This is a genomic window from Moritella sp. 36 (assembly GCF_018219415.1).
Lineage (GTDB): Bacteria > Pseudomonadota > Gammaproteobacteria > Enterobacterales > Moritellaceae > Moritella.
This window is the reverse complement of sequence record NZ_CP056120.1, coordinates 1-230686: the sequence shown is the minus strand read 5'-3', so window position 1 is coordinate 230686 and position 230686 is coordinate 1. Positions and strand designations below refer to the sequence as shown.

General features: G+C 41.0%; 189 protein-coding genes, 10 tRNA genes and 13 rRNA genes (1 of these 212 cut by a window edge). 55 read left to right on the top strand and 157 right to left on the bottom strand.

Features of this window, described 5'->3' with window-relative positions; translation table 11 throughout:
* From tldD to HWV03_RS00930, 27 genes are all read right to left on the bottom strand, one after another.
* Positions 1–146: the start of a metalloprotease TldD gene (gene tldD, locus HWV03_RS01060; RefSeq protein ID WP_211678114.1), read on the bottom strand. It extends 1303 nt beyond the left edge of the window; 146 of the gene's 1449 nt are visible here — the first part of the coding sequence; its start codon is at positions 144–146; its stop codon lies off the left edge, out of view.
* A gap of 8 nt (positions 147–154) precedes the next feature.
* Positions 155–1027 (bottom strand): carbon-nitrogen hydrolase family protein, encoded by an 873-nt coding sequence (locus HWV03_RS01055; protein ID WP_211678113.1) that lies wholly within the window; start codon positions 1025–1027, stop codon positions 155–157.
* The gene (locus tag HWV03_RS01050; RefSeq protein WP_211678112.1) at positions 1027–4929 is read right to left on the bottom strand and encodes a YhdP family protein; all 3903 of its coding nucleotides are present in this window, start codon (positions 4927–4929) and stop codon (positions 1027–1029) included. The genes HWV03_RS01055 and HWV03_RS01050 overlap by 1 nt, the downstream gene beginning before the upstream one ends.
* A 1-nt stretch (position 4930) precedes the next feature.
* Positions 4931–6406, bottom strand: a complete 1476-nt coding sequence (rng, locus tag HWV03_RS01045) for a ribonuclease G (RefSeq protein WP_211673689.1) — start codon at positions 6404–6406, stop codon at positions 4931–4933.
* A 5-nt stretch (positions 6407–6411) separates the two neighbouring features.
* Positions 6412–7041 carry a Maf family protein gene (locus HWV03_RS01040; protein WP_211678111.1) on the bottom strand — a complete coding sequence of 210 codons (630 nt, stop codon included), beginning with the start codon at positions 7039–7041 and terminating at the stop codon, positions 6412–6414.
* 38 nt (positions 7042–7079) lie between these two features.
* On the bottom strand, positions 7080–7562 hold the full coding sequence (gene mreD / locus HWV03_RS01035) for a rod shape-determining protein MreD (protein WP_211673687.1): 483 nt from the start codon (positions 7560–7562) through the stop codon (positions 7080–7082).
* Entirely contained in the window at positions 7559–8455 is an 897-nt protein-coding gene (mreC, locus tag HWV03_RS01030) for a rod shape-determining protein MreC (protein ID WP_211678110.1), read from the bottom strand. Before mreC ends, mreD begins: the two co-directional genes overlap by 4 nt.
* Before the next feature lie 60 nt (positions 8456–8515).
* On the bottom strand, positions 8516–9556 hold the full coding sequence (locus HWV03_RS01025) for a rod shape-determining protein (RefSeq protein ID WP_211673685.1): 1041 nt from the start codon (positions 9554–9556) through the stop codon (positions 8516–8518).
* A 101-nt stretch (positions 9557–9657) separates the two neighbouring features.
* Positions 9658–12942: a DUF6701 domain-containing protein gene (locus HWV03_RS01020; RefSeq protein WP_211678109.1), complete on the bottom strand. Its 3285-nt coding sequence runs from the start codon at positions 12940–12942 to the stop codon at positions 9658–9660.
* The gene (locus HWV03_RS01015) at positions 12939–13352 is read right to left on the bottom strand and encodes a pilus assembly PilX family protein (protein WP_255546994.1); all 414 of its coding nucleotides are present in this window, start codon (positions 13350–13352) and stop codon (positions 12939–12941) included. The genes HWV03_RS01020 and HWV03_RS01015 overlap by 4 nt, the downstream gene beginning before the upstream one ends.
* 33 nt (positions 13353–13385) lie before the next feature.
* Positions 13386–14207, bottom strand: coding sequence for a prepilin-type N-terminal cleavage/methylation domain-containing protein (locus HWV03_RS01010; RefSeq protein WP_211678108.1), 822 nt, complete (start codon positions 14205–14207; stop codon positions 13386–13388).
* The gene (locus HWV03_RS01005) at positions 14207–14782 is read right to left on the bottom strand and encodes a type IV pilus modification PilV family protein (protein ID WP_211678107.1); all 576 of its coding nucleotides are present in this window, start codon (positions 14780–14782) and stop codon (positions 14207–14209) included. Before HWV03_RS01005 ends, HWV03_RS01010 begins: the two co-directional genes overlap by 1 nt.
* A complete protein-coding gene (locus HWV03_RS01000) occupies positions 14772–15281 on the bottom strand; it encodes a prepilin-type N-terminal cleavage/methylation domain-containing protein (RefSeq protein WP_211678106.1) in 510 nt (169 codons plus the stop codon). The genes HWV03_RS01005 and HWV03_RS01000 overlap by 11 nt, the downstream gene beginning before the upstream one ends.
* A gap of 182 nt (positions 15282–15463) precedes the next feature.
* Complete coding sequence (locus HWV03_RS00995) at positions 15464–15925, bottom strand: type II secretion system protein (RefSeq protein WP_211678105.1); 462 nt, start codon at positions 15923–15925, stop codon at positions 15464–15466.
* Between the two features lie 250 nt (positions 15926–16175).
* Positions 16176–17390: a type II secretion system F family protein gene (locus HWV03_RS00990; RefSeq protein ID WP_211678104.1), complete on the bottom strand. Its 1215-nt coding sequence runs from the start codon at positions 17388–17390 to the stop codon at positions 16176–16178.
* A 66-nt stretch (positions 17391–17456) separates the two neighbouring features.
* Positions 17457–19367, bottom strand: coding sequence for a GspE/PulE family protein (locus tag HWV03_RS00985; RefSeq protein WP_211678103.1), 1911 nt, complete (start codon positions 19365–19367; stop codon positions 17457–17459).
* Entirely contained in the window at positions 19367–20512 is a 1146-nt protein-coding gene (locus tag HWV03_RS00980) for a tetratricopeptide repeat protein (RefSeq protein ID WP_211678102.1), read from the bottom strand. The genes HWV03_RS00985 and HWV03_RS00980 overlap by 1 nt, the downstream gene beginning before the upstream one ends.
* Entirely contained in the window at positions 20509–21405 is an 897-nt protein-coding gene (locus HWV03_RS00975; protein ID WP_211678101.1) for an ExeA family protein, read from the bottom strand. Before HWV03_RS00975 ends, HWV03_RS00980 begins: the two co-directional genes overlap by 4 nt.
* Positions 21405–23036: a pilus (MSHA type) biogenesis protein MshL gene (mshL, locus tag HWV03_RS00970; protein WP_211678100.1), complete on the bottom strand. Its 1632-nt coding sequence runs from the start codon at positions 23034–23036 to the stop codon at positions 21405–21407. Before mshL ends, HWV03_RS00975 begins: the two co-directional genes overlap by 1 nt.
* A 15-nt stretch (positions 23037–23051) precedes the next feature.
* On the bottom strand, positions 23052–23396 hold the full coding sequence (locus tag HWV03_RS00965) for an MSHA biogenesis protein MshK (protein WP_211673675.1): 345 nt from the start codon (positions 23394–23396) through the stop codon (positions 23052–23054).
* The gene (locus HWV03_RS00960) at positions 23389–24192 is read right to left on the bottom strand and encodes a glucose-6-phosphate isomerase (RefSeq protein ID WP_211678099.1); all 804 of its coding nucleotides are present in this window, start codon (positions 24190–24192) and stop codon (positions 23389–23391) included. Before HWV03_RS00960 ends, HWV03_RS00965 begins: the two co-directional genes overlap by 8 nt.
* Positions 24189–24788, bottom strand: coding sequence for a PilN domain-containing protein (locus tag HWV03_RS00955; RefSeq protein WP_211678098.1), 600 nt, complete (start codon positions 24786–24788; stop codon positions 24189–24191). The genes HWV03_RS00960 and HWV03_RS00955 overlap by 4 nt, the downstream gene beginning before the upstream one ends.
* On the bottom strand, positions 24788–25681 hold the full coding sequence (gene pilM, locus HWV03_RS00950) for a type IV pilus biogenesis protein PilM (RefSeq protein WP_211673672.1): 894 nt from the start codon (positions 25679–25681) through the stop codon (positions 24788–24790). Before pilM ends, HWV03_RS00955 begins: the two co-directional genes overlap by 1 nt.
* A 151-nt stretch (positions 25682–25832) precedes the next feature.
* Positions 25833–27746 (bottom strand): EAL domain-containing protein, encoded by a 1914-nt coding sequence (locus HWV03_RS00945; RefSeq protein WP_211678097.1) that lies wholly within the window; start codon positions 27744–27746, stop codon positions 25833–25835.
* Positions 27747–28025: 279 nt separating this feature from the next.
* A complete protein-coding gene (locus HWV03_RS00940) occupies positions 28026–29840 on the bottom strand; it encodes a hypothetical protein (protein ID WP_211678096.1) in 1815 nt (604 codons plus the stop codon).
* A 405-nt stretch (positions 29841–30245) separates the two neighbouring features.
* Positions 30246–30866, bottom strand: coding sequence for a single-stranded DNA-binding protein (gene ssb / locus HWV03_RS00935; protein WP_211678095.1), 621 nt, complete (start codon positions 30864–30866; stop codon positions 30246–30248).
* Position 30867: 1 nt separating this feature from the next.
* Positions 30868–32241 carry an MFS transporter gene (locus HWV03_RS00930; protein ID WP_211678094.1) on the bottom strand — a complete coding sequence of 458 codons (1374 nt, stop codon included), beginning with the start codon at positions 32239–32241 and terminating at the stop codon, positions 30868–30870.
* A gap of 329 nt (positions 32242–32570) precedes the next feature.
* Between HWV03_RS00930 and HWV03_RS00925 the strand changes: the two genes are divergently transcribed.
* The 6 genes from HWV03_RS00925 (at position 32571) to HWV03_RS00900 (ending at position 42218) form a co-directional block, all read left to right on the top strand.
* Complete coding sequence (locus tag HWV03_RS00925; RefSeq protein WP_255546993.1) at positions 32571–33392, top strand: LuxR C-terminal-related transcriptional regulator; 822 nt, start codon at positions 32571–32573, stop codon at positions 33390–33392.
* A 219-nt stretch (positions 33393–33611) separates the two neighbouring features.
* Positions 33612–35795, top strand: a complete 2184-nt coding sequence (locus HWV03_RS00920; protein WP_211678093.1) for a GumC family protein — start codon at positions 33612–33614, stop codon at positions 35793–35795.
* 16 nt (positions 35796–35811) lie between these two features.
* Positions 35812–37008 (top strand): outer membrane beta-barrel protein, encoded by a 1197-nt coding sequence (locus tag HWV03_RS00915; RefSeq protein WP_211678092.1) that lies wholly within the window; start codon positions 35812–35814, stop codon positions 37006–37008.
* An 18-nt stretch (positions 37009–37026) separates the two neighbouring features.
* A complete protein-coding gene (locus HWV03_RS00910; protein ID WP_211678091.1) occupies positions 37027–37566 on the top strand; it encodes a polysaccharide biosynthesis/export family protein in 540 nt (179 codons plus the stop codon).
* Between the two features lie 64 nt (positions 37567–37630).
* A complete protein-coding gene (gene uvrA, locus HWV03_RS00905; RefSeq protein ID WP_211678090.1) occupies positions 37631–40480 on the top strand; it encodes an excinuclease ABC subunit UvrA in 2850 nt (949 codons plus the stop codon).
* A 28-nt stretch (positions 40481–40508) separates the two neighbouring features.
* On the top strand, positions 40509–42218 hold the full coding sequence (locus tag HWV03_RS00900; RefSeq protein ID WP_211678089.1) for a PglL family O-oligosaccharyltransferase: 1710 nt from the start codon (positions 40509–40511) through the stop codon (positions 42216–42218).
* A 133-nt stretch (positions 42219–42351) separates the two neighbouring features.
* On the opposite strand, the gene HWV03_RS00895 is transcribed toward HWV03_RS00900, so the two are convergent.
* The 5 genes from HWV03_RS00895 to bioH form a co-directional block, all read right to left on the bottom strand.
* Positions 42352–43470 (bottom strand): pyridoxal-phosphate-dependent aminotransferase family protein, encoded by a 1119-nt coding sequence (locus tag HWV03_RS00895; RefSeq protein ID WP_211678088.1) that lies wholly within the window; start codon positions 43468–43470, stop codon positions 42352–42354.
* Between the two features lie 195 nt (positions 43471–43665).
* Entirely contained in the window at positions 43666–44259 is a 594-nt protein-coding gene (locus tag HWV03_RS00890; RefSeq protein ID WP_211675592.1) for a YhgN family NAAT transporter, read from the bottom strand.
* A 292-nt stretch (positions 44260–44551) separates the two neighbouring features.
* Positions 44552–45136, bottom strand: a complete 585-nt coding sequence (locus tag HWV03_RS00885) for a DUF4202 domain-containing protein (RefSeq protein WP_211678087.1) — start codon at positions 45134–45136, stop codon at positions 44552–44554.
* Between the two features lie 85 nt (positions 45137–45221).
* A complete protein-coding gene (locus HWV03_RS00880; RefSeq protein ID WP_211678086.1) occupies positions 45222–45944 on the bottom strand; it encodes a hypothetical protein in 723 nt (240 codons plus the stop codon).
* A gap of 146 nt (positions 45945–46090) precedes the next feature.
* Entirely contained in the window at positions 46091–46927 is an 837-nt protein-coding gene (bioH, locus tag HWV03_RS00875) for a pimeloyl-ACP methyl ester esterase BioH (RefSeq protein ID WP_211678085.1), read from the bottom strand.
* 65 nt (positions 46928–46992) lie between these two features.
* Between bioH and HWV03_RS00870 the strand changes: the two genes are divergently transcribed.
* Together HWV03_RS00870 and nfuA are read left to right on the top strand one after the other, a co-directional pair.
* Complete coding sequence (locus HWV03_RS00870; protein WP_211678084.1) at positions 46993–47709, top strand: ComF family protein; 717 nt, start codon at positions 46993–46995, stop codon at positions 47707–47709.
* A 71-nt stretch (positions 47710–47780) separates the two neighbouring features.
* Positions 47781–48359 (top strand): Fe-S biogenesis protein NfuA, encoded by a 579-nt coding sequence (gene nfuA, locus HWV03_RS00865; protein WP_211673657.1) that lies wholly within the window; start codon positions 47781–47783, stop codon positions 48357–48359.
* An 88-nt stretch (positions 48360–48447) separates the two neighbouring features.
* Here nfuA and gpsA read toward each other — a convergent pair whose 3' ends face one another.
* The 3 genes from gpsA to HWV03_RS00850 form a co-directional block, all read right to left on the bottom strand.
* Entirely contained in the window at positions 48448–49455 is a 1008-nt protein-coding gene (gene gpsA / locus HWV03_RS00860; protein ID WP_211678083.1) for an NAD(P)H-dependent glycerol-3-phosphate dehydrogenase, read from the bottom strand.
* A gap of 3 nt (positions 49456–49458) precedes the next feature.
* Positions 49459–49938 carry a protein-export chaperone SecB gene (secB, locus tag HWV03_RS00855; protein ID WP_211678082.1) on the bottom strand — a complete coding sequence of 160 codons (480 nt, stop codon included), beginning with the start codon at positions 49936–49938 and terminating at the stop codon, positions 49459–49461.
* 67 nt (positions 49939–50005) lie between these two features.
* Complete coding sequence (locus HWV03_RS00850; protein ID WP_211678081.1) at positions 50006–50434, bottom strand: rhodanese-like domain-containing protein; 429 nt, start codon at positions 50432–50434, stop codon at positions 50006–50008.
* Between the two features lie 312 nt (positions 50435–50746).
* Here HWV03_RS00850 and gpmM point away from each other — a divergent pair, with 312 nt between their 5' ends.
* Together gpmM and HWV03_RS00840 are read left to right on the top strand one after the other, a co-directional pair.
* On the top strand, positions 50747–52279 hold the full coding sequence (gpmM, locus tag HWV03_RS00845; protein WP_211678080.1) for a 2,3-bisphosphoglycerate-independent phosphoglycerate mutase: 1533 nt from the start codon (positions 50747–50749) through the stop codon (positions 52277–52279).
* Positions 52280–52308: 29 nt separating this feature from the next.
* Entirely contained in the window at positions 52309–53466 is a 1158-nt protein-coding gene (locus HWV03_RS00840) for a murein hydrolase activator EnvC family protein (RefSeq protein ID WP_211678079.1), read from the top strand.
* Positions 53467–53470: 4 nt separating this feature from the next.
* Here HWV03_RS00840 and HWV03_RS00835 read toward each other — a convergent pair whose 3' ends face one another.
* Positions 53471–53725 (bottom strand): YkgJ family cysteine cluster protein, encoded by a 255-nt coding sequence (locus tag HWV03_RS00835; protein ID WP_045112200.1) that lies wholly within the window; start codon positions 53723–53725, stop codon positions 53471–53473.
* 66 nt (positions 53726–53791) lie between these two features.
* Here HWV03_RS00835 and HWV03_RS00830 point away from each other — a divergent pair, with 66 nt between their 5' ends.
* Positions 53792–54208 (top strand): acetyl-CoA sensor PanZ family protein, encoded by a 417-nt coding sequence (locus tag HWV03_RS00830; protein WP_211678078.1) that lies wholly within the window; start codon positions 53792–53794, stop codon positions 54206–54208.
* A gap of 80 nt (positions 54209–54288) precedes the next feature.
* Here the strand turns inward: HWV03_RS00830 and rrf (HWV03_RS00825) are convergent.
* From rrf (HWV03_RS00825) to argC, 38 genes are all read right to left on the bottom strand, one after another.
* Positions 54289–54404 (bottom strand): 5S ribosomal RNA (gene rrf / locus HWV03_RS00825).
* Between the two features lie 95 nt (positions 54405–54499).
* Positions 54500–54615 (bottom strand): 5S ribosomal RNA (rrf, locus tag HWV03_RS00820).
* Positions 54616–54755: 140 nt separating this feature from the next.
* Positions 54756–57648: ribosomal RNA gene (locus tag HWV03_RS00815) — 23S ribosomal RNA — on the bottom strand.
* Positions 57649–57896: 248 nt separating this feature from the next.
* A tRNA-Glu gene (locus HWV03_RS00810) sits at positions 57897–57972 on the bottom strand.
* Positions 57973–58091: 119 nt separating this feature from the next.
* Positions 58092–59636, bottom strand: a 16S ribosomal RNA gene (locus HWV03_RS00805).
* The 16S, 23S and 5S rRNA genes sit together here with 1 tRNA gene alongside, the layout of an rRNA operon.
* A gap of 615 nt (positions 59637–60251) precedes the next feature.
* Entirely contained in the window at positions 60252–60635 is a 384-nt protein-coding gene (rplQ, locus tag HWV03_RS00800) for a 50S ribosomal protein L17 (RefSeq protein ID WP_019442281.1), read from the bottom strand.
* A 40-nt stretch (positions 60636–60675) separates the two neighbouring features.
* Complete coding sequence (locus HWV03_RS00795) at positions 60676–61662, bottom strand: DNA-directed RNA polymerase subunit alpha (RefSeq protein WP_045112202.1); 987 nt, start codon at positions 61660–61662, stop codon at positions 60676–60678.
* A gap of 26 nt (positions 61663–61688) precedes the next feature.
* Positions 61689–62309, bottom strand: coding sequence for a 30S ribosomal protein S4 (gene rpsD / locus HWV03_RS00790; RefSeq protein ID WP_045112203.1), 621 nt, complete (start codon positions 62307–62309; stop codon positions 61689–61691).
* A 27-nt stretch (positions 62310–62336) separates the two neighbouring features.
* Positions 62337–62726, bottom strand: a complete 390-nt coding sequence (gene rpsK / locus HWV03_RS00785) for a 30S ribosomal protein S11 (RefSeq protein ID WP_017223604.1) — start codon at positions 62724–62726, stop codon at positions 62337–62339.
* Positions 62727–62739: 13 nt separating this feature from the next.
* Positions 62740–63096 (bottom strand): 30S ribosomal protein S13, encoded by a 357-nt coding sequence (gene rpsM / locus HWV03_RS00780; RefSeq protein WP_045112204.1) that lies wholly within the window; start codon positions 63094–63096, stop codon positions 62740–62742.
* 134 nt (positions 63097–63230) lie between these two features.
* Entirely contained in the window at positions 63231–63344 is a 114-nt protein-coding gene (rpmJ, locus tag HWV03_RS00775; RefSeq protein ID WP_011770886.1) for a 50S ribosomal protein L36, read from the bottom strand.
* A gap of 40 nt (positions 63345–63384) precedes the next feature.
* Positions 63385–64710 carry a preprotein translocase subunit SecY gene (secY, locus tag HWV03_RS00770; protein ID WP_211673648.1) on the bottom strand — a complete coding sequence of 442 codons (1326 nt, stop codon included), beginning with the start codon at positions 64708–64710 and terminating at the stop codon, positions 63385–63387.
* A gap of 5 nt (positions 64711–64715) precedes the next feature.
* A complete protein-coding gene (rplO, locus tag HWV03_RS00765; RefSeq protein WP_045112207.1) occupies positions 64716–65150 on the bottom strand; it encodes a 50S ribosomal protein L15 in 435 nt (144 codons plus the stop codon).
* Positions 65150–65329: a 50S ribosomal protein L30 gene (gene rpmD, locus HWV03_RS00760; RefSeq protein ID WP_045112208.1), complete on the bottom strand. Its 180-nt coding sequence runs from the start codon at positions 65327–65329 to the stop codon at positions 65150–65152. The genes rplO and rpmD overlap by 1 nt, the downstream gene beginning before the upstream one ends.
* 6 nt (positions 65330–65335) lie before the next feature.
* The gene (rpsE, locus tag HWV03_RS00755) at positions 65336–65836 is read right to left on the bottom strand and encodes a 30S ribosomal protein S5 (RefSeq protein ID WP_067046255.1); all 501 of its coding nucleotides are present in this window, start codon (positions 65834–65836) and stop codon (positions 65336–65338) included.
* 14 nt (positions 65837–65850) lie between these two features.
* A complete protein-coding gene (rplR, locus tag HWV03_RS00750; protein WP_019442274.1) occupies positions 65851–66201 on the bottom strand; it encodes a 50S ribosomal protein L18 in 351 nt (116 codons plus the stop codon).
* Between the two features lie 9 nt (positions 66202–66210).
* Complete coding sequence (gene rplF, locus HWV03_RS00745) at positions 66211–66744, bottom strand: 50S ribosomal protein L6 (protein ID WP_211678077.1); 534 nt, start codon at positions 66742–66744, stop codon at positions 66211–66213.
* A 10-nt stretch (positions 66745–66754) separates the two neighbouring features.
* Positions 66755–67147 (bottom strand): 30S ribosomal protein S8, encoded by a 393-nt coding sequence (gene rpsH, locus HWV03_RS00740; protein WP_045112211.1) that lies wholly within the window; start codon positions 67145–67147, stop codon positions 66755–66757.
* Between the two features lie 26 nt (positions 67148–67173).
* The gene (gene rpsN, locus HWV03_RS00735; RefSeq protein WP_045112212.1) at positions 67174–67479 is read right to left on the bottom strand and encodes a 30S ribosomal protein S14; all 306 of its coding nucleotides are present in this window, start codon (positions 67477–67479) and stop codon (positions 67174–67176) included.
* Between the two features lie 9 nt (positions 67480–67488).
* Positions 67489–68028 (bottom strand): 50S ribosomal protein L5, encoded by a 540-nt coding sequence (rplE, locus tag HWV03_RS00730; protein ID WP_211673646.1) that lies wholly within the window; start codon positions 68026–68028, stop codon positions 67489–67491.
* A 12-nt stretch (positions 68029–68040) separates the two neighbouring features.
* Positions 68041–68352 (bottom strand): 50S ribosomal protein L24, encoded by a 312-nt coding sequence (rplX, locus tag HWV03_RS00725; protein WP_101060770.1) that lies wholly within the window; start codon positions 68350–68352, stop codon positions 68041–68043.
* 10 nt (positions 68353–68362) lie between these two features.
* Positions 68363–68731 (bottom strand): 50S ribosomal protein L14, encoded by a 369-nt coding sequence (gene rplN / locus HWV03_RS00720; RefSeq protein ID WP_211673645.1) that lies wholly within the window; start codon positions 68729–68731, stop codon positions 68363–68365.
* Positions 68732–68908: 177 nt separating this feature from the next.
* Entirely contained in the window at positions 68909–69154 is a 246-nt protein-coding gene (rpsQ, locus tag HWV03_RS00715; protein ID WP_017223593.1) for a 30S ribosomal protein S17, read from the bottom strand.
* Between the two features lies 1 nt (position 69155).
* Complete coding sequence (gene rpmC / locus HWV03_RS00710; RefSeq protein WP_006034643.1) at positions 69156–69347, bottom strand: 50S ribosomal protein L29; 192 nt, start codon at positions 69345–69347, stop codon at positions 69156–69158.
* Entirely contained in the window at positions 69347–69757 is a 411-nt protein-coding gene (gene rplP / locus HWV03_RS00705; protein WP_019442267.1) for a 50S ribosomal protein L16, read from the bottom strand. The genes rpmC and rplP overlap by 1 nt, the downstream gene beginning before the upstream one ends.
* Positions 69758–69768: 11 nt before the next feature.
* Complete coding sequence (gene rpsC / locus HWV03_RS00700) at positions 69769–70473, bottom strand: 30S ribosomal protein S3 (RefSeq protein WP_019442266.1); 705 nt, start codon at positions 70471–70473, stop codon at positions 69769–69771.
* Between the two features lie 17 nt (positions 70474–70490).
* Positions 70491–70823, bottom strand: a complete 333-nt coding sequence (gene rplV / locus HWV03_RS00695; RefSeq protein ID WP_045112216.1) for a 50S ribosomal protein L22 — start codon at positions 70821–70823, stop codon at positions 70491–70493.
* Positions 70824–70833: 10 nt separating this feature from the next.
* Complete coding sequence (rpsS, locus tag HWV03_RS00690) at positions 70834–71112, bottom strand: 30S ribosomal protein S19 (RefSeq protein ID WP_019442264.1); 279 nt, start codon at positions 71110–71112, stop codon at positions 70834–70836.
* An 18-nt stretch (positions 71113–71130) separates the two neighbouring features.
* Positions 71131–71958: a 50S ribosomal protein L2 gene (gene rplB, locus HWV03_RS00685; protein WP_211673644.1), complete on the bottom strand. Its 828-nt coding sequence runs from the start codon at positions 71956–71958 to the stop codon at positions 71131–71133.
* Positions 71959–71976: 18 nt separating this feature from the next.
* Positions 71977–72276, bottom strand: a complete 300-nt coding sequence (gene rplW, locus HWV03_RS00680) for a 50S ribosomal protein L23 (RefSeq protein ID WP_019442262.1) — start codon at positions 72274–72276, stop codon at positions 71977–71979.
* Positions 72273–72878: a 50S ribosomal protein L4 gene (gene rplD, locus HWV03_RS00675; RefSeq protein ID WP_211678076.1), complete on the bottom strand. Its 606-nt coding sequence runs from the start codon at positions 72876–72878 to the stop codon at positions 72273–72275. Before rplD ends, rplW begins: the two co-directional genes overlap by 4 nt.
* A gap of 15 nt (positions 72879–72893) precedes the next feature.
* Positions 72894–73532, bottom strand: a complete 639-nt coding sequence (gene rplC, locus HWV03_RS00670) for a 50S ribosomal protein L3 (RefSeq protein ID WP_211679930.1) — start codon at positions 73530–73532, stop codon at positions 72894–72896.
* Positions 73533–73567: 35 nt separating this feature from the next.
* Positions 73568–73879 (bottom strand): 30S ribosomal protein S10, encoded by a 312-nt coding sequence (rpsJ, locus tag HWV03_RS00665; protein WP_017223583.1) that lies wholly within the window; start codon positions 73877–73879, stop codon positions 73568–73570.
* 431 nt (positions 73880–74310) lie between these two features.
* Complete coding sequence (argH, locus tag HWV03_RS00660; protein WP_211678075.1) at positions 74311–76200, bottom strand: argininosuccinate lyase; 1890 nt, start codon at positions 76198–76200, stop codon at positions 74311–74313.
* An 83-nt stretch (positions 76201–76283) separates the two neighbouring features.
* Positions 76284–77492: an argininosuccinate synthase gene (locus HWV03_RS00655; protein WP_211678074.1), complete on the bottom strand. Its 1209-nt coding sequence runs from the start codon at positions 77490–77492 to the stop codon at positions 76284–76286.
* 19 nt (positions 77493–77511) lie between these two features.
* Positions 77512–78417 carry an ornithine carbamoyltransferase gene (locus HWV03_RS00650; RefSeq protein ID WP_211678073.1) on the bottom strand — a complete coding sequence of 302 codons (906 nt, stop codon included), beginning with the start codon at positions 78415–78417 and terminating at the stop codon, positions 77512–77514.
* A gap of 26 nt (positions 78418–78443) precedes the next feature.
* Entirely contained in the window at positions 78444–79220 is a 777-nt protein-coding gene (argB, locus tag HWV03_RS00645) for an acetylglutamate kinase (protein WP_211678072.1), read from the bottom strand.
* Positions 79221–79231: 11 nt separating this feature from the next.
* The gene (argC, locus tag HWV03_RS00640; protein ID WP_211678071.1) at positions 79232–80242 is read right to left on the bottom strand and encodes an N-acetyl-gamma-glutamyl-phosphate reductase; all 1011 of its coding nucleotides are present in this window, start codon (positions 80240–80242) and stop codon (positions 79232–79234) included.
* Between the two features lie 242 nt (positions 80243–80484).
* On the opposite strand from argC, the gene argE reads away from it, so the two are divergent.
* Positions 80485–81633 (top strand): acetylornithine deacetylase, encoded by a 1149-nt coding sequence (gene argE / locus HWV03_RS00635; RefSeq protein WP_211678070.1) that lies wholly within the window; start codon positions 80485–80487, stop codon positions 81631–81633.
* A 158-nt stretch (positions 81634–81791) separates the two neighbouring features.
* Entirely contained in the window at positions 81792–84422 is a 2631-nt protein-coding gene (ppc, locus tag HWV03_RS00630) for a phosphoenolpyruvate carboxylase (RefSeq protein ID WP_211678069.1), read from the top strand.
* Positions 84423–84520: 98 nt separating this feature from the next.
* Here ppc and metF read toward each other — a convergent pair whose 3' ends face one another.
* Together metF and HWV03_RS00620 are read right to left on the bottom strand one after the other, a co-directional pair.
* Positions 84521–85408: a methylenetetrahydrofolate reductase gene (metF, locus tag HWV03_RS00625; protein WP_211678068.1), complete on the bottom strand. Its 888-nt coding sequence runs from the start codon at positions 85406–85408 to the stop codon at positions 84521–84523.
* 143 nt (positions 85409–85551) lie between these two features.
* Positions 85552–87975, bottom strand: a complete 2424-nt coding sequence (locus HWV03_RS00620) for a bifunctional aspartate kinase/homoserine dehydrogenase II (protein WP_211678067.1) — start codon at positions 87973–87975, stop codon at positions 85552–85554.
* A 176-nt stretch (positions 87976–88151) separates the two neighbouring features.
* Between HWV03_RS00620 and metJ the strand changes: the two genes are divergently transcribed.
* Positions 88152–88478 carry a met regulon transcriptional regulator MetJ gene (gene metJ, locus HWV03_RS00615; RefSeq protein ID WP_211678066.1) on the top strand — a complete coding sequence of 109 codons (327 nt, stop codon included), beginning with the start codon at positions 88152–88154 and terminating at the stop codon, positions 88476–88478.
* A gap of 153 nt (positions 88479–88631) precedes the next feature.
* Here metJ and HWV03_RS00610 read toward each other — a convergent pair whose 3' ends face one another.
* From HWV03_RS00610 to rpmE, 3 genes are all read right to left on the bottom strand, one after another.
* Positions 88632–89201, bottom strand: a complete 570-nt coding sequence (locus tag HWV03_RS00610) for an RNA-binding S4 domain-containing protein (protein WP_211678065.1) — start codon at positions 89199–89201, stop codon at positions 88632–88634.
* 105 nt (positions 89202–89306) lie between these two features.
* The gene (locus tag HWV03_RS00605) at positions 89307–90548 is read right to left on the bottom strand and encodes a malic enzyme-like NAD(P)-binding protein (RefSeq protein WP_211678064.1); all 1242 of its coding nucleotides are present in this window, start codon (positions 90546–90548) and stop codon (positions 89307–89309) included.
* A gap of 406 nt (positions 90549–90954) precedes the next feature.
* A complete protein-coding gene (gene rpmE / locus HWV03_RS00600) occupies positions 90955–91167 on the bottom strand; it encodes a 50S ribosomal protein L31 (RefSeq protein WP_211673631.1) in 213 nt (70 codons plus the stop codon).
* A gap of 231 nt (positions 91168–91398) precedes the next feature.
* Between rpmE and priA the strand changes: the two genes are divergently transcribed.
* The 8 genes from priA to HWV03_RS00560 all read left to right on the top strand — a co-directional run bounded on the left by priA (position 91399) and on the right by HWV03_RS00560 (position 101628).
* On the top strand, positions 91399–93600 hold the full coding sequence (gene priA, locus HWV03_RS00595; protein WP_211678063.1) for a primosomal protein N': 2202 nt from the start codon (positions 91399–91401) through the stop codon (positions 93598–93600).
* Positions 93601–93698: 98 nt separating this feature from the next.
* Complete coding sequence (gene argS / locus HWV03_RS00590; protein WP_211678062.1) at positions 93699–95453, top strand: arginine--tRNA ligase; 1755 nt, start codon at positions 93699–93701, stop codon at positions 95451–95453.
* A gap of 3 nt (positions 95454–95456) precedes the next feature.
* A complete protein-coding gene (locus HWV03_RS00585; RefSeq protein ID WP_211678061.1) occupies positions 95457–95999 on the top strand; it encodes an SPOR domain-containing protein in 543 nt (180 codons plus the stop codon).
* Positions 96000–96143: 144 nt separating this feature from the next.
* Positions 96144–96668: an ATP-dependent protease subunit HslV gene (hslV, locus tag HWV03_RS00580; protein ID WP_211678060.1), complete on the top strand. Its 525-nt coding sequence runs from the start codon at positions 96144–96146 to the stop codon at positions 96666–96668.
* Between the two features lie 27 nt (positions 96669–96695).
* Entirely contained in the window at positions 96696–98027 is a 1332-nt protein-coding gene (gene hslU / locus HWV03_RS00575) for an ATP-dependent protease ATPase subunit HslU (protein WP_211678059.1), read from the top strand.
* 428 nt (positions 98028–98455) lie between these two features.
* Positions 98456–99481, top strand: coding sequence for an alpha/beta fold hydrolase (locus HWV03_RS00570; RefSeq protein ID WP_211678058.1), 1026 nt, complete (start codon positions 98456–98458; stop codon positions 99479–99481).
* A 64-nt stretch (positions 99482–99545) separates the two neighbouring features.
* Positions 99546–100337: a Cof-type HAD-IIB family hydrolase gene (locus tag HWV03_RS00565; RefSeq protein WP_211678057.1), complete on the top strand. Its 792-nt coding sequence runs from the start codon at positions 99546–99548 to the stop codon at positions 100335–100337.
* Between the two features lie 247 nt (positions 100338–100584).
* A complete protein-coding gene (locus HWV03_RS00560; protein ID WP_211678056.1) occupies positions 100585–101628 on the top strand; it encodes a zinc-binding dehydrogenase in 1044 nt (347 codons plus the stop codon).
* 311 nt (positions 101629–101939) lie between these two features.
* Here the strand turns inward: HWV03_RS00560 and HWV03_RS00555 are convergent, their stop codons facing one another.
* The 12 genes from HWV03_RS00555 to HWV03_RS00500 all read right to left on the bottom strand — a co-directional run bounded on the left by HWV03_RS00555 (position 101940) and on the right by HWV03_RS00500 (position 120018).
* The gene (locus tag HWV03_RS00555) at positions 101940–103451 is read right to left on the bottom strand and encodes a hypothetical protein (protein WP_211678055.1); all 1512 of its coding nucleotides are present in this window, start codon (positions 103449–103451) and stop codon (positions 101940–101942) included.
* A gap of 14 nt (positions 103452–103465) precedes the next feature.
* Positions 103466–106660, bottom strand: a complete 3195-nt coding sequence (locus HWV03_RS00550) for a type I restriction endonuclease subunit R (RefSeq protein WP_211678054.1) — start codon at positions 106658–106660, stop codon at positions 103466–103468.
* Between the two features lie 12 nt (positions 106661–106672).
* On the bottom strand, positions 106673–107539 hold the full coding sequence (locus tag HWV03_RS00545; RefSeq protein ID WP_211678053.1) for an HNH endonuclease: 867 nt from the start codon (positions 107537–107539) through the stop codon (positions 106673–106675).
* Positions 107539–109221: an AAA family ATPase gene (locus tag HWV03_RS00540; RefSeq protein ID WP_211678052.1), complete on the bottom strand. Its 1683-nt coding sequence runs from the start codon at positions 109219–109221 to the stop codon at positions 107539–107541. The genes HWV03_RS00545 and HWV03_RS00540 overlap by 1 nt, the downstream gene beginning before the upstream one ends.
* Positions 109218–110501 carry a restriction endonuclease subunit S gene (locus tag HWV03_RS00535; RefSeq protein WP_211678051.1) on the bottom strand — a complete coding sequence of 428 codons (1284 nt, stop codon included), beginning with the start codon at positions 110499–110501 and terminating at the stop codon, positions 109218–109220. The genes HWV03_RS00540 and HWV03_RS00535 overlap by 4 nt, the downstream gene beginning before the upstream one ends.
* Complete coding sequence (locus HWV03_RS00530) at positions 110501–112138, bottom strand: type I restriction-modification system subunit M (RefSeq protein ID WP_211678050.1); 1638 nt, start codon at positions 112136–112138, stop codon at positions 110501–110503. Before HWV03_RS00530 ends, HWV03_RS00535 begins: the two co-directional genes overlap by 1 nt.
* A gap of 86 nt (positions 112139–112224) precedes the next feature.
* Complete coding sequence (locus HWV03_RS00525) at positions 112225–113784, bottom strand: TnsD family Tn7-like transposition protein (protein ID WP_211678049.1); 1560 nt, start codon at positions 113782–113784, stop codon at positions 112225–112227.
* A 28-nt stretch (positions 113785–113812) separates the two neighbouring features.
* Complete coding sequence (locus HWV03_RS00520) at positions 113813–115249, bottom strand: ATP-binding protein (RefSeq protein WP_211678048.1); 1437 nt, start codon at positions 115247–115249, stop codon at positions 113813–113815.
* Complete coding sequence (locus tag HWV03_RS00515) at positions 115246–117384, bottom strand: Mu transposase C-terminal domain-containing protein (RefSeq protein ID WP_211678047.1); 2139 nt, start codon at positions 117382–117384, stop codon at positions 115246–115248. The genes HWV03_RS00520 and HWV03_RS00515 overlap by 4 nt, the downstream gene beginning before the upstream one ends.
* A complete protein-coding gene (locus tag HWV03_RS00510; RefSeq protein WP_211678046.1) occupies positions 117371–118198 on the bottom strand; it encodes a TnsA endonuclease N-terminal domain-containing protein in 828 nt (275 codons plus the stop codon). The genes HWV03_RS00515 and HWV03_RS00510 overlap by 14 nt, the downstream gene beginning before the upstream one ends.
* A gap of 131 nt (positions 118199–118329) precedes the next feature.
* A complete protein-coding gene (locus HWV03_RS00505; protein ID WP_211678045.1) occupies positions 118330–119520 on the bottom strand; it encodes an NAD(P)/FAD-dependent oxidoreductase in 1191 nt (396 codons plus the stop codon).
* 102 nt (positions 119521–119622) lie between these two features.
* Positions 119623–120018 carry a phnA protein gene (locus HWV03_RS00500; protein WP_211678044.1) on the bottom strand — a complete coding sequence of 132 codons (396 nt, stop codon included), beginning with the start codon at positions 120016–120018 and terminating at the stop codon, positions 119623–119625.
* A gap of 177 nt (positions 120019–120195) precedes the next feature.
* On the opposite strand from HWV03_RS00500, the gene HWV03_RS00495 reads away from it, so the two are divergent.
* Positions 120196–121317, top strand: a complete 1122-nt coding sequence (locus HWV03_RS00495) for a phosphoserine transaminase (RefSeq protein ID WP_211678043.1) — start codon at positions 120196–120198, stop codon at positions 121315–121317.
* A gap of 129 nt (positions 121318–121446) precedes the next feature.
* Here HWV03_RS00495 and rrf (HWV03_RS00490) read toward each other — a convergent pair.
* The 6 genes from rrf (HWV03_RS00490) to HWV03_RS00465 all read right to left on the bottom strand — a co-directional run bounded on the left by rrf (HWV03_RS00490) (position 121447) and on the right by HWV03_RS00465 (position 131677).
* Positions 121447–121562 (bottom strand): 5S ribosomal RNA (gene rrf / locus HWV03_RS00490).
* Between the two features lie 126 nt (positions 121563–121688).
* Positions 121689–124580: ribosomal RNA gene (locus tag HWV03_RS00485) — 23S ribosomal RNA — on the bottom strand.
* A gap of 291 nt (positions 124581–124871) precedes the next feature.
* A 16S ribosomal RNA gene (locus HWV03_RS00480) occupies positions 124872–126416 on the bottom strand.
* A 289-nt stretch (positions 126417–126705) separates the two neighbouring features.
* Positions 126706–126821 (bottom strand): 5S ribosomal RNA (gene rrf, locus HWV03_RS00475).
* Between the two features lie 126 nt (positions 126822–126947).
* A 23S ribosomal RNA gene (locus HWV03_RS00470) occupies positions 126948–129841 on the bottom strand.
* 291 nt (positions 129842–130132) lie between these two features.
* Positions 130133–131677 (bottom strand): 16S ribosomal RNA (locus tag HWV03_RS00465).
* 490 nt (positions 131678–132167) lie between these two features.
* Between HWV03_RS00465 and HWV03_RS00460 the strand changes: the two genes are divergently transcribed.
* The gene (locus tag HWV03_RS00460; RefSeq protein ID WP_211678042.1) at positions 132168–132710 is read left to right on the top strand and encodes a gamma carbonic anhydrase family protein; all 543 of its coding nucleotides are present in this window, start codon (positions 132168–132170) and stop codon (positions 132708–132710) included.
* A 79-nt stretch (positions 132711–132789) separates the two neighbouring features.
* Here the strand turns inward: HWV03_RS00460 and aroE are convergent, their stop codons facing one another.
* The 7 genes from aroE to HWV03_RS00425 form a co-directional block, all read right to left on the bottom strand.
* Entirely contained in the window at positions 132790–133602 is an 813-nt protein-coding gene (aroE, locus tag HWV03_RS00455) for a shikimate dehydrogenase (protein WP_211678041.1), read from the bottom strand.
* A 98-nt stretch (positions 133603–133700) separates the two neighbouring features.
* Positions 133701–134288, bottom strand: coding sequence for an L-threonylcarbamoyladenylate synthase (locus HWV03_RS00450; protein WP_211678040.1), 588 nt, complete (start codon positions 134286–134288; stop codon positions 133701–133703).
* Positions 134289–134365: 77 nt separating this feature from the next.
* On the bottom strand, positions 134366–134875 hold the full coding sequence (purE, locus tag HWV03_RS00445) for a 5-(carboxyamino)imidazole ribonucleotide mutase (RefSeq protein ID WP_211673616.1): 510 nt from the start codon (positions 134873–134875) through the stop codon (positions 134366–134368).
* A 60-nt stretch (positions 134876–134935) separates the two neighbouring features.
* Positions 134936–135505, bottom strand: a complete 570-nt coding sequence (locus HWV03_RS00440) for a DNA topoisomerase family protein (RefSeq protein ID WP_211678039.1) — start codon at positions 135503–135505, stop codon at positions 134936–134938.
* A 106-nt stretch (positions 135506–135611) separates the two neighbouring features.
* Positions 135612–136088, bottom strand: a complete 477-nt coding sequence (locus tag HWV03_RS00435; RefSeq protein WP_211678038.1) for a DUF494 family protein — start codon at positions 136086–136088, stop codon at positions 135612–135614.
* Entirely contained in the window at positions 136088–137194 is a 1107-nt protein-coding gene (gene dprA / locus HWV03_RS00430; RefSeq protein ID WP_211678037.1) for a DNA-processing protein DprA, read from the bottom strand. The genes HWV03_RS00435 and dprA overlap by 1 nt, the downstream gene beginning before the upstream one ends.
* A gap of 22 nt (positions 137195–137216) precedes the next feature.
* Positions 137217–138308, bottom strand: a complete 1092-nt coding sequence (locus tag HWV03_RS00425) for a LysM peptidoglycan-binding domain-containing protein (RefSeq protein WP_211678036.1) — start codon at positions 138306–138308, stop codon at positions 137217–137219.
* 105 nt (positions 138309–138413) lie between these two features.
* On the opposite strand from HWV03_RS00425, the gene def reads away from it, so the two are divergent.
* The 5 genes from def (at position 138414) to HWV03_RS00400 (ending at position 144221) form a co-directional block, all read left to right on the top strand.
* Positions 138414–138917 (top strand): peptide deformylase, encoded by a 504-nt coding sequence (gene def / locus HWV03_RS00420; protein WP_211678035.1) that lies wholly within the window; start codon positions 138414–138416, stop codon positions 138915–138917.
* A 22-nt stretch (positions 138918–138939) separates the two neighbouring features.
* The gene (gene fmt / locus HWV03_RS00415) at positions 138940–139893 is read left to right on the top strand and encodes a methionyl-tRNA formyltransferase (protein WP_211678034.1); all 954 of its coding nucleotides are present in this window, start codon (positions 138940–138942) and stop codon (positions 139891–139893) included.
* 51 nt (positions 139894–139944) lie between these two features.
* Complete coding sequence (gene rsmB, locus HWV03_RS00410; protein ID WP_211678033.1) at positions 139945–141240, top strand: 16S rRNA (cytosine(967)-C(5))-methyltransferase RsmB; 1296 nt, start codon at positions 139945–139947, stop codon at positions 141238–141240.
* 138 nt (positions 141241–141378) lie between these two features.
* The gene (gene trkA / locus HWV03_RS00405) at positions 141379–142755 is read left to right on the top strand and encodes a Trk system potassium transporter TrkA (protein WP_211678032.1); all 1377 of its coding nucleotides are present in this window, start codon (positions 141379–141381) and stop codon (positions 142753–142755) included.
* A 20-nt stretch (positions 142756–142775) separates the two neighbouring features.
* A complete protein-coding gene (locus HWV03_RS00400) occupies positions 142776–144221 on the top strand; it encodes a TrkH family potassium uptake protein (protein ID WP_211673607.1) in 1446 nt (481 codons plus the stop codon).
* A 20-nt stretch (positions 144222–144241) separates the two neighbouring features.
* Here the strand turns inward: HWV03_RS00400 and rmuC are convergent, their stop codons facing one another.
* Together rmuC and HWV03_RS00390 are read right to left on the bottom strand one after the other, a co-directional pair.
* Complete coding sequence (gene rmuC / locus HWV03_RS00395; protein WP_211678031.1) at positions 144242–145600, bottom strand: DNA recombination protein RmuC; 1359 nt, start codon at positions 145598–145600, stop codon at positions 144242–144244.
* 8 nt (positions 145601–145608) lie between these two features.
* Complete coding sequence (locus tag HWV03_RS00390; protein WP_211673605.1) at positions 145609–145845, bottom strand: hypothetical protein; 237 nt, start codon at positions 145843–145845, stop codon at positions 145609–145611.
* A gap of 287 nt (positions 145846–146132) precedes the next feature.
* Here HWV03_RS00390 and HWV03_RS00385 point away from each other — a divergent pair, with 287 nt between their 5' ends.
* On the top strand, positions 146133–146513 hold the full coding sequence (locus tag HWV03_RS00385; RefSeq protein ID WP_211678030.1) for a TraR/DksA family transcriptional regulator: 381 nt from the start codon (positions 146133–146135) through the stop codon (positions 146511–146513).
* 152 nt (positions 146514–146665) lie between these two features.
* Positions 146666–147163 (top strand): CreA family protein, encoded by a 498-nt coding sequence (locus HWV03_RS00380; RefSeq protein WP_211678029.1) that lies wholly within the window; start codon positions 146666–146668, stop codon positions 147161–147163.
* A 70-nt stretch (positions 147164–147233) separates the two neighbouring features.
* Here the strand turns inward: HWV03_RS00380 and HWV03_RS00375 are convergent, their stop codons facing one another.
* A complete protein-coding gene (locus HWV03_RS00375; protein ID WP_211678028.1) occupies positions 147234–147953 on the bottom strand; it encodes a hypothetical protein in 720 nt (239 codons plus the stop codon).
* Positions 147954–148116: 163 nt separating this feature from the next.
* Complete coding sequence (locus HWV03_RS00370) at positions 148117–148356, bottom strand: hypothetical protein (protein WP_211678027.1); 240 nt, start codon at positions 148354–148356, stop codon at positions 148117–148119.
* Between the two features lie 315 nt (positions 148357–148671).
* Here HWV03_RS00370 and HWV03_RS00365 point away from each other — a divergent pair, with 315 nt between their 5' ends.
* Complete coding sequence (locus HWV03_RS00365; RefSeq protein ID WP_211678026.1) at positions 148672–149031, top strand: HDOD domain-containing protein; 360 nt, start codon at positions 148672–148674, stop codon at positions 149029–149031.
* 49 nt (positions 149032–149080) lie between these two features.
* On the opposite strand, the gene HWV03_RS00360 is transcribed toward HWV03_RS00365, so the two are convergent.
* The 6 genes from HWV03_RS00360 to HWV03_RS00335 form a co-directional block, all read right to left on the bottom strand.
* Positions 149081–149157 (bottom strand) — tRNA-Pro (locus tag HWV03_RS00360).
* Between the two features lie 4 nt (positions 149158–149161).
* Positions 149162–149246: transfer RNA gene (locus HWV03_RS00355), tRNA-Leu, on the bottom strand.
* A gap of 79 nt (positions 149247–149325) precedes the next feature.
* Positions 149326–149401: transfer RNA gene (locus tag HWV03_RS00350), tRNA-His, on the bottom strand.
* Between the two features lie 5 nt (positions 149402–149406).
* Positions 149407–149483: transfer RNA gene (locus tag HWV03_RS00345), tRNA-Pro, on the bottom strand.
* A gap of 211 nt (positions 149484–149694) precedes the next feature.
* A tRNA-His gene (locus HWV03_RS00340) sits at positions 149695–149770 on the bottom strand.
* Positions 149771–149810: 40 nt separating this feature from the next.
* Positions 149811–149887: transfer RNA gene (locus HWV03_RS00335), tRNA-Arg, on the bottom strand.
* Between the two features lie 261 nt (positions 149888–150148).
* Between HWV03_RS00335 and HWV03_RS00330 the strand changes: the two genes are divergently transcribed.
* On the top strand, positions 150149–150568 hold the full coding sequence (locus tag HWV03_RS00330; protein WP_211678025.1) for a c-type cytochrome: 420 nt from the start codon (positions 150149–150151) through the stop codon (positions 150566–150568).
* 174 nt (positions 150569–150742) lie between these two features.
* On the top strand, positions 150743–152077 hold the full coding sequence (locus HWV03_RS00325) for a GGDEF domain-containing phosphodiesterase (protein ID WP_211678024.1): 1335 nt from the start codon (positions 150743–150745) through the stop codon (positions 152075–152077).
* Between the two features lie 29 nt (positions 152078–152106).
* Here HWV03_RS00325 and rep read toward each other — a convergent pair whose 3' ends face one another.
* The 3 genes from rep to rpmB all read right to left on the bottom strand — a co-directional run bounded on the left by rep (position 152107) and on the right by rpmB (position 154650).
* Positions 152107–154122, bottom strand: a complete 2016-nt coding sequence (gene rep / locus HWV03_RS00320) for a DNA helicase Rep (protein ID WP_211678023.1) — start codon at positions 154120–154122, stop codon at positions 152107–152109.
* A gap of 124 nt (positions 154123–154246) precedes the next feature.
* Positions 154247–154402 carry a 50S ribosomal protein L33 gene (gene rpmG, locus HWV03_RS00315; protein WP_045108636.1) on the bottom strand — a complete coding sequence of 52 codons (156 nt, stop codon included), beginning with the start codon at positions 154400–154402 and terminating at the stop codon, positions 154247–154249.
* Between the two features lie 11 nt (positions 154403–154413).
* Entirely contained in the window at positions 154414–154650 is a 237-nt protein-coding gene (gene rpmB / locus HWV03_RS00310) for a 50S ribosomal protein L28 (RefSeq protein ID WP_006030956.1), read from the bottom strand.
* A 348-nt stretch (positions 154651–154998) separates the two neighbouring features.
* On the opposite strand from rpmB, the gene HWV03_RS00305 reads away from it, so the two are divergent.
* Together HWV03_RS00305 and csdE are read left to right on the top strand one after the other, a co-directional pair.
* Positions 154999–156219 carry a cysteine desulfurase gene (locus HWV03_RS00305; RefSeq protein ID WP_211678022.1) on the top strand — a complete coding sequence of 407 codons (1221 nt, stop codon included), beginning with the start codon at positions 154999–155001 and terminating at the stop codon, positions 156217–156219.
* 68 nt (positions 156220–156287) lie between these two features.
* Positions 156288–156713 carry a cysteine desulfurase sulfur acceptor subunit CsdE gene (gene csdE / locus HWV03_RS00300; RefSeq protein ID WP_211678021.1) on the top strand — a complete coding sequence of 142 codons (426 nt, stop codon included), beginning with the start codon at positions 156288–156290 and terminating at the stop codon, positions 156711–156713.
* A 59-nt stretch (positions 156714–156772) separates the two neighbouring features.
* Here csdE and HWV03_RS00295 read toward each other — a convergent pair whose 3' ends face one another.
* A complete protein-coding gene (locus HWV03_RS00295; RefSeq protein ID WP_211678020.1) occupies positions 156773–157984 on the bottom strand; it encodes an acetyl-CoA C-acetyltransferase in 1212 nt (403 codons plus the stop codon).
* A 287-nt stretch (positions 157985–158271) separates the two neighbouring features.
* On the bottom strand, positions 158272–159060 hold the full coding sequence (gene tcdA, locus HWV03_RS00290; RefSeq protein WP_211678019.1) for a tRNA cyclic N6-threonylcarbamoyladenosine(37) synthase TcdA: 789 nt from the start codon (positions 159058–159060) through the stop codon (positions 158272–158274).
* Between the two features lie 167 nt (positions 159061–159227).
* On the opposite strand from tcdA, the gene HWV03_RS00285 reads away from it, so the two are divergent.
* Positions 159228–159980, top strand: a complete 753-nt coding sequence (locus HWV03_RS00285; RefSeq protein WP_211678018.1) for a glutathione S-transferase N-terminal domain-containing protein — start codon at positions 159228–159230, stop codon at positions 159978–159980.
* 186 nt (positions 159981–160166) lie between these two features.
* Here HWV03_RS00285 and ilvC read toward each other — a convergent pair whose 3' ends face one another.
* Positions 160167–161642 (bottom strand): ketol-acid reductoisomerase, encoded by a 1476-nt coding sequence (ilvC, locus tag HWV03_RS00280; RefSeq protein ID WP_211678017.1) that lies wholly within the window; start codon positions 161640–161642, stop codon positions 160167–160169.
* A 352-nt stretch (positions 161643–161994) separates the two neighbouring features.
* Between ilvC and ilvY the strand changes: the two genes are divergently transcribed.
* The 3 genes from ilvY (at position 161995) to ubiK (ending at position 163895) form a co-directional block, all read left to right on the top strand.
* Positions 161995–162873 (top strand): HTH-type transcriptional activator IlvY, encoded by an 879-nt coding sequence (ilvY, locus tag HWV03_RS00275; RefSeq protein ID WP_211678016.1) that lies wholly within the window; start codon positions 161995–161997, stop codon positions 162871–162873.
* Positions 162874–162962: 89 nt separating this feature from the next.
* Positions 162963–163574, top strand: coding sequence for a VC2662 family protein (locus HWV03_RS00270; protein ID WP_211678015.1), 612 nt, complete (start codon positions 162963–162965; stop codon positions 163572–163574).
* Between the two features lie 84 nt (positions 163575–163658).
* Positions 163659–163895, top strand: coding sequence for a ubiquinone biosynthesis accessory factor UbiK (ubiK, locus tag HWV03_RS00265; RefSeq protein WP_067050897.1), 237 nt, complete (start codon positions 163659–163661; stop codon positions 163893–163895).
* 96 nt (positions 163896–163991) lie between these two features.
* On the opposite strand, the gene HWV03_RS00260 is transcribed toward ubiK, so the two are convergent.
* The 11 genes from HWV03_RS00260 to ilvG form a co-directional block, all read right to left on the bottom strand.
* Complete coding sequence (locus HWV03_RS00260; protein ID WP_211678014.1) at positions 163992–165068, bottom strand: potassium channel family protein; 1077 nt, start codon at positions 165066–165068, stop codon at positions 163992–163994.
* Between the two features lie 6 nt (positions 165069–165074).
* Positions 165075–165941 (bottom strand): alpha/beta fold hydrolase, encoded by an 867-nt coding sequence (locus HWV03_RS00255; protein WP_211678013.1) that lies wholly within the window; start codon positions 165939–165941, stop codon positions 165075–165077.
* A 151-nt stretch (positions 165942–166092) separates the two neighbouring features.
* The gene (locus HWV03_RS00250; protein ID WP_211673578.1) at positions 166093–166935 is read right to left on the bottom strand and encodes a 23S rRNA (adenine(2030)-N(6))-methyltransferase RlmJ; all 843 of its coding nucleotides are present in this window, start codon (positions 166933–166935) and stop codon (positions 166093–166095) included.
* 333 nt (positions 166936–167268) lie between these two features.
* A complete protein-coding gene (ilvA, locus tag HWV03_RS00245) occupies positions 167269–168834 on the bottom strand; it encodes a threonine ammonia-lyase, biosynthetic (RefSeq protein WP_211678012.1) in 1566 nt (521 codons plus the stop codon).
* Positions 168835–168997: 163 nt separating this feature from the next.
* Positions 168998–170281, bottom strand: a complete 1284-nt coding sequence (locus tag HWV03_RS00240; RefSeq protein ID WP_211678011.1) for a dicarboxylate/amino acid:cation symporter — start codon at positions 170279–170281, stop codon at positions 168998–169000.
* A gap of 497 nt (positions 170282–170778) precedes the next feature.
* Entirely contained in the window at positions 170779–171777 is a 999-nt protein-coding gene (locus HWV03_RS00235; RefSeq protein ID WP_211678010.1) for a glucosaminidase domain-containing protein, read from the bottom strand.
* A 61-nt stretch (positions 171778–171838) separates the two neighbouring features.
* Complete coding sequence (gene ald, locus HWV03_RS00230) at positions 171839–172954, bottom strand: alanine dehydrogenase (protein WP_211678009.1); 1116 nt, start codon at positions 172952–172954, stop codon at positions 171839–171841.
* Positions 172955–173235: 281 nt separating this feature from the next.
* A complete protein-coding gene (ilvD, locus tag HWV03_RS00225) occupies positions 173236–175083 on the bottom strand; it encodes a dihydroxy-acid dehydratase (protein ID WP_211678008.1) in 1848 nt (615 codons plus the stop codon).
* A 144-nt stretch (positions 175084–175227) separates the two neighbouring features.
* Positions 175228–176157 carry a branched-chain amino acid transaminase gene (locus tag HWV03_RS00220; RefSeq protein ID WP_211678007.1) on the bottom strand — a complete coding sequence of 310 codons (930 nt, stop codon included), beginning with the start codon at positions 176155–176157 and terminating at the stop codon, positions 175228–175230.
* 130 nt (positions 176158–176287) lie between these two features.
* Positions 176288–176545 (bottom strand): acetolactate synthase 2 small subunit, encoded by a 258-nt coding sequence (gene ilvM / locus HWV03_RS00215; RefSeq protein ID WP_304610879.1) that lies wholly within the window; start codon positions 176543–176545, stop codon positions 176288–176290.
* The gene (ilvG, locus tag HWV03_RS00210) at positions 176532–178190 is read right to left on the bottom strand and encodes an acetolactate synthase 2 catalytic subunit (RefSeq protein ID WP_211678006.1); all 1659 of its coding nucleotides are present in this window, start codon (positions 178188–178190) and stop codon (positions 176532–176534) included. The genes ilvM and ilvG overlap by 14 nt, the downstream gene beginning before the upstream one ends.
* A 498-nt stretch (positions 178191–178688) precedes the next feature.
* Here ilvG and HWV03_RS00205 point away from each other — a divergent pair, with 498 nt between their 5' ends.
* From HWV03_RS00205 to HWV03_RS00195, 3 genes are all read left to right on the top strand, one after another.
* On the top strand, positions 178689–180206 hold the full coding sequence (locus HWV03_RS00205) for a YifB family Mg chelatase-like AAA ATPase (RefSeq protein WP_211678005.1): 1518 nt from the start codon (positions 178689–178691) through the stop codon (positions 180204–180206).
* A 73-nt stretch (positions 180207–180279) separates the two neighbouring features.
* The gene (locus tag HWV03_RS00200) at positions 180280–181182 is read left to right on the top strand and encodes an acyltransferase (protein WP_211678004.1); all 903 of its coding nucleotides are present in this window, start codon (positions 180280–180282) and stop codon (positions 181180–181182) included.
* Positions 181183–181642: 460 nt separating this feature from the next.
* A complete protein-coding gene (locus tag HWV03_RS00195; RefSeq protein ID WP_211678003.1) occupies positions 181643–183304 on the top strand; it encodes an AMP-binding protein in 1662 nt (553 codons plus the stop codon).
* Positions 183305–183375: 71 nt separating this feature from the next.
* Here HWV03_RS00195 and HWV03_RS00190 read toward each other — a convergent pair whose 3' ends face one another.
* The 16 genes from HWV03_RS00190 to HWV03_RS00115 all read right to left on the bottom strand — a co-directional run bounded on the left by HWV03_RS00190 (position 183376) and on the right by HWV03_RS00115 (position 201910).
* Positions 183376–183999 (bottom strand): thiol:disulfide interchange protein DsbA/DsbL, encoded by a 624-nt coding sequence (locus tag HWV03_RS00190; RefSeq protein ID WP_211678002.1) that lies wholly within the window; start codon positions 183997–183999, stop codon positions 183376–183378.
* A 50-nt stretch (positions 184000–184049) separates the two neighbouring features.
* On the bottom strand, positions 184050–185039 hold the full coding sequence (locus tag HWV03_RS00185) for a serine/threonine protein kinase (protein ID WP_211678001.1): 990 nt from the start codon (positions 185037–185039) through the stop codon (positions 184050–184052).
* A 159-nt stretch (positions 185040–185198) separates the two neighbouring features.
* The gene (gene ccoG / locus HWV03_RS00180) at positions 185199–186605 is read right to left on the bottom strand and encodes a cytochrome c oxidase accessory protein CcoG (protein WP_211678000.1); all 1407 of its coding nucleotides are present in this window, start codon (positions 186603–186605) and stop codon (positions 185199–185201) included.
* Positions 186606–186908: 303 nt separating this feature from the next.
* Complete coding sequence (locus HWV03_RS00175; protein WP_211677999.1) at positions 186909–188336, bottom strand: aminotransferase-like domain-containing protein; 1428 nt, start codon at positions 188334–188336, stop codon at positions 186909–186911.
* A gap of 157 nt (positions 188337–188493) precedes the next feature.
* Positions 188494–190647: an FAD-dependent oxidoreductase gene (locus HWV03_RS00170; RefSeq protein WP_211677998.1), complete on the bottom strand. Its 2154-nt coding sequence runs from the start codon at positions 190645–190647 to the stop codon at positions 188494–188496.
* 183 nt (positions 190648–190830) lie between these two features.
* Entirely contained in the window at positions 190831–191544 is a 714-nt protein-coding gene (locus HWV03_RS00165; protein ID WP_211677997.1) for a metallophosphoesterase family protein, read from the bottom strand.
* A gap of 559 nt (positions 191545–192103) precedes the next feature.
* Complete coding sequence (locus tag HWV03_RS00160; RefSeq protein ID WP_211677996.1) at positions 192104–192703, bottom strand: Yip1 family protein; 600 nt, start codon at positions 192701–192703, stop codon at positions 192104–192106.
* A gap of 800 nt (positions 192704–193503) precedes the next feature.
* A tRNA-Asp gene (locus HWV03_RS00155) sits at positions 193504–193580 on the bottom strand.
* A 40-nt stretch (positions 193581–193620) separates the two neighbouring features.
* Positions 193621–193736, bottom strand: a 5S ribosomal RNA gene (gene rrf / locus HWV03_RS00150).
* Positions 193737–193876: 140 nt separating this feature from the next.
* Positions 193877–196768, bottom strand: a 23S ribosomal RNA gene (locus HWV03_RS00145).
* A gap of 220 nt (positions 196769–196988) precedes the next feature.
* Positions 196989–197064 (bottom strand) — tRNA-Ala (locus tag HWV03_RS00140).
* 24 nt (positions 197065–197088) lie between these two features.
* Positions 197089–197165 (bottom strand) — tRNA-Ile (locus HWV03_RS00135).
* A 77-nt stretch (positions 197166–197242) separates the two neighbouring features.
* Positions 197243–198787, bottom strand: a 16S ribosomal RNA gene (locus HWV03_RS00130).
* Between the two features lie 493 nt (positions 198788–199280).
* Positions 199281–199796: a menaquinone-dependent protoporphyrinogen IX dehydrogenase gene (hemG, locus tag HWV03_RS00125; RefSeq protein ID WP_211677995.1), complete on the bottom strand. Its 516-nt coding sequence runs from the start codon at positions 199794–199796 to the stop codon at positions 199281–199283.
* 14 nt (positions 199797–199810) lie between these two features.
* Positions 199811–201268 carry a TrkH family potassium uptake protein gene (locus HWV03_RS00120; protein WP_211677994.1) on the bottom strand — a complete coding sequence of 486 codons (1458 nt, stop codon included), beginning with the start codon at positions 201266–201268 and terminating at the stop codon, positions 199811–199813.
* 21 nt (positions 201269–201289) lie between these two features.
* Positions 201290–201910 carry a YigZ family protein gene (locus HWV03_RS00115; protein ID WP_211673551.1) on the bottom strand — a complete coding sequence of 207 codons (621 nt, stop codon included), beginning with the start codon at positions 201908–201910 and terminating at the stop codon, positions 201290–201292.
* A 495-nt stretch (positions 201911–202405) separates the two neighbouring features.
* Between HWV03_RS00115 and fadB the strand changes: the two genes are divergently transcribed.
* The 6 genes from fadB (at position 202406) to yccS (ending at position 211554) form a co-directional block, all read left to right on the top strand.
* A complete protein-coding gene (gene fadB, locus HWV03_RS00110; protein ID WP_211677993.1) occupies positions 202406–204550 on the top strand; it encodes a fatty acid oxidation complex subunit alpha FadB in 2145 nt (714 codons plus the stop codon).
* A 21-nt stretch (positions 204551–204571) separates the two neighbouring features.
* Positions 204572–205741: an acetyl-CoA C-acyltransferase FadA gene (gene fadA, locus HWV03_RS00105; protein ID WP_211677992.1), complete on the top strand. Its 1170-nt coding sequence runs from the start codon at positions 204572–204574 to the stop codon at positions 205739–205741.
* A gap of 152 nt (positions 205742–205893) precedes the next feature.
* A complete protein-coding gene (locus HWV03_RS00100; protein WP_211677991.1) occupies positions 205894–206607 on the top strand; it encodes a response regulator in 714 nt (237 codons plus the stop codon).
* Complete coding sequence (locus HWV03_RS00095) at positions 206597–208060, top strand: ATP-binding protein (RefSeq protein ID WP_211677990.1); 1464 nt, start codon at positions 206597–206599, stop codon at positions 208058–208060. The genes HWV03_RS00100 and HWV03_RS00095 overlap by 11 nt, the downstream gene beginning before the upstream one ends.
* 2 nt (positions 208061–208062) lie before the next feature.
* Positions 208063–209331, top strand: coding sequence for an ABC transporter substrate-binding protein (locus HWV03_RS00090; RefSeq protein ID WP_211677989.1), 1269 nt, complete (start codon positions 208063–208065; stop codon positions 209329–209331).
* Between the two features lie 45 nt (positions 209332–209376).
* Entirely contained in the window at positions 209377–211554 is a 2178-nt protein-coding gene (gene yccS / locus HWV03_RS00085; RefSeq protein WP_211677988.1) for a YccS family putative transporter, read from the top strand.
* Positions 211555–211559: 5 nt separating this feature from the next.
* On the opposite strand, the gene HWV03_RS00080 is transcribed toward yccS, so the two are convergent.
* Positions 211560–213410: a beta-ketoacyl synthase gene (locus tag HWV03_RS00080; RefSeq protein ID WP_211677987.1), complete on the bottom strand. Its 1851-nt coding sequence runs from the start codon at positions 213408–213410 to the stop codon at positions 211560–211562.
* Positions 213411–213601: 191 nt separating this feature from the next.
* Here HWV03_RS00080 and HWV03_RS00075 point away from each other — a divergent pair, with 191 nt between their 5' ends.
* The gene (locus tag HWV03_RS00075; protein WP_211677986.1) at positions 213602–214579 is read left to right on the top strand and encodes a GlxA family transcriptional regulator; all 978 of its coding nucleotides are present in this window, start codon (positions 213602–213604) and stop codon (positions 214577–214579) included.
* A 64-nt stretch (positions 214580–214643) separates the two neighbouring features.
* Positions 214644–214838 (top strand): (2Fe-2S)-binding protein, encoded by a 195-nt coding sequence (locus HWV03_RS00070; protein WP_211677985.1) that lies wholly within the window; start codon positions 214644–214646, stop codon positions 214836–214838.
* Here the strand turns inward: HWV03_RS00070 and bfr (HWV03_RS00065) are convergent.
* From bfr (HWV03_RS00065) to HWV03_RS00055, 3 genes are all read right to left on the bottom strand, one after another.
* Entirely contained in the window at positions 214835–215302 is a 468-nt protein-coding gene (bfr, locus tag HWV03_RS00065; RefSeq protein WP_045112324.1) for a bacterioferritin, read from the bottom strand. The genes HWV03_RS00070 and bfr (HWV03_RS00065) overlap by 4 nt on opposite strands.
* A gap of 40 nt (positions 215303–215342) precedes the next feature.
* Positions 215343–215816 carry a bacterioferritin gene (gene bfr / locus HWV03_RS00060; RefSeq protein WP_211679924.1) on the bottom strand — a complete coding sequence of 158 codons (474 nt, stop codon included), beginning with the start codon at positions 215814–215816 and terminating at the stop codon, positions 215343–215345.
* Between the two features lie 119 nt (positions 215817–215935).
* Positions 215936–216139 (bottom strand): hypothetical protein, encoded by a 204-nt coding sequence (locus HWV03_RS00055; RefSeq protein ID WP_211673541.1) that lies wholly within the window; start codon positions 216137–216139, stop codon positions 215936–215938.
* A 153-nt stretch (positions 216140–216292) separates the two neighbouring features.
* On the opposite strand from HWV03_RS00055, the gene tusA reads away from it, so the two are divergent.
* The 3 genes from tusA to glyS all read left to right on the top strand — a co-directional run bounded on the left by tusA (position 216293) and on the right by glyS (position 219738).
* Positions 216293–216541 carry a sulfurtransferase TusA gene (gene tusA, locus HWV03_RS00050; RefSeq protein ID WP_211673540.1) on the top strand — a complete coding sequence of 83 codons (249 nt, stop codon included), beginning with the start codon at positions 216293–216295 and terminating at the stop codon, positions 216539–216541.
* Between the two features lie 204 nt (positions 216542–216745).
* Positions 216746–217657 (top strand): glycine--tRNA ligase subunit alpha, encoded by a 912-nt coding sequence (gene glyQ / locus HWV03_RS00045; RefSeq protein WP_045112710.1) that lies wholly within the window; start codon positions 216746–216748, stop codon positions 217655–217657.
* Between the two features lie 8 nt (positions 217658–217665).
* Complete coding sequence (gene glyS, locus HWV03_RS00040; protein WP_211677984.1) at positions 217666–219738, top strand: glycine--tRNA ligase subunit beta; 2073 nt, start codon at positions 217666–217668, stop codon at positions 219736–219738.
* Between the two features lie 148 nt (positions 219739–219886).
* Here the strand turns inward: glyS and HWV03_RS00035 are convergent, their stop codons facing one another.
* Both HWV03_RS00035 and HWV03_RS00030 read right to left on the bottom strand, forming a co-directional pair.
* Entirely contained in the window at positions 219887–221296 is a 1410-nt protein-coding gene (locus HWV03_RS00035) for a hypothetical protein (RefSeq protein WP_211677983.1), read from the bottom strand.
* A gap of 5 nt (positions 221297–221301) precedes the next feature.
* Positions 221302–222921 (bottom strand): AAA family ATPase, encoded by a 1620-nt coding sequence (locus HWV03_RS00030; RefSeq protein WP_211677982.1) that lies wholly within the window; start codon positions 222919–222921, stop codon positions 221302–221304.
* A 335-nt stretch (positions 222922–223256) separates the two neighbouring features.
* Between HWV03_RS00030 and HWV03_RS00025 the strand changes: the two genes are divergently transcribed.
* The gene (locus tag HWV03_RS00025; protein ID WP_211677981.1) at positions 223257–224534 is read left to right on the top strand and encodes a valine--pyruvate transaminase; all 1278 of its coding nucleotides are present in this window, start codon (positions 223257–223259) and stop codon (positions 224532–224534) included.
* A 120-nt stretch (positions 224535–224654) separates the two neighbouring features.
* Here HWV03_RS00025 and gyrB read toward each other — a convergent pair whose 3' ends face one another.
* From gyrB to dnaA, 4 genes are read right to left on the bottom strand one after another with little or no spacing between them, the layout of a single operon-like run.
* Positions 224655–227072, bottom strand: a complete 2418-nt coding sequence (gene gyrB / locus HWV03_RS00020; protein ID WP_211677980.1) for a DNA topoisomerase (ATP-hydrolyzing) subunit B — start codon at positions 227070–227072, stop codon at positions 224655–224657.
* Positions 227073–227095: 23 nt separating this feature from the next.
* Entirely contained in the window at positions 227096–228181 is a 1086-nt protein-coding gene (gene recF, locus HWV03_RS00015; protein WP_211677979.1) for a DNA replication/repair protein RecF, read from the bottom strand.
* A gap of 6 nt (positions 228182–228187) precedes the next feature.
* Positions 228188–229288: a DNA polymerase III subunit beta gene (gene dnaN / locus HWV03_RS00010; protein WP_211677978.1), complete on the bottom strand. Its 1101-nt coding sequence runs from the start codon at positions 229286–229288 to the stop codon at positions 228188–228190.
* A gap of 15 nt (positions 229289–229303) precedes the next feature.
* Positions 229304–230686, bottom strand: coding sequence for a chromosomal replication initiator protein DnaA (gene dnaA / locus HWV03_RS00005; protein ID WP_045112335.1), 1383 nt, complete (start codon positions 230684–230686; stop codon positions 229304–229306).

The following is a 230686-nucleotide window of genomic DNA, read 5'->3' as shown; positions in this document are numbered from 1 at the left end:
CCCCAAGATTCATGTTTGCAAGCTTGGAAATAAAGATCACCATAATCAAGCTGGTTGCCCATCAATAATGACAGTGTACTCTGCAGCTTATCGATATTTAAATCGGCTGGCAGTAAAATTGAATTTTCGACTTGTTCAAATATCATCGGAGTTGTTACTCTTTATTTTTCAAGCTCGCCGTAAAGCGCGCATGTTGTAAAATAGGTATATCAGTACGTACTTGTACTAACTTTTGTTTGTCTAATGTTGCACAGCTAATGCCACACGCAAAGGTTTGTTGTGCCAGTAGTTCACCCCAAGGGTCTAAGATAACAGAATGTCCCCAAGTATGGCGATTTTGGCCATGGTCACCTACCTGATTCGCCGCCAACACATAACATTGATTTTCTATCGCTCGGGCTTGTAACAGAGGTAACCAGTGCGCTTTACCTGTCGCATAAGTGAATGCGGCTGGCAATAATAACACATCGACCTTGGCAGCACTGAGTACCCGAAATAGCTCAGGGAAGCGTAAGTCATAACAGATAGCCATACCAAACTTAATATCACCAACGTTAAAGGTGGCGATGCTGTCGCCAGGTATGAAACTATCCGACTCTTTATACGCTTGAACGTTTATGACGGTCTTTTCTTGATTATCACTCGCGGCGGTTAATACAGCAGGCACATGGGCATCAAACAAGTGAATCTTGTTGTAATGTTGCACCAATTCCCCATTCGGGTCAAATGCTAAACTGGTGGTATAAATACGCTCGTTACTATGACTAAGAATAGGGAAAGAACCCGCCACCAGCCAACATTGATATTGCTTAGCCCAGTCTGCAAGTTGCTGTTGTACAGGTCCTTGGCCTAAGGGCTCTGCATGAGCGAAATAATCATCACGATTAGAAAATAATGCAAAATTCTCTGGCAATAATATTAAGGTTGGTTCAACACCAATATTAATCAGCCTAAGTTGCGAGGCTACATACGCTAAGTTTGCTGCTATATCTGCACCAGAGGTCATTTGAATCGCCACTAATTGCATCACTTATTCCTTGTGGTTTCTGACTCTGCAGCGTTGATTAATTTATCGGGTACTGCAATCTGTTTTTTATTCCGTTTTACTTCCGTAAATACCGGATTGTCAAAATCGCCGCTGACATTGAATTTAAGCTCAGTGATCACGTCAAGCACAGGCTCTAAAATCTTCGATAGGGCAAACACAGCCAATGCTGTTGTTGGCGTTACCGCAAACGCAGTCAATACCGGTAAACTCGACGTCACATCTGGAAAGAAGCTTAAATTATAATTAATGGTGCGAGTTACTAAATCAAGGTAGCCGCTACCGGTAATCTTACCGCTGCTTGAATTCAGCAAAAAATCGTGATTATTAATCGCACCATCAGCAATCTGCAATGACGCTTCCATAGATGAATACGGAAGGCCATCATTATATACATCACTAAAATCTAAACTGAGTCGTTTCACTAATGACTGCAAACTTAATACACTTAAAAAACGTGTACCTTTATCACTGACATTAGAGATCCGCCCTGCTTCCGTTTTTATCGTGGCGTTACCACTTAACGAGTCGCCATCAATATTAAAAGGGTGATCTTGCCAAGCAAGACTAAAATCCACATCGGCAGGCGTTTTCGCTAACGGGCTAATTAATCCTAAGCCAGTCATAAACTCTTCAACACTCTTTGTTTTTAAGTCACCCTGTAATTCGGTCGACTGATTACCTTGTTTATCAGTGAACCAACGGCCAGTCATAGCGACCGTTGAATGTTCCATATCAATATCAAGTGCTTTAAGTGTTAAGCCCGACGTACTTTTAATCACTTCTGCAGACGTACTCCCTAAATTAATTTTACCCAGAATACAGGCACCACAATTGAAGTTGAAACCGGGGACATCTTGCCAGACAAGTGTTGTTGATTTGGCATCTTGTGCTACACCGGCATCATTAGTTACATCTGACGGTAGTACCAGATCAGGCAAATAAAGATAATCAAAGTCGATATTTATATTACCGATATCCGGAATAACAACCGAACCATTAAACTCACTCGCTTTAAGCTCAATACCCCAGTTACGATAACCTTTTGTCGCAGTTATCGTTAAATCGTTCAAGGGCTGTTGATAGTAAGTCGTATTTGCTACCGCGACCTTAATTGAGGATAAGGGCTCTACCGCACTACTCACATCAAATTCACTGTCAGGTAAACCGCCATACCATAATAGCCACTCGGCGATATCAAGCTCATCAACATTAACAACAATAGCATTGGCCGAATCACTTATCAGTAGTTCATCAGCATTACCAATCTGCACTAATGACTGAATAAGTTCTAGCTGTTCCTTCGCGTAATTAACCTGTCCAGAAAAATACATCACATCACTGGCGGTTAATTGAATATTCGCTTGTTTATCATTACCAACCACAGAAATATCAGTTGGCCAATCCTGAGTTGCTCTTTTTGCTAATGGCATAGGTAAATCAAGCGTTAGGTTTTTTAAATCACTCTGCACATCAAATTCATAGTCAAACCCTTGTTCAGGAAATACCATGTTTAATGAGCCTTTCCAATCAACATCACCAGAGACATATTGCTGATATTGTGGCATTAACTGAGCCATAATATTACGACTTTGCCACTGACCAGCAAGTTCAACATTTACCTGATAATGAGCATTGTTCTGCCCACTACTAAAACGAACCCCCAGTGGCTCACCGTACAACTTAGCGGTAAGAGGTGTCGATAACAAACCATTATCATCAAATGTGAAACTACCGCTAGCATCAGTCAAGGTTAAATCAAGCGCAGGTAAATAAATCCGGTCATTAACTAAATCTACCCCACCCTTTACCACCACTTGCTCATCATCAGTAAATGGAATGACAATGTCGATTTTGCCATTAATATCACCAGAAACTTGAAGATTGTTTAACGCATCAGTTACTTCCGGTAACGGGCTAGAATCAATTAGAGATTTGGCTTGTGCGCCCGTCGTCTTAAATTGCGCTTGAATACCAAGTGCTTTCACATCCCCTAAACGAGGCAGTTGCAAGTCCACACGAGAGATAGCGACTTGATCCAAGTTACCTTTTCGGGACGACATAAATAAATCATCTTGTTGAAATAATAACTCAAGCTCTAAGTCGGTTACGCTTGGCCATTGCGGATCAAAAGCAAACACAGCATCAACGACATTCAGCTTAGCTTGAAATATCCCATCGCCATTGCGATAAGGATAATTAGCAAATTCACCAAACCACAATAATTGGCCACTATCGGCATAACCTTGTTTTAATGCACCACGAAGATAATCAATTAATGCTTCACCCATATATTCGCTTGGGTAGTAATAAAATGCTTTACTGGCATCACGTAATTTAAGATCGCCAGCAAGGCTTAAAAAAGCATTGGCGTTAGTGGGGATATCTAATAAGAATTGACTGTCGAGGACAAGCTCTGGCGTATCAAGGGTAACTTTATCGGCGATGATCTCAATACCACTGTCATTCTTGTTATCAACAACCTCTGTATTACGGTAACGACGCCAGGTAAAGTCTGTCGAAAATTGATTCACCCGAATATTATGCTCTAGGTACTGATTAAGATCTAATACCGCATCATTCATATCAATGCTGACCTTGCCAGTCTCTAGACTACCCGTTAGTGCAACATCAAGATTCTCAATACTAGGAAACCCCTGCCAACTTTGTAGCTGTAGACCATCAACCTTCAATTGATAACTTAGTTGAGTCCAGTCTTGCAGTGGAATTTTAACCTTAATATCATGGACTAAACCATGTGGATATAGGGTTTTAAGATCTTTAAACAAGGCTTCATCAACATGACGAGACAATGCTACAATCGGCGCTAACTTAGACAGTTCAAATTGATTTACAGCGGCAAATATCTCGCCCTGTTGTAGCCTCACTTGTATATCAAGTTGCGGCCACACAATACCATTAGTGACCAACGCCAGGTCATGACTATCTAATTGCCAACCAGAATCGGTTAATTGCCATTGTAAATAACCCCCCCAGATATTCAAACTTTGTTGTCTCGTTTCATTTTGCCAAGTAAAGGTTGAAGGCTGTAATTGTAATAACGCCGATGTCGGTTTGTTATTAACAATATCAATCCAACTTTCAAAGCTTAATACGCCTTGTTTTAAGCCCTCGCGTTTAAACAATACTTTTTCAAACCAATGTGACAAACTCATGTTCTCTGCCTGAACATACACTTGACCACTGACATTGGTTAAATCATTTTTGGCACTCGTCACATCGACCATAATGCGCAAATTATTATCGGCAACATCATCATTAATGTATGCCCAACCTTCACCACGGTGACGACGACCTTGATTTAACCAAGCAAATTCACGGATATGAATGACTTTTTCTTCACCAGCAGGCGTTAATATTCGTAAGTTACTGTTGGTTAATTCGAAGTTTTTGAGTTGACGAAAAAAAACATCTAGTAAACGGGTTAATTCGGGGGTGGCAAGCTTAGTTTCTTGTTCCGCGGAGCGTTCGAAGGGAGAGACCGGAAGCTTGATCTGGACGCCATCTAAAATTAAATTATTGAGTAGTAATTTCCGCTCTAATAAGCTGTTCCAAAAATCAATGCTGATCTTGATACGCTCAACGTCAAAGTCATACGGCAATGACTCATCAAACTTGACGTCTAAGGTATTAATAATTAATACCGGGCCGAATTTATACCAGCCCGCATCAATACTTTCGACTTCAATACTTACCGATTGATCTGCCACCAACCAATCAATCACCTGATCATGATATTGATTCAGGTAGGGGAAACTCGCCCGTAACAGGCTAATTGAGACAGCAGAAAAAACAGCTAAGCAGGCGAAAGTATAGAGGCATGCTTTACCACACCTTCTTAGCCAATTGCGTTTCGCAGTCACGCTACATCATTACCACATCAAATTGTTCTTGCAAATATAGTGGTTCAGGTTTGATCTTGACCTGTTTACCCATAAACAATTCCAATTCAGCAATACTGTGTGACTCTTCTTTTTCAATGTACTCAGCAACAGCGACAGAGGCATAAACGCTAAACTGATCCGCATCATAAGCACGATTAACACGGGTTACTTCACGGAAGATCTCATAACATACCGTTTCAACTGTTTTCACCGAACCACGGCCATCACACGTTGGACAATCCGAACATAACACGTGTTCTAATGATTCGCGGGTACGTTTACGGGTCATTTCGACTAACCCTAACGCCGAGAAATCATGAGTATTAGTTTTGGCACGATCATGACTTAATGCGGCCTCTAAACATTCCATCACCCGACGGCGATGCTCAGAACTTTGCATATCAATAAAATCGATAATGATAATGCCACCCAGATTACGTAATCTCAGTTGTCGGGCAATCGCTTGGGTTGATTCCACATTGGTATTAAAAATAGTATCTTCAAGATTACGATGACCGACAAAAGCACCGGTATTAATATCAATCGTCGTCATCGCTTCCGTCTGATCAATAATTAAATAACCACCTGACTTTAACGTTACTTTTCGCTCTAAAGCACGTTGCGATTCATTTTCAACATCATACATTTCAAAAATAGGACGCTCACCCGTATAGAGCTCTAACGCGCTGACTAACTCAGGCACATAGGATTCCGTGAATTCACATAACTCAGTATAAGCAAGACGAGAATCGACACGAATCTTATCCAATGGCGAACCAACAAAATCACGAATAATACGAAATGCTAATGACGGATCTTGATATAACATACTCGCAGTTGGATTACTTCTCTGACGCTGTAGCACTTTGGTCCATAAACGTTTTAAGTAAGCAATGTCTTGTTCGATTTCTTTATCACGTACGCCATCTGCTGCCGTACGAATGATATAACCACCCAATTCATCAACCTGGGCTTCAGTAACACGTTTTAAACGACCGCGCTCTTCTTCACAATCAATACGTTGTGATACCCCCACATGAGAACTGCCCGGCATAAAAACTAAATAGCGAGAGGGTAACGTAATATCGGTGGTGAGACGTGCACCTTTAGTACCCATCGGATCTTTCACCACTTGTACTGTGATATCCTGGCCTTGACGCACAAGCTGAGAAATATCTGCGACTTTAAAATGCTTTTTTTCACCCGCAGCAACACACTCTGTATGCGGGACAATATCTGACGCATGTAAAAATGCAGCTTTATCAAGACCAATATCAACAAATGCTGCTTGCATGCCCGGTAATACCCGACTCACTTTACCTTTATAGATATTACCCACGATGCCACGTTTAGCTTCACGTTCTACATGTATTTCTTGTAATATGCCATTTTCAATCAAGGCAACACGCGTTTCGCTCGGGGTAACATTTACTAATAACTCTGTCGTTAGACCCATATTATTTAGCCCTTCATTACTTTATTCTGCTCTGCCTTAAAGGCTTGAATTAACTGCTCTGTTTGCATTAATGGTAAGCCGACAACAGCGCTATAGCTGCCGCTCATATGGCTAACAAATTTACCTGCAATACCTTGGATCGCATAACTCCCCGCTTTATCGCTGGGTTCACCGGTGCACCAGTAATCATGCATTTCAGTGGCTGATATTTCTCGAAACTGTACCTGGGTAGTCACAACTTCAACCCAGCAACGGTTGGTATCGGCAAGTGCAACGGCGGTCATCACTTCATGTTCATGACCTGATAATAAACTCAACATACGTTTCGAATCTGCTTCATCAACCGGTTTTTCTAACACTTGTCCAGCATATACCACGATGGTATCGGCACCTAACACTACATATTCAGCTGCTGCGTTAGTGTTTGCCTGCGCGGCGTTAGCATTTTCTAGGACCACAGTACCAGCTTGCGCTTTATCGCGTGCTAATCGAGCAACATAATCAGCAGCAAGTTCGCCCGATTGTTGCTGCTCTTCAACCTCAACGGCTAACACCGAAAATTCGACACCAATTTGCGTCAGTAATTCGCGGCGACGCGGCGACTGTGATGCTAAGTACATGTTTATCTTTTTCATCTTATTATCTTCTGCACGATTAAGCTATCTTATGCCCACTAACTAATAGCAAACTGACGGCGAATTTTACGTAAAATCAAGAATATCCATGGCCATATTAACATTGTGGTTAGGATTGACCATAAGTACATCGGTGTTATTGTTATATCAAAAAGTAATTTTTCAGCCCAAAATACCACCAGCTTATTTAAGCCTGCTAAAAAGCCTACAACTAATGCTTGTTGCCACAATGATAAATTACGGATCAAACGATGATTCATCACAATAATATAGATGACAATCGACAGCGCTAAAGAATGAATGCCGAGCGGCGCACCTAATAACAGATCGAGCACTAATCCCGTGATCCAAGCATAACCAATATTGACGCGATACGGCAGAGCCATACACCAATAACCCAATACCAAAAACAGCCAATCAGGACGGAAGTTATTTAAAGGCTCAGGTACAGGTAATACCGTGAGTAATAACGCGATGATTAAGGTCAAAATTATTTTAAAACGACCGTTAGCATATGTCATAATGTCCCTTCCTTATCAGCGTTTGTCGGCGATTCAACATTATTATTTTCAGTGCTATTGTCAGCTGTATTTTCTTCATCATCCCAAATAAGTAATACATAGCGGATCCGCTCTAATGCCACAATCGGTTTTGCTTCAACTTGCGCATAAGGTTGGCCCATTTGATAAGTAAAATCGGTAATTGTAGCAACGGGATAACCTTCAGGGAATACGCCACCAAGGCCAGAGGTGACTAGCACATCACCAACTTGAATATCGGTACTATGCGGAACATAAGGTAACGTAAGACTGTTTAATTCACCACTGCCATTGGCAATCGCACGAATGTCATTACGCTGTACTCGAACCGGAATGCCATGAGTAATATCAGTAATCAACAATACACGGCTGTATGTCGCAGATACATCGACAATTTGGCCAACAACACCTTGTTCATTTAATACCGGTTGACCAATATAAATACCGTCTATCGCTCCCTTGTTAATCACCACTTGCAAGGAAAAAGGATCGGAATTAACGGTGATAATTTCAGCCACTAATTTACGCTGATCGGCATGAACAGGGGAGTTAAGTAAAGCACGCAGGCGTTTATTTTCTTCTTTCAAATGTTTAAATTCAAGCAACTGAACTTGTTGAATAAATAGTTTTTCTCGCTGCTCTTGAACTTGTTTCTTTAAATCTCGGCGAGTAACAACGGTATTGGATACACCTTTCAGCATTTCACTGGGTATATCGGCCGCATAGATGAGTGGTGATACCGCGGTATTTAAATAGACACGAACATTTGAAAATGAATCAAATTTAGAATCAAAAATAATTAATGAGAAAGAAGCGATAACCGCAAAGAATAAACGCAGTTGTAATGATGTTGAGGTAGCAAAAATAGGTTTCATTAAGTGGAGTTCTCAAAGGATGGCGCGCCCGCCACCCTATAGGATTATTGAATCAGGAGCTTAATCGTAATTGAAAAGATCACCACCGTGCATATCAATCATTTCTAATGCTGTACCGCCGCCACGAGCCACACAGGTTAGTGGATCTTCAGCGATAACAACAGGAATACCAGTTTCTTCAAGTAATAAACGGTCAAGGCCACGGATTAACGCGCCGCCACCCGTTAGCACCATGCCACGTTCGGCAATATCCGACGCTAACTCTGGTGGAGACTGTTCTAACGCTGTCATTACAGCACTCACAACACCCGATAATGGTTCTTGTAATGCTTCTAGAATTTCAGTGCTGTTTAGGATGAAACTACGTGGTACACCTTCTGCAAGGTTACGACCACGCACTTCAATTTCAACAACTTCGTCGAGTGGGTATGCAGAACCAATTTCTTTCTTAATACGTTCAGCAGTAGCTTCACCAATTAAGCTACCATAGTTGCGACGCACATAACTGATGATTGCTTCATCCAGTTTGTCACCACCAATACGTACTGATGAAGAATAAACAACACCATTTAGTGAAATGATTGCTACTTCGGTAGTACCGCCACCTATATCAACAACCATAGAACCAGTTGCTTCAGAAACAGGTAAACCAGCACCAATCGCCGCCGCCATTGGCTCGTCGATTAAAAATACTTCACGTGCACCGGCACCTTGTGCAGATTCACGGATAGCACGACGTTCTACTTGCGTTGAACCACAAGGTACACACACAAGAACACGCGGGCTAGGACGGAAAAAGTTATTATCATGCACTTGTTTAATAAAGTGTTGTAGCATTTTTTCTGTCACGAAAAAGTCTGCTATTACTCCGTCTTTCATTGGACGAATAGCGGCAATATTACCAGGTGTACGACCTAGCATCTGCTTTGCAGCTGTACCAACTGCGGCAACACTCTTATTTGCACCGCGCTCTTGGCGGATCGCAACAACTGAAGGCTCGTCAAGGACAATACCTTGACCTTTAACATAAATAAGGGTGTTTGCTGTTCCCAAGTCGATTGATAAATCGCTAGAGAATACGCCTCTTAACTTCTTAAACATGGCTATGGGCATTCCTAAAAGTAAAATGTTGCAGGATCGGTTAACTTTACCAATGCGCAATGAATGAGGCAAGTTTATCAGACTTTATGACCGACAAACTATTAATTTAACCTTCTTCGGTAAATAACTCGATCATTACCATAGAAAAAGCCAAATACGATGTTCGCAGAGGGTGATTGATCAAAACCAACATGACCATCTTCCCAGTTATATTTAAACCAATCATCAACGGTATAATCAAGTTTAACCTCACCATTTAGATTCGGCGCTGCAATGATTAGCCCTTGCGTGATACCGTTGATAAAATTTCCTTTTCCTGAAAGCGCTGGTAAATGTTCAGCTGCAGGTGGCACTCCGCCTAAAGAAATATTCGTTAGCGTCGCATCTACGAAATCGAAGTCCGTTATAGAATCATCATTATTCTTAATGAAGTTTGCGCCATCAAAATATTCAAGTTGCATGGTTGTGGCAAAATCATTCGACATTGGTCCGTATCCATCAGCAACCGTCCAACGGCCATAGCGTAGTTCAGTCGCTTGTGAAGATAACTGGCGTGCCGTTGCTTGCGCCGCTGGAATATCTAAATCATTAAGAACAACACCATCTTTATCAGTAATGCTGATACCAAAAAGAGTATTCATCATAGGTCCATCAGGTCCAGCTGAATCTCGAGAAAAATAACCATAATCCGGCATATCACCAGGTATATAAGCACCATTGACCCAAGCCCCGCCATAATCCTTTAGACGATGAGATAAATCTAAGCCATCCGAGTTTGCAATAAAACTAACCGTCGCTTTATCATCGCCATTGTAGTTCTTTGTCACGAGACCTGCGCTATTTTGCGCTTCAAGAAGATAGTCAAATAAGAGTTCAGGTTGATCCATGTAAGTAAATACGGCCCCCCTATCTGGCGATATGCGTAAAGTCCATGCCATGTTCCAATTAGTACCAATACCAGGTTCATATTGGTTTGAACCTTTACTCCACTGGACACAAAAACCACTGTTTGGTGGTTTTCGACACTCATAAACCTTGCTGTCTTTAGGCTGAAAAACTGTCGTTCCTGCAGCATAACTCGTTAAATTTTGAGGGAATACATAATCATAATCTGTTGGGCTATAGCGGTGAGAGCCAATATAATTATACACTGCCGATGACACTAATTCGAAATGCGATGGAATAAAACGGCCTATCTCAGTACCATTAGAATTTACCGAAAGATTATCATCAACAGAAAATCTCATGCCATAGTAATCAGTGTCTTTCACATTTATCTGAATTGCACCGACTTCACTATAAGTCGAGTCAGCAAAGCGATAGACCCCTTTATCAAAGATTGGTAAGCCAGGCATTCCAACCCACGTTGCCGAGGTCGAAGTTAATAGCGTCTTATTTTTTGCATAACTAAATTTTCCTTCAAACAAGTCTGCTTTAGGCATAGAACGGGTTAACTTTATACGTAAGTTATCATTTGAATTAGGGACATAATTAGACGTAATGTTACCGTCTGCATTCAGCGATTGGATCTTAAATGTAAAAATTTCACCTGCTTTATGTACATGCTTTAATACATTGTTATCCTGCTCCGTCAGTTCTGTTCTTATATCACCATTATGACGCGTGGCTTTAATTTTAAATTTATAGGGTCTCACTGCAAACTGATTGCTTTGCCCTTTGATTGTTAAACCATCCAAATCATTACGATTATCATTGATCGTATAGCTGGCTATTAAATTTATTTTACCGGCATCTTGATACTGTGCTGTATTGATCCGAGTGATATTGCTACTAAATGCTAAATCAACCGCACTGTAATGGTTTTCTTCATTTCCATTATTTTTACCAAGATTCACCGAATTAGTGACGAAATTTAAAGGTGAGCAAGTATTTGGCTCTTGGCATTGAACGCCCAGCTTAACCGGGATTGTTTCATTATTTTTAAAAATGTTCTTACATTGGCCATTTTTATTATAAAAAGCATCCAGTTTAATGGGGTTTGAAAAGTTAACACCCGCAACTTGATTGGCAATATCGTCACTGCCATCAGCATTATCATAGCTAAAGAAAAAACCGGTATCAGCAAAATTAATATCGCAGTTACTCGTACCATTACACTTATATTTCTTATTAGTACCTGTTAACGATAGGGTTAAATCATCTTCTTTTAAGTAACCTAAATTAATATTGGTTGTACCCGTAAAAGTACCACTTGGCTTAGAGATTCTGTCAGTACTGCTTTTCGCATCTGCGACTAAGGTAAGACTGGTCGAACGCGTCGATTCAACACAGGCAATACCTGATTGGAAATTATTGGTACAGGCTTGAACGCTGACAATTGCAGGTTCACAAGTTAATGCGCGATCACTGAAAGTTAACCGATAATGTTTAATCGGGTCAGGTGGGGGGGAATATGGAGCAAGCTTGATCACAATATCATCCCATGAGATATCATCGTAATCTGACAGTATCCATCCAGTATCAACACTTTCAATCTTTAATGTATACTGACCAGCAGATAAAATTTTATCAATTTTCCATGTAAAAACGTCAATGCCGTTTATAGGGGTTTGAGTGCTATTATTATTGGCATTCATCCATGTAGTGAATTCATTATTAGGCCAACTATTTTGCCTTAATGTTAATCTGATCGTTTTCCCATTATTACCACTCTCTAGATCTCGATAGTTATTAATTACAATGGTTTTTATCTCAGTTGGCGTTAAAACATCAAAAGATTCGTTCACCACTTTGCCGTCAGGCGCATCAGGATAAAATTTGCCCGCATAACCGGAACTAAAAGGTAAAAATTCAGTATTATTACCGATATGACGCCTCTGAATAAAAGAAACATGATCATTTTCTTCCGCACTAACGAGCGTTATATTGTCATAAGAAAAGTCATCATAATCTTGAAGAAGGCCACAAGGTAAACGCCACCCCTTACTATCGGCGAGTATTTTACATTGTCCAACAATTGCAATTTTATAATCACCGGCAGGTAATGTAATCGATAATACATCTGTACGATCGTAATCTGTCGCGTTTGACCATTCTTCAACGCGTAAATTTTCATTACTATCCCAGAGCATAAAATATAAACGGTGATTTATACCACTGTCTGAATTTGGATTATCATTGATAATGATGCGGGTCAAATCTATCTGTTCAGATAAACTAAAGTTAATAGCTTTTACAGGTTTAAAACCATTACTGTCTCGTACCAAATACTTCGGCTCTATCGGATCGCTCGACAGCAGCCAGTTATCACCAACATGAATATAACCCTGTAAATTAACATCAGCCTGAACTGAGACTGCTAAACAACAAGTAAACAGTAGAATATTGACAGCACTCGTTAACCACACTGATAAAGTCTTCATCATATCTTTACTTCCGCTTCAATTTTATGCTCAGCAATAATTTTTCCACCATCACAATTGCCAGTGGAAGTGAGATAAAACAAACTGCTGTTATTAACTGGAATACTTTGGCAAGTAATCGTAACACTGCAGTTTTCCAATCCGACTTCATTACTGATATCAAACTGTAAATCAGTGGGGGCATTAGGAAAATTGGCACACGCTTGTTTACGTTCCAAGACCTGATAGATGCCATAATCCATTCCACTTTCAGCCCCATAATACGCTTTAGCGCTATACACTTCATTCGCCACACTATCAGCGGTTGAGCTCAGGACTCGACTTAAGGTTGCAGCTAATAAAGACATAACCACAATAATAAATAAGGCAATAACGAGCATACTACCTTGTTGTTGCTTGATACTTATCTGCATAGTGTTAACGTCACTGTTTTGTAGGGTATATCATTATGGAACATTGCTTATCACCAATTGATGATCGAATCGAAGTACACTGTCGTCGCGCAATTTAAAACCAAAATTAAGATTTAAAATTGCATGACTAAATTGACTGGCCGATGTCAAGTTCATCGCACTATCAACACTCAGCTCATCAGCCATCAAGACTCGATTGTCTAAGGTATAATTTTGTGCTGATAATGGCGCTTGATTTCGGAACAAACGCATTGAATCACCAATGGCGAGTAAGCAATATTGCACTTTGTTCTCGGCAATGAAATACCGTGAGACTAATGAATCTCTGCTTAAGTTACTGCCAAACGTTAAATCAGCTTGGGTTGGGTTAGCACCAGGCACAGGGACATAATTTGTTATTTCCGCAACCGTACTCGAGGGCAATGAATAAAAATCATCAGCATTGGTGGTCAATACACTGACATATTGACCGCTAAAATCATTTGCATAGCTGCCTGTATTTTCCCTAGTTCGACGATCCATGATTAATGACATCTTAGACAGTCCGCTAACGTTACCAATATACAGCCCTGCGGCGGTAAAAGGCACAAAGTCGATGCAGGAATAATTACCTGTAGTATTAATTCTTAAACTAAACGCAACAGCAGAGTTAAGCTCTTTATCCAATCGGTTGAAGATAAATCGCGCATCGTTTAAACGTTCATTCTGATTAATCGATGTTTGATATAATACGACATTAGAACTGATAAAGCGGCTACTGAACATACCGATAATACCTAATAAAAGGATCACCATGGTTAATTCTATTAAGGTGAATCCTGCATGACTGCCTTGTGGCGATTTAAGCCTAATCATCAGTAATTCCCCTTAAATGACGTTAACTCGATTGCCTCATCATTAGGCATAAATATGGTCACTCGGATTCTTTTCGCTACGTTAATCGCACCCGAAATAGAGTTAGAATCAAATTTATCTGCCGCAAACGACACGCAAATTTGCAAACCGTAACCAGGGTACTCATTCGTAAAATAAGCTAATGCTGCACTTGGATCATAATTAGGACGATCGCCACAATAGATATCATAATCATCAACGTCATTAAAATTGTCAGGTGTCGAGCGAACTTCACTGCCTTCAGTGCCTAAGTCAGAACTACAAGACACTTCCTCACCACAACGAATATAGCGACCAGAGCTCGTACTCCTTTCATCATAATAACGGATCAATACTTGATCCATGATGCGCTTGCCTAACGCCGTTGCTTTAATTTGATACATAGGCGTGACGGTATTGTTGGCTTGCGGCAAGAAGATACCCGTGACAATCACTAACGAGATGGCTAACACCACCATACCGGCCACAATTTCAATCAAGGTGAAACCACGTTGATGCCGCGTCTTAGCTGGTCTTGCCGTTGAATTAGTTTTCATGAATAAAACCTTGTGCTTCGATACGCAGTGATAACGTTTGCTCGCCAATAATCGAGATACTACAACCGCGATTACGGGTACTACAACCATTGGCAATACCGAATTCATCAAACTCAATAATGCCAGTATCTGCGGTATTAGTAACGCTGAAACCGACTTTAGTACTATTCGCCTCAGCCGTACTCATGCCCAAATGTGGCGCTGTAAATGAGGTTGGTAATGCAGAACCACAATTCGTTGGAATACCAAAACGGCTAGCGGTAATAACAACACGGTTACAGGCATAAGGATTGGTTGCACGGGAAGTTCGACAGTCACTACCACAGCTCATCGCTTGTTGTTGCACGGTTTTGAGTAATTGCTGTAACTGGTCACGATACGTTTGTGTTTCAAAACCATCGTTACCGTTAAATTTAGGGATCGCGGTTACCGCTAAAATACCTGTTAGCAAAATAATAATAACGAGTTCAATGAGGGTAAAGCCCGACTTCTTATACATATGCTATAGCACCTCATGGCTTAATGACTGTGGATGCTAAGTATTAGATCCCTTCCCATACTGAGTATTGATAGTATTATAAAATCAAGAGGTTTGCATTAATAACAGGTATTAATCAAGAGGTTGTTGGAAATAAAAAAGGCTTACTGAAGTAAGCCTTTTTATATATTAAATAATATTTATTATATATTAAGAGTAGTACATGTATTACTTAAAATTGAATAACGAGCTGTATCAGTAGCTTCTGTATATTTGATACATGTAGCAGTACCTGTAGAGGCAGTACCATTCCAAAATACAACAGTATTTGGTGTTCCAGTCGTATATTTAGAACCAAAACCACTTAATTCAACAGATGCACCAATACCTTGAGCAGTACCTTTTGGGTAACCATAAACGGTTTGAATAGTCGTACCTGCATCATTAATGCTCCCTGTGTCTTCACCTTCAACACCATCAATCGCCGCTTTAGAATAAACGATGTTAGCAGCGCTGTGTAGTGCAGACTCTACGCCTTTCATTGCAGATACTTTTGCATCATCTTGCAGGTTGATAAATTTAGGCACTGCAGTCGCCGCTAAGATACCTAGTACAATAATTACGATTACTAATTCGATTAATGTAAAACCATTTTGTTTTTTCATATTTGAACTCCTGTTCACTTTGTTGATAAATTACATAGACATAAACATGACAATACGTCCACATAATTTACAATAATGTACGTACCTGTATATTTTTTGATACTATGCCAAAAAAATAATATTTTCACTAGTTTTATTTAAGTTAATGTGGCGAAATCATAATAGTTCGACTAAGCATGATAATATTGAATATCACCATAGGGCATAAAATATGCCCATAGAAACACCACTGAGAATAAGAGCCTGCAAGTTAACCTTGTACAACGCCCATCATGTCCCACATAGGAACAAAAATACCCAGTGCTAAAATCAATACCATGATGGCAACAATACCAATTAATATTGGTTCAATCTTAGCGGTTAGCGATTGCAGTTCATAATCCACTTCACGTTCGTAAAACTGCGCGGCTTCTAATAGCAAGTCATCCACTTGGCCTGTTTCATCACCAACCGAGATCATTTGTAAGATCAACGGGGTAAACATGCCGCTTTCAATCGCCGTGATCGTTAAACTCTTACCTTCTTCAATACCTGAGCGCATAGACAAGATACGTACTTCCATCCATGCGTTATCAACCGTTGATGCCACCAGTGAAAGACTATTGTTCAGTGGCACACCACCTTTAAGCATTAACGAAAAACTGCGCGCAAAACGCGATAGCAGGGTTTTTTCGATAACAGGCCCCACAATCGGGATGCGAATATAGAACAAGCCCCACTTCAATTTACCTTTGTCGGTTTTAATATAATATTTGAAGGCAAAAATACTGCCGATCACACCCACGATTAATAAGTACCAATAATTCACAAAGAAAGCAGAGGATGCCAGTAAGGCACGTGTCGCCCACGGTAATTCGACGCCAAATTTACTAAACATATTGGCAAACGTGGGGATCACAAAAATATTTAAGACCACTAGCGCTGATACAATCGAAATTAATACAAACATCGGATAACGGATCGCACTACTAATACGACGTCGTGTATCCATTTCTAATTCAAGATAATTAGAAATTTGTAAAAATGAATCATCCAAGCGACCGGTATTTTCACCCACACGGACAATCGACACAAAAATAGACGCAAATACGTGTGGATGCGCATTCATCGCAGCCGACAATGTTGTCCCGTTATTTAAACGCGTCACGACATCATTAAGTACGTCTTTCAATTTAACGTGAGAACTCGATTCAGATAACCCTTTAATCGCACGGATCATAGGAATACCAGCGCGGGTTAAGGAATACATCTGACGCGCGAAAATAACCAGCTCTTCCAGCGGGACTTTCCGTGTAAATAGTTGGCTAAAATCAATATCTCGGCTGCCTGTCGATACATTAATTGACGTAGGCGTGATCCCTTTACGCATTAATGATTCAACAAGCACATCTTGATTTTGCGCTTCTTGATCTCCCGAAACGGCATTGCCTTGGATATCCCGGCCTTTATAACTAAAATTTGGCATTCGCTAACCTTAATAGTCCTATTTACTGACCACTACGGTCCTATTCACTGTCCACTACGGCTCTATTCACTGTCCACTACTGTCCAATGCCCTAACCACTTCGGCCAAGCGTAAAATCTTTTCAATATCACCGCGATCAACTTTATCTAACTCTCTAATATTTCCTGCAATATTGGCACCTAAGGTCTCAGACGTTAATACCTCACTGGTAATCATATGTTCAGTATTATATTCATCCTGACTGGCGTTATCGTCGCTGCTTCTGTCATCGAGCGTAAGTTCATCTGCCAGTTTTAATACTTCCTCGATAGAGGTTAAACCTTGTTTCGCAAAATCCAGCGCCGACAGTACTAATGGTCGATAATATTTGGTTTTGCGTGCTTCGATAGCAAACTCATCAGGTGCGTCACGTCGCAGTGCATCGCACATTGCATCATTGAGTTCTAATAATTCAAATACACCGATCCGGCCACGATAACCCGTATAGTTACAGCTTTGACAGCCCACACTGCGATAAAAATGGGCGTTACCCAGTGGTTCTTTGGCGATTTTTTCTAAACAATATTGCTCACTACTGGCCAGTTCATGCGTGCTTTTACATTGGCCACATAATTTACGTACTAGCCTTTGTGCAACCACTGCGCGTAATGCAGCGCCAATTAAATAGCCTGGCGCGCCCATATCCATTAACCGTAATGCACAGGTAATCGCATCATTAGTATGTAATGTTGATAACACCATATGACCCGTTAATGCACCACGTAAACCAATTTCAGCCGTCTCTTTGTCACGCATTTCACCTACTAATAAAATATCAGGATCTTGACGTAAGCAAGTACGCAGAATATGGGCAAAATCCAAACCAATCTTAGGATTAACCTGTACTTGGCTGATCCGTGGTAAGCGGTATTCAACAGGATCTTCCACCGTAATAATCTTTTTACCAGGTTCGTTCAATTCACTTAAAGCTGCATATAACGTGGTTGTTTTACCGCTACCCGTAGGTCCTGTCACCAATACCATGCCATGAGGTCGACGAATCAAACTACGTAAACGTTTAATTAACTCTGTTGGCATCCCGGTATTTTCTAACTGGAAAACCCCTGCGTCTTGATTAAGTAAACGCATGACTACTGATTCACCATACTGCACTGGCATGGTTGACATCCGCACATCAATCGATTGATTACGAACGTTTAAATTAAAACGTCCATCTTGCGGTAAACGTTTTTCAGAAATATCCAAACTCGCCATTAATTTGAGGCGTAATACCAATGCCGGTACGATCGCGACTTCATTAAGGATATTCTCTTGTAGCACACCATCAACACGTAAACGAATACGTAACGCTTTTTCATCCGGTTCAATGTGGATATCTGATGCCCCAATTTGCACCGCATCTTCAAATACTGAATTAAGAAACTTAACCACAGTAGCTTCGTTAGATGCATCATCTACATCACGAAATATATCGAACTCTTGCGTTGGTCTATGTTCATCTTCAAGTTGACCAGCAAACGCTTCAATATCTTTGGTTCGGCGATATAAACGGTCATAAGCGGGTAATAATTGGCTTTCTCTGACGATGGCAAAGTCTAACTGGTAAAGAGAAAGTAGATTTGATATCGCTTCAACGGCATAAAGGTCAGCGGGATCACTCAATGCGACCGTTAAATTATTATCTTCAGATTTAACGACTAAAGCACGATGACGACGCGCATGTACTTCCGGTAATTTCAATACCGTCTGCTGTGGAATATTTAATGCCGAAATATCTAAAAACGGAATATTTAACTGTTGGGATAAAAAGCTAAGCAGTTGCTCTTCAGTAATAAAACCTAAGGTGATCAGTGTCGAACCTAATTTTCCGCCACTACTACGTTGCTCTTTGAGTGCTAAACCAAGTTGCGCCTCGCTGATAATCTTCTCACCAACAAGTAAATCACCCAATCGTTGTTTTAATTTCAATTGTGTCATTACTGTTTCTCCAACTGGGCAATACGCGCATTAATATAATTACGTGAAGAAGCAGATAGCTGCCCCATGTTTTGTGCGGTGTGATAAGCCGTTAATGCTAATCGGAGTTGCTGCGCTTTGTCGGCAGAAATACCGAGTCCTAACCACCATTTAGCTCGGTTCGGTTCATAGTCGGTCAATTTTTTATACGCAATTAATGCTGTATCTAAATCATCTAGACTTTGTGCTAAACCGGCAAGCATGGCGTAATAATCGACATTACCGTCAACCTCGGGCATGTGAGGCTTAAGATAATAATAAGCTTGTTGTTTATTTTTATTCTTTAAATAAATACGCGCTAACATTAAGCGAAAGTTCGTGTATTCAGGTGATACACTTAAACCTTCTTGTAACAAAGTGACAGCCAATTGCGTACGTTCCTCACCGTATAAGATCGCGGCTAATTTTTCTCGAGACAAATCATGCTGCTTATCTAACATCAACACTTTGCTAAATAGCTGCTTGGCCCGTGCTTTATCACCAGCAAGTAATGCCGCTTCAGCTTGTTTTGCGTATAGCTGTGCTTGCTGCACTGGTGTGCGAGTAATCGCTTTAATTGAAATTGTACTCTCTTGCTCAGCCTTATCGTTAGATGAGGTCACAACACTTTTCATTTCAGAAATTAAAGGCTTTGCCTTTACGGGGGTTGGCGCTTTAGGCTCAATGTAAACAGGCTTAGCAAGCGATGTAACAGGCAATGCCATTGGTTTCGCCGCACTCACTGTTACTGTCTTTACAACTGGGCTAGCGACGACCGATTTTTCAAGTAACTTACTCGCGACCACCTCTTTATTTACGTCGTAATGCTCAGCATTTACACGCACAACGGTCTTCACTGGTTCAGCTTGTATATGTACTTTTTCTGATATCACAGGTAATGCAGTCGCGTTTGCAACTGGAGCGACTAAAACTGTCATATTTTGTTTTTGGACAAATAGATAAGCAGCAAGTAACCCCATCATTACAATCGCGATAAGTAAGCAAATTATAACGTTATTATTACGTGCTGGCGCTGCAACAACGACAGCACCACGTTGGTCAGGTTGTATTTGTTGTTGCTGGGCACCTTTATCTAGCCCTTGTAGCATTTGATTAATAACACTCACAACATTGATTCTCCAAACCACCAAATAACTAATATCATCTCAATAACAAGAACACTGGCTAAGATCGGCAAACGTAAATTACGTTGCTGAATTGCACTTTCGGTGTCTTTAATGGCAAGTTTAACCAATTTCGCACTGACCTTACGAACGTTCAAGCCATAACTTAACATTAAACACTTATGCGCTAACACATTGATTAATCTTGGTATACCACCACTTGCTTGGTGTAACATGCGTAATGCGCGAGGTTCGAATAAAGGCGCACCACGATAGCCAGACACAGTAAGACGATGTTCAACATAACTCGCCGTTTCATTAATAAGTAACGGGCGAAGTTGGTACGAAAAGGTAATACGTTGGCGTAATTGACGTAAGTTATCTTGTTTTAATCGTGTATCTAACTCAGGTTGGCCAAACAGCACAACTTGCATTAACTTCTTACTTTCAGTTTCTAAGTTACTGATTAAACGCAACGCTTCTAAGGTTTCATGAGGCAGCATTTGCGCTTCATCAATCAATAAGACGACTTGTTTTACTTCTGCCGAGAGTGCAATTAATTGATGGTTAAGCGCTTCTGTTAATTTGTGTTGATCCAAACTGGCATCAATACCGAGCTCACTCGCTACCGCGGTACGCATTTCATTGGGTGTTAAGTACGGATTAGGTAAATAGGCTATCACATAGTCGTCGCCTAGCTCATTGAGTAATTTACGACAGATAAGCGTCTTACCCGTACCCACTTCACCAGTCACTTTGATAAAACCTTCACCACTTGAAAGTGCGGTAGTCAGAACCTGTAATGCTTCAAAGTGCGGTACCAAAGGGTGGTAAAACTGCGTATTTGGCGTCAGACCAAAAGGCACTTCCGTCAAACCAAAATGCGCGTTATACATTAACCTTTCTCATTTTTTTGTTCTGTTGGGTACCACTGTTCAAGTAATTCAGCTGAGCGTTCTAGCTCTAATCGCCATGTATTTTGGTCAACCACGACAGGCTTAATTAAAATAATTAATTCTGTTTTTTGTACTGATTGCGAACGGCGAGTAAACAATTCGCCTAACCAAGGAATATCACCGAAAAATGGTACTTTCGCTACTAAATCTTTATTAGCGGTTTTCATCAAACCACCGATAACAATAATTTCACCACTTTTCGCTTTTACAACGGTATCCGTTTCACGCACCTCACTTTTTGCCAATGGAAGTACAATTGGTTGACCGTCACCTGGCGAGATCGTTTTTATCGAATCGCTTACTTCAATAATCGACGGATGAACGTGTAATAACACACCGCCATCACTATCAATTTGCGGCGTTACATCTAGGGCGATACCAGAGAAAAAGGGGGTTATCTCAACATTTCTATCTATCCGATCATTGTCTGCTGATGTTGATGCCGTTGTGCTATAACCCGTCACAAAATATTCATCACTACCAACTTTAATCACAGCTTTCTGATTATTAAGCGCTGTAACACGTGGGCTAGATAAAACGTTCACGTCACCTTGCGTCTTTAACAAACTAATTGCAGCACTGAAATCATTACCCGCCAACGTTAATACGCCAGCACCAGAAGCAATATCGGTAATATCTGAAGCATTAAAATCAAACGATGATTTAGTTTTAACACCCGCATTATTTACATTCCAATCGATGCCTTGTTCATAACCGTCATTTAATGTCACTTCCATCACCTTCACCTCAAGTAATACTTGACGCTGTAAATGTTCCTCGGCTTTATTTAAAAAATCTTTTATCTTACGAATATCTTTCGGGTAGCCATGTACGGTAACCAAGCCCGCTTGCGGACTAATCACAACTTGGGTATTTCGTTCATTTGCCGTTAGGCCCAGTAATGTATTTTCTAATTCAGTCCAGTAATCAGTGTCCGTTTGCGTCGATATATCTGTACCTTTACTCGTTGTTGACGACGATGAATTATCTGATGAATTATCATCGTTACCGTCTGACGAGCTACTGCCAGACGAGCCGCCATCGGTTAGATAACCAGAACTGATAGAACTGTTTGATGAACCATTACGTTTCATCAATAAGTAGTTCATTGGAATAATTTCAGTACGTATACCAGCACCGTTTACGCGATAGGTATTTCCTTGCCGTTGGATATCATAACCATACATATCCGAGACCTCATCCATCGTCTCAGCAATTGTCACATCATTTAGTACCACAGTGACACGGCCCGATACGTCTGGACTAACGATAAGATTATATTTAGTGTCCTTTAGCAGGGACCCAAAGAACTGACGTGCCGACACTGATTTAGCCGCAATGTCCATACGCGGTTCGATAACAGGTGTATTCAAACTGTCATTACCGTCGAATTCAGGTAACAGTTCAGCATTGACATCATCAGGCACAGTCCAAGCGTCTGATTGAGCGTCTGCACGATCAAGCTCTGCTTGGATTGATTCTTTAATGACTACAGGCTCAAGTGAACTACGAGTTGTTTGACAACCCGTTAAAAACACACCTAAAATAATAGCAAGATACAACTTGTTCATAATTAAATTTGAGCCCTAATGTTTAATTTCACTGCCAAATAATGACAATCTAAATTCTTTATCGTTACGTACAAAATACACAAAATCAGTGGTAACACGGCGTACTTTGAAGCCTGAAACCCAACTTCCCGCTTGTACTTCTTTGTCATTCATGATCGCAATATATGTCTGATCACGCATAAAAATGGCCTGTAAGGTTGGAATCGGTACTTTAGCCTTAGCTTGACGACGAATGACAGGCTCAACCGCCCCCCAAGGACCCGTTGGATCATCAAGTATATTACCGTTAATCACACCTTGTTCCGCTTGCGCGATACCAACACTCAATAGCATGAATATTGGCAGTAATAATTTAACCACGAATAAATTCCTTATTAACACTCAAGGTATAAATCTCCATCACTACCTGCGCGGTTGGGTAGTCTTGCATTTGATAATCAAAGACCTCCCAATAGAATTTCTTTGGTAGCTGTTCAATCTGAGTTAAATAGGCTTGAATATTAAAAAATGACCCCGTCATCGTTATACGTAAACCATGTCGATAAAGTAATACCTCCGACTCATCCGTGACGGTTATCGATGTTTCTGAATTAGCCAACGCCGCATCAATATTTTTAGATACTTCATCACTCTTAATGATGCCATCCACATTCAGATCTTGGTCACTCGAACTCGAAAATGTAGGTTTGGCCTTCTTTTCGACCTTTTCAAGCGCGCTATTATTACCGGTTAGCGTCGTCACAGGCAATGATTCAATCGATATCAACTTTACGTGCTTGGCGCGGCTTAATACATCACCCAATACCAAAGCCATTTGATTTGAATTAATTAAGTCGGCCGTTAAATCGGTTAATTTACCATTTGCCTTGTTAAATTCAGATTCAGCACGCGCAATACGTAACTGAACGACTTTATTTGGATCACTCGCTAATGCTTGCAATAATTCTGCTTTATCAAATTCATATTGTTGTTGCTGCTGCTGCAAAGAAGCCAGTTTCGACTGTGATTTTTGATTTTGTAAATAAACCGGTTCTAACCAAAAACTATAAATAAGATAAAAAATCGCGATCAACAGCGATCCAACCAGCAATAAACGCTCACGCATTGATAATAAAGTAAACTTAGCTTTCATTGTCAGCCAATGTTGCTGCATCATTCACTAACCTCCACAACGAGTTGGTTAGTTAAAGTGAATGCGATCACATCATCACTATTTCGATTAATATTTAATAAGTTAAATTCTCGACCTTGTAATGATTTACCCTGTGAGAATTTACGGATCCAACGGGGTATCGCTTCATGCGTTCTTGCTATTCCCGTCAGCGTCATACGATCACCGGATAATCGTATTTGATTTAAACGAATATCTCTGTCGCGTTGTAGTGCTAAATCAGACATTAAAATAGCAAAACCACTAGATTGTACTAATGCTAAATTGGAGAGCTGCTCCAATAATTTATCACGGTATTGTAAACGTGTTTTTAACAGCGTTAATTGTTGGATTAACGCCGGATTTTGAACATGCAGTGATACTTGATTAGATAAATCAGCCACTTCAGCTTCTTGTTCAATCAATTGGTTTTTTGCCCATTTAACTTGCTGCTCTAATACAGCTTTGTCATTCTCAGCCATATAAGCAAGTGCTAACATCACCACTAGCGCGCTAATGATAGCGACCACCGCTTGCGTTAATGTTAAATATTCTTTTTTTGGCTTGAATGCCTGAGTATATAAATTTACGCGATTTTTCATCACAATATTTCCAAAGCGCCGCCAATGGCGGGTAAGAAACCAGTATCAATATTTTCACTAATATAGGCATGCTTTAATGAAATAACAGGGATAGTAAAATTAAGCTGTAAACGTGCAATTAGCGGCTCTAAACTAGTACTCGGTAATGCTAAATTAATGTCTTTCACTTCCGGTAATTTCAATTGGCTTACCGCAAAGTCAGCTGAGCGTTGAATCTCTAAGCTAAAGTTATCTAACAACGAAGTATCAAGCTGATCCTCTTTTAGATCGCGTAATCGAGAAAAACCACGTAAACGGCGCGAGAAATAAACCTGGTTATCGTGGATAATCGTCAAATTTACTTCTTGATAATCCTGTTGAGCAATTAACATTTGTGTACTTTTTCGATTCACATCAGCACTGGTATTAAATAGGTTCGCTGTCGCTAATTCCTCAATACCAATCGTAAGCAGCTCAAGTTTTGCTTGCTGTATTGCGGTAACAATCAATTCCACGAGACTTTTCGCACAATAGACGAGGTTAATCTTATTCTGATTGGGCACCGAAAAATAATCGAATACCACGGTACCAATAGACTCACTGATAAATTCTTTCGCAATGAAAGGCAGTGTACTGGCAATTTCATCATCAGGGACACTTGGCTTATCAATTTGTAATAACTGATACAGTTGATTTGATAACACAACATGGCAAGTAGATGCCTGCAGGTTGTGTTTCGAAATCATGTTATTCAGTGTTTTAACAAGTTCAGAAACATCACTAAATGCGCTTGAATCAAGTACTGATATCGCGTCATTACCTGTCGATAATGCACAGATATCGACACGCTGTTTAGCAATGAAAATACCCAGTTTTGTTGATATATTCTGTTTTTTTAACCAGGGTATACGCATAAAACTCTGTCGCACCTAAATAAATGAATAATGGCTTATAAATCAAACAATGACGATCATACTTTAATCGCCATTAAGTAGTAAGCAAAGTGTGATACTAGCACTATAATACCACACTTAAATAGCAAAAGAATCACACTGAAGTCCCTCGTCACTCATTCAATACACTGAGTTTATTACAAAAATAACCTTGGGCACCATAAATGCCGAGTTTATTTAATGCATCCCACTCACCTTTCGATTCCACACCAACCGCAATAACAATAGTAGCCAAATTAACAGTACCACCTAGGATACTGCGGATCGCCAGTTGATTAATTTGACGTTTATGTAAATCACGAACTAAACTGTGGTGAATTTTGATAACGTCGACATCTAACTTCTTAATATAAGATGAATCAACCACATCTTGACCAACCATATCCACAGCGATACAACAGCCCAGTGCTTTTAGATTTTTAACGGGATCTAATAACATCTCTAAATTACGATTAATTTGATATTCATGTATTTCAAAATTCAGCATCGCGCGTAATCTCACCGGTAAGCGGATAATATCGAGGTAAACGGCGCGCATAAAACGTTTATCCAAATAACTCTGAATATCTAAGTTTATCCCACAAGAAATAGGCTCACCTTGCTCTAGATTCGAGATCGCCCGCTCTACGGTTAGCCGATCAATGCGTTTAAGTACGCCACATTTTTCTGCCATTGGTAAAAAGACCCCCGCATGAACCCATTCATCATTCTCGTCTTTTAACCTTGGGTAAATTTCATAACCTAATACCTGCTTATCTTCCATGCTTAAAATGAGTTGTTGCTCATAATAGAATGCATTATTTTTGAAGGTTCGCTCAAAGAGCCCACGCCATCTGACAGTGCCTTTCGCATAAACCGGTGTTTTCTCTTCTTGTTCATACAAGAACCAACCAGAGCAACCTTGTAATACCGCAATCTTTAATGCCTGATCAACGCTTTCTAATACTTCTTCTGCGCGTTCAGCATAATTATAAATAGCGACACCAGTATAAAATAATTCATCACAATCCACAGGCGTGAATAAATTGACTCGTGTGAGTAATTTGTACAACTGCTTCATCACAATTTCAGATTCAGGGCCTGTGATCCGAGGCAATAAAATAATAAATTGATCGCCACGATAACGAGCAAGTACAGAGCCAGTAAAACGCTCCACAAACTGACTTAACAGTTCACTGACCGATTTAACCATTTCATCAACACTGGCCACACCATGGTTATAATTTAATTGCGATAATTCATAGAGTTCTATTTTTATAATCGTGCCAGCGTTAACACCGGGATCGGATAACATGGCTTCTAACTGATTTAAAAAGAAATCACGGTTACCAATGCCAGTTGAGGCATCAACAAACGCGTTAGTACGCATATAAGAATCAAAACGACTGCGCTCTTGCTTGGTATCTTCCAAGTCTGCAATTAACTTATCAAACGCTCGGCTGGTTGCTTTTGGCCATTCAGATTCGGATCCAACGGCCACTTTAATATGATCACCGTTGAGAATTTTATAACTGCGTGTAGAAAGTAATTCAGCACCATACATGCCTTTTTTAAGCAGTCTAATGGCAATGACTAAACCAAATAAAACAATGAGTAAACCCGTGCTCACTCCGGTAAATAATTCAGGGGGGTATTCCATCGCATAGTAAGGTGAAAGCATAATAACTTTAGCTTTAAAGTCACTATTCGCTTTTAATTCGAATTGATACTCTTTGAGAAAAGGAATAAAACCATCAGTATCTGGCGCTCGCCCATCAAAGTAGTAACTGACAATGCCATCTTTTTCGACAGTCAGTTGCAATACAGAATGCGCACGTAATAGCTCAGGTAGCCAGAATGCAAAACGAGGTTCACTGTCTTCCATCGCCAGTTGCTCGTCCATCACATCGATCAATCGTGAGATATTTTGCTTTTGGGTTTCAATCGCAAGACCACGTAAACTAACGCCACCACCCAACAATACCACACCAATAGATGACAGTACGCACACAATAATAAAACCAATCAGTTTGTTGGTAAATTTCATATATTCCTATACATCCCTATATCAGAATCCCATGATGAAACACAAATTATGTAACGACAATATAGCCGATATAGTTAATTATTCTACTGTATTCTGCTTTTAATAACATATAAAAAACTAATACGATGTGGCATTAACACAATAAAAAATACCAAAGCGTACACATAACCCTCGATAGCACAATTCCTGAAAAACAAAAAAAGCCCCGAAAAATTCGAGGCTTATATATTTTATTCAACTGAGCTAATCACAAGTTATGAATTATACTTCTAGAGATACCTAATAATTATTCTTTAAGAAGTCATAGGTCGGCGCAGGTACAATTTTTTTAATTGTCTCAAAGTCACGTTCTTTTAAGCACGCTCGCACTTTTGAGGCACTGATAACTTGCTTATCAGCCGAAATTCTTTCAATGATATCAACATCAATATTGTAATCAGGTAGTAGTTCTTGCATCTTTTCGTTGTACTGCCTAGTCACTTTACACGTCGGTTCATTACCTAAAAAGATCGTTTTAATATTTAGTTTTTTTGCGATGTACTCGCAGAAAAACCAAGCTTCCATAGATGCGTCTGCGATGACTTCTCTTTGTTCATCTTTATCAAAATAATCAGGATAAGTCAGCTCTGTACAAATAAATTTCCCACCAGGAAGCACCGTAACATTATTTAAATGTTTTGTGCTTTCAGTAACCAGATGTAGTCTGTCTTTAAATTTGAAAAATGATTGATCTTCTTCAATAACAAAAATGAACAGTTTATCGACCTGCTCTGATGCATACGTTAATAAATGCATATGTCCATTAGTAATAGGATTACAGTTTACTGCAACACTTCCGACTTTCAGTTCATTTGAAACAGTATGCTTACCAAGCATATCAAGATATTCTTTCATCTCCCCCGACTCACAGGTTTGGGCTGTTTGCTTGTATAAATAGTACTTAAAATTATCGAGCACCTTTGAAATTTTTGGACATAAAATCAAGTTAGGATCCAGTCCAACTTCTTTTTCTATAGCGCTTGGTAAGATGAATTCGTTTGTTATAATTTTAGCTAATTTTTTGTTTCCTTTGGGAGAAAAATGACATGAACGCTTAGTTAAATCAGTAAAGAAATCCTTACCACGTTTAATATCATTTAAATCAATTTTTTTAATACTTTCATCTTTAAAGGTTCCAAACTCATCAAAGTCAAAAAGTACTACAACATCACCTTTACTGATATTTATTTGAGTTAAGTGATTTATAGCGAGCAGTAAATTCATACCAGAAATACCATGATTTTCCAGCTTAATATCATCGTGATAAAGTGAAACTTCTTTCTGAATTTGACTTACTAACGTGTCCTCATCACTTACGCCTGTAGAAAACGTTGTGGATGACCCACAAAATAGAATTCTTTTTTTCGATTCTTTCGGCTGATACTTTGTTGTTCTTAAACCATTTGAAACCGAAACAATGCCATTATTAAAGTCTGAATGCAGAATTTTTGTTGCTTTAATAATAGGCGCACTAAATCCATACAACTCTTTAATTTTATCTTTATGCTCAACGCTATATAACCCTTTTATATAACTAGGAGGATTATTCTCTTTGACCCATTCTGATCTACTACGAATGTATAAATCTTGATTTGATAATAGATCTTTTTCTTCTGCTGATTTGTTTTTTAAGGCCGTACCTCTATTCTCAGTTAATATAAAAACAGGTGTCGCACCTTTGCTTTTTATATAATTATTAATATATACGAACTTATCTATATCATTAATACTATCGTTAAATTTATCCATCATAGAAATAAAATCAGAACGACAATTTATTGTTTCTTTGTAATTAGAAACCAACAATTCTCTTTTTTCATTCTCATTAGACATAATGTATAGGTTTAAAAGAAGGAAGTAATACTCTTCCTTTTTCTTTTTCATTAAAAGCTCTTCAAAATAGTTTATAGCTTTATCATAACGACCTAACTTAACATAATTATTCACAACTCTATTACAAACTGACTCGCGATCAAATTTGAATATTATATTATGTGAAACGATATACCATAATAATCTAATTTTAATGCCAATATTAGTATGCTTTAATAACATAATCTTAACCTTAACTATTTTTAATCCGAGTTTTATGTAGAGTGATTAGCACCTATCCATGAGCCATGAGCCATGAGCTATGAAGAAAGTGAGGATTAAATTGCAATATGAAATTTATCGGAAAAACACTATAAATATACTTATGAAAACCATCTATGAATTTGTGCGCAATTGGACCATGTAATTATCCTTAATTCAATGATACAGCGCCTGAATTTGACAAACACTTACATGAGATTACTACTTTAACGAAATAAAACTTAATATTTTCAATATATCCTTAACTGATTAATACCCATCTGTGGCACTAATTATAAAAATAAAAAACCCAGCAGTTATACTGGGTTTGAGACTCTTTCATCTATTTTAAGTGTTTATTATTACACTTTCAAATAAATACGGGATCTAGAACGGAATATCATCATCAAAGTCTGCAGAGGGTTCGTTAAAACCTTGCTGCGGCGCTTGCTGTTGAGGCGCTGGAGCAGGAGCTTGCTGTTTAGGAGCATAGCTTTGCTGTTGCGGTGCCTGTTGTTGCTGTGGCTGTTGGTTATAACCGCCTTGTTGTTGTGGTGCAGCTGCAGGCTGTTGTGGCTGACCCCAACCAGCATTTTGGTTCTGCTGTTGCTGTGGCTGTTGGTTATAACCGCCCTGCTGCTGTTGTTGACCGCCTTGACGCGAACCAATCATTTGCATTACACCGTTAAAACCTTGTACTACAACTTCTGTTGTAAAACGATCTTGGCCATTTTGATCTTGCCATTTACGTGTTTGTAATGCGCCTTCAATATATACCTGAGAACCTTTACGTAAGTATTCACCCGCAATTTCAGCAAGTTTACCGAATACAGCAACACGGTGCCATTCGGTTTTTTCACGCTGTTCACCAGTTTGCTTATCACGCCATGATTCACTTGTCGCAATCGTTAGATTGGCAACCGCGCCACCATTTGGAAATGAGCGGATTTCAGGATCATTACCTAAATTACCAAGAATAATTACTTTATTTACGCCACGACTGGCCATGCTAGCTCCTGTGCTGTTCACGAACCAGGTTCAAAGCCTGGTCTATTTCAAAATCTTTGGTCGCTTTTAAATAAGCAACCTGCTCTTCTAATACTACTACAGCTTCATTAATACCGGAAAGCGATATTAGCTTTTCGGCGATTAATTCAGCTTCTCTTTGGTTGGCAATGGTCACAGAAATGGTGAGAGCTTTCACCTGACCAACATTTTCTAAGCCTAAAGAGATAGCAAACCACACTATCATTACCGCGGCAATGACAAAGAATAGACCTTGTGACCCCAATTGAGAATACAAACTACCAGCCATAATACCGCCACAAAATGCACCCGCAAATTGTGATGTCGAGTAGACGCCCATTGCCGAGCCTTTTGCGCCAGCCGGTGCCGACATCGAGATCATGGCAGGCAAAGAGGCTTCCAAAAAGTTAAATGCGGTAAAATACAACACGATAGCGAGTGCAAAGAGCCATAAATTGCCATTTGCAAATCCCATCACACAAAGCGCAAAGCCCATCAATGCAATCGCGAATAAGAAAAATTGCTTATTCATTTTCTTCTTCGCAGCAATTATGAGCATTGGCACCATTAATACAAATGATAGCAGTAATGCAGGGAAATATATCCACCAGTGGTGCTCACCAACGAGCCCAGCCGATTCTAATTCAAATGGCAGTGATACAAACACAGCGGTCAAGGTTAAATGCAGCAAAAAGATACCGGCATCTAAACGTAATAGCTGCGGATCACGTAACATTGCTCTTAATTTATGACGATTAGTACTCGCATCGCCTTTGGGTGCTTTGGCTGTTGCATTCGGCACAATAAAATGCACAACAAGCATACCGATAATGGCAAGTACTGCGGTCACAAAGAAAATGCCTTTAAGACCAATCCACTGCGCTAATACAGGCCCAGCCACCAGCGAAAAGGCAAACGAAAGTCCGATACACATGCCAATAACAGCCATCACCTTCGGTCGCTGTTGTTCACGGGTAATATCTGCAGCTAACGCAAGAATCGCACTGGCAACAGCCCCTGTGCCTTGTAATACACGTCCAAAAGCAACGCCATAAACCGAATCTGCGAGACCTGCTACAATACTACCTAAACAAAATAAGCCTAGACCCGCAATAATAACTGGTTTACGGCCAATCCGATCGGATAACTGTCCCATCGGTATTTGTAATATGGCTTGGGTTAATCCATAAGCACCGATCACGATACCCACCCACAATGGCGAATAGCCAATCAAATCACGTCCATAAATGGCAAAAACGGGCATGATCATAAATAAGCCCAGCATTCTTAAACCAAATACCAATGCTAATGACACTGCTGTTTTTTGCTCTAATTTAGATAAAGCTACATTATCCATAATTAATCCATCAACCTCTCAATATTTACGGCGCCATATTAACACATCATCTAAGCTGAAAATAAAAATCATTTAAAACAGCCAGAATAAACGTCATCATGCTTTAGCATTAACAAAAAACGAAAATAACCGTAAAATACCGAATTAACTAAGTAGGTTGAAACAAAACACCAAAATTAATACTTAATACAATGATAATTAAAACAAACCACAACATTAAACCATTGATATAGCTAAATAATAAAGTATGAGTCGAGATAAAACTAAATGCGAACTTGACTCATTTATAGCACACCGATATGTTAAGTATGAATTAACAACTGGTTAACATGTCATTTTCCAGAGAGATTAGCTCGCGACTTCCACTGTCAGTTAGTACTTTAGTATCAGCCGTATCGAACTTAGGTATTACAATTAACACTTTAATTAAGTCATTAGCTAAGTTTAACCGTTTTATAATGCTATTTAGCATGGATATGGATATCACAACACAAACTAAAGGATTTAGTCATATGTCGGATTACCCAAATGTAGTATTGCTGTCTCAACCGAGTCTACAAGTTGCCACTTTGGTTTCTTGTTTAAGAGCTAAACTCGATATACCTGTACAACAGTTACGTGAAGTAGCCGAAGTTGAACGCATCTCAATCGATGACAATTTATTATTACTCGTTGATACAGACAACCTCAGTGCAATCTCACAAGAGCAGCTAAAAAACAAATTAAAGCAATACCATGGTATGTTTCGCTTAGCCCTGATTAATTTGAGTGATGACACCACTATGGAGAACATTTCCACTTGGCCATCTATATTCGGCGTATTTAATAAGCGTGATGAACTCGATATCGTTTGCAAAGGCATACAAAAGATCACCGAAGGTGAATTCTGGATGCCACGACGTACACTCAGTTCATTGATCTCCATTTACCGCTCTACTAAAGCCGTTGATCTAGACCGAAAACCAGAACTCACAACACGTGAACAAGAGATCTTGCGTCAGCTAATGACGGGCTCATCAAATTTAGAGATTGCCGATGCGCTTTATGTCAGTGAGCACACGATCAAGTCACATTTATATAATGTATTCAAAAAGATAAAAGTAAAAAATCGCCTACAAGCGGTATCATGGGCAAAAGAAAATCTTATCTAATTAAAGCTGAGTTATTAAAACAATTAAGCTCGAAACCTTAGACCAATGTAACTTAAAAGTCATATCTAATATGACTTTTTTTATACTTAAAATTAGATAAATTTATAACAACCTCAACCTGCTATGTTACATTTATGTTATAACTATGGTACTTCTAATACTAATTAATGAAAACGTATGGATACGTAACCCTATCGCTCACCATTCAAAGGATCTGAAGTGGAGCAAAAATACGACACTCATAATAGGCTCCCACAGGGAGGCCAAGACGAAATTGATCTTACGCATCTCTTTAATATAATTAGGCGCTCGTTTTTACGAATCTGTGTTATCACCACCATTGTTAGCATTATTGCTGCCATTTTTATTTCTGACCTGCCACCTATTTATAAAGCCAGCACAGCTTTACAATTACAAATACAGCAAGCGAAGCCAATTGCCATCCAAGGTCTATTACAAAGCGATATAAACAACAAAGATGACTTCCAAACTCAAATTGAAATCTTACGTTCAGACGTGATCACCGAAAAAGTCATCACCAAACTCAATTTATCTCAACACCCTTATTACACACAAGATAAACCGAATAGTAAATTAAGCTTGATACTCGATAACATCATTCATTTTATATCACCAACAAAAAAACAAGCTAAGGTAATAAACCCACACGCTTTTATTGGCCAGATAAAATCAGCAGTGAATATATCACTCATTAAAAACACCCAATTACTCACCATCAGTTATGAGCATACCGTGCCAGAATTGGCCGCTTTAATCTCGAATACCTATGCCGATGTGTACATCCAACACAACCGTGATTTTCGGGTCCAACAAACAGTTACCGCATCACTTTGGCTTAAAGAAGGGGTGCAAGCGCTCAAAGATAACTTGAATACTGCAGAAAGTAATCTCACTCATTTCCTTCAACAAGAAAACTTAATTAATGACAGTGGCATTGATAATTTCACTGCAATAGAATTACAGAACCTCACCACTAAATTAAACTCGATTAGAAGTGAATTAATTGGTGCGCAAACCTTATATCGACAAATAAGCCAAGCGCAAAATTTAGACTTGCTCACCTCAACCTCAATCAAGGCATTATCCAATCACGCAGTGATAGTTGAATTAAGAAATGATTACACCCGAGCAAGGCACAGTATCGCCGAATTATCCAAACGCTATGGTCCACAACACGACAAAATGATCCAGGCAAATGCACAGCTCAGCGCCGCAGAAAAGAATGCCCAAAACGCCTTAAAACAACTGGCTCTCGGGTTTAAAAAAAATCTCAGCTTACTTGAACAAAATGAATCCGCCGTGATCGCAATATTAGAAAGTAAAAAAGCAGAACACCGCACCCTGATAAAACAAAAAGCACGTTATAAAGAACTCAACCGAGAGTTAACCTCGAGCAACGAACTGTATAATATGTTTTTAATGCGTTTGAAAGAAACAAACCTCACCAACAATCTTAACCTATCAACAGCTACGATCATCAATATCGCTAAAACGCCTTTATCCCCTTTTAAACCCAAACGCGCATTGATCTTAGTGCTCGTGATCTTATTAACATTAATGCTGTTAGTCGCGCATGCTCTACTACATGCGCTATTTTTTGTGAATCAAGACAATGTCACTAATCTACCAACGCCATTACTTGGCTCACTCCCCAACTTTAAAGCGATTGATAAAAAATTCCATCAACAATCGCCACAGCAATTATTTCTTAGCAATAAAATAATTTTTGAAGCCGCGCAAAATTTACGTACATCATTGCAATTGTCCGCCAAAACCAAGCAACCACAAGTCATCATGATCAGCTCCAACACTGTTGGCGAAGGGAAAAGTACATCCGCTATTTATCTCGCAATGGCGTTAGCACAATCCCACAGAACCCTTATTTTAGAGGCTGATTTACGTAGACCGTCAATAAGAAGAAAAATGGGGATCCCCAATAGCCAACGTGGATTAACTGATATTCTCAGTAAAAGTGGCAGTTTAAATAGCTATATATGGCGTGATCAACAAACCAATTTAGCCGTATTATCGGCAGGAGAGTTAACCGAAAGCCCATCCAATTTACTGAGCTCTACACGTTTTTCCAGTTGCCTGACCATTTTAAGATCGCAATATGATTATATTATTATTGATTCGCCACCAAGTCAGTTAGTCAGTGACGCATTAATTATTGGGCAACAATCTGATTTTAATATACTCGTGACCCGTGTAAACAACTCCAAGATTGGTGAGCTTAACAGCACCATCGAATTACTGGCAAAGCATGGCGTCAGTACCGATGGCATCATATTAAACCAAGAGTCATTAAAAAATGATAAACGCTATCAGTACCAATACCAGTATCACAATAAAAGTCAAAAGGAAATTGCACAGGCCTCATAGCCGTGCTTCATAACCAATGAAAATCTTAAAACACTTACTGCTAATAGTATCCTCTATATTAACTTTATTTCTATTCAGTTCTCGGGTGGCCGCGTCAGAGCTAAGTCTAGAGACAAGTTCAGAGCTTGGGTTTAACGTCATCCCCAGTCTTTCAATCAATTATAAACACGACGATAATATTACCAACACCAAAAATAATCAGCAGGCCTCTAACTTAATAGAGATAATGCCAGCATTACGTATTGAAGGACAAAAGTATAACAATAAATTCATTTTAGACTACACGGGACAGCAAGCTTTATATAGTGAAAACGCTGAGAACAATTATACTGACCACCAGCTTAAAGCCGAACTTAATAGAGCCTCGAATAGCCGTCATCAACTTGCTATTTCATACCAATTTAACCTTGCCCATGATGCCGTCAATACAGGAATATCAGAAGGTAATAAGCAAGTAACAGCGCCCTCCAGATTTTACAACCAGCAAGTTGCATTAAGTTATGTTTATGGCAGGCAATCTTCACAAGCCAGACTCAAACCTCGGTTTAGTTTTAATAATAAACGTTACGACAAGGATAACTCAAGTTACACACCCATGGCTGATTTCAACGAATATGACTACGGCCTCGCTTTTGACTATCACATCGGGGCTAGCTTAAATTTATTGCTTGATATCAGTAATCGCGTAAGCAATTACCAAGGCACCGCGAATCAAAAAGATAGTAATAATAGTCTGTTGTATACCGGTATACACTGGAACATAAGTGGTAAAACACAAGGTATTGTAAAAATAGGTTATGAGAAAATTAATTTCTCCGACAGTCATCGAGAATCTCAAGCTAACCCAAGCTGGGATATTGGTATTAATTGGCATCCAAAAACATATTCCATCTTCAACATCAATGCCACTCAAAAGATCACCAATGCTGTCACAGGGACAGACAGTATAGAAGCAAATCGAAAGTCAATAAGCTGGAAACACACCTGGCGTTATAATTTATCGAGTTCATTAGCTTATCAGCATCTCAATGAAACATACCAACACAGTGCTCGTGAAGATAAGAGCAATGCCATCAACCTCATGCTGTCTTATCAATTAAGGTATTGGCTTGCATTCGGTCTTAGCTATGAACATCAAAGTAAATCATCTTCAGAAGTTCACTTAGGCTATGACAAAAGTATTTATGGATTAACCAGTTCCCTCGTATTTTAAATGAAAGGAGTATTTAAAATGAAAGGCTACATACATTTACACCGCGCTATTGTCATCTTTATAGTATTGTTAGTGAATTCCGCTAAAGCCCACGAACAACACCACACTTATAAACTTGGTGCTGGCGATAAACTGTCTATTAAGATCTACGGCGAACCCGATCTAAGCATGTCCATATTAGTTGATACATCAGGTAGCATTGATTACCCCTACCTCGGTGAAATCAAAGTGGTCGGCTTAACCCTAGCCGAGATCAAACAAAAAATTTATCTTGGCTTAAAAGGGCCCTATTTAATCTCACCGAAGGTCATGGTCAGTATCGCGACTTTCCGCCAATTTTACATTAAAGGCGAAGTAAAGCGTCCCGGTGGATACCCGTTTAGACCCGGGTTAACTGTTGATAAGGCAATCGCACTAGCAGGTGGGTTCACTGAGCGGGCTGCAAAACAATCCATTATGCTGTCGAATAACAACGATCTAAACCTGACACTTAAGGTTGCACCTGGCGACCACGTGGCGCCTGACGACATTCTTAATATTGAAGAGAGTTTCTTCTAAAGTAATGCCTAACAAGCCCTAATATGCGATACTAATTGATTATTTTATGTAGTGTGAGTTATGTATGGATCAAATCATTGTTCGGGGCGCACGCACCCATAACCTTAAAGATATCAATGTTGAACTACCTCGCGATAAGCTGATTGTAATCACAGGGTTGTCGGGTTCAGGTAAGTCGTCATTAGCATTTGATACGCTTTATGCAGAAGGTCAACGCCGTTATGTAGAATCACTTTCTGCCTACGCCAGACAGTTTTTATCCTTGATGGAAAAGCCCGATGTCGATCATATTGAAGGTTTGTCACCGGCGATCTCTATCGAGCAAAAGTCCACGTCACATAATCCACGCTCAACAGTCGGTACTATCACCGAGATCTATGATTACCTGCGTTTGCTATTTGCTCGTGTCGGAGAGCCTCGCTGCCCAACCCATAATGCACCTTTAGCGGCACAAACCATTACCCAAATGGTAGATCATGTTTTGGAATTAGAGACCGGGCGTAAACTTATGCTGCTCGCGCCGATCGTGAAAGAACGTAAAGGTGAGCATGTTAAAACGCTGGCGGGCTTAGCCAGTCAAGGTTATATACGAGCACGCATCGATGGTGAAGTCTGCGATCTATCCGATCCGCCAGCTTTAGATCTACATAAAAAGCACACCATTGAAGTTGTCATCGATCGTTTTAAAGTTCGTGATGATCTACAATTACGTCTATCCGAGTCTTTTGAAACCGCACTAAACTTATCAGGCGGCACCGCTTACATTGCCGATATGGATGAAAGCGATGCAGAACCGATCGTCTTTTCAGCTAACTTTGCTTGCCCACATTGTGGTTACAGCATGGCAGAGCTTGAACCAAGGATCTTCTCATTCAACAATCCAGCAGGTGCTTGTCATACCTGTGATGGGCTTGGTGTTCAACAATACTTTGATCACGATCGTGTTATCATTAATGCTGATCTGAGCCTCTCAGGTGGCGCGATCCGTGGTTGGGATAAACGTAATTTTTATTACTTCCAAATGCTCAGCTCACTGGCGAAACACTACAAGTTTGATTTGACTAAACCATTTAATTCATTAGCCAGTGAAGTACAAGGTTATATTCTGCAAGGCAGTGGCGAGCAAGAAATTGAATTTAACTATGTGAATGATCGCGGTGATATCGTCGTTCGCTGCCACGCTTTCGAAGGCATCATTCCGAATATGCAGCGCCGTTACAAAGAAACCGAATCGAATGCGGTACGTGAAGAACTTGGTAAATACTTAACCACTAAGTCTTGTGAGACCTGTTCAGGTTCTCGTCTACGTCAAGAAGCTCGCCACGTTTACATTCAAGAAACCACCTTACCAGAAGTGTCGCATATGGCCATAGGTGAAGCATTCGAATTCTTTTCCAAAATGGCGCTACCAGGTCAAAAAGGCCAGATAGCCGAAAAGATCCTTAAAGAGATTGGTGATCGTCTTGGCTTCTTAGTCAATGTAGGTCTGAATTATTTAAGTCTAGAGCGCAGCGCCGAAACGCTATCTGGCGGTGAAGCACAGCGTATTCGTCTTGCTAGCCAAATTGGTGCTGGTCTGGTTGGCGTGATGTACGTGCTCGATGAACCTTCGATCGGTTTGCACCAACGAGATAATGAACGCTTATTACAAACCCTGATCCATCTACGTGATCTTGGCAATACAGTGATAGTGGTTGAACACGATGAAGATGCGATCCGTGCGGCCGATTATGTCCTAGATATTGGTCCAGGTGCTGGTGTGCATGGTGGCGAGATCGTGGCACGAGGTAACGTGGATGATATCTTGAAAAGTGAAAACTCACTGACCGCCGATTATCTCAGTGGTCGTAAAGCAATTGAGATCCCAGCGCAACGTACACCATTAACCGACAAATGGGTTCATTTAAAAGGAGCAAGCGGCAACAACCTTAAAAATGTTGATTTGTCCGTGCCAGTTGGCGTAATGACCTGTGTAACAGGTGTGTCAGGTTCAGGTAAATCAACCCTCATAAATGATACCTTCTTTAAGATCGCGCATATTGAATTGAACGGCGCAACGGTGACAGTCCCTTCACCTTACACCTCCATTGAAGGTTTAGATCAGCTTGATAAAGTTGTCGACATTGATCAAAGTCCAATCGGCCGAACCCCGCGTTCTAACCCTGCAACTTATACAGGTATTTTCACCGCTATCCGCGAGATCTTTGCCGGAACACAAGAAGCACGTTCGCGTGGTTATAAACCAGGTCGATTTAGTTTTAACGTGAAAGGCGGTCGCTGTGAAGCTTGCCAAGGTGATGGTCTAATTAAAGTAGAAATGCACTTCTTACCTGATGTTTATGTCCCTTGTGACAACTGCAAAAGCCAACGTTATAACCGTGAAACATTAGAAGTCCGCTACAAAGGCAAAAATATTCACGAAGTATTAAATATGACCGTCGAAGAAGCGAATACCTTCTTTGCACCAATCCCACCTATCGCACGTAAGTTACAAACCTTAATGGATGTAGGTCTGTCTTACATACGCCTCGGTCAGTCTGCGACGACGTTATCTGGTGGTGAAGCACAACGCGTGAAACTAGCGAAAGAGTTATCAAAACGCGATACAGGCCAAACTTTGTATATCTTAGACGAACCAACGACAGGTTTGCATTTTCATGATATTAAATTACTCATGAAAGTATTACATCGCTTACGCGATCACGGTAATACTATCGTCATTATTGAGCATAACCTTGATGTCGTGAAGACAGCAGATTGGGTGATCGATCTCGGTCCAGAAGGTGGCAGCGGCGGTGGTGAGATTCTTGTCGCCGGAACACCGGAAACCGTATCTGAACATCCAGACAGTCATACTGCACGTTTTCTAAAACCCATGTTAGAACGCGCAAAACAACTGAGTACTTTCAACTAACAGAATAATATCAACAAAGAGTCATAGTATGAATCTAACAACATTGAAAAAAGGATTTTTCATTACGTTCGCCGTGTATATGTTGATCGGGATGCATTATTTTCAACATAACGGCGGCGGTTCAGGACTGCACTTGCCTTTTAATGCGATTGGTTGGATGTTTATTTCAACCTTAATCGGCATTGGTTTGTGGCAAGCGACATTACAAGCGAAACTGGTTTACTCCCAAATGAGCTTACTGTTTATCGCTGCCACGCTAGTCATGCTACTACCGGTATTATATGCCGACCCTATCGTTGCTGGTCTCAGTTATACCCGCTTATTTGGTTTAGTCGGTGGTTTACTGTTTTTTGTTGCTCTGCAGCAATTACAGCTTACTCAGCAACAACGCCTGACGCTATTATATTTAATTTTAGGCGCCGTATTTATCGAGGCACTGTTTAGTCTCGTCCAATACTATTTGCTACCGGTTAATAATACCCTTGGTTATCATAAAAGCGCCAATCGTCCCTATGGTATTTTTCAACAACCCAATGTCTCTGCTTCATTTTTAACAACAGGTATTGCCCTCGCTTTATACCTGCTGACACAAACTAAATTGGATGAAAAAAAGAAACGTCTATTTTGCTATATCACCACTTTCATGGCCATTATTCCCGTTGTATTGCTGCAATCTCGAACTGGTTACCTATCATTATTAATTGCACCGGCGCTCATGTTACCTTGGGTGTGGCAACAATTACGGGAGTCTGAACAATCAGAAAGTCTGTTAATTTGGTTAGTTTGTAGTGTTATCGCTGTTGCCATTGGTGCTTACTCGTTAGAAACCGCAAACAAAGTAGCGCGTTCTGCAGCCGCGCTAACAGATCCAGGCGCACGCGTGCCTATCTATCTACATGGGTTAGCTATGTGGTTAGAGAAACCTTTCCTCGGTTGGGGTTACGGTAGCTTTGAAGTCGCGTATCTCAATTCGTACAGCCAAGCACTGAGCCAAGGGCTGGCATTACCTGGATCACCAGAAAATCTTGACCACCCACATAATGAATTATTATATTGGGGTATCGAAGGTGGCCTTGTTGCATTAGCTGGGATCGCGTTATTAATGATTGGTTTCTTACGTATTATCGTCAAGCAGCCATTATGGCAAGCGATGGCGTTATTAGGACTGGTATTTCCATTGGTTTTACATAGCCAGACAGAATATCCGTTTTATCATGCCGTCGTGCATTGGGTGGTATTCTTAACCTTGGTTTGGTATATCTGCAGTCGTTATAGCAATACCAAAACAATCAAATTTAGTTACACCTTTTTATTGCGTACCTTAGCATTATTTATCCCCTTAGTTACGGGGTTATTTATGCTAACGACATTGCATACGAATAAATTGTTAACCCAATATGAGCGCAGTGATCGCAGTAATATAACGCCACTGACAAAAGTCGTCAATCCAGTCGCTTGGATCACACGATTAGAGTTCAACACTATGATGTATCGCTTGCAAATCGCGATATACAATAACGATATAGCAGAGCTGAATCACTATATGGATTGGGCTGCTGAGATCTCACAGAAAACACCAAGAGCAAATATTTATATTAATTGGGTTCGCGCATTAGCAAAATTAGGCAAAAAAGAAGAATCAGCGATACTGTTAAAACAAACTGTACTTCTCTACCCAACGAATAAATTAGTGCAGAAATTTGCAGCGAGTCAGGCTAACACCACTTATTTTCAATAGCTGAAAGTGAAGGTCATTAAGGCAATACTAAAAAAGCCACGTTCCATTATTCATGAAGCGTGGCTTTTCATATTAAATCAGTTTCACTAGCCCTTAGCTGCTACAGCATTAGCTAGCCGTATTTAACGTATTTTTAGTTCAAGGTTTCTTCTAAGGCACGTAAACACAATGCAACATTTTCACCGCGCGCCGCATAACCCATTAAACCAATACGCCATGCTTTACCTGCGAATGCACCCAGACCGGCACCGATTTCAAGGTTATAGGTTTGTAATAATTGGTTACGCACAGCAGCATCATCAACACCGTCAGGAATAACGACCGTATTTAGCTGTGGTAAACGGCACGCTTCATCAACAATAAACTCGATGCCCATTTTTTCTAAACCAGCACGTAATGCTAAATGTTGCTGTGCATGACGTTCCCATGCACTCTCTAAGCCTTCAGTTTGTAATTGCACTAATGATTCATGTAATGCATATAGGGTATTTACCGGCGCAGTATGGTGATAAGTACGTTTACCTTCACCTGACCAATAGCTCATCACAAGCGTTTGATCTAAGAACCAACTTTGGACAGGTACAGACCGGTTTTGAATTCTTTCAACGGCTGCAGGACTGAAGCTCACCGGAGAGATACCCGGGACACAAGACAAGCACTTTTGAGTACCAGAATAAATGGCATCAATGCCCCAATCATCCACATACAAAGGCACGCCACCGAGTGACGTCACCGCATCAACAATCGATAAGCAATCATATTGCCTTGCTAGTGCACAAAGAGTCTTGGCATCAGAAAGTACACCTGTTGATGTTTCAGCATGTACAAATGCGACAATTTTCGCATCAGGATGGGCTTTTAACGCCGCTTCAAGTTTTTCTGGATCAACGGGTTTGCCCCATTCATCTTCTACTTTAACCAGTACGCCACCAGAGCGTGTTACGTTTTCAGCCATACGATTACCAAACACACCGTTGATACATACAATGACTTTATCACCAGGCTCAATCAAATTCACAAAGCAAGTTTCCATGCCTGCAGAACCAGGAGCTGAAACCGCCATAGTACAAGGATTCTTGGTTTGAAATGCATACTGCAGCAATTCTTTTACTTCATCCATCATTTTTACAAATGTCGGGTCAAGATGACCAACGGTCGGACGACTTAATGCTTGTAATACGTTCGGATAAACATCTGAAGGACCAGGTCCCATCAAAGTACGTTGTGGTGGATAAAAAGAGGTAATGCTCATTCAATTTCCTTGTCATATTGTGAGAACCAGTAATCAGAAGCAGTGTACCTAAATGACCCTGCCTTTGTCCTACGTTCTAAACTATCTGTTAAGCTTACTTAGATATTAAGATAGATTAATTTACCATTGCGACGGCGTATTGCAAACAACAATGCAAACTTTTGTTTACAATAACCTCACAAGAATAGTGTTCAATTAGCTTACTGTGGCAAGATAATCAGCAATACCATCCAGTAACATCTGTACCGATATCATCACCAATAACATTCCCATCAATCGCTCTACAGCGGCTAAGCCTTTCTCGCCGAGAATACGATTAAACCCTTCATAGAACATTAAAATAAAGGCACTTAGCCCCCATGCAATGAGTAACGCTGCAGACCATTCAAACATTTTGTCAGGGTCTTGATGGGCTAATAATAATAACGCTGCAAGGATTGAGGGCCCCGCTAATAACGGGATCGCCATTGGTACAATAAACGGTTCTTCACCTGCGGCTAGGCCCGTTAACCCACCTTCAGTCGGGAAGATCATCTTAATTGCGATCAAGAACAGAATAATACCACCGGCGATACTCACCGCTTCTTGTTTTAGACTTAAAAAACCAAGGATCCTTTCACCTAAGAATAAGAATAACAGCATCACAAACAGTGCAATTAATAATTCTCGTACCATGACAGCACGTCGACGTTTTTTATCTATGTGTTTTAAAATAGACAAAAATATCGGTAAATTACCTAACGGGTCCATGATCAAAAATAGCATCACCGCGGCCGAGATTATTTCCATTTGCATTAACTTTAACTCCCTAAATCATCCAATTAACCGAATGTAATTGCTAAGCTCAATATACCAGAGAGATTATAGATATAAAGCATTTAATTAGCAGATAATAACAAATAAGAACACGATTAAAACAGTGATAAAAGCTAACACTAAACAGGTATGTTTACGGGATTTAGCATGTTCAATTGGCAGCATTAAAGAAGAAGAGTAAACGAACTAGGCAGTAAGAATCATTATCCACTGCAACTCAAGTAAGCTGCAGTGAATTAGCAGTATTAAATCTAGCAGAAAAATATTAACCGAGCGCTTTAGCCAACAAAGCCTGTTGATCAGGTGTAAACGGTAATTTCAGTGCCGCGTCATGGCCTTTTTCAGACATTTTAGCCCAAGTCTTTTGCACAATAACAATCAGTTTTTCGGGTGTATGCTTTTCTGAAAACGCGGTAAAGTAATATTTTAAAAAGACTAAACAAATAACATCTTCTAGCGCTTGTACTTGTGAGTCACGTTTTAATTTTTCTTTACGCAACATACGACCAATTGCTTGTACTTCATCTTGAGCACAACCTACCTTTTCTGCAATTGCCATTGCTTCTTCGGCGTGTAAACGGCCTAATGATTGACGCCATTTATTGTAGCCTTCGCGCCCAAGTGGATGCTCACTACGAGGAATACTCCAACGTTTAATATGTTGTGCACGCGCGGCTATTTGTAATGCAGTCGATGCTTCAGGTATAAATTCAGCCAGGCACTCGCTCATGCGCACACCGTATAACCATTCTTTTGGTTGTGCTATTCCATCTACAATTTCACTGACTGGATCACACTGATTTATTTCATCAATTAATTGTATTGCTTGCTGTATCCGTTGCTCTGACATGACATCCTCGTTATTAGTATGGTTATAAAGTCCATACTAGCAAAGCACACAGAAAGTTACTGATAAACTCACAATAAATATAAGATTATTCTTGCTGATCGATCTGTGATGGTGCTTTAGGCTCTATATTTTCACCATAAAAATACCCCACAACAGCGCCAGCTAATTTGGATTTTGCCGATACAGACTCTGTTGTTACGTCCATATCATCATCAAAAGAAGAAGCGAAAAGATCATCCAGTGCGACAACGTGAGAATGCACATTTTCACCTTTTAATACGCCAGTTTCACCTGGTAGTTGTGCCGCTAGCACTTTAACTTCATCAAGTTCCTTTAACCGTAATAGATCAGCCAGCGCCGTTTTTATAATGTGGTTTATTTCGGCAAGTTGTTGACGATCGCCAACCTTGAGGGTCGGTTTAGCTAAGATAGCCTGTCGTAGTAACAAAACTTCAGCAATAATCGTTTCAGGCGGATTCGTCATATCAATCGATAATACGATACTTGAAAAATCATCAACTCGCGTTTCACCTTCTTGAGAAACATGACCGAGTACGATCACCTCATCATCATCTAGCGTCAACGCAGATGGATCTCCGGCTTGTTTTTTCTTGCTATCAGGATCATTTTTCTTCGGGTTATAATTAATAAGGTCTTTGTCTGTGGTGCTGTCATTTGTTGAAGCTGACGCACCATCGGGGGTGATCGCAGGCGTGATCTCGCGCTTTTCTGCATCCCGTTCCACTGCCGCTGTGGTTGGGTTTAACGCATTGGGAATACCCGTAGGAGGAGGAATAACTAATACCATATGCTAGCGCCCCCCTTAGTAATATCCATACGGCGCAGGTAACGAATCGTAGCGTGTGACTGTATGAACATATCTTTCCCTCATTATCATAAATAACGGCTCAACAGTACATCCAAAATAATAACATGAGTGGCTGCTATTTGAGTTTATAACGAATGATTGATAAATGCCTGCAGTTTATTCACAAAAAGAGTGGGTTCTGAAATAAAAGGCGCATGTGAAGACGCTTTAAATATAAGACTCGGTGATTGCGGTAAATAACGGTCCATCCACACCACTGTCGCTTGTGGTACCAGCGAATCTAAGCGCCCATAACAACGATAAAATGGCATTGTTAATGAAGCTAACTGCACGCGTAAGTCCACTGTCTCTAATAATCGTAAACCGTTACTTAATGCTTGTTCATGCGGCTGCGGACGTGCAGCTAATAAAGACTTTAACTGTTTAATGTCTTGTTTCGCCGTTTCACTGCCCATCGCTTGAATGGCTAAAAAACGATTAATAGTTTGTGATAGATTCTGTTTTAGCTGTTGTTGGAATTGCACTAATACATTTTCAGCAATACCAGCCCAAGCAGCTAATTCATTCACTTGTGATGTTGCCATAAATTTCGGTGAACTGGCAACTGTCACCAATGCAGAAACTCGTTGGGGATGCGCTAGCGCAAAATGAGTAGCACACAACCCACCCAACGACCAACCCAACAAAACGGCATTGTCAGGTACAACTTTAACTAATGCATCAGTAATATCAGCCAGCGACTGACTCGCAAGATAACTATCATGACTAAAGCCAAAACCAGGTAGATCAACTAAATGTAATCGATAGTGCGCAGATAGTAACGGAACAATAGATTGCCAACACGCACTATTTAATCCCCAACCATGTAATAACACTAAGTCTGGGCCGTCACCGACAATATCGACATGTAACTCTGTGTTGCCGCTTACACTTTTAATTTTTGTGGCTAAGACTTCTGACATATTTCTCTACACTTGACGAATTATTGAGCCATGAGGATATACTAATCAAACGAGTAGATATAGCCATGATCCGCAAACTCAGCATTATACTATTACAGCCTCGTTGTTACTTATGTGATATGCCCATCGATAATCTACAACCTTTTCTGTGTTTATTATGCCAACAGGAATTACCCTATTTACCGGTATCAAGCTGCTATCGTTGCGCGCTTCCACTCACTATAAATCAACAAGGTCAATGTCATGAGTGCAGACACCAAGAGCCACCTTGGCAACGATTAATTGCCTCGATGAACTACAGTTTGGAATGCCAATACTTAATTAAACAATATAAATTTTCGCAACAGCCACAACTACACTTACTGTTTTCCCAGCTAATAAGTCGTAGCGTCAGTAACAACGTCATCCAGCATAATTACAGTTTACCAGAGGCATTACTATCTATCCCTTTACATAAAAAGCGCCTCGCAAAACGAGGTTATAACCAAGCCCATCTACTTGCCCAAGATCTTGCAAAACAACTGCAAATACCGCTAATCGCAGAGAAAATATTTATTCGCACTAAAAATACCAAAGCACAAGCTAAGCAAACAGCGGCTGAGCGTAGCAACAATATGCACAATGCATTTCAAGTCACACAAGCTATTACAGTTAAGCATGTTGCAATTATTGATGATGTAGTAACAACAGGTGAAACAATGAAAACAGCTTGCCAGGCTTTATTTACAGCAGGGGTAGAACGTATCGATATATGGTGTATTGCCAGAACATTGGCGGATTAGTGGTTTCTAATCAGGAATAGCGTTACAATTAAAGACATAGTAAATTAGTCGGGTATGACAAAGAGGACATCATGATAACAATTACTGAAGCGGCACAAACTCATTTTGTAAAATTACTTAGCAACCAAAAAGACGGCACTAACATTCGTGTATTCGTCGTTAACCCAGGCACAGCAAATGCAGAGTGTGGCGTATCATATTGTCCACCTGAAGCAATTGAAAGTACTGATATTGTATTACCATTCAGTGGTTTTGATGCATTAATTGATGACATGAGCAAACCGTTCTTAACCGATGCTTATATCGATTTTGTTACGGACAAAATGGGTTCTCAATTAACACTTAAAGCGCCTAACGCAAAAATAAGAGCTGTTGCAGATGATGCTCCACTAACAGAGCGCGTTGACTATGTGATCCAAACTGAAGTTAACCCACAACTAGCAGGACATGGCGGTAACGTCGTATTAACTGAAATCACGGATGATGGCATTGCTATTTTACAGTTCGGTGGTGGTTGTAATGGTTGTAGCCAAGTAGATTTTACGTTGAAAGAAGGGATAGAAAAACAGTTACTAGAATTGTTCCCTGAAGAACTAACTGCTGTTAAAGATGCAACAGAACACCAAGCTGGTGAGCATTCTTACTACTAAGCTTTAATCAATTAAGCACAGCTAACATTAAACGATAGAATAAATAAAAAGTGACGGTCTTGACCGTCACTTTTTTAATTAAAACTGATTATTCGCCTTTTTTATCACGTGCTAATAATGCTAAAGCCGCTTCTTTTGGAAGCTTATTCTCATATAACACTTGATATATTTGCTCCGTAATTGGCATTTCCACGCCAAGACGCGCAGATAACAAATAAACTTCTTTGGTATTACGATAGCCTTCAACAACTTGACCAATCTCAACTTGTGCTTCATCAACGCCTTTACCTGCACCCAGTGCAAGACCAAAACGACGATTTCGACTTTGATTATCAGTACAGGTTAGTACCAAATCACCCAAGCAAGACATACCCATGAAGGTATTTTTTTCTGCACCTAATGCTTCACCAAGACGACATAACTCAGTCAAACCGCGAGTAATTAATGCAGTACGAGCATTCGCACCAAAACCAAGTCCATCAGATAAACCAGCGCCAATAGCAATCACGTTTTTAACCGCGCCGCCAAGTTGCACGCCAATAAAATCATTATTGGTATAAGTACGTAAACTACGGCCACAATGCAATAAGTGTGAGATATCATCAGCAAATTTAGGATCCGTTGACGAGATACTGATTGCAGTTGGTAAACCAGCAGCTAGCTCTTTCGCAAATGTAGGTCCAGAAAGTACAGCTAATGGATAACTACTGCCAAGAATATCTGTTGCAACATCTTGCAATAGACGTCCGGTTTCAGCTTCTAGTCCTTTTGTAGCCCAAGATATACGCGAGTCTTCACGTAAAAATGGTTTAATCTGCTTTAATACATCACCAAAAACATGGCTCGGTACCACAATCAGAATATCGCGACTTGCGGCCACAGCTTGTTCAAGGTCCGCATCCAATACCAAAGCATCAGGAAAAGCGATACCCGGTAAGTAAGTTTCATTACAGCGCGCTTTAGCAAGTTCGGCAACATGCAGTGGATTATGACCCCACAACACGGTTTTGTTACCATTACGTGCTAAGGACATCGCTAATGAAGTGCCGTAAGAACCAGCACCCAGAACGGTAATCAAAGCGGTATCAGTCGCCATCACTTAAGAGTCCAGTTTTTGCTCTGCAAGAGCAGGTTCTTCAGCTGCTTGTTGCGCTTGTTGAACATAAGATGCAAATAATGCATCAAAGTTAACTGGCGCAAGATTAAGCTGCGGGAAAGAACCACGGCTCACTAAGCTAGCAATTGTTTCACGTGCATATGGGAATAAGATATTTGGACAGAAAGCACCTAGACAATGTGCTAATTGACCTTCGCTTAATTCACCAACAGTAAAGATACCTGCTTGTTGAACTTCACATAAGAAAGCCACTGTGTCGCCATCTTTAGCTGTCACAGTAAGTGATAATACAACTTCAAATACACCTTCACCAAGCTTAGAGCTACGAGTATCTAGATCTAATTTAACTTCAGGTTTCCATTCTTGTTGAAAAATCGCAGGAGAGTTAGGGCATTCAAAAGATACGTCTTTGATGTAAACACGTTGGATATTAAATTCTTGTTGGCTTGCTGATTCTGACATAAGTAAATTCCAATATTTATAGATTCAAACTGAGTAATTAATTTTTTAGTGAGCTGATTAGTAACTGTTATTTCTTAACAGTCGGTAAGTTTGCGTCTTGCCAACTTGCCATACCACCAGATAAATTATAAACAGTCGTAAAGTCCATTTTCGCTAGGCGATTTGCAGCGCGACCTGAACTCATTCCTGTATCACACATAACGATGATTGGGGTGTTTTTGTATTTTTCAATCATTGATAGCTTATTTGCTTCAATATCAGCAACTGGAACGTTAATTGCGTTTAAAATATGTGACTTACGATAGTTTTCTGCAGCACGTACATCAACAACAATAGCATTTTCTTTATTCATTAAAGCGGTCGCTTCATGATTGTTTACCGACTTAACTTTAGACATGGCACTTGAGCCAAATGAATAAATAAGGAAACCAGCGATAGCGACCCAAGCGAGAGATAAGGCTGGATTATTCGAAGCAAATTCAATATATTCTTGCATGTGATTATGACTCTAAAATTTAATAATAAAGGATTATTCTCAACGGAGTATACATGTGACAAGGAATAAAAGCAGCTCAATAATAAATTCCTCACCACCGTTATGAAAAACTCAAAGATAAAGTTAATCACCAAATTTGCATAGTTAAGCTAATAACTCGAAATATGAAACAGATGGATATGTAGTTATATTACCGACATTTATAATTAAATATCTTCAATATTCTACCTGGATCATAAATAAGAGCCAATTTAGCTCCGTAAAGTGTAGTAATATTCCTATATTTAAACTTAATAACCGAGAGGTAAACTCATGTCTAAGGCTAAAAAAACAATTGCGCTTATCATCATGGATGGCTGGGGCCACCGCCTTGATCAAAAAGATAACGCAATTGCCAATGCAAAAACACCTATTTTAGATAAACTTTGGCAAGATTACCCAAGCATGCTGATTTCAAGTTCAGGCTTAGATGTGGGGCTACCTGATGGGCAAATGGGTAATTCAGAAGTTGGCCATGTCAATATTGGTGCTGGTCGTATCGTTTATCAAAATTTAACTAAAATCGATAAAGCAATCGGTGATGGCGAATTCTACCAAAATCCAGCACTTGTAAAAGCAGTTGATGCGGCGGTTGCGAATGATAAAGCCGTGCATATCCTAGGCCTAGCGTCTCCAGGTGGCGTACATAGTCACGACGATCAGATCTTGGCCATGATCGAACTTGCAGCAAAGCAAGGGGCAACAAAGGTTTATCTACACGCATTCTTAGACGGCCGTGATACACCACCACGTAGCGCACAAGGTACGCTAGAAAAATGTGATGCTAAATTTGCTGAAGTTGGCGTAGGTAGAACAGCCACATTAATCGGCCGCTATTTTGCGATGGACCGAGATAATCGTTGGGATCGTGTTGAAGAAGCCTATGAGCTATTTACGCAAGGTAAAAGCCAATATAAAGCAGATACGGCACTCTCTGGCCTTGAAGCCGCTTATGCACGTGATGAAAATGATGAGTTCGTGAAAGCGACAGTCATTGGCGAAGCTGCACCAATTTCCGATGGTGATGCAGTCATCTTTATGAATTTCCGTGCTGATCGTGCGCGCGAAATTACCCGTGCATTTGTCGATACAGACTTCACAGGCTTCAAACGCAGCGTAACACCGAAACTTGCTGACTTTGTTATGCTAACTGAATATGCAGCGACCATTGATACGAGCATCGCTTTCCCTTCTGATAAATTAGTTAATACCTTAGGTTCAATGCTTGAACAGCAAAATAAAACGCAATTACGTATTTCTGAAACAGAAAAATATGCCCACGTAACCTTCTTTTTTAATGGCGGCGTTGAAGACTCTTTTACAGGTGAAGATCGTGAATTAATCCCATCACCACCAGTAGCAACTTACGACTTACAACCTGAAATGAATTCAGAAATGCTCACTGACAAGCTAGTTGCGGCAATTGAGAGTGAAAAGTACGATGTGATCATTTGTAACTACCCGAACGGAGATATGGTTGGCCATACAGGTGTATTTGATGCGGCAGTAAAAGCGTGTGAAGCCGTTGACCAATCAATTGGTCGTGTAGTAGAGGCACTAGAAAAAGTCGGTGGTGAATGCTTAATAACAGCCGATCACGGTAATGCTGAAATGATGATCAACCCAGAAACGGGTGGCGTTCATACTGCACACACTAACTTACCTGTACCACTGATTTATTTTGGTCGTGATGCAGAGCCAGCAGAGACAGGTCGCCTATGTGATTTAGCCCCGACCATGTTGACTTTACTTGGTCAAGAAATACCAGCGGAAATGACTGGTAAGAACCTAATGAATCTGAAATAATCGTTTCCCTACGGGGAAAGGATTACGTTATGACATTTTTAAAAAACAGTATGGTCTATCGCGTTATAGGCCTGCTGATATTACTATCATCAAACGCTTATGCAGCCAATAATCAATCTGATCTTAATCAACTTCGTAGCCAGATCAAAGCCCAAGACGCATCAATTAAAAAACAAAACCGTTATTTAAACGATTTATCTACACAAACACAAAGTACCGACCGTGCCATTAGTAAAGTCGCCGCACAACTCAGTAATACCGAATCTTTAATCCGCGATATCGAAAAAGATCTCAGCGACCTAATCGCACAAGAAAAAGTACTATTAAAAAGTAAAAAGAAACAACAAAATATCCTTTCCGCACAAATTGAAACGGCCTATTTAAGTGGTAATAATGATTATTTGAAACTACTCCTTAACCAACAGAACAGTAAAGAGATAGAACGGTCATTAGTTTATTATCAACACCTTCACGCCGCTCGCGCTGCATCTATTGCTGAATTTAATGATACCTTAGCTAAAATTGAAAAAAATGAAGTAGAACAAGAAGAAATAAAACAGCAATTACTTGTAATCCAAACCTCACAGCAACAAAAATCCAAGCAATTAGCACAACAAAAATCAGAACAGAAGAAAAGTAATAGAAATATAGCTGACAGTATTAACAAGCAGAAAAAAACACGAACAGAGCTAGGGATAGCAGCACAAAAGTTAGAACAACAAATAGCGTTATTACGAAAACAGCAACAAATTGCGTTATTAAAAAAACAGCAAAGTGCGCAAATATCATTATCAGGATTGAAACGATATAAAGGCAAATTAGACTGGCCGATAAAAGGTAAAGTACTGCACAACTTTAACAGTAAGCGATTTAATAATGTCAGTTGGCGTGGATTGGTCATCAGCGCAAATGAAGGGAGTAAAGTAAAAGCAGTTAGCGCAGGTAAGGTCGTCTTTGCAGATTGGCTACGTGGATTCGGTATGGTAACGATTATTGATCACGGCCAGGGATATATGAGCCTGTATGGTCATAACCAAACATTACTCAAAGTAACCGGAGAGAAGGTACGCACGGGCGATGTCATCTCATTGGCTGGCCGTAGTGGTGGTCAGTTAGAGTCTGGGGTTTACTTCGAGATCCGCCACAAGGGTAAAGCCGTTAATCCACGCTCATGGCTAAAACGTTAACATTTTAGCTTGCTGTTTGTATTTCCAAATCAGTAATTAAGAACAAAGCCTCATCGCGATTTTCACCACATACATCATTACAGGCCTTAAATGTATCGCATAACGCAGGGCGTTTAGGGTCTGTAAAGATTAGACATAAATGATCAACCGACAGATTAACACATCGTACACCAGCAGGCTTACCATCAGGCATACCTGGAATATAGCTAGTGATACTTGGCGCTTCACAGCACGCCCCACAATTCATTCTGCATTGCATAAAACAAACCTTAAATAACGAATGATAATAGCGTAATATCAGCATGTATCTAAAAAAGGGAACAGCATGAGATTATCAGCATTTACAGTAACAGACTCAACTCCACAGTTACTTATTGATATAACAAAATTGTATCGACCATTTCAGCATGACGAAGCTGAGATTCAAAAAACTTTCGATCAACTGCTTCAAGATGACAGCCAAACTCTGTTTGTTGCTAAATTTAATGATCGCCACATTGGTGGTTTAATCATGCAACATGATACTACCACGTTATTCTTAAGCTGCATGGCAGTAAGAGATATAACTCAACAACGTGGTGTGGGTAAATACCTAGTACAACAAGCAATCAAGCATGCAAAATCTCTGCAATTAGAAACCGTAACTGTAATTAAAACAACACAGGTTACAGCTGAATTATCTGCTTTTTTAATTCATCAAGGTTTCACAGAGCAAGACGCTGCACTTAGCTTTAGCTGTTAATAATTTACAGGTATAAAAAAAGCCGATATCAATGATATCGGCTTTTTTCGTTCAAGACTGTGTCTTAAATCTAATTTAGCGTTTGGCGATGCCCTACTCTCACATGGGGAAGCCCCACACTACCATCGGCGTTATTACGTTTCACTACTGAGTTCGGAATGGGATCAGGTGGTACCGCAACACTATGGTCACCAAACAAATTTTTCGAGTCTTACGAATCATCTGCTCTTGTTTAAGACTACGTCTTAAACAATATTTATTCAAACCTAGTCTGAATAAATATTAATTGGCGCTTGGCGATGCCCTACTCTCACATGGGGAAGCCCCACACTACCATCGGCGTTATTACGTTTCACTACTGAGTTCGGAATGGGATCAGGTGGTACCGCAACACTATGGTCACCAAGCAAATCTGGTTTGCTTTCAAGTTGTATCTTTAAAATCTGAAAAGCTATAAATAAAGAAGTCTTTAAAACCTATCTTTCGATAAATAGTAGTGTTCAATCTATTCTTAAGTCGTATTTCAATTAATCATACTTTAATTTGTATGGTTAAGCCTCACGGGTAATTAGTACAAGTTAGCTCAATGCCTCACAGCACTTACACACCTTGCCTATCAACGTTGTAGTCTCCAACGGCCCTTCAGGGGACTTAAAGTCCCAGTGAGAACTCATCTCGAGGCCTGCTTCCCGCTTAGATGCTTTCAGCGGTTATCAGTTCCGAACTTAGCTACCGGGCAATGCTATTGGCATAACAACCCGAACACCAGTGGTTCGTCCACTCCGGTCCTCTCGTACTAGGAGCAGCTCCTCTCAATTCTCAAACGCCCACGGCAGATAGGGACCGAACTGTCTCACGACGTTCTAAACCCAGCTCGCGTACCACTTTAAATGGCGAACAGCCATACCCTTGGGACCAACTTCAGCCCCAGGATGTGATGAGCCGACATCGAGGTGCCAAACACCGCCGTCGATATGAACTCTTGGGCGGTATCAGCCTGTTATCCCCGGAGTACCTTTTATCCGTTGAGCGATGGCCCTTCCATTCAGAACCACCGGATCACTAAGACCTACTTTCGTACCTGCTCGACGTGTCTGTCTCGCAGTTAAGCTGGCTTATGCCTTTGCACTAACCACATGATGTCCAACCATGTTTAGCCAACCTTCGTGCTCCTCCGTTACTCTTTGGGAGGAGACCGCCCCAGTCAAACTACCCACCAGACACTGTCCGCAATCCCGATAAGGGACCTACGTTAGAACATCAAACGTACAAGGGTGGTATTTCAAGGTTGACTCCACATCATCTAGCGACAATGCTTCAACGTCTCCCACCTATCCTACACATGTAGGTTCAATGTTCAGTGCCAAGCTATAGTAAAGGTTCACGGGGTCTTTCCGTCTAGCCGCGGGTACACTGCATCTTAACAGCGATTTCAATTTCACTGAGTCTCGGGTGGAGACAGCGTGGCCATCATTACGCCATTCGTGCAGGTCGGAACTTACCCGACAAGGAATTTCGCTACCTTAGGACCGTTATAGTTACGGCCGCCGTTTACCGGGGCTTCGATCATGAGCTTCGACCTAAGTCTAACCCAATCAATTAACCTTCCGGCACCGGGCAGGCGTCACACCGTATACGTCATCTTTCGATTTTGCACAGTGCTGTGTTTTTAATAAACAGTTGCAGCCACCATTTCTCTGCGACCGACAATAGCTTACGGAGCAAGTCCTTCACCATCATCGGCGTACCTTCTCCCGAAGTTACGGTACCATTTTGCCTAGTTCCTTCACCCGAGTTCTCTCAAGCGCCTTAGTATTCTCTACCTAACCACCTGTGTCGGTTTGGGGTACGATTCTCTTATATCTGAAGCTTAGAGGTTTTTCCTGGAAGCCGGGTATCAACTACTTCATCTCCGTAGAGACTCGTCATCAGCTCTCAGCCTTAATGTGCGCCCGGATTTACCTAAGCACACAGCCTACAACCTTAAACATGGACAACCATCGCCATGCTAGCCTAACCTTCTCCGTCACCCCATCGCAATATAAGTGAGTACAGGAATATTAACCTGTTTCCCATCGACTACGCCTTTCGGCCTCGCCTTAGGGGTCGACTCACCCTGCCCCGATTAACGTTGGACAGGAACCCTTGGTCTTTCGGCGTGGAGGTTTTTCACCCCCATTATCGTTACTCATGTCAACATTCGCACTTCTGATACCTCCAGCAAGCTTCTCAACTCACCTTCGACGGCTTACAGAACGCTCCTCTACCATGCAAGAACAAGTCTTTGCATCCGTAGCTTCGGTGGTATGTTTAGCCCCGTTAAATCTTCCGCGCAGACCGACTCGACCAGTGAGCTATTACGCTTTCTTTAAAAGATGGCTGCTTCTAAGCCAACTTCCTGGCTGTCTGAGCCTTTCCACATCGTTTCCCACTTAACATACACTTTGGGACCTTAGCTGACGGTCTGGGTTGTTTCCCTTTCCACGACGGACGTTAGCACCCGCCGTGTGTCTCCCGCGATTGAACTTATTGGTATTCGGAGTTTGCAAAGGGTTGGTAAGTCGGGATGACCCCCTAGCCTTAACAGTGCTCTACCCCCAATAGTTAGACGCGAGGCGCTACCTAAATAGCTTTCGAGGAGAACCAGCTATCTCCCGGTTTGATTGGCCTTTCACCCCCAGCCACAAGTCATCCGCTAATTTTTCAACATTAGTCGGTTCGGTCCTCCAGTTGATGTTACTCAACCTTCAACCTGCCCATGGCTAGATCACCGGGTTTCGGGTCTAATCCCAGCAACTATTCGCGCAGTTAACACTCGGTTTCCCTACGGCTCCGCTATTCGCTTAACCTTGCTACTGAAATTAAGTCGTTGACCCATTATACAAAAGGTACGCAGTCACAGAACAAGTCTGCTCCCACTGCTTGTACGTATACGGTTTCAGGTTCTATTTCACTCCCCTCACAGGGGTTCTTTTCGCCTTTCCCTCACGGTACTGGTTCACTATCGGTCAGTCAGTAGTATTTAGCCTTGGAAGATGGTCCTCCCATATTCAAACAGCATATCACGTGTGCCGTCCTACTCGATTTCACAGTAAGGTCGTTTTCATGTACGGGACTATCACCCTGTATCGTGAAACTTTCCAGAATCTTCCACTAACTTCCAAACTGCTTAAGGGCTAGACCCCGTTCGCTCGCCGCTACTAAGGGTATCTCTATTGATTTCTTTTCCTCGGGGTACTTAGATGTTTCAGTTCTCCCGGTTCGCTTCGCAACGCTATGTATTCACGTTACGATACTCTACAAAGTAGAGTGGGTTCCCCCATTCGGAAATCTGTGGATTAACGCTTTTTATCAACTCCCCACAGCTTAACGCAGATTAACACGTCCTTCATCGCCTCTGACTGCCTAGGCATCCACCGTATACGCTTAGTCACTTAACCATACAATCTAAAGTCGACCGTACAATTGAAATAACTAGGTATTATCTAGTTTTTTTCGCCTCAAGAATACTCAAGAACACTATATTGTTATTGCCGAAGCAATAACGTGTTTTAAGAACTTCTTTATTTATTCAGCTTTCCAAATTTTTAAAGAGCAATTTGCTAAAAAGCAAAGATAAGCATTCGCTGCTTAGCTTTGATTTTTAATCAGAAAGAAAAAATACTCCATCTTCCTTACAGAAGAAAGATGGTATCCCGTACGAGATTTGAACTCGTGTTACCGCCGTGAAAGGGCGGTGTCCTAGGCCTCTAGACGAACGGGACACTATTTACTTTCTACGTTTGGATTTCATCCCAAACGTTGTCTTATTTTCATAAGACTGTCTTTAACGTTTCTATTCAAGCAATTTGTGTGGGCACTTACAAAAACTAACAACTTTACGTAAGGAGGTGATCCAGCCCCAGGTTCCCCTAGGGCTACCTTGTTACGACTTCACCCCAGTCATGAACCACACCGTGGTCATCGCCCTCCCGAAGGTTAAGCTAATGACTTCTGGTGCAGCCCACTCCCATGGTGTGACGGGCGGTGTGTACAAGGCCCGGGAACGTATTCACCGTGACATTCTGATTCACGATTACTAGCGATTCCGACTTCATGGGGTCGAGTTGCAGACCCCAATCCGGACTACGACGCACTTTATGGGATTCGCTTACCATTGCTGGTTTGCAGCCCTTTGTATGCGCCATTGTAGCACGTGTGTAGCCCTACTCGTAAGGGCCATGATGACTTGACGTCGTCCCCACCTTCCTCCGGTTTATCACCGGCAGTCTCCTTAGAGTTCCCACCATTACGTGCTGGCAAATAAGGATAAGGGTTGCGCTCGTTGCGGGACTTAACCCAACATTTCACAACACGAGCTGACGACAGCCATGCAGCACCTGTCTCATAGTTCCCGAAGGCACCAATCCATCTCTGGAAAGTTCTATGGATGTCAAGAGTAGGTAAGGTTCTTCGCGTTGCATCGAATTAAACCACATGCTCCACCGCTTGTGCGGGCCCCCGTCAATTCATTTGAGTTTTAACCTTGCGGCCGTACTCCCCAGGCGGTCTACTTAATGCGTTAGCTTAAGAGCCCAGTTCTCAAGGAACCAAACTCCGAGTAGACATCGTTTACGGCGTGGACTACCGGGGTATCTAATCCCGTTTGCTACCCACGCTTTCGCATCTGAGCGTCAGTTACTTGCCAGGTGGCCGCCTTCGCCACTGGTATTCCTTCAGATCTCTACGCATTTCACCGCTACACCTGAAATTCTACCACCCTCTCAAGAACTCTAGTTTGCCAGTTCGAAATGCAGTTCCCAGGTTGAGCCCGGGGCTTTCACATCTCGCTTAACAAACCGCCTGCATGCGCTTTACGCCCAGTAATTCCGATTAACGCTTGCACCCTCCGTATTACCGCGGCTGCTGGCACGGAGTTAGCCGGTGCTTCTTCTGCGAGTAACGTCACAGCAGTAGAGTATTAATCTACTGCCTTTCCTCCTCGCTGAAAGTACTTTACAACCCTAAGGCCTTCTTCATACACGCGGTATGGCTGCATCAGGGTTTCCCCCATTGTGCAATATTCCCCACTGCTGCCTCCCGTAGGAGTCTGGACCGTGTCTCAGTTCCAGTGTGGCTGATCATCCTCTCAGACCAGCTAGGGATCGTCGCCTTGGTGAGCTCTTACCTCACCAACAAGCTAATCCCACTTGGGCTCATCTAGTCGCGAGAGCTTTCAAGAAGAGGCCCCCTTTCACCCGTAGGTCGTATGCGGTATTAGCAGTCGTTTCCAACTGTTGTCCCCCTCGACTAGGCAGATTCCCAAGCATTACTCACCCGTCCGCCGCTCGACGCCAGAATAGCAAGCTATTCTTCGTTTCCGCTCGACTTGCATGTGTTAAGCCTACCGCCAGCGTTCAATCTGAGCCATGATCAAACTCTTCAATTAAAAGTTTTTTGACTAATCAACGATGTTGATTAAGTCGGCTCAATGAATTCTGTACTTCAACAACAAACCGAGGTTTGTTGTTTATAAAACCAAATCTTTCGATTTAATTTAATGTTCACAATTACATTGATATAATTTTTGGTCATTATATCTCTGCAAGTGCTCACACAGATTGCTTGAATAAATTGTTAAAGAGCATACTGAGCGGCTGTTGCCGTGTCAGTGAGGTCGCATTATAGAGATATGGATCACATTGGCAAGCGTTAATTACAATAAATATTAAAAAAACATAATGAGATTAAAAAGCGAACAATCTAGGCATATACCAGACAAAAACAAATGAAACTCGTTAATAAGCAGTTTAAATTCTGTCTATTACTACAACAAACTATTCAGTAGACATAAATAAGAGACATTTTTAAATTATCGGTATTAACGAATAAGAAGAAAGGTATTTTCAACATCAAAAAAAAATCTAGGAGGAATTAGGAATTAGGAATTAGGAATTAGGAATTAGGAATTAGGAATTAGGAATTAGGAATTAGGAATTAGGAATTATTCAAAGGATAATTAAGAGCAATAAAAAAGCCAGAGCGTGAGCTCTGGCTTCTAATACTATTCTTCGTCAGCAGCTTCAACAGCTGGACGATCTACTAGTTCGATGTAAGCCATAGGAGCTTTATCGCCAGTACGTAGACCACATTTTAAGATTCGAGTGTAACCGCCTGAACGGTTTTCGAAACGTGGGCCTAATTCTTTAAATAGTTTACCTACAACTTCATCGCTGCGGGTACGAGCAAATGCTAGACGACGGTTAGCTACGCTATCCGTTTTAGCAAGTGTAATTAGAGGCTCAACTACACGACGTAATTCTTTAGCTTTAGGCAGAGTCGTTTTAATGATCTCGTGGCTAACTAAAGAACATGCCATATTACGGAACATAGCCTGACGGTGGCTACTGTTACGATTTAGTTGACGACCACTCTTACGATGGCGCATGAACTTATCCTTCTTACAAAAATCTTTTGACTAGTGTTTACTATTCGTCCGCAATACTTGCAGGCGGCCAGTTTTCTAGGCGCATACCTAGAGAAAGACCACGTGAAGCTAGAACATCTTTAATTTCAGTTAAAGATTTCTTACCAAGGTTAGGCGTTTTAAGTAACTCAACCTCAGTACGCTGAACAAGATCACCAATATAGTGAATTGCTTCTGCTTTTAGGCAGTTAGCTGAACGAACAGTAAGTTCTAAATCATCAACAGGACGTAGCAGTATCGGATCGAACTCTGGTTTCTCTTCTTTCTGCTCTGGTTCCGTTACATCACGAAGATCAACGAAAGCATCAAGCTGTTCAGCCAGAATTGTAGCAGAACGACGAATAGCTTCTTCAGGATCTAATGTTCCATCAGTTTCCATATCGATTACTAACTTATCAAGGTTAGTACGTTGCTCAACACGAGCAGATTCAACATTGTAAGCAATACGGCTTACAGGGCTGAATGCAGCATCAACAAGCAAACGACCGATAGGGCGCTCTTCATCATCAGCGTGTACACGTGCAGAAGCAGGTACGTAACCACGACCTTTTGCAACACGAATACGCATACTGATATCTGCTTGACCGGTTAAATTACAAATCACGTGTTCTGGATTAATAATCTCAACATCACCATCATGAGTGATGTCACCTGCCAATACAGGACCTGTACCTGACTTAGTTAAAGTTAGTAACGCTTCGTCTTTGCCTTCAAGTTTGATTGCAAGACCTTTCAAGTTAAGAAGAATTTCAAGAACATCTTCTTGAACGCCTTCTTTACTGCTGTACTCGTGGAGTACGCCGTCGATCTCAACTTCTGTTACAGCACAACCTGGCATAGAAGAAAGTAGAATACGACGTAAAGCATTACCTAGAGTGTGACCAAAGCCACGCTCTAACGGTTCAAGTGTTACCTTGGCACGTGTTGAGCTAATTTGCTCAATATCAACAAGTCTTGGTCTTAGAAATTCTGTTACAGAACCCTGCATGTATGTCCTCTCTTATGAAGTTAACCTTACTTAGAGTAAAGTTCAACAATAAGCTGTTCGTTGATGTCTGCAGACAGATCAGAACGCTCAGGAACACGTTTGAAAACGCCTTCAAGTGTCTTACTGTCAACTTCAACCCAAGATGCTTTCTCGCGCTGCTCTGAAATTTCAAGAGCTGAAGCGATACGAGCTTGCTTCTTAGCCTTCTCGCGAATGCTAACTGTATCGTTAACTTTCACTTTGTAAGAAGGGATATTTACAACTTTACCGTTTACAACGATTGCTTTGTGGCTTACTAACTGGCGCGATTCCGCACGAGTTGAACCAAAGCCCATACGATAAACAACGTTATCTAGACGGCCTTCTAATAAAGCAAGTAGGTTTTCACCAGTGTTGCCTTTTAGACGAGCAGCTTCTTTATATAAGTTACGGAATTGCTTTTCAAGTACACCGTACATACGACGAACTTTTTGCTTTTCACGTAGTTGTAAACCGTAGTCAGATAGACGAGGTTTACGAGCACCATGTACACCAGGTGCGTTATCAATTTTACACTTAGATTCAATCGCGCGTACGCCACTTTTCAAGAAAAGATCTGTACCTTCACGACGACTAAGCTTGAGCTTTGGGCCCAAATATCTAGCCATGTTCTTTCTCCAATATTCCTAAAAACGTTATACGCGACGCTTTTTAGGTGGACGACAACCATTGTGAGGGATTGGTGTAACATCAGTGATGTTAGTAATTTTATAACCAATCGCATTCAATGCACGAATAGAAGATTCACGACCAGGACCAGGGCCCTTAACCATAACTTCTAAATTTTTAAGACCGTACTCTTTAGCCATTTCACCAGCACGCTCAGCAGCAACCTGCGCAGCGAATGGAGTTGACTTACGAGAACCACGGAAGCCTGAGCCGCCTGCAGTTGCCCAAGATAAAGCATTACCTTGGCGATCTGTGATTGTCACAATAGTGTTATTGAAAGAAGCATGAACGTGTGCAATACCGTCAGCAACTTGCTTTTTAACGCGCTTACGAGCGCGAGTTGGAGTTTTAGCCATTACTCGTCAGCTCCTATTTCTTGATAGCTTTACGCGGACCTTTACGGGTGCGCGCATTTGTTTTAGTGCGTTGACCACGTAGAGGTAAGCTGCGACGGTGACGAATACCACGGTAACAACCGAGGTCCATCAGACGCTTGATATTCATACTTACTTCACGACGTAGGTCACCTTCTACAGTGTATTTACCTACTTCTTCGCGAAGAAGTTCTAGTTGAGCTTCTTCTAGCTCTCTGATCTTAGCTGTTTCAGCGATACCAGTTGCAGCACAGATTGCTTTCGCACGTGTTGCACCAATACCGAAAACACCAGTCAGGGCAATGACTGTATGCTTTTGATCAGGAATGTTAATGCCGGCTATACGGGCCACTATACCACTCCAATTAAGGGTTTAAAAAAATTTTGCACTCTTCGAAAAGCCCGTAAGGATACTCAGAAGAGAGATGTATTGCAATAGAAACTTGGGAATAGATTAATAAATCTAGCCCAAGTTTCTATTATTGTCTAACCTTGGCGTTGTTTATGCTTTGGTTCAACACAGATTACGCGTACTACGCCGTGACGTTTAATCACTTTGCAATTACGACAAATCTTTTTAACAGATGCACGAACTTTCATTTCTTACTCCGTAACTGTTATAGGACATGCTCAAACTAATTTAGCGACCGTAGCCTTTTAAATTAGCTTTTTTAAGAACATCACCATATTGATGAGACATCATATGGGTTTGAACTTGAGCCATAAAGTCCATGATTACCACAACCATAATAAGTAATGACGTACCACCGAAGTAGAACTGCACACCCATAGCTTGTGTCATGAACAATGGTACTAAACAAATAAATGTAATATACAAAGAACCCGCTAGAGTTAATCGTGACATTACTTTGTCTATATACCTTGAAGTTTGTTCGCCTGGTCTAATACCTGGGATGAACGCCCCGCTCTTCTTCAAGTTATCTGCCGTTTCACGTGGGTTAAATACCAACGCTGTATAGAAGAAACAGAAGAAGATAATTGCTGCTGCATAAAGCATTACATACAAAGGTTGTCCTGGCTGTAGAGCCAAGGAAATGTCAGTAAGGAAAGATAAACTTTCATTCTGACCGAACCATTGTGCAAGCGTTCCAGGAAACAAAATTATACTCGAAGCAAAAATAGCTGGAATAACACCGGCCATATTTAGCTTTAACGGTAAATGCGTGCTTTGAGCTGCAAAAACACGTCGTCCTTGTTGGCGTTTTGCGTAGTTTACCACAATTCTACGCTGACCGCGCTCTACAAATACAACAAAGTATGTAACAGCAAAAACAACACCAGCTAACACTAACAATAACAGGCCGTGAAGGTTACCATCGATAACCTGCTCAACCGTTTGTCCGATAGCTGGCGGCATACCAGCAACAATACCTGCAAAAATTAATATTGAGATACCATTACCAATACCGCGTTCGGTAATTTGTTCACCTAACCACATTAAGAACATAGTACCAGTTACTAAACTAACTACAGCAGTAAAGTAAAAACTTAACCCTGGATTATGGACAAGTCCATCAACCATGTTAGGTAAGCCTTTTGCAATACCAATAGCCTGGAAAGTACCTAAGAACAATGTTCCGTAACGGGTATACTGGCTAATTTTACGTCGTCCTGCATCACCGTCTTTTTTCAATTCGGCAAGTGTAGGATTAACAACAGTTAATAACTGTATGATAATAGAGGCCGAAATATACGGCATAATACCCAACGCAAAAATAGACGCACGCTCAAGCGCACCACCAGAGAACATGTTAAACATTTCTAAGATGGTACCCTTTTGCGAGTCAAAAAGCGTAGCAAGTACAGAGGCATCAATACCAGGGATCGGAACAAAAGATCCTGCGCGAAATACAATAATTGCACCTAACACGAACCATAAACGACTTTTCAATTCTGATAAGCCACCTTGAGATTTATTCGTTTCCAATCCTGGTTTTTTAGCCATTTGTACTATCCTTCGATTTGACCGCCTGCAGCAACAATCGCTTCAACAGCACCTTTCGTAGCTTTAATGCCACGAATAGTAACTGGTCGAGTGATTTCACCAGATAAAACAACTTTAACAAACTGGATGTTTTTAGTAACAAGACCAGCTGCTTTAAGTGTGTTTAAATCAACAACATCACCTTCAACTTTAGCGATTTCATTTAAACGTACTTCAGCTGTTACTAGCTGCTTACGTGAAGTGAAACCGAATTTAGGTAGACGTTGTTTCAAAGGCATTTGACCGCCTTCAAAACCAGGTCGAATACCGCCGCCTGAGCGCGATTTTTGACCTTTGTGACCACGACCACAAGTTTTGCCTAGACCAGAACCGATACCGCGGCCTACACGTTTAGCGCTTGGCTTAGAACCAGCTGCTGGAGATAGAGTATTTAAAAACATTACGCTTCCTCCACTTTAATCATGTAAGCTACTTTATTAATCATACCACGTACACATGCTGTATCTTCCAATTCAACAGTGTGGTTGATTTTACGAAGGCCTAAACCAACAAGTGTCGCACGGTGTTTAGGTAAACGACCGATTGCACTTTTAGTTTGAGTTACTTTAATTTTAGCCATGGTTTATTACCCCAGAATTTCTTTAACAGGTAGACCACGTTTAGCAGCGATTTGTTCTGGTGATGACATACCAGTAAGCGCGCCAATTGTAGCTCGTACAACGTTAATTGGGTTAGTAGAACCGTAACATTTAGAAAGTACGTCATGGATGCCTACAACTTCTAGTACTGCACGCATTGCACCGCCGGCAATGATACCTGTACCAGCTGATGCTGGACGCATGAATACTTTAGAACCAGAATGACGACCCTTAATTGGATGTTGAAGAGTCACACCATTTAGTTCAATGCTTACGATATTGCGTTTCGCTTTTTCCATTGCTTTTTGAATAGCAGCTGGTACTTCACGTGCTTTACCATAACCAAAACCAACGCGACCGTTACCGTCACCCACTACTGTAAGAGCAGTGAAACTGAAGATACGACCACCTTTAACAACTTTTGAAACACGGTTAACTGCAATTAATTTCTCTTGCAGATCACCTGTTTGGTTTTCAACTTTAGACATTTCCTACTCCTGCCTTAGAACTGAAGGCCAGCTTCACGAGCGGCATCAGCTAGTGCTGCAACACGACCGTGATATTGGAAACCTGAACGATCGAAAGCAATTTTAGTAACGCCTTTTTCGATAGCTCGCTCAGCAACCAATTTACCGATTACTTTAGCTGCTTCAACGTTACCACCATAGCTGATCATTTCACGAACTGCTTTTTCTGTTGTTGTAGCAGAAACCAATACTTCCGCATTCGGTGTAATAACCTGTGCATAAGTATGGCTTGGAGTGCGGTTAATCACTAAACGTGTAGCACCCAATTCTTGCATTTTCTTACGTGCGCGAGTTGCGCGACGAAGACGTGCAGATTTCTTATCCATAGTATTACCCTACTTTTTCTTGGCTTCTTTACGACGCACAACTTCATCAGAATAACGAACACCTTTACCTTTATAAGGTTCAGGCGGACGGAATGCACGAATGTTAGCTGCAACTTGACCAACAGATTGTTTGTCAGCGCCAGTAATAACAATTTCAGTTTGGCTTGGGCAAACTGCAGTAACACCTTCAGGAAGGTTATATACTACAGGATGTGAGAAACCTAACGTTAGGTTCACATCAGAACCTTTAACGTTTGCACGGTAACCAACACCATTTAGTTGAAGAGTTTTAGTAAAACCTTCAGCTACACCTTTAACCATGTTGTTAACGTTAGCACGAGCTGTACCAGCTTGAGCCCAAGCATCTTTTACGCCTTCAACAGGACCAAAAGAAACTTTTTCATCAGCGATTGTAAGAACAACAGATGAATTAACAACAGCAGTTAAAGTGCCTTTAGCGCCTTTAACAGTGATTTCCTGACCATTTAGAGAGATCTCTACGCCTGCAGGGATGGCAACGGGTGCTTTAGCAACACGAGACATATATAACCCCTTAAGAAACGTAGCAGATGATCTCGCCACCGATGCCAGCTTTACGAGCTGCACGGTCAGACATCATGCCTTTAGAAGTAGAAACGATAGCAACACCTAAGCCACCCATCACTTTAGGAAGATCATTACTTCCTTTGTAGATGCGTAAACCTGGGCGACTAACGCGCTCAATTTTTTCGATTACGTTTTTGCCTTCGAAATACTTCAAAGACACTTCAAGTTCAGCTTTCACTTCACCTGAAACAGCGTAACCATTAATGTAACCTTCTTCTTTAAGCACAGCTGCTAATGCAACTTTTTGCTTAGAACAAGGCATTTTAACTGCAACCTTAGAGGCTGACTGACCGTTACGGATGCGTGTTAGCATATCCGCAATAGGATCTTGCATGCTCATTTTCGTATACTCCCGAAATTAGTGACTTACCAACTAGCCTTTTTAAGACCTGGAACTTCACCACGCATCATGTGCTCACGTAGTTTGATACGGCTTAAGCCGAACTTACGTAGGTAGCCATGAGGGCGGCCAGTGATGTTACAGCGATTACGCTGACGACTTTCACTAGAATCACGAGGTAACGATTGCAATTTAAGAACTGCATTCCAACGATCTTCGTCTGAAGTATTTACACCAGAGATGATTGCTTTTAATTCAGCACGTTTCTCAGCGTATTTTTTTACTAGCTTCGCGCGTTTTACGTCGCGCGCTTTCATTGATTGCTTAGCCATGACCCTACCTTACTTACGGAATGGGAAATTAAAGGCAGTCAGCAGAGCGTGACCTTCTTCATCAGAATTCGCAGTAGTAGTGATAGTAATATCCATACCACGAATTTTATCGATTTTATCGTAATCGATTTCTGGGAAGATGATTTGCTCGCGAACACCCATACTATAGTTACCACGACCATCGAACGATTTAGGGTTCAGGCCACGGAAATCACGAATACGTGGAATTGAGATACCGATTAGGCGCTCAAGGAATTCCCACATACGCTCGCCACGTAGGGTAACTTTACAACCAATAGGATATCCTTCACGGATTTTAAAGCCAGCAACGGATTTACGAGCTTTAGTAATCAATGGTTTTTGACCAGAAATTGCAGCCATATCAGCAGCAGCATTTTCTAATACTTTTTTATCATTGATTGCTTCGCCCACACCCATATTAAGGGTGATCTTTTCAATCCGAGGGACTTGCATGATAGATTTATAGCCGAACTTAGTTTTAAGTTCAGGCGCTATCGTCTCTTTGTAGTATTCATGCAGTTTCGCCACAGTTAACTCCAATTAAACAAGTTCATTATTAGATTTGAAGAAACGTACTTTTTTGCCGTCTTCAAATCGGAAACCGACACGGTCAGCCTTGCTAGTTGCAGGGTTGAATAGTGCCACGTTTGATGCGTCTAAAGCTGCTTCTTTCTCAACAATACCGCCAGCTACGCCCAATTGTGGGTTTGGCTTTTGGTGTTTCTTGATAAGATTAACGCCTTCAACGAATATTTTACCGTCTGCTCTTACTTCAGTAACTTTGCCTTGTTTACCAGCATCTTTACCTGCAACAACGATAACTTCATCATTTTTTAAAATTTTAGCTGCCATTTTTCGTTCCTTATAGTACTTCTGGTGCCAGAGATACGATTTTCATGAACTGATCAGTTCGTAGTTCACGAGTAACTGGGCCAAAGATACGAGTACCGATCGGCGCGCCGTTAGCATTAAGCATAACTGCTGCGTTACGGTCGAAACGGATAGCTGCACCGTCTGTACGACGGATTGCTGACCTAGTACGCACAACCACTGCGTTCAGAACATCACCTTTTTTTACTTTTCCGCGAGGAATTGCTTCCTTCACAGAAACTTTGATGATATCACCAACACGCGCATAGCGGCGGTGCGAACCACCTAGGACCTTGATACACTGAACGCGACGTGCGCCTGAGTTATCGGCTACGTCCAACGTAGACTGCATTTGGATCATTATTAGTGCTCCGCAATAATTTCATCTAACCCAACATGGATTAAATGAGTCCCCTCTCTTTCAAGAGGTGGCGCATTATAACACCACGGCTTTGAAAAAAGCAACGGGAATCGACTAAAAAACAAACGACCCCTATATAGGGGCCGTTATCATAAGAAGATCAGTATAAACTTAAAATTAAGCTTTTACTAATACTTCTACTAATGCCCAAGTTTTAAGCTTAGACACTGGACGAGTTTCACGAATAGTTACAACATCATTTAGTTGACATTCGTTATTCTCATCATGTGCGTGTAGTTTAGTAGTACGCTTGATGAACTTACCGTATAACGGATGTTTCACTTTACGTTCTACTGCAACAACGATAGTTTTATCGCCTTTGTTGCTAACAACACGACCCTGTACAGTACGAATAGTGCTCATATTATACACCCGCCTTTTCGTTCAGGATGGTCTTAACACGCGCGATATCGCGACGTACATTTTTGATTAAATGCGTTTGTGCTAGTTGGCCAGTACTTAACTGCATACGTAAGTTAAATTGCTCACGTAGTAGGTTAAGTAACTCAGCGTTTAGCTCTTCAACATTTTTTTGTTTAAGTTCGCTAGCGTTCATTACATTACCGTCTTAGTTACGAAAGTTGTAGAAATTGGAAGTTTCGCATCAGCTAGGCTGAATGCTTCACGAGCCAATTCTTCAGGAACTCCAGCCATTTCATAAAGGATTTTGCCAGGTTGTACTTGGCAAACCCAATACTCAACGCTACCTTTACCTTTACCTTGACGTACTTCAAGCGGCTTTTGTGTAATAGGCTTGTCTGGGAACACACGGATCCAGATTTGACCTTGACGCTTAACGTGACGAGTCATAGCACGACGTGCTGCTTCGATTTGACGAGCAGTAATTCGACCACGACCAGTAGCTTTAAGACCGAATTCGCCGAAAGTTACGTTTCCGCCTTTTGCAAGACCGCGGTTACGGCCTTTGTGCATTTTGCGGAACTTCATGCGTTTTGGTTGCAACATATCAGAGTCTCCTATTTAGCAGCTTTAGGGCCACGACTGCGACGTTTAGGCTTAGAAGGTGCTTCAACTTCTTGAGTAAGCGGTAGCTTACCTAGAACTTCACCTTTAAAGATCCAAACTTTCACACCAATGATGCCGTAAGTTGTAAGAGCTTCTGCAGTTGAGTAATCGATATCTGCACGAAGTGTATGTAGAGGCACACGGCCTTCACGATACCATTCAGCACGAGCGATTTCTGCGCCGCCTAAACGACCGCTTACTTGAACTTTAATACCCTTAGCACCTAAACGCATTGCATTTTGTACTGCACGCTTCATAGCGCGACGGAACATAACACGACGTTCAAGTTGAGAAGCGATACCTTCAGCTACTAATTTAGCATCAAGTTCAGGCTTACGGATTTCTGCGATATTGATTTGTGCAGAAGTACCAGTCATCTTAGCGATAGCATTACGTAGTTTTTCTACGTCTTCGCCTTTCTTACCGATAACAACACCAGGACGAGCAGTGTGAATAGTCACACGGATGCTTTTCGCTGGACGTTCGATAACGATACGTGAAACAGATGCATTTTTCAGTTTTTTAGTTAAAAACTGACGTACTTCGAAATCACCGTACAAGTTGTCGGCGAAGTCTTTAGTATTCGCAAACCAAGTAGAATTAAACTGCTTGGTGATACCTAGGCGAATACCATTTGGATGAACTTTCTGACCCATTGTTTTCTCCTAGTCTCTTAGCGTGTTGCTACAACAATTGTGATGTGGCTAGTACGCTTCAAGATGCGATCTGCACGACCTTTAGCACGTGGCATGATGCGCTTCATAGTAGGACCAGCGTCAACAAACGCTGTAGCTACTACTAACTCATCAATATCCGCACCTTCGTTGTGTTCAGCGTTTGCGATAGCTGACTCAAGAACTTTTTTAACTTGTACAGCAGCTTTTTTAGTGCTGAAAGTTAAAACTTCAAGAGCCTTGTCCACTGGTAAACCACGGATAAGGTCAATGACCAAACGTGCTTTCTGTGGAGAGCCTGAGGCGAAACGGTGTTTAGCTAATGCTTCCATCTAATTTCTCCTAACGCTTTTTAGCTTTCTTATCTGCAGCATGGCCGCGATAAGTACGAGTCGGTGCGAATTCGCCTAACTTATGACCAATCATTTCGTCAGTAACGAAAACTGGTACATGTTGACGACCATTATGGACAGCGATGGTCAGACCAATCATATTTGGAATGATCATAGAACGACGGGACCAAGTCTTAACTGGTTTTTTTTCCCCGCTTTCCACCGCTTTCTCTACCTTCTTCAGCAAGTGTAGGTCTATGAAAGGACCCTTCTTGAGAGAACGTGGCATGGTGATACCTCTATAAAATTACTTGTTGCGACGACGTACGATAAGTTTATCAGTACGCTTGTTCTTACGAGTTTTGTAACCCTTAGTTGGCACACCCCAAGGTGATACCGGATGACGGCCACCTGAAGTACGACCTTCACCACCACCGTGCGGGTGATCAACTGGGTTCATTACAACACCACGTACTGTTGGGCGAACACCGCGCCAGCGGCTAGCACCAGCTTTACCAAGTTGGCGAAGCATGTGTTCAGAGTTACCAACTTCACCAATCGTTGCACGACAATCTACTAATACTTTACGCATTTCGCCAGAGCGAAGACGTAGAGTAACGTATGAGTTGTCACGTGCAATGATTTGTACGTATGTACCAGCAGAACGTGCAATTTGAGCACCTTTACCTGGCTTCATTTCCACAGCGTGTACAGTTGTACCTACTGGGATGTTACGCATTGGTAATGTGTTACCAGCTTTAATAGCTGCATCAACACCAGAAACAATAATATCACCAGCTTGCATACCTTTAGCAGCTAGAACGTAACGACGTTCACCATCTGCGTAAAGAGCAAGTGCAATGTTTGCTGAACGGTTTGGATCATATTCCAGACGTTCAACAGTTGCAGGGATACCATCTTTATCATTACGTTTTAAGTCAATGATACGGTAATGTTGCTTATGACCGCCGCCGTGATGACGAACAGTAATACGACCGTTATTATTACGGCCACCAGATTTAGATTTTTTCTCTAAAAGTGGAGCATGTGGTTTGCCTTTATGCAAATCCGGGTTCACTACCTTAACAAGGTGGCGACGACCTGGAGAAGTAGGCTTACACTTAACAATAGCCATTATTCAGAATCCCCTTGATTATTCAGCACTGCCGAAATCGATGTCAGCGCCGTCAGCTAGAGTAACATAAGCTTTTTTGATGTCTGAACGACGGCCAAAACGAGCGCCAGTGCGCTTAGTTTTACCTTTCAGTACCAATGTGCTTACATTTTTAACTTCAACTTCAAAAAGTTTTGCAATAGCTGCTTTAATTTCAGCTTTAGTTGCATCTAGTGCAACCTTGAAAACGATTGTGTTGTTGTTTTCAGCAGACATAGTGCTCTTTTCAGAGATATGTGGCGCTAGGATAACTTTCAATAAACGTTCTTCACTGATCATTTTAAGTTCTCCTCAATCTGCTTAACTGCTGCAGCAGTCATAACAACTTTGTTGAACGCGATTAAGCTAACTGGATCAATACCAGCAACATCACGAACATCAACTTTGTAAAGGTTACGAGCAGCTAAGAATAAGTTCTCATCAACTTCAGTACCTACGATTAGAACGTCGTTCAGATCGAAGTCTTTAAGTTTAGCAACTAATTCTTTAGTCTTAGGTGTTTCAACAGCGAACTGCTCAACAACAATAAGACGCTCTTGACGTACCAATTCAGAAAGGATGCTTTTGATCGCTCCACGGTACATCTTAGTGTTAACTTTTTGGCTGTGGTCCTGTGGACGCGCAGCAAAAGTTACACCACCTTTACGCCAGATCGGGCTGCTTGCAGTACCTGCACGAGCACGACCAGTACCTTTTTGACGCCATGGTTTCTTACCACCACCTGCAACGTCAGAACGGTTTTTCTGTGCACGAGTACCTTGACGCGCGCCAGCAGCATACGCTGTAACTACCTGGTGAACCAGAGCTTCATTAAACTCACGTCCGAAGGTAGTTTCTGAAACTTCAAGAGCACCTTGTGCGTCTTTCAATACCAATTCCATTACTAATTCCTCGGATTAAGCTTTAACAGCTGGTTTGATAATTACGTTGCCGTTGATCGCACCTGGAATAGCACCTTTAACAAGTACTAGGTTACGTTCACTATCAACACGTACCACATCTAGAGACTGAATCGTTACACGTTCAGCACCCATGTGACCTGCCATTTTCTTGCCTTTAAATACGCGACCTGGAGTTTGACATTGGCCAATTGAACCCGGTGCACGGTGAGCAAGAGAGTTACCATGTGTAGCATCTTGCATAGCAAAGTTCCAACGTTTAATAACGCCTGCGAAACCTTTACCTTTAGATGTACCTGTAACGTCTACTTTAGTAGTTTCAGCAAAGATGTTTACGTTTAGCTCAGCGCCAACTTCAACAGCTTCACCTTCGCCTGTTTCCAGACGGAATTCCCAAAGGCCACGACCAGCTTCAACTTTAGCTTTAGCGAAATGACCCGCTTCTGGCTTGTTTACTCTGCTAGCTTTTTTCGTGCCAGTGGTCACTTGAAGTGCGCGGTAACCGTCAGTTTCAAGTGTTTTAACTTGAGTAACGCGGTTAGGCTCACATTCAATAACGGATACTGGGATAGAAACGCCATCTTCAGTGAAGATACGTGTCATACCAACTTTACGTCCGATTAGACCAATCATTATAATAACCTCAATATAAATCGTTGTTTTAGAACTTACTAGCCAAGGCTGATTTGAACATCAACACCAGCAGCTAGATCTAAACGCATAAGAGCGTCAACGGTTTTTTCTGTTGGCTCAACGATGTCAACCAGGCGCTTGTGAGTACGAATTTCGTACTGGTCACGCGCATCTTTGTTAACGTGCGGAGAAGTAAGCACTGTGAAACGCTCTTTGCGCGTTGGTAGTGGAATAGGTCCACGTACTTGTGCGCCAGTGCGTTTTGCAGTTTCAACGATTTCCGCTGTAGACTGATCGATAAGACGATGATCGAACGCTTTTAAGCGGATACGGATTCTTTGGTTCTGCATTAGACCAGAGCTCCAATAAAGTTAAACACACACAAAAATTCGACATCCCACATCTAACCAAATAGACTGCGAGAGCGATATCTTTAACTCGGTGACTCCCCTATCGGGAATCTTGATGACTGACCACTAATACTTTAACTCAAGGCTAAAATAATAACTTAGTGATTCAGTTTCTTGCTTAAGCAAGTGGGACGTATTATACATGACCTCTTGCCTTTAGCAAGAAAAAGTTCAATATAAAGCATTATATCAACTTTATTGAGTCATAAAGTATTGAATCATCATAATGACGTTCAGTACAGTTAACCGTTACCGTAATTTGTCGACACAGTATATAGAGAGTAAAGATTAAGTTCAAGCTTCTTTGTCGACATTGTTTAAACCAAAAAAAAGCACCCATATCAGGGTGCTTTAAGCCGTCGAGAATATAATTAAGACGCGAGTTTTTCCGCTTTTAAGTTTACTGTTTGGCTAACCACATTTAGCTTAAACTCCAACGCAACCTCATCACACGCATGCTGACGTGGGCAAATCTCACAATCTTTCAATACTTTTTCAGGCAGCATTGATTTACTGGTTGAGCTAAAGCCCAGCTTCATGAAGAATTCAGGTACACGTGTTAATACAAACACTTTTTGGATCGCCATCTGTTCGGCTTTACGTAACATATATTCGACAACCGCTTTGCCCTGCCCTCCACCTTGATAGCCAGGTTCAATACCCAATGAACGGATCTCAGCAAGCCCAGTATCGTAAACATAGATAGACGCACAGCCTGTCACTTGATTATGTTTCTCTGTCACCGCAAAGGTACCGACAGCTTTAACTAAATCAGAACGGTTACGTGGTAAATTCTCACCAATATTAGCCCAGTAATTTACCATGCGTTCAATATCATCTAGATCTGTTAAACGAGCAGCTCGAATACTAATACCTGATGTATCTCGCTCTTCTAAACGTTTTTCCGCATTCGTTAATGCAAACTCGACCTGCACTGGTGATACTCCCCCCTGTGCTTTACGTTTTGCTAATGTTTCATCAAGTGACAAGTGATGATAAACATCGTTTTCAATGAGTTCATTGAACGCTTTAAATTCAGCTAAAGTTAGCTCCTCTAGTGGTACACCCTTTGCAATTGCAGCGACAACTGCTTCACCGACAATATGGTGTGAATCACGAAAGGGAACACCTTTAGCAACAAGGTAATCAGCTAATTCAGTCGCGTTCGAGTAACCGCCTAACGCAGCCTCTTTGGTTCTTGCTTCATTGATCTTCATTCCTACCAATGACATAGCAGCCATTTCAAGGCAATCACTCCAGGTATCAAGCGCATCAAATAAGCCTTCTTTATCTTCTTGCATATCTTTATTGTATGCAAGCGGCAGGGCTTTCAACGTCATTAGCATGGCGCTTAGTGAACCAAATACACGACCAGTTTTCCCACGGATAAGTTCTAATGCATCCGGATTTTTCTTTTGTGGCATTAATGATGAACCAGAGGTCACCGCATCAGCCAACTCAATGAAGTTAGATTCACCCGAGTTATAGAAAATTAGATCTTCAGCCAGACGCGATAAATGAATCATTGACATACTTGCCGTGCTCATTAATTCCATCACGTGGTCACGATCAGAGACAGAGTCTAAGCTGTTTAATGTGGCACTAGCAAAACCCAATGAATGTGCTAAATTCGTTCTATCCATCGGATAAGCAGTACCCGCAAGAGCACCAGAACCCAATGGGCAGGTATCAAGACGTTTTAGGCAATCCGTTAAACGACTGAAATCACGTTCAAGCATTTCAACATATGCTAAGCACCAGTGCGAAAATGTCACTGGCTGTGCACGTTGCAAATGGGTGTAACCTGGCAATACAGTATGTTGGTGTTCACGCGCAAGTGATACAAGTTGTTGCTGGGTTTTATCCAATTGCATTAACAACTGCGCACCTTGCTGCTTACACCAAAGTTTTAAATCCGTTGCAACTTGATCATTACGACTACGTCCGGTATGTAGTTTTTTACCTAAGTCCCCTACTTTCGCAATTAACTGCGTTTCCACCCAACTGTGAATATCTTCCGCATTACTTTGTAAGATTTGCTCAGGATTTTCTAGCACTGCTAACTTAAGATCATTTAATGCGCCTTCAATAGCTACTTGCTCTTCTTGCGTTAAGATGCCCACGCCAACTAACGCTTTTGACCATGCCACTGAACCAGTGATGTCTTGTTCAGCTAAACGATAGTCAAACCGCAGTGAATCGTTAAATGTTTTAAATCTTGCATCAGCTGCTTGACTGAATCTACCGCCCCATAGTGCCATGGTTACATCCTTATTCTTTCTTATATTTTTATATTGGAAGTATGTATATTCGAAGTAGAGGGCGCTCACCCCCTCAAATAGTTTTACTTAGCTGCTAAAGCTTTAATGCGGCTAGACAACGAATATAAACGAATGAAACCTTCCGCATGGCTTTGGTCATAAACATTATCATCACCAAATGTTGCAAATTCTTCACTATAAAGGCTATTCGGAGAATGCTTCTGTACAGCTTGTACTGAGCCTTTATACATTTTCACAATGACTTCACCATTCATTTCTTCTGCTAATGTACCAGCAGCAGCAAGTAATGATGCACATAAAGGTGTGAACCAACGACCGTCATAAACCAGATGTGAGAATTCAGCGGCAACAGTATGTTTCCATTTACGTGTTGTTTTATCTAACACGAGTTCTTCAATACCACGTAACGCTTCAACCATAACAGTACCACCCGGTGTTTCATAACAACCACGTGACTTCATGCCGACTAAACGGTTTTCAACAATATCAACACGACCAACACCGTGAGCGGCCGCTTTTTCATTGAGATACATCAGTGTTTGGTACGGTGACATTGCTTCACCATTAACCGCCGTGATCTCACCTTTAACAACAGATAACGTTAAGAATTCAGGTTCATTTGGCGCATCAATTGGGTCAACCGTCATGGTCCAGACTTGTTTCGTTGGTTGATTCCATGGGTCTTCTAACTCGCCACCTTCATGAGAAATATGCCAAGCATTGGCATCACGGCTGTAAATTTTAGTCGCAGATGCAGCAGTAGGAATGTCACGTTCAGCTAAGTATTCAAGTAGAGATTCACGGCTGGTTAAGTCCCAGATACGCCAAGGTGCAATCACCGTTAGTTCTGGTGCAAGTGCAGCAAAACAAGATTCAAAACGGATCTGATCATTACCTTTACCTGTACAGCCATGACAAAGTGCATCTGCGCCAACTTTGCGGGCAATTTCAACTTGTGCTTTAGCAATGATTGGACGAGCCATTGACGTACCTAAAAGATAAGTACCTTCGTAAACGGCACCAGTTTTAAGCGTTGGGTAAATATAATCAGCGACTAATTCATCCTTTAGATCTACGACATAACACTCAGATGCCCCCGAAGCCAATGCTTTAGCTTCAATACCCTCAAGTTCTTCAGCGCCCTGACCAACATCTGCAACAAACGCGATAATCTCACAATTATCATAATTTTCTTGTAACCAAGGTAAAATCACTGAAGTGTCTAAACCACCAGAATACGCTACTACTACTTTCTTAACTGTTTGTGTCATTTTTATTTTCCTTAATATGTTACTTCAGCAATGTCAGTAAAACTGCATTTTGGGCATGCATTCTATTTTCGGCTTGATCAAAGATCAGCGATTGTTCGCCATCCATCACTTCCGATGTTATCTCTAACTCGCGATGAGCCGGCTGACAATGCAATACATGTTTAATTCCTGTGCGTATCAGTAATTCTTTGTTTATCTGATACGGCATGTACTTTTCTTTTACTTGTTCCAGTGGTGTATCATCCCCCATTGAAACCCAAGTATCACCATAAATGACATCATAATCAACTATGTCATCAAGGTTATCTGTTACATTTATTTTACCACCGCCAATTTCAGCTAACTCCATGGCCTGCTTAACAATTTGCGCATCAGGACTACTGCCTCGTGGGCATACGGCTGTTACTTCAGCACCTAAGATAGCACCGGTTAGCATTAATGAATGCGTTACGTTATTACCTTCACCGATATAAGCTAGTTTTACTTTAGAAACATCTTCATAGTGTTCCGATATTGTTAAAAAATCAGCTAATGCCTGACAAGGGTGGTATAAGTCGCAAAGTGAATTAACAACAGGCACACTGCCATGTTCCACTAAGCCTTCTAATGTTTTGTGGCTCATGACACGAGCTACAATTGCATCAGCCCAACGAGAGATATTCGCCGCAAAGTCTTTTACTGTCTCACGTTCACCAATTGCACCATTTTGTGCATCAAGATAAACCGCGTGACCACCTAATTTATGAATGCCGATATCAAAGGTTACGCGTGTTCGTAGTGACTGCTTTTCATAAATGGTGACGATACTTTTACCCGCTAATGCTTGTGAGTACTCTGCCGGATTGGCTTTCACTGCTTTAGCCAGTGCTAATAAGTCAAGGATCTGTTGTTTACTTAAATCTTTAACTGATAATAAATTTTCCATGATCGAACTCCGTTAACTGATCAGTATTAGGTAGAAACTTTCGTTCCCTCTGCTTCACCATTTAATAATGCCACTAACCGATCGGGCACTTTCCAACTCGCTAATTTAATGTCGCGATTTAAAGATGCGGCCGCTTTTAATGCCGCTTTCACTTTTACTTCCATGCCGCCATGAATCACACCAGCCGTAATCAGTTTATCTGCATCGCTACTGTTCATCTCGGGAATTAACTGCATATCCGCATCTAAAATACCAGGCACATCAGATAACATAACTAAGTCAGCATCAAGCGTTTCACAAATGGCTGTTGCCGCTTGGTCTGCATTCACATTTAATAACTGTCCCTGAGCATCGATACCAATAGAGCTAATAATCGGTAAGAAACCACCACTGAGTAACGCCGTTAATAATGTTGGATCACCCGCTTCACATTTTCCGACGGCACCAAGCCCTGCTTTTGATTGTGTTACTGTTGAGATACCGCCATCAGCAAGACTTAAACCAACGACTTTCGCACCCGATTTCAAACCCTGTGCCATTAATACTTTATTTGCCGTACCAGCTAACGCACCGGTGATATAACCAATATCTGCAAATGGTGTAACACGTAAACCGTTCTTTTTCTCGCTAACGATATTCATCTTTGCTAATAGTTCATCAACAAAGCAGCCACCACCATGCACCAAAATAAGGGGACGTGACGATGTTGACTTATATTCACTTAATGCTGTGAACAGCTGTTCAAGCGCCGTTTCGTTTTCAAGTAATGCACCGCCAAGTTTTAATACTAATGGAGTTCTCACTGTTATATTCCTTATACTAATGACGTTGTCATCGCGAAACCAAAACGGATATTGATACACTGTATTGCTTGTGCCGCGGCACCTTTTAATAAGTTATCAATCGCAGAAACCACAATAAGGTCTTCTCCCTGTTGCTGCCACGCTAAATCACAGTAAGCGGTGTTCTCTACGGCTTTAATACTTGGCCAGCCACTTGGTAATACCCGCACCATAGGTTGATCTTGATATGCTTCTTGGTAAGCTGCGGTGACTTGTTCTGGTGTAACACCAACTGCAAGTTTGACGTTAATCGTTGCTAAGATCCCACGCTTAAAACAGCCTAAGTGGGGAGTGAAGATAACGTCATGTCCTAAATGAGTACTGATTTCAGGTTGATGACGATGATTGAATACACCGTAAGGTGCGTGGCTAACTTCGCAAAATGCTGAACCCAATGCCGCTTTCCGACCTGCGCCACTAACACCACTAACAGCATTAATAATTGGTTTTTGACCCGCAGCAATCAGCCCATGTTTAGCTAGCGGTTTTAATGCTGATAACGATGCGGTTGGATAACACCCCGGCACCGCAATTAAGTTTGCTTCTGCAATATCAGCACTCGCCCATTCAGCTAAACCATAAACAGCACTCTTTAATTCTTTATCGAAATTATGTTTAAAACCGTAATGATTTTCATAAAAAGCAGGGTCGTTCACTCTAAATGCACCGGATAAATCAAATACCACCGCATCCTGCGCTAAAAACTCAGCTGCGATATCATGGCTTACTTCATGTGCCGTTGCTAACACGACAATATCAACGTCATCGCAAATATTTTTTATGTTGCTAACCGCTAAAGGCTCAATAGTTTGGTCAACAACACCTAATAAATGACCGTATAATGAAGAAAATGATTTTCCTGCATCCAAACTGTGTTCTGAAACATACAATCTTGCTAATTCAAGTTCTGGATGTTTAGTAATGTAATGGGCTAGCTCAGCACCGGTATACCCGGTTGCACCGACTAAAATTGTTTTTAACATGTTTGACTTCCGTGTTTGCTAAATTGTAAAACGACAGGCAATTTGGCCCTTTCCAATTGCGCTTACTTGCGTAAATGAAGCAGCGCTAATGCATTTTAAATACTGTCTCGTCGAAACGATGAAAAACGATTCATTATCTAACCCATACGTTGTAGAGTAAGGATGATTAAAGAATAAAACAGATTACATTTTTATGCAACTTTATTGCATAAAAAAACAACCAGTCATTACAGGAACGTAAAATGCAACTACCTAAATTTACCGAACTTTATAAATCACTGATCCTAACACCGTCGATCAGTTCATTAGAAAAAGAGTTAGATATCAGTAATAAGCCTATTATTGACTTACTCGCAGGTTGGTTCACCGAACTTGGTTTTAGCATCAATATAACTAGCGTACCTGACACGAATGGTAAATTTAATCTAGTCGCGACTTATGGCCAAGGTGATGGCGGATTATTATTGGCAGGCCACACAGATACCGTGCCGTTTGATGACGGTTTATGGACTAAAGATCCATTTCAGTTAACTGAAAAAGACGATAAATGGTATGGCTTGGGTACGATTGATATGAAGGGCTTTTTCGCCTTTGTATTAGAAGCATGTAAAAACATTGATTTAACTAAATTAGATAAACCATTACGCATTCTTGCCACTGCCGATGAAGAGACCACCATGGCAGGAGCAAGAGCGATTGCGGCCGCACAAAGTTTCCGACCTGATTATGCCGTCATTGGTGAGCCAACTGGTATGGTGCCGGTATTTATGCACAAAGGTCATATGTCAGAAGCAATACGTATTACTGGACGCAGCGGTCACTCTTCTGATCCTGCTAATGGAATCAATGCCATTGAGATCATGCATCAAGTAACAGGACAGTTATTGCAGCTGCAACGTAAATTAAAAGAACAATACGCCTGCGATCATTTTGTTATTCCACAACCCACGCTTAATTTTGGTCATGTGCACGGTGGTGACAGCCCCAACCGCATCTGTGGCAGTTGTGAATTACACATCGACATGCGCCCTATTCCAGGCGTAAGCCCCGATGAACTGTTTATGCTACTTAACCAAGCATTACTACCAATCCAAAAGCAATGGCCTGGCGCTGTTGATGTTTATCATCTACATGAACCGATCCCAGCTTATGCATGCGATACTGATTCAACGTTGATTAAATTAGCTGAAAAACTCACAGGTGAAGCCGTTATACCTGTGAATTATTGTACCGAAGCACCGTTTATTCAACAACTTGGATGTGACACTATCGTCATGGGTCCAGGGAGTATTAATCAAGCCCATCAACCTGATGAATATTTAGATTTATCCGCAATTAAACCAACACAGGCGATTATCCAAAAACTGATTGAAGAAACATGTAAAAACTAACTAAAGAATTATCGTTTTGTAGTAAATTTACACCTGATATCACAATTAATCGTATTAATTACACGATTTAATTGACGAATGTCACTAAATATAGTTATTTTACATACATAACGATAATAGTTGTTGCCGTATTACATCACTGAATTGAAGGATTATGTATGTCAGATAAATATGCAGCGTTACGAAGTAATGTCGGCTTATTGGGCCAAGTACTAGGGAATACAATCAAGGATCATCTTGGAGAAGAGTTCTTAGATAAGATTGAAACCATTCGTCAACTAGCAAAATCATCCCGTGCAGGTAATGATAAAGACCGTGCACAATTACTCACCGTACTGCGTAGCCTCTCTGATGATGAGCTATTACCAGTAACGCGTGCGTTTAGTCAGTTCTTAAACCTGGCTAATATCGCTGAGCAGTTCCACACCACTTCACGTAATTGTGCAGATAACACTTGCGTGCCAGACTCTATCGATGAACTCTTTGCTAAACTAAATAACTCTGAAATCAGTGAAGAAGATGTACTTTCTGCGGTTAAAAACCTTAAGATCGATTTAGTACTGACTGCACATCCAACTGAAATCACCCGTCGAACCCTGATCCATAAGCATGGCGCGATAAATAAATGCCTTAGCCAGTTAGAGCTTACTGAATTAAGTAGCAAAGAGCGTGATGTCTTCATGACGCGTATCGAACAATTGGTATCACAAGCCTGGCACACCAACGAGATCAGAACAGTACGCCCTACCCCTGTCGATGAAGCTAAATGGGGCTTTGCAGTAGTAGAAAATTCATTATGGGATGCAGTACCAAACTTCTTACGCAGTCTTGATAAACGTTTACAAGACCGCTTAGATTACCAATTACCTATTGACGCTTCACCCGTTAAATTTACCTCTTGGATGGGTGGTGATCGCGACGGTAACCCGTTTGTTACTTCAACGGTCACCGAAGAAGTATTATTAACCAGTCGTTGGATGGCTATTCACTTGTTCCTTAAAGATGTAAAACATCTCACCAGTGAATTATCAATGAATGACTGTGATGACACATTACGTGCATTAGTCGGTGAAAGTCATGAACCATACCGTGTATTACTGAAAAAATTACGTAGTGAGTTAACAGAAACATTAGCGAGCTTAACTGCGCAGTTAAAAGGCGAATACACAGAAAGCCGTGACATCATCACGACAACAGCACAGTTACGTGAGCCATTGTTAGCTTGCTATAACTCACTTAATGCCTGTGGTATGCGTGTTATTGCCCAAGGTGCATTACTCGATACTATTCGCCGCGTTGAATGTTTCGGTGTGAGTTTAGTGAAACTTGATATCCGCCAAGACAGTGATCGTCATACCGATGTGATCGCCGAAGTAACGCGTTACTTGGGTCTTGGAGACTATGCACAATGGAGCGAGCAAGATAAACAAGCGTTCTTATTGCAAGAGCTTAATAACAAGCGCCCACTTATCCCACAATGCTGGCAACCGTCTGCAGATGTGAAAGAAGTGCTTGATACTTGTCGCACTGTGGCAAAGCAAGATCCAGAATCACTGGGGATTTACATCATTTCAATGGCACGTAAAGCCTCAGATGTATTCGCTGTACAACTACTATTAAAAGAAACTGGTTGTCCATTCCGTCTACCTGTTGCGCCGTTATTTGAAACTTTAGACGATTTGAATAATGCGGGTACAGTGACGGCAAGTTTATTAGCGATTGATTGGTATAAAAACTACATTAATGGCCATCAATATATCATGATCGGTTATTCTGACTCTGCGAAAGATGCAGGTGTAATCGCCGCCTCATGGGCGCAGTATCGTTCGCAGGAAGCCTTGGTTAATATCTGTGAGCAAGAAGAAATTAAGCTGACTTTATTTCATGGACGTGGTGGTAGCATCGGTCGTGGTGGTGCACCTGCACATGCAGCTTTATTATCACAACCTCCAGGTTCATTAAAAGGTGGTTTACGCGTAACAGAGCAAGGTGAAATGATCCGCTTTAAGTTTGGCCTTGCCAATGTTGCAGAACAAAGCTTAAACCTCTACACCAGTGCAATTTTAGAAGCTAATTTACTACCGCCGCCAGCACCAGAACAAGCTTGGCGTGATGCAATGGATCAAATGTCTTCGGATTCATGTGAAGAATATCGCTCATATATCCAAGGCCATGAAAAATTCGTGCCTTACTTCCGATCTGCGACACCTGAGTTAGAATTAGGTAAACTGCCACTCGGTAGCCGCCCAGCAAAACGTAAACCAAACGGTGGAGTAGAAAGCTTACGCGCCATCCCTTGGATCTTTGCATGGACACAAAACCGCTTGATGTTACCCGCTTGGTTAGGTTGTACAGCAGCATTCAAAAACATGCTCGATTCAGGTCAGCGTGAGACACTGCAAGAAATGCAGCAACAATGGCCGTTCTTTAATACCCGTATTGAAATGTTCGAAATGGTATTTTTGAAAGCTGATGCTTGGTTAGCGGAATATTATGACCAATGTCTAGTGACTGAAGATTTATGGCATTTAGGCAAAGAACTACGTGCAAGCTTGGCGTTAGCAACTGAGTTGATCTTAGGTTTAACACCTGACACGCAATTACTTGATGCTCAGCCCTGGAGTAAAAAGTCAATTGAGTTACGTAACCCGTATACCGACCCTCTGAACATCCTACAAGCAGAGCTATTAAGCCGCGCGCGTAGTAGTGAAGAAGTGAACCCAGATATTGAACAAGCCTTAATGGTAAGTATCGCTGGTGTTGCTGCAGGTATGCGTAATACCGGTTAACTTTCAATTTAGTTATCAGCTAATGAATAGATAATAAAATGCCGACATCATGTCGGCATTTTTGATTCTGATATAAGTAAAGATAACCAGTACGATGATTATTTTGGACGTACACCCAATGTATGACAAATAGCATACGTTAGATCAGCGCGGTTTAACGTATAGAAATGAAAGTCCTTCACCCCTTCGCGCGACAATACTTTCACTTGGTCAATGGCTATACTTGCGCCAACCAGATTACGTGTCGCCTGATCATTATCTAAACCTTCAAACTGGTTGTGCATCCAATTAGGCACTTTTACATTGGTCAGTTTTGAAAACTTACATAAGGTTTTATAATTTGATACTGGTAAAATACCCGGCACGATCTCTTTATCAATACCGACTGCCGCACAACGGTCTCGGAAGCGTAAAAAACTCTCGGTATCAAAAAAGAACTGTGAAATAGCACGATCAGCACCGGCATCAATCTTATCTTTTAGCGCGAGCAGATCTGCTTGCGCATTTTTTGCTTCGGGGTGAACTTCTGGATAGGCGGCAACTGAGATATCAAAATCATTTACCTCTTTTAATAAAGCAACTAAGTCAGCTGCATACATATCAGGCTGATTCAAGCCCGGTGGTAAATCACCACGTAAAGCCACGATATTACGAATACCGTTGTCCCAGTAATCTGTTGCAATCTGCTTTAGCTCTTTGCGATTAGCGTCAATACAAGTGAGGTGTGGTGCAGCAATCAAGCCTGTTTCATGCTTAATTTGTTTAATAATGTTATGAGTACGATCACGAGTACCGGAATTAGCACCGTATGTCACAGACACAAATTTAGGGTCTAACGCTTTTAAACGATTAATTGACTCCCATAAAGTAGACGTCATCGCTGGAGAGTTGGGCGGGAAAAATTCAAATGAAACGTTAATATCACGTCCCAATTCAGAAACACTTTGATTCAATACTTCAATATTTTGTGCGTTGTGAAAACTCATACTTTATTCCCTTAAGATGTTTAGACGTCCATACCTCTTTACGTCTCAATCATCACAAGTTTGGTGGATAAAGTCAACGCACATAATTCATCTTAAACATGAATTATATGCGCATTGGTTTTCGACAGAGGAGAATGTAAAAATTAACGCGCGAACAACTTACATAATTGGAAAAGATCAGATTGAATAGCACCCGCAGTCACATCTCTGCCAGCACCAGGGCCTTGGATCACTAATGGGTTATGGCGATACCAGTGACTATTAATTGAAAAAATATTATCACACGGCAATAAGTTGGCAAATGGATGGGTTGGTTCTAAGAACTCTAACCCAACCTGCGCCCCTTCTTTACAACTAAAACTAGCGACATAGCGTAATACTAAGCCCTGCTTTTTGGCTTTATTAAACATATGTAATATTTTGTCATCGAGTGCTTCGCAATGTTCTAAAAACTCGTCCACTTTAAATGCCATTAGATCTTCTGATACCAATGACTCGAGTTTAATATCGCCAAGATCCATCTCATAGCCCGCTTCACGGCTTAGAATAAGCAGTTTGCGCTGTACGTCCTTACCCGATAAATCTTCACGAGGGTCAGGTTCCGTTAGCCCTTGATGCCAAGCTTGTTCCACTAATTCCGAGAACGCAATTTTACCATCATATTGTTGAAACAACCAAGATAAGGTACCAGAGAAAATACCGCTAACAGCTGTCACTTGATCACCACTGTGTTGCAGCATATCCATAGATGATTGGATCGGTAACCCTGCGCCAACCGTGGCGTTGTATAACCAATAGCTTTCATTATCACTAAAGCTCTGCTTAACCCGATTATAAAATTCACTGCTCGCCGCGCCAGCGAATTTATTTGCTGAAATCAGATGGAAACCGTGTTGGGCAAATTCAGGATAATAATAGCTGATAGCTTCACTAGCGGTAATATCGATAATCACCAGTTCATCAAACGGGTGCAATGCGAGATTAGATAATAACTGTTCCCATACAAACGATTCGGGTTGGAAGTCATCAAGTACCGTCGCAGCATCCAGACCATTGAAGTCTAATACCCCGCCCTGAGAGCCATATACACCGCATAAACACAGTTCGACATTTTGTTGTTCGGGTACTTTATGCATTTGCTCCGCAAACAGAGATAGCCAACCAGCACCGATATTTCCTTTACCAAACAGCACCACACCAATGCGTCTTGGCTGCTTAAATAACGCCGTATGTAACTCTTTCAATAACGGCTCTAACACCACTTTCTGCAGAACGGCACAGATACTTAAATGGTTTTCACCTGTCTGTACAAATGTTAGATTATGCTCTGAAATTAATTGATAAAACTGATGTGATTGCAACGCATTATCGGTTACACCAGAACCCACTAGCGCCACCATACAAAAACCACTCACATGCTCAATGGCTTTTACATTAGATTGCTGCTGTTTATATGTTGCTAATGCAGTAAGTGCAAACTCAACAATTTCAGCGGTATAACCAAATCTAACCATATAATCCGTCGGACGGCGTTTGATACAGATAGGAGAGAGTTGCTGCTGTGCTAACAATGCAATTAACTGATTATATTGTTGCTGGTAATCTGCATCATGATTAAACTCAACATCCACTAAATGTAGATCATCAATCGAGGTGACAATTTTAGCCCCTTTACCTTTTGGTAAACGACGGTGGATCTGAGTTGACCCCTCATCAGGGGTATAACTGCAACGTAACTGCACATGCTGTTTACTCTCGACAACAGGTTGTAATGTACGCGCATGTAATACGGGAGAGCCTAAACGCGCGAGCTCAGCCGCTTCATAAAGTGATAATTTAGTTTGCAGTTCAGCATCTTTTACACGACGTGGGTCGGCACTAAATACCCCCGCAACATCGCTCCAAATAGTGGTTTGATCAGCATCTACTAATGCAGCTAACAAGGTCGCAGAATAATCAGAGCCATTTCGCCCCAATGTCACAGTACGCTGTTGTGTATCTGCAGCAATAAAACCGGTCACGACAACGCGATTAGTCAGGGTCGCTAAACACGAGTCTAATTTTTGGCGAGACACCATTTCATCAACCACAGGTTGCGCGGCTAATTCAGTTGTTAAAAACAAGCGAGAATCTAAATCATTAGCTGGTAGTTCGCTTTGACTCAGTAAAGCTGCTAATAATCGTGCGGACCACACCTCACCATGCGCTAAAATTTGGTTTTTAGCATACACATCAAGGGTAGTTTCTAATAAATGGCCTATAGTATGAATATCATCTTGCAATGCAGAAGTGAGTTGTGTGCATAAGGCACCTTCTAATAGTTCTGTAACTAACTTAGTTTGATACTCGCATGTCGCAATAAGACGTTCCGATGCAGCTTGATCACCGTCTTCGGCTAATTGTAATAATTCTAATAATTGATTGGTGGTCTTGCCCGCTGCAGAAACGACAATAAGATCGCGTGCTTTGGTGTGTTGGCTAATTATCGTCAATACTCGACGATAACAGGTAGCATCAGCTAAACTACTGCCACCAAATTTATGAATACTGCGCTTAATTGCGTCCATGCGTTCTCCCGAACTTAATATCGAATTAATATATTTCCAGTAACTCAAAACATACACTATTAGGCTACAACAGGTCAATAGACGTCTAGAGCTCTTTACATACTGATTGCCAATAATCAAATTCAAAGGTAGACTTATTACTTATTCATAAATAATAATTTACGCAAAGGTCAAAAATGACGAAGTGGAACGGCGAGTATATTAGCCCCTATGCAGAGCATGGGAAAAAGAGTGAACAGGTTAAAAAAATTACTGTTTCAATTCCTTTGAAAGTATTAAAAGTACTGACAGATGAAAGAACTCGCCGTCAGATTAATAATCAACGACATGCAACCAACAGTGAGTTGTTGTGTGAGGCATTTTTACATGCTTACACAGGTCAACCATTACCTGCCGATGAAGATTTAACAAAAGACAAACCAGACAGTATCCCTGAAGAAGCTCGGGCACAAATGTTAGCGCTGGGTATCAATATCGATGATTATTTAGAACAAGATGATTAGTCACTAACTAACGAATGCTAAATAAAGAACGTCTGAAAATAAAACAGGCCCACCTTTTATAAAACAGGCCCCAATTATAGGAGCCTGTTTTGATTTAACCTATATACAATGCGCTATCTAGCTCGCATTGTTGCTAATACCTTAAAGTGAAATCTAAAAACTAAAAGGAGCCGCGCGGCCTTTTTTCTTTTTCTCAACCGGTTTCGGTTCAGCTACTTTCACTTGTTTAGCTTCAGATTTTTTCTTTTTCTTCTTTTCAGGCTGCTCCCAGATACCTTCAGGGATGCTGTCGACAACAGGCTTAGCAACTGGTGTTGGTGCAATAAATTCGGGTTCAACAGCAACATCTTGCTCAACAGTATTGTTTCCTGTGAAATAGTCTTCAGTAACATCGTTTTCTGTAATATATGTTGCTACAGAATCAGACTCTAAAGCCGCAGGGTCCACAAATTCTTCTTCATCAGTAATATCGTACTCTGCAAGTTCTTCCGCAGACATGACTTGATAAGCTTCACCATTAAAACCAATGATATCGCCAAACATGATCTTTTTACGTTTGCGTGTTTCAACTTCACCATTCACATACACATAACCGTCTGCAATATAGTTCTTCGCTTCACTGCCCGAGGTCACTAAATTTTCGATTTTTAAGATCTTATATAATTCAATCGGTTCTTCAGCGACAACAACAGGGATAACTTCAATTTCATATTCTTCAGACATGGGAACCTTAAATGTGGGCAAATAGCAGAACTTTATACAAGTATAAACCTAGAAATGCAAACGCCAAGGATAAACCTTGGCGTTTGTGAAAATCATACTGGTTAGTTACAGCATGTAATTCTCTGGTAAATCGATACGCGATACACCCGTTTCAACTGCCGCTAATGCAACAGCACGTGCAACACGTGGTAATAAACGAGGATCCATTGGCTTTGGAATAATGTACTCTTTACCAAACTCTAACGATGTCGCACCAGACGCAGCTAATACTGACTGTGGCACTTCTTCTTTCGCAATTTCACGAATTGCATGTACAGCCGCGACTTTCATTGCTTCATTAATCACACTCGCTCGCGCATCTAATGCTCCACGGAAGATAAACGGGAAGCACAGTACGTTATTCACCTGATTTGGATAATCAGAACGACCCGTTGCCATGATCAAATCTTGACGTGCCGCGTGAGCCAATTCAGGTTTAATTTCTGGATCAGGATTCGAACATGCAAAAATAATTGGATTATCGGCCATTAATTTGACATCGTCAGCAGACAATACATTTGGACCTGAAACACCAACAAATACGTCAGCACCGTTAATTGCATCTTGCAATGTACGCTTATCAGTATTATTAGCAAAACGTTGCTTATACTCGTTAATGTCATCACGACGTGTGTGGATCACGCCTTTACGATCTAACATGTAGATTTTTTCACGTTGTGCGCCACATGAAATTAATAATTCCATACATGCAATTGCAGCAGCACCAGCGCCCATACAAACAATCGCCGCTTCAGTGATGTCTTTACCTTGAATATCTAGCGCATTAATCATACCTGCAGCGGTTACGATTGCAGTACCGTGCTGATCGTCATGAAATACAGGGATCTGACAACGTGCAATTAACGCTTTTTCAATTTCAAAGCATTCTGGCGCTTTAATATCTTCGAGATTAATACCACCGAATGTATCGGCAATATTGGCAACTGTATCAATAAATTCTTCTGTCGTACGGTGTTTCACTTCAATATCAATCGAATCGATATCAGCAAAGCGCTTGAATAGTAGTGCTTTACCTTCCATTACCGGTTTTGAAGCCAGTGGGCCTAAATTACCGAGACCTAAAATCGCAGTACCGTTAGTGATCACCGCCACTAAGTTGCCTTTGGCCGTATATTTATAAGCATCATCAGGGTTAGCAGCAATTTCACGCACTGGCTCTGCGACACCTGGGCTATATGCTAAAGAAAGATCATCAGCAGTTTCTGCTGACGTAGTAAGTTGAATAGCAATTTTGCCTGGTTTAGGGTTCGCATGGTAATCCAATGCTTGCTGTCTAAGGTCTGACATACACAATATCCTGAATGAAATGAATGCACATAACTCACCGCCTTAATTCAAGAATAACAAGGTGTGAGAAACAACGTTGGGGGAATTAAAATAATAATCGAATGTAACGCCAAATATTTAACTTTAATTTAACACAGGTCTCTTTTATTTTACACTGAGCTAAACTAGCTAATAATATTGTTACCATTATTCTACAGTAATTTAAGTTGTTTATTCTACCTTTGTACTGGTATGAGGTGTTTATTTTTATATGATTTACTAATTTTAGAAGAACATTTTTATCCAAATGAAAGCATTTAGGTTAAATATTAGTTTTATAAATGTTTCAAACTGTTTTTAAGACATAAAAAAAGGCACCCTAAGGTACCTTTTTGATTCACTACAAAAAATTGTATAAATACAATTCTTATTTTGCAGAAAGAGCGCCAAAACGCTTGTTGAACTTATCAACACGACCACCAGTATCAACATTACGTTGCTTACCAGTGTAGAATGGGTGACAGTTTGAACATACGTCTAGCGTGATGTTTTTACCGCGAGTTGAACCAACAGCGAAAATGTTACCGCATGAACATTTTGCTTCCATAGAAGCATATTCTGGGTGGATACCTTGTTTCATAGAAACCTCAATTTAGTTATGTCGCCATCTGAAACACTGCCAGACACCACATAAAGTTATAGAATTTTTAGGCTGCGAATAATATAGGATCTTGCCCCTAAATATCAATAGCTGATGCATAAATAAACCACAATTAGAAGATTAAACAGAAAATATCAAGACATTACCTAGTTAACAGCCGTAAACTGTTTGCTGAAGTACAGATACAGTCCGTAAAAGAGAGTTAAGTTCATGCCAGTTGTTGCCGTCGCCGTTCCCATACATTTAAGCAGAACTTTTGATTATACCTATTCTGAGAATGAACATATTCAGCCTGGCATGCGTGTCTGCGTTCCCTTTATGAATAAGCAATTAGTTGGTATTGCACTGGTAACCAAAAACGACAGTGAATTTCCGCTCGAAAGGCTAAAGCCAATCATTAATGTACTCGATGACAACGCCATTTTATCCGCTGACATGCTAGCATTTTTTACTTGGTGCGCTGATTATTACCATTACCCGATTGGTGAAGTGATCGCACAAGCCCTACCGGTATTATTACGTAAATTAGAGTCTGCAAAATTAAACAGCTACACATTCTGGCAATTAACCGATAACGCGCATGAATTAACAGCTCAAGAATTAAATCGCTTAACACCGGCTCAATTACAAACCATCAAGTTACTGGCTGAAACAAGGCTAACCCAATCACACTTAAAGTTAGCCAATATCAAATCAACGACCATCAAAGCATTGCAAGACAAAGGGCTAATTAGCCAAGAATACATAGAGGTCCAAGATAACGATGCTCAACACTGGCGCCAGAATCTCGTTATTAGTGATAATCGCCCCTCCCTCAATACCGAGCAAGCGATCACCATTGCGGCGATTGATATTAATCACTTTGCCACTTATCTGCTTGATGGTGTTACTGGTAGTGGTAAAACCGAAGTCTATCTTAATGTCATAGAGAAAGTATTAAAGACCGGTAAACAAGCGCTGGTATTAGTCCCTGAAATCGGTCTCACGCCACAAACTATTTCACGCTTCAAACGTCGTTTCAACGTACCAATTGTCGCGTTGCACTCTGGTTTAAATGACGCAGAACGTCGTGAGGCTTGGCTTGAAGCACAAGCAGGTGTCGCAGGTATCGTAATTGGGACACGATCTGCAATATTTACTCCCATGCATGATTTAGGGGTGATCATTATTGATGAAGAACATGATGGGTCCCTAAAACAGCAAGAAACATTTCGTTACCATGCGCGAGATCTAGCCATCGTCAGAGCACAGCGTAATAACATTGCCGTGGTATTAGGTTCAGCAACCCCTGCGTTAGAAACGCTGCACAATGCCATGACAGGTAAATATCGTCATTTGCAACTAACCCAACGCGCTGGTAATGCCAAGATGCCGAACCATCACCTCATCGACATCAAAAATCAGTCCTTAGATTCAGGCCTCTCTGCTGAGTTCATCGCATTAATGGCGACCCATTTAGTCGCAGGTAATCAAGTCCTGCTATTTCTGAACCGCCGTGGTTATGCACCAGCAGTCATGTGCCATACCTGTGGTTCGATGGCAGAATGCCAGCGTTGTAATACCTATTACACCTATCATCAATCACGTAATATATTGCACTGTCATCATTGCGATGAACAATTTCCAAAACCACGTCGTTGCCCAAGTTGTGATTCCAATGAGATAATCACCGCTGGTTTTGGTACTGAGCAGTTAGAAACCATGCTCAATAATCACTTCCCACAATACCCGATTATTCGTATTGATCGGGATAGTACCAGCCGTAAGGGCAGCTTAGAAAAATCATTAGAAGCCGTACGCAAGCGAGAGTTTCGAATTTTAATTGGTACCCAAATGCTCGCCAAAGGTCATCATTTTCCAGATGTCACCTTGGTAGGGCTCATTGACGTGGATAGCGCCCTGTTTAGCAGTGATTTTCGCGCCCCTGAAAAACTCGCGCAACTGTTTGTGCAAGTCTCTGGTCGTGCCGGACGTGCAGCCAAACAAGGGGAAGTGGCTATTCAGACCCATCATCCCGAACACGAACTTATTCAAGACCTGATCAATAACGGCTACAGCCATTTTGCCCAAACAGCATTACACGCCCGTTCTATGGCCAATTTACCGCCTTATAGCTTTCAAGCTTTGTTCCGTGCTGAAGCCCATCAGTTCAGTGATGCGAACGCCTTTTTAGTCGAAATAAAACAACTTATTCAAGAGCATAACCACAATCCACAACTGCTTTGTTTAGGTCCAATGCCAGCCCCAATGGAGAAACGTGCGGGTAAGTACCGTTTACAATTATTACTGCAAAGTCCACTGCGTCAGCACATCACTCACCTATTACGTCAAATAATGCCCAAAATAGAAGCATTAAAGTCTGCACGTAAAGCCCGTTGGTCATTAGACGTAGATCCAACTGAAATGTTGTAATGATATCGGCATTTATCCATTGATTAGCTAGTCAAATGCCCCTAATCACGCTAAAATGTTCGGTCTATTTCACTCATCATTGCTAGTTAAGAGAATCCATGAAAGAGCATATTATACAGCTGCTAGAGCAGACAGTTACGATCTTAAAAGAACAACAAATCATTCCTGTAGATGCACAACCTCGCATTGCAGTAGATCGTACCCGCGACAAAGCTCATGGTGATTTAGCAACAAATTTAGCAATGATGATGGCAAAACCTGCGAAGAAGAATCCGCGTGAGTTAGCACAATTAATCATTGATAACCTACCAGAATCAGACTTAGTAAGCCGAACTGAAATCGCAGGACCAGGTTTCATCAACATCTTCTTAAACCAAAACTGGTTAGCACAACAGATTGATATCGCGCTTGAAGACGATAACCTTTCAGTTCAAAAAACAACAACGCCAGATAACGTCGTTGTTGATTTATCATCACCAAACTTAGCCAAAGAAATGCACGTAGGTCACTTACGTTCATCAATCATTGGTGATTCTGTAGCACGTACATTAGAACTACTTGGTCATAACGTCATCCGTCAAAACCACGTAGGCGATTGGGGTACTCAGTTCGGTATGCTACTCGCATACATGGAAGAAAAACGCGCTGAAAATGCAGAAATCAGCATGCAACTTTCTGACCTAGAAGTATTCTATCGCGCAGCAAAAGGTCGTTTCGACGAATCTGAAGATTTTGCAACTCGCGCTCGTGAAATGGTAGTAATGCTACAATCCGGCGATGAAGATTGTAATAAACTATGGCAAGAGTTCAACAACGTGTCACTTGCACACTGTCATGACATCTACAAACGCCTAAACGTAAAACTAACACGTGAAGACGTGCGTGGTGAAAGCTTCTATAACAACGACCTACACAACGTTGTTAACGAACTTGAAGCGCAAGGTCTACTCACAGAATCAAACGGCGCTAAATGCGTATTCTTAGATGAGTTTAAGAATAAAGACGGCGATCCACTACCAGTTATCATCCAGAAAAACGGTGGCGGTTTCCTCTACGCAACAACAGACCTTGCCGCAATGCGTTTCCGTCAGCAGAAACTCAATGCTAACCGTATTATGTATTTTGTTGACCAACGTCAAGCGCTGCATTTTCAGCAAGTATTCTCAGTAGTACAAAAAGCTGGTTTCGTTAAACCAGAAACATCGTTAGAACACCTTGGTTTTGGTACCATGAACGGTGCAGATGGTCGCCCATTCAAAACCCGTTCAGGTGGCACAGTAAAACTGGTAGATCTGTTAACAGAAGCTGAAGAGCGTGCTTATACACTGGTAAAATCGAAAAACCCAGATCTTGATGAAGATGAACTTAAACACATCGCTCGTGTTGTTGGTATCTCATCGGTTAAATACGCCGATTTATCAAAGAACCGTAGCAGTGACTACATCTTCAACTTTGACTCAATGTTAAGCTTTGAAGGTAATACAGCACCTTACCTACTTTACGCTTATACGCGTGTTGGCAGTATCTTTAATAAAGTCGATGCTGAAACAGCAGCGAAATTAGCAACAGCGAAAGTACAACTAAACGAAGATAAAGAACAAGAGCTAGCAGGTAAACTTATTCAGTTTAACGAGATTGTTCATCAAGTAGCAAAACGTGCGACACCAAACACCTTGTGTACTTACCTGTTTGAATTGGCCGGTGTATTCTCAAGTTTCTATGAAGCTTGCCCAATCTTAAGCACTGAAGATGAAAACGTTAAACTAAGCCGCTTAAAACTGGCGCAGTTAACTGCTAAAACACTTAAACAAGGCTTAGATTTACTGGGCATTGAAACTTTGGAACGCATGTAAATTATGGCTCGTAAGGATTACGCGGGGCACGCCCCAAAGCCAAGAAAGAAGCGTGGTGCTAAAAAAGCACCACCAACTAAAAAGAAACGTCCGGTATTGGCTATCTTGCTATTTTTATTGCTTGCGATTGGCCTTGGTTATTTTTTAGCACAAGTAAGTGGCACAGCAGAAAAATCAGCACCAGACCCCGTGAAAAAAACACAACCTAAAAAGCTAACGGTAAAACCATTACCCGAAAAGCCAAAGGAAGTGTGGCAATATCCGCAAGACTTGCAAGAAAAAGAAGTCATTGTTGAAATACCGCCACAACAAGACACGGGTATTCGTTACCAAATGCAATGTGGTTCATTCCGTCAGCAATCACAAGCTGAAGCAATGAAAGCAACGATAGCCTTTCAAGGTTATACCGCCAGTGTTCGTCACACCGGTAATTGGTATCGTGTTGTTTTAGGTCCTTACGAACGTAAACGAACTGCAGAAAAAGAACGCCACCAAATTAAACGCGCAGGAGTCACAACTTGCGAAATTTGGCAGTGGAAGCCTTGAAAAACTAAATAGGGATACCCACCTTAGTTTGTATATCGTAATGAAATCGCTTCATATCATATGAGGCGTTTTTTTTACCTATCACAATGAAGCGTGGCTAATCCCAACTCAGCTGCGCTCAAATTAATTAGAGTGGAGTTTATCGTGACTACTATTGTATCTGTACGCCGTGAAGGCAAAGTCGTAATGGCCGGAGACGGACAAGTTTCTCTTGGCAACACGGTAATGAAAGGTAACGCAAGAAAAGTACGTCGCTTGTACAATGGCCAAGTTGTCGCTGGTTTTGCCGGTGGTACAGCTGACGCATTTACCCTTATCGAACGCTTTGAAGCAAAATTACAAGCTCACCAAGGTCACCTAGAGCGTGCCGCTGTAGAGCTTGCTAAAGACTGGCGCACCGACAAAATGTTACGTAATCTAGAAGCCCTACTGGCTGTAGCGGATAAAAACAGTTCATTCATCATTACCGGTAATGGCGATGTAGTTCAACCAGAAAATGATCTTATTGCTATCGGTTCAGGTGGCAACTTCGCACAAGCATCAGCAATGGCATTATTAGAAAATACTGAATTGGACGCTGAAGAGATCGCTAAAAAATCCCTGACTATTGCAGGTAATATCTGTGTATTCACCAACGGTTTCCAAACAGTTGAAACTATCGATTACTAAATTTTACCGAATTAAAGGAAGCTTATTATGTCGTCAATGACTCCAAGAGAAATCGTTTCTGAATTAGACTGCCATATTATCGGTCAGCAAAATGCAAAACGCGCGGTTGCAATTGCACTGCGTAATCGCTGGCGCCGCATGCAGCTAGATCAAGAACTTCGCCAAGAAGTATCACCAAAAAATATTTTGATGATCGGTCCAACGGGTGTCGGTAAAACAGAAATCGCACGTCGTTTAGCAAAACTAGCAAACGCACCATTTATTAAAGTTGAAGCAACTAAATTTACTGAAATCGGTTATGTAGGTAAAGAAGTTGATCAAATAATTAAAGACTTAACAGATGTAGCGGTAAAATTAACCCGTGAACAAGAAATGAAGAAGTACAACGTTCTCGCAGAAGAAAATGCTGAAGACCGTGTACTTGATGCATTGCTACCAAACCCACGTAATAACTGGGGTGAAGAAGAAAAAGCCAGCAATGATAATACCCGTCAAATCTTCCGTAAAAAACTACGTGAAGGTAAATTAGACGACAAAGAAATTGATATCGAACTTGCCGCACCACAAGTGGGTGTTGAGATCATGGCGCCTCCAGGCATGGAAGAAATGACTAACCAATTACAAGGTATGTTCCAAAATTTATCAGGCGGTTCAACGACTAAAACACGTAAGATGAAAGTAAAAGAAGCGTTCAAACAACTTGTTGAAGACGAAGCAGCAAAACTCGTCAACCCTGAAGAATTAAAAGAAAAAGCAATTTTTGCTGTAGAGAATAACGGTATCGTATTCCTTGATGAAATCGATAAAATCTGTAAACGCAGCGATTCAAATGACGGGGGTGTCTCACGCGAAGGTGTACAACGTGATTTATTACCGCTTATCGAAGGTTCAACAGTCACAACCAAACACGGCATGGTGAAAACAGATCACATCTTATTCATCGCATCAGGTGCTTTCCAAGTAGCCAAACCGTCAGATCTGATCCCTGAGTTACAAGGGCGCCTACCAATCCGTGTTGAGTTAGATGCGCTTAAAGCAGAAGATTTTGTCCGTATTCTGACTGAGCCAAACGCATCATTAACAGAACAATACACTGCAATGCTAAAAACGGAAGGTGTGGACGTTAATTTCACGCCAGAAGGTATTGATGGTATCGCTAACGCAGCATGGAACGTCAACGAAAAAACCGAAAACATCGGTGCTCGTCGTTTACACACAGTAATGGAACGTTTAATGGAAGAAATTTCATTCGACGCATCAGATAAAAATGGCGAAAAACTGGTAGTCGATGGTGATTACGTAGGTAAATACCTAAACGAACTCGTAGAAGATGAAGATTTAAGTCGTTATATTCTTTAATTTACGCCTAGCAATAGGCTATAGTTGAGCAGACTAAAGCAAAAAGGCGCTTATCATAAGCGCCTTTTTACCTTAAAAATTCACAAAAACTAACGTCTATGTAGCAATGCACTTTGACTAGCCTCTATCGGTTTAAGCTTTCCTGTAAGCTGACACCAATGACAACGAATCCGTCGAAGTGAATTAAGTTTCTTCTTAAGCCTAGAACGTTTCATTAGCAGTCCTCTGAATTGTCGAAATATGATGTCAAAATTCACCGATTCTCAATTAAATAAGATTAGTTTAGCTTTCACTAATTACCAACCTAGTTTGGCCTTAATTAACGATAAACATATTCAGCGCAATTTAAGTCACTATTTTGTTAATTAAATTATGGTAGTCTAGTAACAGACGTTCACAGATAAAACTAATAAGAAGCTCCTGTAACCATGTCCAGTAAATACCCATGTGTCGAATTTGATAATCCGTATAATTTAACCACTGAATCACAACTTGAAGATAAATATCATAATGAAATTTCACAGTTTTGGGATGAGACTATCACAGAGCATTCACTGCAAGGCGTTGATAACATAACGCTACGTTATGCATCAGCTGTAATCAATGAAACCGGTCCTGCAATTGTGCTCTTAGGCGGACGTTCTGAATCTTATCAAAAGTTTCGCGAGCTCATTTATGACTTTTGCAAACAAGGCTACTCGGTATATTGCGTAGACCATCGTGGTCAAGGCATGTCAGATCGATTACTGAAAAATCTGCATAAAGGCCATGTTGAACATTTTCGTGATTACGTCACCGATTTAAAATTATTTATCGATAAAGTCATTAGCCCTACCCTACACAGTAAAAAATATTTATTATGCCATTCCATGGGTGGCGCAATTGGTAGTTTATACTTACAAAGCTATCACCATGACTTTAATGCGGCAGTGCTAGCATCACCGATGTTTGGGATCAATTTTGGTCAAATACCCCGTCCAATAGCCAATGTTTATAGCCGAGCGATGCATATCGTGAATAAAATTATTCATACCGAATCTTTTTATGCGCCAGGTAAAGGCGACTTTGCCCATTCACCTTTTGAAAATAATCAACTGACGCACAGTCCATTACGATTTGATATTTTCCGTCGTAGTTATGGATTTTACCCACAAACGCAATTAGGTGGACCAACGATTAACTGGCTACAGCAAAGTATCAAAGCCTGTCGTCGCGCGATCCAATACGCGGGGAACATTAAAACACCAACATTGGTCTTACAAGCTGGCGGCGATGAAGTGGTACTTGCTGAAGCACAACAGCAATTCTGTCGCGCATTAAGCCATGAAAACAATCAACACCAACCTGCGGAACCAGTTTTGATCCCTGGTGCTGCACACGAGTTATTCTTAGAAACGGATATTTTTAGGATCCCGGCGCTCACAGTCGCGTTAAATTATTTTGCCAAACATTAAATCAATTACTAGGGACAGTAATCACGATAGAACTCTTTTAAATAAAGTCAATATTGAGGTTAAGATGTATAAAGTTATCGTTTCTGATTTAGATGGTACGCTACTGACACCTGCACATATAGTTTCAGAGCAAACCAAAATCACCATTCACAAACTACTGAAGCAAGGGAAAAAATTTATCATTGCCACAGGCCGTCACAATATCGACGTCGAAGCGATCAGAAAAACCATTGATGCAGAAGCTTATCTCATCACCTCCAATGGAGCGAGAGTGCATAACAGTAAAGGTGAACTGATTTACAGTAAAAATGTGCCAGCAGATATAGCACAAAAAATTGTCGAAATTGAGTTGCCTGAAACTATTCAAGCTAATATTTACCGTGATAACGAATGGTTTGTGAATAAGCCTAACCCAGAGATCCTCAGCTTTAGTCAAGATTCTACATTTTGCTACCAGGTAGTCGATCTCTCGACATTAGAAAAAACAGGTATCGCCAAATTCTTTTTCTGCGGACCCCATGACGATCTTGTGCAACTAGCAGCGCAAATTAACGCGCAATACAGTGCACAACTCAACGTTTCGTTCTCGCTACCTGAATGCCTAGAAGTAATGGACATCAAGGTCAATAAGGCCGAAGCACTGACTGAAGTGCTTAAAATAAAAGGCTTCACCATGGCAGAAACAATTGCGTTTGGCGATGGCATGAATGATGTGGAGATGTTACAAGCCGTCGATAAAGGGTTAATCATGGGGAATGCTTCAGTCATGCTTAAAGCTGCACTACCCGACTTTGAAATGATAGGTCATTCAGCAGAAGACGGCGTAGCCCATTATATTGAAAAAAATATATTATAGTTGATAACAGCCAACTGCATAATAAATTAGAATTAGTTGCCCTGAAAGGAACTCTCGGTAACTGATTAGCAACGAATAATTTAAGGCCTCGATATAAAATAAACCTCGACACGATATAACAAACTTATATTTACAAATTAATTAGAATAGATGACTAAATTTTATAAGAACTTGAAAGTTAACTTATAATTTCTAAATGCTATGATATACATTACCTATTATATTCTTTTACTTATATAGGTTTAATGTGTCAGATTTTACTTACCCCACTACCAATAAAGGTTTTGCATTAAAATTAATTGATGATCGCCAAGCATCATCATCTCAACGGATCGAGTTAAAAGAAAAGCCACTTCCGAAACTAAAATCAGGACAGGTACTAATCAAAATGTTAGCCGCGCCAGTCAATCCATCCGATCTTGTATACTTATTAGGTCGATATGGCATCGCGCCCGTTGATTCTGCATTTGTGGGGTTTGAAGGTTGTGGCGTTGTCGTAAAAGCCAATGCTGGATTATACGGTAAATGGCTTGAAGGTAAGCGGGTATCACTGTCTGCAGTGCCAGGTCTAGATGGTGTATGGGCTGAATATGCCATTACGAGTGCCAATTACTGCCTACCAATAAGAAAAGACATTAGTGATGAGCAAGCATCTACAATTATCGTCAATCCATTAACATCTATTTGTATGATCGATCGCGCTATCGAACTCGGAGCTAAAGCAGTAATCATTAATGCTGCAGCCAGCCAAGTCGGCAAAGGAGCTATTCGTTATGCAAAAATGAAGAACCTAAAAACTATAGCAACAGTCCGTAGTGCCTCCAATGTCGATGTATTAGAAAAACTAGGAGCAGATTGCGTATTGCTAACAACTGCCGACGATTACAAGCAACAGTTAACCGAAGCTTGCCAACGCGTAAAACCGACTGTGCTATTAGACGCAGTTGCCGCACTGGATACGCCGCAAATACTTCACGCAATGCCGAAACGCTCAACAGCCATAGTTTACGGTCGGTTAACCGAAAATCATGATCCAATTGGCGGTCAATTTGGTGTATCCGATGTTATTTTTAAAAATATAAAAATAGAGGGTTTCTGGCTGGCTAATTATTTTGCGAAATCAAAACCATGGCATATTTATGCGCTAAGTAAAAAAGTTCAAAAACTATTCGCAGAAGGGACTTTTCAGACCGATATCTATGGCACCTTTAACTTTGATACGTTCTCAAGCGCACTTGATCATTATGCGAATAATAAAAGTGACGGTAAAGTGATCCTAAAGTTCGCTTAGTATTACTCACTATAATGAATCAAATCAAAAGAACTGACATTTGATAATGTGATGAGCGCTATCACATTATCAAATTTTTTAAGCAATTTGTGTAGCCCCAATAAAGTTTGCCCGTAAGAACGAAATGAGACAATAAAGTTTGCCCGTAACCAAAGCGTAAAAATGAACTCCATTAGTCTTTTAAGCCAGTCTTGGAACCCAACCCATAAGGTAATTTACGTTTTGATAGAATTTGAAACTAAACAAGTACCAACGCCCTCCAATGGATCACCAAGATTAAAGTATCAGGTTCAGAATAAAGTCAATCTGTATCACATTAGCGTAAATGGTAGCCTTGATTCAATTGGCAAAACGTCCTTTCTCTGTAGCTGAGAATAAGCTAACCCTGAAGATTTAGTCACATATTGCATATTCGCTCCAGCTACAATCGCTGATGCAGCTATTGCATCTCTAATAGAGTGCAAATTTAATCCTTCTACCGGTACGGCATTAAACAATTTAATAGATTTTCTTATTAGCTTATTTAGATCACCAGGATAAATAGACTTTAAGCCAGATTTTGAAGCAACAAGAGGATTGTTAAGGCTAAATTTCCCATTAAACCTCTTCTCCACATACTTCTTTACATGCTTCTCAAAGTTTCTAGGTAAAGGCACTACTCGATATGAACTATTAACTCTTTCTCTTCTTAGAGTTAATACCAATAATCCTGATATCGGTTCACGCCTAATGTTATCGAATTTAGGACTACTTTCACCCTTTGAGATAAACTCACTATGAGTACTATAGGTAGAATGCATTAGAGTTATTAACCAGTTTATGGTGTCAGCTTCATAGCTTAACGGTTCAAAAAAATCATTAACATGAGTTATCAAATCAGAATATACCGTTAACTGACGTTCGCTAATATGCTCAGGTAAACATGAGCATTGAAAAACAAATTCTAGAATGCTTTCTACATCCATCTCATCAATAGGCCTCAAAATCGTATCATCTTTGTTATACAGACAATATTTCTTGTGAGGGCATTCAATGCAAGGTTTACGTGCTTTATAAAAGTAAAAACCTTCTTTCGAGCACGTATCAACACTGCTAAAAAGATACTGCCTCAACGCTTCTTTTTCGTTACTAGGAAAACAATTAAGGTATTGATAAAAAAGACTGTTCAGACTAGAAAAAGAACACTCATACTCTTTAAAGTCGAAATATCCATTACGGCGAGTACTTGTAAAGTAATCAACTAGTACGCACGGAGCAAGTATGCCAGGTCTACTTTCGTATTGGTTGTTAATACGAGCATAATTTTCTTCAAAACCAACCAATTTACCATCGAAAACGTACTTGAAAGTATCAAAAATATTTAATCCTAACTCATCAGATGTTTCACCAATGCTTAGCATTTTTTTCTCATGAACAAGGCATCTATGGTTGTATAGCCAATCCCGTTTTAGCCAAGAATGACCATGCCAGTGGTGCTGTTCCAAAATACATGTAGGACAATAGCGTATTGTTTTGTCATATTTTTCATATACTTTTTCATCATCAGGAAAATACCCTTCGCTATCAACAATTGGATAACGTGAAACACGATGATTATTAAGTATATCTTGCGTCCTTTTTGTAACCTCTTCAAATAGCACGCTATGACTCTCGCCAATCAAATCATACAATTTCCCAGCCAATTTTTTGCTACTAACAAATCCCCCATTTTTCAGGAGGATATACTTGTAGAAAAATGGGACTGTTAACAAACCATTGAAACGAGCCAGTCTAAACGCGTAACTTAAGGTGGACTCGCTAGCCTTAGGATTCAGAACAAACATAATTAATGACCTAACTAATAAACACTCAGCCCTTGGCCTGGATACTTCTCATAAACATGCATGTACACTTCAGAACAAGTTTTTGGCCATAGATCATCATCATAAGATTCAGGTAAACGATCTAAAATATCTTCAATATAGCTACGGACACGGGCTTTGGTTCGTTGCTTCTTACGCCAATCAATAACTAATAGCTCTTTCATATTATCAATGAGGTCTTTTGCAATGAGTTTAACTTCTATTCGCTCTTTCTCATTGAGCGGTAGCTCTTGAATCATTAGATCAAATACTGCAAGTTCCTCTTCACTCAAGCCCTCTCTGACAGTCCTTTTCTCTTCATTGTCCAAATCATGAAGAAATCCAGTTAATTGCTGGAAAAACTGTTCAGCGGTATAAGCCCCAAGGTTGTATTCATCAATGAGCTCTTGGAATTTTTGTTGGAGATCTTGTCGCAATTTATTTTTTAACATCATTGGTTGTAGCTTTCTTTCAATGATATTTTTCAAACGTTCTGCATCCGACTTTTGTGGCTTTTTAATCTTCGTAGCCATTTCAGCTAACGCATCAAAATCAATGCCTGCTATATTAATTGGTTCAGGTAAATTACTCTTAATTTGAATTGTAGTGATTGATTCATCTAGTAATTCATTCACTTGATGTCGTACAACATCCAAAACATCTTCGTCATCAATTGAAATACCCGACTTCTGACGCATCTGCGCATAAATCACATTAATCGCAATACGATGAGGTACATATACATTAGCATCATCGTCGGGAAGTACAGCTTTAAATATTCTATTCACTTGACGAACAAAAGCTGTAAATTCATCTTTGAGATCAGGCGATAATAGTATTTCGCTCGCATCATCAAGCATTTGTAATTTAGTAAACCCTGCTGCTGGCGCTGTAATTATTGCGGCTACATCTATATTTTGCTTGGATAAAAACAGCTTCAGTTCATCAATAGCGAAGGCTAATGCAGCTACTAATTCACTCTTATCTCGAGCTGGACTATCTACGCCATAACTAGCACCTGGATCAGCTACTTTCCCGCCACCATACAAACCAAGAGCTAACTGTAATGCACTAAAAATATTGATGTAGTCAACTACTTGACCTGCACTTTTACCAGGAAAAACTCGGTTAGCGCGAGCAATCGTTTGCATCAAAGTGTGATTTTTTAACGGTTTATCAAGATAGAGAGTTGATACTGAAGGAGCATCAAAGCCTGTTAGCCACATAGCACAAACAAAAACGATACGAAGGTTATCATCAAAGTCTTTGAATTTATCATCGATATCTTCTTTAACCATACGTGCTCTGTGAGTCTTATAATCCAACCCTTTTTTAGCTAAACGCTCTTCATCATTCTGTTCACCCGATACAACGACAGCCATATCTGTAGTTTCCATGTGTTCAATTTGAAACTGTAACTTTGCAGAACGACTACCTTTGGCAAACTTAGCTTGTGACTTCAGACTTTTAAGTTTAATTTTCCATGCATCTGAAACTTTGTCGAACATTTTTATCGCTGTTGCTTTATCGATAGATACAACCATAGCCTTTCCAAGCTGATTATCACCAAATGGTGCACGGTTTATATAATGATCTACTAAATCTTTTGCGATAGTTTCTAAACGGTCATCACGAGTAATAATGTGATACGACTTGGAAAACTCTCGTTCCAATTTTTCTTCTTGCTCATCAGTAAGGTCTGATTGCTCAATAATACCAGCTATTTCATCACCGACGTCATCACGAGACAAGCTGACTTCAGGTACGCGGTTTTCATAGTACAACGGCAATGTAGCGCCATCGTCTACCGCATCAGCAAAGTTATAGACACTAATATAATCACCGAATATCTCTTGAGTTTTACCACTTTCTTTAGAACTATCATCAGACTGCTGCTCTGACAATAAAGGTGTTCCCGTAAAAGCCATATAAGATGCATTCGGCATTGAGCTGCGCATATTCATAGCCAATGAATCATATTGGCTTCTATGTGCTTCATCTGTGATCACGATAATGTCATCACGCTCAGATAAAAGAGGATAGTTTCCCTTTTCATCACCTTTAAACTTTTGAATTAGAGTAAAAACAAATCTGTGATCTTCAGCAAGTAAAACTTTCAGTTCAGCCCCAGACTCCGCCTGACAGTTCTCTGTCAACGCACCCGATGAGTGGAAGGTTTTATATATTTGGTCATCTAAATCTGTACGGTCAGTAATGAGAACAAACGTCCAATTACCAGCATATTTACGAAAAGCCTTCTTACAGAAAAACACCATGGAGAAGCTTTTTCCACTTCCCTGTGTATGCCAAAACACACCGAGCTGACCTGCACGTTCTTTTACATTAGTCAGCCCCTCTAAAGCTTGGTTAACCCCAAGGTACTGGTGGTATTTGGCGACTATCTTTGAAGTCTGCTTTTTCTTAACGAACAGAATATAGTTCTCGATAATATCTAAGAAGCGTGTTCGTTCACAAACACCTCTGATCACCACTTCTAAACTTACTCGACGAGGTTCTTTTTCGCTTTCAACCTTCTTCCATTCTGCAAAATGTTCCCACTGACTAGATATAGAACCTACGCGTGATTGAATACCGTTAGATAAGACTATGATTTGATTGTAGTGGAACAGTTGAGGGATAGTTTTACGATAATCTTTAAAATTATCTTTATAGGCATTAAAGAGATTTTTATGGCTTGTTTTAAGCTCAATAAACAGCAAAGGTAGACCGTTCACAAAACCAAGTAAATCTGGGCGTCGAGTTTCAATTTCCCCTGATATCGACATTTGGCTACATAACAAGAAATCGTTATTACTAGATGTTTCCCAGTCTATGTAACTCACCACGTAATCTTCTTCATCATCTGAAGTTGCAGTGAAGGTATAACCATCTTTCAATAATACGTATATTGCTTCATTTGCTGCGATATCACTCATAGCTGAGCGATCGCGACACACCTCATCGATGGCTTCTTGTAAAACCAAAGACGGAATACCCTTGTTTAATTCACATAGAGCATCACGAAGGCGGCTAGTTAGTACAACATCATTACGAGTTTCTCGTCCAAAAGCGACATCACCTTCGGCATCTCTACCAAAGATTTCATCCCAACAAGTTTCGGTATCCCAATAAAGGCTTTCAAATAACGCTATTGCAGGTTGCTCAACTAAACCATCTTCTGTGTATGTCACTATTAATTTCCTTTAAATAAATGCTGGCAAATTGCCATTATCTAAATAATCTAGCAATGCTGGAGTGCTTAATACTGACTCGTAGTAAATTGAGCCCCACGCATTGATGGCCTTTTTATTCTCTTGTCTAAGAAACCGGCGAATCAACTGAGCCGCTCTCATCGGCTCTTCATCTTCACGTTCTTCAGCCATAAGTTTGAGTAAATGCAAATGTTTACTTGCACAATATTTCTCAAATCGATTTTTAAAGTCGATACCTTCAATATGGCTCTCAACTAAAAGTTTCAATCCACCACTTATTGTTCCTTTTACTGTTACATTAAAAGCAGACGGTTTATCAAATGGTGGCCAAATATCAACATGAAACAAACTGACAGATATTTCATCATAGTAAGGGTGTAGGAATGCCTTTCGACCATCATCAGTCAGATAGTCAGATGATTTCTTCCCCTGACAAGTGCTACACATTGGCGTCAAGTTTGCGATGCAAACAGCTAATTCAGGAAACTCCGTTTTAGGAAGGTAGTGATCTAATGTGCCAGGTGCGCCATCTTCCCCACAAGATGGACAAAAAAGCAAACCATGTTCACTTCTCATCTCTTCCAAGTGTCTAAAGGGTGTCTGCTCCGGTTTAGGGCTGTACAAATTAATCAAAGATTTTTTGCGTATTACAGTCTCTTCATCTGAGTTTGTATATCGTCTTAAGTTTAAGGCTGTAATATTGGTTGGATTTCCCTCATTCTCTATATAAGAGAGGATCTGAGCCCGAAGGTCACCGGTTATAGAACGATAAAAATCCAAGAATTTTTTTCTTTCAGCAATCACAGTGTTAACGACCTCTAAGGAGTCATACTCAGGCATAGGCACTTTAGCAACCATTAACGACGCCTCCCTAGTCTGAGAATGGACATTGTCATTTCTTCATTTATTTCTTTACCTAGAAGATCAATAAGCCGCTCAGGTGAATACTTAGCTGACTGTTCAATCAGGAAATCTTCAAATGGTTTAGTCACAGATTTATCACCAAAAACATAAGAAGATATACGCTGCATATCGCCGCCAAATGTCTCAAATGGGGGAGATACAACATCTAACCCGTGTCCTTCATCCCTAAAAATATGGACACATTTGGAAGGTACTTCTCTTACAACAGCTAAAGAGTGGGTTGCTAAAATAGCCTTTGACTTAAAAGGTTCTAAAACAGTTTTTAGTAAAGAAACAAACTCGATCTCCAAGGTTGGATGTAAGAATAGTTCTGGTTCATCGATAACAACTAAGCTATTTTCTTTCAGTTCGCCAACAACATTAATAGCAATATACGTAAAGAGCCTTTGACCAGAACTCAATGTGCAAAGCTCTTCATTTTTAAGGAAAATAACTCCTTTTTCAAAATCACATGCTGCCGTTAAGGCTTCCTCCGTAACGAACTCAGATATGCCTGAAGACAAGGGCAAGTACTGTTTGTCATCAATAGTAGTTAAATTAATCGAAAGAAAGCCTAGTTTTGATGGGTCCTTTATCTCTAACGCTAGATGCTCAAATGTGAAGGCATGACTTAGAGCTTCACTAATCGTGGGAAACTTTTTGACTCGGTTTGTAATAAAATCAAGCCTTGCATCATCGTATATTGCTTTAATTATAGATAAAGCAGAGTGATAGACTGGTAAATTACGACTAATACCAATTGAACCATCAGACCTTTTATGACGAAAGCCAAAGTACGTATATGCTTGTTTATCTTGTAAGTTATGCTGTTCTAAATCTAATTCAAACTCTTCAAATGGACTATACGAGACAAGGATTAAATTACGAAAGTTAGGTGTTTTATCAAACGGCTGATGACCTGATTCGCGAAGTGCATTGAGGTCTCCCATACCTGTTTTCAACCAATACTCAACAAGTGACTTAATACTATAAGACTTACCGATTCCATTCGGCCCTATTAAAACATTGATGTCATAAGGCAATAGCGATGACTCAAACTTAAAAGGAACAGTCTTAACTCGTTTCTCTTTCGTTAATAGATTAAGCTTAAAGTTATGAATTTCGATAGAGCTCCCATCGAAAATACGCCAACCATCTTCAAATGCTTTAGTTGCACCACTCTCTCGCAAAAGTGAACTTGAAAAACCCTGGCTAACTAGAAGCTCACTGAAGGTTTCATCTTTCACAACATTTTTCTGTAAACCTGCATCATTCAAAAGTTCCAGCAGTTTCTTAGCGTTTTCCAGTCCTAACTTAGACTCAATAATTGAATAGAATTCGATGTCAGAAGGCAAAGAAATATAGTTACAGCTTGGTATCGGGAAAAAGCCATCCCAACCAGCAGCTTTCATTTCGCTCAACGAGGCTGCAGTGTAGTCAACTCCCTCAATTAACACCTTAATATGGAAGTCAAAATCTAATCTTTCACCATCAAAGTACAGACTGGCATTAAGCGTTGTTTTTGAACCATAGTCATCCCAGTTATTACCACTTAGCGCTAATACGTTTGGCTCTGATGCCAAACCAGCAGGAGTGCTGCTATTCCATGAACCTTGACCGTGATAGAAGATTTTCATAACTTAATTTCCCCAAAGATCAGCTTAGGTAACAACATATCGCGCTGTTTTTTTAGGTTTTCATTTTTTAAAAATAATACTTCTTTTTGTTTTACAAGTGCTTGTGCTAATAAGTTGAATTTTTTAACAATCTCTAATGGAGGAACAACGATTTTAAACTTCTCAATATCGGCTTTAGTAAGCGCCTCACGGGTTGCGCCACCTTGGGCTATTAACAGTAATCTCGCTTTTCCATTTTTTGAAATTAATGTATACAGCAAATACTCTGCGCTCAGTATATCTGTATCAAACCGTATAATTGCAACATGCTGATTTACTCTAGCAGGTGTATACGCACTAGGTATTATTGAACATCGTGCTACCGATGCCCCTGTTATATTTAAGAGAACATCATTAGGCTCAACGATAACATTTTTTAAACGAGCAGCCTGTTCATCATCTATAAAGGCTAGATCTTTAGTAATTAAAGTAGAATCATAAATGTTCATACTTCGAATAAGTGGGATACCTTCTTTTTTATACGCAGCTTTCCCCCCTCTAGGGGTAGCACCACTTCCTATTTTACTACAAAATTCATTTAGCTCTCTAACATTCCAACCTTCAGGAATTTGCCCTAATGGTGAGTCGATGAGTTCTTTATTACCGTTTGCATCTACATTCTTCGCATGGCTTGGATAGCGGAATTTGACAAACCATTCATGGTAAAGGGATTGCGCCATCTCTTCTAAAATAGCGATACGGCGGTTGTTGTTTTCGATTAGGTTGTCGTAGTTTTCCAAATACTTCGCAATAGCTACTTGCTCTTTGAACTCTGGTAGCTCAAATTTATATCGCTTGATCGCATCCAACGTAATACTTGCTTGGCTAGCTGCACCTTGTGCTGTACCTATAATGTATTCTTTAAAGTCATTACTTCGTAACAAATAGTAAAGAAACCCTCGATGCATTGTCTCTCTAGGGATAATTTTTACTGCATTTTGATTTAGTAGAGCTCCATTAACCGTTTTTGGTACTCTTACCGCTTTTCCGACAACAGACGCAGGATTCGAAGGCCACGAACCTACAGTTTGGATAATTACGTCACCAGTAGATAAAGCATAACGAGAATATTGCTCTCCAAGATCCTCTGAAATTTTCATCAGGCCATTTGGCTCAATTGAATCGGAAGTAAAGTCACTGACTTTTACAATTTCTCGACCCATATCAACGAACCACTTACTTTTGAATGCAAAGCCTTTTTGTGTAGAAATATGCTCATCAAGTAATACAAGTTGTGACATTAAATATTCCCCAATACTTTTATTACATTTTCAGAGATAACGCCTTCCAATTCATGAGCTTCATTATTCAACACTTCTAACTCTTCCTGTAAAGTACCTAAGTTAGCAGCAAAGTCTTCATCATGTTCTTGCTCCCCTGCCGCCACTCCCACATAACGACCAGGGTTTAAGCTGTAACCTTGCTCAATGATTTCAGCTTTTGTCGCCACCTTACAAAGGCCAGCAACATCTTGATAACTAAGCTCCTCTTTTTCATTGTTAAAGAATTTTTCTAAGCTGTAGCTACCATCATTATCCTCATCAGAGTGTGCTTCTAAGTAAGTGTTATCAACTGTTTGTCCACGATATAAACGTACAATATTGGCAATAAAGTTTAACTGTTCACTTGTGTAGTCACGTACAGATCGGTTCACCTGACGGAAGATATGGCGTGCATCGATAAACAGTACTTTATTTTTATTATGGGCTGGTTTGTTTTTATCTAAAAACCATAGGGCACAAGGCAAAGTTACGGTATAAAAGAAGTTACTCGATACCGCAACCATCACATCTACACCGTCATCTTCAATCAGTTGCTGACGAATTTCTTGCTCTGAACCTCGAGCATCACTGGCTGAATTAGCCATAACAAAACCAGCTCGACCAGTTTCATTAAGGGCAGAGTAAAACATCTGAATCCAGAGATAGTTGCCGTTATCATTACGTGGCATGCCATAAGGGAAACGTTGTTTATCGCCTTCTAAGCGATCTTTTTGGATTTCATTAACATTGAAAGGAGGGTTAGCCATCACATAATCAAATTGACCATGTTGTTTTCCATCGACAACCTTACCTTCTGCCAAATCAAATGGATTTTCGTAATAAGAGTTACCTTCACGGATGTCACCTTGTAGACCATGAACTGCTAGGTTCATTTTTGACAAACGAACTGTATCACCAGTCTTCTCTTGACCAAAAATTGATAACTCATCGGATGCATTTTTGTTGTGACTAGCAACAAAATCAGCTGAGCTAACAAACATACCGCCGCTACCACAAGCAGGATCAAAAACTTTGCCATGATACGGTTCAATGATTTCTGTGATTAAGCTAACTAATGCTGATGGCGTGAAGAACTCACCACCGCCTTGACCTTCAGTTTTGGCAAATTCATTGAGGAAATATTCATAGATACGTCCAAATACATCCGAGCCCATGCCAAAGTCAATGGCATTAAAATTCTTAAGTAATCCCTTTAAAATACCATTATCAAAGCGAGTATAAGTTTTTGGCAAAGCATCTTTAATCGCTTCATTTTCCGCTTCTAGTGCTTTCATTGCATTATTGACATTTAGGCCAATATTAGACCCTTCAGGCAGTGCCAATAAATTTGAATACAATGCGTCATCAGGCACATACATTGCGCCTTCCGCCTGAATTTTAGACTTGATATCGCTGCTGCCACGCCGACGAGAACTGCCTTTACTCTCAATACTTTCTTTTGCTTGAGTAAAACGAAATTCAGCATATCTAAGAAAGATTAATCCTAAGATTGGGCGCGAATACTCTTGGGCTGTTAAACCCGTATTAGCCCGCAAGCTATCTGCGGCACTCCAAAGCTGTTTTTCTAACTGCTCAATCTTTTTAAAATCTGACATTTACGTTCACTCAATATAAAATTAATTGAGCGGCATTATATCAAAAAGTTGAAAGCAACGATCGTAGAAATATCACTAAATATATATTAACTGTCAGATAATAGACCATATTCAATCAACAGGGTCTTAGTCTTGGGCAGCTTAGAATTTTTTGAAGTCAGCCAGCTATGCCCTCCTAACATTCTGTCTAGCTCCGTTCGAGTTAATGGCATTTCTGAAAATTTCATTATTTCACATATAGCAGATGCAACATCTGTATCTCGCATATACCAATCTACCCTGTCTACATGCTGTGTTTTTTGAGCAACAGGTAATTCTCTTTCTAACCAATCAGCTTCATGCAGATATACCCAATAAAAAGCAGCTTCACAAGCTCGTTTAATTTCCTGCCTACATGAATCAGGATTTCTTTCAATAAATCGCTGTATTTCACATTTGTATCTGCGACGTAAAGACTCTGATTTACAACACTTTCGTCTCTCTACTAATCCGTCTGTCGTTGATATGATTTGCTCAACACTACCAGAAGATATATCAAATTTCCGAGCGATAACGCCGCGATTAAAACCTTTGTAAGCCACTTTAATAACATCATTTTTTAAAGTATTAGTAATTATTCTTGGTTTTAAATTGACGGGTATATCATGCTTTAGCGCTGTAGTTTTGACATAACAACGACTCTTACCGATAGATCGACTTACAGAAGCCATAGAATTTCCTTGTCGAAGTAACTCACAACAATTTTCTTCTAAAGTATGCTCATTGCTCTTACCAGAGTTAAGCGATTCTGTAGGTGAGGGAGCGGTGCTTTTAGTCAAAAAATAAAAACGCAGTAAAAGATGTTTTATCGGTGGCTGATTGTATTCACTATGTATAACTGCTGACCAATAGTGATAATCATCAGCAGACTTAGGGAGCCAAGGTGAGTTGATAGGAAGTACCTTGACGCTTAGATAAAACAACTCTTTGCACAGTAGTTTTCTTCTTATACTTTGATTCTTTGTTACAAGACCTAAGTTAACCAACTGATTTTTATAGTCGGTAGCATTAGAACGGTGAAGCCTTGAGCCATCAAGCATGCTAGCAGTGAACAGAGCAAACCTCTTTGCTATATGCCTACACTCCCGAGTTTCAGCATTTGGAATAGGTAAAAAATCATGCTCGATATGACTTCGGCTCGGTGGTTCTTGATGAATCAACCAAACTTGATGCTTTGAACAAACCTCAATACCAGGTATTTGCTGCGAACAATGCCAATATGCCACTCCATAGTCTTTCAGGTCACTCTGAGCACAAATAGGGCAATATTTTAAACTAAGCTCTTCTTTCTCTCGAAATGCCTGTAGCTGACATGCTCTTAACATTTCTTGAGATGGTGTATCTGAGTTCAGTATTTTTTGGGCATATTTGGGAAGAAAGTAAGCAAATATGGGGTTTAATGATTGCTCTAATAACAGCTTACCAGCAACTTCGTTTACTGCATTAGCAATGTTATTAACATTCAGAGCAATAAATGGATGAATAGTCGCCTTTGAGGATCCACAAAGTACTTCAAGATATTGCTGTTTCGTATATCCGCAATGTGAAATGCCGCGACAAATACGACTATGAAGAGACTCATCAGGTAAAGCTAATGGTAGCAACATGTTAAGCCTCATCTTACAAAAATATGATCTAAGTGTAGGACAACTCCGCAAGTGGGTCATCTAACAAAACCCCTCTTGTTCTTAGATAATCAATAGGATCATCACTATCAGCTGCTTGTTGGAATAGATCTGGATCGACAATTCTACTTGAGATATCTACGGCCCCCAAAATTTCAACTATTTGAACTGCAAATTCTGGATGCTGGGGTTTAGTTATATCACCAGTCTTATCTACATTAACGGTAACATTCATTGCTGATGATTTTTCAGTGTTCTGCGTTCGACGTTGTTTACCACTAGGTAAAGCTATTTTAGTTTTTAACTTACTAACTTCGCCAGTTTGTCGCGATAGACCACACGCCACAGCATTACCAGCTTCAAGAGTCGCCACTGTGAGCCTTTCATCCACGCAACCAATAACTAACCGCTGAGCTTCTCGGTAAGTGCGACTCGCCATATCAACATTACCAACGGATAACTGATGGAGAGTTAAGTTAAGCTCTTCAGTTAGTTCGGTGTAAATATTTGTCCATTGATATTTCCATAATTGTTCTACAAAGGCCTCCCAAGAATCACTACCTTTTGGGAGAACAGACATATTGCGGTGGTATCCACTCTCTGCTCGTCTAGCTGCTTTAAGTTCCTTAATTAAAGTCGCATCAAACGGTGGATTAGCAACAAAAAAAAGGGGCACACCAAGCTTATTTACTAGTCTATGCAAAAACTTGAGAAGATTATTTTCACCACCAGTTCGCTTGAACTGTAAGTTTTGCATCTCGTCGATCACCAGCATGCCAAGAAAGCTAGACTTAATATTTTGTTCTAGTTGACGAATCAGCGCTCCAATCGTCCCTGCTGGTTTAGTTATTTCCCTATCAAGTGAAAGGTCGAGTGAAGCCAAGATTTCTTCACATAAGTCTCTGACACTCGAATTGCTCGGGCAATCCACCTTAATCCAAACGACTTGTTTCTTAAACTCAAGATTCATCCCATGATATGAATCATGTTCAATGACACTCGGAAAATAACAAAGAATTTGTTCAAGCATTGAAGTCTTACCTACGCCACTTTCACCGATTAACGTCAACCCTTCTCCTTTAGGCTTGAAAAAACCAGTCCTAGGCTCAACGTCGGGCCTTTCATCCACAAGATATTGCAAATATTGTGCTGTTGTCGGTGTAAATGGATTTTTGGCTGAATACCCTTTTTTAATCGCTCTTTCAATGGCCCTAAAACATGCTTCGTACTCAGATAATGGTTGTCTAAGTTCTTCTATACGATTGAGATATTCATCTCGAACTAATGGATCAGGGTGATCTGCGATATCTTCCGCATAATCGGGATAGTTACTAAACACTTCCATAACTTCTTCCCAAGATAACTTAGGCGGTAGAGCTTCTATAAGAGGATTTCCTTGGTGCTCAGGAAGAATGGCACCATGATAAATAGCTTTAGTAGTGATCATGATTCATCCCCCTTTACTCTTCTTTTTCTCCCCTTAGGTAGAAGTACAACCTTAGCTTCAACTGAGCTTGGCACATCTACATTATCTACATCTTGGCTCTTTACTTTAGGAGTTATAATATTAGTGGTAGCCTCAAGTTCTTCTTTACGACGCTGACGTACATTTTTTGTTTTTTCAGCAAACGTCATTTTTTCAGCATCTTTACTTCGCTGCTTAGCCTTACGAGTTGCCTGTTTACGCTGCCTGTGATCCTCGATAGAGGAAATATTTATAGGTGATAACTCTTTCTTTGAATCAAGCCAATCTTGTACAAAATCAGATTCAATCATTGATTTATCTCTAAACATACGACTACGAGGTAATAAATTACAACGAATAAAGCCTTGGTTCTTATCTAATCTTACATAAATGTAATTTGTAGTATTCTCATCAATTCTTGCTTCTAGACGCCACTGACCAGATATTCTTGCAACCGATGCTAATTCTCGATCTTCCACTTCCGAACAAGAGTAGTACAAACCATTAAAGTGAATACCACTTCTCGTCATACTCACTTCAGCAGTAGGAAGTAAACGAGCAATCACTTCATCAAAATTGGCCGATTGCAATTCATGCTTATGCTTCGCGATGTGAATTTTCCAGTAATTTATAGGTGTTGGAGATAAGTCGTTATCTATTAACAATGGGCTAGAAAAGGCTAAGTCATCCAGTATCGAATTGTTGTGCTCTAACACAGCTTTTATTATCTCAGTTGTCACTTCTTTTAATGTATAGATTGCATCTTTTCTTGGGTCTCTGCTACCACGGACTACATTACCACCTCTCGTTGTGCCTAAAAATTCATGAACAACATCTTTGTTAATAATATCAAACCGCTTTTCAACAACCCCTTTACAGTCAGGGCGATACGGAGGAGTAAAAGACAACTTAGTCATAGGTGTGAGTGCTTTTCTTGGTTCCTGGCCAATCATTTCACCATTATCACAAACAAGCTCTTTGGGAATATGTGCACAAGGCCATTCAGAGTTGCTAATGTTTATACCAAACTCACGACAATAATCAGACTTAGGTAAAAAACTATTTACGAGAGCCTGACGAGCTGCACGCCATGAGGCATAGAAGAGTGATACATGCACCCCAACTATCATCCGACTAGCCCTGTCAACCACGACATAAATCGTTGGCCGACCCAATACGTGTTGAGTTCCTAGTTCAGATACAATATGAACATCAGCTACAGTTGCATCGATCTCAAAGTGAGTGCCAGGTAAAAAACTATCTTGAATGACACTTCCAAGCAACCCTCTTTTATTTCTTAGAAAATCATTTTCAGATGTTCTGCGCTTAATGATCTCATCTTTTGTGAATAGTTTCTTACTCCAGTAATTAAACTGTTTTTTGGTCGGAACAAATGGTGGTCTGGCACACGCATCAGCAATACGTACTTCATCAGCATAATTATCAATTAACATTTTTTTGAATGTTTTTGCCAGCGTCAGGCCTGACTCTCTAAGATGGTATTTTTTAAGTGCTTTTTTAAAGTTAGCCTTATCTGCATCAGAAATTATATATTTTTCTGACCTTTCTATCGCAACTGTCCTTGGTTTTTTTGGTGCCCCCAATGGTTTGTTGGTCGGTTTTTTTTCTTTCCCCAAACCACCACTCTTAGAAAATGCAGGAAGAAGAGCCATTTTATCCTGCCCGTAACGCCAATATTGGGTTAATAGTCTCGATAACGCTTTACGATCAATTCCAGCGTTTTTAGCATATTCAGCCAAGTGAGGTACACGTTTCTTAGTTGCATAATCAAATAGAAAAGCTCGGTCGACCACAATATCTTTAACCAAACTATAATTTTTATCTCTGCGTGCTATATGCTCTTCTGAAATGTCAGCTTCATCAACTAGAATAAAGTTAGGCAAAATATACTCAGATTTAATAGCTTTCTGACTTTTAGCTTGTTCAGTAAATGCTTGTATAGATAGAGCGATAGGCCGAACTGTTGCTGAAGGTTTATCTAGTGGAAATAAAATAACAGACTCAACATCTTGCATTATATCCAAGATACGATATAAGCAATCTTCAATTAAGTCCGACCCCTTAAACTCCCAAACACTGTTTCTAGGAAGTTCCATAAACCACCCCTTTTTGAGCTACAGATATTCCTTTAATATCTAATATACCTGATTCAGGAATATTAAATGATAGGTCAACATCTATGTACTTTTCTGCTACCAAGTAACCAATCAACGATAAGGCATCATCATGCGAAACAATCTGTGCTGATATAAGGTTGTTACAAAGATCTTCAATAAATACCTGCCCTAATTTCATGTTAGAAAGCATATAATTAATTTGATCATTAGAAAATAAAACAGGGTTTTCACGAAATGGAGCGGTAGCCCAAGCAATATTGCTACTCTGGGTTCTTGTTAATTCGTTCCCTGTGAAATAGTTAAACTTAACTCCGAGTAACTCCCAACAAACTCGTTCAATGTCTATTTTCTCGAGTACTCGTAATTTATCTGATTCAGATTCTGGCTTTACTGATACAGCATGATAAGAGATACCATTTGTGCCTTTAATTGTAAGCAATTGATCCGTTGTTACAATAATGGGTTCTTTCGTTTTGGGGTGGGTAGGGTGCTTAACACCTAATACATGAGCTACTTTTTGGGTCAAATTCAACGGTAGAATAGGAAATTGTTCTCTAATATCAATTACATTATCCATGAACTCAGCTAAGTGGAAAAATTCACTCTCGATAGAAGACATCATATGATGGTTTCGCTGAACCTTCCTACCGAAGATAAGTGATCTTGTGCCTTCTGACTTAACATCCTGAATTCTTAGCCAAGGCTTATAATCTATGCCTTGACCAACACCATACTTTTGTTTCAGCGCTCGCTGATAGTCTTTAAATGACTCGAGTTTTCTTCCGCGTGGCATAATATTTTCCAATATAACATCTAGGAAAAGCATAGCTCCAAACGCCACTACGGGCAAACTTTATTGTCTCAAAACATCCTTACGGGCAAACTTTATTGCTTACGGGCAAACTTTATTGTCACTACACACAATTACACAAACTGACCACAGCTCCAGCCTGAAGACCAAGCCCACTGAAAGTTATATCCGCCTAACCAACCACTTACGTCCATTACTTCACCAATAAAGTATAAACCAGCCATTTTTTTTGCTTCCATAGTTTTCGAAGAAAGTTCATTAGTATCAACACCACCTAAGGTCACTTCTGCAGTACGATAACCCTCAGTCCCATTCGGCTTTACTTGCCAGTTATGCAAGAGTGTTGAAATATCATCAAGCTCTTTATGCTGTAACTGCTTAAGTGTGCATTCAGGCAATAACCCATCAGCATAGAATATCTCAACAAGACGTTTCGGTAAGACACGCGCTAATGCTGTTTTTAACGCTTGGTTAGGGCTCGACTCCGTCATTTTCGCTAAGGTGTCGGTTATTTCAGTATCTGGTAATAAGTTAATGCTAATGGCTTCGCCTGGATTCCAGTAAGATGATGCTTGCAAAACTGACGGTCCAGACAGCCCACGATGAGTAAACAACAAAGCTTCTTTAAAGTTAACACCTGATTCTGTTGTAATACGCGCTGGTAAACTAACACCAGAAAGATCGGCATATTTATCTTTATCATGTTGTTGTAGCGTAAATGGAACAAGACCCGCTTTAGTTGCATTTACTTTTAAACCAAACTGCTCTGCAATTTTATAACCATAAGGTGTAGCCCCAAGTTTAGGCATAGATAACCCTCCGGTCGCCACAACCAAGGACTCACAATTTAGAGGTCCTTGACTGGTTTGCAGATGAAAACGACCGTCATCTGTTTTATCAATCGATAGTATTTCAGTGCGTAATTGGATCTTCACGCCAGCCCAATCACATTCGGTATGCAACATATCAACAATATCTTTTGCTGAGTCGTCACAGAATAACTGTCCATGTTCACGTTCATGATAAGCAACACCATGGCGCTCGACCATATCAATAAAGTTCCACGCAGTATAACGACTTAATGCAGACTTGACGAAATGCGGATTAGCACAAATAAATGCATCGGTAGAAAGAGCATTGTTGGTAAAGTTACAACGACCACCGCCACTAATTAAGACTTTACGACCCGCTTTCTTGGCATTATCGAGAACCAATACAGAGCGACCTCGGTAACCAGCACTTGCCGCACACATCAATCCTGCAGCACCTGCACCAATTACTATCACATCACAACTTTGGCTCATCGAAGACCTCTATAATTTAACTAGAATACAAAAATGGAGCCGCAGAATAGCATTAATTATCCAGATACCCAAACGACTTCAGTCAGTAGATAGATAGATTAATTATTGCTGGTTAATGCGCTCTTCGACCTCAGGCTCTAAGTATGCCATTTCATCAAGATCTGCCGCCCATTCATGCTTTTCAGCTAACAAACGTAACATACGGATCGCAGTCACTTGTACGATAGCAACTTCAGACCACATTGATTTATTTAGACAACGCCAATGGTCAGCATCAATACGTTTAGGGTTGTTAAGCTGTTCACTACAAGTATCACAAATTAAAATACAATCATCATACTCGGGGGTTGTCGGTATCGGCGCAACTTCAAAAATATTTAGTTTCACACCTGATGCATCACATGTTTCACAATGCGAACGCGCACGTCGTGCTAAGTTTTTACCGAATGCATTTAATGCATCTTTTCTATGTTGATGTTTGTCTAAGCCTTTAGCCATAATCTTCAATTCCTATATATTTAAACTGTGTTGAAAATACGTTTATTTGTCATGAATAGCAAACGTTAGCAGCAATAAAACACGCTATAAAATATCGCGAGTTTAAATACTTCATAGATGACAACTGGATTGCTATAATCGATTCATATGGATAGCATTTTAGTAAAGGAATAACGAATGATCCCAACTAACAAACCCCTGAACCCAAACTTTTCTTCAGGCCCTTGCAGTAAGCGTCCTGGCTATGAATTAACACAACTGGATATAAGTACTCTCGGTCGTTCACACCGTTCTAATATCGGTAAAGCAGCGCTACAAAAAGCCATTGAGAAAACCAAAGAGCTCTTAAAAATTCCGGGGGACTATCACATCGCTATAGTTCCAGCTTCTGATACTGGTGCAATGGAGATGATGCTGTGGTCATTACTCGGGGCAAGAACGGTTGATGTTTGCTACTGGGAATCGTTTGGTAAAGGCTGGTTCAATGATATTAAAAATGAACTTCAACTTAGCAATGTGAATGCAATCACCGCTGATTATGGCCAACTCCCTGATTTAGACACGACGAATCCAGAGCATGACATTGTGTTTACTTGGAATGGCACTACATCTGGCGTTAAAGTGCCAAATGCAGACTGGATCAGTGACCAACGTACAGGTTTAACAATTTGTGACGCCACCTCAGCTGTATTTGCCATGCCGATAGCATGGGATAAACTCGATGTAACCACATTCAGTTGGCAGAAGGTATTAGGTGGTGAAGGTGCTCACGGCATGATCGTACTTAGCCCTGCAGCAGTTAAACGTTTAGAATCTTATACCCCACCTTGGCCATTACCTAAGATCTTTCGTTTAACTAAAAATGGCAAATTGATTGAAGCGATTTTTACTGGAGCCACTATTAACACTCCGTCAATGCTATGCGTAGCGGATTATTTAGATGCATTGAACTGGATAGACAAGATCGGTGGCGTTGACGCTGCAATTAACCGTTCTGAAAATAATTTAGCGATTATAAGTAACTTTGTTGCCCAACATAAATGGATAGATTTTCTTTCAGTGCGAGCTGAATATAGATCAAATACCAGCGTATGCTTACGTTTAGCACTAAGCGATATTCAATTAAAAGCGTTCAGTAAACTATTAGCTCAGCAACAAGTTGCTTATGATATTAACTCATATAAAGATGCCCCGTCAGGACTGCGTATTTGGTGTGGAGCTACAGTAGAATCACATGATCTCGAGTTACTATTACCTTGGCTCATTTGGGCTTATGAAAGTGTTCGAGATGAACAATAATAACGTTTCGATTTACGTATAGTAATATACACAAAACCGGCCGTAGGCTGGTTTTTATCAGTCGCTAACTTAAATCTCAGGCACAAAAAAGCCGATATCATTACTGATATCGGCTCTCTCTAATTTGGCGCTTGGCGATGCCCTACTCTCACATGGGGAAGCCCCACACTACCATCGGCGTTATTACGTTTCACTACTGAGTTCGGAATGGGATCAGGTGGTACCGCAACACTATGGTCACCAAGCAAATTTGGTTTGCTTTCAAGTTGTATCTTTAAAATCTGAAAAGCTATAAATAAAGAAGTCTTTAAAACATAAAGTGTTCTGTCTATTCTTAAGTCGATATTTCAATTAATCATACTTCAGTTTGTATGGTTAAGCCTCACGGGTAATTAGTACAAGTTAGCTCAATGCCTCACAGCACTTACACACCTTGCCTATCAACGTTGTAGTCTCCAACGGCCCTTCAGGGGACTTAAAGTCCCAGTGAGAACTCATCTCGAGGCCTGCTTCCCGCTTAGATGCTTTCAGCGGTTATCAGTTCCGAACTTAGCTACCGGGCAATGCTATTGGCATAACAACCCGAACACCAGTGGTTCGTCCACTCCGGTCCTCTCGTACTAGGAGCAGCTCCTCTCAATTCTCAAACGCCCACGGCAGATAGGGACCGAACTGTCTCACGACGTTCTAAACCCAGCTCGCGTACCACTTTAAATGGCGAACAGCCATACCCTTGGGACCAACTTCAGCCCCAGGATGTGATGAGCCGACATCGAGGTGCCAAACACCGCCGTCGATATGAACTCTTGGGCGGTATCAGCCTGTTATCCCCGGAGTACCTTTTATCCGTTGAGCGATGGCCCTTCCATTCAGAACCACCGGATCACTAAGACCTACTTTCGTACCTGCTCGACGTGTCTGTCTCGCAGTTAAGCTGGCTTATGCCTTTGCACTAACCACATGATGTCCAACCATGTTTAGCCAACCTTCGTGCTCCTCCGTTACTCTTTGGGAGGAGACCGCCCCAGTCAAACTACCCACCAGACACTGTCCGCAATCCCGATAAGGGACCTACGTTAGAACATCAAACGTACAAGGGTGGTATTTCAAGGTTGACTCCACATCATCTAGCGACAATGCTTCAACGTCTCCCACCTATCCTACACATGTAGGTTCAATGTTCAGTGCCAAGCTATAGTAAAGGTTCACGGGGTCTTTCCGTCTAGCCGCGGGTACACTGCATCTTAACAGCGATTTCAATTTCACTGAGTCTCGGGTGGAGACAGCGTGGCCATCATTACGCCATTCGTGCAGGTCGGAACTTACCCGACAAGGAATTTCGCTACCTTAGGACCGTTATAGTTACGGCCGCCGTTTACCGGGGCTTCGATCATGAGCTTCGACCTAAGTCTAACCCAATCAATTAACCTTCCGGCACCGGGCAGGCGTCACACCGTATACGTCATCTTTCGATTTTGCACAGTGCTGTGTTTTTAATAAACAGTTGCAGCCACCATTTCTCTGCGACCGACAATAGCTTACGGAGCAAGTCCTTCACCATCATCGGCGTACCTTCTCCCGAAGTTACGGTACCATTTTGCCTAGTTCCTTCACCCGAGTTCTCTCAAGCGCCTTAGTATTCTCTACCTAACCACCTGTGTCGGTTTGGGGTACGATTCTCTTATATCTGAAGCTTAGAGGTTTTTCCTGGAAGCCGGGTATCAACTACTTCATCTCCGTAGAGACTCGTCATCAGCTCTCAGCCTTAATGTGCGCCCGGATTTACCTAAGCACACAGCCTACAACCTTAAACATGGACAACCATCGCCATGCTAGCCTAACCTTCTCCGTCACCCCATCGCAATATAAGTGAGTACAGGAATATTAACCTGTTTCCCATCGACTACGCCTTTCGGCCTCGCCTTAGGGGTCGACTCACCCTGCCCCGATTAACGTTGGACAGGAACCCTTGGTCTTTCGGCGTGGAGGTTTTTCACCCCCATTATCGTTACTCATGTCAACATTCGCACTTCTGATACCTCCAGCAAGCTTCTCAACTCACCTTCGACGGCTTACAGAACGCTCCTCTACCATGCAAGAACAAGTCTTGCATCCGTAGCTTCGGTGGTATGTTTAGCCCCGTTAAATCTTCCGCGCAGACCGACTCGACCAGTGAGCTATTACGCTTTCTTTAAAAGATGGCTGCTTCTAAGCCAACTTCCTGGCTGTCTGAGCCTTTCCACATCGTTTCCCACTTAACATACACTTTGGGACCTTAGCTGACGGTCTGGGTTGTTTCCCTTTCCACGACGGACGTTAGCACCCGCCGTGTGTCTCCCGCGATTGAACTTATTGGTATTCGGAGTTTGCAAAGGGTTGGTAAGTCGGGATGACCCCCTAGCCTTAACAGTGCTCTACCCCCAATAGTTAGACGCGAGGCGCTACCTAAATAGCTTTCGAGGAGAACCAGCTATCTCCCGGTTTGATTGGCCTTTCACCCCCAGCCACAAGTCATCCGCTAATTTTTCAACATTAGTCGGTTCGGTCCTCCAGTTGATGTTACTCAACCTTCAACCTGCCCATGGCTAGATCACCGGGTTTCGGGTCTAATCCCAGCAACTATTCGCGCAGTTAACACTCGGTTTCCCTACGGCTCCGCTATTCGCTTAACCTTGCTACTGAAATTAAGTCGTTGACCCATTATACAAAAGGTACGCAGTCACAGAACAAGTCTGCTCCCACTGCTTGTACGTATACGGTTTCAGGTTCTATTTCACTCCCCTCACAGGGGTTCTTTTCGCCTTTCCCTCACGGTACTGGTTCACTATCGGTCAGTCAGTAGTATTTAGCCTTGGAAGATGGTCCTCCCATATTCAAACAGCATATCACGTGTGCCGTCCTACTCGATTTCACAGTAAGGTCGTTTTCATGTACGGGACTATCACCCTGTATCGTGAAACTTTCCAGAATCTTCCACTAACTTCCAAACTGCTTAAGGGCTAGACCCCGTTCGCTCGCCGCTACTAAGGGTATCTCTATTGATTTCTTTTCCTCGGGGTACTTAGATGTTTCAGTTCTCCCGGTTCGCTTCGCAACGCTATGTATTCACGTTACGATACTCTACAAAGTAGAGTGGGTTCCCCCATTCGGAAATCTGTGGATTAACGCTTTTTATCAACTCCCCACAGCTTAACGCAGATTAACACGTCCTTCATCGCCTCTGACTGCCTAGGCATCCACCGTATACGCTTAGTCACTTAACCATACAATCTAAAGTCGACCGTACAATTGAAATAACTAGGTATTATCTAGTTTTTTTCGCCTCAAGAATACTCAAGAACACTATATTGTTATTGCCGAAGCAATAACGTGTTTTAAGAACTTCTTTATTTATTCAGCTTTCCAAATTTTTAAAGAGCAATTTGCTAAAAAGCAAAGATAAACAAGCGATTGCTTATCTTTGCTTACTAGCGTCTTACTATTAGTAAGACATACTATTCAACTTTCTATTCAAGCAATTTGTGTGGGCACTTACAAAAATTAACAACTTTACGTAAGGAGGTGATCCAGCCCCAGGTTCCCCTAGGGCTACCTTGTTACGACTTCACCCCAGTCATGAACCACACCGTGGTCATCGCCCTCCCGAAGGTTAAGCTAATGACTTCTGGTGCAGCCCACTCCCATGGTGTGACGGGCGGTGTGTACAAGGCCCGGGAACGTATTCACCGTGACATTCTGATTCACGATTACTAGCGATTCCGACTTCATGGGGTCGAGTTGCAGACCCCAATCCGGACTACGACGCACTTTATGGGATTCGCTTACCATTGCTGGTTTGCAGCCCTTTGTATGCGCCATTGTAGCACGTGTGTAGCCCTACTCGTAAGGGCCATGATGACTTGACGTCGTCCCCACCTTCCTCCGGTTTATCACCGGCAGTCTCCTTAGAGTTCCCACCATTACGTGCTGGCAAATAAGGATAAGGGTTGCGCTCGTTGCGGGACTTAACCCAACATTTCACAACACGAGCTGACGACAGCCATGCAGCACCTGTCTCATAGTTCCCGAAGGCACCAATCCATCTCTGGAAAGTTCTATGGATGTCAAGAGTAGGTAAGGTTCTTCGCGTTGCATCGAATTAAACCACATGCTCCACCGCTTGTGCGGGCCCCCGTCAATTCATTTGAGTTTTAACCTTGCGGCCGTACTCCCCAGGCGGTCTACTTAATGCGTTAGCTTAAGAGCCCAGTTCTCAAGGAACCAAACTCCGAGTAGACATCGTTTACGGCGTGGACTACCGGGGTATCTAATCCCGTTTGCTACCCACGCTTTCGCATCTGAGCGTCAGTTACTTGCCAGGTGGCCGCCTTCGCCACTGGTATTCCTTCAGATCTCTACGCATTTCACCGCTACACCTGAAATTCTACCACCCTCTCAAGAACTCTAGTTTGCCAGTTCGAAATGCAGTTCCCAGGTTGAGCCCGGGGCTTTCACATCTCGCTTAACAAACCGCCTGCATGCGCTTTACGCCCAGTAATTCCGATTAACGCTTGCACCCTCCGTATTACCGCGGCTGCTGGCACGGAGTTAGCCGGTGCTTCTTCTGCGAGTAACGTCACAGCAGTAGAGTATTAATCTACTGCCTTTCCTCCTCGCTGAAAGTACTTTACAACCCTAAGGCCTTCTTCATACACGCGGTATGGCTGCATCAGGGTTTCCCCCATTGTGCAATATTCCCCACTGCTGCCTCCCGTAGGAGTCTGGACCGTGTCTCAGTTCCAGTGTGGCTGATCATCCTCTCAGACCAGCTAGGGATCGTCGCCTTGGTGAGCTCTTACCTCACCAACAAGCTAATCCCACTTGGGCTCATCTAGTCGCGAGAGCTTTCAAGAAGAGGCCCCCTTTCACCCGTAGGTCGTATGCGGTATTAGCAGTCGTTTCCAACTGTTGTCCCCCTCGACTAGGCAGATTCCCAAGCATTACTCACCCGTCCGCCGCTCGACGCCAGAATAGCAAGCTATTCTTCGTTTCCGCTCGACTTGCATGTGTTAAGCCTACCGCCAGCGTTCAATCTGAGCCATGATCAAACTCTTCAATTAAAAGTTTTTTGACTAATCAACGATGTTGATTAAGTCGGCTCAATGAATTCTGTACTTCAACAACAAACCGAGGTTTGTTGTTTATAAAACCAAATCTTTCGATTTAATTTAATGTTCACAATTACATTGATATAATTTTTGGTCATTATATCTCTGCAAGTGCTCACACAGATTGCTTGAATAAATTGTTAAAGAGCATTGGCGTGTTAAACACGGCAATTTTCAAATATCACTCAAGGAGTGTTATCTGAAAATTGCTGTAACTATCGTTACAACAATTTAATTTGGCGCTTGGCGATGCCCTACTCTCACATGGGGAAGCCCCACACTACCATCGGCGTTATTACGTTTCACTACTGAGTTCGGAATGGGATCAGGTGGTACCGCAACACTATGGTCACCAAGCAAATTTGGTTTGCTTTCAAGTTGTATCTTTAAAATCTGAAAAGCTATAAATAAAGAAGTCTTTAAAACATAAAGTGTTCTGTCTATTCTTAAGTCGATATTTCAATTAATCATACTTCAGTTTGTATGGTTAAGCCTCACGGGTAATTAGTACAAGTTAGCTCAATGCCTCACAGCACTTACACACCTTGCCTATCAACGTTGTAGTCTCCAACGGCCCTTCAGGGGACTTAAAGTCCCAGTGAGAACTCATCTCGAGGCCTGCTTCCCGCTTAGATGCTTTCAGCGGTTATCAGTTCCGAACTTAGCTACCGGGCAATGCTATTGGCATAACAACCCGAACACCAGTGGTTCGTCCACTCCGGTCCTCTCGTACTAGGAGCAGCTCCTCTCAATTCTCAAACGCCCACGGCAGATAGGGACCGAACTGTCTCACGACGTTCTAAACCCAGCTCGCGTACCACTTTAAATGGCGAACAGCCATACCCTTGGGACCAACTTCAGCCCCAGGATGTGATGAGCCGACATCGAGGTGCCAAACACCGCCGTCGATATGAACTCTTGGGCGGTATCAGCCTGTTATCCCCGGAGTACCTTTTATCCGTTGAGCGATGGCCCTTCCATTCAGAACCACCGGATCACTAAGACCTACTTTCGTACCTGCTCGACGTGTCTGTCTCGCAGTTAAGCTGGCTTATGCCTTTGCACTAACCACATGATGTCCAACCATGTTTAGCCAACCTTCGTGCTCCTCCGTTACTCTTTGGGAGGAGACCGCCCCAGTCAAACTACCCACCAGACACTGTCCGCAATCCCGATAAGGGACCTACGTTAGAACATCAAACGTACAAGGGTGGTATTTCAAGGTTGACTCCACATCATCTAGCGACAATGCTTCAACGTCTCCCACCTATCCTACACATGTAGGTTCAATGTTCAGTGCCAAGCTATAGTAAAGGTTCACGGGGTCTTTCCGTCTAGCCGCGGGTACACTGCATCTTAACAGCGATTTCAATTTCACTGAGTCTCGGGTGGAGACAGCGTGGCCATCATTACGCCATTCGTGCAGGTCGGAACTTACCCGACAAGGAATTTCGCTACCTTAGGACCGTTATAGTTACGGCCGCCGTTTACCGGGGCTTCGATCATGAGCTTCGACCTAAGTCTAACCCAATCAATTAACCTTCCGGCACCGGGCAGGCGTCACACCGTATACGTCATCTTTCGATTTTGCACAGTGCTGTGTTTTTAATAAACAGTTGCAGCCACCATTTCTCTGCGACCGACAATAGCTTACGGAGCAAGTCCTTCACCATCATCGGCGTACCTTCTCCCGAAGTTACGGTACCATTTTGCCTAGTTCCTTCACCCGAGTTCTCTCAAGCGCCTTAGTATTCTCTACCTAACCACCTGTGTCGGTTTGGGGTACGATTCTCTTATATCTGAAGCTTAGAGGTTTTTCCTGGAAGCCGGGTATCAACTACTTCATCTCCGTAGAGACTCGTCATCAGCTCTCAGCCTTAATGTGCGCCCGGATTTACCTAAGCACACAGCCTACAACCTTAAACATGGACAACCATCGCCATGCTAGCCTAACCTTCTCCGTCACCCCATCGCAATATAAGTGAGTACAGGAATATTAACCTGTTTCCCATCGACTACGCCTTTCGGCCTCGCCTTAGGGGTCGACTCACCCTGCCCCGATTAACGTTGGACAGGAACCCTTGGTCTTTCGGCGTGGAGGTTTTTCACCCCCATTATCGTTACTCATGTCAACATTCGCACTTCTGATACCTCCAGCAAGCTTCTCAACTCACCTTCGACGGCTTACAGAACGCTCCTCTACCATGCAAAGAACAAGTCTTTGCATCCGTAGCTTCGGTGGTATGTTTAGCCCCGTTAAATCTTCCGCGCAGACCGACTCGACCAGTGAGCTATTACGCTTTCTTTAAAAGATGGCTGCTTCTAAGCCAACTTCCTGGCTGTCTGAGCCTTTCCACATCGTTTCCCACTTAACATACACTTTGGGACCTTAGCTGACGGTCTGGGTTGTTTCCCTTTCCACGACGGACGTTAGCACCCGCCGTGTGTCTCCCGCGATTGAACTTATTGGTATTCGGAGTTTGCAAAGGGTTGGTAAGTCGGGATGACCCCCTAGCCTTAACAGTGCTCTACCCCCAATAGTTAGACGCGAGGCGCTACCTAAATAGCTTTCGAGGAGAACCAGCTATCTCCCGGTTTGATTGGCCTTTCACCCCCAGCCACAAGTCATCCGCTAATTTTTCAACATTAGTCGGTTCGGTCCTCCAGTTGATGTTACTCAACCTTCAACCTGCCCATGGCTAGATCACCGGGTTTCGGGTCTAATCCCAGCAACTATTCGCGCAGTTAACACTCGGTTTCCCTACGGCTCCGCTATTCGCTTAACCTTGCTACTGAAATTAAGTCGTTGACCCATTATACAAAAGGTACGCAGTCACAGAACAAGTCTGCTCCCACTGCTTGTACGTATACGGTTTCAGGTTCTATTTCACTCCCCTCACAGGGGTTCTTTTCGCCTTTCCCTCACGGTACTGGTTCACTATCGGTCAGTCAGTAGTATTTAGCCTTGGAAGATGGTCCTCCCATATTCAAACAGCATATCACGTGTGCCGTCCTACTCGATTTCACAGTAAGGTCGTTTTCATGTACGGGACTATCACCCTGTATCGTGAAACTTTCCAGAATCTTCCACTAACTTCCAAACTGCTTAAGGGCTAGACCCCGTTCGCTCGCCGCTACTAAGGGTATCTCTATTGATTTCTTTTCCTCGGGGTACTTAGATGTTTCAGTTCTCCCGGTTCGCTTCGCAACGCTATGTATTCACGTTACGATACTCTACAAAGTAGAGTGGGTTCCCCCATTCGGAAATCTGTGGATTAACGCTTTTTATCAACTCCCCACAGCTTAACGCAGATTAACACGTCCTTCATCGCCTCTGACTGCCTAGGCATCCACCGTATACGCTTAGTCACTTAACCATACAATCTAAAGTCGACCGTACAATTGAAATAACTAGGTATTATCTAGTTTTTTTCGCCTCAAGAATACTCAAGAACACTATATTGTTATTGCCGAAGCAATAACGTGTTTTAAGAACTTCTTTATTTATTCAGCTTTCCAAATTTTTAAAGAGCAATTTGCTAAAAAGCAAAGATAAACAAGCGATTGCTTATCTTTGCTTACTAGCGTCTTACTATTAGTAAGACATACTATTCAACTTTCTATTCAAGCAATTTGTGTGGGCACTTACAAAAATTAACAACTTTACGTAAGGAGGTGATCCAGCCCCAGGTTCCCCTAGGGCTACCTTGTTACGACTTCACCCCAGTCATGAACCACACCGTGGTCATCGCCCTCCCGAAGGTTAAGCTAATGACTTCTGGTGCAGCCCACTCCCATGGTGTGACGGGCGGTGTGTACAAGGCCCGGGAACGTATTCACCGTGACATTCTGATTCACGATTACTAGCGATTCCGACTTCATGGGGTCGAGTTGCAGACCCCAATCCGGACTACGACGCACTTTATGGGATTCGCTTACCATTGCTGGTTTGCAGCCCTTTGTATGCGCCATTGTAGCACGTGTGTAGCCCTACTCGTAAGGGCCATGATGACTTGACGTCGTCCCCACCTTCCTCCGGTTTATCACCGGCAGTCTCCTTAGAGTTCCCACCATTACGTGCTGGCAAATAAGGATAAGGGTTGCGCTCGTTGCGGGACTTAACCCAACATTTCACAACACGAGCTGACGACAGCCATGCAGCACCTGTCTCATAGTTCCCGAAGGCACCAATTCATCTCTGAAAAGTTCTATGGATGTCAAGAGTAGGTAAGGTTCTTCGCGTTGCATCGAATTAAACCACATGCTCCACCGCTTGTGCGGGCCCCCGTCAATTCATTTGAGTTTTAACCTTGCGGCCGTACTCCCCAGGCGGTCTACTTAATGCGTTAGCTTAAGAGCCCAGTTCTCAAGGAACCAAACTCCGAGTAGACATCGTTTACGGCGTGGACTACCGGGGTATCTAATCCCGTTTGCTACCCACGCTTTCGCATCTGAGCGTCAGTTACTTGCCAGGTGGCCGCCTTCGCCACTGGTATTCCTTCAGATCTCTACGCATTTCACCGCTACACCTGAAATTCTACCACCCTCTCAAGAACTCTAGTTTGCCAGTTCGAAATGCAGTTCCCAGGTTGAGCCCGGGGCTTTCACATCTCGCTTAACAAACCGCCTGCATGCGCTTTACGCCCAGTAATTCCGATTAACGCTTGCACCCTCCGTATTACCGCGGCTGCTGGCACGGAGTTAGCCGGTGCTTCTTCTGCGAGTAACGTCACAGCAGTAGAGTATTAATCTACTGCCTTTCCTCCTCGCTGAAAGTACTTTACAACCCTAAGGCCTTCTTCATACACGCGGTATGGCTGCATCAGGGTTTCCCCCATTGTGCAATATTCCCCACTGCTGCCTCCCGTAGGAGTCTGGACCGTGTCTCAGTTCCAGTGTGGCTGATCATCCTCTCAGACCAGCTAGGGATCGTCGCCTTGGTGAGCTCTTACCTCACCAACAAGCTAATCCCACTTGGGCTCATCTAGTCGCGAGAGCTTTCAAGAAGAGGCCCCCTTTCACCCGTAGGTCGTATGCGGTATTAGCAGTCGTTTCCAACTGTTGTCCCCCTCGACTAGGCAGATTCCCAAGCATTACTCACCCGTCCGCCGCTCGACGCCAGAATAGCAAGCTATTCTTCGTTTCCGCTCGACTTGCATGTGTTAAGCCTACCGCCAGCGTTCAATCTGAGCCATGATCAAACTCTTCAATTAAAAGTTTTTTGACTAATCAACGATGTTGATTAAGTCGGCTCAATGAATTCTGTACTTCAACAACAAACCGAGGTTTGTTGTTTATAAAACCAAATCTTTCGATTTAATTTAATGTTCACAATTACATTGATATAATTTTTGGTCATTATATCTCTGCAAGTGCTCACACAGATTGCTTGAATAAATTGTTAAAGAGCATTGACCTTAACGCCTTGCGTCGTAGTCAGGCTGCGTATTCTACGCAAACCAGATTTGAAGTCAAGCACATATTTATGCTTTATTCAGGACGTTTAAAAAGTAACCAAAGTTAATTTATAAACACCTTACTGAACGACTGTTGCCGTGTCAGTGAGGCGCTATTATAGGGATTTAACGTTTACAGGCAAGTGATTTCTAAAAATAATATAGCGCTATCTAGCTTGGTTGTTTACTATGCTATTTGAGTATTTGACTAACATTAATAACTATAAATGACTATATAGGGACAACAATGAGCACTTCACTTCGAGAGTACCAAGGAATATCACCACAATTAGCAGGCTCTGTGTATATAGATAAGTCAGCAGTCTTAATCGGAGATATAAAGATTGGTGAACACGCAAGCATATGGCCACTTGTTGCAGCACGCGGTGACGTAAACAAAATATCTATTGGCGCCCGTACCAATGTACAAGATGGTTGCATATTACATGTTACTCGGAAAAGTCTAGTAAACCCAGATGGTATCCCACTGCTTATTGGTGAAGATGTTACCGTCGGTCATAAAGCACTATTACACGCTTGCACCATTGGTGATCGTGTATTAATCGGAATGGGTGCTATAGTCCTTGATGGCGCTATAATTGAAGATGACGTCATGATTGGTGCAGGAACTTTAGTTCCACCAAGAAAAACATTAGCAAGTGGTTATCTTTATATCGGCAGTCCAGCGAAACAGGCAAGAAAATTAACGGATGATGAGATCGCGTTCTTGAAACTATCCGCTGATAACTACGTACTGCTAAAAAATGAGTATATAGAAGATAGCCAGTAATCCGATTCGAAAAACAGCCCAAATTTATAAAGTACTACTTATACCCTCTAACTTAACCTAGAGGGTAACAGAATTAATTTTATTTAATCGTTTTTCTTAAGACTTCAAGTACTGGCGACATAGATGGGGTGATGCCTCGCCAAACTTTAAAGCTTTCAGCCGCTTGTCCAACCAACATTCCTAGCCCATCAATAGCAAGTTCAGCGCCTTGTTCCATCGCCCATAAATTGAATGCCGTAGCCTCCACTTTATACATCATGTCATAACAAATAGTTTTTTTATCAACTAAAGCTGGCGAAATTGCAGGAACTAAACCCGACAAACTTGCCGAAGTCGAGTTAATAATAAGATCAAAGCGACCACTTAATGCAGTAAAACTACATGCTCTAATATCGCCCTTATCATTAAATAATGTTGCTAACTGTTGCGCTTTGATATCTGTGCGATTAGCAATAACCAGTTCTTGTATGCCTTGTTCTAATAATGGACCAATTACGCCACGCGCAGCACCACCGGCACCCAATAATAAAACCCGCTTATTAGCTAGTATCGTATATTGCAATAAATCGTGTACCAGACCAAATCCATCCGTATTATCACCAATTACCCGACCTTCGTCAGTAAGTACCAAGGTGTTCACTGCACCAGCAAGTTGCGCTCGTGGTGTTAATTCCTGAGCAAATGAAAATGCCTCTTCTTTAAAAGGGACGGTGATATTACAACCCTTTCCTCCCTGAGAAAAAAAATCATTCATCGCCATGACAAAACCATTAATAGGGGCTTCAATAGCTTGATACCTTAGATCTTGTCCAGTTTGCTGAGCAAATAAGCTGTGGATCATAGGTGATTTACTGTGGTTTATTGGATTACCAAATACGGCATAACGGTCCATACTGCACAACTCCTGTGATGAGGTAGATAAAGGAAAAAACCTAGTAAACAACGATTTGAGTATATCAGTCAATAGAAGTTGTCAGAATAGAATATTGATTAACGGTAGGTTTTACCCGTAACCGCATCTCTGATCGTTGTTGGTTGTGCAAGTTCGCCAACCGCTTCGTCAACAATCGCGCCAAGTAATGGCCCAAGTTGGCAAGTAACTTCAGCAGCAGTCACGCAAGGCGTAAGTCCCGTTAAGTTAGCACTTGTTGAGGTGATTGGGCTGCCAAAAGCAAGGCATAATGCCTGTACAGTCGGATGGGCAGAAACACGTACTGCAATACTATCAAACTGTCCTGTTAACCATTTAGGTACTTGTGCTTTAGCTGGCATAACCCAAGTCACAGGACCTGGCCAGGTTTGATTTATGAGATTTATTTGCACTGTAGACAATGCTGTAAAATCAACATAATCATTTAATTGCGCTAAATTTGCTGCAATTAAGATTAAACCTTTTTCAACAGGGCGTTGTTTGATGGATAGTAAGCGTTGAACCGCTTTTTCACTCATTGGATCACAACCTAAGCCAAAAACAGCTTCTGTTGGATAAGCAATAACTTGCTGATTGTGTAACGCAGTAACCGCGTTGCTAATGGCTGTTGAATTATTCACAGTAATATATCTATTATTAATAGTCATAAATAAAAATGGTAGCTTACGCTACCATTTCTTACTCTATAACGACAGTGATAAGCTTAGTTTCTTACTAATTACAGCTATAGTGCTTTTAATTTAGCTTGTAATGCTTCGTCTTTAGCAATGATGCTTGCAGCATTAGCTTGACGCTCAGCTTTAACTTTAGCCGCCATTTCAGGGTTACCAATTGCAAGCATTTGCGCAGCAAGATAACCCGCATTTTTAGCACCCGCACTACCGATTGCTACAGAAGCAACAGGTACACCGCCAGGCATTTGCACTGTTGATAATAATGCATCCATACCTTGTAACGGACCCGCATCAATTGGCACACCAATAACAGGGTGTGTAGTGATACCAGCAACCGCACCCGCTAAATGCGCAGCTAGACCTGCAGCACAAATAAATACAGCACAACCACGGCTTTCAGCATCGGTCACATATTGATGTGTCGCTGCTGGCGTACGGTGAGCAGAAGTTACTTTCACTTCGTACTGAATTTCAAATGATTTTAGTACATTCAGTGTCGCCTGCATGACAGGTAAGTCTGAATCTGAGCCCATTAATACTGCAACAAATGGTGTAGACATAATTATTCCCTTTCCGTATGAGTTATTTTTAATCGTTTAAATTAATCGATAGTGTTATCACTATTCTAATAAAGCACGCTTATAGCCACAGCTTTTCTGCGGACAAATAAGTTGTTTTCCATTACTGGTTTTTTTTTCAACTAAAATTGCCCAATGACACTCGGGGCAAGTTTCTGAAATTGGTTTGAAATTAATAATGTATTTACACTTAGGATATTTATTACAAGAATAAAATATTTTTCCGAAACGTGATTTTTTCTGCATCAAATCACCCGACTTACACTGCGGACAACATATACCAGTTTCGTCTGGCGTTTCTGTTTTAGACATGTAACTGCAAGTGGGAAATTGGGTACAACCAATAAAAAAGCCATAACGGCCACGTTTCAATACGAGTTCATGCTGACACTCAGGGCATTCGGAACCAACCAACACTTTGTCATCTTCGAAATGTGATTGATTTGATAGCGGGCGTGAATACTCACAAGTAGGATAATTATTGCAACCTAAAAATGGCCCTGATTTGGCATTTTTAATACTTAACTCAGCACCACATTGCGGGCACGTCTCGTACTCTTTTTCCAAGGCATGTTCATGAACTGTAAATAGTTTGTCGTCATTTTTAGACATTTGAACAATTTTTAAGTAAATAATTGATGGGCGGATTTTATCAAAATTGACATTTTATGCCAGTAATTAATATAATTTAAATCACCCAGTCACTGATTATCGAGTTTTAATGCAGGTAATTATGCGCTTTAGCCTGTACTAATTCTTCCATCTGTAAATATGCTGCTTCACCGTTTGGCACATTAAATAATACCATTAAGATAACCCATTTAATGTCCTCAAGATCCAAATTGGTATTCTCAAGTTCAATTAAACGTGCGATGGCCATTTCTCTAGTTTCAATATTAAGCACGTCAATATGCTCTAAAAATAATAAGAAACCACGGCACTCGGTGTTTATATAAAGTTGCTCGGCCTCTGTATAAATCCGCATTGAACTCACACTCGAAACTTGCAGATGAGTTTGAACCCCACCATTTCGTAATTCGACTAAGTTTTCAATCCATGTAATTGCTTTATGAATTTCAGCTTCAGCAAAACCAACCTTAATTAACTCACCGAGTAAGTCATCTCGATCAACTAAGAACTCAGATTCATTTTGTTCATAAAAGTTTTCGAAAAGATAAATAAGTATATCTAGCATTAGCCCCTCCGTTGCGATCTCACATAACCACCGGGCACAACACACACCCAATTATCAAGTTCCAGTTCAATTAAACTCGTTAATACTTGGCTAACAGGTTGTTGGCTGTGCTCAGCAATAATATCTGCTGTCGTTACTTCATAACCGACACTATCTAAGATAATTTGATTTGGCAATGAAACAGTCTCAGGAACGGCACTGAATAGGTCTGTTTGCTCAGAATTCGTACTTACATTTATATATGTGAGTTCATCGGTAATATCACTAATTTGAGTAATTAGTTTTGCCCCTTGTTGGATCAAATAATGACAACCTGCAGCCATCGGATTATCAATTGCGCCAGACAAAGCAAAGACTTCACGGCCTTGATCTACGGCATAACGAGCCGAAATTAATGATCCGCTGTTTAATGCAGCCTCAATGACCACAACACCAAGTGAGAGGCCACTAACAATGCGATTACGACGGGGAAAGTGTTCCGGTCTCGCTTGAGTAAAAGGGCTAAACTCAGAAACTAACGCCCCCTGTTCCCTAATCTGTTGTGCTAATTGCTGATGACGCTTAGGATAAATATTGGCTAACCCAGTACCTAAAACGGCAATGGTATGCCCTTTCGCTGCTAATACACTACGATGACATTCACTATCAACACCAATCGCAAGGCCACTGGTAACCACTAATCCTTCTTGCACTAATCCGGCTGCAAAACTGTGTGCATGCCGCTTGCCATAATAACTTGGATCTCGAGTACCAACCATGGCAATTTGTGGCTTCGATAATAACTCAACATTACCTTCTACATACAAAAGTAAGGGTGGAGAACCAATATTTTTTAATGTCAGTGGATAATCACTTGAGGTAATAGGGATAAGATAACGTTCAGGTTCATCCGCAAGCCAATTTAAGGTGCTCTCAATAGCCTGCCAATCGGGGTTTAGAATGCTCTGTTGCTGCGCTGTATCCAAACCAAGTGATTGTAGATACAGAACAGAACCAGTAAATAATCTAGTTAACGATGTTTTTTTCAATAACCTTAGCGCCCTACTACCACCAATTTTGGGGACGTCGTATAGTGCTAACCAATATTTATCTTGCTCATTAACCATAATTACACTTACACCCTAGTTATCATAAGTTACTTACCTTATCATTCAGTTTAATCACTTGTGAGCTATGTGTAATAAGTGCAAGGCTGACTTTGTCGTAAACTTTGAACACCATCATTTCTCCGATCCGTTCATCTGGGAGCTGTAACTCATTTTTGTCAGAAAAAAGTTTATCATATTGATTAACTTGATCGTCATAATTAAAGTCAAGGTCTTGTTCACGACGAATGATAGTCTTACCGCGTTTTAATACCGCAAAAACATCGCCAGCACCGACACTATCACGCCAACCTCGATTAATGATCACCACATCGTTTTTACCAATAGTACTGTATTTTTCATCCGCAGCGACAATGACACCATCACTCGCTAATTGAAAATTACGCGGCTGAAAATATACAGGTAAGCGATCTTGCTCAGGCATAGGGAGCAATCGATCACCTTTACGTGCCTCTTTCGCGCTTTTTAAAATGGATAATTTCGCTGGAATCGTTTCCGTTCCAGTATTCACAACGCGAGCAATGGCTATAAACTCCACTTCATTACCCAATTTTTCATTCGTAACAGGGTCGATATAAATACGACCTCGGCGATAAACACCATATTGACCCGGTTTTAAAGAACTGGATGCAAAAATACTATGACCAACAATGAATGTCGTATTACCGTCATTATTGCCTAAGATCACAGGGGCATGTTTTAATCTTTCATCCGCTGCGACATAATCACGACTTAAAAAAGAATTGATCAATTTTAACGGTATAGTCGGTATTGCTCGACTGCCTTTTAATTCAGGTCGCGCTTTAGGAGAAACTTTTAAAATACGCTTGCGCATATGATTACGCACTAAACGAGGTTCGCCATCAACAAAGATTAATTGTAGTTTATCGCCGGGATAGATAAGATGCGGATCATCTAAAGCAGGATTAGCATCCCATAATTGTGGCCACCGCCACGGGCTTTGCAAATATTTGCTCGAAATATCCCAAAGCGTATCACCTTCTTTGACGATGTATTCAGTGGGGTATTGGTTTTTTAAGTTTAAGCTATCAGCATGCGCTAAAAAGGGTAAAATAGCGGCTAAAGCAAAGATCAAACGACGTTTTATGGACATATCCTTTCCTAATTGTTGTTTGAACGCTTATATTTATAGTGATTATTGTAACGTTTTACGTCAAAATTAAGCGTTATTTGAATCCATTCAAAATAAGAAAGTACCATGGCTATATTAGAAGTTTTACATTTTCCTGATGATCGATTAAAAAAAATTGCTCAACCTGTGCAGGAAATCACATCAGCGACACAAATCATCATCGATGACATGCTCGAAACCATGTATGCCGAAGAAGGTATTGGTTTAGCCGCTGTACAAGTTAATATTTTACAACGTATTGTCGTTATCGATGTGTCAGGAACACGCGATGAGCCTCTAATCCTTATCAATCCAGTCCTCACCAACAAATTCGGTGAGACAGGTATTGAAGAAGGCTGCCTATCGGTACCAGAATCACGCGCTTTTGTGCCACGCGCAGAAAGTGTAACAGTGACAGCATTAGACCGTGATGGTGAGCAGTTTACACTAGAAGCCCATGATTTATTAGCCATTTGTTTACAGCACGAAGTGGATCACCTAAACGGTAAACTCTTTATTGACTACCTATCACCGCTAAAACAGCAAAGAATTCGGAAAAAGCTCGAAAAGCTAGCTCGTAAAGATAAATAAGAATACAAAATAGGAATTAACCTTGACCAAACCATTACGCATTATTTTTGCCGGCACCCCTGATTTTGCCGCAAAACACCTCTCTGCATTACTAAATTCAGAGCATGAAGTGATCGCGGTATATAGCCAGCCAGATCGCCCCGCAGGTCGCGGAAAAAAATTAAAACCAAGTGACGTAAAACAACTAGCAGTTAGCCATGACATTCCTGTTTATCAGCCTGTTAGTTTACGAAATGAAGAAGCACAGCAAGAATTGGCTGCCCTAAACGCCGATTTGATGGTCGTGGTTGCTTACGGTTTGATCCTGCCACAAGTAGTGTTAGATACACCGCGCTTAGGTTGTATCAATGTGCATGGTTCACTATTACCAAGATGGCGTGGAGCGGCACCAATCCAACGTGCAATCTGGGCCGGAGATGCTGAGACAGGCGTCACTATCATGCAAATGGATATAGGTTTAGATACGGGTGCCATGCTACACAAAGTAACTTGCCCAATCGCGGATGATGAAACCAGTGCCAGCTTATATGACAAACTTGCCGAGCTTGGCCCACAAGGTCTATTGGAAACATTAACGCAGATCAGTAACAATACTGCAGTAGCTGAAGTCCAAGATGATGAACAAGCAAACTATGCAGCTAAACTTAGCAAAGAAGAAGCAAACATCAACTGGACACAATCAGCTGTTGCTATCGAACGTCAAATCCGCGCATTTAATCCTTGGCCTGTGAGTTACACACAAATTGCCGAGCAAAATGTGAAAGTTTGGCAAGCAAATGCGACTGAAGATGTGACGGACGCACAGCCTGGCACGGTTCTAACCGCAACAAAACAAGGCATTCAAGTGGCAACAGGGAATGGCATATTAACGTTATTAAACCTGCAACTTGCGGGCAAAAAAGCCATGCCAGTTCAAGATATACTAAATGCTCGTAAAGAGTGGTTTACTGTTGGTCAATTACTAAATTCTATTTAATACCTATGACCGCTTAATAGTATTAAGCGGTTTTACCTCGGATACATATATATGAAAACCAGAGCTAGCGCTGCAAAAGTACTTTACCAAGTTGTTGATAGAGGTCAGTCATTGACGACAGCCTTACCAATTGCTCAGCAATTATTACCAGCCAAGGATCGTGCTTTACTACAGGAGATCTGTTACGGCGTATTGCGCTGGTTACCACGTCTTGAATTTATTAGTCGCCAACTAATGAGCAAACCATTAACGGGTAAACAAAGACCCGTGCATTTCTTAATTCTGGTTGGCTTATATCAATTAAAATTCATGCGTATTCCAGCACATGCTGCAGTAGCTGAAACCGTAAACGCAATTAAGGTATTAAAATCACATAAACTCAGTGGTCTGGTGAACGCTATTTTACGTAATTACCAACGCCAACAAGATGATCTAGAAAGCCAAGCTGACGGTAATGACGCGTGTAAATTCGGTCACCCAGGCTGGTTAATAAAACGCATTAAAGCCGCTTATCCAGAGCAATGGCAAGATGTATTAATGGCCAACAATGAACGTCCGCCAATGTGGATACGAGTTAATCAGCAACATCATAATCAAGCTGATTATCAAACATTGTTAGCAGCAGACGACATCACCGCAGATATCGTAGATAGTGCGGATTCAGCATTACGTTTAGAGAAGCCGACTGATGTTTACAAACTAGCTGGTTTTGCAGAAGGTCATAGCTCTGTTCAAGATGGCGCAGCGCAATTTGCGGCGCAATTCTTAGACGCACAACCAGGCGAATTAATTCTTGATGCTTGTGCTGCGCCAGGTGGTAAAACAGCACACATTTTAGAACGTCAACCAGCCCTAAAGCACCTTGTCGCTGTCGATTTTGATGCAACACGCTTAGCTAGAGTTCAAGAAAACTTAACTCGTATGCAATTAGAAGCAGAGCTTATCCATGGCGATGCAAGCAAACCTGAGGATTGGTGGCAGGGTGATAAGTTTGATCGAATTTTATTAGATGCACCTTGTAGTGCAACGGGCGTTATTCGTCGTCATCCCGATATCAAATGGTTACGTCGTGATAGCGACATTGCACCATTAGCCCAATTACAGTCTGAAATTTTAGATGCCATGTGGCAGCAACTTAAACCTGGCGGCACATTATTATATGCAACCTGCTCTATTCTACCGGTAGAAAACAGCGAACAAATCAGTTCATTTGTTGATCGAACTCCGGATGCAACGCTGATCCCATTAACAGCCGACAGCGACAATCAAGCATCAAACTGGCAGATCCTACCCAATACCCAAGGCATGGATGGCTTTTTCTACGCGAAGTTACAAAAAAAAGCATAGCTGAATAGTCTCTATAGCCAACTGATTAATTAGTATCACTTGGCTATAAACCATTGGCGTTATTCAACTTTAGCTTAAACAAGCGTAGAATAGCATTATCAAAACAGATCACGACAATTTTATTTGGTGCGAGGTTAAATGAAAATTATCATTATCGGTGCAGGCCAGGTCGGCGGCACGCTGGCTGAAAACTTAGTAGGTGAGAATAATGACATTACTATTATCGACCGCGATGGCGACAGCTTAAGAAACTTACAAGATAAATTTGACCTGCGCGTTGTTGAAGGCCACGGCGCCAATCCAGACGTACTACGTGAAGCTGGCGCACAAGATGCAGATATGTTGGTGGCAGTGACCAACAATGATGAAACCAATATGATCGCTTGTCAGATTGCTTACACCATGTTCAATACCCCAAATAAAATAGCTCGGATCAGAAATGAATCCTATCTTAATAACAAAGAGACCCTGTTTAATAATCGCGCGATTGCAGTGGACCATTTGATCGCACCAGAGCAGCTAGTGACCGACTATATTAAACGCCTCATCGATTATCCGGGGGCATTACAGGTCGTTAACTTTGCCAATAACAAAGTGGGTCTCGTGGCAGTAAAAGCCTACTATGGCGGTCCATTAGTCGGTAATGCGTTAGCGGCATTACGTGAACATATGCCCAATGTGGAAGCCCGCGTTGCTGCTATCTTCCGCCAAGGCAAACCGATCCGCCCACTGGGTACAACGATTATTGAAGCCGATGACGAAGTATTTTTTGTTTCTGCAAGTAATAATATTCGCGCCGTGATGAGTGAATTGCAAAAACTGGAGAAACCGTATCGCCGTATTATTATTGCCGGTGGTGGTAATATTGGCGCTGCATTAGCGGGTCGTTTAGAGCGTGATTACTCAGTCAAATTGATTGAGCGTAATATCACCCGTGCCGAAAAACTATCAGAAATGCTTAATAATACCATTGTATTCTGCGGTGATGCCTCCGATCAGGAACTGCTCAGTGAAGAACACATTGACCAAACAGACGTATTTATCGCGGTCACCAATGATGACGAAGCCAATATCATGTCTGCCATGTTAGCCAAACGGATGGGTGCGAAAAAAGCCATGGTGCTGATCCAGCGCGGTGCTTATGTGGACCTAGTGCAGGGCGGCACTATCGATATTGCCATTTCACCACAACAGGCCACTATCTCTGCGTTATTAACTCATGTTCGTCGTGCTGATATCGCCAATGTCTACTCATTGCGCCGTGGTGCCGCAGAGGCGATTGAAGCTATAGCCCATGGTGATAAATTAACATCGCGCGTTGTCGGTCGAACTGTAGGGAGTTTAAAACTACCAACAGGTACCACCATTGGTGCAATTGTACGTAATGACGCAGTCCTAATTGCTCATGATAACACCGTGATTGAACAAGATGATCACGTAGTGATGTTCCTAGTTGATAAAAAGTTCATCCCTGATGTAGAGAAACTTTTTCAACCCAGTCCATTCTTCTTATAACATGCAAAGAAACTTGTTTAATGGTTAACTTCAAACCCGTATTGTTCATGGCAAGTGTGGTGTTACGCGCGCTTGCTTTATTTATGATTGCACCTTTGGTACTGGCTTTGTCTACCGATGGCCATGGCGCGCCTGAATTTTTCAAATCTATTATTATCACCACCATAGCATCCGGTTTATTCTGGCATAAAGGCCGCTCAAACGTTTTCCGTCTTGGTATACGTGAAATGTTTTTACTGACCACGTGTGTGTGGATAATAGCCTCCGCATTTGCCGCCCTGCCGCTCATGTTGATCCAACATATTAGCTATACCGATGCCTATTTCGAAACCATGTCAGGTATTACCACCACAGGTTCAACCGTACTCTCAAATTTAGATACAACGGCACACAGTGTGTTGCTATGGCGCTCGATTCTACAGTGGTTAGGTGGCGTAGGTTTCGTGGTTATGGGGGTAGCAGTCCTACCTTACTTAAACGTCGGTGGTATGCGCCTATTCCAAACAGAGTCATCTGACTGGTCTGATAAAAACACCACCAAAACCCAGCATACAGCGGCTTACGTTATGTATGTCTATTTAAGCTTAACCATACTTTGTTATTTTGGTTACTTAGCTGCTGACATGACGAGTTTTGAAGCCCTCAATCATGCAATGACAACCCTATCGACAGGCGGCTACTCGACCTCAGATCAATCAATGGCACACTTCTCGAACGCAGCGCAATGGAATGGTACCTTCTTTATGTTTTTAGGGGGGTTACCATTTTTACTCTTGATCAGTGCAATTCATCGTCGCGATATCAAAGTACTTATCAATGATGCGCAGATTATCGGTTTTGGAAAGCTAATACTCGTAATGACAATAATGATGTCGTTATACCTGTGGCAAAAAGATGTTTTTGATCTGACCGACGCGATCAGAATTAGTATGTTTAACATAGTATCAATAGTAACATCGACTGGTTTTGGTTTAACAGATTTCGGCACATGGGGTGAATTTACAACTGTCTTGTTTGCAGGTTTGATGTTTACTGGTGCTTGTTCTGGCTCAACATCTGGTGGGATAAAAATATTTCGATTTCAAATCGCCTTCACCTTATTCCGTAAGCAGATGTCACAATTAGTCCACCCATCAGGGGTATTTAGACAGCACTACAATGGACGTAATGTAAATGATGTTATTGTACGATCTGTGGTTGCTTTTGGTAGTGCATTTATTGCTACAGTTTCGATACTGGCAGCCATACTCAGCATAATAGGTTTAGACCCGATCACCAGTATTACCGGTGCAATCACCGCAGTGGCTAATGTGGGTCCAGGGTTGGGTCCTGTCATTGGCCCATCAGGTAACTTTGCTAGTTTACCTGATACCGCAAAATGGGCGCTTAGCTTAGGCATGTTGATGGGGCGATTAGAGATTATGACAGTATTAGTGCTCGTAACCCCTGCATTTTGGAAAAGTTAAAGTATAAGAGTGCTAACTGATTATTCTAATAAGTTAGCACTGCTTTTCTCAATTAACTCAACAGGTAATGGTTTTTTAACTTCGACGCCCAGCTCTACAAACTGCTGCGCTTGTTTAATTAAATTGCCCTTACCTGAACTTAAACGTTTCATCGCTGAATCATAACTATCTTGTGCTTTATCTAACGCTGTTCCCATGTCTTGCATATCGTGACTAAATAAACGCAGTTTTTCATAGATCCTACCAGCACGCTCTGCGATTAATTGTGCATTCTGGTTCTGACGTTCGTAACGCCATAAATTATCAATGGTACGTAATGCAACTAACAAATTGGTTGGACTCACTAACATGATATTATTATCCAGTGCATACTTCATTAAACTTGGGTCAGCTTCTAATGCCGCTATAAATGCCGGTTCTACCGCCACAAACATCAGTACATAATCTAACGTTTTTAAGCCTTGTAACAAGTGGTAATCTTTACGCCCAAGTTCACGAATATGCCCACGAATAGAGGTTACATGCTCCTGTAACGCTTGTTTACGTGTCACTTCATCGTCAGCATTAAAGTAACGCTCGTAAGCCGTTAATGACACCTTAGAATCAACCACAACATCTTTATCTTGTGGTAAATGAACAATCACATCAGGTTGAAAGCGTTTGCCATGCTCATTATTCAAGCTTACCTGAACATCATATTCATGCCCTTCCCGTAAGCCAGATTCAGATAAGATCCGCGCTAAGATAACTTCGCCCCAATTACCTTGCTGTTTGTTGTCCCCTTTCAGGGCTTTAGTTAAATTAGCCGTTTCGCTAGACATCAATTGATAAACTTGCTGCAAACGAGCAACCTCAGATTGTAAGCTGTGGCGCTCTTTCGCTTCGTTAGAGTAAACATCTTGCACTTGCTGTTTAAATCCTTCGAGCTGCGTTTTTAATGGCGCTAAAAGCAATTCCACACTAGACTTGTTTAGTTCTTTGAAATTGTCGGTTTTACTATCAAAAATTTTATTTGCGAGGTTTTCGAACTGCTGTTGTAAGCGTTGTTCAGATTGTGCTTGCAGTGCCAGTTTTTCTTCGCTAGCCTGGCGTTCAGCCTGTAAACGAATGTCACTTTCACGTAATCGTGACATTAATTTAATTAACTGGTTGTTTTGCGATTCTAATTTTAATTTATTAGCATCATGCTCTTTCTGCAATTGGTCATTAGCATAATTAACGTTATCTAATTGTTGTTCTAATAACTCAACTTCATGATTTAAAGTTTGCATCGATAAGTTGGCTTGCTGAGTTTTACGAATTGCAACTAAGCCAAAAATAATCGCGATACAGCTAACGACAATATACGGAAATATGGATAACAGAGAATCAAAAGTCATAAGATACATTAACTACGAAAAAAAGAGCTGTGTGACAAGGCGCGATCAAAATAAAACCATACTGCAAGGCAGCCAAGGTAAATAAAGAAAATGATCCATTTATGATAATTAACACCGCTGTCAATGGTGGTAAATGGTACATCACCAATCACACTGTATAACCAAAGAGTCAGCGGAAATAATGCGAAAACCAAAAGTTTCCACATGATCTTTAACGTCGGACGGTGTACAGTTATCGCTTTCATTAACATAGTCCTAAATATCAGCGTAAATAATACTGAAAAGAGATGATGATGTTAGCCTAACCTGCTCAAGATTAAAACTAATCCATTAAGGTTAATCATAATCAGTGCACATTTCATCAAAATAATACGGATTAATTCATTATCCCCCTTGAAACGAGAAAAAATACCCCAACTTGTAATTTTCAGTTATTTTTTGTCAAAATAGGGTTAATAACTCTATATCACGGACAATTAAAATGTCTATTATGCTAATTAATTATAATCCGAATACGAAATAGGTAATATATATGAGCGATTTTATGAATGAAGGCCAAGTTGCCTATTTCAAAGAAAAACTAGAAACAGAGAAACAAGAGATTTTATCTCGAATTGAAAACCAATCAACTAACGTCGTCATCTCTGATAGTAATGAAATGGCTGATGAGATTGATCGTGCGGCAATGGAAGAAGCACATCGCCTCGAATTAAACCGGATTGACCACGATAAATTACACATAAAGATAATAATTAAGGCTCTACGTCTTATCGACAGTGGCGATTATGGTTATTGTAGTAACTGTGGTGATGAAATATCGATTAGACGCTTACAAGCACGTCCTGAATCACAGCTATGCTTAGAGTGTCAGTCAACGAAAGAATTTACTGATCACAACTTATACCGTCGTTAATCCTAAACCCAATCGAATAATCAACTCTGGTCGTTATCAATAAAATGATCACAGATGGAAAGCAATAATAAACCAATGTTATTGCTTTCCTCATTTATCGTTCCGTATTAATCTGTAATCTCTTTCACCCAAACCGCCATAGGAATACAGCGATGTTAAAGCTATTGCCAGTCAATTTTAAAAGAATCAGTTTATTGTCACTACTTGTCACCAGTGTTGCATTAAGCGGTTGTAGTGATGATGAATCAGGTAAAATCAGTCTGGGTTTATTCACAACTAAAGATATTAAAATCAACACATTTGTAGATCCAAAGATACCAGGCGTCACTTGTCATGTTAGCCATATTGAAGCTAATTTGGATTTTTCTGATCCGTCAGATATGGGGATCGCATGTCGCCAAACAGGTGAAATTACAGCGGCAATGCTAGCAACCATTGATATCTCAAAAAGCGGCGAAGTGATCTTTAAGCAATCAAAGAGTATCTTATTTAAATCACTCAAGATCCGTCGTATTTATGATGCTGATAGCCAAAGTCTATTGTATGTCTCGTACTCAACAAAAGAGATTAATGGTAGCTACAAGCATTCATTATCCACCGTACCACTGTGGGCAACCAAAGCGTGGCAACAGCCAACGACTCTTAAATAACAACCAAATTAAAAACAATAAAGCCACTGTTGTCAGTGGCTTTATTCGTCAGTAGGATAATGCGCAAGAGCTAAAATGCAGTTATAACGCCCATCCCAATCACTTCAGAAAATAGCAACAATACCGTTGTCAGCGACACTAAATTAGGTGTGTACTCCTGTTTTGTATAGAGCGGAATAGTCCAAATAGCTAACGCCAATAATAAAATAACAGCTCGGTAAATGACGAACTCTTGGATCACCGTCATCTGACTTGAATCGGCATTAAGCCCTGCAACAATCAATAACCCAAGCATCAGTAGTACACTACTCGCGATACCAACAACGGGTAAAATAACATTAAATGCTTGTAATCGATGTTTTGCACGTAATAAGATCACATGCGCAAATACAGCACCAAGTAACACGGCTTCTAACAGTAATAACGGCTGCTGCTGTTGCCACAGTACTAATAACCCAGTAATGACAGCAAGTGCAATTGGTAATCGTAACCAAGTACTTGGAATTGCACGTTTGCCTTCTAAGCGAGACTGAATTAAATTTTGTATAATACCGATAAATACCGCAATGCCACCAACAATCAAAGTCGGCGCTGTCGCATACTCTTCAATGCCTGTCATTAACCCAAGCGCTAATACAGCCCAAATTGAGATCATATTTTCAGTAATACGCTTACGCTGGCCAGGACACACTTCACCTTTTACTAATACTAATGCTAGGAAACAAGCTGCCGCTATTGGCATCATTACAATGATTGGATAAATTTGTTGGTAGAAACTGATTTCAGTCACGCGAAAACCCTTAGTCAATACTAAATTCAAGTAAGTTAGGTGCGAGAGTATATCAGTGTCACCTCAAGGTGGTAATCAATAATTAAATGAAAATGCTATTTTGCGAAGGTAATAAAAAACAAAAAAAAGCCCATCACTAAAGAATGGGCTTCACCTGCTTATTTTAGAATTTTTTACCATGTTCTTGCTCTGAAATTAATGGTTCAACACCTAATATACGAGAGAGCAGATCGACTTCATTCAAACTCTCATCACTAAGTTGTACATTCACTAGCAGTGATTCAAATCGACTCTGCTGTAATACTTCCGAAATTCCCGTCATACCACCGGCTGTTTTCAACAACGATGAAATAACCGTATTCGCCCCAGTTTCCCTTTTTTCTATATCTAGTTTCCCATCCATAACTCCCCCTCATAGCTCCCTAACTATCCCTGATTTCTATCCCTTAGAAATATCTTCCAGTCATATAAAACCACATTCACTTACTCAGGGAAATAACCAAATAGTGAGTTTGAGAGGTAAAACGGATAAATGACCAAGTGTCCTATCAGGGCTGAAAATAAATCTGAACTCTGCGCTAATAATATATATTATATTAATTCTTTAGTATTAACTTGATTCTAATCATCGCTATATATCCAAAATCACAATGACAGGGAGTCACAGTGTGAACGTCGAATATTTATTCTCGAAACTGAAACAGCCAGCAGAATAGCAATGGATCCAGTTATCACAGCAAGAGTATTAAAGATGGCAAACTCTGCCGCTTACTCCCGTGGTCAGCATGTCGAATCAATAGAACAAGCAGCGATCAAACTCGGTCTCAATAAGTTAGGTTCATTAGTCATCGCTAGCAAAATCCACTTGGATCAAGAAATCGTTTTTACGTGTAGTTTAATGCATAACATTGGGGAGTTGCTGATCCAAAGTGCATTACCAGAAGAAGCGGGTCTAACCGATCTCAGTCAAGCACAGATGATCATACACCGCTTTCCAGAAATGTTACTAACGCAACTCCAAGCGGTACAGCAGCAAGGTAACGAATTGACAGAATTATTAATGCAGGACGTAGCGTAGAGTTTCAGAAACGAAAAAAGCCTGCTCATTGAGCAGGCTTTTCGAATAGTGGTCGGTGATAGAGGATTCGAACCTCTGACCCCCTGGTCCCAAACCAGGTGCGCTACCAAGCTGCGCTAATCACCGAACATGGTGCGGAAGGAGAGACTTGAACTCTCACACCTTGCGATACTAGAACCTAAATCTAGCGCGTCTACCAATTCCGCCACTTCCGCACAATTTTTCTACTTGCTAGCAGGTAACTCTAACAAGGGTGATAACTCAATTCTAAAAGAATATCTATGTTATCGAATATGGGGCGACTGAAGGGATTTGAACCCTCGACAACCGGAATCACAATCCGGGGCTCTACCAACTGAGCTACAACCGCCATAGTGGTCGGTGATAGAGGATTCGAACCTCTGACCCCCTGGTCCCAAACCAGGTGCGCTACCAAGCTGCGCTAATCACCGAACATGCTCATTAGAATGCATCATTCTTAACAAGTGTGCGCATTATAGATATTGTGTGTAAGTCTGCAAGTCTTTTTAACCAAAAAACGATTTTTTTATCATTTTCAATTAAATCGGAATAAAAACAAACAGCGCCAGTGCAAAAAACAATCAGAACAAATTAATTAACTTACTGAACTGTATTTACCTGTGCATGTTCAATTAAATGCAATGGGGCGACTGATGGGATTTGAACCCACGACAACCGGAATCACAATCCGGGGCTCTACCAACTGAGCTACAACCGCCATTAACCATTTAATTGCACAACCACTATAATAACTATAATGGTGCGTCCGAGAGGAGTCGAACCTCTGACCTCACCCTCCGGAGGGGCGCGCTCTATCCAACTGAGCTACGGACGCATGAGCAATATACTACGTCCAACGGCGAACCTCGTCTAGGCAAATCAGTTAATTCAACATGAATATGTTGCATAATTACAACGCCTGTATCTTTTATAACCAACTAAAAGCCCTATCGAACTGAGGAAAATGCAACAAACACTGTTACAACTATTTAACCTAAGGCTTGGTAAGGATATAATGATTCGCAGTAGTAGGGATTTATTATAACAAAAGTCAACCATAGACTGACAATACCATTATTAGGGAGCTAAAAAGAGCATGTATAAATTACGAAATATTCTAATCACTTTATCAGCATCATTGCTATTTGCATTTACCGTAAGCGCAAATCACAACTCTGCGGAATCAGTTGCAGAAAGAATTGCCCCTGTAGGTCAAGTATACCTACCAGGTGAACTGGCTCCAGTCGTTGCGAAAAGCACAACACCTGCAGAACCACGCTCAGGTGAACAAATTTATACAACTACATGTAGCATGTGTCACGGCAGTGGCCTTGCTGGTGCTCCGATTAAAGGTAATGCGGATCAATGGGGACCTCGAATTGCAAAAGGTAAAGACACGCTTTATCGCCATGCGGTCGAAGGCTTCAATGGCGTGATGCCTCCACGTGGTACGTGTGCAACGTGTTCTGATGACGAATTACATGCTGCCGTTGATTACATGATCCAAGGCCTGTAACACAAAAAATAAATAACGTTATAACAACAGGATGGCCTTAAGTCTCCGATTATAACCAAGTCGCTCTTCGATAAAGCCACTCATTTTTTAGTGGCTTTTTTTTGACCCTCAGTTATCCACTGCTAGACTTTATCACTATAAGACTTAGTTTTTTCGTTATTAAAGACCATTAGGATGCCGACTGTGAACAAGGATCGTCTATCAAACCAGCACCAGCCAAGCAGCGCCAAACTTATCGATCTCGCGCTATCACGTTCATTACGGACACAGCGAGCCTTATTTTTAACACAGCTAAAATCAGCCTCACAACAACTGCAACAAACCCAACAAAGTTTTGTATTATTACTGATTAAAATTGATAACATCGCCGATGTGGAGCAAAGCTTTGGTAGTGAACTCAGTAATAAACTCATTACAATCATTCGTCACCACTTACAATTATTAACCTCCAGTAACGACTGCTTGGTTAACTTACAAGGCGATGAGTTTGCCTTGTTAAAAACGGATATAGTCGATGCGGATAGCGCTATCAGTCTCGCTAAAAAGATCCAATCACAGTTCCGCTTTAGCTTTCAGGTAAGTAACTATAAAATTCTCTGCAGCTGCAGTATTGGAATTAGTTTACAGCAGGCCACCCACTCTGTGAGTCAAGTATTGAAAGACGCGGATATCGCTCTGAAAATGGCTCAGCAGCAAGGTCTAGGTCAATACCATCTATCGAAAGCCTTACCCGTACCAGCTGAAAATACCTTGGCTATATTGCAACAAGAAAAGCTCACTCGCGCTATTATTAACAATGATATTCTGCCGTATTACCAACCTATTATTCAGCTTAACAGTAATCAATTAGTCGGCTTTGAAGTCATTGCCCATTGGCATGAAGAACATCACGACAACAGTTTTATTTCTTTCGCCGAACGTACCGATATTATTATCACCCTTGATTTACACATTATGTATCAAGCCTGCTTACAATTAAAAAAGTGGCATGATTCGAATCCTAATAATCAACAAATCATGTTGGCGATGAACTTATCCGTCAAACATCTCATTCTTGAAGGCGCTGTTGAACATTTAATTTTTATTATTCAACAACAACAGATCCCGCCACATAGTTTAGTATTTGAATTCAGAGAACATGAGTTTATGGCTCACAATGAATTTGCCATACGCGCGTTAGAAAAATTACGCCAAATAGGGGTGCAAGTAGGATTGGATAACTTTTGTACAGGCTTTAGTTCTTTGAATGAATTTTTCAAATATCCGATCGACTTTGTAAAAATAGACAGCAGTTTTACCAATCGTATGCTGATGTCTAACAAAGATCTGTCGTTGATTCGCGTAATTAGAGATATTAGCCACGATATGGGCTTTAAAGTCATTGTTGAAGGAATTAGCAATCCTCAGCAGCATGCTAAATTAATCGAGCTTGGCTGTGAGTTTGGTCAAGGCAGTTATATTGCTCAGCCAATGGACTATACGCAGGTCGAACGCTTATTAGAACTCTAATAAGCGTTATTTTATTTATACTTTGTCAGCTACTTGTTAAAGAGGGCTCTTAAGTTTGCAACACCACGTTTGCCTTTCTCTTGCTTTTCAACGGGAGAGTCAGGTTTTTTACGTAAGTCCCATTCCAGATCATCTTGCGGCAATTCAAGCAAGAATCGACTTGGCTCGGGTTTTACTACTTCACCAAATTGACGGCGCTCTTTGCATAACATCATGAACAATACTTTTTGTGCTCGAGTGATCCCCACATAGGCTAAACGACGTTCTTCTTCAACATTTGGATCGTCATCAATGGAACTTTGATGCGGTAAAATCCCCTCTTCCATGCCGACCATGAATACATAAGGATACTCCAGCCCTTTCGAAGCATGGTAAGTCATTAGCTGTACTTGATCGGAGTCATCTTCTTCTTCATTGCGCTCGAGCATGTCACGTAACGTTAAGCGGGTAACCACTTGTGCCAACGTCATCTCTTCATCGAGATCATCCCCTTTGAGCATTTCTGTAACCCAACGATATAACTCTGACACGTTCTTCATTCGCATTTCAGCGGCTTTAGCGCTAGGACTAGTCTCATACAACCAGTCTTCATAATGTATATCACGCACCATATCACGCACAGCATCGATACTATCACTACGCTGTTCTTGATCCGCTAACTCAACTAGCCAACGGGTAAAGCCACGAACGGCAAGTAAACCACGTCCAGTGAGGGTTTGTTCTAAGCCCATTTCAAAGCTGGCAGCAAACAAACTGATATTACGCATGTTGGCATAATTACCTAACTTTTCTAATGTTGTCGGACCAATCTCACGACGTGGTACATTCACCACACGTAAAAACGCATTATCATCATCAGGGTTCACTAACAAACGCAGATAAGCCATCATGTCTTTGATTTCAGCACGTGAGAAAAATGATGTACCGCCGCTGATTTTATACGGTATACGGTTGGTCATTAAGGCTTTTTCAAATAACCGTGATTGATGGTTACCACGGTATAATATCGCATAATCTTTATATTCACTGCGTGCCATAAATTTATGTGCTAATAGTTCTGATACGACTTTTTCCGCTTCATGCTCTTCATTTTTGGTCGTGAACACTTTAATCGGATCGCCATACCCAAGTTCACTGAATAAACGCTTATTAAACTCATGCGGATTGTTATCAATTAAAATATTTGCGGCTTTAAGAATACGTTGCGTCGAGCGATAGTTTTGCTCTAGCTTTACCACTTTCAAACCAGGAAAATCTTTTTGCAATAACGTGAGGTTTTCAGGACGCGCACCACGCCACGAATAGATAGACTGATCATCGTCACCTACAACGGTGAATTTAGCACGCTGGCCTACAATTAGTTTCACCAACTCATATTGACTGGTATTGGTATCTTGATACTCATCCACTAATAAATAGCGGATCTTATTTTGCCAGCGTTCGCGTACTTCGTCGTTTAGTCGTAACAACAAGGTTGGCATCATGATTAGGTCATCAAAATCCAAGGCGTTATACGCTTTCATATGGCGCATATAATCGTCATAGCACTGGGCAAATAATTTATCTTGGGGCATTTGCGCACGGGCAGTTGCTTGTGGCGGTAATACCAACTCATTTTTCCAATTCGAAATAGCGCTACGTAATTGGTCGATAAGCTCTTTATCTTCTTCGAGCGTCTCTTGAGTAAGCTCTTTTAGTAAGGCGAGCTGGTCTTGATCATCAAACAGTGTGAATGCTTGTTTAATACCTAAACTTTTATATTCTTTACGAATAATATTTAAACCTAAGGTATGGAACGTCGATACCATTAAGCCTTTTGCTTCTTTTTTACCCAATGTTTGAGCAATACGCTCTTTCATCTCACGCGCCGCTTTGTTGGTAAAAGTTACCGCAGCAATATTCTTGGCCTGATAACTGCAATTTTGCACTAGGTGAGCAATTTTGGTGGTAATAACACGTGTTTTACCACTGCCTGCACCAGCGAGTACTAGGCAAGGGCCGGAAATATATTTAACAGCTTCATCCTGACGGGGATTCATTTTCATAGCGACAACACCAGACTAAAACATTAAGAAAAGAAGTAGATATTAGATTGTAGCAAAATTAACATAAAAAAATGCCAGTTATAAATAACTGGCATTTTTTATACATTGAATACGCAATCAAGAATTACTTGATTTTGCCTTCTTTGTACATAACGTGCTTACGAATAACTGGATCAAATTTTTTGATTTCCATTTTTTCAGGCATGTTTTTTTTGTTTTTATCAGTGGTATAGAAGTGACCAGTACCAGCTGATGAATTCAGACGAATTTTATCGCGCATAATATAGCTCCTTAAACCTTCTCACCACGGGCACGCATTTCAGCAAGAACTGAATCGATACCCTTTTTATCAATAATACGCATACCTTTACAAGTAAGACGTAATTTTACAAAGCGGTTTTCGCTCTCAACCCAAAAACGGTGTGTATGTAGGTTTGGCAAGAAACGGCGACGAGTGCGGTTTTTTGCGTGAGAAACGTTGTTACCAACAGCTGGTTTTTTACCAGTAACTTGGCATACTTTTGACATAGTGTGCTCCAATAACTTCAAATATAAGTGTCTACATAGTCGCATTTGAAGCTACTAGGTATACTTTTAATGCTCGGTTTATACAGTAAACCCAGACATAAATCAATAATAGTGCAAAATATCACCACCTTTAAACACACAAAAGTAGTGCTAAAAACAAGCGTTAACGGTTACTTTTTAATCCAAAGTGAAGTAAAACAGTTTAAAACACAAAAAAAAGGCCAAAAAAAAGCAATAAAAATTAAATCATAATAATTGCAAAAAGTATTTCAATTCGCCTAAATGTACAAATGCGAAACCCTTTTTTTCAGGTTATAATCCCCACTCCTTGATAGTGAGTTTACACCAATGCTTAACGATATAGAATTAACCGACCTTAGACAACAGTTTCCCGTATTATCCCAACAAGTGAATGATCACCCATTAATTTACTTAGATAATGCAGCGACAAGTCAAAAGCCCTTGTGTGTTCTCGAGGCGATTAATACCTATTATCGAGACATTAACGCAAATGTACATCGCGCTTCACATGCACTCAGCGCGCAAGCAACATCCGCGTATGAAAATGCCCGTGATATCTGCGCGCAATTTATTAATGCAAATAGCAGTAAAGAAATCATTTGGACCCGTGGCACTACAGAAGCGATCAACTTAATCGCGAACTGCTTAACAACAGAATTTCAAGCTGGGGATGAGATTATCATTTCAACCCTAGAGCACCACGCTAATATTGTGCCTTGGCAGATGCTAGCACAGCGTACAGGGGCGATTCTTAAAGTCATTCCTCTATTGCCATCAACAGATATCGATATGCAGGCTTACAAGTCGTTATTAAGCGATAAAACCAAACTTGTTGCCGTTAGCCATGTATCTAATGCGATTGGCACAGTTAATCCTATTGAAGAGATCATTGCTTTAGCCAAACAAACTAACGCAAAGGTATTAATCGATGGTGCCCAAGCTATTTCACATTGGGAGGTAGACGTACAAGCTCTCGGTTGTGATTTTTATGTATTCTCTGGGCATAAAATGTATGGCCCCACCGGTATCGGCGTGCTCTGGGGTAAAGAGACTTTGCTTAATCAGCTGCCGCCTTGGCAAGGCGGTGGTGAAATGATTAAAGCCGTCAGCTTTGAACATACAACTTATAACGAATTGCCGTTTAAGTTTGAAGCGGGTACACCGAATATTGCCGGAACAATCAGCCTTGCGCGCGCCATGATTTTTCTAAAGAGTTACGATCGACAAGCGCTGGCAGATCACGAAGCTGAACTACTAGCCTACACCACGGCGCAACTCGAAAAAATGCCACGCATTAAGATTATCGGTTCACCTCAACATCGTGCAGGTGGCATCAGCTTCACTATGGGAGACGCCCATAATGGTGATGTGGGTATGCTGTTAGATTTACAAGGCATAGCAGTGCGTACCGGTCATCACTGTGCACAACCTTTAATGCAGAGCCTTAACTTATCCGGTACCATTCGTGTGTCACTCGCCATTTATAACACAAAAGCAGAAATAGACTTCTTCATTACAGCATTAAATGAATTGCAAGATTTACTCTAATATCAATAAATAAAAAATTAACTTTATCCCGCGAGACTTTATGTCTGGTTGGTAATACAGGAATGATCATGACCGATTTCTCGTCGAGCCCATTTGGTAACGAAATTACCAGTAGCGATGTAATGACTTTATTAACCGCGCAAAATGGCTGGCAAAATAAATACCGCCAATTAATTTTGCTCGGTAATAAAATCCCAGCGTTGACTGATGACTATAAAGTAACAAAAAATCAAATTAAAGGCTGTGAAAGTCAGGCTTGGTTAGCGTTTAGTTGTGACAATGATGAACGACTATGGTTTGGTCTGGATTCAGATGCGCGTATTGTTAAAGGTTTAATGGCGGCATTATTAGCAGCCGTTAATGGTAAAACGCGCGTTGAAATCGCAGCATTTAATATTGATGACTATTTTGCTCAGCTTGGTTTTATGCAACAACTTAGCCCTTCTCGTGGCAATGGTTTAAAAGCGGTGATCGCAGCGATCCAAGCCGCCTAATAAACGAGAATATAAGTGGTGTATTGATTAACGCCACTTATATATCAACTGATGTCCTACTATTTCTGCAGGTTTTTAACAATCAACGCAGTTCCCATGCCCCCACCAATACACAGTGATGCCAAACCGTAATCTACCCCACGTTTTTTCATCTCATGTAATAGCGTCACAGTAATACGACTACCGGAAGCCCCCAGAGGATGACCTAAAGCAATCGCGCCACCATTCACATTGGTTTTATCAGCAAACCAGTCCATATCAACATTATGCTCTTGAGTCAGATTAGTCATTACCCCTAATGCTTGTGCAGCAAAGGCTTCGTTTAACTCTAATAATTCTATCTGCTCTAATGACATATCAGCACGTTTTAGCGCTTGCTCAATCGCAGGAACCGGGCCTAGCCCCATAACTTGTGGATCAATACCACCTTGACCATAAGCGATTAACTCTGCCATTGGCTCTAAATCGTATTTTTCTACCGCCGCTTCAGAGGCTAAAATAATAGCTGCAGCACCATCATTAATACCAGATGCATTAGCCGCCGTCACCGAGCCATCCGCTTTAAATGCAGGACGTAGTTTAGCTAAACCTTCGACACTGGTATTCTCTTTTGGATACTCATCAGTTGCAAAACTTTGCGTTTGACGGCGCACTTTTACTTCAACTGGTACAATTTCGTCAGCGAAACGTTCTGCTGTAATTGCAGCGATTGCTTTATGTTGACTGCCGACTGCAAACGTATCTTGTTGTTCACGGGTTAAACCAAATTGGTCAACTATATTTTCTGCCGTCATGCCCATATGGTAATTGTTAAATACATCAGTCAAACCATCATTAATCATGGCATCAACCATGGTCATGTTGCCCATTTTAGAGCCAAAACGTGTTTTCGATGGCATCAAATAAGGAATGTTAGACATACTTTCCATCCCAGCAGCAACCACGATGTCCGCATCACCAGCTTTAATATGTGCCGCGCCGTCCATAATCGTTTTCATGCCACTACCACAGATCATGTTTAACGTATAAGCAGGCACAGTTGCAGGAATACCCGCTTGCATTGCCGCTTGACGACCAGGGCCCATGCCTTGTCCAGCACTAATCACATTACCAACAATGACTTCATCAACGCGCTCAGGATCCACCTTTGCTGCTGCTAATGCGCCTTTGATCGCCGTTGCGCCTAATGTAGCGGCATCAACACTCGCTAAGCTGCCGCCGAAACTACCAAGGGCTGTACGTTTTGCTGCAACGATAAATACTTTACTCATACCTTGTTTCCTTACTTGATGTGATCAGTTTAATTTTTCAAACATATGTTTGAATACTATCACAAGTTATTAACATAACCGAATTTAGCGCAGATCAAATCAAAGTAGATGGATGACAATAAAGGGGATTATCGGAAGCTGTAGAATTGAATATGAAAATGAGAAAAAGAGCGTGCTGATTTTAATAAGCAAAACCAGTTAACACTATCTGTATTAACTGGTTTAAGTCACCTTAAGCTCATAATTCAACGCATAATAGCGTTAATAAAATAAACTAAATGAGCGTGTTAGACGTTCGCTTTCTCTGCTAATTTTTTCAATACACGTGAAGCGGCAACCAAACCAAAGCTTGCCGTCACTGCGGTGGAAGCGCCAAAACCACTTGAACAATCCATGCCAGTTGCGCCATCTGCAAAATTCTTAGTCATGCATACTTCCCCATCAGAACTGGGGTAAATGAGTTGCTCCGTAGAAAACACACATTCAATACCAAATTTACGTTTGGTATTTTTAGTGAAGTTATGTAAACGACGCAAGTCAGAACGTACTTTTGCAGCTAATGGATCTTGATACGTTTTAGCTAAGTCAGTCACTTGAATTTGCGTTGGATCGATTTGCCCACCTGCCGCACCAATAGTTATACATTTGATTTTGTTTCGTTTGCAATACGCTAAGAGCGCCGATTTTGAACGTACGCTATCAATCGCGTCAATCACATAATCATAATCTGTACTGAGGTGCTCGCCAATATTATCGGTACTGACAAAGTCATCGATAAGATTAACTACACATTCCGGATTAATGGCATGAATACGCGCCGCCATCACATCAATCTTTTGCTGACCGATAGTGTCTTTTAATGCATGAATTTGACGGTTAGTATTGGTTACGCAAATGTCGTCCATATCAATCAGCGTGATCTTACCGATACCCGAACGCGCTAACGCTTCTGCCGCCCAAGAACCCACACCACCAATACCAATCACACACACATGTGCTTGATTAAAAAACTGCAGTGCTTTTAGTCCATATAAACGTGCAATACCACCAAAACGATTGTCATATTCGGCCGACATACCCTACCCCAAATCAAGCAAAAAACGCATTATACTGATTCAATCTCATAACTCAAAGTTTGCGATAAATAACACTTCTATCAGAATAATATTATCCTACCCCAGACTAGACAGATTTTTCAAATTTGTGCATTTAAAATGAAGCTTTAACTAGACGGATTTACGCTATGTTTGATCTACTGACTTCTACTCTGGCTTCACAAACCCGCTTATGGGCGGGTACCAAAGCGGCAAAAACCACGATTAATGAGCAAGATCCGTTAATCATGTATGACAACGAAGCCGACCCACTTTGTCGCTTAGTACGTGAAGCTATTTCAGAATTGAATCTTGATGTGCTTATTATTCCCTGCCCCAAAGGTGGAGAGCGTCACAGGCAAGAGCTACAAGAAATGTACAGCACAGATAAAATTCCATTCTTGATTGATAAGAACACCCAGATCATCTTAAATTCAGCGTCTGAAATCATCAGCTATCTATACAAGCATTATGCGAATAGCAGTGCACCGATTCGGTTACGCGCGAATATTTTTAATTATGCGAGTTCAACAAGTGCATCGCTGATCCGCTGCAATGCAGGTAAAATTAAAAAACCAGCATTAAAACCTACTGACCCACTAGTATTATACAGTTTTGAAAGTAGCCCTTATTCACGCCCTGTTCGTGAGACGCTATGTGAATTAGAACTGCCGTATTTATTGGTTAATTTAGGTAAGCAACAATTTGGTGAACTTGGTCCTGCAACACGACGTTTAAGCCCTGGAGAATACAGCCCATTACCAGCAACTAAGCGCAGTGCTTTTTTTGCAGAGCATGGCACAGTACAAGTACCTTTCTTGAAAGATCCAAACACCAACATAGATATGTTTGAGTCAAAAGCAATCGTGAAATATTTGATCGCGACGTATGCTATAAAATAATTAATGTGACCAGATGAAAATACGAGGATAGCAAACGCTTATGATGGGTAACTAAAGTATATCTTGTTAAGCTATTCGCTCTCCTTTTCTAATATAATTCTATCGGATATTTGCATAAAAAAGCCCGGTAAACATAATCATGCTTACTGGGCTATATCAACTAAACCTTGATACTTATATCAGGTATTAGCCAACAATTTTCTTCATGTCTGACATGTAACCACGCAATTTCTTACCGATAGCTTCTACAGGGTGATTACGAATTTCGTCGTTAACTTCGATTAAACGCGCATTATCGACGCCATTTGATTCAGCAGAAAATGCAGAACCCATTAGTTCAGTTGGTAATGAATTTACGTACTCACGTAGTTGTGGTCCCGCTTCGTGAGCAAACAGGTAACAACCATATTCAGCTGTATCTGAAATAACAACGTTCATTTCATATAAACGCTTACGGGCAATTGTGTTCGCAATTAGCGGCGTTTCATGTAGTGATTCATAGTATGCAGACTCATCAACGATACCTGATGCGACCATGCTTTCAAACGCAAGTTCAACACCCGTTTTAATCATAGCAACGAATAATGTACCGTTGTCGAAGAACTCTTGCTCGTCAATCACGATGTCTGATTCAGGGTAATTCTCAAAGGCAGTTTCGCCAGTCTCTTTACGCCATTTAAGTAGGTTCACATCATCGTTTTTCCAGTCAGTCATCATCGTTGATGAGAAGTGACCCGTAATGATGTCATCCATGTGCTTTTCGAATAATGGGCGAAGTGTTGTTTTCATTTCTTCAGCCATATCGAATGCTTTAAGTTTTGCAGGGTTCGATAGGCGATCCATCATGTTAGTGATACCGCCATACTTAAGTGCTTCAGTGATGGTTTCCCAACCGAACTGAATTAGTTTACCTGCGTATGCTGGTGATTTACCGTCAGCAACCATTTTGTCAAACGCAAGAATTGCCCCAGTTTGTAACATACCACATAGGATAGTTTGCTCACCCATCAGGTCAGATTTAACTTCAGCAACAAACGAAGACTCAAGTACACCCGCGCGATCGCCACCCGTTGCAGAAGCGTATGCTTTTGCAATTGCTAGGCCATTGCCTTTAGGATCATTTTCAGGGTGAACAGCGATCAGTGTCGGTACACCGAAACCACGTTTGTATTCTTCACGAACTTCAGAACCAGGGCACTTAGGCGCAACCATTACTACAGTAATGTCTTCACGTACTTGCATACCTTCTTCAACGATATTGAAACCGTGAGAATAAGACAGCGTTGAACCTTGCTTCATTAGCGGCATGATAGTTTCAACTACATTTGAATGCTGCTTATCAGGTGTAAGGTTAAGAACTAGGTCTGCTTGTGGAATTAAATTCTCATAAGTATCAACAACGAAACCATTTTCTGATGCATTTAAGAATGACTGACGTTTTTCTGTAATCGCCGCAGCACGTAATGCATAAGAAATGTTAAGACCCGAGTCACGCATGTTTAGACCTTGGTTTAGGCCTTGTGCACCACAACCCACAATAACAATTGACCAGTCTTTAATGAAGTTACAACCGTCAGCAAACTCACTGCGATCCATAAAACGACATTTACCAAGTTGCTCTAACTGCTGGCGTAAGTTTAAAGTGTTAAAATAGTTAGCCATGTTGCTCTCCATGAGAATTTTGTAATTTGAATGCGCTATCACCACTCCAGTGATGCTCTACCACTCACTATATGCTAAGTTACACATTGCTGGAAATGATATATTTACAATATAGTGTTGCAATAAACGCAACATTCGCATTTATATACAAGATCGCCGTTCGAACGCGGTGTTAAAACAAAGAAAATACCAAACCAGTAAAATTTAAACCCGACTATAAATATAAATACAGAGTTTTAGACTAAATCATTCCATTATAATTAATTACAATGTCTTACACTTAAACCCATTATTATCATTAATGATTACACACAGAAAATAACAATTAAGCCCACTAAGAATAAGGTGAAATATGGATATTCGTTCACTACAACTTTTTTTACATTTAGCGGCCACTTTACACTTCGGGAAAACGGCAGAAGCGATGCATGTCAGTACATCAACACTGACCCGCACCATGCAGCGTTTAGAAGAAGCGGTTGGCAGCCAAATATTCGCCCGAGATAATCGCTCAGTTGCATTAACCGAAAGTGGGAAACGACTACAAAGCTTCGCCCAACAAACTCTCGAAAACTGGACTCAACTGAAAGCAGACCTGAATAATCACAGCGGCGAACTTGATGGTGAGCTTACAATTTTCTGCTCAGTGACCGCAGCCTATAGTCATTTACCACCAATTCTCGATAAATTCCGCTTATTGCACCCCAATGTTGAACTAAAACTGATTACCGGAGATGCTGCGATGGGCATGCAACTGGTTGATGAAGAAAAAATTGATATTGCCATTGCAGCACATCCAGACCAAATATCGAATCGATTAAAATTTGTCGAGATTGCAAAAGTACCCCTTTCAATCATTACCCCGGTGATTTCCTGCCAAGTTCAACAGCAAATTATGCAAGATAATATTAATTGGAATGCCGTGCCTTTTATCTTACCTGAGCACGGCCCTGCACGTAAACGAATTGATAAATGGTTTAAACAAATGAAAATTAAGCCGAGTATTTATGCCACGGTTGCGGGTCATGAAGCCATTGTTAGTATGGTCGCATTAGGACTTGGGGTCGGTATTGCCCCCGCAGTTGTGGTTGATAACAGTCCCGTCAGAGACCGTGTATTAACCTTTGAAAACAGTAATACAATCGATCCATTCGATCTCGGTTTATGCTGCCAGCGAAAACGCTTTGACGAACCTTCGATTGAAGCCTTTTTTAGTATGATTAATCATTGATTTGTCATAAATTATTATTAAGAATAACAATAGCGTTCCGTTATAATAGGAATCTACTCTTCTCTCATCATTGTTACTATGGAGTTTTCATGGGTTTCAAAAAAATAGGCATGGCAATACTAGTCGCTTTAAGTCTAAGCCAAACAGCGGTCGCCAATGAGGTACCAGCACAATTTTCCACGGTCGGCCTCAATGCACCAAAGAGTCAGGATGTTAATGGTTTCCGTTTTTCATTATTCCATGGTCAAACAGAAAAAGTACAAGGCTTTGATATGGCTGTATTAGGTTTATCTGAAGTCGATAAACTCGACGGCATAAGTTTTAATTTATTGCTTGGCGCAAGTAAAGTAAACGAGGAATTTTCAGGAGCATCATTTGGTTTATTTAACTGGCATCTAGGTCAAGATACCGGTTTTAACATGGCACTTGTGAATAATACCAGCCATGTGAAAGGCGTCAATTTAGCCATGGTTAATTTATCAAAAACAGTGGCAGGCGCCAATATAGGCTTAATTAACTATAGCGACCGGTTATCTCTTGTTGATTTTGGTGTGATGAATTATGCGAAAACGACTAAGTTTCAATTTGGTCTGTTCAACGTAACAGAAAACTTACAGGGTTTACAGATTGGTTTATTAAACTATGCTGAAAATGGGGTGGTAAAAATATTACCCCTGATCAATTTTAAGCGATCATTTTAGGTCGATTAATCGATAATTAAAATGCTAGACTACCATCAAACGAAATTAACGAATAGTTAAACTCACTCCGTAATTAGGTGCCGTATGATCAAGCCACAAAAATTAGAAGAAATAGCGAAACAAATACATGACTCACTACCAACGGGTGTCAAATCGTTAGGTACCGAAGTAGAAAAGAAGATCCATCAAGTATTGCAATCACAACTAAACAAGCTTGATCTAGTTAACCGTGAAGAGTTTGAAGTACAAACCAAAGTACTATTGCGTACGCGTGAAAAATTAGCAGCACTAGAAGCTCGTTTAACAGAACTAGAAAAATAGTACTTAGGCCTGATACTGTTAACTATGATCATTGTTAACAGTATCAGGCACGAACTAAAATTCCGTTATAGCTCACTTTTAGTTCTCCATACCTGCCTACTTATCTATTTTCAGCAATAATACATCGACCCAATTTATCTCGTGCTTACGGATCCGTTCATTGGCGATATAATGTAATACCTGTCCACACCGAAGCTGTGTATCCATGGCCGGATTTAATTTAAACCCAGTGCCTTTTTCATCGTCAGCAATTGCCATCAACGTCATACTATATTTCTCTCGCAGAGGCTGAAAGACATCACCGACCGTCATTTCCGGCGCATCCTCTAATGTTAAGCAATATAATGTTGCTTCATCAAGCGTAGAAAACAATTGTTCATGGACAATACTGGCACCGGGCGATTGCATCGTTCGTACTAAAATTTCGGCATGGCGTGAACTTGCACATTCGACATTGGGACAATGTGCACGCAGCAGATCAGCTTTACTTTCCTCATGAAAATAAGCACTGATATGCGCCTGTTTTGAGGCATGTGATGAAGCACTTAATGCCATCGATAGCGTCATTTCATCATTTTCACCATCAACAATAATAGAACTCGCCTGTGCGATCGCAATACGCACTAATTCATCATGATCGGTGAAAGATTCTAGTTTGGCAAACTCCACATCCAGCAGTTGTGGAAACGGATGGTTCATATCACGCTCTACACACAAAATTATCTTGCGTTTATACCGCTTTTTATCGGCAAGAATCAGATCTAAAATCCGTTTAGTGCGATGCGCACGCCAGCCTAAAATTAAAATATGGTCGCTATAAGTACTAAAATCTTTTTTTCCGTTCATACCTTTCCTTGCTAGTGTCACTATTGCTTGCGTGGTTTTACCAATCGCGGCACCAAAAATTAATAACCCAAAAGGGATCTGTACCAAAGCGACAACAAGTTGGCCATGTGCAGTCGTCGGTGATAAATCACCAAAACCAACAGTGCTAATCACCACGACGGTGTAATAGAAAAATGTCAGCGGTTCAATTAACGTGCTTTCATCCGCTAACCATAACAATCCCCATACGACAGCTAAATAACTACAAAAAATAAAAAATAGATTCGCCCAACGCAGTTCAGCAGTGAGCTTGCGTAACGCTAGGCTAATTAATCTAGATATATACATATTGACCTAATGCTTATTAATGGCTAAGTGCTGGCGAATAAGCTCAGCCGTTTTCAACGGTTGCTCTAACGGGAACAAATGCCCACCGTCCATTTCAACCAGTTTAATGTGTGGCTGCTTACGCAATAATCGAGCGACGGTTTCTGTCGATAACGTATCAGAATCACGTCCCCTAATCACCACGGTATCGGTCGTTAAATGTTTAATGCTCGACCAAACCCAAGGTACTGTCTGATAAATAGAGGCTTCCCACTCACGACTATAGCTCAGTTTAAACCCGTCGTCGGTTTCGTACAAACCCTCGGCCATGTAATCAGCTAATACACTGTCAGAAATATCTTTAAAACCACGCACTTTACGGTGAAAATCGAAACCTTCCTGAATATTAACAAACGTATTCGGTCGTCTTAATGTTTTTTCGACCAGTGGTAATCTTTTACGTAAGCAGTAAGGTAAATGACGCATAACCCAAATCATGTGGGGTGCAAGAATAACCGGGTCAAGGAGAATCAGTTGTTTGACTTTTTCAGGTTCGCGTACCGCACAAATGATACTAATCAAACCACCCATCGAATGGCCGACTAAGGTAATAGGCTCAGGTTGCGCAGCAACAAAACGGCAAGCGTCATCGATCATTAATCGCCAATTATCAAAATCATCCGGAATCGGTAATGGCCATAACGGACGCTGGTAAACGGCGCTGACTTTATATTCACCGGTAAGTGGTTGTAACATTTGTTGATACATAGCGGGCGGAAAACCATTGGCATGAAAAAATACCAAATGCTCTCCTTCCCCACCTATATATTTAGAAGGTAATCCTTCAGCGACAAAGCCCTGTGCTGATAATTTTTCTGCGATCCATTGCTTCATAATCTACCTATTGTACATGTGAGACTAATTCTTTGTATTTATTTTATAATCCTTTAAATTTCAAACTAGATGAATAAACACTGTCTAAGTAATTCTTACGTCAGTTAGAATTACGATATCCTTCGATACCGTAATTCTATATTACATTTACTTATTCTGGAACTAACCATTCAAGGCGGAAAAATGCGTTTTTATCTTGCGCTAATTCTTCCGTTAGCCAAGGCAGTAACTCTTCCATTTGAGCAACCAATTTCCACGGTGGATTAATGACAACCATACCTGTACCAGTCATACCACGTTCTTCAGTATCACCTTTTACGCATAATTCGATCACTAAAATCTTTTTAATGCCAGTGCCAACAAAGTCTCGCATAAGCCGATCAATAGTGCGACGTTCAATAACCGGATACCAAAGTGCATAAGTGCCTGTTGCAAAACGGCGGTAAGTCTGTGCGATCTCCTGCACTACCTGGCGGTACTCGGTTTTGATTTCATAAGATGGATCAAGCAGTACTAAACCACGTTTATTGCGTCCAGGTAGCAAGGATTTCAGCCCTTCATAAGCATCTTTCTTGTACACGCGCGCTTGACGATCACCAGCAAACTCTTGCTCTAATAATTTTACATCCGCAGGGTGTAATTCCGTCATTTGCATACGATCTTGTTCACGTAATAATAAACGCGCAACTAATGGTGATCCCGGATAATGCTTCAGGGTAGACGTGTTATTTAACTGCTTAATCATATTTAAATAAGGGATTAATGGCGCAGGTACTTCACCTTGTTGCCAAATTCGAGCGATACCATCAACGTATTCAGCTGTTTTTTCTGAATGTGCACTCGATAAGCTATAACGACCCGCGGCAGAATGGGTATCGTGATAAATAAAAGGCGTATCCTTTTGTTTTAACGCTTCTAAAATCAATACTTCAACCGTGTGTTTAAGTACATCAGCAAAGTTGCCAGCGTGAAAGCTGTGGCGATAGCTCAGCATAATATTTCCAATATAAAAATGATAAATTAATTGCGGTAAAGGGTAGCACTGTTTACTTAAAACTAGGCTATTTATTCTATCTTTCAAGTGCCCTATAGTCTGCTTTATTCATACTTTCGTTAAGTTTTCAGTTGTTATAGTGATTAGCTAAGTTCAGCGGTATACATACTGTTTCATGAATCTGACCAAAGGACACGGCCATGCAGCAAGGAGAGGAATTAGGCGCAAACATGACTCGCGTAATTTTTACAGCGATGCAGATCGAGAAACACCACTGAGAATTGATTAATTCTCAGTGGTGGACGATGAGTCAGTTTGAGCCACCGAGATTATCTAGTGCGCAAGAAAAAACTTATACGCAGGATTGTTAGTTTCTTCTTTATATTGATAACCTAACTTAACTAAATAAGCTGAAAAAGCTTTCATCTCACCATCTGGTAGCTCAAAACCCGTTAATACACGACCATAAGCAGCACCATGGTTACGATAATGAAATAAGGTAATATTCCAATTCATACCTAGCGTTAATAGAAATTTTTGTAATGCTCCCGGATGTTCAGGGAATTCAAAGCTAAACAAACGTTCTTGCAAGTCTTCAGCAGGACGGCCTCCAACCATATAACGTACATGCTGTTTGGCCATTTCATCTTCAGATAAATCAACCACTGGATATTTTGCATCTTCCAGCTGTTTAATGACGGTAGCTAACTCTGCAGTACCTTGAGGTGTACGTAAGCCGACAAAAATATTTGCCGCGGCACGATTAGAATAACGGTAGTTAAATTCAGTCACGGCGCGATTGCCTATTAATTCACAGAACTTCAAGAATGCACCAGGACGTTCAGGGATAGTCACCGCAAGCACCGCTTCCTTCTTCTCTCCATATTCACTACGCTCTGATACATAACGTAATGAGTGGAAGTTAACATTCGCACCACTTAAGATCGACGCCATGTTCTTATCACGTAAACCGTTTAATTCAGTATATTTTTTTAATCCCGCCAGCGCTAATGCGCCCGATGGTTCTGCAATTGCACGGGTATCTTCAAAAATATCTTTTAACGCCGCACAGATCTCATCACTGCTCACCGTGATCACATCATCGATAAATTCATTACAAAGGCGGAATGTTTCAGTACCAATCCGCTTTACCGCCACACCATCGGCGAAAATACCTACACGGTCAAGCGTAACGGGTTCACCCGCATCTAATGCCGCGCGTAAACAGGCTGAGTCTCGCGGCTCAACACCGATCACTTTAATTGATGGTTTTAATTGTTTGATATACACAGCAATACCCGCAGCAAGACCACCGCCGCCAACAGGTACAAAGATATAATCTAAATGGGAATTTTGTTCTAGCAATTCACGCGCAATAGTTCCTTGCCCCGCGATCACATCCGGATCATCAAACGGTGGGATCAAGGTATAGCCTTCTTCTGCTGAAAGTTTCTTAGCATGATTTGATGCTTCATCAAAACTATCACCATATAAACAAACGTCGGCACCAAAACCACGCACCGCACTCACTTTAATATCAGGGGTAATAACTGGCATTACAATGATGGCTTTAATACCCAGTTTCTTCGCAGACAGCGCAACACCTTGGGCATGATTGCCTGCAGAAGCAGCAACGACACCGCGTAATTTTTGTTCTTCAGATAATTGCACCAATTTATTAAATGCACCGCGTAATTTAAACGAGTGCACGGGTTGACGATCTTCACGTTTAAGAAGAATACTATTACCCAAACGTTCAGATAATTTTGTTAATGGTTGTAACGGGGTGACCACTGCAGCTTCATAAACCGGTGATAACAGGATCTTACATAAGTATTCACTTGCTGTAAGTTGTGATTGGGGTTGTTGGGGCTCGTTATTTGTCACTCGATCATCCATTGAAATATAACTGACAAGTTAACGCATTGACATGCAATCGTTAACGCTATGATTTAGTTATAACAACAATCGAAACAGATAAAAAGGTTTAACTCAGGATAACTTTTCACCGGAAATAAAAAAGGGAGCATTTCGCTCCCTTTTAACTATTTATATTAATTGATTACGCTGTTTTAGCTACTGCATTTGTTTCTTCAGATGCATGTGCTATTTCAAGGTTTAGTTCACCTTCACTCTTAGCAACAATCGTATTAACCGCTGTATCACCGATTACGTTAGCAGAAGTACAGAACATATCATTGATACGGTCAACCGCAGCAATAATAGCGAGTGCTTCAACAGGTAGACCAAGTTGTGTAAGTAACACACCAATCATCACGATACCGCCACCAGGTACACCACCTGCGCCAACAGATAGTAGTAGGATAGTTAGCCCCATAGTGAACATATCAGTAACTTGCAGTGGTGTGCCGTATGCGTTGGCAGCAAATACTGTCGCAATTGAGATGTAGATAGATACACCAGACATGTTCATCGTAGCGCCCAATGGAACACCAAAACCAGCAACTGTTTTCGATACACCAATCTTATCCGTAAGGGTGCGCATAGTTACTGGGATTGTTGCGTTTGAGCTTGCTGTCGATAGTGAAAATAGGAACTGTTCACGAACTTGGCGACGGAATGTAGCTGGACGGATACCCGTTGTTGCCCATACCGCTAGTGGGTATACAATTAAGATCCATACTAAAAGCAATGCTACAACCAGACCCACGTAACTCGCTACTGAAGCGAGCGTTGCGCCATCAAGCGTCGCACCTAATTGAATCATTAACGCGAATACACCAAACGGGGCAAAGCTCATGATTAGGCTAACAAGTTTCATCATGATGTCATTCGCGATTTGGAATGCATTAACCGCTGGACCACCTTTTTTGTCTAGTGCTTGAATTGCCAGACCAGTAATGATTGCCATGAAGATGATTTGTAACATGTCACCAGAAGCAAATGCTTGTATCGGGTTACTTGGTACGATGTTAACAATCATTTGACCAATATCAGGTGTTTCTGTTGATGTTAGATGTACCGCAGTACCACCTAATTCAGCAAGGTTAGCACCAACACCTGGTTGAACAATCATTGCCACAATAAGTGCAACTGTGATTGCGATTGCTGTATTTGCGAGGTAAAGGAAGAACGTTTTACCACCTAAGCGACCAAAACTTTTAATGTCTTTCAGTTCACATACACCACATACAATAGAGATGAAAACTAATGGCACAACCATTAATTTAATCAGTGATACAAACATAGTACCGACTGCAGTAGCTGCACCGACAAAATATGTATCAAGGAACGATCCTGCACCAAAGCCATACTGAACGATAGTACCCAGTAACAAGCCCACAAACAGGGATATAAATATTTTCGAACTTAGTGATTTATCCATAACAAACTCAGCCTTTCAATTATCATAGTAGTGTGTGTTTTTTTGCTTATTATATTATTTTTATATTTTTACAATTCTTTGCACTTCAAGATTTGATGATTGGAGAGTATTACAACTCTATTGACGAAGGGAAGCAGTTCAATCATCTAGCAACAGGAAAGTCGAGGTGGGTCACATATCCAAGTACTTTTGTACATTTTACGACTACGTAACATCTACACAATCATCAAAAAAATCCACTTTAAATTAAGAAACGTCAATTTTAGCGTCTTAAAACCGACAAAAACCCTCAACTACTCAAAAATAGGCATTGTATCGATAATGGACAAAATAGAAAAAACCAACATGTTTTAACAAAGATAGTGATTTATATCGTAAATTTAACTTAACCACACACTTATGAGCCAACAGTGTTAAAAATGAAAGTATATTAAATAGATTGTTGATGAAAAAAGGCACTCAGAAAGGCTTTGAGCACCCCAAAATATATTAGCTGATTATTCTGCCAAAGATTGTTTTATTGGTTCTTCTGGCGTAACGGTGACATTTTTAGCATTATCCGTAGCCTTGTTAGGTTCAACTATTGCTGAATCACTATTTTTCGTTTCAACAATAGTTAAGTCCGGCGTTAAAGTAATTGTTTCCGGTAACTCAACCTCTTCTTCTGCAACCATTTCTGTCACCACAGGTTTCGGTGCTGCACATAACTGATAATCCGTATTTTCATTATTTCGCCAGAATTGGCGGTTGTGACGGATCATTGCCCGAACTTCTGTAATGTACGCCTCTTTTCTTTCCGAGTAATTAATCAACCCAGCCGCGAGTGCACAGGCATTAATGACATCGCCATTTTTACGTAATTCAGAACGAATCTCACGTAGCAGCAAATAACTTTGGTTTCTATTAATATTGCGGAAATACGAACGAACAGACTCCTCGATCGAGTCAAAGCTTGCCACTTCATGCGCAGCCCCTTGCTCGCGTTGATTTGGTACAATCCCACAGCCTGTGCTAAAGCACCACTGGCCAAAAAAGTTATGTCCAAGTTTAGCAAAGCGTGATGTGCCCCAAGCCGTCTCATTCGCCGACTGACTAAATACCAGTTCTTCAGGGATAACATCCACGTGTAACAATAACGTATTAATCAGAGCATGATCATTATTAGCGGTCACTTTATACATACTCGCCATATCTTGTAATTGTGCTTGATCTTGTGCTGTTAATACTACTTTAGCCTGCCATTGAGTTAATAGCGCGCGCTCTGCTAATACTTCAGCAGTAACGGTATCAAATGCGGGTTGTAGATAATTAAAGAATGCGGTTTTCTTGGCGGTGGCATCATTAAACGCAGCAAAGTCTGGTACATCTGACCTTTCAACTTCAATAGCATCATCTGACCTTTCGACTTCAATTACATCATCTGATGTAAGGACTGTATAGAGACCGAATAGAGCCAGCCCAGTAAGAAGGAGTAAAATAGTTATTTTATTTTGCATATAAAAAAAGCACCATTAATAAATAATGGTGCTAATTTAACACGTTATTGCAAAAGCTAGATTATAAAATCATGCTCTTTGGTGCAACGAACGGTAAGTTATGTGCTTCAGCAACATCTTGAACAGTTACTTGACCAGCGATAACGTTTAAGCCGTTTAGTAGGTGCTCATCTTGTAGCAATGCTTCTTTCCAACCTAGATTAGCAAGCTTGATGATGTACGGCAGTGTTGCATTGTTTAATGCAAACGTAGATGTTTTCGCAACAGCACCAGGCATGTTAGCAACACAGTAGTGTACAACGTCATCAATGATGTAAGTTGGGTCTTGGTGTGTCGTCGCGTGTGAAGTTTCGAAACAACCACCTTGGTCAATCGCAACGTCAACAACAGCAGCACCAGGCTTCATGCGTGAAATTAGATCTTTAGTTACCAGTTTCGGTGCAGCTGCACCAGGAACCAATACCGCACCAATCACTAGATCAGCGTCTAATACATATTTTTCAATTGCATCGTGTGTAGAATAAACTACTTTCAAACGGCCATCGAATTGATTGTCGAGATTAGCGAGTACAGTAAGGTTACGGTCTAACATAGTTACGCTAGCGCCCATACCCACAGCCATTTTCGCTGCATTCATACCAACAACACCGCCGCCGATAACAACAACGTTTGCAGGAGCAACACCCGGTACGCCACCCATAAGAAGACCACAACCACCTTGTGATTTTTCTAATGCTTGTGCGCCAGCTTGAATCGACATACGACCAGCAACAGCAGACATAGGTGCAAGTAGCGGTAAGCCACCGTTTGCATCAGTTACTGTTTCGTAAGCGATACAAACTGCATTACTCTTAATTAGGTCTTCTGTTTGTGCTAGATCAGGTGCAAGGTGTAAGTAAGTGAATAACACTTGGCCATCACGTAGCATTGCACGTTCAACAGCTTGTGGCTCTTTTACTTTCACAATCATGTCTGCAGTTGCGAAAACTTCAGCTGCAGTTGTTAATATTTTTGCACCAACAGTTTCATAATCGCTGTCGCTAAAACCAATACCAGCACCAGCAAATGTTTCAACATAAACTGTATGGCCATGTGTAATAAGCTCTCGTGCACTTGCAGGAGTCATACCTACGCGATACTCATGGTTTTTAATTTCTTTAGGTACGCCGATAATCATATGCTATTTACTCCGATACATGGTTTATTTAACTGGCTGAGAAAAGCTTCTCGATATATAGGTGCAGTATAGACGCAGAAGTGCAGAATTAATCACTAAAGATCTATCTAATTTTAAGAAAATTTTATATAAGATTTGTTAAATTGATGTTGAACAGAAGATAATTTTTTCTGTGAGCAAGATCGCCCTCAAAAAAAGGGCCCAGCAGTCATCATAGTCGATTATCACTGAGCCCTTGATATAGATCATGGTGAATTACTAGATAATACTAACGAGGTAGGTTAAATCAGATTTCTATCGCGTACAGCACCTTTATCTGCACTTGTCGCGAAGTGACCATAGATACGTAATGCTTGTGTTACTTTTCGTGCTCGTATCTCAACAGGTTTCCACGCTAATTCACCGCGGCTTTCCATTTCAGTGCGACGCGCAGCAAGTACATCATCAGCAACCATAAGATTCATCGAGCGTTCTGGAATATTAATATCAATAATATCGCCATCTTCAACCAGACCGATCAAGCCGCCACTTGCAGCTTCTGGTGAAGCATGACCAATAGACAAGCCCGACGTACCACCCGAAAAACGACCATCAGTAATAAGCGCACACGCTTTACCAAGTCCCATCGATTTCAGATAACTGGTTGGATATAGCATTTCTTGCATACCTGGACCACCTTTCGGTCCTTCATAACGAATAACAACCACGTCACCGGCTTTGATTTCACTGGCTAAAATAGCACTTACCGCAGAATCTTGGCTTTCAAATACCCGTGCAGTACCACGGAACAATAAATTATCATCCGCAACACCCGCAGTTTTAACTACTGCGCCATCAATGGCAATGTTACCCGTTAATATCGCAAGACCACCTTCTTGACTGTAGGCATTTTCGATGGAACGGATACAACCATTAGCACGATCATTATCGAGTGAATCCCAACGGCAATCTTGGCTGAAGGCTTTCGTGGTACGGATACCAGCCGGGCCTGCCGAATACATTTTCTTCACCGCATCAGATTGGGTAGTGATAATATCAAACTCAGCTAACTGCTCAGCCATGGTCATACCCATTACGGTCATATTATCAGTATGCAATAAACCGGCACGATTCAACTCGGCCAAGATAGCCATTACGCCACCGGCACGATGCACATCTTCCATATGATAGAGCGGCGTTGACGGAGCTACTTTACATAACTGCGGTACTTTACGTGATAACGCATCCATATCCGCTAAGCTATAATCGACTTCGCCTTCAATGGCAGCGGCGATTAAATGCAATACTGTATTCGTTGACCCACCCATGGCGATATCTAGCGTCATGGCATTTTCAAAGGCGTCACGATTAGCAATATTACGCGGTAATACTGATTCATCATTTTGCTGATAATAACGTTTACACAGGTCAACAATACGACGGCCTGCATTTAAAAACAATTCTTCACGATCTGCGTGGGTTGCAACTAATGAACCATTACCCGGTTGTGATAGCCCTAATGCTTCAGTTAAGCAGTTCATTGAGTTAGCAGTAAACATACCCGAACATGAACCACATGTTGGACATGCGCTACGCTCTACTTTTTCAACATCTTCATCTGACACATTTTTATCTGCGCCCATCACCATGGCATCCACTAAGTCTAACTTAATGATCTGATCTGATAATTTAGTTTTACCGGCTTCCATCGGACCACCGGAAATGAAGATAACCGGAATATTAAGACGCAATGCAGCCATTAACATACCGGGGGTGATCTTGTCGCAGTTAGAAATACACACAAGTGCATCCGCACAATGAGCATTAACCATATATTCAACAGAATCTGCAATCAAATCACGTGAAGGCAAGCTATACAGCATGCCGTCGTGACCCATAGCAATACCATCATCAATCGCAATGGTATTAAATTCTTTCGCGATACCGCCAGCTTTCAAAATTTCGCCTGCGACTAATTGCCCCATGTCTTTTAAATGGACGTGCCCAGGAACAAACTGGGTAAATGAATTAGCAATAGCAATAATTGGTTTGCCGAAATCTTCTTCTCGGGTACCGGTTGCACGCCACAAGGCGCGAGCACCAGCCATATTACGGCCTTCGGTAGATGTTGCAGAACGCAGTTTAGGCATCGGTTCTCTCCATGAAACAAAAATAAACAGTAAATATAAAGGAGGCAAATCTGCGCCTCACCTTAATAATCAAATCGACTCATCGTCGTAAGTAGATGTTAACAACACCTACTTATATATATAGCAGTAATATAAATAGAACGGTTAGCTTGGATCCGCCACATAATCCAACCAGCCCCACTTATCTTCACTCTGACCTTTAATCAAAGCAAAATAAGCTGTCTGTAGTCGCTCTGTAATTGGACCACGTTTACCCGTGCCAATGTCAATACGATCAACGGAACGCACAGGAACCACTTCAGCAGCCGTTCCGCACATGAACATTTCATCTGCTAAGTACATGGCTTCACGAGCAATCGGTTCTTCACGCACTTCATAACCAAAGTCGCGCGCCAGTACCATCAGGGTATTACGGGTTAAACCCGGTAAGATACATGCCGTTGTCGGCGGAGTATGGATCACACCATTTTTCACGAAGAACAAGTTTTCACCCGCACCTTCAGAAATAGTACCGTTCACATCCAATGCTATACCTTCTGCGTAACCATGACGTTTCGCTTCAGATGAGATCAGTTGTGATGATAAATAGTTACCACCGGCCTTTGCGCCAGTTGGGATGGTATTAGGTGCTAAACGATTCCAAGAGGTAACACAAACATCAACGCCTTGCTCTAAGCTTTCGTCGCCCAAGTAAGCGCCCCAGTTCATTGCTGCAACAAGCGCATCACAAACGGTTGATTTTGGTGTTAAACCCAGTCCAACATTACCAATATAAGCCAGTGGACGTAAATAAGCATTGGTAAGGCCATTGGCTAATACCGCATCTTTACAGGCTTGTTCTATTTCTTGCTTTGAATAAGGAATGCTCCAGCCGTAAATTTTGGCTGAATCAAATAGACGTTGAACGTGTTCTTTCAAACGGAAAATAGCGGGACCTTTCGGCGTATCATATGCTCGAATACCTTCAAATACCGATGAGCCATAATGCAATGCATGCGTAAATATACTCACTTTGGCCTGAGATTCCGGTACCATCTTTCCATTAAACCAAACTTGCTGTTCAGTATTCGCCATAATCGCTTCTTCCCTTATGCTGTAATTTTGTATTATTTTAAATAACGCCTGTTCTTGCATCCTGTAATTCAATGCAAACCTGCGCTGTCAATAAAGTGTTATATTGCAGTGCTGTTATATTTCAGTACGGCTATATTGTGGTCATGTGCTGAACGCTTACTTTACTCACATCAAACAATTTTTCTAACTGTTTATAAAGTAGATCAATGCCGCGCTCACCAGATACTGTAACCGTAATCTTTATGCTATTGCAATCATTCATTTGTACCGAATTCATGCTACTAATGCGAAAACCTCGATGACGAATAACACGTAATATTCGCTCTAAAATTTCGAGTGTGTTGGTGGCTTCAATCACCACTTCATGTACTTGTTTAGCACTCATCATATTGCTCCAACATATCACCGTTATTAACCCCAGGTGGCACTAATGGCCAGACATTTTCTTGCTCTGATATTTGTACATGCAAGAAATACGCACCATCACTGGCCAACATACGCTCCATCGCTGGTTGCACTTGTTCTTTAACCACCACCGTTTCGCCTGGAATACCACATGCCGCCGCTAACGCCACAAAATCAGGATTATCATCTAGAATAGTCTGCGATAAACGGCCATCAAAAAACAGAGTTTGCCATTGACGCACCATACCGAGACGTTGATTATCGATTAATACAATTTTTACTGGTAATTTAGCCCGGTTGATCGTCGCTAACTCTTGGATGTTCATCATAATAGAACCATCACCGGTGACCACAACCGGCATCGCATCAGGACGCGCGAGTGCCGCACCAACGGCCGCCGGTAACCCAAAGCCCATGGTGCCAAAACCAGCACTGGATAATAAATTTTCAGGTTGCGTAAATGTCATATGTTGCGCAGTCCACATCTGGTGCTGACCAACATCGCACGCCACAAGATGGTCTTCAGGTAAGCTGGCAGACAATTGTTTCAATAACAAAGGGGCATAGATAGCAATGCCGGGGTGATCATAACGAAAAGCAGTGTCGACTTTCATTTCTAAGGTATGTAATCGCCAAGGTGCAATATCCAAGGTCATTTTTAACGCCGGTAAAATGAGCTTTAAATCAGTTGTGATGGCAACGTTTGCTACCCGTAATTTATTGTGTTCACATGCATCAATATCAAGGTGGATAACTTTGGCATTTGGGGCAAACTCATCAAGTTTACCAGTCACTCGATCATCAAAACGTGCTCCGACCGCAATCAACAGATCACTTTCTTGTACCGCTAAGTTAGCCGCTTTTAGGCCATGCATCCCTAACATACCCAAATAATAAGGGTGTTCAGGATCAGCGCTGCCTATACCTTTTAATGTACTGACCATCGGAATATCTAATGCTGCCGCTAATTCACGTAATTCAGGTACGGCATTCGCCATGCCGACACCACCACCGACATACAATACTGGTTTTTTAGCCGCATGTAATAATGCACGAGCCGCAGTCACCTCTTCATCAACCAAGCCATCTAACGGCGGTAACACAGGTAATTCAGATACCGTCTCACACGCCATTTCTGCCAGCTGAATATCTTTAGGAATATCAATTAATACTGGTCCAGGACGGCCAGTTGTCGCAATCGTAAATGCTTCAGCAATAATTCGATCTAAGTCATTTTGATCTTCAACCAAAAAACTGTGTTTGGTACATGATAACGTCATACCAAGAATATCCACTTCTTGGAACGTATCAACGCCAATCAAGGCACTCGGCACTTGCCCAGTGAACGCAACAACAGGGATCGAATCAGCCATTGCTTCCGCTAAGCCTGTCACTAAGTTAGTAGCACCTGGACCTGAAGTCGCAATACAGACTCCGACTCTAGCACCAGCACGCGCATAACCCAACGCAGCCATAATTGCACCTTGTTCATGTCGTGCTAATAAATGCGCTACACCACCATCATATAACGCATCATACAATGGCATGATCGCGCCGCCAGGATAACCAAATACTTGGTTTACCCCCTGTTTACGTAAAGCATTTACAATAAATTCAGTTGCTTTCATTAATCCACATCCCTTTAAACATCATTCTTGTAAACCGTTAAACGTCAAACAAAAAAAAACCCCGGTTATCTACCGAGGTTTTCTTATTGCTGGATTAAGCTTATTTTCGCTTAGCAGTAAGTCCCCGGCTTGGTAATTTAATAATTACCACCAGAATGCTGACCACAATAATAAGACGCGAAATAAACCCAAACATATAACTAATCCAACAACTCTATAAAATTTTGATGATTCATTATTAGCATGGTGAATTTATTTAAGCAAGCCTTTAACCGCGCACAAAATAACTCAAACAACCAAATAAATGCACGCGAACAATTCAAAATATTGGAAAACAAACAAATTACAGTTTAAAAATTCACGTATGACAGACATCACAAAATAGACTGTGGCAAATAGGCCTTGCTTAAGGTTTTAAAATAATCCACCTAATTCAAGCATGCTTATTGTTAATTACACTAGGGTATAAATACAATCATAAATAGCCAAGGATGATGAATGAATTTAGCCGTGATCTATAGCCGTGCGATTTTAGGTATCAACGCGCCTTTAATTACCATCGAAGTACACATCAGCGAAGGACTACCAGGCTTTACCATTGTCGGCCTACCAGAAACATCAGTGAAAGAAGCCAAAGATCGCGTGCGAAGCGCATTAATGAACTCTAATTTTATGATGCCAGCCAAACGGATCACCGTCAATTTGGGACCCGCCGATCTACCAAAAGAAGGCAGCCGTTATGACTTACCGATTGCTATCGCGATTTTAATCGCATCACAGCAAATCACGACCAATCGACACCAGCAATTAGAATTTATTGGTGAACTTTCATTATCCGGTAAGTTACGTACTTGCCGTGGCACAATCCCGAGTATCATCGCGGGTAAAAAAGCCCAACGCAGTACTATTATTCCATTCGATAATGGTCATGAAGCAGCACTTATCGACAATGCGACCTGTTTCACCGCTCTGGATTTACAACAAGTATGTACCCATTTAACGGATCAGCAAACATTACCATCGGCACAACGAGCCACAGCCGAAACGATAACATCCGCCAGTCAACACGATATGCAAGACATTATCGGACAGCAAAGTGCCAAACGTGCCTTAGAGATCTGTGCAGCAGGTAATCATAATTTATTACTGTTTGGTCCTCCTGGAACAGGTAAAACCATGTTAGCCAGTCGCTTAACCAGTATTCAGCCTGATATGACAGAACAAGAAGCACTCGAGTGTGCGGCGATAAAATCGATTAGTGGCGGCGAATTTGTCGCCCAAGATTGGTGCCGCCGCCCTTTTCGAACCCCGCACCATACCTCCTCAGCCGTCGCGCTAGTCGGTGGCGGTCGAAACCCAAGACCGGGAGAAATAACTCTCGCGCATAATGGCGTACTATTTTTAGACGAACTACCAGAATACCAGCGTAAAGCACTCGACTCTTTACGCGAACCTCTAGAAGCAGGACAGATCACAATCTCCCGGGCCAACCAACAGGTCGACTTCCCCGCTAATTTCCAATTAATAGGCGCACTAAACCCATCGCCTTCAGGCTATTACGACAATAATAAATTTGGTAGCAACAATAGCCAAGTGGCAAAATATTTAAGCAAGTTATCAGGTCCCTTCTTAGACCGCTTTGATCTGACAATTGAAGTCCCCGCATTGCCAAAGGGCAGTTTAACGGAGCAAGGGCAGCGCGGTGAAAACAGTGAACAAATTAAACAAAGGGTAAGTGCAGCACAAATAACTCAACGTCAACGCAGCAACAAATTAAACGACGCTTTGACCAGTAAAGAAATTGAACATTATTGCCCACTACAACATCAAGATGCGATATTTTTAGAACTGGCCATTGATAAAATGGGTCTATCTACGCGAGCATTTCATAAGATAATCAAGGTCGCTCGTACCATTGCAGATTTAAACAATTGTATAGATATCAATAAATCCCACCTACTTGAAGCACTCTCCTATCGAGCGATGGACCGCTTATTACAACAAATAAATGTTTAAAATTTCAGTTTTTGTTTGGCATAACGTGATGATAGTTTTATCATTTCATCTCACATCACACCAAGGCCATATTATGTTATCGACATTCACGCAAAAGGTGGCAGGCGCCATTGCATTTATCTGTTACCTGTTAAATACCCTATTTTGGTTGATCCCTATTGTTATTTTTTCGCTGTTAAAAAGTATTATTCCGTTTAAAACTGCACAAAAAATACTGAATCATTTACTTGATGGCTGTGCTTCAAACTGGGTATCTGTGAACGGGATAACCCAACAACTAATTGGTAACCCAAATATCCAAGTAAATGGTGCAGAAGGACTGTCATTAAATAAGTGGTACATGGTCATTTCAAACCATCAATCTTGGGTTGATATTCTAGTTTTGCAGCGAGTACTGAATGGTAAGATCCCGTTTCTAAAATTCTTCTTAAAGAAAGAACTTATCTGGGTACCTTTTTTAGGTCTGGCTTGGTGGGCACTCGACTTTCCATTCATGAAACGCTACAGCAAAAAGTTTTTGGCAAAGAACCCACACATGCGTGGTAAAGACATTGAAACAACTAAAAAAGCCTGTGCAAAGTTCAAACATAAACCCGTCAGTGTCATGAATTTTGTTGAAGGGACTCGCTTTACTCAGCATAAACACAGCCAACAAGCATCAACATTCAGTCATTTATTAAAACCTAAAGCAGGGGGTATCGCCTTTGCTCTCGATGCGATGAATGGCCAGCTTGATACCCTTGTCAACGTGACGATTTACTACCCGCAAGGTATTCCAACTTTTTGGGAATTTATTAGCTGTCAGGTACAACAGATCCAAGTACAAATTACCACTCAAGAAATTAACGCAAGTTATATGGGTGATTATCTCAATGACAAAACCTTTCAGACTAATTTCCAGCAATGGATAAATGAATTATGGATAAATAAAGATCAGGAATTAGAAAAACTTAATCAGGCACAGCTTAATGATTAATTTTCTGCCCTCGTTCGTATTAATGGTAATCAGTACTGTATTAGTTGCTATTCGCGTTGACGCTATTTAGATGACACACAAACTACAAGGTGGCGTGAAAATCACCGTAAATTTAAGCTACCATTTCATAATGGGCAACCAATGACGGAAGCTTAACCCTTACGCAGAACAAACAAACGAAACAGCACCGCAACACAGGCGCAACACGGACGCAACAGCGGTAACAGTTAAGCCTACAATATTATAATCATGATTTTGTGGGCTACTTCATTGTTATTTTAAAACACCCCAACAAAATAACGCTTTAGGGGTAATAAAAGATATAAAAACTGCCAAAAATAGAGCTTTAGTTCTAAAATGATATTGAGATCTCACTTTTGCTTTAATCTTAAACGGAACAAGGTGTAACATGCTATAACTGTTAAGGCATTGTTGCATTAATCTTTTTTTGGGACCACATATGAGCACATTAGCACTAAACTTAAACACACCTCTCGATGCCTTATTGCACTGGGAAAAGCATCGTGCCAATGAGGTATATTTACGCCAACCTATTAATGGGACATTTCACGAGTTCACATGGTCTCAAGTTGCTGACCAAACAAAACGTATTGCTCAAGCACTGCAATCACTTGGATTAGCACCAGGTGACAAAATAGCAATTCTGGCAAAAAATAGCGCCGAATGGTTTATTAACGATTTAGCAATCATGTACGCGGGTTATATTAGCGTGCCAATTTATTCAACAGCAAATGCAAAAACAATCAACTATGTATTAGATCACAGTGAAGCAAAAGTACTGTTTATTGGTAAGTTAGATAACTACCAAAGCCTAGAAGGGAAACTACCTGCAGACGTAATTACCATTAGTTATCCTTATGAAACACTTGCTTGTCAATATAAATGGAATGATCTGCTAGACCAACACCAGCCATTAGCAACACCAGCACACATCAACCTTGAAGACTTAATGTCAATTATTTATACCTCAGGTAGTACTGGTAATCCGAAAGGCGTAATGATCACGTTTGCTGCATTCAAATCTGCATCACAAAATATTGTCTCTAGCTTAGGCATTATTCCAGGCGACAGATTACTGTCTTATTTACCACTAGCACACATTACTGAACGTGTTTATATTGAAGGTAGTAGTATTTATGCCGGTGAAGGTGTGGTTTCCTTTGTTGAGTCACTTGATACCTTCGTCAGTAATATTCAGTCTGTAGAGCCAACGTTGTTCATTTCTGTACCACGTCTATGGACTCGTTTCCAAATGGGCGTATTACAAAAAATGCCTGCACATAAACTTAACTTCCTACTAAAAATCCCATTTGTTAATGGTTTAGTAAGAGCTAAAATTAAACGTGGTCTAGGTTTACAGCATGCTCGTATGCTTGGCTGTGGTTCAGCTGCAGTATCACCATCATTATTAAAATGGTACGAACGCCTTGGTTTAAATATTACCGAAGCATGGGGCATGACAGAAAACCTCGCTTACGGCACATTTAACCACCCGTTTAACCCACAAAAAATAGGCACTATTGGTAAACCAGGCCCGGGGGTTGATCTAAAAATCTCTGAGATTGGCGAAATTTTAGTGAAAGGTGATGGTCTCATGACTGGTTATTACAAAGATGAAGCGCAGACCAAAGAATCATTCGATGAAGAAGGTTACTTCAAAACTGGTGATAAAGGTGAAATTGATAGCAATGGTTATGTGAAAATAACCGGGCGCGTAAAAGATATCTTCAAGACTTCAAAAGGTAAATACGTAACACCAGTGCCGATAGAATGTAAGTTTGGTGAGAATCCGAATATTGAGCAGATCTGTATTACCGGTACAGCCTTAACACAACCAGTTGCATTGGTGGTGCTATCACCAGAAGCGCGTGAACTAGGTCAAGAAGCCATGACAACTAACCTTGAAGAAACACGCCAGCATATTAATAAATCATTAGAATCACACTCACGCATTGGGCATATCATTGTTTTAAAAGATGAATGGACTGTGGATAATGGTTTATTAACACCAACACTTAAATTTAAGCGTCATGAACTAGAAAGTCGTTTTAAACCTTTCTACGAAGAAAACCACCAAGATAAAATTGTTTGGGAAAAGTAAGCTAAAATATTAATTCTAATAAAAAAGGACGCAATCGCGTCCTTTTAAAATACCTAAAATCGAGACATAAATTAATTCGTTTTTGCTGCTAGGTATTTAATCAGTTCGGTTAGCTTAACGTTGAACTCTTCACCACGCGCTTGAATACTACCCATATTAATTTGGTATTTACCATTAACGATTAATGCTGGTACACCACGAATATTCTTCTTAGCCGTATTTTTATCCATGCGTGCTACTTTACCATTCACAGCAAAACTATCCACTGCGGCATCAAATTTCTTGCCATCGATACCTGCGTCAGTAAATACTGTACGGATATCATCACGGCCAGAGAAACGACGCTTTTGATCATGAATCGCAGTAAAGATAGCAGGTGACATTTGACCTTCAACATTCAACAACTCTGCAGTCGCAAATGCTTTTTGCATTTCAATACCCATTTCACGGCCAATAAAAGCAACGTGATTTTTTTCTACTTTAATATCGGTACCAGCAAGACGTTTTGTCACATCTGTCATGATAGGTTCGAACTTAAAACAGTGTGGGCAATAATACGAAAAGTATTCAGCAATTTGCGGTTTTGATGTTGCCTGCTCAGCGATCACATCGTAATGCACACCTTCTTTAAACTGTGCAGCATTCGCAAATGGTAAAAATAACATTGCAGTGATCAATATAAATAATTTTTTCATTATTTTCCTTCCTGAAAATTTAAATTAGACGTTATTAACTGTACAAAAAATTAGTAATTAGGAATGAGAGATAACGGCGACTTTTGCATATTATCAATCTGTTCATGTAAAAATATGACCTGCTGTTTCCAATACAGTTCATCTGTAAACCAAGAAAAATGACGACTAAAAGCAGGGTCATCCCAACGTTTAGCAATCCATCCCATGTAGTTCATCATACGCATCGCACGTAGTGGTTCAATTAGCTTCAGCTGTTTTGGGTCAAAAGAACAGAATTCTTCATAACCTTCTAACATCACTTCCAATTGTAATAATTGTTCATGGCGATCACCGTGTAACATCATCCATATATCTTGTATCGCAGGTCCTTGACGACAATCATCAAAATCCAATATTGTGACCTTATCACGCCACAATATATTGCCCGCATGCAAATCACCATGTAAGCGAATTAGCTGATGAGAATCAGGCTTATATTGCAACGTAATTTCTTTTTCCAACGCATCATAAACATCAAAAAATGATGTTTCTAATTGCTTAGGTACAAAATTATTCTGTTGCAATATCAGCTTTGGGGTTTGCACAAACTCGGCGATCGATAATGTTGGTCGATGCAAGAATGGTTGCTTGTTCGCTAATTGATGAACGCGACCCAAGTTACGTCCAACCGACTCCAGTGCATCTAAATTATCCACTTCAATAGGACGACCACCTGTACTTGGAAAAATAGCAAAGCGGTATCCATGATAAATAAATAGACTACAACCATCAAATTGTAACGGTGCAACAACATCGATATCAGCTGACTTTAACTGTAGAGAAAAATCGAGTTCTTCTTGGATCTGTTCATCACTCCAACGAACAGGGCGATAAAACTTAACCACAAAGCGTTTACGATCTTCATCTAGAAATTGAAACACACGATTTTCATAGCTGTTTAATTCCAACAACCCCGAATCAACACGGATACCGGTAGATTCTATCGCATCCAACATAAGGTCAGGGGAAAGCAAACTGTAATCAACAGGTAGGTCTGTCATTTTTATTTCCTAAAATACGAGTACCTATATCCAAATAACTATCATAGACGTACAACAGATCTTAGATTGGATACAATAATAGCAAGCCCAGTATAACTGGGCTTGCTACTTACTTTAACTTACATTGATTATAAAGCTATTTATACTTTATTGCAGGCACTATAATTTGCTGATAAAACGACTTTGTTGAGTAAAAACATAATGCTCATTACCCTGTTCAGTAATCACAAAGTTTATTTTAATCACAGGTTGTTTCAGATCATACGGGTCAATGGCTAAACTCACTGGCTGCACGAATAATTCACCCGGCAATACTTCAATTTCACGGGGTCCAAACCACTCATGATCAGGCACGTCGATAACAGATAAACTGTATTTTTGGGTGAATGATGTCTTATTAATAATCTTAAGTGTATAAGTATTTTCAATATTGCCGTCGGAATTTTCACGATATAATGCATTTCGGTCACGAATAATATCCATTTGTACTGGCGAAATACTCATTACACTCGTAGCAAACATTACCGTCATGAGTGTCATTACGATACCGTAACCCACTAACTTGAATCTACTTTTCTGATGAGGCTTATTATTTAGGTCATTCTCAGAGGTATAACGGATCAACCCTTTCGGATAGTTCATTCGCTCCATCGTTTGATCACACGCATCGATACAAGCACCACAGTTAATGCATTCATACTGTAGGCCGTCACGAATATCAATACCTGCAGGACATACTTGAACACATAAATTACAGTCGATACAATCACCTAAACCTTTCGCTTTATGATCGACCTTACGTGAACGCGGACCACGTGATTCACCACGATTAAAATCATAACCAACAATTAATGTATCGGTATCAAACATAGCAGATTGGAAACGCGCGTATGGACACATATGAGTACACATAATACTGCGCATCCAGCCAGCGTTACCATAAGTACAGAATGCAAAAAATAGCACCCAGAAATACACAATACCGCTCGCCTGAAGAGTAAAAAATTCAGTGTAAAGGTCAACAATAGGCACAAAATAAGCCATAAATGCGAGCCCAGTAAACAGTGAAAAACTTAACCATGCGGTATGCTTAAGCACTTTCTTCTTTACTTTATCTGCCGTTGTAGGGCCTTGATTCAACTTCAAACGTTTATTTGCTGAACCTTCAATTTTCTCTTCAAACCAAATGAAAATAAATGTCCAAATAGTTTGTGGGCACATAAAACCACACCATACTCGGCCGAGGTAAGCGGTAACAAAAAATAGTGCGAATGCGCCAACAATCAGAAGCAAAGCTAATAACATGAGATCTTGAGGGAAAATCGTTAAACCAAAAATATGAATACGTTGTTCAACGATATTTAATAGGATCGCCTGATGCCCGTCCCATTGGAACAAAGGTAATGCTAAAAAAAGCACCATAAAAAACCAGCCCACGTATTTTCTCAATCGCTGAAATACACCACTCATATTCCTTACGTAAATATGATTGTCAGGACCGACGTTGGTATATTTAGGCTTAACTTTAGGGGTTATATCTTTTATATTTATGCGTTCTTCAGACATTACATGCTCCTTATTTTTATATCTTCAATTATATCAAAGAAGCTAAATAAGTCGCTATAATCCTCTGACTTATCTCACGCTTATTAATTTAATCAAACACTTATCACAATAGCAAAACTTACAGACTGGTTTGAAAGTAAGTTTACATCGCGCCAATTATTTTATCTCTTAATGGATATAATTATTTATAAACTAGCGGAGGTATTGAAACACAAATAAGGCCTGTAAGCATAGTACAGATCAGTACTAAACTGCCCTATAACAGATGCTTTCGTTATAAATAGATACTAGAACAGTTTTTATTTACATTGGGTATGAAGTAATGCACCTAGCTAAGGTAATAAGCGCTTGGCGTATTTGGTCAGTAAGTAAATAGGAACAATTAATCCGCATGCAGTTTTTGTATTTACCATCACTCGCAAACAAGGTCCCAGGTGCAATACTAATATTATGATTATCCAATAGGATTTTAAGTAACTCACCGGTATTTATATCATCAGGTAAAACAACCCATAAAAAATAACCGCCGCTAGGTCGCGTGATCTTCGTTTCCGCAGGGAAGTATTGCTCAATAGCATGTTTCATTTGCTGCTGCCGAGATTCGAGCTTGCGCCTTAACCTACGCAGATGAATATCATAACTGCCATGTAAAACAAATTCAGCAAGCGCTAGCTGATTCGGCACTGCGGCAGAAAGTGTTGTCATCAATTGTAGTTGCTCGATTTGTTTCGCATAGCGACCAGCAACTACCCAGCCGACTCTAAAACCAGGGGCTAAACATTTTGAAAATGATGAACAATGTAATACTAATCCTTGCTCATCATACGCTTTAATTGGTTTCGGTTTACGTTCTGAAAAATATAGCTCACTGTAAACATCATCCTCAAGTAAAGGGATCTGTTTTTCCGCTAATAGATTTCGAATCGATAATTTATTTGCTTCAGGCATCGATGCACCAAGCGGATTTTGATATTTACTCATTAACCAGCACGCTTTAATATCATGTCGATTTACAGCTGTTGTTAGTGCGTCTACTGATATCCCCAACTGTGGGTCCGTCGCAATTTCAACGGCCTTAAGTTGAAGTCGCTCTACCGTTTGCAAAACACCATAAAAAGCCGGAGATTCAATCGCAACAGTATCTCCGGGTTTGGTTACCGCCATAAGACTCAAACCCAACGACTCCATCGCCCCAGACGTGATCACGATGTCATCAATTGACACGTCAATGCCATCACGGATATAACGCTTGGCAATTGCGCGGCGTAATGCCACGCTACCAGGCGGAAGCTCTGTCACCGCACTGTGTGCAGGCATAGTTTTAATGGTTTTCGCGAGTGTTTGACCTAACTGTTTCAGTGGAAATAAAGCAGGATCGGGGAAAGCAGAACCCAAAGGAACAATATCAGGACGTTTACAAGCGGTTAGCACTTCAAAGACATGCTCATTGATTTTTATCGAACGGTTGATCATCTGAGGGATAAGTGGCAGCGGTATTGCGAGACGGTTAAGATGCGCAGCAACAAAATAACCAGAGCGAACCTTGGCATAAACCCAGCCTTCCGACTCTAATAGCTCATACGCTTTTAAAACAGTCATCGGACTAATGTTTTGAATTTTACTCATCTTACGAATCGAAGGAATACGATCACCTGGTAACCATATTCGTTGTTCAATTTGCAATTGAATTTCAGCAGCTACCGCATGATAGCGACTTTTTTGTAAGAGCATGAATTATTATCTACCTGAATCTATCGACCTGAAAACATAGCAAACAACCCGTAGTACACTAAAGTCGATTAAGTACGAGTTATTATATACGATCTTTTTATAACTATACTATCTCTCAATCCAGACTCGCCACCTCAACAACGATCCATTACAGATATTAGTTTTTACGCATATAATGATGAAACTTCTCAACCCAGGCGAGTAGCTTTTCCGGACTGTTATTGCGTTTCCAATTACCCGCAACATATTTATTTGCTTCGCTCATGGTTGGATACGGATGGATCGTACCCAGCACTTTATTCAGCCCCAATTTATATTTCATTGCTAGCGTATACTCCGCCAGCAATTCACCAGCATGAGTAGCAACGATAGTCACACCAAGAATTTTATCGCTATTTGCTGCGGTAATAACTTTAACAAAACCCTTAGTTTCACCATCAGTAATCGCACGATCGAGATCATCAATCTCATATTTTGTCACTTGATAAAGTAACCCTGCTTGTTTGGCTTCATTTTCATTTATACCAACGCGAGCCAATTCAGGGTAGGTATACGTAACCGAAGGAATAACACGGTAATCCGTGGCGAATTTCTTCACAGAGCCAAATAAGGCATTAACCGCAGCATACCAAGCTTGATGTGCCGCTACATGGGTTAGCTGATACGGCCCAGAAACATCACCAACCGCATATATATTAGGGATTGATGTTTGTTGGTATTCATTGATCTCGATTAGACCGCGATCAGTGATGGCTAAATCTAATGCCTCTAAGCCAAAACCACTCGTATTAGCCTGACGCCCCAGCGCTAAGAATACCTGATCAAACGCAACGAAATCGCCATTCGATAATACCGCACTATATTGATCATTTTCATTCACAAAATGCTCAACTTTATTACCTAACAATATAATGACACCATCCGCTTGCAACTCGGCTTGCACAACAGTAACAGCATCGGTATCTTCACGCCCAAGTAATTGTCCCGCCATTTCAACTTGTGTAACGCTTGACCCCAAACGAGCAAAACTTTGTGCTATCTCACAGCCGATAGGCCCACCGCCTAATACTAATAAACGACTTGGTTGTTCAGTTAACTGCCAAAGTGTATCCGACGTTAAATAGGGTACATCTACTAATCCTGGAATTGACGGTACAATAGGACGCGCCCCAGTTGCTACAACGATACTTTTTGTTGTTAATATCTGTCCACCAACCTGCACACGCCAAGGGTCAATAATACTAGCTTCAGCCGTAATGCATTCGACCCCCATCGCCGAATAACGCGCAATAGAATCATGCGGTTCAATAGCCTTAATCACATTCTGAATACGCCCCATCACATTCTCAAAATTGATATTTTTAATTTCAGCATCGATACCAAACTCATTCGCACGACCAATTTCAGCGACTGCATGTGCACTACGGATCAATGCTTTAGAAGGTACACATCCCGTATTTAAACAGTCACCACCCATTCGGTGCTTTTCAACTAAGGTTACTTTTGATTTAACCGCTGCAGCAATATAAGCGCTAACCAAGCCACCGGCTCCAGCACCTATAATGATCATATTACGATCATATGATTTTGGTTTATCCCAACGCGCATAGCGCTTTCGCTGAGTAAATATAGCTAATCCACGTTTGGCAATCCAAGGAAAAATAGCTAAGAGTACCAGTGCACTTAATAACGACGGTGAAGCGATACCAGATAAACTATTGAGTTCACTTAGTTGCGTACCAGCCCATACATAAACTGCCGTACCAACTAACATACCCACTTGGCTAACAAGGTAGAAATTACGAGTACTAATTTTAGTTAATCCCATTAAAATATTGATTAAAAAAAATGGAAATACTGGGATCAAACGCAATGAGAATAAATAAAAGTTACCTTCTTTTTCCATACCTTTATTAATCGCATCTAAACGGGCGCCAAACTTCTTTTGCACGTAATCGCGTAGTAGATAACGGCTAACTAAAAAAGCCAGCGTAGCACCAATAGAACTAGCAAAAGAGATCAGTAACAAGCCATAACCAAAACCGAATAACCCACCGCCAAGTAACGTCAGTAACACTGCGCCAGGTAATGAGAACCCCGTTATCAGCACATAACTAATAAAAAAAACTAACATAGCGAATACTTGATGCTGGTTAATATACTCACCAGAGGTTTGCTGCAACGCTTTGATTTGTTCCAGAGAAGCATATTGGTTTAAATCAAGTCCATACCACAATGAAAACACAGTAATAATTACTGCAATTATAATTTTTTTACTATGCGATTTTTGTTCACTATTATTAATAGCCATGTGGCATCATCCTTGCTCTAATTGGTTATTCAATCTTATCGTAAGTTTAATCTTGAATAATCACAAAAGTCTCACGACTACCTGTTATTTCTATATACAACCCTTGCTCATTAAATGTCTCTTAGAGTATCTAGACACTATCAACACCTTGTGTTTGCTTTGCTACAGAGCCCTATTTCCATTTCAATACGTTTTAATATATTGAAATGTACTCTTCTGATTTTTGTATTCTAGAATCAGCGCTCCTGTTCTATTTGTTCGCATGAATTCATCGAGGGTTAAATCAAATCCATAAGCAGTTGATGGTGACATCGTTTGTTGAAATATACTGTGTTTATTATGGTTAAAATCATGACCATGCCCGCATATTATATTCACACAGTTTTTATTTAGCTTATTAATAATATCATCAGCATTTTCAATACCAATTTCATTAAACCATTTAGAGTTACTTACTTTTAGTATTGGATGGTGTATTAATATTGTTACTTCTTTCTTTCTAGACTCTTTTTTTATTTTAGACAAGTCTTTATTTGATACTCGGCCAGACCCAAGCATCATTAATCTGTTTATGGGCTTGTGGCTAGAGTCAATAAATAAATACGTCATTCCATCGATGTTAACCTTTTCTTTTATAAGAATATTACTCCCAGAAAAAGATTTTCTCATCAAATTTATATCGTCATGATTTCCTGCTATTGCGTACACTTTAGCATTTGGTATATATTCATTTAAAATATTCTTGAAATTATTATATTTTTCTATAGATGGAGAGGTGTATATATCACCCATAACAAATAGAAACTTACAATCATCACCAATTTTCATTAATGCTTTAATTAAATGCGTTTCATTTTCCGTATTACCCAAGTGACAATCACTTATAATGTGAATCATTTTGCTCCTTTATTTTGAAATTAAAACCATGTTACATGGAACAACAAAGCTTGAAATTGCACTTTTAATTATGCCGTAGTTACGAATAATCTTTGATGATTGGGAAAAATGGGTTATGTAGTCCTAGAAATTGATTGTCATAATGCCTCTTAGAATATCGAAACATTATCAACACGTTGGTTTACTTGCTCAGTTTTGCCACACAGTTCCCAAAAGCCCCCAAAAAATAAGACTTAACTCACACCGAAGATACAGTTTAATAAATCCATGGCAACAAAAATAACCAGCTCGCAGCGCTGAAAAATGGTGCAGCTATATTAAACGAAGAAAAATTGAGCAAGTTATTGAGGTATTGTTTGATCAACAGTGAAAATATTCGGTGAATATTAAACGCGTGGCGCGGGGGCTAGCTAATTTAGCGTTTATAATTTTAACGAGTTGAATGATAGCCGTGATCAAGTGATAGTATTTGAGCATAGTACATCAAATAAACACAATAAAAATAACAGCGATGCATGTTCATCCCCCTCATCGCTGTTATGCAAAACTGTTTATCCAATTAAATAATAAATTGTGGACCGAACCCAAAGCTCCACATAACAACAGTGATCCCCATTGAAGCCACAAACAATACAAGCCCAACTGTTAATAAAGATGACGCATAAATAAAGCCACGTTCTTCAGTAATATGCATAATAATCGGCACGCCGGTATATAGAGCCCGTACCGAAAATGCGACCCCAACTAATAGAGCTAACATGATCACCCAAGCAACAGGGATCAAAGCTGCGATACCAGTAATAAAAATAGGGGCTGCAGTATATGTAGTTAGCTCTAGCGCTTGAGTAAAGCTGGATGATGATCCAAAGTTACCCGCCATCCATTGCACAAACAGCGAAAACGTTGCCACAATAGCAATACTCACAATAACCATACCGACAGCCATTATCCCTGCGCTGGAGGAGGATAAATAGGTTGTATCTCCAAAGCCAAGTTTCCAACCAGTCACTGACGCGGTATACCATGCTGATGTAGCTGGTATTAACGCAAAGAAAAACAGGCTCACGACTACCGATAATAAAGACTCATGGTGTGTATCAATATCAATCCATTCGTCCTTGGGTTGTACGTATAAACCCCATAAGTGTTTTACTAACATCAGCTAATTCCTTAATGTAAGAGTTTCATTAAATTAAGTATTAGCGAATATATTGAGATTGCCATGTGAATGAAGAACTATTACACATAATAGTGATCCGGAGTACGAACTTGGTCTTAAGGTATTGAAACGTTATTGGTGTAGTTAGAATATAAATAACGCAATTCCGGTATTTATGTTTAATTTCAGACTTTCGTTGTTTGTTGGCAAAGAGAAAGCTGACGGCTTTCTATAAACCACAACCCGCGCCCCCGGCGTGACAGGCCGCTTATGGTTTTATAAAGAGTCTAACCAACTAAATGCAACTCATACGAACAAGCGCTCCGCGCAATTTACTCGATACTTATCACTGAATTTCAGGCACAAAAAAAGCCTCTATTTCTAACAAAAAGTTTTCGATTCAGGCTTTCGTTGTTGTTGGCAAAGAAAAAGTGGACGGCTTTCTACAAACACAACCCGCGAGCCCCGGCGTGACAGGCCACTTATGGTTTTATAAAGAGTCTAACCAACTGAACTACCACTCCGAACAATCTGTATTTTTTGTATCCTGAATTTCAGGCACAAAAAAAGCCTCTATTTCTAACAAAAAGTTTTCGATTCAGGCTTTCGTTGTTGTTGGCAAAGAGAAAGCGGACGGCTTTCTACAAACACAACCCGCGAGCCCCTGCGTGACAGGCCGCTTATGGTTTTATAAAGAGTCTAACCAACTGAACGACCACCCCGAACAATCTGTATTTTTGTATCCTGAATTTCAGGCACAAAAAAAGCCTGAATCTTTCGATTCAGGCTTTCGTTGTTGTTGGCGGAGTGGACGGGACTCGAACCCGCGACCCCCGGCGTGACAGGCCGGTATTCTAACCAACTGAACTACCACTCCGCACAATCTGTGCTAATGTTTCCATCAGTCTTAATTTGGCGCTTGGCGATGCCCTACTCTCACATGGGGAAGCCCCACACTACCATCGGCGTTATTACGTTTCACTACTGAGTTCGGAATGGGATCAGGTGGTACCGCAACACTATGGTCACCAAGCAAATTTGGTTTGCTTTCAAGTTGTATCTTTAAAATCTGAAAAGCTATAAATAAAGAAGTCTTTAAAACCTATCTTTCGATAAATAGTAGTGTTCAATCTATTCTTAAGTCGTATTTCAATTAATCATACTTTAATTTGTATGGTTAAGCCTCACGGGTAATTAGTACAAGTTAGCTCAATGCCTCACAGCACTTACACACCTTGCCTATCAACGTTGTAGTCTCCAACGGCCCTTCAGGGGACTTAAAGTCCCAGTGAGAACTCATCTCGAGGCCTGCTTCCCGCTTAGATGCTTTCAGCGGTTATCAGTTCCGAACTTAGCTACCGGGCAATGCTATTGGCATAACAACCCGAACACCAGTGGTTCGTCCACTCCGGTCCTCTCGTACTAGGAGCAGCTCCTCTCAATTCTCAAACGCCCACGGCAGATAGGGACCGAACTGTCTCACGACGTTCTAAACCCAGCTCGCGTACCACTTTAAATGGCGAACAGCCATACCCTTGGGACCAACTTCAGCCCCAGGATGTGATGAGCCGACATCGAGGTGCCAAACACCGCCGTCGATATGAACTCTTGGGCGGTATCAGCCTGTTATCCCCGGAGTACCTTTTATCCGTTGAGCGATGGCCCTTCCATTCAGAACCACCGGATCACTAAGACCTACTTTCGTACCTGCTCGACGTGTCTGTCTCGCAGTTAAGCTGGCTTATGCCTTTGCACTAACCACATGATGTCCAACCATGTTTAGCCAACCTTCGTGCTCCTCCGTTACTCTTTGGGAGGAGACCGCCCCAGTCAAACTACCCACCAGACACTGTCCGCAATCCCGATAAGGGACCTACGTTAGAACATCAAACGTACAAGGGTGGTATTTCAAGGTTGACTCCACATCATCTAGCGACAATGCTTCAACGTCTCCCACCTATCCTACACATGTAGGTTCAATGTTCAGTGCCAAGCTATAGTAAAGGTTCACGGGGTCTTTCCGTCTAGCCGCGGGTACACTGCATCTTAACAGCGATTTCAATTTCACTGAGTCTCGGGTGGAGACAGCGTGGCCATCATTACGCCATTCGTGCAGGTCGGAACTTACCCGACAAGGAATTTCGCTACCTTAGGACCGTTATAGTTACGGCCGCCGTTTACCGGGGCTTCGATCATGAGCTTCGACCTAAGTCTAACCCAATCAATTAACCTTCCGGCACCGGGCAGGCGTCACACCGTATACGTCATCTTTCGATTTTGCACAGTGCTGTGTTTTTAATAAACAGTTGCAGCCACCATTTCTCTGCGACCGACAATAGCTTACGGAGCAAGTCCTTCACCATCATCGGCGTACCTTCTCCCGAAGTTACGGTACCATTTTGCCTAGTTCCTTCACCCGAGTTCTCTCAAGCGCCTTAGTATTCTCTACCTAACCACCTGTGTCGGTTTGGGGTACGATTCTCTTATATCTGAAGCTTAGAGGTTTTTCCTGGAAGCCGGGTATCAACTACTTCATCTCCGTAGAGACTCGTCATCAGCTCTCAGCCTTAATGTGCGCCCGGATTTACCTAAGCACACAGCCTACAACCTTAAACATGGACAACCATCGCCATGCTAGCCTAACCTTCTCCGTCACCCCATCGCAATATAAGTGAGTACAGGAATATTAACCTGTTTCCCATCGACTACGCCTTTCGGCCTCGCCTTAGGGGTCGACTCACCCTGCCCCGATTAACGTTGGACAGGAACCCTTGGTCTTTCGGCGTGGAGGTTTTTCACCCCCATTATCGTTACTCATGTCAACATTCGCACTTCTGATACCTCCAGCAAGCTTCTCAACTCACCTTCGACGGCTTACAGAACGCTCCTCTACCATGCAAGAACAAGTCTTGCATCCGTAGCTTCGGTGGTATGTTTAGCCCCGTTAAATCTTCCGCGCAGACCGACTCGACCAGTGAGCTATTACGCTTTCTTTAAAAGATGGCTGCTTCTAAGCCAACTTCCTGGCTGTCTGAGCCTTTCCACATCGTTTCCCACTTAACATACACTTTGGGACCTTAGCTGACGGTCTGGGTTGTTTCCCTTTCCACGACGGACGTTAGCACCCGCCGTGTGTCTCCCGCGATTGAACTTATTGGTATTCGGAGTTTGCAAAGGGTTGGTAAGTCGGGATGACCCCCTAGCCTTAACAGTGCTCTACCCCCAATAGTTAGACGCGAGGCGCTACCTAAATAGCTTTCGAGGAGAACCAGCTATCTCCCGGTTTGATTGGCCTTTCACCCCCAGCCACAAGTCATCCGCTAATTTTTCAACATTAGTCGGTTCGGTCCTCCAGTTGATGTTACTCAACCTTCAACCTGCCCATGGCTAGATCACCGGGTTTCGGGTCTAATCCCAGCAACTATTCGCGCAGTTAACACTCGGTTTCCCTACGGCTCCGCTATTCGCTTAACCTTGCTACTGAAATTAAGTCGTTGACCCATTATACAAAAGGTACGCAGTCACAGAACAAGTCTGCTCCCACTGCTTGTACGTATACGGTTTCAGGTTCTATTTCACTCCCCTCACAGGGGTTCTTTTCGCCTTTCCCTCACGGTACTGGTTCACTATCGGTCAGTCAGTAGTATTTAGCCTTGGAAGATGGTCCTCCCATATTCAAACAGCATATCACGTGTGCCGTCCTACTCGATTTCACAGTAAGGTCGTTTTCATGTACGGGACTATCACCCTGTATCGTGAAACTTTCCAGAATCTTCCACTAACTTCCAAACTGCTTAAGGGCTAGACCCCGTTCGCTCGCCGCTACTAAGGGTATCTCTATTGATTTCTTTTCCTCGGGGTACTTAGATGTTTCAGTTCTCCCGGTTCGCTTCGCAACGCTATGTATTCACGTTACGATACTCTACAAAGTAGAGTGGGTTCCCCCATTCGGAAATCTGTGGATTAACGCTTTTTATCAACTCCCCACAGCTTAACGCAGATTAACACGTCCTTCATCGCCTCTGACTGCCTAGGCATCCACCGTATACGCTTAGTCACTTAACCATACAATCTAAAGTCGACCGTACAATTGAAATAACTAGGTATTATCTAGTTTTTTTCGCCTCAAGAATACTCAAGAACACTATATTGTTATTGCCGAAGCAATAACGTGTTTTAAGAACTTCTTTATTTATTCAGCTTTCCAAATTTTTAAAGAGCAATTTGCTAAAAAGCAAAGATAAGCATTAAGCTTGCTTAGCTTTGTATTTTAACAACTATGATGTGGTGGAGCTATGCGGGATCGAACCGCAGACCTCCTGCGTGCAAGGCAGGCGCTCTCCCAGCTGAGCTATAGCCCCACATCATAGAGTTCGTAAGAAGATTGGTAGGACTGAGTAGATTTGAACTACCGACCTCACCCTTATCAGGGGCGCGCTCTAACCAACTGAGCTACAGTCCTATCGCATTTCTTACATGCTTTTCAACTTTCTATTCAAGCAATTTGTGTGGGCACTTACAAAAATTAACAACTTTACGTAAGGAGGTGATCCAGCCCCAGGTTCCCCTAGGGCTACCTTGTTACGACTTCACCCCAGTCATGAACCACACCGTGGTCATCGCCCTCCCGAAGGTTAAGCTAATGACTTCTGGTGCAGCCCACTCCCATGGTGTGACGGGCGGTGTGTACAAGGCCCGGGAACGTATTCACCGTGACATTCTGATTCACGATTACTAGCGATTCCGACTTCATGGGGTCGAGTTGCAGACCCCAATCCGGACTACGACGCACTTTATGGGATTCGCTTACCATTGCTGGTTTGCAGCCCTTTGTATGCGCCATTGTAGCACGTGTGTAGCCCTACTCGTAAGGGCCATGATGACTTGACGTCGTCCCCACCTTCCTCCGGTTTATCACCGGCAGTCTCCTTAGAGTTCCCACCATTACGTGCTGGCAAATAAGGATAAGGGTTGCGCTCGTTGCGGGACTTAACCCAACATTTCACAACACGAGCTGACGACAGCCATGCAGCACCTGTCTCATAGTTCCCGAAGGCACCAATTCATCTCTGAAAAGTTCTATGGATGTCAAGAGTAGGTAAGGTTCTTCGCGTTGCATCGAATTAAACCACATGCTCCACCGCTTGTGCGGGCCCCCGTCAATTCATTTGAGTTTTAACCTTGCGGCCGTACTCCCCAGGCGGTCTACTTAATGCGTTAGCTTAAGAGCCCAGTTCTCAAGGAACCAAACTCCGAGTAGACATCGTTTACGGCGTGGACTACCGGGGTATCTAATCCCGTTTGCTACCCACGCTTTCGCATCTGAGCGTCAGTTACTTGCCAGGTGGCCGCCTTCGCCACTGGTATTCCTTCAGATCTCTACGCATTTCACCGCTACACCTGAAATTCTACCACCCTCTCAAGAACTCTAGTTTGCCAGTTCGAAATGCAGTTCCCAGGTTGAGCCCGGGGCTTTCACATCTCGCTTAACAAACCGCCTGCATGCGCTTTACGCCCAGTAATTCCGATTAACGCTTGCACCCTCCGTATTACCGCGGCTGCTGGCACGGAGTTAGCCGGTGCTTCTTCTGCGAGTAACGTCACAGCAGTAGAGTATTAATCTACTGCCTTTCCTCCTCGCTGAAAGTACTTTACAACCCTAAGGCCTTCTTCATACACGCGGTATGGCTGCATCAGGGTTTCCCCCATTGTGCAATATTCCCCACTGCTGCCTCCCGTAGGAGTCTGGACCGTGTCTCAGTTCCAGTGTGGCTGATCATCCTCTCAGACCAGCTAGGGATCGTCGCCTTGGTGAGCTCTTACCTCACCAACAAGCTAATCCCACTTGGGCTCATCTAGTCGCGAGAGCTTTCAAGAAGAGGCCCCCTTTCACCCGTAGGTCGTATGCGGTATTAGCAGTCGTTTCCAACTGTTGTCCCCCTCGACTAGGCAGATTCCCAAGCATTACTCACCCGTCCGCCGCTCGACGCCAGAATAGCAAGCTATTCTTCGTTTCCGCTCGACTTGCATGTGTTAAGCCTACCGCCAGCGTTCAATCTGAGCCATGATCAAACTCTTCAATTAAAAGTTTTTTGACTAATCAACGATGTTGATTAAGTCGGCTCAATGAATTCTGTACTTCAACAACAAACCGAGGTTTGTTGTTTATAAAACCAAATCTTTCGATTTAATTTAATGTTCACAATTACATTGATATAATTTTTGGTCATTATATCTCTGCAAGTGCTCACACAGATTGCTTGAATAAATTATTAAAGAGCATTGACCTTGACGTCTTTCGTCGTAGTCAGGCTGCGTATTCTACGCAAACCGAATTTGAAGTCAAGCATATATTCACGCTTTGTTCAGGACGCTTAAAAAGTAACCAAAGCCGTTTTTTAAACACCTTACTGAGCGACGTTTCCGTGTCAGTGGGCGCCATTATAGATAAAACGATTTGATAGGCAAGCATTTCAGCGTCAGGAATTACAAATACTATGACATGAGCAATTAACCAACGACCACTGATTAAATTTAACGCTAAACGTTAATGTACCGCTATAGTAAGCAAACTAATCTACAAGGTTTTCGCAAACAATTTCACTTTAGCCCAATCAGTAAACTCAATATCTTTCGTCTTATCAGTACTACCACCGGTTATTTTCATAATCAACTGGATAATAAGTGTTTGCCACCAATTATATTTTGAATATAACAATGCGCCAGCGAATACAGCTTGCTGCTTGGGTACCCAATTCGACTTTTCTAAAAATGCCTGCATATATGCATTCGTTTCAGGAGTATTCTTCTCAGCTTTTCTTGCGGTTAAGTTTACACAGAAAAAACTATTCTCTTTTGCTTCAAGTTCTGCTTTATGTGCAGCAACAAATTGATAGAGTTTTTTATTCAAATGACCATAACGCACAGAGGCACCGATAACTACTTTATCAAAAATAGCCATATCAAGATGCTGGCATTCTTCAAGGCTCATAACTTCACAATGATACTTATCGGTAATAGACTCCTCGATAGCTTTAATTATCTTTAAGGTTTGACCATCAACGGTAGAATACAGTACTAACATTTTTTTCATTTATATGATTCCACTTAACTACGCCAGAAAGCTGGGGTAAATAAAATTAATAAGGTAAAGACTTCTAAACGACCAAACAACATAGCGACAACTAATATCCATTTAGCACTGTCATTAACGTCACCAAAATGTACCGCGACTTGTCCAAGTCCCGGCCCTAAGTTATTTAATGTTGCAACCACAGCTGAAAAGGCCGATATCTCATCCATACCCGTCGTGATCAATGCCAGCATACAAATAATAAATACCAAGGCATAAGCAGAGAAAAAACCCCAAACCGCATCGATAACACGATCGGGTAATACTTTTTTTCCTAATTTAATCTTATATACGGCACGAGGATGCACTAAACGTTTCATTTCACGCATACCTTGTAAATAAAGTAATAGGATACGCACCACCTTCATACCACCACCAGTAGAGCCGGCACAACCACCAATAAAACTCGAAAACACAAGCAGCACAGGTAAGAACAATGGCCAGTTTTGGAAACTGGTCGTCGTAAACCCAGCAGTTGTTGAAATTGAAACGGCCTGAAAAACCGCTTTGTCTAACGCCATTTCAGGGGACTCATAAACACCTTTAGACAAGAGAATAAAAAAGCAAATAGCCACAAGTGTAAGTTGTACAAATAAGAATGTACGTAATTCCGGATCATGTAAGTAAGCGCCAGGTTTAAAACCTTTAATTGAGAATGCGGCAAAATGCAGTGAAAAATTCATCCCCGCAATAATTAAGAACACCACAGTGATCATATTGATAACCGAACTATCAAAATGACCCATACTACTATCATGTGTAGAGAATCCACCGATTGCAATAGTTGAAAAGCTATGCGCAATAGCATCGAAAATAGTCATTCCAGCCAGCCAAAACGCCATTGCGCAAATAACTGTAAGGCATAAATAAATATACCAAAGTGCTTTTGCAGTTTCAGCAATACGGGGGGTCATCTTAGAGTCTTTGACTGGGCCGGGAGTTTCTGCACGATAAAGCTGCATACCACCGATACCTAAAACAGGTAATACGGCAACAGCAAGTACAATAATCCCCATACCACCTAGCCATTGTAAAAACTGGCGATAAAACAGCAATGCTTTAGGTAATTCATCAAGTCCAACAATAACGGTTGCACCTGTTGTCGTTAAACCAGAGAAAGATTCAAAGAATGCACCAGCGACACTGAGATCTGGTTGCTCAGAAAGAATAAAGGGTAACGCACCAACACTCCCCAGAACCGTCCAAAACAAAACTACAATCAGGAAACCATCTTTGGCTTTTAATTCTTTTTTATAATTGCGGTTTTGGTACCATACGATACTGCCTAACGTGACACAAAAAGCAAACGAATTAATGAAGACGAGACCACCACCATCCTTATATATTGCGGCGATCAGTGCAGGGAATATCATGGTCACACTAAAGATGGTAACTAATATCCCAACAATTCTTAAAATTGCCCTGAATTGCATTGTTATTTTTATCCCTAAATATTAATCGACCACTTTGACATTAACTTGGCCATTCGTTTTGTTTTTAACCGCAATAATAAACGCTTGCGCATGCCTTGCATCAACATCAAGCTGCATTATTACTTGTTCACCATATTCGGCATGTTTTAATTTACCATTATATACTGAAAATAAGCGCTCTATTGCGGCTATTTGAGCATAATCACAAGTTAAATTAAGTTCTGTATATATAAAACATTCAATAGGATCAATCAATTTTAATACTTGTTGTACACCGCCTGCATATGCACGCGCTAACCCCCCTGTACCTAATTTAATTCCACCATAATAACGTACAACAACTGCGGTCATCTCCCCTACGTCACTGCCCATTAAGCAATGAAGAATAGGCTTACCCGCGGTACCTGAAGGTTCACCGTCATCACTAAAACCATATTGTTGCCCGTCACTGGGACGTCCAGCAACAAATGCCCAACAATGATGACGCGCATCAGGGTGTTGCGCTTTAATTGTCCGAACAAATTGCTCGGCTATTTGGCGTCCTTTAGTTGGTGCTAGATAAGTAATAAAACGGCTTTTTTTTATTTCTTCAGTATATTCATAGGCCTGTTCTAAAACAAAATAAGGGCTATTCGCTATCATTTAAATCCTGTGTATTTGGTGCGGGTGAGATATTCATCGCTATTCTACTGTTATATGTCTGTTGATAATAGCAGGTTCAGGATCACAAACTTTAAAAGTTAAGTGTTGATGATTTTTTTTTATTAAACATTCATCAACAAACATCTAACAATTAAAAACAGTTGTAAGCTGAACCGTTTAAAGCAGATCAAGCCACAAAACAAGCCGCAAACAGAGTTAACAGCTAAATACAAACTTAAACTAAGTACCTAGCGCTAACTTGAAAGACAAATAACTTATTTTACTAGTATTGCCCCCCATCAATCCTTACCAGCAACTATACTACTTATTGAATATATTAGCGTAACCACCTCGACAAAAATTTAAACAGTCGTTTAAAATAAGTGTTGAAATATTGTTAGATTATCGACAGAATGAGATCAACCAGTGCCCTACATAGCTGGTAAATAGCAAACGGAGCAGATGATCACCATCGCTTTAGCAAGGAGAAACGTAATGATTTACCAAGCCGAACAACTCTCGGTCACTCTATTAGAAGATGGCATCGCAGAATTAAAATATGACGCGAAAGGCCCTGTTAATAAATTTGATCAAGCAACATTACAAGCATTAACTGAAGCTGTAAAAGTATTACAGACTAATTCAGACATTAAAGGACTAATTCAAACATCAGGTAAAGGTGCATTCATCGTTGGCGCCGATATCACTGAATTCCTTGAACTCTTTAAACTACCTGACGCTGAATTATTAGGTTGGTTGGAACAAGCAAATGCAGTATTCAATGCAATTGAAGACCTGCCATATCCAACAATCTCTGCAGTAAATGGGCATGCACTTGGCGGTGGTTGTGAAGCAATTCTTGCAACAGACTTCCGTGTAGCAGACACAACAGCACGTATCGGTTTACCTGAAACTAAATTAGGTATCATGCCTGGTTTCGGTGGTACAGTACGTTTACCACGTCTGATCGGTGCTGATAATGCCGTTGAATGGATCACAACAGGTAAAGATTATAAAGCACCTGCAGCCCTTAAATTTGGCACTGTAGATGCGGTTGTAGCACCAGAAAAATTACGTGATGCTGCACTCTCTATGATTAAAGATGCGATTGCAGGAAAACTTGACTGGCAATCACGTCGAGCGCAAAAACAAGCACCATTAGGTTTAAATAAAATTGAAGCAACAATGAGCTTCTCTACTGCACTTGGCATGGTGTACGCGAAAGCGGGTAAACATTATCCAGCTCCGACAGCTGCAGTTAAAACAGTTGAAGCAGCAGCAAGAATGGACCGTACTGGTGCACTTGGTGTTGAAGCTGCAACATTCATTAAACTTGCTAAAACAGATGCAGCACAAGCATTAGTTGGCTTATTCTTAAGTGACCAAGCATTAAAAACTGGCGCGAAGAAAGCAGCAAAAGCAGGCAAAGCAACAAATAAAGCCGCAGTACTTGGCGCTGGTATTATGGGTGGCGGTATCGCTTACCAATCAGCAGTAAAAGGTACGCCAGTTATCATGAAAGACATCAATGATACTGCACTTGATCTTGGTATGTCTACGGCATCAGGTCTATTAACAACGCAACTTAAGCGTGGCCGTATTGACGGTACTAAACTGGCTAAAGTTATTTCTTCAATCACACCAACGCTAAGCTATAACTCAGTTGATGAAGCTGACATTATCGTTGAAGCTGTTGTTGAGAACCCGAAAATTAAAGCTGCTGTACTGGCTGAATTAGAAGACAACGTAAGTGCAGACACAGTCATCACTTCAAATACGTCTACGATTCCAATTAATGTACTAGCGAAGAGCTTAAAACGCCCAGAACAATTCTGTGGTATGCACTTCTTCAACCCTGTGCATAAAATGCCATTAGTCGAAATCATCCGTGGTGATAAATCATCTGATGAAACAATTGCGACAACAGTTGCATACGCCGCGAAAATGGGCAAAACGCCTATCGTTGTAAATGACTGCCCTGGTTTCTTCGTTAACCGCGTATTATTCCCATACTTCTTTGGCTTCTCAAAACTAATCGCTGATGGTGCAGATTTTGTAGCAGTAGATAAAGTTATGGAAAAAGAATTCGGTTGGCCAATGGGTCCAGCATACTTGCTAGACGTTGTTGGTATTGATACAGGCCACCATGCAGCAGCTGTGATGGCTGACGGTTTTCCTGAACGTATGGCTAAAACAGGCAAAGATTCTATCGATGTTATGTTTGAAGCAACGCGTTATGGTCAGAAAAATGGTGTTGGTTTCTACTCTTACGCTAAAGACCGTCGTGGTCGCATACAAAAAACACCGGATGCAAAAAGCTATGAGCTGCTTGCTGAAGTTGCAAGCGAAAAAGCTGATTTCTCGAAAGATGACATTATCGCTCGCTGTATGATCCCAATGATTAACGAAGTTGTTCGTTGTCTTGAAGAAGGTATTGTTGCTACTCCAGGTGATGCTGATATGGCACTTATCTATGGTATTGGCTTCCCTCCATTCCGTGGTGGTGTATTCCGTTACTTAGATACTATGGGTCTAGATAAATACATTGAATTAGCAGATTCATTTGCTGATTTAGGACCACTTTACCAAGTAACTGATGGCTTGCGTCAACGCGCAGCTGACGGCAAAACTTTTTACTAAGACACGAACGAGGATAATAAAATGAGAGATGTAGTTGTAGTCGATTGTCTACGTACACCTATGGGTCGTTCTAAAGCCGGTGCATTCCGTCACGTTCGTGCTGAAGATCTATCTGCAAAATTAATGAAAGGCTTGCTTGACCGTAACCCTGAAGTTGATCCAAATGACATCGAAGATGTTTATTGGGGTTGTGTTCAGCAAACACTAGAGCAAGGTTTCAATATTGCCCGTAATGCTTCATTACTTGCTGGTATCCCTATCACAGCAGGCGCAACAACCGTTAACCGTCTATGTGGCTCATCGATGCAAGCTATCCATGATGCTACACGTGCTATCGCAATGGGCGACGGCGACGTGATGATCATTGGTGGTGTTGAGCATATGGGTCATGTACCAATGAACCACGGTGTTGATTTCCATGTTGGTCTTGCTAAATCTACTGCGAAAGCAGCGGGTATGATGGGGCTAACAGCTGAAATGCTAGGTAAATTACACGGCATTACACGTGAGCAACAAGATGCATTCGCAGTACGCTCACACAAATTAGCACAAGCAGCAACTGTTTCAGGTCGTTTCAAACGTGAGATTCTACCAATTGAAGGTCACGATGCTGATGGCATTTTAAAGTTGTATGATTTTGATGAAGTGATTCGTCCAGAAACATCAATGGAAAGCCTAGGTAATTTACGTCCTGTATTTGATCCTGTAAACGGTACAGTAACAGCGGGTACGTCATCTGCATTATCAGATGGTGCTTCTGCAATGTTACTTATGTCTGCGGACAAAGCCAAAGAACTAGGTCTTAAGCCTCGTGCTCGCGTTGTATCTATGGCTGTTGCAGGTTGTGATCCATCAATAATGGGTTACGGTCCAGTACCAGCAACGAAGAAAGCACTTAAGCGTGCTGGTTTAACTATTGACGATATCGATGTATTCGAATTAAACGAAGCATTCGCAGCGCAATCTTTACCTTGTGTTAAAGATCTTGGCTTAGAAGATGTTGTTGAAACAAAGATTAACCTTAACGGTGGCGCAATCTCATTAGGTCACCCTCTAGGTTGCTCTGGTTCACGTATCTCGACTACGCTTGTTAACGAACTTGAAGTTCAAGGCGGTAGATATGGTCTCGCGACTATGTGCATCGGTCTTGGTCAAGGTATCGCGACTATCTTTGAGCGTATCGAAGACTAATAACAACAGTATAAATAATACGGTTAGTTAATCTATATCAAGCCAACTATGACGATAGTTGGCTTTTTTATGTTCTTCTTAAAATGTTCTTCTTGAAATTTCCCCCTCCAAGCGGTTCAATACACATTCGCAATGTAAATAATGGACTGGGCATGAGCACCAAAAAGCAAATATTAGTAGTTGACGATGACGTTGAGATCAAAGAGTTACTCAGTGAATACCTCGATCAAGCTGGATTTTCAGTGCTGACAGCCGGTGAAGGCAAAGAAATGCAACGCGTCTTAGCCACCAATACGCCCGATCTGATTGTCTTAGATGTAATGATGCCAGGTGATGATGGTTTTACCTTGTGCCAAAAAATCCGCCGAACATCACAAGTACCGATCATCATGTTAACGGCTAATTCAGATGAAGCTGATCGCATTGTCGGCTTAGAAATTGGCGCAGATGATTACATGGCGAAACCTTTTAGTCCTCGAGAATTACTAGCGAGAATCAAAGCCTTATTGCGCCGTTCAAGTTACACCAAGCCAACCCAAGGCCGCTATTTTATGTTTGCTCATTGGAAGCTTGATACATTAACACGCCAATTAATTAATCAACGTAATAGCAGTACAACAGAACTGTCTGGCAGTGAATTCAATATGCTAAAACTGTTTGTGACGAACCCAAATCAAGTACTAAGTCGTGATGCCCTTTCGGATGCGACTCGTGGTCGAGAAGCACTGCCCCTTGAGCGAGGCATCGATATACAACTTAGTCGATTACGTCAAAAACTAGGGGATAATAGTAAAAGTCCGACCTTAATTAAAACCATCCGTGGACGTGGTTATGTATTGATCACCGAAGTCTCTTATGACGATTAAAGAGTATATTTACCGCCAGCTACCCAGCTCTTTAGTCTCTAGAATGTTATTACTGACACTGTTATCAATCGCCACCGCGCAGTTAATTTCAACCAGTATTTGGTATAATTTTAGTAAAGATAAAGAACTCGAAGGATTAAAAAATACCGCGGAAAGCATGGCTCAAAATATAGCCTCAACCGCGACCTTCTTCAATTCCTTACCCTTACAATATCGTCATATCGTATTAGAACAGTTACGCGATTTTGGTGGCAGCCGCTATTTTGTATCATTAAATGAAGTCGAAATTCATATCGACCCCGTAGCCGACAGTGAAATGAAACGTGTGGTACTCGATGAATTTCAGCGTGTGCTAGGAGATAAACTAGGTAATAATATCGTCATTAAAACAGAGTTTTCTCACCCCAAAACTTTACACGTATTAAACAACAATACTCTGTTATCCGAATTGCCCCGATCTTGGGCACACTACTCACTCACGCTAGAGCCGTTAAACCCCCCCGTGTTAGTGATACAAATGATGTTCGCACCTGATGAGTGGCTATATATCGCCGCATTGCTACCAGCACCTTATGTATCCCTAAATGATAAATTAGTAAGTAATGATCAATTGTTTTTCATCTTTCTTATTACCGCTAATTTAATGTGGATGATCTACATATTAGTGCGCTGGCAAACCAAACCACTTAAAAAACTGGCGGCCGCAGCTGCGACATTAAGCCAAGATTTAGACCAACCTCTGCTTGAAGAAAAAGGCGCATCGGAATTAGTGATTGCCACTAAAGCATTTAACCGTATGCACTTGCGAATAAAGCGCTATATTGACGATCGAGAACGTTTATTTCGTTCTATCTCTCACGATTTAAAAACCCCTATCACGCGATTGCGCTTACGGGCAGAGTTACTCAATGACGATGCAAAAACAGCGAAATTCAATAATGATCTGGACCAATTAGAAATGATGGTTAAAGGCGCACTACAATGTGTGAAAGATACCGATATTCACGAAAACAGTGCACCCATTGATATCCAAGAATTACTGTATGAGATCACGGAACATCATAATAGCAGCACAGAAAAAGTTACTTTCGCATTTCCAAAGGTGAGCGCTCGCTATTATGGAAAACCCCTTGCTATAAAACGCTGCTTAACTAACCTGGTTGAAAATGGAATAAAATATGGCGCGTTCTTACACCTTATCGTCGAACAACAGCAAGAGCACATCGTCATTTGTCTGATTGATTCAGGCCCAGGTATTCCTGAAGATATGTTAGAAGATATTTTTACACCTTATACACGTATAGCTCAAGATAGCGATGGCTCAGGGTTAGGTTTAAGTATTGCTCGCAGTATAGCGAGTGCCCATGGCGGTACACTCACCTTACACAATCGAGAAAATTCAGGATTAAAAGTGATCTTACGACTCCCGCATAAACCATCATCACGGATATAATAATGAGCACCATCATCAGTAATCGCATCCAACGACTCTTTATACTACTGAGTGTTTTATTCACTTCCCCTGTAACAGCAAGCCAAGTAGAAGTATTACATTGGTGGACATCTGGTGGTGAACTAGATGCGCTCAGTGAGCTGCAAAGTAAAGTCGAAGAAACCGATAATACCTGGCTCGACTTTGCCATTAAAGGTGGCGGTGGTAATACAGCCTTAACGGTATTACGTTCGCGAGCTGTATCAGGTAATCCACCGACAGCGGCGTTAATTAAAGGCCATAATATTCAAGAATGGGCAAAACTTGGGTTTCTAACCTCATTAGACGACATTGCTAAACAAGAACAATGGGATGCCAAGCTCCCAGAGTTTATTAAGCCAGTGATGAAATACCAAGGGCATTACGTAGCAGTACCGATTAATATTCATCGTATTAATTGGTTATGGTTCAATGAAACAATTTTTAACAAAGCAAATATTGCAATTCCTCGTGATCTCGCGGAACTGATCACTACATTACCACAGCTTGAAGCCGCAGGTTACTTACCGATAGCTCATACATCTGAACCTTGGGCTGATGCAATTTTATTTGAGTCGATCAGTTTATCCATTTTAGGAGCAGAACAATATAAAAAGGCTTTTGTCGAACTTAATCCACAAGTATTAGCATCACCGAAAATGATCCGAGCCTTTGCTAAATTACGTACTATATCGCTATTCATCGACGTAAATGCCAAAAATAGAACTTGGGAACAATCCACTAAACTCTTAATTGAAGACCAAGCAGCAATACAAATCATGGGTGATTGGGTAGCAGGTAAATTACTCCAAGAAAAGCAGAAATTAAATACCAAGATCCGCTGTATTCCCTTCCCTGGCACTGAAGGTATCTTTAGCTATAACATTGATAGTTTTGCTTTTTTTAAATTAAAAAGTGTATCATCAGAAGTAAAACAAGCGCAAAACACCCTAGCAAGTATCATATTAACACCGGAATTACAGCGTGACTTTAACGCCAAAAAAGGTTCACTGCCGATTATTGATACCACTGATAAGGGTAGTTTTAATGCTTGTACGCAGCAGTCATACCAAGACTATCAACAAGCAACCCGAGACAACACCTTAGTGCCGACCTTTTCTCAGGCAATGGCAACGACAACCTATGTACAGTCAGCAATAACAAGGGTAATCAGTAGTTTTATTTATGATAAAAGTATTACTAATGAAGTGGCTGTAGTACAACTCGCCAATGCCATTAAAGCAGCACAGTAAAACACGAACAACGTAAACGCTATTTTTATAAGGGACTAATCACGCATGCTACAGCAATGGCGAAAGCTGACTTATTTAACAGCCAACAGTAATTTTTTTATTGCGCTAAAAGCATTTTTAGCATCAATAACCTTATTGATCCCAGGCTATTTTCTCGAATTATCGGCCTTTTCAGTCACTGCCGTACTCGGCATTGTGGCCGCGGTAATTTCAGAAGGTGATGACAGTATTAAGCAGCGTATTATTAATAGTTTACTGGCGTTACTTTGCTTTGCAGTCTCTTCATTATTAGTCAGCCTTCTATTCCCTTATCCTTTATTTTTTTTAATTGGCAGTTGTTTATTTAGTTTTGCGATCATCATTCTTGGTTCCTTAGGTAAACGCTATGTCACCATCAGTTTTGCGACTTTGATGATTGCAGTTTATACCATGCTAGGACTAAGCCATGATGCTGAATCCGCAGCGGTACTCACTACTGAATTCGCATTTAATCCTTATTCTTTACTTCTTATTGCCGGTGCGGCTTGGTATTTTATTATCTCGACAGTACTGCTTAAGGTAACTTTATATAACCCGATCAGAGAGCAATTAGCTGACATTTATTTTTCACTGGGTTTATACCAACAAGAAAAAGCCAAATTTTTCTCACAAAAAAAACATGATCATAAAACCATTCGCCATACTTTATCGACGTTGAATATTAATATCGTCAATGCAATGTCGGCATGTCGCACCAACATTGACTATCATATGGATAGAAGTCTATCTCATGAACTTCAGCACTTGATACACCTTTATCAAGAAGCGCAAGAACTCCATGAAAAAATGACATCTAGCCATTTTCATTATGATTCACTAAAGCGTAATTTAAATAACAATTTGATTATCAGCGGGTTTGAGCAGGTGTTAAAACAACTGGCCAGTGCTTGTAAAGAAAGAGCTAATGCAACGCTATACAAGCAAGCTTATGATCATGATAATGGCCTGACTTGGTCATTAGCTATTTTAAAACAAGAATTGCTGACATTAGAAAAGTCTGTGGAATGGCCACTCTTTGGTCCGCTAAAATTATTATTTCGTAATTTGCGCAAGGCTGATGAGCTATTAATTAATAGCGAGCCCACAAGTCAGCATGAATTCTTAGTCATGGCGCCACGTGAGCTATTATCAATAAAGCAACAACTCACTAACGCATTACACTTATCCAGCCCAGTGTTCCGCCATGCCATTCGCTTAACTATAGGTATCGCATTAGGGATAGGGATTATTTTTGCTTCTGAGCTACATGGCTATTGGGTGGTGTTGACGACATTATTTGTACTTCAGCCCAGTTACAGTGCAACTCGACTTAAATTAAAACAGCGTATCTCAGGTACGTTGATGGGTATCATCATCGGAGCTATTTTACTCTACCTATTCCCGACAGAACGTAGTCAGTTGTTATTATTGGCAATATCGGCATTTTTGTTCTTTTATTATTTACGTAAAAATTACAGTCGCGCGGTTACCTATATAACATTACTGGTATTACTGGCCTTTAACGTACTTTACCAACAGGGTTATATCGTTACGATTCCGCGTATAATAGATACCTTAACGGGTTGTAGTATTGCCTACCTACTGGCTAAGTTAGTACTGCCAAACTGGCAATATAAGCAATTCCCTAAGTACTTGGTCGAAGCGTTCACCGCTAATCAGGCTTACTTTCACGAGATAATTAATCAATATGTCTCAGGGAAAAACAATGAATTACCGTATCGCGTTTCGCGCCGTAAAGCCTATGTAGCAGATAGCTACTTGACCGCCTCTTGGAAAGACATGCAAGTTGAGCCTAACGATAAACGGCATAAACTGAATCATGTTTACGATATATCTCGTCGTAACCATGCCATGTTATCGGAATTATCTGCATTAGGCGTACACAGAAATAAGATTATTGATGTGAGATTACAGCAAGACCTACGCTTAGTGGAGCAAATGATTATCCGGGCTTTAGCACAAACGAAAAACACTATTTTGTCGCCAATCAATGACGATAATATTTATATTAGTGAGCTTGAGACATTACTCAAACGCTATAAAAATGATGATAATAAACATACGCTATTATTAATTCAGAAGCTGAAACAAATAGCAAAAATTACTGAAGAGTTGCAAATAATGGCTAATGAGATGAATCACGTTTCAGATACTCCTGCACGCAGTAACGTGCAAGAGTCATGAATGTATTAGCTATAATCGTGGTACGGATTAATTTGAGCTAACTTGATGGCGTTTACAAAGCCTTGTAAACGCACTTCTTCAGTAGTTATATTAACACCGCTTTCGTCAATCACCGCATTGCCAAATTCATAACGGATATTTTCATCGCCAAAGCAAGCCTTGTTATCATTAGTTTGAGCCGTTTTTTGGATCTTATTATTTTTTTCATGATAAGCGCTTACTACCGACTTACCGTATTTAGCTTCGAGCATGGTTAATGTTTGCTGAGGTGATAACACCAAACCACTGGCATTGTTACCACCAAAGCCTTTAGCATTCAGGATCACCGCTTTCATTTCTTGACCTTTATCACCAACAAACTTGTGGTCAGTTAAGATATTTAAATTGGCCTGATGTACGTCACCGGCAATATGATCAATGGTTTTAATCCCAGGGATCCAGCCATGCTGCCAAACACCGAGTGAAGCGACTAATTGATCACCTGCAGCCGCGCCCATAGAATGACCGACATAAGATTTAATTGCCGTCACAGGCCAGCTTTTAATATTAAAACTGGTCGCGACTTCACTCAAAATATGGCTTTCAGTCACGCGGTTTTGTGGTGTTCCGGTACCATGCGCCTGTACAAAAGTATGTTGTAAACCAGCTTCGCCTAAAATTGCTTTCGCTAATGCGGTGGCTTTTGCGACAGTCACATAGTTACCAATTCCTGGCGCTGAAATGGATTTCTTATTGGCATCAGCATTAATAAACACATCGGCAACAGAACCATAAATAGATACACCTAACTCTAATGCAAGTTCATCATCCATCAACACCACAAATTGTGCCGATTCAGCCATCGTAAATCCAGCGTTGGATGAAAATGGACGACAAGCACGGCGATTATCAACAAAATCACTGTTATCCAATGCTTTTAACTGATCATCTTCAGCTAACGCGCCCATCACACGAAAACCTTCCATAACCCCTGTTTCAACAGGTGCTTCAGCGTTACCCACTATCGCAACTTTTGATTTACCTGACTGAATGTCTAACATACCTTGACGCAAGTTATATAAGAAACTCGCACAAGCCCCCATGTTGGTGCCAGTAGTACCAGCACTGTTGATCACATAACTATTAATGAAATCTGCAGGCATTTCAGCTAGTGCCATAGCCATCATTTTGGTACTAACACGACCGCCTTTAAAATAAGCTGAAAGCATACCACCAAATGAATTTTCATCGACTTGACCGAGTGCACTTCCCGCATAGACAGATACTTCATCAGGATTAATTAATTTGAGAATTTCATCCCAATCAACACCTAATGAATTAAGCGCATCAGAGGCTCCATAAACCGTTAGTTTTAAACCGCGAGGATGCGAACGTGAATTGTATAATTTATCTAAATCAAAGCCCGTTGGAATATTACCGGCACTTGATACTGGGTAAGTAATGGTGTCATGAATTAACGCCTCAAAGTCACCTTCTATAGTCACTTCAACTGTTTTATTATCAACGTCGGTAAGTGACCAATTAGCTGGAATGGTCTGTGGTAATTTAGACTTTTTCAATTGAAATGTGATTGGCGCTGCACTTGGCGCTAATTTAGCTTTACGCTGAAAAGGCACTGCTTCAGGAACAAATGTAGTGGTACGGCGCACTAACGTACCCGCTTTAATCTGGGCAATAATGTCAGTATTAATATCGTGAGTATCTAATCCCATACGCTGCGCGAGGTCTTGCCAAGTACTGCCCATGACATCTTCTTTCAGAACATCACACACTAGACGCTTATAACTGTGGAAACCAGAACTACGTCCAGCTGCATTCATTCCACCTAAACCAACAATTAACGGTAACTTTGCCATTTTATTACATCTCAATTCGAATCTCAGCTATTGCTAGATAGTCTAGCAAGTTATACTAACAATACACTTTCATCCGTGCCATTAACCCTGACGAATGTGCCACTACAGACTATTTACCTATAAAGATCGGACACAGTGTAATAAATAAATAGATATACTAAGTTTAGATTGCTACAGAATTGGAGTTTGATATGAAAATTGGGTTTGTACTTTATGATAAAGCGTTAGTTACTGGTATTTCCTTAGCAGCAGAAATGTTATCAGGCGCATCACGCTTGCGCGATAGAAAAACCCAACATCAAGACCCACTAGAAATAAAATTAATTTCTAGTAGTTTAACCGCTAAACCTCTGACAGCGGGACTTCGTTTACAACCCGACTTGACCTTTTCCTGTGAGCAAGAGTTTGATTTAGTCATATTTCCACCTATGTGGGGAAATCCATTAGTTTCAATCATTAAACACCCAGAAATATTACCTTGGTTACATCAGCAATATAATAGCGGTGCAAAGATACTCTCTACTGGCACAGGTGTTTGTTGGTTGGCTGAAGCGGGATTACTTGATGGATTACCAGCCACAACACACTGGTATTTTTACGATCAATTTAGTCAACAGTACCCACAAGTAAAACTCAATCGTCAAGCCTCCATAACTGCCGCGAATGGCTTATATTGTGCTGGTAGTATTAACTCACAATCGGAAATGATGCTGTTTTTAATTAACGACATGTTTGGAAAAAAGATCGCGAGTGTGATTGAAAATCATTTTTCCCATGAAATATCACGCACTCAACAACAGCCTTTCTACCAAGTTGGTGGCCAAGTACAATTTGATGAATCGGTTGCCCTCGCACAAGATTGGATGCAACGTAACATGGCAAATAGCATTACCAATCAAATGATCGCCGATGTTTGTCAGTTACCGCTACGCACCTTCAATCGCCGCTTCAAAGAACAAGTAGGACAAACCCCAAATCAGTTTCTGTTAACTCTGAGATTAGAGACCGCACAAGTGCTATTACGGGATTTTGGCTTAACGATCTGCGATGTTGCAGAACAAGTTGGTTTTCGTGATGCATATTATTTCAAAAAAAAATTCCAGCAACACTTTGATATGGCTCCAAAACAATACCGAGACATGGTGAAAGCCAAAGTTTTCGCCGTTTGACGGCTTGATAATCATTCTCATTCATATTAACATCATCATAAATTCAAGCCCAAACTGGTTATTTATGTACGTATGTATTTGTCGCGGTATTACCGATAAACAGCTGATAAAAAGCATTGATGAAGGTGCAACAACAATGAAAGAATTAAGTACTGAGCTTGGTATTGGTAATCAATGTGGCAAGTGCTGTCAATGTGCCAAGAAGGTATTAAACCAAACTAGACTCAAGCAAGCACAACAACAGCCACAGGTAGCCTAACTACATTGAGATTGTAAATAGTTGTCTAAGCCCTCATGGCCGATCAGATATTGCTGACTCTCGATCCAGTCAATTTGTTCTTCAACTTCTTCTAAGATCTCCGTAGCTATATCACGACTGACAAAATCATTGCTTTTTTCACACTCTTCAATCAAGGTTTGTAGTACCACGCGAATACTCAGCTCTAGCTCAATATTCAATTGAATCATTTCAGCAGCCTCTTCACCGATAGCTAAACGCCCTAAGTCCTGTAAATTAGGTAACCCCTGCAAAAATAAAATACGATTAATAAGTTTATCAGCCTGCTTCATTTTTAAAATAGACTGTTTGTAGTCCGCTTTATCCAAGCCCTCTAGCCCCCAATTTTTATACATTCTGGCATGTAAAAAATATTGATTGATCGCAACCAGCTTACAACCTAATGCCTTATTTAATAACATGATGATATTTGTATTTCCTTGCATAATCGCCTCCTGAACGATGAATGTGGTAATACGATAAGAATTAAGAGCCCATGTGCGACTGGATATAATTAGATAAACTGATTTTTTTAATCAAACCTAACTGCTGCTCTAACCAGTAAACATGATCTTCTTCAGTATCAGCGAGTAATGGCAACAATACTTCTCGGGTTTGATAATCACCTTCCTCCTCGCACACTTTAATGCCAGCACGTAATCCGCCAACAACCTCCAGTTCCAGAACCAGATCATTAGTCAGCATACTAGTAACATCATTGCCAATTAATAGGTCCCGGCGATCTTTTAAATTCGGCCGACCTTCAAGAAATAGAATACGTTTAATGAGCGCGTCAGCATGCGTAATTTCTTCTTCCATTTCATGGCTGATCCGTTCATATAATTTTTCTAATCCCCAATCCTGATACATTCGAGAGTGAGTGAAATATTGATCAATTGCTGCTAATTCATTGTGTAATAACCCATTAAGGGTCGCGATAACCTTACTGTTGCCTTTCATCATAAACTCCAATAAACAGGTAGTAGAGTTAAGCTTAGATAACAATCACAGTTTTACCATTACAAGGTAGGGAATTACGAGTTAGATAACAAGACAGAGGGCGATCGCCCTCTGTGAATTTATTCTTTATCATCGTCGTGTTTGGCTTTATCTTCTTCAACAAAATAATCACTTAATTCCACCCAAACTGCTATCCCAACAATACTCAGCACCCCTAGCCACGTACCGGTATCAGCAATAGGAACTTCCATAAGCATGATTAATAAAGCAAAAAAAGCGATTGAAGAATATACTTTTAGTCTGCCACTGGCTTGTAGTAACATACACACTCCTTGTTGATGGTTACTTAAGAGCGCAAAATGATGTCTCGCGTTCATTAACAATTTAACAACATATTGGTAATTTACCAATATGTAATTACGATCACTCACTAATATTAGTCTATTAACGTATATTGACCACATAGAGAAAGCCTGATGAACCCATTATTTTCCGATCCAGAACATGAACTAGATGCCCTCGGTTTACGCTGTCCAGAACCTGTAATGATGGTAAGAAAAACAGTGAGAAAACTAGAGGATGGTCAAACGTTATTGATACTTGCAGACGACCCCGCGACAGTACGTGATATCCCAAGTTTCTGCCAGTTTATGGATCACACCCTAGTGGCTAGCCAGACAGAGCACCTACCGTATCAATACCTGATCAAAAAAGGTGTAAATTAGTCACTCAATATACGCGAATATTAACACTGCATATTCGCGAGCCCTCTATCCCTAGCCAGATTTTCTGCCGAACCCTTGCTAACCTAGCTCGAATACCTGAAAAAACCACACTAACAATACGAAATATTGTAATTTATCCTATATTCATATCTGCGCAGCAGGTATACTTTAATGATTATTTCTTTGCTTTATTGTGCAGATATCATGTCAAAATATAATGTTAAAACCTTTCAAGGGCTGATCCTAGCACTGCAGGATTACTGGGCTCGTCAAGGTTGTGCGATTGTACAACCATTCGATATGGAAGTAGGTGCCGGCACCTCTCACCCAATGACGTTTTTACGCTCATTAGGTCCAGAGCCAATGGCTTATGCTTACGTTCAACCATCGCGTCGTCCAACTGATGGCCGTTATGGTGAAAATCCAAACCGTTTACAACACTACTACCAGTTTCAAGTAGTGCTCAAACCATCACCAGCTAATATCCAAGAATTATACTTGGACTCGCTGAAAGAAGTTGGTCTTGATCCATTGGTTCACGACATCCGCTTCGTTGAAGACAACTGGGAAAACCCAACATTGGGTGCCTGGGGTCTAGGTTGGGAAATCTGGCTAAACGGTATGGAAGTATCGCAGTTTACATACTTCCAAGCAGTTGGTGGTCTTGAATGTAAACCAGTTACAGGCGAAATGACTTACGGTCTTGAACGTCTTGCTATGTACATCCAAGAAGTAGACAGCGTATATGACTTAGTGTGGACAGACGGTCCTCTAGGCACTGTTAAGTATGGTGATATTTTCCACCAAAATGAAGTTGAGCAGTCTACTTACAACTTCGAGCATGCAAATGTTGATTTCCTATTTACTCTCTTTGATGAAAGTGAAAAAGAAGCGCAAAAGCTATTGGATTTAGAAGTGCCACTACCGCTACCAGCATACGAACGTATTCTTGATGCTGGCCACGCATTTAATATGCTAGATGCACGTCATGCAATCTCTGTGACTGAGCGTCAACGCTATATTTTACGTATCCGTACCCTTTCTAAAGGTGTTGCTGAAGCGTATTACGCATCTCGTGAAGCGCTAGGCTTCCCGCTATGTAAAAAAGACAAATAGGAAGTAGCATGGCAACTGAAAATTTATTAATCGAGATTGGTACTGAAGAATTACCACCAAAATCGTTACGCACATTAGCAGAAGCATTTGCGGCAAACTTCCAAGCTGAGCTAGACAAATCAGGTTTAGAATTTGCTGACGTTAACTGGATGGCAGCACCACGTCGTTTAGCATTAACAGTAACAGCGCTTGCAGACTCTCAAGCTGACAAAGTAATTGAAAAACGCGGTCCTGCGATTTCTGTTGCATTTGATGCCGACGGAAATGCAACGAAAGCGGCTCAAGGTTGGGCACGCGGTAATGGTATTACTGTTGAGCAAGCTGGTCGAATTAAAACAGACAAAGGCGAATGGCTACTTCATAAGTCAGAAGTCAAAGGCCAACCAACACAAGCTCTTGTAGCCGACATGGTTGCGACGTCTTTGGCTAAGCTACCTGTTAGCAAGCCGATGCGTTGGGGTTCTAGCCCAATTCAATTCATTCGTCCAGTACATACAATTACGATGTTATTTGGTGCAGAAGCCCTTGAAGGCGAAATCTTAGGTATTAAAGCGGCACGAACTATTCGTGGTCACCGTTTCCTAGGTAAAGGAGATTTCGAATTACCGCACGCTGACAACTATGTGGATCTACTTGAAGATCACGGCATGGTAATGGTTGATTACGAACGTCGTAAAGATGTTATCCGTAAACAAGTGATGGCTGTAGCAGAAGAACATGGCGGTGTTGCTGAAATCGAAGAGGACCTACTTGAAGAAGTAACATCACTAGTAGAATGGCCAGTTACATTAGTAGGTAACTTTGAAGAACGTTACCTAGACGTACCAGCGGAAGCTTTGATCTATACGATGAAAGACAACCAAAAGTACTTCCCAATGCTAAGTAAAGGTGGTGACCTTTTACCTAAGTTTATCTTTGTGTCAAACATCATCAGTAAAGATGTTAGACAAGTAATTGAAGGTAACGAAAAAGTTGTACGCCCTCGCCTAGCAGATGCAGAATTCTTCTTTAACACTGATAAGAAGCGTACTTTAGAAAGTCGTCTTGCTGATCTAGAAACTGTTTTATTCCAAAAACAACTGGGTACGTTAAAAGAGAAATCACAACGCATTGCAGATTTAGCAGCGGCTATTGCTGGTAAAATTTCTGCAAATACTGAGCACGCACAACGCGCAGGTCTATTGGCTAAAGCAGACTTAATGTCAGACATGGTTGTAGAATTCCCTGACGTACAAGGTGTTATGGGCATGCATTATGCCCGCAACGACGGTGAAGCAGAAGAAGTGGCAATAGCACTTAACGAGCAGTATATGCCTCGTTATGCCGGTGACCGTTTACCTGAATCGCTTGTTGCTTGTTCAGTAGCTCTTGCTGACAAACTAGATACATTAGTTGGTATCTTCGGTATTGGTCAAATCCCTAAAGGTGATAAAGACCCGTTCGCACTTCGTCGTGCTGCGATTGGTACACTACGTATCATTATCGAAAAAGACCTGTCTTTAGATCTTATTGATTTAGTTGATACTGCAAAAGCACTATTTGGTGACAAGCTATCAAACGAAAACGTATCAACAGATGTTGTTGCATTCGTACTTGGTCGTTTCCCTGCATGGTACAAAGATGCTGGTATCAGCGTTGATGTTATCCAAGCAGTACTTGCTCGTCGTCCAACGCAGCCAGCTGATTTTGATAAGCGTGTTAAAGCTGTGAATCACTTCCGTGGTTTAGATGCTTCTGCAACATTAGCAGCAGCGAACAAACGTGTTGGTAATATCCTAGCTAAGTTTGAAGGTGAACTAAACTCAGCGGTTGATACATCACTGCTTCAAGAAGATGCTGAAAAAGCATTGGCTTCTGCAGTTGATGCTAAAGTGGAATTACTTGCGCCATTATTTGCAGCCGGTGATTACCAACAAGCATTAACAGAGTTATCCGAACTACGTGAAGTTGTAGATACATTCTTCGACAACGTAATGGTAATGGCTGATGATGAAGCACTTAAAATTAACCGCCTAACATTACTAAATACACTGCGTAACCAATTTTTAAATGTAGCGGATATTTCTGTATTACAGAAGTAAACCTTAATTAGAATTTGTAATCGCAATAAAAAAAGCCAGTATCTATGATGCTGGCTTTTTTATTATCTCGATGACAAGATCAAAATAAATATTGTAACAGGTAACAAAATCACAAATAATATCGAACATGTTCCACGTGGAACATCGGCTATTTTACTTTCTTCAACCGCCCTGTTAAACCCGCTGAATAACGCCAAACGTGATCAAATATTTTCATCAACTCAGGATTACCTTGCGGTGATAATGAAATAGCATGATAACGATTTTTCTGTGCTTTAATTGCACGTACTTTATCTGCCAAATACGTTGGTAACTTCTGTGCTATAAAATCAGAAATAACTAAAGTATCCGCATTTTTATATTGTGCCGAACTCATCAATTCAAGTGACTTTTCGATTACAGGTTGCAGGTCTGTACCACCACGAAAGCTTGATGACAAGAAAGTTAGCATCGTCGATAAGCTGGTACTTTGCGTTACTGGAAAGGTGATCACTTCATTAGAAAACATCATCAAGTAGCATTGACGTCGTTGCTCAAATGCAACTTGTAGCAAAGCATAACAAATCGATTTGGCAGTCAGTTCAGGAAAGCCTTGCATCGATGTTGAGCTATCAACACAGATAATAAAAGGCCCGCCTATTTGCTCATCAGCATCGGTAATATCACGATACTGGGTTATTTTTTTATACTGTTGCAGCGCGCCTTGATACTGATAAGTCAATAAGTGGCGCTCTACATAGCGTTTATAAAAGATGATCTCTAACTCAGGAAACGTTAAGTTAACCGCTTCGGTTTGCAGCATCCGTGAGATTTCATCACTGTAGGTAACGCCTTGCATATCATCTGGAACATTATCTTGATAGCTATTATCCAATACCCAGGTTTCATAACTGTTAGGTGTTTCTTCCGGATTAATGTGTGCAAGCGCCATACGTCCGAGCTCAGAGGCAATTTGTTTAACTTCTTTGTTCTTACGTAAATTAGCAGCATAACGTTGCAGCAACTTGGTATCTAAATGGGTCAACTTACCTTTAGCCAGATCCCATAGACGTTCACCATTGCACAATAAATCACTGTCGAGCACACCTTCTAATTGTTCAATAGTTTCTTCACGCTCGGCTAATTCGATCAATAACTGTTCCCGCTTTTCTTCGATTAAACGGTTTTGTTCTTGATACATCATTAACTCAATTACTTGCTGCCAGCTATCTAAAAAAACGGCAAAGAACACATCATCCTGCATATTTCTATTTTGCTGATAGATAGTTAATCCAGTTTGATAAAATGACGAGTCGGCTTTTATCTTACTCAGAATACCTTCAACTTTATTTCTAAAGTCACTCGGACTCAATAATCTTGCCGTCTCGCACAAATGGACCTCATTGCTCAAACCAGCAGGTAATGGCATATCCGCTAATAAGGCCGTGACCTGATGCTTCCAATCGCTGATGTAAGCCAGTTTAATCTCACTGGTTACCCGATTATTAGCAGTAATATCTAACAGAGCATCATCAACTAATTGTCGAATAGCTGGGTTTTGATTATAAGACTTAGCCATGCCTATTAGCCTTGTTCAAACAAACGTGCAATGGCATTCAAACGATCTAATAGCGACGCTTTATGCTGCACTAAATTATTCAGCTCTAATGATAATGAACCAAGACTGGTTGCAACATCATCCATAAAGTCATCACTGACAAAAATATTATGGTTCGTTAAGCTAAACTCTCGCTGGCTTTTCTTCAACTTATCCGCTATCAACGAGATCTCTTTATCTATTTCAGCTAGAGGTTGTAACCAGTTTTCATCAATATTCAGCGTAACATCCGAAACTATAACAGCAACCGGAATACTCTTATTGGCAAAGTTTTGGACTTGTAAATGCTGATTAGCATCGACAGAAAAGTTTAACCAAACATCGTTACGGTGATCATTCACATAGCCTTTTACTAAACAAGAGCCTGTTCTTATCTGTTTTTGGAAATCATCCAAACCAACATGTACCCACTTTGCGGTTTCTTGTGAGCCCTGCTCTAATACATCGTACTCACCCAATAATGCAATCTTACATAAACCCGGAATACCATTCAGACTCGACTTGCGCACAAATTCACGATCTAACTTATAGCGTAATTTGGTTAATAGCACATCAGAGATCAAACGAGTTGCAAAGCGATCAATAAACTCAGCATCAAGTTTAATCAATCGATTCTTGATACTCGCTAACGCAGAATTCACTTCATCTTGGTCACAGAAACGTTTACTGGCAAATTGGTGAGTGGCTTCGATAATGACATCTCGCGATTCCAGGTCATGCCAAATACAATCTTTAAGAATAAATAAATCGGTTTCTGTTACTTCATCACGACCATTAAAATAAGCACAAGCTTGTAACAGACGCATTGATTTTTTCCAACGACGATCAGAGACATAAACGGGTTCAACAATCATCTCACCACTGGTATTACGTTGCTCTAAAAATAACTTAAGCTCGTAAATTATCTCAAAACAATGCTCACTGAGACGTACTTGATTAATCTCGTTTTGCCAAAGTTCGAACTCATCATTACTCACTTTTACGATCTTATCGTTTGTTTGGCGTAATGGTTTCTGAATCAACATCGCTTTGAAATTACGCTTATCTTGAATAGGCTCTAAATATAGACGTAGTAACATACGATCATACAAGGCTTCCAAGCCTGAATCAGCACTCGGTAATTCATTTGATGCCGAAACAATAACCCGCATAGGTACTTTTTGATGTTCAATACCATTATGGAAGGTACGCTCATTAATTACGGTTAATAAGGTATTTAAGATCGCAGGTCCCGCTTTCCAAATCTCATCGAGAAACACTACTTCAGCTTCTGGTAAGTAACCTTTCGTTAAGCGTACATATTTACCTTCATCCTTCAGCGCCTTAATTGATAGTGGGCCAAAGATCTCTTCAGGTGTTGAAAATCGCGTCATTAAATATTCGAAGTAACTTTCATCTTCAAAAATTTCAATCATACGTTTCGCAATCAAACTTTTAGCAATACCCGGCGGCCCTAATAAAAACACACTTTCACCACTTAAGGCGGCTAATAAACATAATCTTATGGCATCTCTACGTTCATAAATACCATAAGAAAGATGATCTATTAGTGTTTCAATACGTTCTGATAACAAATTTCTTTGCATAGGAATAAGCTCTTCCTGCCTCTTTAAAGGCTATTATTGTAATCTTGGAGTTCAACCTTACCTTATCTGTCGCGGACAATAAATACATAATGAGTAGAGTGTTTTTTTTATTATTACAGCTTTGATATTCAGTACTTTTGGCTATAAGCACAGCCTTTTTTTAAATGATGTTCCACGTGGAACATTGCCAATGTCGATAGTATTAAAACCCTTATCTTTCACGTGAAACATTCCCAGTAAGAAAAATAAATTTGCATCTCTCGTACTATCGACAACCGTGTCAAGTTCAGCTATGTTGGTTGTTTACCCTTTAAATAATTACAAGAAGTGCTGATATGGAATTCTCATTGTTTGGTCAAAGATTTACTCAATTCTCGGGGATCACGCAGCTAATGCATGATCTAAATGAAGGTATTCGCAGCGGTGATGATGTCATCATGCTCGGAGGTGGTAACCCTGCTCAAATCCCTGAGATGCTGAGGCGCTTTAACAGTGAAGCACAACAATTATTAAGCAGTGGTGATCTAGTTGCAGCAATGTCTAACTACGATGGTCCACAAGGAAAGAACAGTTTCACCACAGCACTTGCTACATTATTAAATAAAACCTACGGCTGGGAATTAACCGATAAAAACATAGCCCTAACTAATGGCAGCCAAAATGCCTTCTTCTACCTATTCAACTTATTCGCAGGTGATTTTTCCGGTAATAAGAAAAAAAAGGTATTGTTTCCATTAGCTCCAGAATACATAGGTTATACAGACACAGCACTAAGCGATGACTTTTTTGAGACGGTGAAGCCTAAGATTGAATTACTCGATGGTGGTTTATTTAAATACCATGTTGATTTTGACAACCTCCATATTACCGATGATATTGGTTTAATCTGTGTATCGCGCCCAACTAATCCAACCGGTAATGTATTAACCGATGAAGAAATACAACGTCTTGATGCACTGGCAAAACAGCATAATATCCCCCTACTGATAGATAACGCTTATGGCACACCGTTTCCAAATATTATATTTGAGCCAGTAGAACCAATTTACAACGACAATACCATCTTATGTATGAGTCTTTCAAAACTCGGCTTACCTGGCACCCGTTGCGGTATCGTGATTGGTAATGAAGAAGTCATCTCCGCAATTTCGAACTTAAGCGGTATTATTAACTTAGCACCTGGTAGCTTAGGGCCAATGCTGGCACAAAACCTTGTTGAGTCTGGTGACGTCATTAGCTTAAGTGAGAATGTGATCAAGCCTTACTATTATACCAAAGCACAGCAAGCCGTGACTTGGTTACAAGACAGTATTACTGATGAACGCTTCCGAATTCATAAACCGGAAGGCGCAATCTTCTTATGGTTATGGTTCAAAGACCTGCCTATCAGCAGCCAAGAACTGTATGAGCGCTTAAAAACACGTGGAGTTCTCATTGTATCGGGTCATCATTTCTTTCCTGGTCTCGATGAAGAATGGCGTCATACCGATGAATGTATCCGCATGAACTATTCGCAGCCAGATGAGGCAGTACAACGAGGGATCAAGATAATTGCCGAAGAAGTACAAAAAGCTTACGCTGAAATGGTAGTAATAAGTACAGCAACCGCTTAATCTTATAGAATAAGTTTGCAGTAAACGGTTACTGTACTTATCTGAATTATTAAATAAAAAATCAACAGATACAAAAAAGGAGCCACTAGGCTCCTTTTTAATACATTCAATATAGCGAGATTAGAAATCTAAGTTAGCTACTTTTAATGCATTTTCTTCGATAAATTCACGACGCGGTTCAACATGATCACCCATTAAGGTTGTGAATAATTGATCGGCTGCAACAGCATCTTCAATACGCACTTGCAACATACGACGCGTTTCAGGATCCATAGTTGTTTCCCATAACTGACTAGGATTCATTTCACCTAGACCTTTATAACGTTGGATGTAGCTACCACGTTTTGATTCAGCCATTAACCAGTTTAGCGCTTCAACAAAATCCGTTACTTCACGGCTCTTCTCTCCACGCTTAATATAAGCGCCTTCTTCAAGCAAATTCGCGATACCTAAACCAGTAATAGTTGCGTACTCTTTTGAGTTAAAGAAGCCAGGCGTAAAGTCATAATCAGTATCTAGACCATGCTGACGAACAGAAAACACAGGATAGAATAATTGGCTTTCTTCATCTTGTACAACACGTACAGAATATAAGGTACCAGTCACCTCTTTCGCTGTCAGTGTTGCCACCAATGCTTCAGCCCATACCGTTGTTGACGCTTCATCAGTTAACATCTCAGCTGTTAATACTGATTGATAGATCATTTCGTTAGTGAACACTTTTGGTAAGCTACGGTTTAATTTAGCCATCAAACGTTCAATTTTACGGTAGCCATTCACTAATTCTTCTAACGCTGCGCCTTGAATTGCAGGTGCATCAGAGTTAACAAATAGACCAGCACCGTCGAGTGCAATTGTCGTTAGGTATTGTGTTAAGTCTGCATCATCTTTGATATAGCGTTCTTGTTTACCTTTTTTCATTTTATAAAGCGGTGGTTGTGCAATATAAATGTAACCACGCTCAATAAGCTCTGGCATTTGACGGAAGAAAAAAGTCAGCAATAACGTACGGATATGTGAACCATCGACGTCGGCATCGGTCATGATAATGATTTGATGATAACGCGTTTTATCCGGGTTATATTCATCACGGCCAATACCACAACCCATTGCAGTAATTAATGTTGCAACTTCTTGTGATGATAACATTTTATCAAAACGTGCTTTTTCTACGTTTAAGATCTTACCTTTCAACGGTAGAATTGCTTGGTTTTTACGATTACGCCCCTGCTTGGCAGAACCGCCAGCAGAGTCACCTTCCACAATATAAAGTTCAGAAAGTGCAGGATCTTTTTCCTGACAATCCGCAAGTTTACCAGGCAGACCAGCTAAATCTAACGCACCTTTACGACGTGTCATTTCACGTGCTTTACGTGCAGCTTCACGCGCACGTGATGCATCGATAATTTTAGTCACAACCGTTGATGCTTCTTTCGGATTCTCTAGCAAGTATTCAGCTAGCTTTTCACCCATAGCTTGTTCTACAGCAGATTTAACTTCTGAAGACACTAATTTATCTTTAGTTTGTGAAGAGAACTTAGGATCAGGTACCTTCACAGAAATAACAGCAGTTAGACCTTCACGGGCATCATCACCAGTAGCAGTCGACGACTTGGCTTTTTTCAAGAAGCCTTCTTTTTCCATGTAGTTGTTTAACGTACGCGTTAATGCACCACGGAAACCTGCAAGGTGAGTACCACCATCGCGTTGTGGAATATTATTAGTAAAGCAATAAATGCCTTCTTGGAAACCATCGTTCCACTGCATAGCAACTTCAACAGTAATTCCATCTTCACGTTCAACAGAGAAGTGAAATGCGTCTTTGTTGATTGGTGTTTTGTTAACGTTTAAGTAATCAACAAATGCCTTGATACCACCTTCATAAACGAAATGATCCGATTTTCCGTCTTCACGTTCATCAATTAATTTAATTGAAACACCTGAATTTAGGAAAGATAACTCACGTAAACGTTTTGCTAAAATATCATAATGAAATAATGTATTGGTGAAAGTCTCATGACTAGGCCAAAAGCGTAATTCAGTACCCGTTGTATCAATATCACCAATCACAGCGATCGGCGCTTGTGGTTCACCATGACGATAAATTTGCTGATGGATATGACCGTGGCGATGAATGGTTAATTCTAATTTTTCTGATAATGCATTTACAACAGAAACACCTACACCGTGTAAACCACCAGATACTTTATATGAATTATCATCGAATTTACCACCGGCATGCAGTACCGTTAAAATAACTTCGGCAGCAGAAACACCCTCTTCTTCATGAATATCAACCGGAATACCACGACCGTCATCACTAACAGATACAGAACCATCTTCGTGTATCGTTACTACAACATCAGTACAATGACCCGCTAATGCTTCATCGATAGAGTTATCTACAACCTCAAATACCATGTGGTGCAAACCTGAACCATCATCAGTATCACCAATATACATACCGGGGCGCTTACGCACCGCGTCCAAGCCTTTCAGTACTTTAATACTTGAAGAGTCGTAATTATTTTCAGACATAGTTAGCTCTCGCGCCTTTATATTTAAAATTCAATTAATTTGCCATGTTCCACGTGAAACATTTTACAGCTTTCTGTTAAAAGAGCTGTTACCTGACTTTTCTCAATAGCCGTAACAAATACTTGAGCCTTACTCTCAATCAGATACTGCGCCAGCAACTTCCGTTTACTGTCATCAAGCTCTGAGGAAAAGTCATCGATTAAAAAAGTGCATCGCTTATTGCTATGCTGACTTAAAAAAAGTCCCTGACTTAATCGCATTGCGCACACAGCCAATTTAAGTTGACCTCTTGATAAAATATCGTGTGCCGGTACTCCGTTCGCTCTAATTCGGATATCCGCTTTTTGCGGACCTAAGCTAGTGTAACCTAACTGTTGATCACGCATAAAATTTTGTTTTAATAATTCAGCTAACTCGATACCACTATCCCATCCTTGATAATAGCGAATATCAAATTCATACTCGGGTAAGAAGTCTGCCAAGGCAGATTTAATTATCGGATTAAGCTGTTCAAGATAACGACTGCGCATCTGCGCAATAATAGTCCCTTGAACTGCAAACTCCTTATCCCAATATGCTAGCTCAGCATAACGCTTGCCCGATTTTAAAATAGCATTACGCTGTTTTAATAATCGCGTCAACTTTGCCCATGTCGCAAAAAATTCAGGTTCCACGTGGAACACGCCCCAATCAACAAATTGTCGACGTAATTTAGGACCACTTGAAAGTAAGGTAAAACTTTCAGGATGAATTAATTGTAATGGTAATATGCCGGGTAATTCTGCCAACCGTTCTGCTTTTTGTCCGGCAATTTTTAATTCTGTATCACTGTTTTTTGATTTCTTTAACCCGATAGTAGTGATCTGCTCATCGTTTAATCGCTGCTGACATTGCGAAAATAAAATGAAATCCTTCTCACCATGTTTTACAACGCGACTGGTTAAGTGAGTTCGAAAAGAACGCCCTAACCCCAAGTAATGAATCGCTTCAAGTACACTTGATTTACCACTGCCATTCTCACCGAGAATAATATTAACACCCACACCCGGTTGCATGGATACTTGTTGAATATTTCTAAAATCGGTGATATTTAGCTTAACCAGTCCCATCTAAACTTATAACCGCATTGGCATAACAACATACAATGCTTGATCAGATTGTTCATCTTCAATCAAGGCACTGCTGTTAGCATCTAGTAATGACATTTTAACTTTGTCACATTTAAGCGTGTTTAATACGTCTAATACATAACTTACGTTAAAGCTAATCTCTAACTCATCGTAGCCAAACTCAACATCAAGTAACTCTTCAGCTTCTTCTTGCTCTGGGTTATTGGCCGTGATCTTAAGTAGACCTTGGTTCATATTCAGACGCACACCACGGAATTTTTCATTCGATAAAATAGCGGCACGTGAGAAGGCTTGTTTCAATTCTTCACGACCAGATATTAACATCTTATCGGCATTTTTTGGTAATACCCGACGGTAATCAGGAAAACGACCATCAACCAATTTACAAGTAAAAACAAAACCGCCGGTGATAGCACGAATGTTATTACTCCCTAACTGAATCTTAACCATGTCTTCTTCACTGTCTAACAAGCGCACTAATTCAAGTACACCTTTACGCGGTACGATAACTTGCTGCTGCGCGAGATTAGCATCATGCTGACAACTTGCGACAGCTAGGCGGTGGCCATCGGTGGCGACAGTTCGTAGCACATTACCTTCAGTTTCAAATAACATACCGTTAAGATAATAACGTACATCCTGACTTGCCATTGAGAACTGGGTATTATCAATCAATCGACGTAATGAACCTTGCAGCAGTTCAAATTCAATATCGTTATCCCAATCTTCAATATTTGGAAATTCTGTTGCAGGTAACGTTGATAAAGAAAAACGGCTACGTCCTGATTTCACCACAATACGATCATTCGCATAATTGACTTGAATTTGTGCACCATCAGGTAACCCTCGACATATATCGAGGAATTTTTTCGCAGGCACGGTAGTACGGCCTTCACTGAACTCACCTTCAAGACTAACTTGACCAATTAACTCGACTTCCAGATCAGTACCCGTTAACGATAATTTACCATCTTTGGCATCAAGTAATACATTACCTAAGATCGGTAAAGTTGGACGGTTACCCAAGGCACCCGATACCAACTGTAGCGGTCGTAATAATGCTTCGCGATTAATTGTAAACTGCATTTAATATAACCTTTTTTACGACGATAGTGTTCTGATCAAATTCGAATAATCTTCTTTAATATCGTGATTTTCTTCTTTCAGTTGCACTATTTTACGACAAGCATGTAATACAGTGGTATGGTCACGGCCACCAAACGCATCACCAATTTCCGGTAAGCTGTGATTGGTTAATTCTTTGGCTAATGCCATCGCGACTTGACGTGGTCTGGCAACAGAACGACTACGACGCTTCGACAACAAATCGGCGATTTTAATCTTATAATATTCTGCAACTGTCTTTTGAATATTATCAATGGTCACCAGTTTTTCTTGCAGTGCTAATAAATCACGTAATGCCTCTCGGACAAAGTCAATATTAATAGCACGACCCGTAAAGTTAGCATTCGCGATAACTCGATTCAATGCCCCTTCCAGCTCACGTACATTCGAACGTAAACGTTTGGCAATAAAGAACGCTACTTCATCGGGTAAATGAATGTTACTTTCAACCGCTTTACGCATTAAGATGGCAACACGAGTTTCCAATTCTGGTGGTTCAATGGCAATAGTTAAACCCCAACCAAAACGAGATTTCAATCTATCTTCAACACCATCAATCTCTTTTGGATAACGATCGGAAGTTAAAATAATCTGTTGGTTACCTTCAAGTAAGGCATTAAAAGTATGAAAAAATTCTTCTTGTGAACGTTCTTTCTTAGCAAAAAATTGAATGTCATCAATCAATAATGCATCAACACTGCGGTAATAATTTTTGAACGCTTCAATGGCATTGTTCTGTAATGCTTTAACCATGTCCTGAACAAAACGCTCAGAGTGCATATAGATCACTTTGGCATTAGGTTTTTGCGCTTTAATACCATTACCAACTGCGTGTAATAAATGCGTTTTACCTAAACCTGTGCCACCGTATAGAAATAACGGATTATAAGCACCACCCGGATTACTCGCTACCTGCTGTGCAGCTGCACGTGCTAATTGGTTTGACTTACCTTCAACAAAGTTGTCGAACGTATACGTTAAATTCACATTGCTACGGTGATTAATTGTCGGCTGCTGTGGCGAGCTAGATTCCCACGGGTCCAGTGCTGGTCTTGAGATCACTTTTTGAGTAACTACACGATCAACCTTGGTAGTCGTTTGTGTTACCTTCGTCGCTTTACCACCAATATCAAAACGTAAGATAGGTGCATCGGCACCACAAAACTCATCGAATAATGCCGTAATTGAATTAAGGTATTTGTCTCGAACCCAATCAAGTACAAAACGATTCGGAGCATACAAGGTGAGAGTACTGTCGGTAAGTTCAGCTTTCAGTGGGCGTAACCACATACTGAATTCAGTAGAAGAAAGCTCATTTTGTAAGCGCGAAAGGCACTGCTGCCAAAGAGAAACGGACAC

Bases quoted from the DNA above. Each gene is read 5' to 3' on its own strand.
- rpmG (WP_045108636.1), bottom strand. From the start codon at position 154,402: ATGCGCGATAAAATTCGTCTGAATTCATCAGCTGGTACTGGTCACTTC.
- gyrB (WP_211677980.1), bottom strand. From the start codon at position 227,072: ATGTCTGAAAATAATTACGACTCTTCAAGTATTAAAGTACTGAAAGGC.
- rplQ (WP_019442281.1), bottom strand. From the start codon at position 60,635: ATGCGCCATCGTAAGAGTGGTCGTCAACTAAATCGTAACAGTAGCCAC.
- HWV03_RS00655 (WP_211678074.1), bottom strand. From the start codon at position 77,492: ATGACACAAACAGTTAAGAAAGTAGTAGTAGCGTATTCTGGTGGTTTA.
- ald (WP_211678009.1), bottom strand. From the start codon at position 172,954: ATGATTATCGGCGTACCTAAAGAAATTAAAAACCATGAGTATCGCGTA.
- rplR (WP_019442274.1), bottom strand. From the start codon at position 66,201: ATGGATAAGAAATCTGCACGTCTTCGTCGCGCAACTCGCGCACGTAAG.
- HWV03_RS00520 (WP_211678048.1), bottom strand. From the start codon at position 115,249: ATGATCACTACTAAAGCTATTTATCATGGTGCCATTCTTCCTGAGCAC.
- rpsC (WP_019442266.1), bottom strand. From the start codon at position 70,473: ATGGGTCAGAAAGTTCATCCAAATGGTATTCGCCTAGGTATCACCAAG.
- HWV03_RS00025 (WP_211677981.1), top strand. From the start codon at position 223,257: ATGGAATTCTCATTGTTTGGTCAAAGATTTACTCAATTCTCGGGGATC.
- HWV03_RS00365 (WP_211678026.1), top strand. From the start codon at position 148,672: ATGGATCCAGTTATCACAGCAAGAGTATTAAAGATGGCAAACTCTGCC.
- HWV03_RS01005 (WP_211678107.1), bottom strand. From the start codon at position 14,782: ATGAAAACTAATTCAACGGCAAGACCAGCTAAGACGCGGCATCAACGT.
- priA (WP_211678063.1), top strand. From the start codon at position 91,399: ATGCCAGTTGTTGCCGTCGCCGTTCCCATACATTTAAGCAGAACTTTT.
- rplX (WP_101060770.1), bottom strand. From the start codon at position 68,352: ATGGCAGCTAAAATTTTAAAAAATGATGAAGTTATCGTTGTTGCAGGT.
- metF (WP_211678068.1), bottom strand. From the start codon at position 85,408: ATGAGTTTTCACAACGCACAAAATATTGAAGTATTGAATCAAAGTGTT.
- HWV03_RS00650 (WP_211678073.1), bottom strand. From the start codon at position 78,417: ATGGAAAATTTATTATCAGTTAAAGATTTAAGTAAACAACAGATCCTT.
- HWV03_RS00235 (WP_211678010.1), bottom strand. From the start codon at position 171,777: ATGCAAAATAAAATAACTATTTTACTCCTTCTTACTGGGCTGGCTCTA.
- HWV03_RS00195 (WP_211678003.1), top strand. From the start codon at position 181,643: ATGAGCACATTAGCACTAAACTTAAACACACCTCTCGATGCCTTATTG.
- HWV03_RS00325 (WP_211678024.1), top strand. From the start codon at position 150,743: ATGCCGACTGTGAACAAGGATCGTCTATCAAACCAGCACCAGCCAAGC.
- rplO (WP_045112207.1), bottom strand. From the start codon at position 65,150: ATGTTTTTAAATACTCTATCTCCAGCAGCTGGTTCTAAGCCAAGCGCT.
- ssb (WP_211678095.1), bottom strand. From the start codon at position 30,866: ATGGCCAGTCGTGGCGTAAATAAAGTAATTATTCTTGGTAATTTAGGT.
- ilvD (WP_211678008.1), bottom strand. From the start codon at position 175,083: ATGCCTAAACTGCGTTCTGCAACATCTACCGAAGGCCGTAATATGGCT.
- HWV03_RS00330 (WP_211678025.1), top strand. From the start codon at position 150,149: ATGTATAAATTACGAAATATTCTAATCACTTTATCAGCATCATTGCTA.
- mreC (WP_211678110.1), bottom strand. From the start codon at position 8,455: ATGAAACCTATTTTTGCTACCTCAACATCATTACAACTGCGTTTATTC.
- aroE (WP_211678041.1), bottom strand. From the start codon at position 133,602: ATGGACCGTTATGCCGTATTTGGTAATCCAATAAACCACAGTAAATCA.
- ubiK (WP_067050897.1), top strand. From the start codon at position 163,659: ATGATCAAGCCACAAAAATTAGAAGAAATAGCGAAACAAATACATGAC.
- hemG (WP_211677995.1), bottom strand. From the start codon at position 199,796: ATGAAAAAAATGTTAGTACTGTATTCTACCGTTGATGGTCAAACCTTA.
- HWV03_RS00915 (WP_211678092.1), top strand. From the start codon at position 35,812: ATGAAAATCTTAAAACACTTACTGCTAATAGTATCCTCTATATTAACT.
- HWV03_RS00880 (WP_211678086.1), bottom strand. From the start codon at position 45,944: ATGGTATTAGTTATTCCTCCTCCTACGGGTATTCCCAATGCGTTAAAC.
- HWV03_RS01015 (WP_255546994.1), bottom strand. From the start codon at position 13,352: ATGCAGATAAGTATCAAGCAACAACAAGGTAGTATGCTCGTTATTGCC.
- rplP (WP_019442267.1), bottom strand. From the start codon at position 69,757: ATGTTGCAACCAAAACGCATGAAGTTCCGCAAAATGCACAAAGGCCGT.
- pilM (WP_211673672.1), bottom strand. From the start codon at position 25,681: ATGCGTATACCCTGGTTAAAAAAACAGAATATATCAACAAAACTGGGT.
- tusA (WP_211673540.1), top strand. From the start codon at position 216,293: ATGAACCCATTATTTTCCGATCCAGAACATGAACTAGATGCCCTCGGT.
- mreD (WP_211673687.1), bottom strand. From the start codon at position 7,562: ATGACATATGCTAACGGTCGTTTTAAAATAATTTTGACCTTAATCATC.
- HWV03_RS00895 (WP_211678088.1), bottom strand. From the start codon at position 43,470: ATGAGCATTACCTCTTTTTATCCACCACAACGTACTTTGATGGGACCT.
- HWV03_RS00535 (WP_211678051.1), bottom strand. From the start codon at position 110,501: ATGTCACAACTTGTATTACTTGATGAGCATATTTCTACACAAAAAGGC.
- HWV03_RS00925 (WP_255546993.1), top strand. From the start codon at position 32,571: ATGTCATTTTCCAGAGAGATTAGCTCGCGACTTCCACTGTCAGTTAGT.
- dprA (WP_211678037.1), bottom strand. From the start codon at position 137,194: ATGGTTAATGAGCAAGATAAATATTGGTTAGCACTATACGACGTCCCC.
- HWV03_RS00530 (WP_211678050.1), bottom strand. From the start codon at position 112,138: ATGTCAGATTTTAAAAAGATTGAGCAGTTAGAAAAACAGCTTTGGAGT.
- rplB (WP_211673644.1), bottom strand. From the start codon at position 71,958: ATGGCTATTGTTAAGTGTAAGCCTACTTCTCCAGGTCGTCGCCACCTT.
- HWV03_RS00270 (WP_211678015.1), top strand. From the start codon at position 162,963: ATGGGTTTCAAAAAAATAGGCATGGCAATACTAGTCGCTTTAAGTCTA.
- HWV03_RS00840 (WP_211678079.1), top strand. From the start codon at position 52,309: ATGACATTTTTAAAAAACAGTATGGTCTATCGCGTTATAGGCCTGCTG.
- rplN (WP_211673645.1), bottom strand. From the start codon at position 68,731: ATGATCCAAATGCAGTCTACGTTGGACGTAGCCGATAACTCAGGCGCA.
- dnaN (WP_211677978.1), bottom strand. From the start codon at position 229,288: ATGCAGTTTACAATTAATCGCGAAGCATTATTACGACCGCTACAGTTG.
- glyS (WP_211677984.1), top strand. From the start codon at position 217,666: ATGGCAACTGAAAATTTATTAATCGAGATTGGTACTGAAGAATTACCA.
- HWV03_RS00295 (WP_211678020.1), bottom strand. From the start codon at position 157,984: ATGAGTAAAGTATTTATCGTTGCAGCAAAACGTACAGCCCTTGGTAGT.
- argS (WP_211678062.1), top strand. From the start codon at position 93,699: ATGAAAGAGCATATTATACAGCTGCTAGAGCAGACAGTTACGATCTTA.
- HWV03_RS00175 (WP_211677999.1), bottom strand. From the start codon at position 188,336: ATGCTCTTACAAAAAAGTCGCTATCATGCGGTAGCTGCTGAAATTCAA.
- secB (WP_211678082.1), bottom strand. From the start codon at position 49,938: ATGTCAGAATCAGCAAGCCAACAAGAATTTAATATCCAACGTGTTTAC.
- hslU (WP_211678059.1), top strand. From the start codon at position 96,696: ATGTCGTCAATGACTCCAAGAGAAATCGTTTCTGAATTAGACTGCCAT.
- rpsD (WP_045112203.1), bottom strand. From the start codon at position 62,309: ATGGCTAGATATTTGGGCCCAAAGCTCAAGCTTAGTCGTCGTGAAGGT.
- HWV03_RS00795 (WP_045112202.1), bottom strand. From the start codon at position 61,662: ATGCAGGGTTCTGTAACAGAATTTCTAAGACCAAGACTTGTTGATATT.
- HWV03_RS00260 (WP_211678014.1), bottom strand. From the start codon at position 165,068: ATGTATATATCTAGATTAATTAGCCTAGCGTTACGCAAGCTCACTGCT.
- HWV03_RS00440 (WP_211678039.1), bottom strand. From the start codon at position 135,505: ATGTCTAAAAATGACGACAAACTATTTACAGTTCATGAACATGCCTTG.
- HWV03_RS00565 (WP_211678057.1), top strand. From the start codon at position 99,546: ATGTATAAAGTTATCGTTTCTGATTTAGATGGTACGCTACTGACACCT.
- HWV03_RS00570 (WP_211678058.1), top strand. From the start codon at position 98,456: ATGTCCAGTAAATACCCATGTGTCGAATTTGATAATCCGTATAATTTA.
- HWV03_RS00890 (WP_211675592.1), bottom strand. From the start codon at position 44,259: ATGGAAATAATCTCGGCCGCGGTGATGCTATTTTTGATCATGGACCCG.
- HWV03_RS00605 (WP_211678064.1), bottom strand. From the start codon at position 90,548: ATGTCAGACCTTAGACAGCAAGCATTGGATTACCATGCGAACCCTAAA.
- HWV03_RS00945 (WP_211678097.1), bottom strand. From the start codon at position 27,746: ATGAAATTTACCAACAAACTGATTGGTTTTATTATTGTGTGCGTACTG.
- HWV03_RS00120 (WP_211677994.1), bottom strand. From the start codon at position 201,268: ATGCAATTCAGGGCAATTTTAAGAATTGTTGGGATATTAGTTACCATC.
- HWV03_RS01020 (WP_211678109.1), bottom strand. From the start codon at position 12,942: ATGATGAAGACTTTATCAGTGTGGTTAACGAGTGCTGTCAATATTCTA.
- HWV03_RS00075 (WP_211677986.1), top strand. From the start codon at position 213,602: ATGAAAATTGGGTTTGTACTTTATGATAAAGCGTTAGTTACTGGTATT.
- HWV03_RS00500 (WP_211678044.1), bottom strand. From the start codon at position 120,018: ATGGCTAAAGGCTTAGACAAACATCAACATAGAAAAGATGCATTAAAT.
- bfr (WP_211679924.1), bottom strand. From the start codon at position 215,816: ATGAAAGGCAACAGTAAGGTTATCGCGACCCTTAATGGGTTATTACAC.
- argE (WP_211678070.1), top strand. From the start codon at position 80,485: ATGCAACTACCTAAATTTACCGAACTTTATAAATCACTGATCCTAACA.
- HWV03_RS00170 (WP_211677998.1), bottom strand. From the start codon at position 190,647: ATGGCTATTAATAATAGTGAACAAAAATCGCATAGTAAAAAAATTATA.
- HWV03_RS00930 (WP_211678094.1), bottom strand. From the start codon at position 32,241: ATGGATAATGTAGCTTTATCTAAATTAGAGCAAAAAACAGCAGTGTCA.
- HWV03_RS00620 (WP_211678067.1), bottom strand. From the start codon at position 87,975: ATGGACGCAATTAAGCGCAGTATTCATAAATTTGGTGGCAGTAGTTTA.
- tcdA (WP_211678019.1), bottom strand. From the start codon at position 159,060: ATGTCGGCCGAATATGACAATCGTTTTGGTGGTATTGCACGTTTATAT.
- HWV03_RS00165 (WP_211677997.1), bottom strand. From the start codon at position 191,544: ATGATTCACATTATAAGTGATTGTCACTTGGGTAATACGGAAAATGAA.
- HWV03_RS00990 (WP_211678104.1), bottom strand. From the start codon at position 17,390: ATGCCAAATTTTAGTTATAAAGGCCGGGATATCCAAGGCAATGCCGTT.
- ilvY (WP_211678016.1), top strand. From the start codon at position 161,995: ATGGATATTCGTTCACTACAACTTTTTTTACATTTAGCGGCCACTTTA.
- yccS (WP_211677988.1), top strand. From the start codon at position 209,377: ATGCTACAGCAATGGCGAAAGCTGACTTATTTAACAGCCAACAGTAAT.
- HWV03_RS00505 (WP_211678045.1), bottom strand. From the start codon at position 119,520: ATGAGCCAAAGTTGTGATGTGATAGTAATTGGTGCAGGTGCTGCAGGA.
- rpsS (WP_019442264.1), bottom strand. From the start codon at position 71,112: ATGCCACGTTCTCTCAAGAAGGGTCCTTTCATAGACCTACACTTGCTG.
- ilvG (WP_211678006.1), bottom strand. From the start codon at position 178,190: ATGAAAGCAACTGAATTTATTGTAAATGCTTTACGTAAACAGGGGGTA.
- rpmD (WP_045112208.1), bottom strand. From the start codon at position 65,329: ATGGCTAAAATTAAAGTAACTCAAACTAAAAGTGCAATCGGTCGTTTA.
- HWV03_RS00380 (WP_211678029.1), top strand. From the start codon at position 146,666: ATGTTAAAGCTATTGCCAGTCAATTTTAAAAGAATCAGTTTATTGTCA.
- rpsN (WP_045112212.1), bottom strand. From the start codon at position 67,479: ATGGCTAAGCAATCAATGAAAGCGCGCGACGTAAAACGCGCGAAGCTA.
- rsmB (WP_211678033.1), top strand. From the start codon at position 139,945: ATGAAAACCAGAGCTAGCGCTGCAAAAGTACTTTACCAAGTTGTTGAT.
- ppc (WP_211678069.1), top strand. From the start codon at position 81,792: ATGTCAGATAAATATGCAGCGTTACGAAGTAATGTCGGCTTATTGGGC.
- trkA (WP_211678032.1), top strand. From the start codon at position 141,379: ATGAAAATTATCATTATCGGTGCAGGCCAGGTCGGCGGCACGCTGGCT.
- HWV03_RS00240 (WP_211678011.1), bottom strand. From the start codon at position 170,281: ATGGATAAATCACTAAGTTCGAAAATATTTATATCCCTGTTTGTGGGC.
- uvrA (WP_211678090.1), top strand. From the start codon at position 37,631: ATGGATCAAATCATTGTTCGGGGCGCACGCACCCATAACCTTAAAGAT.
- HWV03_RS01000 (WP_211678106.1), bottom strand. From the start codon at position 15,281: ATGTATAAGAAGTCGGGCTTTACCCTCATTGAACTCGTTATTATTATT.
- HWV03_RS00995 (WP_211678105.1), bottom strand. From the start codon at position 15,925: ATGAAAAAACAAAATGGTTTTACATTAATCGAATTAGTAATCGTAATT.
- HWV03_RS00070 (WP_211677985.1), top strand. From the start codon at position 214,644: ATGTACGTATGTATTTGTCGCGGTATTACCGATAAACAGCTGATAAAA.
- HWV03_RS00555 (WP_211678055.1), bottom strand. From the start codon at position 103,451: ATGTTTGTTCTGAATCCTAAGGCTAGCGAGTCCACCTTAAGTTACGCG.
- bfr (WP_045112324.1), bottom strand. From the start codon at position 215,302: ATGCAAGGAAATACAAATATCATCATGTTATTAAATAAGGCATTAGGT.
- HWV03_RS00900 (WP_211678089.1), top strand. From the start codon at position 40,509: ATGAATCTAACAACATTGAAAAAAGGATTTTTCATTACGTTCGCCGTG.
- HWV03_RS00205 (WP_211678005.1), top strand. From the start codon at position 178,689: ATGAATTTAGCCGTGATCTATAGCCGTGCGATTTTAGGTATCAACGCG.
- HWV03_RS00510 (WP_211678046.1), bottom strand. From the start codon at position 118,198: ATGCCACGCGGAAGAAAACTCGAGTCATTTAAAGACTATCAGCGAGCG.
- bioH (WP_211678085.1), bottom strand. From the start codon at position 46,927: ATGTCAGAAGTCTTAGCCACAAAAATTAAAAGTGTAAGCGGCAACACA.
- HWV03_RS00885 (WP_211678087.1), bottom strand. From the start codon at position 45,136: ATGTCAGAGCAACGGATACAGCAAGCAATACAATTAATTGATGAAATA.
- purE (WP_211673616.1), bottom strand. From the start codon at position 134,875: ATGTCTACACCATTTGTTGCAGTATTAATGGGCTCAGATTCAGACTTA.
- mshL (WP_211678100.1), bottom strand. From the start codon at position 23,036: ATGAACAAGTTGTATCTTGCTATTATTTTAGGTGTGTTTTTAACGGGT.
- HWV03_RS00435 (WP_211678038.1), bottom strand. From the start codon at position 136,088: ATGCTAGATATACTTATTTATCTTTTCGAAAACTTTTATGAACAAAAT.
- rplV (WP_045112216.1), bottom strand. From the start codon at position 70,823: ATGGAAGCATTAGCTAAACACCGTTTCGCCTCAGGCTCTCCACAGAAA.
- rplW (WP_019442262.1), bottom strand. From the start codon at position 72,276: ATGATCAGTGAAGAACGTTTATTGAAAGTTATCCTAGCGCCACATATC.
- HWV03_RS00585 (WP_211678061.1), top strand. From the start codon at position 95,457: ATGGCTCGTAAGGATTACGCGGGGCACGCCCCAAAGCCAAGAAAGAAG.
- argH (WP_211678075.1), bottom strand. From the start codon at position 76,200: ATGGCACTATGGGGCGGTAGATTCAGTCAAGCAGCTGATGCAAGATTT.
- nfuA (WP_211673657.1), top strand. From the start codon at position 47,781: ATGATAACAATTACTGAAGCGGCACAAACTCATTTTGTAAAATTACTT.
- HWV03_RS00255 (WP_211678013.1), bottom strand. From the start codon at position 165,941: ATGAAGCAATGGATCGCAGAAAAATTATCAGCACAGGGCTTTGTCGCT.
- HWV03_RS00390 (WP_211673605.1), bottom strand. From the start codon at position 145,845: ATGAAAGCGATAACTGTACACCGTCCGACGTTAAAGATCATGTGGAAA.
- HWV03_RS00985 (WP_211678103.1), bottom strand. From the start codon at position 19,367: ATGACACAATTGAAATTAAAACAACGATTGGGTGATTTACTTGTTGGT.
- ilvA (WP_211678012.1), bottom strand. From the start codon at position 168,834: ATGGATGATCGAGTGACAAATAACGAGCCCCAACAACCCCAATCACAA.
- HWV03_RS01040 (WP_211678111.1), bottom strand. From the start codon at position 7,041: ATGAAAAAGATAAACATGTACTTAGCATCACAGTCGCCGCGTCGCCGC.
- rpsK (WP_017223604.1), bottom strand. From the start codon at position 62,726: ATGGCTAAAACTCCAACTCGCGCTCGTAAGCGCGTTAAAAAGCAAGTT.
- csdE (WP_211678021.1), top strand. From the start codon at position 156,288: ATGACCGATTTCTCGTCGAGCCCATTTGGTAACGAAATTACCAGTAGC.
- rpsJ (WP_017223583.1), bottom strand. From the start codon at position 73,879: ATGCAGAACCAAAGAATCCGTATCCGCTTAAAAGCGTTCGATCATCGT.
- rpmE (WP_211673631.1), bottom strand. From the start codon at position 91,167: ATGAAACAAGGTATCCACCCAGAATATGCTTCTATGGAAGCAAAATGT.
- HWV03_RS00960 (WP_211678099.1), bottom strand. From the start codon at position 24,192: ATGATGCAGCAACATTGGCTGACAATGAAAGCTAAGTTTACTTTATTA.
- fadB (WP_211677993.1), top strand. From the start codon at position 202,406: ATGATTTACCAAGCCGAACAACTCTCGGTCACTCTATTAGAAGATGGC.
- HWV03_RS01025 (WP_211673685.1), bottom strand. From the start codon at position 9,556: ATGTTTAAGAAGTTAAGAGGCGTATTCTCTAGCGATTTATCAATCGAC.
- HWV03_RS00610 (WP_211678065.1), bottom strand. From the start codon at position 89,201: ATGTCTGAAGAATATGAAATTGAAGTTATCCCTGTTGTTGTCGCTGAA.
- HWV03_RS00850 (WP_211678081.1), bottom strand. From the start codon at position 50,434: ATGCAAGAATATATTGAATTTGCTTCGAATAATCCAGCCTTATCTCTC.
- ilvC (WP_211678017.1), bottom strand. From the start codon at position 161,642: ATGGCTAACTATTTTAACACTTTAAACTTACGCCAGCAGTTAGAGCAA.
- HWV03_RS00370 (WP_211678027.1), bottom strand. From the start codon at position 148,356: ATGGATGGGAAACTAGATATAGAAAAAAGGGAAACTGGGGCGAATACG.
- HWV03_RS00460 (WP_211678042.1), top strand. From the start codon at position 132,168: ATGAGCACTTCACTTCGAGAGTACCAAGGAATATCACCACAATTAGCA.
- argC (WP_211678071.1), bottom strand. From the start codon at position 80,242: ATGTTAAAAACAATTTTAGTCGGTGCAACCGGGTATACCGGTGCTGAG.
- rpsE (WP_067046255.1), bottom strand. From the start codon at position 65,836: ATGTCTAAAGTTGAAAACCAAACAGGTGATCTGCAAGAGAAATTAATT.
- rng (WP_211673689.1), bottom strand. From the start codon at position 6,406: ATGGGTCTAACGACAGAGTTATTAGTAAATGTTACCCCGAGCGAAACG.
- HWV03_RS00090 (WP_211677989.1), top strand. From the start codon at position 208,063: ATGAGCACCATCATCAGTAATCGCATCCAACGACTCTTTATACTACTG.
- ccoG (WP_211678000.1), bottom strand. From the start codon at position 186,605: ATGTCTGAAGAACGCATAAATATAAAAGATATAACCCCTAAAGTTAAG.
- HWV03_RS00400 (WP_211673607.1), top strand. From the start codon at position 142,776: ATGGTTAACTTCAAACCCGTATTGTTCATGGCAAGTGTGGTGTTACGC.
- HWV03_RS00030 (WP_211677982.1), bottom strand. From the start codon at position 222,921: ATGCAAAGAAATTTGTTATCAGAACGTATTGAAACACTAATAGATCAT.
- glyQ (WP_045112710.1), top strand. From the start codon at position 216,746: ATGTCAAAATATAATGTTAAAACCTTTCAAGGGCTGATCCTAGCACTG.
- HWV03_RS00035 (WP_211677983.1), bottom strand. From the start codon at position 221,296: ATGGCTAAGTCTTATAATCAAAACCCAGCTATTCGACAATTAGTTGAT.
- HWV03_RS00160 (WP_211677996.1), bottom strand. From the start codon at position 192,703: ATGTTAGTAAAACACTTATGGGGTTTATACGTACAACCCAAGGACGAA.
- HWV03_RS00940 (WP_211678096.1), bottom strand. From the start codon at position 29,840: ATGTTATTAAAGCATACTAATATTGGCATTAAAATTAGATTATTATGG.
- metJ (WP_211678066.1), top strand. From the start codon at position 88,152: ATGACGAAGTGGAACGGCGAGTATATTAGCCCCTATGCAGAGCATGGG.
- HWV03_RS00450 (WP_211678040.1), bottom strand. From the start codon at position 134,288: ATGACTATTAATAATAGATATATTACTGTGAATAATTCAACAGCCATT.
- HWV03_RS00545 (WP_211678053.1), bottom strand. From the start codon at position 107,539: ATGGTTGCTAAAGTGCCTATGCCTGAGTATGACTCCTTAGAGGTCGTT.
- HWV03_RS00200 (WP_211678004.1), top strand. From the start codon at position 180,280: ATGTTATCGACATTCACGCAAAAGGTGGCAGGCGCCATTGCATTTATC.
- gpsA (WP_211678083.1), bottom strand. From the start codon at position 49,455: ATGGCGACTGATACCGCTTTGATTACCGTTCTGGGTGCTGGTTCTTAC.
- HWV03_RS00515 (WP_211678047.1), bottom strand. From the start codon at position 117,384: ATGGAACTTCCTAGAAACAGTGTTTGGGAGTTTAAGGGGTCGGACTTA.
- rpmJ (WP_011770886.1), bottom strand. From the start codon at position 63,344: ATGAAAGTTCGTGCATCTGTTAAAAAGATTTGTCGTAATTGCAAAGTG.
- rep (WP_211678023.1), bottom strand. From the start codon at position 154,122: ATGAAAATGAATCCCCGTCAGGATGAAGCTGTTAAATATATTTCCGGC.
- HWV03_RS00185 (WP_211678001.1), bottom strand. From the start codon at position 185,039: ATGACAGACCTACCTGTTGATTACAGTTTGCTTTCCCCTGACCTTATG.
- HWV03_RS00220 (WP_211678007.1), bottom strand. From the start codon at position 176,157: ATGGCGAATACTGAACAGCAAGTTTGGTTTAATGGAAAGATGGTACCG.
- fadA (WP_211677992.1), top strand. From the start codon at position 204,572: ATGAGAGATGTAGTTGTAGTCGATTGTCTACGTACACCTATGGGTCGT.
- HWV03_RS00495 (WP_211678043.1), top strand. From the start codon at position 120,196: ATGATCCCAACTAACAAACCCCTGAACCCAAACTTTTCTTCAGGCCCT.
- HWV03_RS00540 (WP_211678052.1), bottom strand. From the start codon at position 109,221: ATGAAAATCTTCTATCACGGTCAAGGTTCATGGAATAGCAGCACTCCT.
- gpmM (WP_211678080.1), top strand. From the start codon at position 50,747: ATGTCTAAGGCTAAAAAAACAATTGCGCTTATCATCATGGATGGCTGG.
- rmuC (WP_211678031.1), bottom strand. From the start codon at position 145,600: ATGACTTTTGATTCTCTGTTATCCATATTTCCGTATATTGTCGTTAGC.
- HWV03_RS00525 (WP_211678049.1), bottom strand. From the start codon at position 113,784: ATGTTGCTACCATTAGCTTTACCTGATGAGTCTCTTCATAGTCGTATT.
- HWV03_RS00830 (WP_211678078.1), top strand. From the start codon at position 53,792: ATGAGATTATCAGCATTTACAGTAACAGACTCAACTCCACAGTTACTT.
- HWV03_RS00115 (WP_211673551.1), bottom strand. From the start codon at position 201,910: ATGATAGCGAATAGCCCTTATTTTGTTTTAGAACAGGCCTATGAATAT.
- HWV03_RS00080 (WP_211677987.1), bottom strand. From the start codon at position 213,410: ATGGCAAAGTTACCGTTAATTGTTGGTTTAGGTGGAATGAATGCAGCT.
- HWV03_RS00385 (WP_211678030.1), top strand. From the start codon at position 146,133: ATGAGCGATTTTATGAATGAAGGCCAAGTTGCCTATTTCAAAGAAAAA.
- rplD (WP_211678076.1), bottom strand. From the start codon at position 72,878: ATGGAATTGGTATTGAAAGACGCACAAGGTGCTCTTGAAGTTTCAGAA.
- secY (WP_211673648.1), bottom strand. From the start codon at position 64,710: ATGGCTAAAAAACCAGGATTGGAAACGAATAAATCTCAAGGTGGCTTA.
- def (WP_211678035.1), top strand. From the start codon at position 138,414: ATGGCTATATTAGAAGTTTTACATTTTCCTGATGATCGATTAAAAAAA.
- HWV03_RS00955 (WP_211678098.1), bottom strand. From the start codon at position 24,788: ATGAAAAATCGCGTAAATTTATATACTCAGGCATTCAAGCCAAAAAAA.
- HWV03_RS00975 (WP_211678101.1), bottom strand. From the start codon at position 21,405: ATGTATAACGCGCATTTTGGTTTGACGGAAGTGCCTTTTGGTCTGACG.
- recF (WP_211677979.1), bottom strand. From the start codon at position 228,181: ATGGGACTGGTTAAGCTAAATATCACCGATTTTAGAAATATTCAACAA.
- HWV03_RS01055 (WP_211678113.1), bottom strand. From the start codon at position 1,027: ATGCAATTAGTGGCGATTCAAATGACCTCTGGTGCAGATATAGCAGCA.
- HWV03_RS00305 (WP_211678022.1), top strand. From the start codon at position 154,999: ATGCTTAACGATATAGAATTAACCGACCTTAGACAACAGTTTCCCGTA.
- HWV03_RS00190 (WP_211678002.1), bottom strand. From the start codon at position 183,999: ATGAAAAAATTATTTATATTGATCACTGCAATGTTATTTTTACCATTT.
- HWV03_RS00055 (WP_211673541.1), bottom strand. From the start codon at position 216,139: ATGTTACTACAAGCCAGTGGCAGACTAAAAGTATATTCTTCAATCGCT.
- HWV03_RS00095 (WP_211677990.1), top strand. From the start codon at position 206,597: ATGACGATTAAAGAGTATATTTACCGCCAGCTACCCAGCTCTTTAGTC.
- HWV03_RS00100 (WP_211677991.1), top strand. From the start codon at position 205,894: ATGAGCACCAAAAAGCAAATATTAGTAGTTGACGATGACGTTGAGATC.
- HWV03_RS00425 (WP_211678036.1), bottom strand. From the start codon at position 138,308: ATGTCCATAAAACGTCGTTTGATCTTTGCTTTAGCCGCTATTTTACCC.
- HWV03_RS01010 (WP_211678108.1), bottom strand. From the start codon at position 14,207: ATGATTAGGCTTAAATCGCCACAAGGCAGTCATGCAGGATTCACCTTA.
- rpsQ (WP_017223593.1), bottom strand. From the start codon at position 69,154: ATGAGCACTATTCGTACTGTACAGGGTCGTGTTGTTAGCAACAAAGGC.
- HWV03_RS00910 (WP_211678091.1), top strand. From the start codon at position 37,027: ATGAAAGGCTACATACATTTACACCGCGCTATTGTCATCTTTATAGTA.
- rpmC (WP_006034643.1), bottom strand. From the start codon at position 69,347: ATGAACGCTAGCGAACTTAAACAAAAAAATGTTGAAGAGCTAAACGCT.
- rpmB (WP_006030956.1), bottom strand. From the start codon at position 154,650: ATGTCAAAAGTATGCCAAGTTACTGGTAAAAAACCAGCTGTTGGTAAC.
- HWV03_RS00250 (WP_211673578.1), bottom strand. From the start codon at position 166,935: ATGCTGAGCTATCGCCACAGCTTTCACGCTGGCAACTTTGCTGATGTA.
- rplF (WP_211678077.1), bottom strand. From the start codon at position 66,744: ATGTCTCGTGTTGCTAAAGCACCCGTTGCCATCCCTGCAGGCGTAGAG.
- HWV03_RS00835 (WP_045112200.1), bottom strand. From the start codon at position 53,725: ATGCAATGCAGAATGAATTGTGGGGCGTGCTGTGAAGCGCCAAGTATC.
- HWV03_RS00870 (WP_211678084.1), top strand. From the start codon at position 46,993: ATGATCCGCAAACTCAGCATTATACTATTACAGCCTCGTTGTTACTTA.
- ilvM (WP_304610879.1), bottom strand. From the start codon at position 176,545: ATGATGAGTGCTAAACAAGTACATGAAGTGGTGATTGAAGCCACCAAC.
- rpsH (WP_045112211.1), bottom strand. From the start codon at position 67,147: ATGAGCATGCAAGATCCTATTGCGGATATGCTAACACGCATCCGTAAC.
- HWV03_RS00285 (WP_211678018.1), top strand. From the start codon at position 159,228: ATGTTTGATCTACTGACTTCTACTCTGGCTTCACAAACCCGCTTATGG.